The 226,827-nt window shown below is 67.8% G+C and carries 218 protein-coding genes, 2 tRNA genes and 3 pseudogenes (1 of these 223 cut by a window edge); 122 read left to right on the forward strand and 101 right to left on the reverse strand.

All coding sequences use genetic code 11. The features are described 5' to 3' along the window. A protein-coding gene (nadE, locus tag ACQEVO_RS03760) for an ammonia-dependent NAD(+) synthetase (protein WP_432908901.1) crosses the window boundary here: on the reverse strand, positions 1-242 show its 5' end (the start). Its footprint begins 583 nt before the window's first position; only the first 242 of its 825 coding nucleotides appear in the window; it begins with the start codon at positions 240-242; the stop codon falls past the left edge of the window. A gap of 11 nt (positions 243-253) precedes the next feature. Next, entirely contained in the window at positions 254-973 is a 720-nt protein-coding gene (locus ACQEVO_RS03765; protein WP_432908903.1) for a TetR/AcrR family transcriptional regulator, read from the reverse strand. A gap of 93 nt (positions 974-1,066) precedes the next feature. On the opposite strand from ACQEVO_RS03765, the gene ACQEVO_RS03770 reads away from it, so the two are divergent. From ACQEVO_RS03770 to ACQEVO_RS03790, 5 genes are all read left to right on the forward strand, one after another. Then, complete coding sequence (locus ACQEVO_RS03770) at positions 1,067-1,633, forward strand: NAD(P)H-dependent oxidoreductase (protein ID WP_432908905.1); 567 nt, start codon at positions 1,067-1,069, stop codon at positions 1,631-1,633. Between the two features lie 604 nt (positions 1,634-2,237). Then, the gene (gene nrdH / locus ACQEVO_RS03775) at positions 2,238-2,468 is read left to right on the forward strand and encodes a glutaredoxin-like protein NrdH (RefSeq protein ID WP_280401131.1); all 231 of its coding nucleotides are present in this window, start codon (positions 2,238-2,240) and stop codon (positions 2,466-2,468) included. A gap of 190 nt (positions 2,469-2,658) precedes the next feature. Next, a complete protein-coding gene (gene nrdI / locus ACQEVO_RS03780; protein WP_432908906.1) occupies positions 2,659-3,111 on the forward strand; it encodes a class Ib ribonucleoside-diphosphate reductase assembly flavoprotein NrdI in 453 nt (150 codons plus the stop codon). Next, the gene (gene nrdE / locus ACQEVO_RS03785; protein WP_432908908.1) at positions 3,108-5,258 is read left to right on the forward strand and encodes a class 1b ribonucleoside-diphosphate reductase subunit alpha; all 2,151 of its coding nucleotides are present in this window, start codon (positions 3,108-3,110) and stop codon (positions 5,256-5,258) included. The genes nrdI and nrdE overlap by 4 nt, the downstream gene beginning before the upstream one ends. A gap of 131 nt (positions 5,259-5,389) precedes the next feature. After that, positions 5,390-5,536, forward strand: coding sequence for a type II toxin-antitoxin system Phd/YefM family antitoxin (locus ACQEVO_RS03790; protein WP_432908909.1), 147 nt, complete (start codon positions 5,390-5,392; stop codon positions 5,534-5,536). 355 nt (positions 5,537-5,891) lie between these two features. Here the strand turns inward: ACQEVO_RS03790 and ACQEVO_RS03795 are convergent, their stop codons facing one another. Continuing rightward, complete coding sequence (locus ACQEVO_RS03795) at positions 5,892-6,374, reverse strand: MarR family winged helix-turn-helix transcriptional regulator (RefSeq protein ID WP_432908911.1); 483 nt, start codon at positions 6,372-6,374, stop codon at positions 5,892-5,894. A gap of 76 nt (positions 6,375-6,450) precedes the next feature. Here ACQEVO_RS03795 and ACQEVO_RS03800 point away from each other — a divergent pair, with 76 nt between their 5' ends. Together ACQEVO_RS03800 and ACQEVO_RS03805 are read left to right on the forward strand one after the other, a co-directional pair. Further along, positions 6,451-6,960 (forward strand): carboxymuconolactone decarboxylase family protein, encoded by a 510-nt coding sequence (locus ACQEVO_RS03800; protein WP_432908913.1) that lies wholly within the window; start codon positions 6,451-6,453, stop codon positions 6,958-6,960. Between the two features lie 149 nt (positions 6,961-7,109). Then, positions 7,110-7,967: an alpha/beta fold hydrolase gene (locus ACQEVO_RS03805; protein ID WP_432908914.1), complete on the forward strand. Its 858-nt coding sequence runs from the start codon at positions 7,110-7,112 to the stop codon at positions 7,965-7,967. A gap of 212 nt (positions 7,968-8,179) precedes the next feature. On the opposite strand, the gene ACQEVO_RS03810 is transcribed toward ACQEVO_RS03805, so the two are convergent. Together ACQEVO_RS03810 and ACQEVO_RS03815 are read right to left on the reverse strand one after the other, a co-directional pair. After that, positions 8,180-9,172: an LLM class F420-dependent oxidoreductase gene (locus ACQEVO_RS03810; protein WP_432908916.1), complete on the reverse strand. Its 993-nt coding sequence runs from the start codon at positions 9,170-9,172 to the stop codon at positions 8,180-8,182. A 214-nt stretch (positions 9,173-9,386) separates the two neighbouring features. Continuing rightward, the gene (locus tag ACQEVO_RS03815) at positions 9,387-10,460 is read right to left on the reverse strand and encodes a class I SAM-dependent methyltransferase (protein ID WP_432908918.1); all 1,074 of its coding nucleotides are present in this window, start codon (positions 10,458-10,460) and stop codon (positions 9,387-9,389) included. A 299-nt stretch (positions 10,461-10,759) separates the two neighbouring features. Here ACQEVO_RS03815 and ACQEVO_RS03820 point away from each other — a divergent pair, with 299 nt between their 5' ends. The 9 genes from ACQEVO_RS03820 (at position 10,760) to ACQEVO_RS03860 (ending at position 22,928) form a co-directional block, all read left to right on the forward strand. Continuing rightward, entirely contained in the window at positions 10,760-12,244 is a 1,485-nt protein-coding gene (locus ACQEVO_RS03820) for a serine/threonine-protein kinase (protein ID WP_432908919.1), read from the forward strand. Next, the gene (locus ACQEVO_RS03825) at positions 12,231-13,472 is read left to right on the forward strand and encodes a DUF7373 family lipoprotein (RefSeq protein WP_432908921.1); all 1,242 of its coding nucleotides are present in this window, start codon (positions 12,231-12,233) and stop codon (positions 13,470-13,472) included. The genes ACQEVO_RS03820 and ACQEVO_RS03825 overlap by 14 nt, the downstream gene beginning before the upstream one ends. Positions 13,473-13,475: 3 nt before the next feature. Next, positions 13,476-15,038: a serine/threonine-protein kinase gene (locus ACQEVO_RS03830; protein WP_432908923.1), complete on the forward strand. Its 1,563-nt coding sequence runs from the start codon at positions 13,476-13,478 to the stop codon at positions 15,036-15,038. A 66-nt stretch (positions 15,039-15,104) separates the two neighbouring features. Further along, positions 15,105-16,235 carry a hypothetical protein gene (locus ACQEVO_RS03835; RefSeq protein ID WP_432908925.1) on the forward strand — a complete coding sequence of 377 codons (1,131 nt, stop codon included), beginning with the start codon at positions 15,105-15,107 and terminating at the stop codon, positions 16,233-16,235. After that, positions 16,222-17,490, forward strand: a complete 1,269-nt coding sequence (locus ACQEVO_RS03840) for a DUF7373 family lipoprotein (RefSeq protein WP_432908926.1) — start codon at positions 16,222-16,224, stop codon at positions 17,488-17,490. The genes ACQEVO_RS03835 and ACQEVO_RS03840 overlap by 14 nt, the downstream gene beginning before the upstream one ends. Then, complete coding sequence (locus ACQEVO_RS03845; RefSeq protein ID WP_432908928.1) at positions 17,487-19,130, forward strand: serine/threonine-protein kinase; 1,644 nt, start codon at positions 17,487-17,489, stop codon at positions 19,128-19,130. The genes ACQEVO_RS03840 and ACQEVO_RS03845 overlap by 4 nt, the downstream gene beginning before the upstream one ends. 349 nt (positions 19,131-19,479) lie before the next feature. After that, on the forward strand, positions 19,480-20,844 hold the full coding sequence (gene mgtE / locus ACQEVO_RS03850; RefSeq protein ID WP_432908929.1) for a magnesium transporter: 1,365 nt from the start codon (positions 19,480-19,482) through the stop codon (positions 20,842-20,844). A 135-nt stretch (positions 20,845-20,979) separates the two neighbouring features. Next, the gene (locus ACQEVO_RS03855; RefSeq protein WP_432908931.1) at positions 20,980-21,729 is read left to right on the forward strand and encodes a DUF1542 domain-containing protein; all 750 of its coding nucleotides are present in this window, start codon (positions 20,980-20,982) and stop codon (positions 21,727-21,729) included. A 77-nt stretch (positions 21,730-21,806) separates the two neighbouring features. Next, positions 21,807-22,928 (forward strand): Fic family protein, encoded by a 1,122-nt coding sequence (locus ACQEVO_RS03860; RefSeq protein WP_432908933.1) that lies wholly within the window; start codon positions 21,807-21,809, stop codon positions 22,926-22,928. Positions 22,929-23,080: 152 nt separating this feature from the next. Here the strand turns inward: ACQEVO_RS03860 and ACQEVO_RS03865 are convergent, their stop codons facing one another. The 7 genes from ACQEVO_RS03865 to ACQEVO_RS03895 all read right to left on the reverse strand — a co-directional run bounded on the left by ACQEVO_RS03865 (position 23,081) and on the right by ACQEVO_RS03895 (position 28,012). After that, positions 23,081-23,557 carry a DUF6247 family protein gene (locus ACQEVO_RS03865; protein WP_432908935.1) on the reverse strand — a complete coding sequence of 159 codons (477 nt, stop codon included), beginning with the start codon at positions 23,555-23,557 and terminating at the stop codon, positions 23,081-23,083. After that, positions 23,554-23,775, reverse strand: a complete 222-nt coding sequence (locus ACQEVO_RS03870) for a hypothetical protein (protein WP_432908936.1) — start codon at positions 23,773-23,775, stop codon at positions 23,554-23,556. Before ACQEVO_RS03870 ends, ACQEVO_RS03865 begins: the two co-directional genes overlap by 4 nt. Before the next feature lie 92 nt (positions 23,776-23,867). Further along, positions 23,868-25,187: a hypothetical protein gene (locus ACQEVO_RS03875; protein ID WP_432908938.1), complete on the reverse strand. Its 1,320-nt coding sequence runs from the start codon at positions 25,185-25,187 to the stop codon at positions 23,868-23,870. Between the two features lie 62 nt (positions 25,188-25,249). Continuing rightward, positions 25,250-25,540, reverse strand: coding sequence for an RDD family protein (locus tag ACQEVO_RS03880; protein ID WP_432908940.1), 291 nt, complete (start codon positions 25,538-25,540; stop codon positions 25,250-25,252). A 235-nt stretch (positions 25,541-25,775) separates the two neighbouring features. After that, a complete protein-coding gene (locus tag ACQEVO_RS03885) occupies positions 25,776-26,438 on the reverse strand; it encodes a hypothetical protein (RefSeq protein ID WP_432908941.1) in 663 nt (220 codons plus the stop codon). 9 nt (positions 26,439-26,447) lie between these two features. Next, on the reverse strand, positions 26,448-27,686 hold the full coding sequence (locus tag ACQEVO_RS03890; protein ID WP_432908943.1) for a hypothetical protein: 1,239 nt from the start codon (positions 27,684-27,686) through the stop codon (positions 26,448-26,450). Then, positions 27,683-28,012 (reverse strand): hypothetical protein, encoded by a 330-nt coding sequence (locus ACQEVO_RS03895; protein ID WP_432908945.1) that lies wholly within the window; start codon positions 28,010-28,012, stop codon positions 27,683-27,685. The genes ACQEVO_RS03890 and ACQEVO_RS03895 overlap by 4 nt, the downstream gene beginning before the upstream one ends. Positions 28,013-28,474: 462 nt before the next feature. Here ACQEVO_RS03895 and ACQEVO_RS03900 point away from each other — a divergent pair, with 462 nt between their 5' ends. The 4 genes from ACQEVO_RS03900 (at position 28,475) to ACQEVO_RS03915 (ending at position 31,600) form a co-directional block, all read left to right on the forward strand. Further along, a complete protein-coding gene (locus ACQEVO_RS03900) occupies positions 28,475-29,053 on the forward strand; it encodes a DUF3558 domain-containing protein (protein WP_432908946.1) in 579 nt (192 codons plus the stop codon). A gap of 37 nt (positions 29,054-29,090) precedes the next feature. Continuing rightward, complete coding sequence (locus ACQEVO_RS03905; protein ID WP_432908947.1) at positions 29,091-29,561, forward strand: hypothetical protein; 471 nt, start codon at positions 29,091-29,093, stop codon at positions 29,559-29,561. Continuing rightward, the gene (locus ACQEVO_RS03910) at positions 29,558-30,700 is read left to right on the forward strand and encodes a WXG100 family type VII secretion target (RefSeq protein WP_432908949.1); all 1,143 of its coding nucleotides are present in this window, start codon (positions 29,558-29,560) and stop codon (positions 30,698-30,700) included. The genes ACQEVO_RS03905 and ACQEVO_RS03910 overlap by 4 nt, the downstream gene beginning before the upstream one ends. Positions 30,701-30,826: 126 nt before the next feature. Continuing rightward, on the forward strand, positions 30,827-31,600 hold the full coding sequence (locus tag ACQEVO_RS03915) for an ESX secretion-associated protein EspG (RefSeq protein WP_432908951.1): 774 nt from the start codon (positions 30,827-30,829) through the stop codon (positions 31,598-31,600). 92 nt (positions 31,601-31,692) lie between these two features. Here the strand turns inward: ACQEVO_RS03915 and ACQEVO_RS03920 are convergent, their stop codons facing one another. Both ACQEVO_RS03920 and ACQEVO_RS03925 read right to left on the reverse strand, forming a co-directional pair. Next, a complete protein-coding gene (locus tag ACQEVO_RS03920) occupies positions 31,693-32,280 on the reverse strand; it encodes a hypothetical protein (RefSeq protein WP_432908952.1) in 588 nt (195 codons plus the stop codon). Further along, entirely contained in the window at positions 32,277-32,429 is a 153-nt protein-coding gene (locus tag ACQEVO_RS03925; protein WP_432908954.1) for a hypothetical protein, read from the reverse strand. Before ACQEVO_RS03925 ends, ACQEVO_RS03920 begins: the two co-directional genes overlap by 4 nt. Before the next feature lie 486 nt (positions 32,430-32,915). Here ACQEVO_RS03925 and ACQEVO_RS03930 point away from each other — a divergent pair, with 486 nt between their 5' ends. From ACQEVO_RS03930 to ACQEVO_RS03940, 3 genes are all read left to right on the forward strand, one after another. Then, the gene (locus ACQEVO_RS03930; RefSeq protein ID WP_432908956.1) at positions 32,916-33,791 is read left to right on the forward strand and encodes a helix-turn-helix domain-containing protein; all 876 of its coding nucleotides are present in this window, start codon (positions 32,916-32,918) and stop codon (positions 33,789-33,791) included. Continuing rightward, positions 33,788-34,000: a DUF397 domain-containing protein gene (locus ACQEVO_RS03935; RefSeq protein WP_432908958.1), complete on the forward strand. Its 213-nt coding sequence runs from the start codon at positions 33,788-33,790 to the stop codon at positions 33,998-34,000. The genes ACQEVO_RS03930 and ACQEVO_RS03935 overlap by 4 nt, the downstream gene beginning before the upstream one ends. 162 nt (positions 34,001-34,162) lie before the next feature. After that, entirely contained in the window at positions 34,163-35,629 is a 1,467-nt protein-coding gene (locus ACQEVO_RS03940) for a protein kinase domain-containing protein (protein ID WP_432908960.1), read from the forward strand. A 408-nt stretch (positions 35,630-36,037) separates the two neighbouring features. Here the strand turns inward: ACQEVO_RS03940 and ACQEVO_RS03945 are convergent, their stop codons facing one another. From ACQEVO_RS03945 to ACQEVO_RS03955, 3 genes are all read right to left on the reverse strand, one after another. Then, on the reverse strand, positions 36,038-36,604 hold the full coding sequence (locus ACQEVO_RS03945; protein ID WP_432908962.1) for a hypothetical protein: 567 nt from the start codon (positions 36,602-36,604) through the stop codon (positions 36,038-36,040). Positions 36,605-36,752: 148 nt separating this feature from the next. After that, entirely contained in the window at positions 36,753-37,559 is an 807-nt protein-coding gene (locus ACQEVO_RS03950; RefSeq protein ID WP_432908963.1) for a carbonic anhydrase, read from the reverse strand. A gap of 326 nt (positions 37,560-37,885) precedes the next feature. Next, on the reverse strand, positions 37,886-39,274 hold the full coding sequence (locus ACQEVO_RS03955; protein WP_432908964.1) for an MFS transporter: 1,389 nt from the start codon (positions 39,272-39,274) through the stop codon (positions 37,886-37,888). A 121-nt stretch (positions 39,275-39,395) separates the two neighbouring features. On the opposite strand from ACQEVO_RS03955, the gene ACQEVO_RS03960 reads away from it, so the two are divergent. The 3 genes from ACQEVO_RS03960 to ACQEVO_RS03970 all read left to right on the forward strand — a co-directional run bounded on the left by ACQEVO_RS03960 (position 39,396) and on the right by ACQEVO_RS03970 (position 41,933). After that, positions 39,396-40,274: a LysR family transcriptional regulator gene (locus ACQEVO_RS03960; protein WP_432908966.1), complete on the forward strand. Its 879-nt coding sequence runs from the start codon at positions 39,396-39,398 to the stop codon at positions 40,272-40,274. A 50-nt stretch (positions 40,275-40,324) separates the two neighbouring features. Then, a complete protein-coding gene (locus ACQEVO_RS03965) occupies positions 40,325-41,050 on the forward strand; it encodes a DUF6882 domain-containing protein (protein WP_432908968.1) in 726 nt (241 codons plus the stop codon). 193 nt (positions 41,051-41,243) lie between these two features. Further along, entirely contained in the window at positions 41,244-41,933 is a 690-nt protein-coding gene (locus ACQEVO_RS03970) for a GTP pyrophosphokinase (RefSeq protein WP_432908970.1), read from the forward strand. Here ACQEVO_RS03970 and ACQEVO_RS03975 read toward each other — a convergent pair. Beyond that, entirely contained in the window at positions 41,920-42,939 is a 1,020-nt protein-coding gene (locus ACQEVO_RS03975; protein ID WP_432908972.1) for an MsnO8 family LLM class oxidoreductase, read from the reverse strand. The two genes, ACQEVO_RS03970 and ACQEVO_RS03975, sit on opposite strands and share 14 nt — an antisense overlap. A 421-nt stretch (positions 42,940-43,360) precedes the next feature. On the opposite strand from ACQEVO_RS03975, the gene ACQEVO_RS03980 reads away from it, so the two are divergent. Together ACQEVO_RS03980 and ACQEVO_RS03985 are read left to right on the forward strand one after the other, a co-directional pair. Continuing rightward, complete coding sequence (locus ACQEVO_RS03980; RefSeq protein ID WP_432908974.1) at positions 43,361-44,515, forward strand: methyltransferase; 1,155 nt, start codon at positions 43,361-43,363, stop codon at positions 44,513-44,515. Between the two features lie 242 nt (positions 44,516-44,757). Next, positions 44,758-45,951 (forward strand): MFS transporter, encoded by a 1,194-nt coding sequence (locus tag ACQEVO_RS03985; RefSeq protein ID WP_432908976.1) that lies wholly within the window; start codon positions 44,758-44,760, stop codon positions 45,949-45,951. Here ACQEVO_RS03985 and ACQEVO_RS03990 read toward each other — a convergent pair. The 6 genes from ACQEVO_RS03990 to ACQEVO_RS04015 all read right to left on the reverse strand — a co-directional run bounded on the left by ACQEVO_RS03990 (position 45,932) and on the right by ACQEVO_RS04015 (position 51,746). After that, positions 45,932-46,792, reverse strand: a complete 861-nt coding sequence (locus ACQEVO_RS03990; protein ID WP_432908978.1) for a helix-turn-helix domain-containing protein — start codon at positions 46,790-46,792, stop codon at positions 45,932-45,934. The genes ACQEVO_RS03985 and ACQEVO_RS03990 overlap by 20 nt on opposite strands. Before the next feature lie 93 nt (positions 46,793-46,885). Further along, positions 46,886-47,689: a MerR family transcriptional regulator gene (locus tag ACQEVO_RS03995; RefSeq protein ID WP_432908980.1), complete on the reverse strand. Its 804-nt coding sequence runs from the start codon at positions 47,687-47,689 to the stop codon at positions 46,886-46,888. Further along, entirely contained in the window at positions 47,682-48,218 is a 537-nt protein-coding gene (locus ACQEVO_RS04000) for a VOC family protein (RefSeq protein WP_432908982.1), read from the reverse strand. The genes ACQEVO_RS03995 and ACQEVO_RS04000 overlap by 8 nt, the downstream gene beginning before the upstream one ends. A 61-nt stretch (positions 48,219-48,279) precedes the next feature. Next, the gene (locus tag ACQEVO_RS04005) at positions 48,280-49,620 is read right to left on the reverse strand and encodes a family 1 glycosylhydrolase (protein WP_432908984.1); all 1,341 of its coding nucleotides are present in this window, start codon (positions 49,618-49,620) and stop codon (positions 48,280-48,282) included. A 147-nt stretch (positions 49,621-49,767) separates the two neighbouring features. Further along, a complete protein-coding gene (locus ACQEVO_RS04010) occupies positions 49,768-51,030 on the reverse strand; it encodes an MFS transporter (RefSeq protein ID WP_432908986.1) in 1,263 nt (420 codons plus the stop codon). 128 nt (positions 51,031-51,158) lie between these two features. Then, entirely contained in the window at positions 51,159-51,746 is a 588-nt protein-coding gene (locus ACQEVO_RS04015; protein WP_432908988.1) for a TIGR03086 family metal-binding protein, read from the reverse strand. 62 nt (positions 51,747-51,808) lie between these two features. On the opposite strand from ACQEVO_RS04015, the gene ACQEVO_RS04020 reads away from it, so the two are divergent. Next, positions 51,809-52,891, forward strand: a complete 1,083-nt coding sequence (locus tag ACQEVO_RS04020) for a helix-turn-helix transcriptional regulator (protein WP_432908990.1) — start codon at positions 51,809-51,811, stop codon at positions 52,889-52,891. A gap of 83 nt (positions 52,892-52,974) precedes the next feature. Here the strand turns inward: ACQEVO_RS04020 and ACQEVO_RS04025 are convergent, their stop codons facing one another. From ACQEVO_RS04025 to ACQEVO_RS04035, 3 genes are all read right to left on the reverse strand, one after another. Beyond that, positions 52,975-53,997, reverse strand: a complete 1,023-nt coding sequence (locus tag ACQEVO_RS04025) for a hypothetical protein (RefSeq protein ID WP_432908992.1) — start codon at positions 53,995-53,997, stop codon at positions 52,975-52,977. A 173-nt stretch (positions 53,998-54,170) separates the two neighbouring features. Further along, positions 54,171-54,566 (reverse strand): (R)-mandelonitrile lyase, encoded by a 396-nt coding sequence (locus tag ACQEVO_RS04030; protein WP_432908994.1) that lies wholly within the window; start codon positions 54,564-54,566, stop codon positions 54,171-54,173. 147 nt (positions 54,567-54,713) lie between these two features. Then, a complete protein-coding gene (locus ACQEVO_RS04035) occupies positions 54,714-55,736 on the reverse strand; it encodes a zinc-dependent alcohol dehydrogenase family protein (RefSeq protein WP_432908996.1) in 1,023 nt (340 codons plus the stop codon). A gap of 263 nt (positions 55,737-55,999) precedes the next feature. Between ACQEVO_RS04035 and ACQEVO_RS04040 the strand changes: the two genes are divergently transcribed. Together ACQEVO_RS04040 and ACQEVO_RS04045 are read left to right on the forward strand one after the other, a co-directional pair. After that, complete coding sequence (locus tag ACQEVO_RS04040; RefSeq protein ID WP_432908998.1) at positions 56,000-56,869, forward strand: helix-turn-helix domain-containing protein; 870 nt, start codon at positions 56,000-56,002, stop codon at positions 56,867-56,869. Between the two features lie 96 nt (positions 56,870-56,965). Then, complete coding sequence (locus tag ACQEVO_RS04045; RefSeq protein WP_432909000.1) at positions 56,966-57,472, forward strand: nuclear transport factor 2 family protein; 507 nt, start codon at positions 56,966-56,968, stop codon at positions 57,470-57,472. Positions 57,473-57,529: 57 nt separating this feature from the next. On the opposite strand, the gene ACQEVO_RS04050 is transcribed toward ACQEVO_RS04045, so the two are convergent. The 5 genes from ACQEVO_RS04050 to ACQEVO_RS04070 all read right to left on the reverse strand — a co-directional run bounded on the left by ACQEVO_RS04050 (position 57,530) and on the right by ACQEVO_RS04070 (position 61,801). Continuing rightward, positions 57,530-57,976: a nitroreductase family deazaflavin-dependent oxidoreductase gene (locus ACQEVO_RS04050; RefSeq protein WP_432909002.1), complete on the reverse strand. Its 447-nt coding sequence runs from the start codon at positions 57,974-57,976 to the stop codon at positions 57,530-57,532. Between the two features lie 112 nt (positions 57,977-58,088). Continuing rightward, on the reverse strand, positions 58,089-59,051 hold the full coding sequence (nrdF, locus tag ACQEVO_RS04055; RefSeq protein WP_432909004.1) for a class 1b ribonucleoside-diphosphate reductase subunit beta: 963 nt from the start codon (positions 59,049-59,051) through the stop codon (positions 58,089-58,091). Between the two features lie 178 nt (positions 59,052-59,229). After that, positions 59,230-59,457, reverse strand: coding sequence for a hypothetical protein (locus ACQEVO_RS04060; RefSeq protein WP_432909006.1), 228 nt, complete (start codon positions 59,455-59,457; stop codon positions 59,230-59,232). A gap of 118 nt (positions 59,458-59,575) precedes the next feature. After that, positions 59,576-60,508 carry a dioxygenase gene (locus ACQEVO_RS04065; RefSeq protein WP_432909007.1) on the reverse strand — a complete coding sequence of 311 codons (933 nt, stop codon included), beginning with the start codon at positions 60,506-60,508 and terminating at the stop codon, positions 59,576-59,578. Between the two features lie 201 nt (positions 60,509-60,709). Next, a complete protein-coding gene (locus ACQEVO_RS04070; protein WP_432909009.1) occupies positions 60,710-61,801 on the reverse strand; it encodes an ABC transporter substrate-binding protein in 1,092 nt (363 codons plus the stop codon). A 771-nt stretch (positions 61,802-62,572) separates the two neighbouring features. On the opposite strand from ACQEVO_RS04070, the gene ctaD reads away from it, so the two are divergent. The 11 genes from ctaD to ACQEVO_RS04125 all read left to right on the forward strand — a co-directional run bounded on the left by ctaD (position 62,573) and on the right by ACQEVO_RS04125 (position 73,066). Further along, positions 62,573-64,315: an aa3-type cytochrome oxidase subunit I gene (ctaD, locus tag ACQEVO_RS04075; protein WP_432909011.1), complete on the forward strand. Its 1,743-nt coding sequence runs from the start codon at positions 62,573-62,575 to the stop codon at positions 64,313-64,315. Positions 64,316-64,462: 147 nt separating this feature from the next. Next, entirely contained in the window at positions 64,463-65,677 is a 1,215-nt protein-coding gene (gene serB, locus ACQEVO_RS04080) for a phosphoserine phosphatase SerB (RefSeq protein WP_432909013.1), read from the forward strand. Between the two features lie 465 nt (positions 65,678-66,142). Next, the gene (locus ACQEVO_RS04085) at positions 66,143-66,979 is read left to right on the forward strand and encodes an aminoacyl-tRNA hydrolase (protein ID WP_432909015.1); all 837 of its coding nucleotides are present in this window, start codon (positions 66,143-66,145) and stop codon (positions 66,977-66,979) included. A 38-nt stretch (positions 66,980-67,017) separates the two neighbouring features. After that, entirely contained in the window at positions 67,018-67,851 is an 834-nt protein-coding gene (locus tag ACQEVO_RS04090) for an ABC transporter ATP-binding protein (protein WP_432909017.1), read from the forward strand. 49 nt (positions 67,852-67,900) lie between these two features. After that, complete coding sequence (locus tag ACQEVO_RS04095; RefSeq protein ID WP_432909018.1) at positions 67,901-68,104, forward strand: hypothetical protein; 204 nt, start codon at positions 67,901-67,903, stop codon at positions 68,102-68,104. An 8-nt stretch (positions 68,105-68,112) separates the two neighbouring features. Beyond that, complete coding sequence (locus tag ACQEVO_RS04100) at positions 68,113-68,421, forward strand: type II toxin-antitoxin system PemK/MazF family toxin (protein ID WP_432909019.1); 309 nt, start codon at positions 68,113-68,115, stop codon at positions 68,419-68,421. Positions 68,422-68,522: 101 nt separating this feature from the next. Continuing rightward, positions 68,523-69,356 (forward strand): NUDIX hydrolase, encoded by an 834-nt coding sequence (locus ACQEVO_RS04105; protein WP_432922314.1) that lies wholly within the window; start codon positions 68,523-68,525, stop codon positions 69,354-69,356. An 11-nt stretch (positions 69,357-69,367) separates the two neighbouring features. After that, positions 69,368-70,156: an enoyl-CoA hydratase-related protein gene (locus ACQEVO_RS04110; RefSeq protein ID WP_432909021.1), complete on the forward strand. Its 789-nt coding sequence runs from the start codon at positions 69,368-69,370 to the stop codon at positions 70,154-70,156. 48 nt (positions 70,157-70,204) lie between these two features. Further along, positions 70,205-71,182 carry a class I SAM-dependent methyltransferase gene (locus tag ACQEVO_RS04115; RefSeq protein ID WP_432909023.1) on the forward strand — a complete coding sequence of 326 codons (978 nt, stop codon included), beginning with the start codon at positions 70,205-70,207 and terminating at the stop codon, positions 71,180-71,182. Continuing rightward, positions 71,182-72,357: a THUMP-like domain-containing protein gene (locus ACQEVO_RS04120; RefSeq protein ID WP_432909024.1), complete on the forward strand. Its 1,176-nt coding sequence runs from the start codon at positions 71,182-71,184 to the stop codon at positions 72,355-72,357. Before ACQEVO_RS04115 ends, ACQEVO_RS04120 begins: the two co-directional genes overlap by 1 nt. Positions 72,358-72,451: 94 nt before the next feature. Continuing rightward, positions 72,452-73,066 (forward strand): GNAT family N-acetyltransferase, encoded by a 615-nt coding sequence (locus ACQEVO_RS04125; RefSeq protein WP_432909025.1) that lies wholly within the window; start codon positions 72,452-72,454, stop codon positions 73,064-73,066. Positions 73,067-73,071: 5 nt separating this feature from the next. Here the strand turns inward: ACQEVO_RS04125 and ACQEVO_RS04130 are convergent, their stop codons facing one another. From ACQEVO_RS04130 to ACQEVO_RS04140, 3 genes are all read right to left on the reverse strand, one after another. After that, the gene (locus tag ACQEVO_RS04130; protein ID WP_432909027.1) at positions 73,072-74,544 is read right to left on the reverse strand and encodes a hypothetical protein; all 1,473 of its coding nucleotides are present in this window, start codon (positions 74,542-74,544) and stop codon (positions 73,072-73,074) included. Next, positions 74,541-76,571 carry a hypothetical protein gene (locus tag ACQEVO_RS04135; protein ID WP_432909029.1) on the reverse strand — a complete coding sequence of 677 codons (2,031 nt, stop codon included), beginning with the start codon at positions 76,569-76,571 and terminating at the stop codon, positions 74,541-74,543. The genes ACQEVO_RS04130 and ACQEVO_RS04135 overlap by 4 nt, the downstream gene beginning before the upstream one ends. Before the next feature lie 234 nt (positions 76,572-76,805). After that, positions 76,806-77,024: a hypothetical protein gene (locus ACQEVO_RS04140; protein WP_432909031.1), complete on the reverse strand. Its 219-nt coding sequence runs from the start codon at positions 77,022-77,024 to the stop codon at positions 76,806-76,808. A 170-nt stretch (positions 77,025-77,194) separates the two neighbouring features. Here ACQEVO_RS04140 and ACQEVO_RS04145 point away from each other — a divergent pair, with 170 nt between their 5' ends. Further along, positions 77,195-77,746, forward strand: a complete 552-nt coding sequence (locus ACQEVO_RS04145) for a DUF1697 domain-containing protein (protein ID WP_432909032.1) — start codon at positions 77,195-77,197, stop codon at positions 77,744-77,746. Between the two features lie 9 nt (positions 77,747-77,755). Here the strand turns inward: ACQEVO_RS04145 and ACQEVO_RS04150 are convergent, their stop codons facing one another. Next, positions 77,756-78,505: an acyltransferase gene (locus tag ACQEVO_RS04150; protein ID WP_432909033.1), complete on the reverse strand. Its 750-nt coding sequence runs from the start codon at positions 78,503-78,505 to the stop codon at positions 77,756-77,758. A 142-nt stretch (positions 78,506-78,647) separates the two neighbouring features. On the opposite strand from ACQEVO_RS04150, the gene ACQEVO_RS04155 reads away from it, so the two are divergent. Continuing rightward, positions 78,648-79,958 carry a PQQ-binding-like beta-propeller repeat protein gene (locus ACQEVO_RS04155; protein ID WP_432909034.1) on the forward strand — a complete coding sequence of 437 codons (1,311 nt, stop codon included), beginning with the start codon at positions 78,648-78,650 and terminating at the stop codon, positions 79,956-79,958. A 438-nt stretch (positions 79,959-80,396) separates the two neighbouring features. Here ACQEVO_RS04155 and ACQEVO_RS04160 read toward each other — a convergent pair whose 3' ends face one another. Genes ACQEVO_RS04160 through ACQEVO_RS04170 form a run of 3 tightly spaced genes read right to left on the reverse strand, consistent with a single transcriptional unit; the run spans position 80,397 to position 83,979 of the window. Next, positions 80,397-81,659: a glycosyltransferase family 4 protein gene (locus ACQEVO_RS04160; RefSeq protein ID WP_432909036.1), complete on the reverse strand. Its 1,263-nt coding sequence runs from the start codon at positions 81,657-81,659 to the stop codon at positions 80,397-80,399. Further along, positions 81,656-83,197, reverse strand: coding sequence for a 1,4-alpha-glucan branching protein domain-containing protein (locus ACQEVO_RS04165; protein WP_432909037.1), 1,542 nt, complete (start codon positions 83,195-83,197; stop codon positions 81,656-81,658). Before ACQEVO_RS04165 ends, ACQEVO_RS04160 begins: the two co-directional genes overlap by 4 nt. Then, on the reverse strand, positions 83,194-83,979 hold the full coding sequence (locus ACQEVO_RS04170; protein WP_432909039.1) for a class I SAM-dependent methyltransferase: 786 nt from the start codon (positions 83,977-83,979) through the stop codon (positions 83,194-83,196). The genes ACQEVO_RS04165 and ACQEVO_RS04170 overlap by 4 nt, the downstream gene beginning before the upstream one ends. Positions 83,980-84,174: 195 nt before the next feature. Between ACQEVO_RS04170 and ACQEVO_RS04175 the strand changes: the two genes are divergently transcribed. The 7 genes from ACQEVO_RS04175 (at position 84,175) to ACQEVO_RS04205 (ending at position 89,637) form a co-directional block, all read left to right on the forward strand. Next, on the forward strand, positions 84,175-84,960 hold the full coding sequence (locus tag ACQEVO_RS04175; protein ID WP_432909041.1) for an electron transfer flavoprotein subunit beta/FixA family protein: 786 nt from the start codon (positions 84,175-84,177) through the stop codon (positions 84,958-84,960). Between the two features lie 39 nt (positions 84,961-84,999). Beyond that, positions 85,000-85,956 (forward strand): electron transfer flavoprotein subunit alpha/FixB family protein, encoded by a 957-nt coding sequence (locus ACQEVO_RS04180; RefSeq protein WP_432909043.1) that lies wholly within the window; start codon positions 85,000-85,002, stop codon positions 85,954-85,956. A 251-nt stretch (positions 85,957-86,207) separates the two neighbouring features. Beyond that, positions 86,208-86,483, forward strand: a complete 276-nt coding sequence (locus ACQEVO_RS04185) for a type II toxin-antitoxin system RelE/ParE family toxin (RefSeq protein WP_432909045.1) — start codon at positions 86,208-86,210, stop codon at positions 86,481-86,483. Then, positions 86,476-86,787, forward strand: coding sequence for a helix-turn-helix domain-containing protein (locus ACQEVO_RS04190; protein ID WP_432909047.1), 312 nt, complete (start codon positions 86,476-86,478; stop codon positions 86,785-86,787). The genes ACQEVO_RS04185 and ACQEVO_RS04190 overlap by 8 nt, the downstream gene beginning before the upstream one ends. A gap of 159 nt (positions 86,788-86,946) precedes the next feature. Beyond that, complete coding sequence (locus ACQEVO_RS04195; protein ID WP_432909049.1) at positions 86,947-87,573, forward strand: TetR family transcriptional regulator; 627 nt, start codon at positions 86,947-86,949, stop codon at positions 87,571-87,573. 147 nt (positions 87,574-87,720) lie between these two features. Continuing rightward, on the forward strand, positions 87,721-88,599 hold the full coding sequence (locus tag ACQEVO_RS04200) for an IclR family transcriptional regulator (RefSeq protein WP_432909051.1): 879 nt from the start codon (positions 87,721-87,723) through the stop codon (positions 88,597-88,599). Positions 88,600-88,686: 87 nt separating this feature from the next. After that, positions 88,687-89,637 (forward strand): SDR family NAD(P)-dependent oxidoreductase, encoded by a 951-nt coding sequence (locus tag ACQEVO_RS04205; protein ID WP_432909052.1) that lies wholly within the window; start codon positions 88,687-88,689, stop codon positions 89,635-89,637. A 44-nt stretch (positions 89,638-89,681) separates the two neighbouring features. Here ACQEVO_RS04205 and ACQEVO_RS04210 read toward each other — a convergent pair whose 3' ends face one another. The 3 genes and pseudogenes from ACQEVO_RS04210 to ACQEVO_RS04220 all read right to left on the reverse strand — a co-directional run bounded on the left by ACQEVO_RS04210 (position 89,682) and on the right by ACQEVO_RS04220 (position 92,460). After that, a complete protein-coding gene (locus ACQEVO_RS04210; RefSeq protein WP_432909054.1) occupies positions 89,682-91,307 on the reverse strand; it encodes an AMP-binding protein in 1,626 nt (541 codons plus the stop codon). 342 nt (positions 91,308-91,649) lie between these two features. Beyond that, positions 91,650-91,937, reverse strand: a pseudogene (locus tag ACQEVO_RS04215) (MFS transporter); the annotation flags it as partial. A 52-nt stretch (positions 91,938-91,989) separates the two neighbouring features. Then, positions 91,990-92,460: a MarR family winged helix-turn-helix transcriptional regulator gene (locus ACQEVO_RS04220; RefSeq protein ID WP_432909055.1), complete on the reverse strand. Its 471-nt coding sequence runs from the start codon at positions 92,458-92,460 to the stop codon at positions 91,990-91,992. Between the two features lie 311 nt (positions 92,461-92,771). Here ACQEVO_RS04220 and ACQEVO_RS04225 point away from each other — a divergent pair, with 311 nt between their 5' ends. From ACQEVO_RS04225 to ACQEVO_RS04235, 3 genes are all read left to right on the forward strand, one after another. Then, positions 92,772-92,963, forward strand: a complete 192-nt coding sequence (locus ACQEVO_RS04225) for a DUF4177 domain-containing protein (protein WP_432909057.1) — start codon at positions 92,772-92,774, stop codon at positions 92,961-92,963. Between the two features lie 71 nt (positions 92,964-93,034). Then, complete coding sequence (locus ACQEVO_RS04230) at positions 93,035-93,352, forward strand: hypothetical protein (RefSeq protein WP_432909059.1); 318 nt, start codon at positions 93,035-93,037, stop codon at positions 93,350-93,352. 146 nt (positions 93,353-93,498) lie between these two features. Continuing rightward, entirely contained in the window at positions 93,499-93,804 is a 306-nt protein-coding gene (locus ACQEVO_RS04235) for a hypothetical protein (protein ID WP_432909061.1), read from the forward strand. A gap of 326 nt (positions 93,805-94,130) precedes the next feature. Here the strand turns inward: ACQEVO_RS04235 and ACQEVO_RS04240 are convergent, their stop codons facing one another. Then, complete coding sequence (locus ACQEVO_RS04240) at positions 94,131-94,988, reverse strand: LysR family transcriptional regulator (RefSeq protein WP_432909063.1); 858 nt, start codon at positions 94,986-94,988, stop codon at positions 94,131-94,133. 111 nt (positions 94,989-95,099) lie between these two features. Between ACQEVO_RS04240 and ACQEVO_RS04245 the strand changes: the two genes are divergently transcribed. The 3 genes from ACQEVO_RS04245 (at position 95,100) to ACQEVO_RS04255 (ending at position 98,574) form a co-directional block, all read left to right on the forward strand. Next, a complete protein-coding gene (locus tag ACQEVO_RS04245) occupies positions 95,100-96,404 on the forward strand; it encodes an NAD(P)/FAD-dependent oxidoreductase (RefSeq protein WP_432909065.1) in 1,305 nt (434 codons plus the stop codon). A gap of 417 nt (positions 96,405-96,821) precedes the next feature. Next, on the forward strand, positions 96,822-97,649 hold the full coding sequence (locus ACQEVO_RS04250; protein ID WP_432909067.1) for a GNAT family N-acetyltransferase: 828 nt from the start codon (positions 96,822-96,824) through the stop codon (positions 97,647-97,649). A 64-nt stretch (positions 97,650-97,713) separates the two neighbouring features. Next, on the forward strand, positions 97,714-98,574 hold the full coding sequence (locus tag ACQEVO_RS04255) for a lysophospholipid acyltransferase family protein (protein ID WP_432909069.1): 861 nt from the start codon (positions 97,714-97,716) through the stop codon (positions 98,572-98,574). A gap of 109 nt (positions 98,575-98,683) precedes the next feature. On the opposite strand, the gene ACQEVO_RS04260 is transcribed toward ACQEVO_RS04255, so the two are convergent. Next, the gene (locus tag ACQEVO_RS04260) at positions 98,684-99,271 is read right to left on the reverse strand and encodes a hypothetical protein (protein ID WP_432909071.1); all 588 of its coding nucleotides are present in this window, start codon (positions 99,269-99,271) and stop codon (positions 98,684-98,686) included. Positions 99,272-99,712: 441 nt separating this feature from the next. On the opposite strand from ACQEVO_RS04260, the gene ACQEVO_RS04265 reads away from it, so the two are divergent. Beyond that, a complete protein-coding gene (locus tag ACQEVO_RS04265; protein ID WP_432909073.1) occupies positions 99,713-100,906 on the forward strand; it encodes a fatty acid desaturase family protein in 1,194 nt (397 codons plus the stop codon). A gap of 302 nt (positions 100,907-101,208) precedes the next feature. After that, positions 101,209-101,361 carry a hypothetical protein gene (locus ACQEVO_RS04270; protein WP_432909075.1) on the forward strand — a complete coding sequence of 51 codons (153 nt, stop codon included), beginning with the start codon at positions 101,209-101,211 and terminating at the stop codon, positions 101,359-101,361. A 71-nt stretch (positions 101,362-101,432) separates the two neighbouring features. Here ACQEVO_RS04270 and ACQEVO_RS04275 read toward each other — a convergent pair whose 3' ends face one another. The 4 genes from ACQEVO_RS04275 to ACQEVO_RS04290 all read right to left on the reverse strand — a co-directional run bounded on the left by ACQEVO_RS04275 (position 101,433) and on the right by ACQEVO_RS04290 (position 106,371). Further along, positions 101,433-103,763, reverse strand: coding sequence for a protein kinase domain-containing protein (locus ACQEVO_RS04275; RefSeq protein WP_432922317.1), 2,331 nt, complete (start codon positions 103,761-103,763; stop codon positions 101,433-101,435). Between the two features lie 126 nt (positions 103,764-103,889). Further along, positions 103,890-104,813 carry a quinone oxidoreductase family protein gene (locus ACQEVO_RS04280; protein ID WP_432909077.1) on the reverse strand — a complete coding sequence of 308 codons (924 nt, stop codon included), beginning with the start codon at positions 104,811-104,813 and terminating at the stop codon, positions 103,890-103,892. A 115-nt stretch (positions 104,814-104,928) separates the two neighbouring features. Beyond that, positions 104,929-105,315, reverse strand: a complete 387-nt coding sequence (locus tag ACQEVO_RS04285) for a MerR family transcriptional regulator (RefSeq protein ID WP_432909078.1) — start codon at positions 105,313-105,315, stop codon at positions 104,929-104,931. Between the two features lie 261 nt (positions 105,316-105,576). After that, positions 105,577-106,371 (reverse strand): inositol monophosphatase family protein, encoded by a 795-nt coding sequence (locus ACQEVO_RS04290; RefSeq protein ID WP_432909080.1) that lies wholly within the window; start codon positions 106,369-106,371, stop codon positions 105,577-105,579. A gap of 56 nt (positions 106,372-106,427) precedes the next feature. On the opposite strand from ACQEVO_RS04290, the gene ACQEVO_RS04295 reads away from it, so the two are divergent. Further along, complete coding sequence (locus ACQEVO_RS04295) at positions 106,428-107,327, forward strand: LysR family transcriptional regulator (protein WP_432909081.1); 900 nt, start codon at positions 106,428-106,430, stop codon at positions 107,325-107,327. Here the strand turns inward: ACQEVO_RS04295 and ACQEVO_RS04300 are convergent, their stop codons facing one another. Next, on the reverse strand, positions 107,328-107,930 hold the full coding sequence (locus tag ACQEVO_RS04300) for an NAD(P)-dependent oxidoreductase (protein WP_432909083.1): 603 nt from the start codon (positions 107,928-107,930) through the stop codon (positions 107,328-107,330). A 181-nt stretch (positions 107,931-108,111) separates the two neighbouring features. Here ACQEVO_RS04300 and ACQEVO_RS04305 point away from each other — a divergent pair, with 181 nt between their 5' ends. Continuing rightward, positions 108,112-109,233 carry an alpha/beta hydrolase gene (locus ACQEVO_RS04305; protein ID WP_432909084.1) on the forward strand — a complete coding sequence of 374 codons (1,122 nt, stop codon included), beginning with the start codon at positions 108,112-108,114 and terminating at the stop codon, positions 109,231-109,233. 34 nt (positions 109,234-109,267) lie between these two features. Here ACQEVO_RS04305 and ACQEVO_RS04310 read toward each other — a convergent pair whose 3' ends face one another. Together ACQEVO_RS04310 and ACQEVO_RS04315 are read right to left on the reverse strand one after the other, a co-directional pair. Continuing rightward, complete coding sequence (locus ACQEVO_RS04310) at positions 109,268-109,831, reverse strand: TetR/AcrR family transcriptional regulator (RefSeq protein WP_432909086.1); 564 nt, start codon at positions 109,829-109,831, stop codon at positions 109,268-109,270. Positions 109,832-109,956: 125 nt separating this feature from the next. Next, positions 109,957-110,583, reverse strand: coding sequence for an antibiotic biosynthesis monooxygenase (locus ACQEVO_RS04315; protein ID WP_432909088.1), 627 nt, complete (start codon positions 110,581-110,583; stop codon positions 109,957-109,959). 209 nt (positions 110,584-110,792) lie between these two features. On the opposite strand from ACQEVO_RS04315, the pseudogene ACQEVO_RS04320 reads away from it, so the two are divergent. The 6 genes and pseudogenes from ACQEVO_RS04320 to ACQEVO_RS04345 all read left to right on the forward strand — a co-directional run. Further along, positions 110,793-110,989, forward strand: a pseudogene (locus ACQEVO_RS04320) (SDR family oxidoreductase); the annotation flags it as partial. 245 nt (positions 110,990-111,234) lie between these two features. Then, positions 111,235-112,461: a cysteine desulfurase family protein gene (locus ACQEVO_RS04325; protein ID WP_432909089.1), complete on the forward strand. Its 1,227-nt coding sequence runs from the start codon at positions 111,235-111,237 to the stop codon at positions 112,459-112,461. 3 nt (positions 112,462-112,464) lie between these two features. Next, positions 112,465-113,565, forward strand: coding sequence for a tRNA 2-thiouridine(34) synthase MnmA (mnmA, locus tag ACQEVO_RS04330; RefSeq protein WP_432909090.1), 1,101 nt, complete (start codon positions 112,465-112,467; stop codon positions 113,563-113,565). Beyond that, on the forward strand, positions 113,562-114,596 hold the full coding sequence (locus tag ACQEVO_RS04335; RefSeq protein ID WP_432909092.1) for a methionine synthase: 1,035 nt from the start codon (positions 113,562-113,564) through the stop codon (positions 114,594-114,596). Before mnmA ends, ACQEVO_RS04335 begins: the two co-directional genes overlap by 4 nt. A gap of 364 nt (positions 114,597-114,960) precedes the next feature. Further along, positions 114,961-117,081 (forward strand): NAD-dependent DNA ligase LigA, encoded by a 2,121-nt coding sequence (ligA, locus tag ACQEVO_RS04340; protein ID WP_432922320.1) that lies wholly within the window; start codon positions 114,961-114,963, stop codon positions 117,079-117,081. Between the two features lie 450 nt (positions 117,082-117,531). After that, entirely contained in the window at positions 117,532-118,776 is a 1,245-nt protein-coding gene (locus ACQEVO_RS04345) for an AAA family ATPase (RefSeq protein ID WP_432909094.1), read from the forward strand. 20 nt (positions 118,777-118,796) lie between these two features. Here ACQEVO_RS04345 and ACQEVO_RS04350 read toward each other — a convergent pair whose 3' ends face one another. Further along, positions 118,797-119,030 (reverse strand): hypothetical protein, encoded by a 234-nt coding sequence (locus tag ACQEVO_RS04350; RefSeq protein ID WP_432909096.1) that lies wholly within the window; start codon positions 119,028-119,030, stop codon positions 118,797-118,799. Positions 119,031-119,240: 210 nt separating this feature from the next. Here ACQEVO_RS04350 and ACQEVO_RS04355 point away from each other — a divergent pair, with 210 nt between their 5' ends. Continuing rightward, positions 119,241-119,573, forward strand: coding sequence for a hypothetical protein (locus ACQEVO_RS04355; protein WP_432909098.1), 333 nt, complete (start codon positions 119,241-119,243; stop codon positions 119,571-119,573). A 15-nt stretch (positions 119,574-119,588) separates the two neighbouring features. Here ACQEVO_RS04355 and ACQEVO_RS04360 read toward each other — a convergent pair whose 3' ends face one another. Further along, positions 119,589-120,239, reverse strand: a complete 651-nt coding sequence (locus ACQEVO_RS04360; RefSeq protein WP_432909100.1) for an amino acid-binding protein — start codon at positions 120,237-120,239, stop codon at positions 119,589-119,591. 247 nt (positions 120,240-120,486) lie between these two features. Between ACQEVO_RS04360 and gatC the strand changes: the two genes are divergently transcribed. Then, on the forward strand, positions 120,487-120,786 hold the full coding sequence (gene gatC / locus ACQEVO_RS04365; protein WP_432909101.1) for an Asp-tRNA(Asn)/Glu-tRNA(Gln) amidotransferase subunit GatC: 300 nt from the start codon (positions 120,487-120,489) through the stop codon (positions 120,784-120,786). A 5-nt stretch (positions 120,787-120,791) separates the two neighbouring features. Next, positions 120,792-122,267, forward strand: a complete 1,476-nt coding sequence (gatA, locus tag ACQEVO_RS04370; RefSeq protein ID WP_432922323.1) for an Asp-tRNA(Asn)/Glu-tRNA(Gln) amidotransferase subunit GatA — start codon at positions 120,792-120,794, stop codon at positions 122,265-122,267. 200 nt (positions 122,268-122,467) lie between these two features. Here the strand turns inward: gatA and ACQEVO_RS04375 are convergent, their stop codons facing one another. The 4 genes from ACQEVO_RS04375 to ACQEVO_RS04390 all read right to left on the reverse strand — a co-directional run bounded on the left by ACQEVO_RS04375 (position 122,468) and on the right by ACQEVO_RS04390 (position 126,698). Further along, positions 122,468-122,911 carry an SRPBCC family protein gene (locus tag ACQEVO_RS04375; RefSeq protein WP_432909103.1) on the reverse strand — a complete coding sequence of 148 codons (444 nt, stop codon included), beginning with the start codon at positions 122,909-122,911 and terminating at the stop codon, positions 122,468-122,470. A gap of 31 nt (positions 122,912-122,942) precedes the next feature. Beyond that, entirely contained in the window at positions 122,943-123,851 is a 909-nt protein-coding gene (locus tag ACQEVO_RS04380) for a hypothetical protein (protein ID WP_432909104.1), read from the reverse strand. A gap of 136 nt (positions 123,852-123,987) precedes the next feature. Beyond that, positions 123,988-125,916: an alpha/beta-hydrolase family protein gene (locus tag ACQEVO_RS04385; protein ID WP_432909105.1), complete on the reverse strand. Its 1,929-nt coding sequence runs from the start codon at positions 125,914-125,916 to the stop codon at positions 123,988-123,990. Then, the gene (locus ACQEVO_RS04390) at positions 125,913-126,698 is read right to left on the reverse strand and encodes a hypothetical protein (RefSeq protein ID WP_432909107.1); all 786 of its coding nucleotides are present in this window, start codon (positions 126,696-126,698) and stop codon (positions 125,913-125,915) included. Before ACQEVO_RS04390 ends, ACQEVO_RS04385 begins: the two co-directional genes overlap by 4 nt. A 166-nt stretch (positions 126,699-126,864) precedes the next feature. On the opposite strand from ACQEVO_RS04390, the gene ACQEVO_RS04395 reads away from it, so the two are divergent. The 3 genes from ACQEVO_RS04395 to ACQEVO_RS04405 all read left to right on the forward strand — a co-directional run bounded on the left by ACQEVO_RS04395 (position 126,865) and on the right by ACQEVO_RS04405 (position 131,146). Continuing rightward, a complete protein-coding gene (locus ACQEVO_RS04395; RefSeq protein ID WP_432909109.1) occupies positions 126,865-128,109 on the forward strand; it encodes a sensor histidine kinase in 1,245 nt (414 codons plus the stop codon). Between the two features lie 114 nt (positions 128,110-128,223). Beyond that, positions 128,224-128,886, forward strand: a complete 663-nt coding sequence (locus tag ACQEVO_RS04400; protein ID WP_432909111.1) for a response regulator — start codon at positions 128,224-128,226, stop codon at positions 128,884-128,886. A gap of 106 nt (positions 128,887-128,992) precedes the next feature. Further along, positions 128,993-131,146: a serine/threonine-protein kinase gene (locus tag ACQEVO_RS04405; RefSeq protein ID WP_432909113.1), complete on the forward strand. Its 2,154-nt coding sequence runs from the start codon at positions 128,993-128,995 to the stop codon at positions 131,144-131,146. On the opposite strand, the gene ACQEVO_RS04410 is transcribed toward ACQEVO_RS04405, so the two are convergent. Then, a complete protein-coding gene (locus tag ACQEVO_RS04410) occupies positions 131,054-131,446 on the reverse strand; it encodes a hypothetical protein (protein WP_432909115.1) in 393 nt (130 codons plus the stop codon). The two genes, ACQEVO_RS04405 and ACQEVO_RS04410, sit on opposite strands and share 93 nt — an antisense overlap. Before the next feature lie 191 nt (positions 131,447-131,637). On the opposite strand from ACQEVO_RS04410, the gene ACQEVO_RS04415 reads away from it, so the two are divergent. From ACQEVO_RS04415 to gatB, 7 genes are all read left to right on the forward strand, one after another. Next, the gene (locus tag ACQEVO_RS04415) at positions 131,638-133,353 is read left to right on the forward strand and encodes a sensor histidine kinase (RefSeq protein WP_432909117.1); all 1,716 of its coding nucleotides are present in this window, start codon (positions 131,638-131,640) and stop codon (positions 133,351-133,353) included. Further along, complete coding sequence (locus tag ACQEVO_RS04420) at positions 133,350-134,036, forward strand: response regulator (protein ID WP_432909119.1); 687 nt, start codon at positions 133,350-133,352, stop codon at positions 134,034-134,036. Before ACQEVO_RS04415 ends, ACQEVO_RS04420 begins: the two co-directional genes overlap by 4 nt. A gap of 67 nt (positions 134,037-134,103) precedes the next feature. After that, complete coding sequence (locus tag ACQEVO_RS04425) at positions 134,104-136,785, forward strand: protein kinase domain-containing protein (protein WP_432909121.1); 2,682 nt, start codon at positions 134,104-134,106, stop codon at positions 136,783-136,785. 178 nt (positions 136,786-136,963) lie between these two features. Further along, a complete protein-coding gene (locus tag ACQEVO_RS04430) occupies positions 136,964-137,866 on the forward strand; it encodes a hypothetical protein (protein ID WP_432909122.1) in 903 nt (300 codons plus the stop codon). Positions 137,867-137,935: 69 nt separating this feature from the next. Continuing rightward, positions 137,936-138,970 carry an ATP-dependent 6-phosphofructokinase gene (locus ACQEVO_RS04435; protein ID WP_432909124.1) on the forward strand — a complete coding sequence of 345 codons (1,035 nt, stop codon included), beginning with the start codon at positions 137,936-137,938 and terminating at the stop codon, positions 138,968-138,970. A 171-nt stretch (positions 138,971-139,141) separates the two neighbouring features. Beyond that, on the forward strand, positions 139,142-140,524 hold the full coding sequence (locus ACQEVO_RS04440) for an alpha/beta hydrolase family protein (protein WP_432909126.1): 1,383 nt from the start codon (positions 139,142-139,144) through the stop codon (positions 140,522-140,524). 43 nt (positions 140,525-140,567) lie between these two features. Continuing rightward, entirely contained in the window at positions 140,568-142,076 is a 1,509-nt protein-coding gene (gene gatB / locus ACQEVO_RS04445) for an Asp-tRNA(Asn)/Glu-tRNA(Gln) amidotransferase subunit GatB (protein WP_432909128.1), read from the forward strand. A gap of 121 nt (positions 142,077-142,197) precedes the next feature. Here gatB and ACQEVO_RS04450 read toward each other — a convergent pair whose 3' ends face one another. Beyond that, positions 142,198-143,820 (reverse strand): Na+/H+ antiporter NhaC family protein, encoded by a 1,623-nt coding sequence (locus tag ACQEVO_RS04450; protein WP_432909129.1) that lies wholly within the window; start codon positions 143,818-143,820, stop codon positions 142,198-142,200. Between the two features lie 540 nt (positions 143,821-144,360). Further along, on the reverse strand, positions 144,361-144,777 hold the full coding sequence (locus tag ACQEVO_RS04455) for a winged helix-turn-helix transcriptional regulator (RefSeq protein ID WP_432909130.1): 417 nt from the start codon (positions 144,775-144,777) through the stop codon (positions 144,361-144,363). A 57-nt stretch (positions 144,778-144,834) separates the two neighbouring features. On the opposite strand from ACQEVO_RS04455, the gene ACQEVO_RS04460 reads away from it, so the two are divergent. Continuing rightward, on the forward strand, positions 144,835-145,731 hold the full coding sequence (locus tag ACQEVO_RS04460) for an NADP-dependent oxidoreductase (protein ID WP_432909132.1): 897 nt from the start codon (positions 144,835-144,837) through the stop codon (positions 145,729-145,731). Here ACQEVO_RS04460 and ACQEVO_RS04465 read toward each other — a convergent pair. Further along, the gene (locus ACQEVO_RS04465) at positions 145,728-146,837 is read right to left on the reverse strand and encodes a PQQ-dependent sugar dehydrogenase (RefSeq protein WP_432909134.1); all 1,110 of its coding nucleotides are present in this window, start codon (positions 146,835-146,837) and stop codon (positions 145,728-145,730) included. The two genes, ACQEVO_RS04460 and ACQEVO_RS04465, sit on opposite strands and share 4 nt — an antisense overlap. Positions 146,838-146,964: 127 nt before the next feature. Between ACQEVO_RS04465 and ACQEVO_RS04470 the strand changes: the two genes are divergently transcribed. After that, entirely contained in the window at positions 146,965-147,822 is an 858-nt protein-coding gene (locus ACQEVO_RS04470) for a DoxX family protein (RefSeq protein WP_432909136.1), read from the forward strand. Positions 147,823-147,891: 69 nt separating this feature from the next. Here the strand turns inward: ACQEVO_RS04470 and ilvD are convergent, their stop codons facing one another. Together ilvD and ACQEVO_RS04480 are read right to left on the reverse strand one after the other, a co-directional pair. Continuing rightward, the gene (ilvD, locus tag ACQEVO_RS04475; RefSeq protein WP_432909138.1) at positions 147,892-149,733 is read right to left on the reverse strand and encodes a dihydroxy-acid dehydratase; all 1,842 of its coding nucleotides are present in this window, start codon (positions 149,731-149,733) and stop codon (positions 147,892-147,894) included. 173 nt (positions 149,734-149,906) lie between these two features. Then, the gene (locus ACQEVO_RS04480; RefSeq protein WP_432909140.1) at positions 149,907-150,482 is read right to left on the reverse strand and encodes a PH domain-containing protein; all 576 of its coding nucleotides are present in this window, start codon (positions 150,480-150,482) and stop codon (positions 149,907-149,909) included. 391 nt (positions 150,483-150,873) lie between these two features. Between ACQEVO_RS04480 and ACQEVO_RS04485 the strand changes: the two genes are divergently transcribed. The 3 genes and pseudogenes from ACQEVO_RS04485 to ilvC all read left to right on the forward strand — a co-directional run. Then, a complete protein-coding gene (locus ACQEVO_RS04485; protein WP_432909141.1) occupies positions 150,874-152,802 on the forward strand; it encodes an acetolactate synthase large subunit in 1,929 nt (642 codons plus the stop codon). Then, a complete protein-coding gene (gene ilvN, locus ACQEVO_RS04490; RefSeq protein ID WP_030521893.1) occupies positions 152,799-153,302 on the forward strand; it encodes an acetolactate synthase small subunit in 504 nt (167 codons plus the stop codon). The genes ACQEVO_RS04485 and ilvN overlap by 4 nt, the downstream gene beginning before the upstream one ends. Positions 153,303-153,383: 81 nt before the next feature. Continuing rightward, positions 153,384-154,415 (forward strand): annotated as a pseudogene (ilvC, locus tag ACQEVO_RS04495) (ketol-acid reductoisomerase); the annotation flags it as partial. 69 nt (positions 154,416-154,484) lie between these two features. Here ilvC and ACQEVO_RS04500 read toward each other — a convergent pair. The 5 genes from ACQEVO_RS04500 to ACQEVO_RS04520 form a co-directional block, all read right to left on the reverse strand. Next, on the reverse strand, positions 154,485-155,054 hold the full coding sequence (locus tag ACQEVO_RS04500; RefSeq protein ID WP_432909143.1) for a TIGR03086 family metal-binding protein: 570 nt from the start codon (positions 155,052-155,054) through the stop codon (positions 154,485-154,487). Beyond that, positions 155,051-155,530, reverse strand: a complete 480-nt coding sequence (locus ACQEVO_RS04505; RefSeq protein ID WP_432909145.1) for an SRPBCC family protein — start codon at positions 155,528-155,530, stop codon at positions 155,051-155,053. The genes ACQEVO_RS04500 and ACQEVO_RS04505 overlap by 4 nt, the downstream gene beginning before the upstream one ends. Then, positions 155,527-155,892, reverse strand: a complete 366-nt coding sequence (locus tag ACQEVO_RS04510; protein WP_432909147.1) for an ArsR/SmtB family transcription factor — start codon at positions 155,890-155,892, stop codon at positions 155,527-155,529. The genes ACQEVO_RS04505 and ACQEVO_RS04510 overlap by 4 nt, the downstream gene beginning before the upstream one ends. 246 nt (positions 155,893-156,138) lie before the next feature. Then, positions 156,139-157,362 carry an ABC transporter permease gene (locus ACQEVO_RS04515; RefSeq protein WP_432909148.1) on the reverse strand — a complete coding sequence of 408 codons (1,224 nt, stop codon included), beginning with the start codon at positions 157,360-157,362 and terminating at the stop codon, positions 156,139-156,141. Then, complete coding sequence (locus tag ACQEVO_RS04520) at positions 157,359-158,237, reverse strand: ABC transporter ATP-binding protein (protein ID WP_432909149.1); 879 nt, start codon at positions 158,235-158,237, stop codon at positions 157,359-157,361. Before ACQEVO_RS04520 ends, ACQEVO_RS04515 begins: the two co-directional genes overlap by 4 nt. Positions 158,238-158,824: 587 nt before the next feature. Between ACQEVO_RS04520 and ACQEVO_RS04525 the strand changes: the two genes are divergently transcribed. After that, positions 158,825-159,757 carry an SGNH/GDSL hydrolase family protein gene (locus ACQEVO_RS04525; RefSeq protein ID WP_432909152.1) on the forward strand — a complete coding sequence of 311 codons (933 nt, stop codon included), beginning with the start codon at positions 158,825-158,827 and terminating at the stop codon, positions 159,755-159,757. Then, a complete protein-coding gene (locus ACQEVO_RS04530) occupies positions 159,754-161,004 on the forward strand; it encodes an acyltransferase family protein (protein ID WP_432909154.1) in 1,251 nt (416 codons plus the stop codon). Before ACQEVO_RS04525 ends, ACQEVO_RS04530 begins: the two co-directional genes overlap by 4 nt. Positions 161,005-161,012: 8 nt before the next feature. On the opposite strand, the gene ACQEVO_RS04535 is transcribed toward ACQEVO_RS04530, so the two are convergent. From ACQEVO_RS04535 to ACQEVO_RS04545, 3 genes are all read right to left on the reverse strand, one after another. Further along, entirely contained in the window at positions 161,013-161,420 is a 408-nt protein-coding gene (locus tag ACQEVO_RS04535) for a hypothetical protein (protein ID WP_432909156.1), read from the reverse strand. Positions 161,421-161,589: 169 nt separating this feature from the next. After that, positions 161,590-162,774: a phosphotransferase gene (locus ACQEVO_RS04540; protein ID WP_432909158.1), complete on the reverse strand. Its 1,185-nt coding sequence runs from the start codon at positions 162,772-162,774 to the stop codon at positions 161,590-161,592. Positions 162,775-163,163: 389 nt separating this feature from the next. Next, on the reverse strand, positions 163,164-164,150 hold the full coding sequence (locus tag ACQEVO_RS04545; protein ID WP_432909159.1) for an AraC family transcriptional regulator ligand-binding domain-containing protein: 987 nt from the start codon (positions 164,148-164,150) through the stop codon (positions 163,164-163,166). Positions 164,151-164,342: 192 nt separating this feature from the next. Between ACQEVO_RS04545 and ACQEVO_RS04550 the strand changes: the two genes are divergently transcribed. The 7 genes from ACQEVO_RS04550 to ACQEVO_RS04580 all read left to right on the forward strand — a co-directional run bounded on the left by ACQEVO_RS04550 (position 164,343) and on the right by ACQEVO_RS04580 (position 169,339). Then, positions 164,343-165,650, forward strand: coding sequence for a cytochrome P450 (locus ACQEVO_RS04550; RefSeq protein ID WP_432909161.1), 1,308 nt, complete (start codon positions 164,343-164,345; stop codon positions 165,648-165,650). A gap of 125 nt (positions 165,651-165,775) precedes the next feature. Next, on the forward strand, positions 165,776-166,036 hold the full coding sequence (locus ACQEVO_RS04555; RefSeq protein ID WP_432909163.1) for a type II toxin-antitoxin system CcdA family antitoxin: 261 nt from the start codon (positions 165,776-165,778) through the stop codon (positions 166,034-166,036). Continuing rightward, positions 166,036-166,470: a type II toxin-antitoxin system VapC family toxin gene (locus tag ACQEVO_RS04560; RefSeq protein ID WP_432909165.1), complete on the forward strand. Its 435-nt coding sequence runs from the start codon at positions 166,036-166,038 to the stop codon at positions 166,468-166,470. The genes ACQEVO_RS04555 and ACQEVO_RS04560 overlap by 1 nt, the downstream gene beginning before the upstream one ends. A 114-nt stretch (positions 166,471-166,584) precedes the next feature. Beyond that, positions 166,585-167,391 (forward strand): alpha/beta fold hydrolase, encoded by an 807-nt coding sequence (locus ACQEVO_RS04565; protein ID WP_432909166.1) that lies wholly within the window; start codon positions 166,585-166,587, stop codon positions 167,389-167,391. Positions 167,392-167,409: 18 nt separating this feature from the next. Then, on the forward strand, positions 167,410-167,979 hold the full coding sequence (locus ACQEVO_RS04570; protein WP_432909167.1) for a hypothetical protein: 570 nt from the start codon (positions 167,410-167,412) through the stop codon (positions 167,977-167,979). Between the two features lie 68 nt (positions 167,980-168,047). Continuing rightward, entirely contained in the window at positions 168,048-168,902 is an 855-nt protein-coding gene (locus ACQEVO_RS04575) for an alpha/beta fold hydrolase (protein ID WP_432909168.1), read from the forward strand. Further along, a complete protein-coding gene (locus tag ACQEVO_RS04580) occupies positions 168,899-169,339 on the forward strand; it encodes a GbsR/MarR family transcriptional regulator (RefSeq protein ID WP_432909170.1) in 441 nt (146 codons plus the stop codon). The genes ACQEVO_RS04575 and ACQEVO_RS04580 overlap by 4 nt, the downstream gene beginning before the upstream one ends. Positions 169,340-169,674: 335 nt before the next feature. Here the strand turns inward: ACQEVO_RS04580 and ACQEVO_RS04585 are convergent, their stop codons facing one another. From ACQEVO_RS04585 to ACQEVO_RS04600, 4 genes are all read right to left on the reverse strand, one after another. After that, positions 169,675-170,793, reverse strand: a complete 1,119-nt coding sequence (locus ACQEVO_RS04585) for a hypothetical protein (RefSeq protein WP_432909172.1) — start codon at positions 170,791-170,793, stop codon at positions 169,675-169,677. A 450-nt stretch (positions 170,794-171,243) separates the two neighbouring features. After that, the gene (locus tag ACQEVO_RS04590) at positions 171,244-171,435 is read right to left on the reverse strand and encodes a DUF397 domain-containing protein (protein ID WP_432909174.1); all 192 of its coding nucleotides are present in this window, start codon (positions 171,433-171,435) and stop codon (positions 171,244-171,246) included. Between the two features lie 12 nt (positions 171,436-171,447). Then, positions 171,448-171,639 carry a DUF397 domain-containing protein gene (locus ACQEVO_RS04595; protein ID WP_432909176.1) on the reverse strand — a complete coding sequence of 64 codons (192 nt, stop codon included), beginning with the start codon at positions 171,637-171,639 and terminating at the stop codon, positions 171,448-171,450. Beyond that, a complete protein-coding gene (locus tag ACQEVO_RS04600) occupies positions 171,629-172,528 on the reverse strand; it encodes a helix-turn-helix domain-containing protein (RefSeq protein ID WP_432909178.1) in 900 nt (299 codons plus the stop codon). The genes ACQEVO_RS04595 and ACQEVO_RS04600 overlap by 11 nt, the downstream gene beginning before the upstream one ends. A gap of 288 nt (positions 172,529-172,816) precedes the next feature. On the opposite strand from ACQEVO_RS04600, the gene ACQEVO_RS04605 reads away from it, so the two are divergent. The 5 genes from ACQEVO_RS04605 to ACQEVO_RS04625 all read left to right on the forward strand — a co-directional run bounded on the left by ACQEVO_RS04605 (position 172,817) and on the right by ACQEVO_RS04625 (position 175,142). After that, a complete protein-coding gene (locus ACQEVO_RS04605) occupies positions 172,817-173,479 on the forward strand; it encodes a hypothetical protein (RefSeq protein WP_432909180.1) in 663 nt (220 codons plus the stop codon). Beyond that, positions 173,476-173,691, forward strand: coding sequence for a hypothetical protein (locus ACQEVO_RS04610; RefSeq protein ID WP_432909182.1), 216 nt, complete (start codon positions 173,476-173,478; stop codon positions 173,689-173,691). Before ACQEVO_RS04605 ends, ACQEVO_RS04610 begins: the two co-directional genes overlap by 4 nt. Positions 173,692-173,926: 235 nt before the next feature. Beyond that, positions 173,927-174,418 (forward strand): RDD family protein, encoded by a 492-nt coding sequence (locus ACQEVO_RS04615; protein ID WP_432909184.1) that lies wholly within the window; start codon positions 173,927-173,929, stop codon positions 174,416-174,418. A gap of 38 nt (positions 174,419-174,456) precedes the next feature. Further along, positions 174,457-174,699: a type II toxin-antitoxin system Phd/YefM family antitoxin gene (locus tag ACQEVO_RS04620; RefSeq protein ID WP_432909186.1), complete on the forward strand. Its 243-nt coding sequence runs from the start codon at positions 174,457-174,459 to the stop codon at positions 174,697-174,699. Continuing rightward, complete coding sequence (locus tag ACQEVO_RS04625; protein ID WP_432909187.1) at positions 174,696-175,142, forward strand: PIN domain-containing protein; 447 nt, start codon at positions 174,696-174,698, stop codon at positions 175,140-175,142. Before ACQEVO_RS04620 ends, ACQEVO_RS04625 begins: the two co-directional genes overlap by 4 nt. Before the next feature lie 258 nt (positions 175,143-175,400). Here the strand turns inward: ACQEVO_RS04625 and ACQEVO_RS04630 are convergent, their stop codons facing one another. Beyond that, positions 175,401-176,705: a DUF1254 domain-containing protein gene (locus ACQEVO_RS04630; RefSeq protein WP_432909189.1), complete on the reverse strand. Its 1,305-nt coding sequence runs from the start codon at positions 176,703-176,705 to the stop codon at positions 175,401-175,403. A 95-nt stretch (positions 176,706-176,800) separates the two neighbouring features. On the opposite strand from ACQEVO_RS04630, the gene ACQEVO_RS04635 reads away from it, so the two are divergent. Together ACQEVO_RS04635 and ACQEVO_RS04640 are read left to right on the forward strand one after the other, a co-directional pair. Then, the gene (locus ACQEVO_RS04635) at positions 176,801-177,181 is read left to right on the forward strand and encodes a YidH family protein (protein ID WP_432909191.1); all 381 of its coding nucleotides are present in this window, start codon (positions 176,801-176,803) and stop codon (positions 177,179-177,181) included. Further along, on the forward strand, positions 177,181-177,585 hold the full coding sequence (locus tag ACQEVO_RS04640) for a DUF202 domain-containing protein (protein WP_432909193.1): 405 nt from the start codon (positions 177,181-177,183) through the stop codon (positions 177,583-177,585). Before ACQEVO_RS04635 ends, ACQEVO_RS04640 begins: the two co-directional genes overlap by 1 nt. A 34-nt stretch (positions 177,586-177,619) precedes the next feature. Here the strand turns inward: ACQEVO_RS04640 and ACQEVO_RS04645 are convergent, their stop codons facing one another. After that, entirely contained in the window at positions 177,620-178,621 is a 1,002-nt protein-coding gene (locus tag ACQEVO_RS04645) for an ABC transporter substrate-binding protein (RefSeq protein ID WP_432909195.1), read from the reverse strand. A gap of 149 nt (positions 178,622-178,770) precedes the next feature. Here ACQEVO_RS04645 and ACQEVO_RS04650 point away from each other — a divergent pair, with 149 nt between their 5' ends. Further along, positions 178,771-180,162 (forward strand): DUF1254 domain-containing protein, encoded by a 1,392-nt coding sequence (locus ACQEVO_RS04650; protein ID WP_432909197.1) that lies wholly within the window; start codon positions 178,771-178,773, stop codon positions 180,160-180,162. A gap of 102 nt (positions 180,163-180,264) precedes the next feature. Here the strand turns inward: ACQEVO_RS04650 and ACQEVO_RS04655 are convergent, their stop codons facing one another. Then, positions 180,265-181,152 (reverse strand): HNH endonuclease, encoded by an 888-nt coding sequence (locus ACQEVO_RS04655; protein WP_432909199.1) that lies wholly within the window; start codon positions 181,150-181,152, stop codon positions 180,265-180,267. A 336-nt stretch (positions 181,153-181,488) separates the two neighbouring features. On the opposite strand from ACQEVO_RS04655, the gene ACQEVO_RS04660 reads away from it, so the two are divergent. The 3 genes from ACQEVO_RS04660 (at position 181,489) to ACQEVO_RS04670 (ending at position 184,389) form a co-directional block, all read left to right on the forward strand. Continuing rightward, a complete protein-coding gene (locus ACQEVO_RS04660) occupies positions 181,489-182,778 on the forward strand; it encodes a restriction endonuclease (protein ID WP_432909201.1) in 1,290 nt (429 codons plus the stop codon). Positions 182,779-182,943: 165 nt separating this feature from the next. Continuing rightward, positions 182,944-183,804, forward strand: a complete 861-nt coding sequence (locus tag ACQEVO_RS04665) for a hypothetical protein (protein WP_432909203.1) — start codon at positions 182,944-182,946, stop codon at positions 183,802-183,804. Between the two features lie 72 nt (positions 183,805-183,876). Further along, complete coding sequence (locus ACQEVO_RS04670) at positions 183,877-184,389, forward strand: OsmC family protein (protein ID WP_432909205.1); 513 nt, start codon at positions 183,877-183,879, stop codon at positions 184,387-184,389. A 62-nt stretch (positions 184,390-184,451) separates the two neighbouring features. On the opposite strand, the gene ACQEVO_RS04675 is transcribed toward ACQEVO_RS04670, so the two are convergent. The 5 genes from ACQEVO_RS04675 to ACQEVO_RS04695 form a co-directional block, all read right to left on the reverse strand. After that, positions 184,452-184,697, reverse strand: a complete 246-nt coding sequence (locus ACQEVO_RS04675; protein ID WP_432909207.1) for a hypothetical protein — start codon at positions 184,695-184,697, stop codon at positions 184,452-184,454. Between the two features lie 151 nt (positions 184,698-184,848). Continuing rightward, a complete protein-coding gene (locus tag ACQEVO_RS04680; RefSeq protein ID WP_432909208.1) occupies positions 184,849-185,529 on the reverse strand; it encodes a response regulator in 681 nt (226 codons plus the stop codon). Continuing rightward, positions 185,526-186,722 (reverse strand): sensor histidine kinase, encoded by a 1,197-nt coding sequence (locus ACQEVO_RS04685; protein WP_432909210.1) that lies wholly within the window; start codon positions 186,720-186,722, stop codon positions 185,526-185,528. Before ACQEVO_RS04685 ends, ACQEVO_RS04680 begins: the two co-directional genes overlap by 4 nt. Beyond that, entirely contained in the window at positions 186,719-187,606 is an 888-nt protein-coding gene (locus tag ACQEVO_RS04690; protein ID WP_432909212.1) for a CPBP family intramembrane glutamic endopeptidase, read from the reverse strand. Before ACQEVO_RS04690 ends, ACQEVO_RS04685 begins: the two co-directional genes overlap by 4 nt. A gap of 156 nt (positions 187,607-187,762) precedes the next feature. Beyond that, entirely contained in the window at positions 187,763-188,569 is an 807-nt protein-coding gene (locus ACQEVO_RS04695) for an SAM-dependent methyltransferase (protein ID WP_432909214.1), read from the reverse strand. 138 nt (positions 188,570-188,707) lie between these two features. Between ACQEVO_RS04695 and ACQEVO_RS04700 the strand changes: the two genes are divergently transcribed. Beyond that, positions 188,708-190,873: a putative bifunctional diguanylate cyclase/phosphodiesterase gene (locus ACQEVO_RS04700; RefSeq protein ID WP_432909216.1), complete on the forward strand. Its 2,166-nt coding sequence runs from the start codon at positions 188,708-188,710 to the stop codon at positions 190,871-190,873. A 10-nt stretch (positions 190,874-190,883) separates the two neighbouring features. Here the strand turns inward: ACQEVO_RS04700 and ACQEVO_RS04705 are convergent, their stop codons facing one another. Beyond that, the gene (locus ACQEVO_RS04705; RefSeq protein WP_432909217.1) at positions 190,884-191,390 is read right to left on the reverse strand and encodes a MarR family winged helix-turn-helix transcriptional regulator; all 507 of its coding nucleotides are present in this window, start codon (positions 191,388-191,390) and stop codon (positions 190,884-190,886) included. Positions 191,391-191,438: 48 nt separating this feature from the next. Here ACQEVO_RS04705 and ACQEVO_RS04710 point away from each other — a divergent pair, with 48 nt between their 5' ends. Continuing rightward, the gene (locus tag ACQEVO_RS04710) at positions 191,439-191,810 is read left to right on the forward strand and encodes a VOC family protein (RefSeq protein WP_432909219.1); all 372 of its coding nucleotides are present in this window, start codon (positions 191,439-191,441) and stop codon (positions 191,808-191,810) included. Between the two features lie 286 nt (positions 191,811-192,096). After that, positions 192,097-193,056 (forward strand): hypothetical protein, encoded by a 960-nt coding sequence (locus tag ACQEVO_RS04715; RefSeq protein ID WP_432909221.1) that lies wholly within the window; start codon positions 192,097-192,099, stop codon positions 193,054-193,056. 266 nt (positions 193,057-193,322) lie between these two features. Here ACQEVO_RS04715 and atzF read toward each other — a convergent pair whose 3' ends face one another. Genes atzF through urtA form a run of 8 tightly spaced genes read right to left on the reverse strand, consistent with a single transcriptional unit; the run spans position 193,323 to position 204,357 of the window. Next, the gene (gene atzF / locus ACQEVO_RS04720) at positions 193,323-195,044 is read right to left on the reverse strand and encodes an allophanate hydrolase (protein WP_432909223.1); all 1,722 of its coding nucleotides are present in this window, start codon (positions 195,042-195,044) and stop codon (positions 193,323-193,325) included. 2 nt (positions 195,045-195,046) lie between these two features. Next, on the reverse strand, positions 195,047-198,706 hold the full coding sequence (uca, locus tag ACQEVO_RS04725; RefSeq protein ID WP_432909225.1) for an urea carboxylase: 3,660 nt from the start codon (positions 198,704-198,706) through the stop codon (positions 195,047-195,049). A gap of 50 nt (positions 198,707-198,756) precedes the next feature. Continuing rightward, positions 198,757-199,458 carry a GntR family transcriptional regulator gene (locus tag ACQEVO_RS04730; RefSeq protein ID WP_432909227.1) on the reverse strand — a complete coding sequence of 234 codons (702 nt, stop codon included), beginning with the start codon at positions 199,456-199,458 and terminating at the stop codon, positions 198,757-198,759. 10 nt (positions 199,459-199,468) lie between these two features. Continuing rightward, on the reverse strand, positions 199,469-200,161 hold the full coding sequence (urtE, locus tag ACQEVO_RS04735) for an urea ABC transporter ATP-binding subunit UrtE (RefSeq protein ID WP_432922326.1): 693 nt from the start codon (positions 200,159-200,161) through the stop codon (positions 199,469-199,471). A 5-nt stretch (positions 200,162-200,166) separates the two neighbouring features. Beyond that, the gene (gene urtD / locus ACQEVO_RS04740) at positions 200,167-201,051 is read right to left on the reverse strand and encodes an urea ABC transporter ATP-binding protein UrtD (RefSeq protein WP_432909229.1); all 885 of its coding nucleotides are present in this window, start codon (positions 201,049-201,051) and stop codon (positions 200,167-200,169) included. Further along, positions 201,048-202,163, reverse strand: a complete 1,116-nt coding sequence (gene urtC / locus ACQEVO_RS04745) for an urea ABC transporter permease subunit UrtC (RefSeq protein WP_432909231.1) — start codon at positions 202,161-202,163, stop codon at positions 201,048-201,050. The genes urtD and urtC overlap by 4 nt, the downstream gene beginning before the upstream one ends. After that, complete coding sequence (gene urtB / locus ACQEVO_RS04750; RefSeq protein ID WP_432909233.1) at positions 202,160-203,047, reverse strand: urea ABC transporter permease subunit UrtB; 888 nt, start codon at positions 203,045-203,047, stop codon at positions 202,160-202,162. Before urtB ends, urtC begins: the two co-directional genes overlap by 4 nt. Before the next feature lie 5 nt (positions 203,048-203,052). Further along, complete coding sequence (gene urtA / locus ACQEVO_RS04755) at positions 203,053-204,357, reverse strand: urea ABC transporter substrate-binding protein (RefSeq protein WP_432909235.1); 1,305 nt, start codon at positions 204,355-204,357, stop codon at positions 203,053-203,055. 232 nt (positions 204,358-204,589) lie between these two features. Here urtA and ACQEVO_RS04760 point away from each other — a divergent pair, with 232 nt between their 5' ends. Together ACQEVO_RS04760 and ACQEVO_RS04765 are read left to right on the forward strand one after the other, a co-directional pair. Then, positions 204,590-205,195, forward strand: a complete 606-nt coding sequence (locus ACQEVO_RS04760; RefSeq protein WP_432909237.1) for a ClpP family protease — start codon at positions 204,590-204,592, stop codon at positions 205,193-205,195. A 208-nt stretch (positions 205,196-205,403) separates the two neighbouring features. After that, positions 205,404-205,994 (forward strand): ClpP family protease, encoded by a 591-nt coding sequence (locus tag ACQEVO_RS04765; protein WP_432909239.1) that lies wholly within the window; start codon positions 205,404-205,406, stop codon positions 205,992-205,994. Positions 205,995-206,260: 266 nt separating this feature from the next. Here the strand turns inward: ACQEVO_RS04765 and ACQEVO_RS04770 are convergent, their stop codons facing one another. Next, entirely contained in the window at positions 206,261-206,632 is a 372-nt protein-coding gene (locus tag ACQEVO_RS04770; RefSeq protein ID WP_432909241.1) for a helix-turn-helix domain-containing protein, read from the reverse strand. Between the two features lie 133 nt (positions 206,633-206,765). Continuing rightward, positions 206,766-207,068, reverse strand: coding sequence for a hypothetical protein (locus ACQEVO_RS04775; protein ID WP_432909243.1), 303 nt, complete (start codon positions 207,066-207,068; stop codon positions 206,766-206,768). Between the two features lie 329 nt (positions 207,069-207,397). Between ACQEVO_RS04775 and ACQEVO_RS04780 the strand changes: the two genes are divergently transcribed. The 4 genes from ACQEVO_RS04780 to ACQEVO_RS04795 all read left to right on the forward strand — a co-directional run bounded on the left by ACQEVO_RS04780 (position 207,398) and on the right by ACQEVO_RS04795 (position 211,980). Further along, positions 207,398-207,601 (forward strand): cold-shock protein, encoded by a 204-nt coding sequence (locus ACQEVO_RS04780; protein ID WP_357235719.1) that lies wholly within the window; start codon positions 207,398-207,400, stop codon positions 207,599-207,601. Between the two features lie 930 nt (positions 207,602-208,531). After that, a complete protein-coding gene (serA, locus tag ACQEVO_RS04785; protein ID WP_432909245.1) occupies positions 208,532-210,130 on the forward strand; it encodes a phosphoglycerate dehydrogenase in 1,599 nt (532 codons plus the stop codon). A 134-nt stretch (positions 210,131-210,264) separates the two neighbouring features. Then, positions 210,265-211,272, forward strand: coding sequence for a 3-isopropylmalate dehydrogenase (locus ACQEVO_RS04790; RefSeq protein ID WP_432909247.1), 1,008 nt, complete (start codon positions 210,265-210,267; stop codon positions 211,270-211,272). Positions 211,273-211,377: 105 nt separating this feature from the next. Next, positions 211,378-211,980, forward strand: a complete 603-nt coding sequence (locus ACQEVO_RS04795; protein WP_432909249.1) for a Uma2 family endonuclease — start codon at positions 211,378-211,380, stop codon at positions 211,978-211,980. 28 nt (positions 211,981-212,008) lie between these two features. Here ACQEVO_RS04795 and ACQEVO_RS04800 read toward each other — a convergent pair whose 3' ends face one another. After that, positions 212,009-213,235: an MFS transporter gene (locus ACQEVO_RS04800; RefSeq protein WP_432909251.1), complete on the reverse strand. Its 1,227-nt coding sequence runs from the start codon at positions 213,233-213,235 to the stop codon at positions 212,009-212,011. 192 nt (positions 213,236-213,427) lie between these two features. Between ACQEVO_RS04800 and ACQEVO_RS04805 the strand changes: the two genes are divergently transcribed. The 4 genes from ACQEVO_RS04805 to ACQEVO_RS04820 all read left to right on the forward strand — a co-directional run bounded on the left by ACQEVO_RS04805 (position 213,428) and on the right by ACQEVO_RS04820 (position 216,349). Continuing rightward, the gene (locus ACQEVO_RS04805; protein WP_432909252.1) at positions 213,428-214,189 is read left to right on the forward strand and encodes a fumarylacetoacetate hydrolase family protein; all 762 of its coding nucleotides are present in this window, start codon (positions 213,428-213,430) and stop codon (positions 214,187-214,189) included. Between the two features lie 13 nt (positions 214,190-214,202). Then, complete coding sequence (gltX, locus tag ACQEVO_RS04810; RefSeq protein WP_432909254.1) at positions 214,203-215,678, forward strand: glutamate--tRNA ligase; 1,476 nt, start codon at positions 214,203-214,205, stop codon at positions 215,676-215,678. A 381-nt stretch (positions 215,679-216,059) separates the two neighbouring features. Beyond that, a tRNA-Gln gene (locus tag ACQEVO_RS04815) sits at positions 216,060-216,131 on the forward strand. 145 nt (positions 216,132-216,276) lie between these two features. Continuing rightward, positions 216,277-216,349, forward strand: a tRNA-Glu gene (locus ACQEVO_RS04820). A gap of 353 nt (positions 216,350-216,702) precedes the next feature. Here ACQEVO_RS04820 and ACQEVO_RS04825 read toward each other — a convergent pair. The 3 genes from ACQEVO_RS04825 to ACQEVO_RS04835 all read right to left on the reverse strand — a co-directional run bounded on the left by ACQEVO_RS04825 (position 216,703) and on the right by ACQEVO_RS04835 (position 218,650). Next, entirely contained in the window at positions 216,703-217,299 is a 597-nt protein-coding gene (locus ACQEVO_RS04825; RefSeq protein WP_432909255.1) for a chloramphenicol phosphotransferase CPT family protein, read from the reverse strand. 87 nt (positions 217,300-217,386) lie between these two features. Then, entirely contained in the window at positions 217,387-217,914 is a 528-nt protein-coding gene (locus ACQEVO_RS04830) for a pyridoxamine 5'-phosphate oxidase family protein (protein ID WP_432909257.1), read from the reverse strand. Between the two features lie 34 nt (positions 217,915-217,948). Beyond that, positions 217,949-218,650: an IclR family transcriptional regulator gene (locus ACQEVO_RS04835; protein WP_432909259.1), complete on the reverse strand. Its 702-nt coding sequence runs from the start codon at positions 218,648-218,650 to the stop codon at positions 217,949-217,951. 143 nt (positions 218,651-218,793) lie between these two features. Here ACQEVO_RS04835 and leuC point away from each other — a divergent pair, with 143 nt between their 5' ends. The 3 genes from leuC to ACQEVO_RS04850 all read left to right on the forward strand — a co-directional run bounded on the left by leuC (position 218,794) and on the right by ACQEVO_RS04850 (position 221,669). After that, a complete protein-coding gene (gene leuC, locus ACQEVO_RS04840) occupies positions 218,794-220,209 on the forward strand; it encodes a 3-isopropylmalate dehydratase large subunit (RefSeq protein ID WP_432909261.1) in 1,416 nt (471 codons plus the stop codon). Positions 220,210-220,262: 53 nt separating this feature from the next. Further along, positions 220,263-220,871 (forward strand): 3-isopropylmalate dehydratase small subunit, encoded by a 609-nt coding sequence (gene leuD / locus ACQEVO_RS04845; protein ID WP_432909263.1) that lies wholly within the window; start codon positions 220,263-220,265, stop codon positions 220,869-220,871. 156 nt (positions 220,872-221,027) lie between these two features. Then, positions 221,028-221,669, forward strand: coding sequence for an HU family DNA-binding protein (locus tag ACQEVO_RS04850; protein ID WP_432909265.1), 642 nt, complete (start codon positions 221,028-221,030; stop codon positions 221,667-221,669). 192 nt (positions 221,670-221,861) lie between these two features. On the opposite strand, the gene ACQEVO_RS04855 is transcribed toward ACQEVO_RS04850, so the two are convergent. From ACQEVO_RS04855 to cofC, 3 genes are read right to left on the reverse strand one after another with little or no spacing between them, the layout of a single operon-like run. Further along, complete coding sequence (locus ACQEVO_RS04855; protein WP_432909267.1) at positions 221,862-222,845, reverse strand: NUDIX hydrolase; 984 nt, start codon at positions 222,843-222,845, stop codon at positions 221,862-221,864. Then, positions 222,842-225,034, reverse strand: coding sequence for an RNA degradosome polyphosphate kinase (locus ACQEVO_RS04860; protein ID WP_432909269.1), 2,193 nt, complete (start codon positions 225,032-225,034; stop codon positions 222,842-222,844). The genes ACQEVO_RS04855 and ACQEVO_RS04860 overlap by 4 nt, the downstream gene beginning before the upstream one ends. 52 nt (positions 225,035-225,086) lie before the next feature. Further along, positions 225,087-225,791: a 2-phospho-L-lactate guanylyltransferase gene (gene cofC / locus ACQEVO_RS04865; protein WP_432909271.1), complete on the reverse strand. Its 705-nt coding sequence runs from the start codon at positions 225,789-225,791 to the stop codon at positions 225,087-225,089. Positions 225,792-225,821: 30 nt separating this feature from the next. Between cofC and ACQEVO_RS04870 the strand changes: the two genes are divergently transcribed. Next, on the forward strand, positions 225,822-226,817 hold the full coding sequence (locus ACQEVO_RS04870; protein WP_432909273.1) for an NAD(P)H-dependent glycerol-3-phosphate dehydrogenase: 996 nt from the start codon (positions 225,822-225,824) through the stop codon (positions 226,815-226,817). Positions 226,818-226,827 lie beyond the last annotated feature (10 nt).

Genomic DNA, 226,827 nt, shown 5'->3' on the forward strand with positions numbered 1-226,827 from the left:
AGCCGGACCGCGACGAACCGTGCCTCGCCGCCTTCGGTGCGCACCTCCTCGGCTGCCAGCTGGCACAGCCTGCCGGTGAGCGAGCTGTCCTGACCACCGCTGATACCGAGGACGAAACCCTTTGCGGGGGTGGCGCGCAGATAATCCTTGAGGAAATCGACGCGGCGACGTACCTCGTCCTTGGGTTCGATACTCGGCTGGACACCCAGTTCGGCGATGATCTGATCACGCAGGTTTCCCATGCCGGATCACTCTACTGCGCCGCGCGTCCGGCGACCCGGCGAACCAGGGCTTCCCAGTTGTCGGCGACCTGTTCGCGGGTGTAGCCGAGGGTGCGGATCTGGTGCAGGACAAGCCCGGCCCCGAGCGCAGCCAGTAGCGCGTCGGCGAGCAGCCCGGTGTCGCCGGGGATCGCGGCTTCGCGCAGCAGCATCACCACATGGGTTTTCAGCACCCGGTACGGCTGGCTGGTGTAATGCCTTTCGGGTGAGCCCAGTTCGGCCGCCCGGTGCAGTTCGCCCTCCACTTCGATATCGAGCAGGCGGGCCCGCCCGAAGGCGATGAGACGGTCCACCGGTGGGGCGCCGGGCCCCAGCGGCGGCGGGCCGAAGATGAAGGCTTCTTGCGCCAGGGCCTCGGAATGGTCGAGCAGCGCGTACATCAGGCCGGTGCGGTTGCCGAAACGGCGGAATACGGTGCCCTTGCCGACGCCCGCGCGTTTGGCGAGGGCGTCCATGGTGAGCGCGTCCACGCCGTGTTCGCGGACCAGGTCGCGGGCGGCATCGAGCAGCCGGCGGCGGTTGCGGGCGGCATCGGCGCGTTCGGCCGGTTCCGCGGTGCCGGGCAGGCGCGGGCCGATCGGGTGCAGCGGCCGTATCGATACGACGGAAGGTGCGTCCGCCGCGGAGGGCTGGGTTTCGCCGCCGGGATGGTCGGCATCCGCCGGTCCCGGACGAGGTGTGTCGTAGTTCACGGCGGGGGAGAAGCCTCCGGGGAATGTAGCGGACCGTGGTCCGGTTGATCTGGGCAGTGCGATCATCACACAACTAGTACCGCAGGAGAGAACATGAGCCAGACCCGTATCGTCGTCCTCGTCGGCAGCCTTCGTGCCGCCTCGATCAGCCGGCAGCTCGCCGAGGCCGCGGTCGCCACCGCGCCCGAGGGTGTCGACATCTCCATCTACGAGGGTATCGGCGAGATTCCGTTCTACAACGAGGACATCGACGTTGCGGGTTCGGTTCCGGCCACCGCCGCGGCCCTGCGCGACGCGGTCGGCGCGAGCGACGGTCTGCTGGTGATCACCCCGGAATATAACGGCACGCTGCCCGCCGTGCTGAAGAATGTGGTCGATTGGCTGTCGCGCCCCTACGGTGCCGGTGCGATCAGCGGAAAGCCGGTCGCGATCCTGAGCGGGTCCATCAGCCCCAATGCCGCCAAGTGGGCACACGGCGACGCGGTCAAGTCCGTCGGCATCGCCGGTGGCAAGGTTGTCGACGAGGCGCATCTGCACTTCGCCACCTGGGGTGACACCTTCGGCGCCACCCACCCGAGTGAGCATGCCGATACTCAGCGTGAACTGGCCGAGGCGCTGAAGGCTCTGATCTCCGCCGCGAGCGAACTGGTCGACGCCTGATCGCAGGAATGAGCCGGGTCCGGAGATGCTGCGGAGTGTGACCGTATAGGGCCGTCGGGTTGTGTTCGGTATCTCGGCTTTCGGAGGGCCGCCCCGTCTATGACGGGGCGGCCCTCGGCGTTGCGGTGTCAGGGCCGGTTTCCGCGGGGACTCACGAGTTTGCTGGGGTTGTGGCGACTGGTGTGACTGGCGGTGCTCATGCGTTTGCTGAAAAAGAACTGGACTCGCCCGATTGTGATCTGGACCACGGTGAATTCGGCGTGTCGCTACGCTGTCCTGCGGCTTACAGCCGTGAAATCACATGGTTGTGACTCGCAACATCTCGTGTTGTTTCGGAATGTCGGCCACTAGGTGTAGTGTCATCGGTACCCGAAGGCGGCGGTGTGAAGAACCCGCCGGCGATGGGTGGAACCGGCCCGGACGAGGCATTTCAGGGCTGGTCCTCGGAGTTTGCGCAGGATCATCCGATCGTGCCGGCACCGCGCCCCCATAGACGGAATATCCGGCTGTGGATCAGTCACGCGGAGGGCTCGATCCGGAGGCGGCGGTCCGTCACGACGAGACCGCGAGACACCGCACATTGGCACAGGAGAGAGGGACTCGAATGATCACCGTGTACACCAAGCCCGCTTGCGTCCAGTGCAACGCCACCTACAAGGCCCTCGACAAGGCCGGGGTGGAATACCAGGTCGTCGATATCTCCGAGAACGCCGATGCCCGCGACTACGTGATGGCCCTCGGCTACCTGCAGGCCCCCGTCGTCGTCTCCGGTGACGAGCACTGGTCCGGCTTCCGGCCGGATCGCATCAAGGCACTGGCCACCGTCGCCGCCTGAGCGCGTCAGGCCCGGAGGCGGTAGCGCAGCGTCACCACGAAGGGCCCGCGCTCGGGCGCAATGGGCACAGCCTGAGCGCGTCGGGCCCGGAGGCGGTAGCGCAGCGTCACCATGCAGGGCCCGCGCTCGGGCGCCATGGCCACCGCACGAAACCGCGCGCCCGGTTCGACCGAGGAACAGGGGAGGTGAAATGTCCGGATCGCATACCTTGGTGTACTTCTCCAGCGCTTCGGAGAACACTCACCGCTTCGTCCAGAAGCTGGGTATCCCGGCTCTCCGGATCCCCCTGCACACCGCCGACGAAACGCTGCGCGTCGACGAACCCTACGTGCTGATCGTCCCCACCTACGGGGGCGGTCGGCACGTCTTGGGTTCGGCCCGCTCCGATAAGGAATTCGTACCGCGCCAGGTCGCCAAGTTCCTCAACGATCCGCACAACCGCGCCTTGCTGCGCGGGGTGATCGCCGCCGGGAACACCAACTTCGGCGACACCTTCTGCTTCGCAGGTGATGTGATCTCGCGCAAATGCGGGGTGCCCTACCTGTACCGCTTCGAACTCATGGGAACCGCCGAGGACGTCGAGCGCGTCCGAGAGGGATTGGGATTGTTTTGGCAGCAACAACGACAGCACCAGCGGGTATGACGGCCCGGCTGGAGCAGCGCGAAGGCGTAACCGGTGAGGTCCTGGACTACCACGCCCTCAACGCGATGCTGAACCTGTACGGGCCGAACGGCGAGATCCAGTTCGACAAGGATCGCGAGGCCGCGCACCAGTACTTCCTGCAGCACGTCAACCAGAACACCGTCTTCTTCCACAACCTCGACGAGAAGCTCGACTACCTCGTCGAGGAGAACTACTACGAGCCCGAGGTGCTGGACCAGTACAGCCGGGCCTTCGTGAAGAAGCTGTTCCAGCAGGCCTACGCCAAGAAGTTCCGGTTCCCCACCTTTCTCGGCGCGTTCAAGTACTACACCTCCTACACCCTCAAAACCTTCGACGGGAAGCGCTACCTCGAGCGTTTCGAGGACCGGGTGTGCATGGTCGCGCTCACCCTCGCCGCGGGTGACGAGGTACTGGCGAGCAAACTGGTCGAGGAGATCATCGACGGCCGCTTCCAGCCCGCCACCCCCACCTTCCTCAACTCCGGCAAGAAACAGCGCGGCGAGCCGGTGTCATGTTTCCTTCTTCGCATCGAAGACAACATGGAATCCATCGGGCGTTCCATCAACTCGGCGCTGCAGCTGTCCAAGCGCGGCGGCGGGGTTGCGTTGCTGCTCAGCAATATTCGTGAGCACGGGGCGCCGATCAAGAAGATCGAGAACCAGTCCTCCGGTGTCATCCCGATCATGAAGCTGCTCGAGGATTCGTTCTCCTACGCCAACCAGCTCGGGGCACGGCAGGGCGCGGGTGCGGTGTACCTGCACGCCCACCACCCCGATATCTACCGTTTCCTCGACACCAAGCGGGAGAACGCGGACGAGAAGATCCGTATCAAAACCCTCTCGCTGGGGGTGGTGATCCCCGATATCACCTTCGAACTGGCGAAGAAGAACGAGGACATGTACCTGTTCTCGCCGTACGACGTGGAACGGATCTACGGTAAGCCGTTCGCCGATATCGACGTCACCGAGAAGTACTACGAGATGGTCGACGACAAGCGGATCCGCAAGTCGAAGATCAAGGCGCGCGAGTTCTTCCAGACGATCGCCGAGCTGCAGTTCGAATCCGGCTATCCGTACATCATGTTCGAGGATACGGTGAACCGGGCCAACCCGATCGCCGGCAAGATCACCCATTCGAACCTGTGCTCGGAGATCCTGCAGGTTTCCACCCCGTCGGTGTACAACGATGATCTGACCTACGCCGAGGTGGGCAAGGACATCTCCTGCAATCTGGGGTCGCTGAACATCGCCAAGACCATGGATTCGCCCGATTTCGCGCAGACCATCGAGGTCGCGATCCGGGCGCTCACCGCGGTTTCCGACCAGACCCATATCTACTCGGTGCCCTCGATCGAACAGGGCAACAACTCCTCGCACGCCATCGGTCTCGGGCAGATGAATCTGCACGGGTATCTGGCGCGGGAGCGGATCCACTACGGGTCCGAAGAGGGCCTGGATTTCACCAACATCTACTTTTACACCGTGGTGTACCACGCGCTGCGTGCCTCGAATCTGCTTGCGCAGGAACGCGGTACGTACTTCGGCGGGTTCCCGGAATCGAAGTACGCCAGCGGTGAATACTTCGACAAGTACACCGATCGGGTGTGGGAGCCGAAAACCGACCGGGTCGCGCAACTGTTCGCCGACGCCGATATCCACATCCCGACCCAGGACGATTGGCGGCAGCTGAAGGCCGCGGTCATGGAACACGGTCTCTACAACCAGAACCTGCAGGCCGTCCCGCCGACCGGCTCGATCTCCTATATCAACCACTCCACCAGTTCCATCCATCCGGTGGCGTCGAAGATCGAGATCCGCAAGGAAGGCAAGATCGGCCGCGTCTATTACCCGGCCCCGTACATGACCAACGACAACCTGGACTACTACCAGGACGCGTACGAGATCGGCTACGAGAAGATCATCGACACCTACGCCGCGGCCACCCAGCATGTGGACCAGGGCCTGTCGCTGACCTTGTTCTTCAAGGACACCGCCACCACCCGCGACCTCAACCGCGCCCAGATCTACGCCTGGCGCAAGGGCATCAAAACCCTCTACTACATCCGCCTCCGGCAGATGGCTCTCGAGGGCACCGAGGTCGAGGGCTGCGTGAGCTGCATGCTCTGACGTCCTGGACGCATATGCCTCGTGCGTTGCCGGCGACCGGTGCCACCTCCGTAGTGGGTAGGTGGCGCCGGTCGCCGTCCCGCCACCTCTCGTGCGGGTACTGAACAGCATCGACCGCTATCTTTGGGTGCATGACGAGGACGATCGGCCAAGCCGAGCTACGCAACGGCTGCACGGGTGTGATGGACGCTCTGGAAGCCGGGGAGGATTTCGTCATTGCCCGCAACGGGCGGCCTGTGGGCGAACTGCATCCGATAGCCCCGCGAAACAACCTCTGACGGCCGAACTGAAGAAGCGTCTCGCCAGGTATGCGGGTACCGTGAACGCTGCGGATGAACGTGCGGAAATCGACGCCGCATTCGGGGAGGGCAGGCCGGATGACTGAACCGAGTGCGACGTTTCGTTGCCCCGCCGGCCTGCTCGGCGCTGGTGCACTCATCGCCCCCACCGACAATCGCCTCGTCGAATGATCTGCCGTTGTTCACCCGCAATGCGGACGATTTCAAAGGTTTGGATCCATTGCTGACAGTGGTTCCGCTCTGAAAATTCCGCCTCGTGCACTACGGCCCAGTTCAGCCGAAGCCGCTGGGCCTTTCGTGTGGCCGGCTCGTACCCGGCGGCCGGTACGCGACGTCAATCGCCGAGCCACTGCGTGGCATCGAGCCGGAACGCGTTCGGTGCGGCCACGGTGCGCAGGCCGTCTTCCATCGCACGTAGCTGTTGCTCGCCCAGCGTCCGCGCCCACTGCTCGCGCAATCGGTCGAAGATCGCGGCCGAGCGGGCGAGCATGTCGTATCCGTGCGCGGTGAGGCGAACGAGCCGGCGGCGCGCGTCGGCGGGGTCGGTGCCGCGTTCCGCGTAGCCGAGTGCGATGAGCCGGTCGACGGTTTTGCCCGCGGCCTGTTTGGAGATGCCGAGCCTGCGGCCGATATCGCTGGCGGTCGCGCCATCGGGTCCGATGGCCTGCATGGCGAAGCCGTGGGCGGGTCGCGCGCCGGGATGGCCCTGACGTGCCAGTTCCTCGTGTAGTTCGTCGATGAGAGTGCGGAATCCTGCCAAGAGGAGTAGGGGCAGTTCGTAGCCTGCCCGGAGGTGGTCCGCGTTTTCCCTGGTCATGACGTGGCCTTGGCATAATGGACAACCTGGTTTACTATCAATTCGTCAACCATGTTGTCCATACTAGGAGGCCGAGATGTTCGCCCCGCATACAGTGGAAACCGCCCCGGAGGGCTCGCGCGCGACGATGGCCGCCATGGCCGATACCTGGGGCGGCGTGGTACCCGACGCTGTGGCCCGGCTCGCCGCCTCCCCGGAACTGCTGACCGGATTCCTGGATATGACCGCCCGATTCGACCAGTGCACGCTGGACCCGATCGCGCGCGAAGTGGTCATCATGACGGTGGCGGTACACAACGACTGTCATATCTGCATCGCCCAGCACGCCGGGAAACTGCGCAAACTCGGCGGCGCACCGGAACTCGTCGCGGCCCTGCGCGAGCGGCGGGCCCTCGCCGACGAGCGTCTCGAAGCGGTCCGGGAATTCACCCTCGCGGTCATGGCTGCCGCCGGCGGCATGGATTCCAGTGCCGTCGAGGCATTTTCGGCCCACGGATACACCGAGCGCAACGCACTGGAGGTCGTCCTGGGTGTCGGGACCTACACGATCTCGACGTTCGCCAACCGACTCGTCAGGGCCGTGTAGAGCGGTCTGCCCGGGTGCGGCCGCCGGGCCGCTACCCGAGCCGGGTTCGCCGGGAGGTGGAATCCGAACAGCTGCCGCTCATCCGCGTTCCGCAGTACTGTTGGTCGGTGTACGGCCCGCGGGGCGGCCACGATGATCGAGGGTGGGGTATGGCTGGAACTACGCCGATGGCACCGATTACCGAGCACGGGATAGCCGGGGTCCGGTGCGCGGTCTACGACAGCGAACCGGCCGGCCGCTCGGAGGCCGTGGTGTTCGTGCACGGCAATCCGGGCCCGATGGACGATTGGGCGGAGCTGATACCCGCGGTGGCGGAGTTCGCGCGGGTGATCGCCATGGATCTGCCGGGGTTCGGGCGCTCGGAGCGGCCGCGCTCGTTCGAGCACAGCATCGCCGGGCATGCACGGTTCCTCGGCCTGCTGCTCGACGAACTGGGTGTCGAGCGGGCGCATCTGGTCCTGCACGATTTCGGCGGTCCGTGGGGACTGCGCTGGGCGCTGGACCATCGCGACCGGCTGGCCGGGTTGACCCTGATCAACACCGGCGTGCTCGACGGCTACCGCTGGCACCGGTACGCACGGATCTGGCAGACCCCGGTTCTGGGTGAGCTGTTCCAGTTGGTGAGCAACAAGCGCGCCATGCACGCCGCCCTCAACCGCGACAATCCTGTCCCGCTGCCGCACTCCTATATCGACCGCGTCGACCGCTACGCGGACCGGGCACACAAACGCGCAGTCCTCGACCTCTACCGAAACTCCCGCGACCCGAGCAGCGCCTTCCCGGAAATGCACTCGGACATTGCCGGAAAAGAGAGCCTGCCGGTCTGTGTGATCTGGGGCGACGGCGACCCCTACATTCCCGTCCGGTTCGCCCGGCAGCAGCGGAATTTCTTCCCCGAAGCCGAAATCCACATCCTCGAAGGCCTCGGTCATTGGCCGTTCATCGATGATCCGCAGGCAGTTCTCACTCCGCTGACGGCGTTCCTCCGCGCGAGCGTGCGCGCATGATGCGGCGTCAGGTGCAGGACGGGCCGGCGGAAACACCGTCGCGACGGCCTCGTTGAAGAAACGGCTCGCCGGATTCACGAGCATGGCGAACGCCGCGGACGGGCGTGCGGAGATCGACGCTCTCTTCGGAGAGGGCAGGCCGGACGACGGTATTCACGCCGTGCAGGGCAGGTGAACCGGGGCCGCGCACGGCCGCGGCCCCGGGTTGCCGGTCAGGTGAGCGCCGGGAGGACCTCGCGTTCCAGGAGTTCGATACCGCTGGTGTCGTAGGCCGCCTCCGGGAAGTTGAAGATGGCATAGCCCAGGCCGCGATCGCGGACGGCGGACAGTTTCTCCACGATCTGTTCCGGGGTGCCGACGGCGGCGCCGCCGTCGGTCAGGTTGTCGATATAGGCGCGTGCCTTCTCCGCGCCGAGGACCTGGGCGATCCGCGCCGCGGTCTCGGATTTGCGCTGCTCGACTTCGGCCTCGGTGGCGCCGATGACGACATTGAAGTTGGCGCTGCGCACAATGGCGTCGAAATCGGTGCCGACGTCGGCGCAGTGGTCGCGCAGGATCTCCGATTTGCGGGTGAACTCCTCGGGGTTACCGGCGAAGTTCGTGTAGTTGGCGTATTTCGCGGCGATCCGCAGGGTTTTCTTCTCGCCGCCGCCGGCGATCCACAATGGGATCCCGCCTTCCTGCAGCGGTCGGGGTCGCACGATCGCGCCGTCGACCTGGTAGTACTTGCCGTCGAGGGTGGCGGTGCCCGAACTCCACGCCTGCCGGAAGATCTGCACGCCCTCGTCGAGGCGGCCCAGCCGCTCCCCGGCGGTGGGGAAGCCGTACCCGTAGGCCCGCCATTCGTGCTCGTACCAGCCGCCGCCGATACCCATCTCGGTGCGGCCGCCCGAGATCAGATCGACGGTCGCCGCGACCTTCGCCAGATAGGCCGGGTTGCGATAGCTCATCGCCGTACACATCTGCCCCAACCGCACCCGGGACGTGGTGGCCGCGAAGGCCGACATCAGGCTCCACGCCTCGTGGGTGGCTTCCTCGCTGGGCTCCGGGACCGTGTGGAAGTGGTCGTACACCCACAGCGACTCCCACACCGGGTTCGCGTCGGCGCGGGCCGCGAGCCCCCGCATCACCTCCCACTGTGCGGCGGGGTCGATACCTACCAGATCCAACCGCCAGCCCTGGGGGATGAAGATTCCGAAGCGCACAGCACTCTCCTCAGTTGTCGGGCCCGCGGGCCACACGAGACATACCTCGGTCTCCACTCTGTCGCCCGATCGCTGTCCGGGCAACGATTCGGCGCCCGGCGCGCGTAATGGGCGCGAGGGCCGACCGGCGACCGATCTCGATATCGAGCCGGCCCTCGACTACGACGTAGCGTCACGCCGCGGGCACACCGCCGGCCGCGGGTGTCGTGGATGTTCAGCCGAGCCGGTAGAAACGCCAGAACCCGAAATCTTCGATGGGCAGCACATCGAATTCCGGGAAACCGGCCTCGAGCGCATAACCCCGTAAGGTCGCGGGCCGCATCACCGTGCCGGTTCCCACGCTCGGTGGGCTCGACATCCCGTCGGGCAGGCAGACGAACAGGCTGAAGCCGTACATGAGCCGTTCCAGTTCGTCCCCGCCGGGCGCGAACTCCGGCGCGACCGCCTCGTCCATCACCACCATCATCCCGCCGGGCCGCAGCGCCCGGCGCACGGACGCCAGTACCTCGACCGGACGGGGCATATCGTGCACGCATTCGAACGCGAACGCGATATCGAACCCGCCCGCCGCCAGCTGCCCGGCATCCGCCACCACGAAATCCGTCCGATCCGCAACCCCTGCCGCGGCGGCATTGGCGAGGGCCATCCGTACCGACGGCGCGTCGATATCGACGCCCTGCACCCGGGCCGCCGGATAAGCGCGCGCCAAAGCGATGGCCGACCAGCCCCCACCGCAGCCGACGTCGAGTATCCGTGCGCCCTCGGCACGCAGGACGCTCGCCACCTCGGGAACCCCGTTCAACGCGTCCGCGAGCCGGTGCTCGTACCAGGGCCGGTTACCGTCGGCCTGCGCCTCCCGCGCGTCGTCGCCGAGATCGTCCCAGCTCACCCCGCCACCGGTGCGATAGGCCTCGAGGAGTTTCGGCAGCACCGGCCCGGTGGCGCCGAACAGCCGGCTGAACGGTGCCAGGTAGTCGAGGCTGTTCTCATCGGTGAGCACTTCCGCGGTCCCGGCCGGGATGGCGAATACTCGCTCGTCGGCGGAGCCGTCCCGGTGCACGGTCAGCAACCCCGTCACCGCCTGCTGTTCCAGCCACTCCCTGGCGTACCGCGGATGGGTCGCGGTGCGCTCGGCCAGTTGCGTGGCTGTCGCCGGGCCGTCGTCGGCGAGGCTGCGATACCAGCCCAGCCGGTCGCCGACGAAGATCGCCAGCATATCGACGGCGCCGAGGACCGCATGGAAAACCCGGTCGGCCACGGCCGTCGCGGAAGCCCTGTCGGTGTCCATGCCGCCACTATCCTCCGCCACCGGCATCCTGTCAGCTAACCGGAGGCGGTGACCCTGCGGCGGCCGGACGTCGGACCATCGCGCAACCGCGTGGCGGTCGGCTCGATTACCGTGCCGAGCCCGCGATGCGAGGACTTCGCACCGGAGAGAATGCGGCAGGATGCGGGTGGTGCCGTGGACTTTTCCGGGCGAACATCCGCCGGTCCGCTGTTATAGTTCAGCATCATCCGGCCGCCGGAATCGTTCCCGGGAGGAGTTCGACCGCGGCCGAAGTCGGTTCGATCGGGAGGGAAGACCTGTTGAGCGTCGCCGAAGGTTCGACCTTCGCCGGCTATCGGATCCAGCGCCGCCTCGGCAGCGGGGGTATGGGCACCGTGTACGCGGCTATCCATCCGCGGTTGCCCCGGACGGACGCGCTGAAGGTGCTCTCCGATTCCCGCGCCGGCGATCCGGAGTTCCGCACCCGATTCCTGCAAGAGGCCGAACTGGCCGCGCGAGTACAGCATCCGAATCTCGTGGCGGTGCGCGACCGCGGGGAATCCGAAGGCCGGCTGTGGATCGCCATGCAGTACGTGGAAGGCGTGGATCTGCGGGAGCTGATCCGGCGCGGACCGCAGGTGCTCGATCCCGCCCGCGCCGTCCGGATCATCACCGAGGTCGCGCAGGGTCTGGACGAACTGCATCGGGCGGGACTACTGCATCGCGATGTGAAACCGGCCAATATCCTGGTCACCGAACAGGCCGACGGAACAGACCGGGCCCTGGTCACCGATTTCGGGATCGCGCGGACTGCCGACGACGCCGAGACGATCTCGGGATCCGGTGGGTTCGCCGCGACCCTCGCCTACGCCGCGCCCGAACAGTTGCGCGGGGATCCGGTGGATCGGCGCGCCGATATCTACGCCCTCGGCTGCACCCTCTACCAGATGCTCACCGGCAGTGTGCCGTTTCCCCGGCACAGTCCGGGCTCGGTGCTCTACGCGCATCTGCACGAGCCGCCGCCGCAGCCCTCGCGGGTGAATCCGCGGGTCGCGCGGGCCTTCGATCTGGTGATCGCCAAAGCCATGGCGAAGCGTCCGGAGCATCGTTATCCGAGTTGCGCCGCGCTGGCCGCGGCCGCGGCGACCGCGCTGGCGGCGCCGGTCACCGCACCGGCCGGGCCCCGCACCCGGCCGCGGCGGGGCCGGGTGCCGGTCGCGCTGGCCGGTCTGCTGGTTTTCGCGGTGACCGCGGCGTTCCTGTGGTCGTGGACGAGCGAGCCGGCGGTTTCCCGGGCGGTCGAACCGGTGGCCGTGACCGCGGACCCGGCGCACTGGGGCGGCTATGCCTATATCCCACAGACCTTTCCGGAGTTGCTTCCGCCCTGGCCGTACGGGGCGGGCTATCAGGACCTGTCGAACTGCACCCCGCAGAGCGAGGACTACGAAAGCCTTCCACTGGACGGCTCGGTCGCGGTGGCCCGGCTGTTGTGCATCGGTGATCGGGACCCGGTCGAATCCGTCGAGATCGTCTGCAACGCCGATCGTTCCCCGATCGGCCTGCAATTCCCGCCCCGCCGCCCGGAGGGTGACGAACATTGGACGCGTGCCAGTGGTACGGGGCATGTGTTCTGGGGGAGTTCGTATTTCGCACCGGCCGGAACCGATACCGGTCCCCGGTGGTGGGGCGTGCTGGAGGTCTACTTCGACGATCCCGGTCGTAACTTCTGCCGGGTGGAGGTCGTGGGTGAAGGCCCCAGTGGGCGGGTCCTGCTGGAGAGGTGGTGGCCCGATGCGCCGCTGTAATCGCCCGGGCAGCACGGGAATCGCCGCGGTACTGCTGGTTGCCACCCTGCTGTCGGGATGTGCCGGGCGCCCGGCCGACGCGATCGATCTCGCCACGCTGGACACCGGCGCCTACGGCGTCGAACCGCTGGAGGTACCGGACAGCGGCGATCCGCGCCGGGGCCACATCCTGGAATCGGTCCGGATGGCGGAATTCCTCATCGACCCGGTCGAGGTGGACCCGGTACTGCGCAGCTCCGCCGATGCCGTGGGGCTCCTACCGCTACCGACGCCTGCCAAGGTCGCCTCGGTTGTGCTCGCCGAGCAGGTCGGTGACGTACTCGAACGGCACGGAATGCTGGCCGGTGCCGTGGTGACCGGAGCCGATATCGACCCCGAGATGTACAACCCCGCAATAGGCTCGACGCGGGCTCTGCTGGTGCTGGTGATGCGCTTTCCCGATTCCGGGGCGGCGCAGCGGGCCGCGCAGGAGATCGATGCGGTCGATGCCGCTGTGAACCGGGACAACGTGGCGGTCGATATTCCGGAGCACCCTGCGGCGCACGGTCATTGGCGTCCCGGGGTGCCCACCCTGGCGGCCTCGGCAGCCCACGAATCCTATGTGGTCAATGTCCTGGCCGGGGATACCACGCCCGATCCGGCGGTGCTGGGTGACCTGGCCGCACGGGCCATCGACGCGCAGATCCACCGGCTACGGGATTTCGTACCGACCCCACCCGACCGGATAGCGGCGCTGCCGCTCGACCCGGAAGGCCTGGTCCGCCGGATGATTCCGCAGGCGCCGCGGCGCTGGGAGTATCCCGCGGTCACCGCGATGTCCGGACAGCGCACCGCCGGTTGGGCGGCCACGGCGCAGGTGAGCGGAGTGTCCTTCGGTCCACGGGCGACCTATCTGCGCAGCAACCGGAAAGAGCGCGGCGGCGTGGAGGCGAGCGCGGTGAGCGGTTTCAATCAACTTCGCCGATATTCCGATCCGGCGGCTGCGCGCACGGCGTTCGACGGGCAGGTCCGCTTCAATCTCGACGGCGGATTGCGTCCGGTCGAAGGGCCGGCGGGTGTTCCCGACGTGCGCTGCCTGGAGAGCTCCGATCTCGATCTGCTCTCCCTCACCCGGTTCGTCTGTCATGTGTACTACGACCGCTACCTCGTCACGCTGTTCGCCCGGGAAATAGGTAGCGCGCGGCAGCGGGCGGCGGCGCAATACGGTCTGCTGGTGAACGGTGGGTAGGCGATGACCGGAACATGGGCTCCCGGAACGGTGGTCGGGGGATATCGGATCGAGCGAGTACTCGGCGGCGGTGGGATGGGCACCGTGTACCTGGTCGCGCATCCCAGGCTGCCCCGGCAGGACGCGCTGAAGGTGCTGGCCCCTGAACACGGTGCCGATCCGGAATTCCGGGCCCGGTTCCTGCGGGAGGCCGAACTGCTGGCCCGGCTGGATCATCCGAATATCGTCGCCATTCGCGATCGCGGTGTGCAGGATGAATTCCTTTGGCTGGCCATGCAATTCGTGGACGGTATCGATGCGGCCGAACTGTTGCGCCGCAACCCCGGAGGTCTCGCGCCGGCGGTGGTGGCACATATAGCCCGGGAAGTTGCCCAGGGTCTGGACGAGGCGCACCGGGCCGGTCTGTTACATCGCGATGTGAAGCCCGCCAATATCTTGCTCGAACCACGACCCGGCGGACCGGATCGGGTGTATGTGACCGATTTCGGTATCGCGCGGCCGGCCGAGGGCACCTCGCTGACCGAGACGGGCACCGTCTTGGCGACGCTCGCCTATGCCGCGCCGGAACAGCTCAGGGGCGCGGCGGTAGATGCGCGCGCCGATGTGTACGCCCTCGGCTGCACCCTGTACGAACTGCTGGTCGGCACCAAGCCTTTTCCTCATGGGGACGCTGTCGCGGTGATGCGCGCGCACTTGGCGGAAACACCGCCGCGCCCGTCGGTGGCCGATCCGCGCCTACCGGTCGCGGTCGACGAAGTGTTCGCGACCGCGCTCGCCAAGGATCCGGCGCACCGCTATCCGTCGTGCGGTGCACTGGCCCGGGCCGTGGCCGAGGCGATTTCCCCGGGTACGGCCGGAACTCCGCCGCCCGCCTCGAAGAATCACCCGGCCGCTTCGCCGGATCGGCCGTTCGTACCGCGACCGCTGCCGGACCTCACCCCACCGCCACCTGCCCGGCGTTCCGCTCTGCTCCTCGCCGGTGCCGCGGTCGCGCTCGTCCTGGTGGTCGTGGTCGGGGTGGTGGTGCTGAGCGGCGGCGGTGATCCGCCGGGGTCCGAGGGGACCGCCGCCGGCGTCACCACCCCGACGGTGGCCGGGCCGGGCCCGGCGACCTGGGGTCAATACAGTGCCGTGGTCGCCGAGTTCCCCGATCTGCTGCCACCGGCACCGATCTCCGGCGGATACCAGGGGCTGCGCTGTGAACCGGTGAATCAGGAGGCGGTCCGGATCGAGATATCGCAACCACTGGATTCCATGATCCGCCTGGGCTGTGACGGCAACAGGGATCCGCTCGTCGTGCTGTCGGTGCTGTGCAATGCGAACCGCACCCCCACCGGTATTCGTGCATTTTCCTATATGACGAACGTCCGCGAGGAAGCCTGGGAACGGCCGTCCGGACGTGGCCGTTTGATCTGGGGTGACAGCCGGCTCGACAGCGGTAGGCAGGTCGGGGACCTGCTGGTTCAGTTCGACGATCCCGAGCGGAACTTCTGCAGTCTGCTGGTGTCGGGCGGGGCCTCGGGACAAGAACTCGTGGACCGGTGGTGGCGTGATGCACCGGTGTGATCGAGGGGGAGAGGTCATGATGCGATACCTCCGCCGGGCGCAGGCAACGGTTTCCGAGGAGGCGCCATGACCGGCGCCGGCGAAGTGACCATCGCCGAGATGGTGCCGGGTGGATCGCTCGACGGTACGCGGACGGTCCGGATCGTGGCCGAGATCGCGCGTCAGCTGGCGGAGTACCGGCGGGCCGGACATCCGGCACCCGGGCTGGATATGACGCATATCCTGGTCGCCGAGCAGCCCGGCGCACCCGATACGGTGCGGCTGGCGCCGTTGGCGGCCGTTCCCCGTTATCGTGCGCCCGAACAGCTCGCGGGCGGCCCGGGGGACGAGCGCGCAGATGTGTACGTGCTGGGTTGCGTCCTGTTCGAGATGCTCACCGGCCGAGAACCGTTCCCACCAGGCGATGCGGCTGCGGGCGCCGCACCGCCTGCGGTCACCACCGTGAACCCCTGGGTACCGGCGGCTTTCGATACGGTTGTCGCGAAGGCGCTGGCTGCCGATCCCGCCGGGCGCTATGCAGATGGCGCCGCGCTGACGGCCGCAGCGTCGGAGGCCGCGACGCCCCGGCCGGATACCGGACCGCCACCGGTAGACCGGCGGCGGCGGATCGCCGTGTATGTGTCGGTTGCCGTGGTGGCGGTGCTGATCGCGATTGTTGCCGTGACGGTGGTGCGCCGGCCCGCCGCACCGCCGCCGAGTGCCGCGGTGAGTACGGAAACCCGATCCCCGGAACTGAAGGCGGCACTATGGGGTTCGTACGTGTTCGTCGCCGATGCTTTTCCGGATCTGCTGCCCGCCTCGGTGGACGGGGTCGGCTATCAAGACCTGCTCGAATGCCGGGCGGTCGACAAGACGCTGCAGACGGTGTCGCTCTACGACCCGCCGGTGGTGGGCGCGGTGGCGTGTTTCGGCAATTACGACCCGGTGGTGCTCGTCATCGCGACCTGCCGGGCCGATCTGACACCGATCGACCCCGAGCCGCACCCCTGGGATGTCACCGGACAAGAACGCTGGACACGGCCGTCCGGGTCGGGCCGGCTGGTCTGGGGTGAGATCGACACCGTCGGCGGTGAGCGGCGCGGCCGCCTCGATGTGCTCTTCGACGATCCGGGCCGCGACCACTGCCGGCTCGAAGTGAACGGTGTCGGGACCGGTGCCCAACTCCACGATCGGTGGTGGCCCGATGCACCGCTCTGATATCCGAACCCACCGGGTGCCGGGTGCCGTCGCCGCGATACTCCTGGCCGCCGGAATCCTCTCGGGGTGCACGGTAGACGGGAATCCTGTGCCGTCGTTGCCGGACCCGGCGGCCCTCGATACCGGCCCCTACGGCCTCGAACCGCTGGTTGCTCCGGACAACCACAACGAGAAACACGGACGCATTCTGGAGTCGATGCGACTGGGCGAGGCGGTCATCGACCCGGTGGAGGCCGATCCGAGCCTCACCTTCGGACTGGGCAACACCGCTTCTGTCCCCATTCCGACCCCGGCCGCGGCCGGTTTCCTGGCGCGCCCCGTGCGCGCGGTGCTCGAGCGGCACGGAATGCTCGCCGGCTTCTCCGTAGGCGGAATGGACCAGGGGATCAAGCCCGAGCTGGCGGTGGGCCGGGCCCGGCTGCTGACCGTTCAGCTCCTGCGCTTCCCCGACGACGAATCCGCGCGGCAGGCCGCCGCCGAGATCGATACCACCGACGCCGCGGTGAGCACCGACAATGTGGGCATCGAGATCCCGAATCATCCGGATGCGCACGCGCATTGGCGCCCGGCCGTGCCGACACTGGCCGCCGGTCTCGCGCACGGGCCGTTCGTCATCAGCGTGCTGGCGGGCCATACCGCCCCCGACGCCGCGGTGCTCACCGGTCTGGTGGACGCGGCGTTCACCGCCCAGATACGCCGGCTGGCGGATTTCGTGCCGACTCCACCCGATCGCATCGCCACCCTGCCTCTCGACCAGGACGGTATGCTCGCCCGCCTGCTCCCGGAGGCGCCCGGTGTGTGGCCGTATCCGGTGGTGGTCACCGACCGGAGCGACCCGAATGCCGGCTGGCGGACCGGGTTCGACGTCCGCGGGGTGGTGTACGGTCCGCGCGCGGGTCTTCGCTGGGGTGAGTGGGAGAAAACCGGGGAGGGCCGGGGACTGGTGCTGGCGGTGAACGGCCCACATCAGCTGGTGCGGCATCCGGACGTGGTAGCGGCCCGCAACGGTTTCACCGATACCGGCGAGATGGAGGCCGGCGAATCCGGTGTCGCCGCGGCCCCGGCACCGTTCGGGCTGCCGGATGCCCGCTGCCTGGAATCACTGACGGTGCCACCGCACCAGGCGCGGTTCGCCTGTCGCGTGCTGTACCGCGAATACGAGGGGATCGTCTTCGGCCGGACGATCCGCGACACCCAGCAGCGCGCCGCCGCCCAGTATGTACTGCTGGTGCGCGCCGATCAGGCGGACGAGTGACCGACCCCCGGCCCGGCAGCGTATTCGCCGGATACCTGATCGAACGCGTCCTGGGTGGTGGCGGTATGGGGACGGTGTACCTGGCGGCGCATCCGCGACTGCCCCGGCACGACGCGATCAAGGTGCTGTCCGCCGAACACAGCGCGGACCCGAACTACCGGGCGCGGTTCATCCGGGAGGCGGAGCTCACCGCGCGGCTGAACCATCCGAATATCGTCGCCGTACACGATCGCGGTGTCGAGGACGGCCGGCTCTGGATCGCCATGCAGTACATCGCGGGTACCGATGCGGCGGCCCTGGTGCGCGCCGGGATCCACACCGATCCGCGACGGGCGGTGCAGATCGTGGTACAGGCGGCACGCGGGCTCGACGAAGCCCACCGCGCCGGGATGGTGCATCGCGATATCAAACCCGCGAACCTGCTGGTGGATTCGACTCCGGGGCGCCCCGACCGGGTCCTGGTCACCGATTTCGGGATCGGCCGGTCCGCGAGCGAATCCACCGCGCTCACCGAAGAGGGCGCGGTCCTGGCGACCCTCGCGTACGCGGCGCCCGAGCAGCTGCGTGGTATGCGTGTCGATCCACGCGCGGATATCTACGCGCTGGGTTGCACCCTCTACGAATTGGTGACGGGGGCCAAGCCTTTCCCGAGGCCCACCCCCGCCGCGGTGATCAATGCCCATCTGTCCGATCCGCCGCCCCGGGCGAGTGCGGTGAATCCCGGATTACCGCCGGAACTCGATCTCGTCATCGCGCACGCCCTGGCGAAGGATCCCGATCACCGCTTCGGCAGTTGCGGGGCGCTCGCCGCCGCCGCCGAGGCCGCGCTGTCGGGAATCCGGCCCGCCGCGCCGCTACCGGGGAACCGGCACGGTGGCACACCCACGCCGGATATCACCCGCACCCCCGCCGTACCCGATTCCTGGCACGGTACAACCGCGCTACCGGACGGCAGCTCCGCCGACCCATGGCGGTATCCCCCCGATCCGGGGGCCGGAACCCGTGGGGCGCAGCGCCGCCGGTCCGGCCGAGCCGCGGCGGTGCTGGGTGCGCTGCTGCTCGCGCTCGTCCTCGTCGTGGTGATCGTCACCGTATCGACCAGGGACGATGCGGGCACGGATACGGCGGCCTCGCCGGCCACGACATCCACCGCCGCTACCACGACCTCCGTTCCGCCGGTGGCGGGCTGGGGTAGCCATACGTATATCGCGCAGGCATTTCCCGGTCTGCTACCGGCAGCTCCGGAGGAAGCCGGGTACGGCGGGATCCGCTGTAGCGCGGTCGACGGCGATCGCCGGCCGGTGGATGTGAGCCGGCCGGCGACCGGCGTGAACCAGCTCTCGTGCAACGGTGACAAGAACCCGCTGCACGTCCTCCGGGTGCACTGCAGCGCGAATCGTATCGCGATGCCAGAACCCGGCTTGACCGGCGATGTGACACCTACCGGCCGGGAGCACTGGGAACGGAACTCGGGGACCGGGGAAATCGCCTACGGTGATCTGCCCGCACCGGACGGCACCCCGTCGGGTGGTCTGGCCGTGCGCTTCGACGGCCTCCGGGCGCACTGCCTGCTGCGCGCCTTCGGCGGTACCTCCGGCCGGGACCTGGTCGACCGGTGGTGGGCCGCGGCGCCGATCTGACCTCCGGCGCCGGTCGCCGCACAGTTCCCACGGACACGCCCGGGAGTATGAAACGCCGTGTGACGAACGTTGCGATGCGGACATCCCCCCGCGGGGATGTATCCTGCACAGGAATGCGTTCGCATTCATTGACTATTGATCCGGATGAGCGGCGCGCCCCAGCGCGCGGCGGCTACCGAGTAGGAGGTGGTGTTGCAATGCGCAGCGAACCTCCCAGTCGAAGGCCGCGCGGCGCCGTCCGTCCGCGTTTCCGCTAGCAACTGCTGCCGGCGGAGCGGCCCGGCTCGGCGCCTCGCGGTGTGACTTCACTCGAATCACTCGCAAATCAACGCTGTGCCGAGGACCTCTCATGTCGCAGATCGAACTCATCGAAGCGCCGACGACGCTGTCGGAATCCCTCCAGAACGTGGTCGAAAGCCACCGCGTGGATGCCGCGCTGCATTGGCTGGACAATCATCCGCCGCACGTCATCGCCGACGAGCTCGCGCGCATGGACGCGGTCGAGGCCGGGGTGGCGTTCCGGCTCCTGGACAAAGACCTGGCCCTGGCGGTGTTCGAGGAACTCGAACCCGTCGACCAGCAGCAGATCCTGCAGGGCCTGCGCGATCAGAGCTTCCGCGAACTCGTCGAGGGGATGGCCCCCGACGATCGCGCCCGCATGCTGCGCGAAGCGCCCGCCAAGGTCGCCAAGAAGGCGCTGGCCGGGCTGAGCCCGCGCGAGCGGCGGATGACCGCGGCGCTGCTCGGCTACCCGGAGGGGTCGGTCGGGCGGTACATGTCGCCGGAGGTCGTGGCGATCCCGGGGACCCTCAGCGTCGCCGACGCGCTGCGCACCGTGCGCGCGAAGGGCGCCAACGCCGAAACCGTGTACACCCTGCCCGTGGTCGATGCGGGCCGCCGGTTGCAGGGCATCGTCGAACTGCGGGAACTGGTGCTCAGCGGTCCCGACACGATGGTCGCGGAACTGGTGGTCACCGAACCCGCGTTCGTCCGCGCCACCGATTCGGCGGAGAAGGCCGCGCGTCTGATGCGCGAGACCAACGACATCAACCTGCCGGTCGTCGACAGCGAGGATCGGCTGGTGGGCCTGCTCACCATCGACGACGCGGTCGAGGTGATCGAAGCGGCCGACAGCGAAGACGTCGCCAAGCAGGCGGGTTCGGCGCCGTGGGAAGGGCACTACATGGCGGCGGGAGTTTTCCAGCTCGCCCGCTACCGCGCCCTCTGGCTGATGCTGCTGCTGGTCGCGGCGACGCTCACGGTCAGCGTCACCGGTTTCTTCGAGGCCACGCTCGAACAGGCCGCCCAGCTGGCGCTGTTCATTCCGTTGCTGATCGGCGCCGGTGGTAACGCGGGTGCCCAGGCCGCCACCGCCTGTGTGCGCGCGGTCGCGGTGGGCGAGGTGCGCGGCGGCGACCTGTTCAAGGTGATCTGGCGGGAATGCCGGGTGGGCCTGGTGCTGGGTTCGATGCTGTCCCTGGTCGGCTTGGTGATCGGCGGACTGTTCGTCGGACCCAAGGTCGCGGTGGTCGTCGGGATCACGCTGATCCTGATCTGCGGCTGGGCCGCCACCATCGGCGGCACCATGCCGCTGCTGGCCAAGCGGCTGCGCATCGACCCGGCCGTGGTGTCGGCGCCGATGGTCACCACCCTGGTGGACGCCACCGGCCTGATCATCTACTTCACCACCGCGAAACTGGTTCTCGGCATCTGAGTTCTTCCCGGCTACGCAGCCTTGTTGAGCCTCGCCGCCGCATCGAGCGAGGGCCTCGCGGTTCACGCGTCCGGTGGCCGATCGGACGCGAGTAGGCTGGTCAGCACTGTGCTCCGTCGACCGAAGGAGTGCGAAATGGAGTGGCTCCTCATCGCCGCCGTGGTCGTGCTGGTGATGTTCTTCCTGGTGTGGCGATCCCGGCAGAGCAAGGAACGCGCCGCGACCGAACTGGCCGACGCACTCGCCGATGCCCGCCAGGTCAACGAACGCCTCGGCGGCCAGGTCTACAGCCTCACCGGTAGCAATATCGCCGCCCAGCAGGCACTCGCCGACGCCGCGGAACGTCATACGGCGGCCGGTTCGCAACTCGACCAGGCCCGTAGCCGGGCTCAGGCGCGGCTCGCGAAACAGACCGCGGTCGAGGGCATGTACTACATCCGCGCCGCACGCACCGCCATGGATATGGACCCCGGCCCGCCGGTACCGGAACTCGACGGGCAGGCAGCGGCCGGCAAGGTCACCGAAGACCGGGTGATCGACTTCGAGAACCGCAAGGTCGCCGCCTCACCGCAGCCCTCGTCCGAGACGCCCAACTACTACCCGGGCGGCCGCGTCGCCGGACGACCCGTTCCGGCGGGCTGGTACTCCGAACCCTGGTGGCGACCGGCGATGATCGCCGGCGCCTGGGGTGTGGGGTCGGCGTTGCTGTTCACCTCCCTGTTCTCCGGTATGGCCGGTGTCGGCTACGGCGCCGGCGGCTTCGAAAGCGGGTACGGCGAGGGCTTCCAGGACGGCCTGAACGCGGGCGACCAGGGCGCCGGCGGCGACAGCTGGGGCGGCGATTCCGGCGGCGACTGGGGTGGGTTCGACGGCGGAGGTTTCTGACGTTGTAGGCACTGCCAGGGGGCGCCTACCGCCTATTCACCGCATAATATGCGGTGAATAGGCGGTAGTATCACCGCATGGCGCCCGAATACCGGAGGTACATCTGGCAGCATGCCGAGTGGCCGGCATTCGGGTACGACGCTGCGCGATTGGCGGCTCCGCTCGCGGAGGTCGCCCATCAGCAGGGCCGGCTACTCGGCCGCCTCGCCGAGACCGCCGAAACTGTGCAGGACGAGGCAAGCCTGGCCGTGCTGACCCAGGACGTGGTCAAGACCAGCGAGCTCGAGGGCGAACTGCTCGATGTGGCCTCGGTTCGATCATCTCTCGCACGTCACCTCGGTGTGGAAATCGGCGCGCTCGCGCCCACCGACCGGCATGTCGACGGCGTGGTCGAAATGGTTCTCGACGCCGCGGCGCATCATGACCGCCCGGTCACCGCGGAACGGCTGTTCGGGTGGCACGCCGCGCTCTTCCCGACCGGATACTCCGGCAGAACCCGGCTCACGATCGGCGCCTGGCGCACCGACTCGTCCGGACCCATGCAGGTGGTGTCCGGCGGTTACGGCCGGGAACGCGTGCATTTCGAGGCGCCTCCCGCGGCGCGGCTCGATACCGAGATGCGAGAGTTCCTGGACTGGGTGAACGCCGACGCCACCGAGCCTGCGCTCGTCAAAGCGGGTTTGGCGCATCTGTGGTTCGTCACCGTTCACCCCTTCGACGACGGAAACGGACGCATCGCCCGCGCTGTGGGCGACCTGTGGCTGGCCCGCGCCGACCACAGCTCCCGCCGGTTCTACAGTCTGTCCGCGCAGATCCAGCGAGACCGAGCGGCGTACTACCGGATTCTCGAGCGCACGCAGAAAGGGACACTCGATGTGACCGAGTGGCTCATCTGGTTCCTCGAAACTCTGCATCGCGCCATCCAGCACTCGGACGCGACGGTCGACAAGGTCCTCTCGAAGGCCCGGTTCTGGCGCCACTGGCAGCCTGTCCCGATGAACGACCGCCAGATCACGATGCTGAACCGGCTCCTGGACGGATTCAACGGCAAACTCACCAGTCGGAAGTGGGCGACCATCACCAAATGCTCCCAGGACACCGCACTCCGAGATATCAACGAACTCGTGGATCTCGGGGTTCTCGCGCGGTCCGGCTCCGGCGGCCGCAGCACCTCCTACGACCTGGTGCGTCCGAACTGAAAGATCTTCGATCAGCGCGGATCGACGTCGACCGCCTCGCCGCAGTCGTCCTCCGAGCCGCCGAACTACTATCCGCGCGGCCGTGTCGCCGGACGACCGGTCAGTCCGTGGCCTTCGGATGGGTGCAGCCGCCCGATCACCCCGTTTCGGACTCATCCGGGATGGCCTTCCGGTACAGGGACCGGCCCGAGATCGCCTTCCGGTTCGCTGGTGAGGAGGTCCAGCAGGGCAGGATCGGCGTGTACCTCGGCTGTGTGCCGCCACTGCGCGAGCAGTGTTGCCACCGGCGCGAGATTCTGCAAGCTAGCTGCTCCTTGTACGACAGCAACCAGCTCGGTCAGAAACTCGTCCACGTCGTCATCGGGTAGGAAAACGACCCAGGGGAGCGCTTCGGGCAGTACCGCGCAGACGGCATCGCGATCCACCCGGCGAACGAGTCCGGCAAGAAGTCGTGCGGTGAAGTCGACCACCACGCCTTCGGAGTCGAGCTGTTCGACGCGCATCAAAGCCAGGTCGCCCGCATCTCGGCGGCGTAGTCGCAGTGCGCGAACCCGGTCCAGGAACCCGACGGTTACCGCAGGGCGGTGCAAAAGGTCGCTGAAGGGGACGATGTCGTAGGTCGCGCTCAAAACATCCACACTACCTCGGATGTCAATCGAGCTGGGCCGCCTGCCCGCGTGAAGCTCGGACGGCGTGGGGGCAAATCATCGCCATCGGAAAGCAGATCCGCCACCATCGAAAGGCAGTCCCGCTCATCGAAGCCGGTGACACCGGTATATCTGCCCCACCAGAGGATCGATCCGTGGTCTGGATCGAATTCGATCCAGAACCGGCGCACTGTGGGCATACCCGCCCTCCTCCCACGCACCGACGGCCGAGCGCTCGCCCCACGCTACCGGCGTCCGACGACTCGAGTTTCCCGACGAGATCGATCGGTCATCAGAGGTGGTAGACGCGGACGTCCGGAGCCGGCCAATGCCAGTTGACCGGGCCCCATTGCTTCTTCAGCGCGGTGCGATCTCTGGTGTAGGTGCGCAGAGCGTTTTCGACGGCACCCGGCAGATCGTGCAAGTCCTCGGGGGTCGGCATGCGCAGCACCAGGTGCTGCTTGTTGTGGACGAAAACCAGCTCACCGGCCGGGGAAAAGGATTTCAGGGCGAAATTGGTCAGGGGCTTGAAAGTCTTGGTGGTGGTGTCCAGCGCGCAGCGGAGCACGCCGTCTCGGGTCCAGGCGAAGAGACCGAAGTTGTTCAGGTGGAAGATGTGGCCGCGGTGCGGGTCGGCTACCACGGTGAAATGCTGACCTGGGTACGGGCTGTGGCGCCATTGATCCAAACCGGCCAGTTTCCCCCGCACCGCGCCGTGGTCGTCGAGAAGTAAGAATTCGAAGCTCCGTCCCCGAGTGGCACGACGGGTGAGTCGCTCGAATACGGGAACAACGAACAGATCGTCCGCGAGTACCGCCGGGCGGCCGAGTCCGGCCTCACCCCAGTCGAGGTAGCGGTGACCCGACGGCGATGTCAGCAGCTCGGTCAGCGCGGGCCGCGGGCGATTCGCCAAGCCCACCGGTGCGCCCTCGAACTGCACATGGGGCCGGAGGTCGTCGGTGCTCTGGTGGGCGGGCTCGGGGTCGAGCGAGGCAATCGCCCGGATCGTGGGCTTGTTGTCCGGGGTCAGCGATCCATCGGCGAGCCCGACGATATTCGCCTGGGACGCACCGTATCGGTTCGTGCCGTACTCGGCGGTGACGCACAACAGCCGGCCCGACGGGGTGACGTCGATCGAGCAGGCGAAGGGGTCGCCGGGAACGACTTCCTCGAAGGGTCTTCGGGCCGGTTCGGTGTAAGTCGCCAGGACATCGGTCAGGTGGGGTGAGATCAGCGCAGTGCGGTCCGGGTTCGCGTTTGTTGTGAGTGTGCCGCCGGGCAGTATGCAGAGGGTCTGGAGCAGGCCGTTCGCCGCAGTCGGCAGCGCGCCGCGAGGGTGTTCCGAAGCGGAGACCGCGATCGCGGCGACCGTACCCTCCGGGCTGTACCGGGTAAGGATGACATATCCGAAACTACTTGTTGGCGGATCACTTTCGGAGCCCGCATTCTGCACATACCGCCTCAGCCGGGACAGTGCGTACGTATCCCCCGAAGGGGAGGACACGACATCCCAGGTGATGAAATTCGAGGCCGGTGTATACGGTGCCGACAAATCGAATCGGTGCAGCTCGACCAGTGAACGCGGAATCGGCAGGGGGAGTACTGAACGCATGAACACATTTTCGCCCCACACCCACGATCGCCGATTTCGTGGAACAGCAAACGTAGGCTCCGTCAGCCCAGGCTGGTAACCACCTCCAGCGCGGCGACGGTGCCGCCGAACCACTGTTTGATCAGTCTCCACAAGGTCGGATAGGTGCCGTCTTCCTGTCGTAGACGCAGACCGAAGACGACCTTACCGAGCGTTGTCCGGATCAGTCGCTGGACGAATGTCCGGTGGACGAACGACGCGGCGATACCGGCGAACACACCCGACATGATCGGATTCCAGGGGGGTTCCGGGGAATGATCGAAGGTGTACCACACCGCCAGACCCACTGCGATGTGCGACAGCAGGTCCACCATGAACGCGATCGTAATCAGCGCGTACCGCAGCGACTTCGAAGTATACGAATACTCCCATCCACCGACCATGAGGCCGTCTGTGGCGCTTCTCGTACTGGTGCCGGCGCCCGTGGCGCCACCGGCACGTTTCTTGTGCCTCATAGGGTTCGCGGGGCGCCCGTCCGTAGGCACCGCACAACCGGCCGGCTCGGCGCGAGCGCCGGGAACCGGCGCTATGTTTCGCTGCGGCGTTTGATCAAAGTGCAAGACTGGAACTTTCGCTGTCAGGTGGTGGTTGTGGGAAGGTCACCGATGCCGCCATATCGAGAACCATCCCGCGGTATTGTGGTCCGGCTCCGGGGTCGGCGGTCGACAGCTCCACCACGGCGATCGCAGTGCCGTCTCGGGACGGCACTGTCGCCTCGATCTGGAACACTTCTGGCGCATCATCGGCTGCTGGATAGCTCGCGATTGCCGGTGCGATGTGCTTTGCGGTCCACTCGAAGTAGAGGACTGGGACTGTCGGCGTTTCCACCACCGCAAGCTTTCCCCGTGATTTCGTGGCGGCCTTGGTATGGATCAACTCACTGAGCACCAGCCTCGGATTCCGCTCTTCTCCGTAATCGAACGAGGAAACGGTCAACCAGGAGACAGCTATGCGCTCGATCTCCGATTCTGCCGTTCGGTGCAGACCGATACCGCTGTACAGGGTGTTGTTCGCGGCCAGTGTGGCCAGCATGAAATGTAGTGCTCCCAGTACATTCGGAACGTCGTTGCGAATGTGGCCCGGAACGGACTCGGTGATCATCGGGCCGGCCGTCTGCATGAGCGCGTCGAGATCGCCGAGCGGAATCTCGTTGTACCCGTGGGGGATTTCGATACCGATGGTCGGTGCACGGCGCAATTTGTTGTTCGGCATACCGGTGCGCTAGTCCTCCCCTCCGAGACCGGCCAGGTTGGTCACAGATGAACCGGCCCTGGACAGGATCGCCATCGCCGGCGCGGCGCTGGGCAATGGGGAGGTATCGGCTATATCGGCTACCTGCAGAACCTTATAGACCGGGGCAATCGCCGGAGCGCTCTGCGCCGCTGCGCCGAGAGCCGAATCGACCGGTACTGCCAGGCCTTTCATTACGATACCGGGATCGTGCGCACCCGCTTTCCAGGCATTCAGCATTCCCTCCATACGGCCGACATCGTCCAGCCCACGGATGCCGACCAAAGCAGTCTTGCCCAGGGCGGCGCCGCCGGGAACAACGCTGAGCGCATCGCCGCCCACGGTCAGCCACGCACTCATGTCACCGGACATAAGGCCCTCGCGGATCTGGGGATCAGTGAAATCGAGGGCGAGCGCCCCGGCGCCCGCGGCCAAGGACACACCGAGTGCGATCGCGGAAACCGGTGGTGGAGTGACCAGCGCGAGTAGCCCTGCTACCGAGGCGGTGATGGAGAGTGCGGTATGGATTCCCTCCCGGTGCTCGTCGATCCACTCGCCGATCGCCCCGATCGCATCCTTTATCTTGTCCCAGATGCTCTTGTCGGGTTCGCTCGGGGCGAAATCCTTCGCGGCGGCGTCTAATTCGGAAGCAATCCGTTTGGCGACGTTCTCGTGTTCGGTGGCCAGATCGCGGGCCCGTGCGGCGATCGAATCCTGGGTCCCCAACCAGTTGTCGAGCGCTGTGTTGGCCGCATTGACCCGTGCGGTTGCGGCATTGAGCCGGGTCTGTGCCGCCTGGAGTGCGGCTGGGTCGTCGAACACCTGGTTCGCCAAGCCGAGGTCAGGGTTGGCGTTCGCGTTCTGGACCTCCGTGACTGCCTTGTTGACCTCTGCGGCAGCGACCCCGGCTTCCTGGTCCAGCGCTTTGGCCTGGTCGCGGAATCCGACGAGGGCGGTGTTCCATTCCCCTAGGACTGTGACGGCGCGTTCAAGCGAACTCTGGGCGTAGCCCAGGTCTTGGGCGAGGGTGGCATCGAAGTGACTGCGGAACGCATCACCGGCTTCGCCCCGCCAGACCTCGTCGTTACTGTTGCGCAGCCGGGCGAGCAGGTCATTCGTTTCACGTACCGCATCGGCGGCGGTCTTGATCCGGTTGCTCAGACCGGTGACGTCGTCAGGAACGCCGGGGACTGGGTTGTAGCCGAGGTTCGGGTAGGGGTTGTGGGTCACGGCTGCCCCTGTTCAACTGCAGTGACCGGTGTCCCGTTGACCTGGCCGAGGGCGGCGGCCGTAGTGTTGTCGACCGCCTGGTAGGCGGCAAGGCATTGGTCTACTCCGTCCGCGGTGGTCCGTGAGAGTTCGCCGATGCGTTGCACCCCGAAGCGCCATCGCCGCTGGAAACTGTCGGCGGCGTCGTCGAGAGCCTGGGTGCCGATGCTCGCTGCTCCCACATCGGCCATCGCCTTCAGGGCATCTTCCAGAATTTGTTGCGAATTCCTGAGGCCAGTAACGGTTTTCGTCAATACATCGATATCGACTTGAAGTGGACTCGTCACCCGTCCCCCCATCTGTTCCTGCTGAGCCGACTGGCCGGACGATACCAGCTGGCACTCGGACGAATCAGTCTCACAGGTCGGGGCCTCGGCGCACGCCCGCCGAACCGGCAGATCAGTAGCGAGGCTTCGAGCCTTCCTACGTGCCCTGCGCGTCAAAGCGAAAGACCGACGCCGATGATGTGCGGGGCCGTCAACTTCTCCTGCAGGATCCGCGGATCGCGCCAGGAATCTGCAGGACGGGCCCTGGTTGAGGGGCGGGGGTTGTATCCGGGTATCGCCACGCCGTGACATTCCCGAGCGTCGGCCGGCCTCGGGCGTGCGGGTTCGGATGTCGCGACTGACAGCCGATGAGCGTATGTGCGTGCTCGTCCGGGTCGGTTGCGTGGGTTCGTGAGCGCCGGTAACGTTTGGGCGAGCCGGCAGCAGGGGGCGGAGACGCCGGTCCTCCCCGGAGTCGGACGAGTGGTGGTATCGGCGGTGGAGGTCGGGATGGTGACCGCGGGGAAGCGTAAGGCGTTCATCGCCCTGGTGGGCGGGGCGGTACTGGCGCTGACCGGGTGTGAATCGGCTCCCGAAGGGGAAGCGGCGGAGTCGACTCCCGCCATGGCGCCGGATGCGCCTACCAGCTATGACCCGTGCACGGATATCCCACAGGGTGTACTGGACTCCGAGAATCTCCGGAACAAAAACGACGATGACTTCAGCGGGGGCGGGGTCAAGTGGGAGGGGTGTGGGTGGGTGCAGCCAGATGGCTACGCGGTTGGCATCCAGACAACCAACCTCACACTGCAGATGGTGCGGGACAAGGGCTATCCCGGGACCGTTGAGTTCACCATCAGTGGTCGCAAAGCGATTACTTCGCAACGGCAGGAGACACACACCGATGCATCCTGCAACCTGAATGTTGAGATCAACGGTGGAAGTGTGGAATTCGGACTGAGTAACCCTCCATCAAATCGTAATACCGGTCACCTCGATACTTGCGCTTTGGCTCGGGGCCTAGCCGAGAAGGTAGTACCCACAATTCCGGCTGGTGTGTGATCGCCTAGGTTTTACTGTCTCGGGGAGGTAAGAACTCGTGAGTGAAGAACCTGCGCCGCGGCCGATGGCCAACTTGTTGAACGCGGCGAACGAAGGACAGGTCTCTGTTCAGATGACGCCCGAGGAATTCATCTACCTGGACCGTGACTGTGAGACGTTCAAGTTGGCGATCCGTGATATCCAGCGTAAGGCGGAGCAGATATCGCAGCAGGACCACTGGGGTCTGGGTGAGGCCAACGACTCCTTGATCTCCGCACGCGCAATGGTCGGGCGCTACAAGGTGAAAGCCAAAGGCGCACCGGATGGTAATGCTGTCTGGGAGATCATGGAGCAGCATTATCTGATCGTTGAGGACATCCAGAACGTCTATCGCACCATCCGTGACCGGATCATCGAAGCTGATAGTGAATGGGCGGCCGCGTACAGCTCGGTGAGCGCGAGCCTGCCCGAACGCCCGCCCGTCGTGGTGGCCACTGGCCGCCCGCTACCGGATGGATCCGCCGGATGAGCAACGTACCGGAATACGAGAACCCGATCATCGGGCTCGGCGGGGAGAACCCGAAAGAATGGGACCACGAGCGCATCAAGAATGCCTTCGACCCATTGGTTGTCGACGATGCGAAAGCCCAGTCCGACAAGTACTGGGAGATGCGCGTGTCGTGGGAGGAAGGTGTGGAGACCTTCATCCGGTCCATCAACACCTCGCTTGCCCAGGCTTGGTCCGGCCCGGCCGCCGAGCAGTCCAGGCAGGCCATCAAGGACTACGTGGACAAGCATGCACGTCCGGTGACTCCTGCGCTGGAGGCGCTGTCCAATGGGATCGCCAGTGCTGTCGATGCCATCGTGACCATGAAGAAGAGCGTCGGCAACCCTTTGGACGTCACCGGCTTGGACGGATTCACCAATTGGCTGTTCAGCGAGGACGAAGCCGAGCGGCGAACCCAGGAAGCCCGTACCGCGATGACTACTCACTATGTCAATCCGTTCGGGGAACTGGACACCTTGGTTCCCGTCGTTCCGATTCCGGTCGGGCCGACCTCGACTACCGATATTCCCGCACCTCCGCCGGGAGGCTATCCCACGGGGACCGGAACGCCCTCCACCCCAGGTAGTCCCACCGGCACCACACCCGGGGAAACGCCCACGGGTGAGACGCCCGGCACACCGGAGGATGAGACGCCAGGCGAGACACCCGGAGAAGAGACAACCCAGCCGAGCACAACGACTACTGGCCAGACACCGACGACTCCGACCGGCGCCGAGCCGCCGGGATCCACCACACCCACGGTTCCGGCAGGGACCACTCCGGCCGGCGTCACGACCGGTTCGCCGTCGGGCACACCCGGTACCCCCGGCTCCCCGGGTAGCCCGGAAACTCCTGGTCCAGGGCGTACGGTCCAGGGCACTCCGAGCACGGCCCCAGGGACTCCGGCGGCCACCGCCACAACAGCCGGGGCGCCAGCGGGAACTCGCGGTATGGCTGGTATGCCAATGGGTGCGGCGGGAGCCGGTCGTGGTGCCGGGCAGGACGACGAATCGAAACGCTCCACTCCCGACTATCTGATCAATCAGGAGAACACCGACGAACTGCTGGGCGAGCTTCCGCCGACGATCGAGGGCGGCGTCATCGGATCCACTCCCGAGTGACACCCGAGGATTGGTCGCGGCCGGGATGACGGCCGGCCACCGGGCGCTTCTGCTCCGGCGTGGACGCGCCCGGGTATCGGATAGTCGCCGGAATCGTTTGGATCGTATTGGGGAAAAGGAACGAAAATGTCCGAGTGGACCTGGGAGCCGGATGATTTCGCGGCACTGTGGTACAGCGACGCCTATGACCGGTTCCCCAGCCCGCTGCGCTATACCAGCAGGTTTGCGTTCAACGACGAACTTCGGGCGCATGAGCTCGCGGTGCGGGAGCGGTATTCGAGGGAGGAACGTGCCGCAATCCAAGTGGCGCTGGATACGCTCGGTACGTCCCGGATGCAGCTTGTGATCTTCGGAGGCACCGTCGCGCACAAACGCAGTACCGGGCGCGACGATATGCGTAACTACCGAATAGTGGGCGCCCGCACCGATATGCATGCGGTGACGTTGAGCCAGGCCGGGAACAACGACGATTTCGGATCGATCACGGTGCGGTTGTTCCGCCCCGAGAACTTGGCTTCCCGTTTGGTTTCCGCGCTGCCGGGTTGCGCACCGGGGTCCGCCGAACCTGCGACGTTTCATCCCGAGGATATAGGACGGCGGACGGAGCAGTTCGAGGATCCACGGCGGACTCGAGCGCGTGAGGCCTACCGCCGGCTGCTCGGCCGCGAAGCCGACGGCGGCGGGTGCGCGGTCCTGCGCATCGGACGGCACGACGCGGCCACAGACCCGATTCGCACGCTGGAGTGGTACGACATCACCGGCGACGGCCGCTACATCGAACATCGGGGCAACCACGTCACCGTGCGTCCGGCCATACCCGCCGAATTCACCCGGCACTTCACTACCTGGCTGGATTTCGCGTGGAACCGATTGGAAGAGGAGTGCGCCGACGCCTGGTGAGCTTCGCCGCCGCGCCTGTCTCGCAACACCTAATGCACCGCCGGCCGAGGATTGTCCACGGTCTGGACCTCTGTGACCGATCGCCACGGCGCTCACCGGGCGGAACTCGAATCGGGGCAGGTGGTGCGTAGGCGCAGCAGCGCGGCGTGGTTGGCCTCGTCGAGGGCGAGGGCGGCGGTCCAGAGAGAAGCATCCAGAGAGTCGGGTATCCGCCAGTGCTCGGGGGCTACCGCTGGGATGCGCAGCAGGATCGGGTCCAGCCCGGGCATATGGCGGGGGATCACCGACCACCACTGCCGGCCGGTCGCGTCGATCGTGACCGCGGCGATGAGATCGCCAGGTGCGGGAAGCTGTGCGGCGGCGGTGCGGACGGGTGCCGGTATGTGGTGATTGTGCGGGTGGTCTTCGAGCTGATCGGCGAAGACCGGGAACGTGAACCCGAAACCGAACATCCCGGGGCCGAGGATTTTGCGCAGGCTCGCGGCCTTCAGATGTATCGGATTGGGATCGTCCGGGCCGCGGTCATGGGCGAGATCCACTCCGACGCAATCGGAGTGGATGATCCGGCCGTCGAAAAGGAACCCGTACAACATGGGCAACAGCCCGGCGGGCATGGCGAGCAGATAGCGCGCGGTGATTTCCGCGACGGATTCGTCGTCTGGATAGCGGATGGCACTCATCCGGTGTGGCTCTCCGGTACGAGAGCCGCCCAGAACTCGTGTCGGATCGCATCCCACAACCCGGAATGCTCCGGGAAACGTTCGCGCATTTCCGCCAGATCCGGGATATAGGCGCCGGTGGACAACTCCAGTGGTGCGCCGGAGGACAAGCGTACCTGCAGGATTCGGATATGACCGCGATCGTGACGCCAGGCGGCGAGCCAGCCGTCCGCCTCGGTGTATCGGGTAGGTGGGTTCGGGGCGGAATGTGAGAGCCACAGACCAGCTTCTTGGTCGTCATCTCGCTGGGTTCCTCGGCGACCTCGGACCTGTGCCCTGTCCGACGGGAGATGGTGGGTAACACGGCTTCCGTGCTCAACATGCTCGCACGTGGCCGAGCGAACATCGGCAGTGACGACGGGGGTCCGATCTGTCTGTCCGTAGGCGCGTATCCGGAGCAATGCTCCTTTGCGCCAACGGCTTCCGCGTATCTCAGGCATGTGGTTATATTGCTGCAGGTCAGTGCCTTGGAATATCTCGACGAGAGACCGTCGCAGGATCGGTGGATATGCCCAGCACAACGCTCAGGGCAAGCCTTCGATGATTCTCGAACTGAGAAACGCCGAGCGAATTCGATGAGAAACAGGGGAGGAGCTATGCCGAGCAAGGCGGATCTCAGCGGCACTGCACTGCCGCGCCGACAACTGGGGCGGGCGTTGCGCGACGCTCGTCACGCACACGGTTCCACACTGGAGCAGGTGGCACGGGATTGCGAATTCAGTCGGGCACCCCTGAGCCGGATAGAGCTGGGTCAGTACGATCGGATCAAAGCCCGTGAGGTCGAGCACCTTTGCCGGTACTATTTTCTGCCAGAAGATCGCACCCAGTATCTGGTCGCGTTGGCGACGCAATCGACCCCAAACGTCTGGTGGCACGAATCTCGGCACTTTCTCAACGACAACTTCAACTCGTATCTCGAGCTCGAGTCGTACGCCACCGAGTTCAGGATCTATCACTCACTCGTAATTCCCGGTCTGCTGCAGACAGCAGACTACGCCAGCGCAGTCTTCAGTGCATTTGCACCTGACGATCCGCCCGCAGCGATCGATAAGCGGGTCAAGCTGCGTATGCAGCGCCGTGCACGCATTATTCAGCGGCGATGTCATGCCCGGCTCGAGTTCATACTCCATGAGAATGTATTGCACACTGTGGTCGGCTCGAACCGGGTCATGGCTGCCCAGTGTCGGCAAGTCGCGGACCTGAGCACCCGTGAGAATTTTGTCATCCGGCTGATGCCCTTCACAGCGGGACCTCCGTTGGGAAAGGTTATTCCGCCGTTCAACATTCTCGACTTTCCGGACAGCGAGCCTTCCGTGGTGCACGCCGAGGGGGCTCTCGGATCGATGACAGTCGAGGATCCGGACGAGGTGAAGAGTTATCGCTCGCTGTACAACTCCATCCGGGACGGCGCCCTTGACGAGCAGAGTACTCGAGATCGTCTCAGGAAATTAGCAAGGAGATATGACCAGTGACTGGTGATCTATCGGGTGCGCAGTGGTTCAAGTCGTCGTACAGCGGGGGGGATGACGACTGTGTCGAAGTTGTCTGGCTCGGCACCGGGCAGGTCGGTGTCCGCGATTCTAAGCTTCCCACCGGTCCCGCGCTGATGTTCAGTCCCGCGGAATGGGCCGCTTTCACCACTCATATGAAGGGAAACGGAGGCCCCCGACTTCTGTGCTGATCAGCGGCGGTTGGATTCTGTCGCCGGAGACATGTTTCGCGGCCCGGCTCAGGTCGCGGTGCTGTCCTGACGACCGGTTGCGCTGGTCGTCGTCCTGCCGTGGCCGGAGGGGCGTCCGTGCGGTAGCGTCGGCACGTTCGCTGGTTACAGAGGGAGTTTGTGATGCTGGGGGTGGGTGCCGCTTTCGCCGGATACCGGGTGGAAGGGGTTCTGGGTCAGGGTGGGATGGGGACCGTGTACCTTGCCCGCCATCCACGTCTGCCGCGCAGTGTGGCGCTGAAACTGTTGAACCGGGAGGTGTCTACCGATCCCGAATTGGTCCGGCGGTTCGAGCGTGAGGCCGATGTCGTCGCCCAGCTGGAGCATCCCGGGATTGTGGGAGTGTACGACCGCGGTGCCGATGACGGCCACCTGTGGATTGCTATGCAATACATCCGCGGTACCGATGCGGCGTCGTGGAAAGCCACGGAGCAGTCGCCCGCGACCGTGGTGCGCCTGCTCACCGAAACCGCCTCGGCGCTGGACTATGCGCACAGTCGCGGCGTCCTGCACCGCGATATCAAACCGGCCAATATTCTGATTGCCGAGGCCGACGAATTCCGCGAAACACACGCGATTCTTACCGATTTCGGCATCGCTCGGCTCACCGACGCAAACAATACGAAGATCACCGCCACGGGCACCTTCACCGCGACCCTCGCCTATGGGTCGCCGGAACAGTTGTCCGGGGATAACGTGGATCATCGCACCGACCAATACTCCCTGGCGTGCACTTTGTTCGCGATGCTCGCCGGACAGCCGCCGTATGCGTCGACGAACCCGGGACAGGTCGTCATGGGGCATATTGCACAGCCGGTGCCGCAGCTGACCGGATTCCGCACCGACCTGCCCACCGCAATGAATACGGTGCTGGAGCGGGCAATGGCCAAGAACCGTGACGAGCGGTTCGCCACCTGCGGTGAATTCACGGCCGCGGCCATGGCCGCGCTCGAGGGCCGGCATATCGCGGCCGATCTCGCACGTTCGGCACCGACCGCATTCAATATGCATCCGAACGGCTACGGGGTACCGAGCCCGCAACAGCCGTATGTGGGGCCCGGACCCCAGGCCTGGGGCGCGCCTATCGCACAGCCCGACCCGTATGTGGACGAGATCGATGATCCCGAAGTGCTCTTCGGTCCGGCGCCCCCGAAAGGCACAGCCCTCGCCGCAGGGATCGCGACACTCGTCATCGGGCTGGTGTTCACGGTGTTGTCCGTTGGACTTCTTGCTGTGACGATTGTCGACTGGGAATCGATTTCTACGGACAGTGACTTCGCCCTTATTGTGCTGTTGATCGTTGTTTTCATGATGCTGATGTTCCTGTGGAGCACTGCGGGTTTCATGCTGCTGGCGGGTAGAAGGGCTGGTCGGGTACTGACCATCGTCTGCTCGCTCATCGGCGCACTGTTCGGTTTCGGTGCGCTCATCTTCGGCCTGGCCTCCGGCTTCACCGTCCTGCCCTGCATCGTGACGTTCGGAATTCCCGGCGTTGTGTCGGCTATCGGCCTGATCTGCGCCTCGGCGCGCGCGACGGGGCATTGGGTCGCATATCGCACTGCCGTCCGCATTGACAAGTATGGGTACTGAAAGCCGGGTTCTTCGACCAGAGGTCGAGAAGAATGCCGAGCAAGTACTGCCCGACGTATCAGTGGGCTGATACGTGTAGACGCTCGGCGCTCTCGATGTTTCAGCGGCACGGTCGTGCAGATCATTCGAGCCGTCAGGATGCGCCCCGGCTTGCTCAGAGCTCCGGCAGCGCGTCACGCTGGGTCGCTCGGCCGGATTCCTGTTGTCGCCGTATTCCGCCAGGATGGCGCTCCACAGTTCGAGTACACATGACCGGCCTGTCGGAGGTTCGCTCCCGCCGCAGGAACCAGACCTGCTCCAGGTCCCTTGTTAGGGCGGCGTCTCCCTGGACTCTCTATCTTCGGTGCGGACCGAGGCTCTGGCCTCCGCAGCTTGCGCGAGTACGCTCGGCACCTCTTGCCGCGCAGGTCATGCGTCCCGGGCCCAGACGACGCGAGCGACGCGAAGGGCTTCGACATGGTATTCCGGTAGCTGTTCGCCGGACCAGTACACCTCGGCGACGCCGTGAGCGGGGCCGCCTGTCGGCAGGTTCGAGGCGGGGTGGAGCATCGCGTCCGGGGCGAATTCCACGAGATAGAGCCACGTGGCCGGCCCCGGGGCCGCAGCGTGTGCCGGTCGCCGGTAGGCCCGGGAGAGTGTGCGGGCGCCCGGCAGATGGGTCGAGTACTCGACGATCCGGGCGTCTGTTTCGGTGGGTTCGGGTACGTGTGCGCCGGAATCGAACACGTAGTTGCGGGGGATCACGGTGGTGCGCGGGATTGCCTCGTTCTCGTGTGGCTCGACCTCGGCCGCGGACAACAGGACCGTGCGTTCTTCGTCGGTCAGCGGCACCCGGTGCTCTACCAAGTACCCGACGAGGACATCGCCCATCATGGTCTCCTCGCCGACGAAGAGATACCCGTGAAGGCTGTTCAGGGTTTCGTCGTCGATCCGGCTCGCGAGGCGCCGGAGTAGGTCGAGGATGGGGTCGGTCACCGGTCCTCCTCAGGTACTCGGCTCCGAACAGCCGGGGGCAGCAGCCCCCGCGGGTGCGCTCGGCTCCTCGAATACGTCGATGCGGATCATCACGGTTGCGGACTTGCGATGCGAACCAACCCCGATCTGCGGCCGGAGTCACCGGGGTTCAGTTGTCCGCGAGCGTTACCTGCCTGCCGTTCAGTGGCTGGACCGGGCGGTTGGTGTGGTGGAAGAGGGAGCGGTAGCGGTCGAGTTCGGAGTGGCTCACGGGGAGTGGGGTGCGCAGGACGGTCCAGGAGACACCTTCGGTGCACGGCGGGGTGGTGAGCGAGCCCGCGTAGCGGAATTGAGCGCGGTGGGCGGGGACCAAGGTGCGCAGGTCCACCGGGCCGATTCGAGTGGTGGAACCGAGGGTTGCGGGCAGGGCGGTGAGCAGGGGCGCGAACGGGGAACCGCTGCCTGGTTCCAGGAGTATCGCCAGCACCGCGAGGGCGCCGGCGGCGTCTTTGTGGACGAGGTGGAATTCCATCTCCACGCCGCGTCCGTCCACGGTGTGTTCGCCGGGGGCGTGGAAATGGAATTGGGACAATTCGTACGGGCGCCCGGCGATGAGGATTCGATTCCCATTTCCGGTGGAAAGGTTTGTTTGCACGGTATGTCCGTTATTGACCGATTCGGCCATAGGAAGCACGTTGTATTCGATATCGATGTGCTCGTCCGGATGGGATTGGGTATGCGACGGTAGGTCGATCGGCGATTGCGCGTGCCCGGTGGCGCAGGTGCGGTAGGTGCGGTCCAGTTCCGCCCAGTGGCCGGGCCCCTCGGCCTCGTAATCCCAGTGTGCGGGGGTATCGGTGCGGTCGCGCGAGGCGACGAGGGTGACCGCTGCCCCGCCGGCTGCCAGCGCGGCCACGGCGGCGAACGCGCGGCGGCGGGTGAGGGCGGGACGGGTGGATGAATCGGTTTCGGGCACCGGTGCCTCCTTGTGCGGCGACAGCCGTGAGGTCGATCCGCTGACGCCGGTGTGGATTCGCGCCCACCGGATCACGGGCTGCCGGTTCCACCGGAAGCGCCGATCGTGCGAATTATCGAATATCGCTGCGCTTCCGGTGATTTCGTTCACCGGAAATGATAAGTGGGTGCCCACCGGGTTACCAGAAAAGGAGACAGTGATCCTGCACTCGTTTCCGGCGCAATTGCGTTCGAATCCGCTGACCTTGTCGGTGTGTATCCGGCAGCATCGGCCTCGTGCGCGCTTGAGCCGCACAGCAGTAGTTCCACACAGTTGGCGGGACTTCTTCACAGCTCTGACAGCGCGTCGCCCTGGGGTTGTCCGGACGGAGTCCGGGAGCGGCCGGGTTTGGCGAGGACGGCGCTGCAGAACCCGAGTGCGCACAGGGCTGCGGCTATGGTCAGGGGAGCCGCTGCCCAGCCGCCGGCGGAATGCTGGGTGAGAGTGGCACCGGCGACCGCTGCCGCCACCGTGGCGCCGATCTGGCGGGTGGCGTTGAGGATGCCGCCGACGGCCCCCGTGGCGTCCGGTGGTGCGTGGTCGACGACGAACCCGACCAGCGCCGGCAGGGTCCAGGAGATTCCGAGACCGCACAGCAGGAGTCCGATGCCGAGCACGATCGGCCGGTGATCGCCGGCCAGCGCGAACGCGGTGACGCACAGACCGGCCGGGAAGGCGGCGAAACCCATCCGGATCGGGTACAACGAGCCGTACGCGGCGGCGAGGCGGGCGGTGAGCGGCGGGTTCAAAGCCACGAGAAGGGTCATCGGCAGTAGCGTCGTGCCGGCTTCCACCGCGGTGGTGTGGAGTAGGAGCGGGAGGGCGAAGAGGACGGTGGTGAGCGCGTAGTTGACGACCGCGCCCCAGCCGAAGGCGGTCCACACAGCGGTGTTGTGGCGCAGGGTGTGTGGGATCAGCGGCGCAGCCGACCGCCGGTCGATCGCCGCGGTGCCGGCGGCCAGGGCCAGTGTGACGCAACCCAGAAGGCCCGCGAATGGCCAATTGCGTTGCCCGGCTTCGGTGATGGTGAGAGTCAGCGCCGCGAGACCGGCCGCCAGGCCGAGGTGCGGAAGCCAGGAGATCGGGCGTTCGTGGTGCGGAGTAGAGATCCGGGTCCGGCACAACAGAAGAACGACGGCCGCCAATGGGGCGTTGATCACGAAGATCAGCCGCCAGCCGTCCAATTCGATGAGCCGGCCGCCGAGAACCGGACCGGCCGCCATGGCGGCTCCGCTGATCGCCGCCCACGCGCTGATCGCGCCGCCGCGCGGGCCGGGTTCGGGGTAGAGGCTCGCGATCAGCCCGAGGGAGCTGGAGACGATCGCGGCGGCGAATACACCGAGCAAGCCGCGGCACACGAGGAGGGCGGGGAGGCCGTGAGCGCAGGCACACGCCAGGGAAGCGGCACCGAATCCGATGACTCCGGCCAGGAAGAGCCGATACGCACCGAGCCGATCGGCGAGGCTGCCGCCGAGGACGAGCGTCGAGGCAAGGGTCATGGTGTAGACGGTGGTCGCCCAGCCGACACCGAGAATGTCGGTGTCCAGCGAGGCGATCAGGTCGGGTTCGGCCACCGCCAGGACGGTGGTGTCGAGAAGCACCATGAAGTAGGCGAGTGCGATGCCGATGAGCCGGGTCGTGGTGCGGGGTCGAGAAAGAGCAGGTGGGGCGGACACGATTCTCCCTGAACCGTTGACGACAGGACGGTGCACCACGATCCGCCGCCGCGACCGGCCGCTCGACCGGCGCAGCCGTATCCCTGTTCGGAATATCCGAATACCGGCCTACGGTGACTCCGTGGACCTCGATCAACTCCGCACCGCCCTCGCGCTGCTGCACCATCGGACCGTCAACCGGACGGCAGCCGCCCTCGGCCTGGCCCCCTCCTCGGTATCCGACCGGGTACGCCGGCTCGAAGCCGAACTGGGTGCGCCCTTGTTCACCCGTGACCGGACCGGCATGCACCCGACGGCCGCCGGCCGGGCCTACCTCACCGCCGCCGCCTCGGCCCTCGGCACGCTCGACGAAGCCGCCGGGCGATTACCCGACTCGTCCGCTCTCCTCGTCGGGGCGCAAGCGTCCCTCGCCGATGAACTGCTGCCCGCGGTCCTCGACGACCTGCGTACCCGACATCCGGCGATCGACGTGCGATTACGCCCGGATCCCGACCGAGCCCGGCTCCTCACCGCTCTCGACCGTGCCGAGATCGACGCGGTGCTGCTGCTCGATACCGGATCCCACATCGCAGACCTCGGTTTCGCGAAACCCGGCACCACCATGAGCTACCTCGACCTCCGGGAGGTGCCCATGACCACCGTGGCCGCACCCGGGCATCCGCTGCTCGGGCGCCCGGTGGGCCGTGCGGAGATCCGGCGCACCGGCAGCCTGATCGGGCAGGAATCACGCTGCTCCTTCTGGATGGCAACCCAGCGCTGGCTCGGATCCGATACCGACCTGACAGCCGTCGGCGGACTCGCGCAGGTGCGTGAATGGGTCGCAGCGGGGCGCGGTATCGCCGTGCTGCCGGAATTCGCGGTCCGGGCCGACCTGGAAGCGGGCCGCATCGCGATGATCGACGCGCACACGCCGCCGCTGCAGCTCCGGCTCATCTGGCTCGAGCAACGCGCGGCGGCCGAGTCCCTGCGTTCCGTCCTGTATGCGCTGTCGCAAGCCTGACGGAAATCCTGCAACATGCCGGTTCGCGGCCGGGCCACTAGGCTGCCGAGGTGCGCCCTACGCCTGCCTTCGTGAACCTGCTGGACGACGCCGCGTTTCTCTCCCTCGAACACCAGCTGCACCTGGCCGAGGTGCTGGGGGAGCATTCGTGGCAGGTGAACCTGCAAACCAGGTCGTTCACCTTCGACACCGAGCACGGCAGCGTCGAATGCACCGACTTCCATTTCCTGGGTACCGCGGCGCCCGGCGCGGGGTCGTGGCTGTGGTCGTGGGCGAATCGGTCCGGGTTCCCGGAATCGGTTGCTACGCTCGCGGCTTCCGTGCGGGATTTCGGGATCGAGCACGGGATCGGCGAACTGTCCGCGCCGGAAATACCGTTCGACAGCCTTCCCTTCGATCAGCCGGAGCCGTATCAGGTCGCGGCGGTGCAGAGCGAGGCGGTCAAGGCCGTCACCGGTCGCTGGACCAGCTACCAGGGCCCGGCCGGTGACGACGGGACCCGCGCGGCATTTATTGTCGAGCATCCCGATTTCCGGCTCCCGCCCGCCGAGGGGCCGCGGATCATGCGGACGCTGAGCGAGGGGTTGTCCGGACTGGCGCTGTACGATCATCGCCGCGCGCTGAACAGCTACCTGTCGTTGCGCGGTCTGAATCCGGCCTTCGCGCCGGACGAGAGCCGGTTGATCGTCGAGTCGGCGGTTCTCGTCGGCACGATCGAATTCGACGAGCACGGCCGCGCGGCCTCCCTCGCATTGACGGTGCCCGGGGCACGATAGCGGGCGGACCGGGCTGAGCCCGATTCCGTCGCTGCTTGTCCTCGAGGTCTGGGGCGGGAGCCGCGTGCGCCGGCGCGTACCGTCGATACGGTTGCCGATACGCGAGTGCGCACGAAAGGCCGAGCCGGTGGAAGAAGAGGTTGTCCGCAACCCTGGGCCGCACAGGCCGGACGACGAGGCGATGATCGCCTTCATGTCTCGTATGCGGGATGAGATGACGCGGTTCGTGATGGAGTACGAATTCGCCGTGAAGGAACTGCTGACCAAGGTCACCATCCTGCGGGAGGAATTCCTGCACCTGCATCATTACAACCCCATCGAACATGTCACGTCCCGGGTGAAGTCACCCAGCAGCATCCTGCGGAAAGCCATCCGCAAAGATATTCGCCCCGAGCTGCCCGGACTGCGCGATCACATCACCGATATCGCGGGCGTCCGGATCACCTGCAGCTTCATCGCCGACACCTACCGGGTGCTGGATGCGCTCACCGCACAGGACGACGTTCGCGTGCTGACCGTCAAGGACTACATTGCCCGGCCCAAACCGAACGGCTACAAAAGCCTGCACGCGCTACTGCAGATCCCGGTGTTCCTGTCGACCGGGCCGGTGAACGTGACCGTCGAACTCCAGGTGCGCACCGTCGCCATGGACTTCTGGGCGACCCTCGAACACAAGATCTTCTACAAGTACGACGGAGACGTCCCCCAGCGCCTGATCGACGATCTCGCGGACGCGGCGGCGACGGCCGCGGAACTCGACCAGCGGATGGAACGGCTGCACACCGAGGTGCACGGCGCGAACGGTGACCGGGGACCACAGTCCGATATCGATGACGACCTGCTCAGATACCTGTGGGAACACGTCCGGACTACCCGGATGTGACGGCCGTCCGTCTCGGGGCGGGACCGGTCGGCTCGCCGGTCCCGCGTTGAAGCGTGGCGAGGAACTCGTCGGTGCTTGCGACGTCCTCGCGATCGTAGGTGCTGACACTCGCGAGGATCTCGGTGGCGCCGGTTCGCGCCAGCAGATCCGTGAGCGAGTCCGCTACCGCGTCGGGCGTGCCGGCGACGGCCGTGGACATCCAGCCGCGGACGGCATCGTACTTCTTCGCACTCGCGCTGCCGAGCAGCCGGCGTACTTCCGCGACAGGCCGCAGCGCGCGGAACTCGCCGACGTCCCGGGAGTCGGCGAATGCCCACGCTTCCGGCAACAGCAGGTCGCGGGCGCGCTCGGTGGTCTCCGCGACGGCGATATCGACACTCACCATGAGGTACGGCTCCGGTGTGCGGGGGCCGGGACGGAAGTCGCGGAAGTAGGCGTCGATCTTGTTCGCGTCCCGGATCAGCGGGCCGCCGATCACCGCGGGCAGGCCGAGCTCGGCGGCGAGAGCCAATCCCGCTCCGCTGGCGAGCAGCAGCACCGGTGGCGGCTCGACCCGGGGCCGGACCGTGATATCGGCGCGTCCGTGCAGATAAGACCGGATCTCCTCGAGGGCGGCCGCGTACTCGCCCGCACGCAGGGCCGTCCGCCCCAGCGCCCGCCGGACCGGAGCGGTGAACCCGAGGGAACCGCCGAGGCCGATATCGACTCTGCCCGGATAGAGCGATTCGAGCAGCAGCGCCTGTTCGGCGATCACCAGGGGACTGTGATTGGGGACCATGATCCCGCCGGTCCCGAGGCGGATCGTGTGTGTGCGTGCCCCGATCGCCGCGAGCAGCACGGTGGGAGCCGCACCGGCGATACCGGGGACGGCGTGGTGCTCGGCCGTCCAGAACCGGTGAAATCCGAGCTCTTCGGCCCGCCCCGCACGGTCGACCGTTGCCGTCACGGCGGCCGCATCGGTCTCACCGGTGCGCGTCCGTGCGCGGTCGAGCAGAGAGATACGCATCAGTGATCGTCTTCCCTGCGGTGGCGCACGGTGTCCTCTTTCGGTGTCGAACGGCCGGATCGTGGCGACCGGGGCCGGCGATCCGTGGCGCGGTGCCGCGCTCAGCACCTGTCCGAACGTTCCGCCAGGCCGCGGGATTCCCCGCCGCGGGGCCTCGAGATGAACCGCGGGTGAGGCGACGGGCCGACGACGGCGGTCGGACGGCCGTCACCGAGGGGCCCCGGGTGCGTGTGGGAGGATGGTGATTCGCAACGGAGGGAATCGACCGTGGTCATGGGCATGGTGCTGGGCGATGAGCGCGCGCGCTTCGGCGCGGGAGCGTTGGGCCCTGTCCGCGCGCTCATCGACGGATAGCCCCTGCCGTACTCCCGCATCGAAGCGATGCCGAACCCGAGGCACCTTCGTCCCACAGGAGTACGACATGACCACGATCACGTGGACCGAGAACGAATCGACCCGGACCGCGCGCTGGCATTCGGAGAACGGGTCCCCGGCGCCCGCCGAGGTCGTCGTCATCGACGACCGCACCACCGCGAACGCCGCGCACCGGCTGGCGAAGGCCGGGAAGGGCCTGCTGTGGCGGGGCGATTTCCACAATGCGCGTCAGCTCGTCCGAGCGCTGGAACGCCGGCAGCGGAAGCCGCGGACCACGCCGGGCGGGACCGATACGGCGTCCCTGTTCGACAGCCACCGAGCCGCGCGGGCGGCCCGCGCGGAACTGCTCGGCCGGGTGCTGGTGGTGCTCGAACCCGGCTATGACCTGGGGCTGCGCCGGGCGCCGGACGTCCGGCAGGCCTGCGATCACGCCTACGGCGCCGGGGCCGAGCGGATATGTGTCTCGCTACCGGAACTGCTCGGCGTGCTCGGCGCCTATCAATGGCACCTGAACGGCGTCGAGATTCCCGCGCTGGGCGCACGAATCCATCCGGACTACGGTGTCTTCTCGCCCGTGCGTGGCGAATACATCGATCTCGTTGCCCGGGCGCCGTTTCCGCCGGATAACGGGCAACCGGTGGTGTTCGATCTCGGCACCGGAACCGGTGTGCTCGCCGCGGTGCTGGCCCGCCGGGGTGCCCGCGTGGTGGCCACCGATATCAACCCCCGCGCGGTGCGCTGCGCTCGCGCGAATCTGCGCCGGCTCGATCCGGCGGGCCGGGTGCGGGTCGTGGAGGCCGATCTGTGGCCGGACGGTCGCGCCGATGTGATCGTCTGCAACCCACCGTGGCTGCCCGCCCGGCCGACCTCCGACCTCGAGCTGGGTGTCTACGACCCCGGTTCCGCCATGCTGCGCCGCTTCCTCGCTGGTCTGGCGGATCACCTCGAACCCGGCGGCGAGGGCTGGCTCGTACTGTCCGATCTGGCCGAGCACCTGGGGCTGCGCACCCGCGACGAACTCCACACGTATATCGCCGGCGCGGGTCTGCGCGTGGCCGGCCGCTACGACACCGCCCCGCGACATCCACGAGTCACCGACACCGCCGACCCACTGCACGAAGCGCGGCGGCGCGAAGTCACCTCGCTGTGGAGGCTGGTGCCGGAAGACGGTACCGGAGAACAGATTTCGTCCGCAGTCTGAATTGAGCGAGCCGGTAACAGTAGTGCCCCCGGTGGGAGTGCTGCGGATGCCCGCCCGGCCCTTGCTCTGATATTTTTCGCCCGCGGAGATGCGGTGGGTGGGATGGCGTCATCGAGCAGCCCCGACGTCTCCCGGTCGGCCCGGGAACCGCCACCGGGGGCACTGTCGCAGTTCTGGCTTTTCGGTCGAGTCCGGTGGCGTTTCGGTCGCCCGGCCGGCGACGCCCGGTTGTTGCATCGGGCATGACAACGAGCATTTCGACAACCGGCGCCGCGGTGCCGGCAACGGCCCGGCGGGTGTGGCCCGCGCTGATCACCATGTTCCTCGGCAGTTTCTCGCTGGTGACCGCCGAGTTCCTGCCGCCGGGGGTGTTGACCACCGTCGCCGCCGATCTCCGCGTACCCGAAGGGGTGGTCGGGTTGGCGGTGAGTGCCACCGCGCTCACCGCGCTGCTGGCAGCGCTCGGACTCGGTTCGCTGTTCCCCCGGACCGACCGCCGCATGCTGTTGGCGATCCTCACCGTCGGCGCCGCGGTATCCAATATCGCCGTGGCAGTGGCACCGAATATCGGTTTGCTGCTGGTCGCCCGGCTGCTCCTCGGGGTGGCCGTGGGGGGTTACTGGTCGATGGCGTTGGTGATCGCCGCGCAGCTGGTGCCCGCGGCGCGGCTCGGGCGAGCGATGATGATCGTGAACGCCGGCACCACGGTGGCGACGGTGGCCGGTGTTCCGCTCGCGGTGCTGCTGAGTACCTTCGCGGGGTGGCGGGTCGTGTTCGTGGCGGCGGCGGGACTCACCGTCGCCGCGGCGGTGGCGGTGCTGCTGGTGCTACCGCCGATCGCACCGGCTCCGGGGGTCGGCGCGGCGGCGATGGCCGGCGCACTGCGCGTTCCGGGAGTGGTGCTCGGGCTGGTGAGCGTGGTCGCCGTGATCGGCGGGCATTTCGCGGGATACACCTACGTGCGGCCCGCGCTGGCCGAACTGCTGGGCGCCGCGACCGAGGTGATTCCCGTGCTGCTGGCGCTGTTCGGAATCGGCGGTCTGGTAGGCAATTTCGTGCTCGGGGCCCTCGCCGATCGGCGGCTCGGACTGCTCTTGCCGGCAGTGCCCGCGACGATCGGGCTGGCACTGGTGGCGATCATCGCTTCCGGAGCCGTGCCGCCCCTGGGGTATGTTGCCGTGGTGCTGTGGGGTGCCGCGTTCGGCGGAATCCTCAATCTCGTGCAGGTCTGGGTATCACGGCTGCTTCCCGATCGGGTGGAAGCGGGAAGCGGGCTGGTCGTGGCCGGTTTCCAGCTGGCGATCATTCTCGGCTCCGCGGTGGGCGGCCGCAGCGTCGACGGTATCGGGGTGGCCGCGACCTATGCCCTGGCGGCCGCCGCGGCGGTGCTGGGCGGGATCGCGCTCCGGACCTCGCTCAGCCGGGCGCCGCGCTAGGGGACTGCGCCGACGACATCCGGGCCGCGCGCCGCCACTCCGACGGCGTGCGGCCGGTATGCCGGCGGAACGCCCGGCCGAACGCCGTCTCCGACCGGTAACCCAGTTGCCGGGCCACCGCCGCGACCGGGGTGTTCTGCTCCGCCAGGAAACGCTGTGCCCGTTCCACCCGCAGTGTCGTCAGATACCGGCCGGGGGTGAGGCCCGTCGCCGCCTGGAACCGGGCCGCGAAACCGGAACGCGACGCCAGCGCGACCCGCGCGAGCGCTTCGACGGTCCACTCTTTGCCCGGATCAGCGTGGACGGCGGCCACCGCCCGCGCGATATCCGGCTCGTTCACCCGCAGCAGCCACCGTTTCGGGGCGCATCCGCGGTGGTGCCAGGATTCGATCGCCATCGATCCGATCAAGGTCGCCACCCGGTCACCCTGCACACCGAGCGGATCCGGGCATTCCTCGACCAGATGACTCAGCATCGTCGCCGCCAGCGGCGAGTGCCGGGCGAAATCGGTCAGCAGCACCCGCGGCGGAAGTGCCGCCATGGCGCCGCCCGCACCGACCGGTGCGAGCTGGACGGCCAGCACCCGGGCTTCGGACAGCGCGTTGAGCGCGACCCGGTCGTCGTGCGGGACGAACAGGAAATCACCGTGCGCCAGATCTTCCCGCTCACCCAGACCTTCGACCCTGATCAGGCCCTCGGCGACGAGCAGCGCACTCGGCCGGCCGGACAGGAACTCCCAGCCACCCGCCGCCGGGGTGAACACCTCCCGGCGGACGAATCGCCAGCGCAGATCCGCCAGCACATTCTCGAGACCCCGGGTGTCCGGATCGACCAGCGTCACTGTGCACACCCTTCTCGGCGTCGATCGTGCCGAATCCACGGTAGCAAGGCCGCCGGCGGGTCGCGTGGCGGTGACGTCGGTGGCCGCGTGGTGCTACTGCCAGGTCGCGGTGTCGGGGTCGATGCCGTGGCTGCGGGCGCAGGCGTCGATGCTCCGGCGGAACCAGGTGGCGAGGCCGGGGCGGATGCCGTTGTAGTGGGCCGCGAATCCGGGGTCGGTTTCGAACATGCGGCCGAGGCAGACCTGCATCTGCCTGGTCAGGGAAAAGTACGCGGAGAAGACTTCCCGGTGCCGTTCGACGAGTCGATTCGCCGCGGAGCTGCCGGGGGTGACGCCGGCGTCCATCGCCTCCGCGAGGTCGCGCTCGAGGTCGGTGACGGTATCGGCGACGGCCTGCCACTCCGCCGGCGTGCGGGTGGCCGAGCGCTCGGCGTACTGCTGCCATTGCGGTGTGTCGCCGTAGCGTTCACGAGCCTGGGCGGCCCAGTCCGGGTTCCACCGGGGGCCGAAGAGCGCGGCCTGCTGTTCGGCGGTCAGCAACAGGCCGCGCTCGTGGGCGTCGATCATGCGGTCCAGTCCGGCGCCGAGCTGCCGGAGCCGCTCGATACGCGCGTCGATCTGGGCGCGCTGCGCGCGTAGCGCGCCGGGGACGTCGGCGGGCGAGTCGTCCAGGACGGCCCGGATCCGGTCCAGGCCGAGACCGAGCTCGCGGTAGACGACGACGCGGTGCAGGCGTTCCAGATCATCGGCGGTGTAGAGCCGGTATCCGGAGGCCGTGCGCTGCGACGGACTTGCCAGGCCGATCTCGTCCCAGTGGTGCAGCGCGCGGACTGTCACGCCCACCCGGGCCGCGACCTGACCGACCGTCAGGCCGTCGGCACCGGTGGTATCAGGCATACCCGTCATTGTCGCCGCGTCCGGCGGGCGGCGGGGTGATCCCGATGGCTTCGAGGTTGCGTGCCTCCGGACTCGCCGGGTCCCAAGGTTTCGCGGCGGTGAAAACGATCCGCGCGTTCTCGGGGGTGATCACTTCGATATCTCGCGTGTTCCAGGGTGTATCCCGCGGTCCGTCGACCGAATCCGGCCGCAGTGCGCGACAGGCCTCGACAACGGAATCGACCTCGCCGAGTACGCAGGCGACACTGAAGCTCATCGCCGGTGCCTGCTCCGGCACGTCCGCCGCCGATACGAGGAGTACGTCCTGAAACGCCCACCGGCGCAGATGTACCAGCGTGCCGGGGATACCGAAAAGCTCGAAGAACCCGAGCCCGCGAACCCAGAAATCCACCGACGCCGCCAGATCGTTCGTGGGGACGGTCACGAACGCGGGCATTCCGTAGATGCCCCGGAACGGTTCCGGTGCTACGGCATCCGGGCCGGGAGTGGGTACGGGACTGATCTCGAACGCGTTGTAGTAGTCGCTCATGAACCCCACCTTCGGGCCTCACGCAACGTGAGGGTCAAGCCCGTTCCGCGGTCCGCCGCAATCAGCGTGTGGTGGCGACGGGGCGGAGGCAGCTGTCCGGGGGATCGATGAGGAAGCACGGGGCCGGGGCGCGGGTGGGCCGGTAGTCGCCCGGGACACCGCCTTCGGCGATGGCCCGGGTGTAGGTGGCGACGGCGTCGGTCGGCCGGCGGGTGAGACCTGGGTCGGTGGTGACGTCGACGGTGTAGAGGCCGAACCGGGGACGGAAGCTGCCCCATTCGTAGTTGTCGGTGAGACTCCAGTAGTTGTAGCCGATCACGTTCATCCCGTCGGCTCTGGCGCGCTGGATCCAGTAGACGGTGTCCTGGAGATGAGTGCTGCGGGTATAGCCGTCGGCCCGTGGATGCCCGTTGTCGGTGGCCATCCCGTTCTCGACGATGTAGAGGGGTTTGCCCGGGAAGCGGTCGGCGTAGTGGCGCAGGGCGAAGTAGATCCCTTCCGCGCGGATCGGCAGGTCCCAGATCGCCGGGCCGGGCGGCACGGCGGAACCGACGGCGCGGCCGAGGGATTCGAGGATCGTCCGGGCCGGGTCGTAGCCCCAGTAGTAGTCGATACCCACGTAGTCGAGGCGGGCGCCGATACGGTCGATCAGGGCGCCGTTGATCTGGGACTCCGCGCCGGCGACGTAGCCGACATTGGCGGTCACCTGGGCGTTCGGCCGGATGTGGTGGAGGTAGTCGTAGATACCGTTGTGTGCCTGCGCGAGCCGGTCCAGCATCTGGGGCGCGTCGGCGCTGCCGCGGCCGGCCTCGTGGGAGATGTAGGTGACGGGTTCGTTCACGGTGACCCACAGCGGGTCGAGAGCGGCGTAGCGGTCGGCCACGGCACGCATATTCGCCAGCCAATCCTCGACGACGGACGGGCTGCGCCAGCCGCCCCGGTCGGCGATCCAGCCCGGGTACACCCAGTGGTCCAGGGTGATCATGGGTCGCATACCGGCCCGGACGATGGCGGCGAGCACGGCGTCGTAGAAGCGGAAGGCGCCCTCGTCCCACTGCCCCGGCACCGGTTGCAGGCGTGCCCATTCGATCCCGATCCGGAACACCCGGACGCCCATATCCGCGGCGAGGCGGATATCGGATTCGTAGCGGCTGTAGAAATCCACCGAGTTGCCCAGGCGGTCGTAGCCGGGGTTCGCCGCGATATACCGCGTCCAGTTGCTGTCGGGCGCATGACCTTCGGATTGGAACCCCGAGGTCGATACGCCCCAGAGGAACCCGTCATCCATCGGTGGTGGACCGGCGGTGGCCTGCGGTGCGGCGGCGGAGTGCGAACAGAACAGGACGGTCGAAACGAGGACGGTAAGCGAGGCGACGCAGTACCGACGGAACCGTGTACGCATCGGCTCAGGGTAACGTGCGCGAGCACGGACACGGTCGCGAAACGTCGGATCCCGCGGAAACGACCGCCTACGGCGGTTCGGGCCACCACTGCGCGCAATGTTGTTGGCGAACGCGTGGATTCCGGATCGTCGCGCAGGTGGTGCCGGTCACGGATCTCCACGCCGGCCTACCGGGACGCTACCGGCCGATGGAATGGGTTCCGGGTCCGCGAAATCCGGCCGCCGGGGTAGTAGGAGCGGGGTGGCGAGTAGCAGAACTCCGGCGACGGTGATCGCGGCGAGCGGACCCAGGAGTGTGGCGAGGACGCCCCAGACCGCTGCCAGAGCGGCGTGGACGAGTTTGCCGCAGGCGCTCCACGTGCCGAGGACTCGGGCGGCATGGTCCGCGGGGGTGCGTTGCAGGCGTTCGGTGGCATAGATCGGGGTGAAGATGCCCATACAGGTGATCAACAGCGCTTCGACGACGATGACGGTGAGGAGTCCGGGCAGGCCGGGTTGTACGAATGCGAGGCCGAGCGGGAACAGCGAGCGCAACCAGCCGGAGACGACCATGATCCGGTACCTGCCGTAACGCTCGACCAGAGGTGCGCTGAGGCGGGCACCGAGGAAACCGCCGAGCGCCGGGACACCGAAGGCGAGACCGTATTGCCAGGCAGGGAAGTGGTATTCGCCGAGCAGCAACACGGACAGTGGCGCGACGGTGGCCATGATCAGGCCGCCGACGAGAACCGAATTGAGGAACAGGCGTCGCAGTACGGGATCGTGGCGGATGAACCTCCCGCCCGCGAACAGCTCGGCGCCGCGCACTCCGGTGGCCGGCGCACGGACCGTCGCGATATCTCCGCCGCGGATGCGGTGGATGGCGAAAGCGGAGAGCAGATAGCTCAGGGCGTCGGCCAGTACGGTGACGACCGGGCCGAGCAGCCCGATGAGCGCGCCACCGAGGGGTGGGCCGACCGCTGTCGCCACCCAGTTCGTCCCCTCGAACCTCCCGTTCGCGGCAACGAGCCGATCGCCGCGAACCAGGTATTTCAAGTACGCACCGGAGGCGGCGGTGAAGGCGATGGTCGCGGTTCCGGAGACGACCGAGACGACCAGCAGCTGGCCGTAGGTGAGTGCGCCGAGGAAATACGCGACCGGAATACTCGCCATGGCGAGGAACCGGACCAGGTCCATCGCGATCATGACCGGACGTTTGGCCCGGTGCTCGACCCACGGACCCAGCGGGAAAGCGACCACCGCCGCCACCGCGAGACTCGCCGCCCCCAGCAGCGACACCGCGAACGGCGACGAGTCCAGCACCTGGACCGCGAGGAGCGGGAACGCGCCGAAAGCGATCCAGGTGCCGTAGGTACTGACGGCGTAGGCCGACCACAGCCGGTCGAAACCGGACCCGAACCGACTGCGCACCCGACTCCTTCGAGACAACTGTTACTCGCGTCCCCGCATCACACCGGTTCGGGTAATGCATTGCAAACAACCGACTTACGGCCGTCCACAACGATCGGTTGTGCCGTCGCCTGCCGGTTCGGAACCGGTCAGCGGCCGGGTGGCAGGGAACGTCCGAGGAAGGCGGCGAGTCGTTCGGTGGGGCCCGCCTGCGCGGGGGGCTCGCGGCGCAGGCCGAACGGTGCGCCCGCGCCGCGGAACGCATCGGTCAACGCGCGGTCGGCGACGGCCTGGGCCTTGGCGACGAGGGCAGGGTCCGCTTCGGCGTCCTGTCCGGTGGATACCGCGAGATCCCAGCCGTGTGCGAAGGTTTCCATCAGATACCCGCCCAGTGCGAGGCCACCGGGGGCCGGGCCCCACGGGGCGAGGACGCTGCGCGTGAGCAGCGAATCGTCGGCCCATTCGGCCAGGGCGGCTGTCGCCCGTTTCAGGTAGTCCTCGCCCGGGCGGTTCTCGTCGATATCGGCGCGCGCGGGCAACTGCCGGGGGTCCGCGCCGGCGGCGGTCGCCGCGATCTTCGCCGGGTGGCAGGACAGGTGTTCCAGCAGGGCGCGGACGTCGAATTCTGTGCACGGGGTCGGGTCCGGCCACTGGGCGGGGCGAACGGCCTCCATGAGGCCGGCCACCCACCGGTGGGCCGCGGCCAGGTCTGCTCGGAAATCCGGAATCGGTGTCATGGACCCAGCCTCCGGCCCGTACGGTGACATCTGTTGTCACCTTTTCATGGAATCCTGGAAAGGTGCGTGCCGACCGGCTTCTCCAGATCGTCCACTTGCTGCGGCGGCACGGCCGGATGAGCTCCGCGGAGCTGGCGCGCCGTCTCGAGGTCACCAAACGGACCGTGCTGCGCGATATGGACGCGCTCTCGACCGCCGGGATCCCGGTATACGCAGAACACGGCCGCGGCGGGGGATTCGCACTGGTCCCGGGATACGAACCGGATATCGAACAGCTCACCAGCGAAGAAGCCCGGGCGTTGTTCGTCGCCGGCGGCCGGGGAACGGCGGAGGCGCTCGGACTCGGTGGGTCGTTCTGCAGCGCATTGCACAAACTCGCTGCCGCCCTGCCGGACGACGAACACCGGATGGTCACCCATGTCCGCGAACGGATCGTCCTCGACGCCGGTGGCTGGCATCGCGACCCCGAAGCGCTCGACGCGCTGGCCGAGGTGCAGACGGCAGTCCTCGACGACGAACGGATCCGGATCCGCTACCAGTCGAAAACGGCTGCCGCGCCGGGGCACCGGACCGTCGACCCGTGGGGGCTGCTCCAGGTGGGCAGCACCTGGTATCTCATCGGCGAACATCGCGGCCGGCCGCGTAGCTACCGGATTTCGCGGATCAGCGGGATCCGGCGCCTCGGCACACCCGCCCGCCGCCCACCGGACCTCGACCTGCGGAAGGTGTGGGAGCGGATGCGCGCCGATTTCCGTGCCGTGCCCGGCACCGAGATCGCGCTGCGAATCCACCGGCCACGAGTACCGATGGTGCTGCGGTCGCTGTCGGTCACCGTGCTCGACGATCCCCGCCCCGCACCGGGTGAACCGGACGTGTTCCGGCTCCGGGTGCGCAGTACGCGGGCGGCGGCAGCCATGCTGGTGGGCTTCGGTGCCGAGGTCGAGGTGATCGCGCCGGATGCGTTGCGCGCGGAAATCGTCTCGATCGCCGAAGCCGCTCGTGCGCATCACCGGCGCGGGTCGGATATGGCCGGTGAGGCGCTCGACCTGTTCAACCCATCGGGCGCCCGTGAGCAGCCGGGCGATAACGGCGTCGCTGAAGCGGGTGCCGATGAGGCGGGCCGGTTACCGCCGGCGATGCCGTAGTCCCGAACGTCGCCGCTGCCGAGATCGCGCCGTAGCCGATGCGGACGCCGGTTCCGCGAGCCGAAGGTGAGGCCCGCGCTCGTTCAGGCGGCAGGGTATTTCCGCATGAGTGCGTCGCGCGCCCGCTCCACGAGCGGCTGATCACTGCCGAGCACGCTGACCACGGGAACCATATTCGCCGCGACCGGCGGTCCGGCCACGAACGAGTAACCGATCTGCTCACCTTCGCCGAAGCGCAGCACGAACACCTGGCGCCCGCCGATGGTGGTGATCTCGTCGTGGAATATCTCTCCCGCGTCCTGGTACTCGTAGGCGATCGTCGCCGCGAGACCCTCGCCGGTGCGACAGCTCTGGACCAGTTGGTTCTCCACTACCGGTAGCGTCGGCGTCGCACCGATCTCCGGGAGGATCTCGCACGGGTCGGCGCCGGTGAGCACGCTACGTGACGTATCCGGTGAGGTGCCGTAGGGCGGGCTGGTGGGCAGCTGCGCGATCGCGGTGTCGATCAGCGTGTCGCCGACGCCGCAGGTGTCGGTGCCGGGCGGCGCTTTCACGGTCAGCAGAATCTGCGCCATGGACGGGAACTGCGCGGTCACCCAGCAGGCATTGACCTCGTTACCCGCCGTATCCCCGTTCCCCGGCTCGAGAACTTCGACCGCCACCTCGCCGACGCGCCGGTCTTCCTCGACAGCGCTGCCGCCCGGCGCCCGCGCCAGGGTCCAGCTGATCTCGAGTTCGGTACTTGCGTCCGCGACTGTCGCCCGGCACGCGGCGATCATCGCGCTCCCGACGCGTACCTCACGCACGGCCCCGTGTTCCTCCAGGGCGGATCGTGGCACCAGAGCACACGGATCGACCTCCCGGATCCGCCGCATCAGCTCCCAGTTCTGCCCGTCGGTCGTGGCCGCCTCGAACCAGATCCGGTCGACCGCGGCCGCCTCACTGTCGCTCTGGCATGCGCCGACCGCGAAGGTGACGACCACGAGCAGCAACGCGGTGATCGCCGTGAGCCCGCGGCGGCGCCGGCCGGCCGGCCGGCGCCGGCCGGCCGGCCGGCGCCGGGTGCTCGATCCCGCGTGAATTCCGGTGCCCGGCGAGCGACGCATCGGCTTCCCCCTCTATCCGTCCGACGGCGAGCCGCGCTGAGCGGCAGGCATATTCGATCGGCCACATTACGGCGTGCCGAGACATCGGCACCACCGGGATCCTCCGGCCGAAGGCCGAAACCGTGCAGCGGGGCACAATTTCCGAGGGTGCCGGTCAGGCGAACCGGCGGGTGTCAGAGGTGGGCGGCGGCTCGGTTGTAGTCGGCGGCGGTGACCGGTTCGGCCCAGACGACGTCGTCGCCCTCCCAGAGGGCGAGGTGGGTCATGAAATGGCCGGGGCCGGCGCCGTGCCAGTGTTCCTCGCCGGGTGGGCACCAGACGGTGTCGCCCGGGTTCAGTACCGCGACCTCGCCGCTGCGGGTGACCACCAGCGCGGTGCCTTCGGTGACGTGCAGGGTCTGACCGAGGCCGTGGGTGTGCCAGTTCGTGCGGGAGCGGGGCGCGAAGTGGACGGCGTTGAGCCGGGCCCGGGACGGGTCTTCGCCCCGATAGATGGTGTCGAACCAGACGGGGCCGGTGAAGATTTCGGCGGGTGCTTCGGTGGTCGGCGGTTTGCGCAGGGTCTCCATACGAAGTCCTCCAAGGGTGGGTTCGGGTGCTGGGCCGGGAATCGGCCGGGTGGGATTCACCGTCCGCACCACGAGCGTGCGGCCGGCGGTCGCAGCGGCAGGGGCCGGTGAACACGGTGTCGCACCGGTTTGCCGGATCCGCCGGGATCAGACCGTCAGCAGGACCTTGGTGGCGCGGCGTTCGTCCATAGCGCGGTAGCCCTCGGCGGCTTCCTCGAGCGGCAGGGTGAGATCGAAAACCTCACCGGGGTCGATATCGCCGCGAACGATCAGGTCGATCAGTTCGGGCAGGAAGCGGCGCACCGGGGCCGGCCCCCCGTGCAGGTGCACGCCGGAGAAGAACAGCTGCATACCGTCGAGTTCGACATCGTGGGCGACGCCGACGTAGCCGACATGCCCGCCGGGGCGGGTCGCGCGGATGGCCTGCATCATCGACTCCTGGGTGCCCACCGCCTCGATGGTCGAATGCGCGCCGAGCCCGCCGGTGAGTTCCTTGATCTTCGCGACACCCGCCTTGCCGCGTTCCTCGACGATATCGGTGGCGCCGAACTTGCGGGCCAGGGCCTGCCGGTCGGCGTGCCGGCTCATGGCGATGATCCGCTCGGCGCCGAGTTGTTTCGCGGCCAGCACCGCGAGCAGCCCGACCGCGCCGTCACCGACGACCACCACCGTTTTCCCGGGCCCGGCCTCGGCGGCCACTGCCGCGAACCAGCCGGTGCCGAGTACGTCGGAGGCCGCGAGCAGGCTCGGGTACTGCGCGGGAGCCGGATCGCCGGGTACCGGGACCAGGGTGCCGTCGGCGAGCGGAATGCGGGCACGCTCCGCCTGGGTGCCGATCGCGCCGATCGGCACGTTGTGCACGCAGCGGCTCTGGTAACCGGCCCGGCAGATCTCGCAGGTGTTGTCGGAGGCGAAGAACGACCCCACCACGAAATCGCCGACCGCGAGGTTGCGCACGTCGGCACCGATCTCTTCGACCACACCGATGTATTCGTGTCCCATCGGCGCGGGCCCGTCGATCTGCTCCACCCCGCGATAGGGCCACAGATCCGACCCGCAGATGCAGGTGGCGGCGATCCGGATCACCGCGTCCGTGGGCTCGACGATTTCCGGGTCCGTGCGCTCTTCGACCCGCACATCGCCGGGGGCGTACATGATGACTCCACGCATTGTCAGGTTCTCCTTCGCCTGTGTTCCGGGGATCGTCCCGCTGTCCGGCCACCGCTGCACGGCACCACGCGGCGGCGTGACCCGGCAGAGACCCGGCACGCCGGTGGGCGCGGTTGCCCGGGTAGTTCGCCGGGCTCGGTGCGGACCCGGCTGTTCGCCGGTAGTACCCAGTCAACCCCGGTTGCGGTGATCCGGGGAGTCTCCCTCGAGACGTGTACCGGCAGGGCACCCCAACCGCGCCCGCACCGCCCTACGCTGGCGATATGGGTAATCGAGCGGAAGTGCGCGAATTCCTGATGTCGCGGCGCGCGAAGATCACTCCGGAACGCGCCGGGTTGCCCGCGGCCCCGAACCGCCGGGTACCCGGCCTGCGCCGCTCGGAAGTGGCGGCATTGGCCGGGGTGAGCGTCGAGTACTACGCCAAACTCGAACGCGGCGCGATCGCCGGCGCCTCGGCGTCGGTACTGGACGCCATTTCCGGGGCGCTGCAACTCGACGACACCGAACGCGCCCACCTGCTCGACCTCGCTCGCGCCGCCGACGGAATCCCCACCTCCGGGCGCTCCCGCCGCCGTGCGGCCAAACCCGCGGCCACCCGCCCGAGCCTGCAGTGGGCGGTGGACAGCATCCGCGATGCGATCGCCTTCGTCCGCAACCCGCAGCAGGACCTGCTGGTGACCAACGAACTCGGTCGCGCGTTCTACTCCCCGCTGCTGGGCGCTGCCGGCCGCACACCCAACCTGGCGCGTTTCCAGTTCCTCGACCCCGCCGCGCGTGACTTCTATCCGGATTGGGACCTGTTCGCCGAAATGTGTGTGGCGATCATGCGCACCGAAGCGGGGCGCGATCCGCACGACCGCGGGCTGCAGGATCTCGTCGGTGAATTGTCCACGCGCAGCGAAACTTTCCGCCGGCTGTGGGGCACCCACGATGTCCGCACCCACGGGTCGGGCACCAAACGATTCCACCACCCCGAAGTGGGTGAATTGGTGCTGGCCTACGAAGAACTCGCGATCACCGCCGAACCCGGTCTCATTCTCATGATCTACACCCCGGAACCCGGCTCGCCGTCGGCCCAGCGGTTACAGATCCTCGCGTCCTGGTCGCGGACCCTCGGCGCCGCGTCCGAATAGCGTCTACGGCGTCCGCGGCCGGGGATACACTCCGCGAGAACCGAACCGCGCGTCGGCCACTACCGCCCGCCGCGCCCTTGTACGAGGAGAAACCGCATGTCACCTGCACCGCTACCGCTTCCCGGGGAATCCGATCTGGAGCGGCGGGTGGCGCGATGGGAGGCGGTGGAGGCGATCAAGGCTCTCAAACACCGGTACCTGCGCGCGTGTGATGCCAAGGACCCGAAGGCTTTCCGGGAGTGTTTCGTCGCCGCCGGCGCCGCGGTCGACTATGGTGCGCTCGGCTCGTTCGACGCCGACGGGATGGCGGCGGTATTCGAGAAGATCGCGTTGCAGAAGGTCGACGGCAAGAACGTGATCCTCGATATGCATCACGGGACCCATCCCGATATCACCGTGCACGACGCGGAACACGCCTCCGGGCGGTGGACGCTGAAGTTCCGTCAGGTGAACCTCGTCGAGCGGACCGAAACGGTGATGACGGGGGAGTACGACGACGAATACGTCGTCGAGGACGGCCGGTGGAAGATCGCCGCCTGCCGTTTCGAACAGTACTGGTCGATCACCCGGCCGGTCGACGACACCTGCAGGATCGCCCAGTAGAGGCTCCGCGCCCGGCGCCAGGGGGCGGGGCCTGCCGGCCGTTTCGACGAGCCGGTCTCAGGCGTCGTCGATACGGAAGAGGACGCACCGGCCGGCCAGGGCGGCGAACTCCTCCGGGTCGTCACTGGTCACCACCCCGGACTTGATCATCATCGGCACACCGGTGGGGACGAGCCGCGGGAATTCCCGCAGCACCGGTGCGCTGTCGGCCGCCGGGATCTCGACCAGGCGCACGGTCCGCCGGCGCTTACCCAGCTTCAACTCCGCGGTATCGGCTGCCTGTACGTTCTTCACCCAGTCGGCGCCGGGGATTCCGCCCAGCACATATTCGGCGCCCTGATATTCGAACGGTGTCACCGGCGTGGTCCGCGGCTTCCCCGATTTCCGGCCCGGCACGGTGAGCAAAGCCATCGGCAGCGAAACACCGATACGGCTGACCGCGACCATCGCGCGGTTCATCGGTTTGAGCCAGCGGGGAACCCTGACGTCGTCACTGCTTGCCATTTACCTGCTCCTCCAGTGCACACCTCGCCCGCCCCATGCGGAAACGATCGCGATCCGCAGCATGCGGATCGCGATCGCAGGGTAGCGGTCCGGTGTGACAACCGGGGTCCGGTCAGAAGTCCCAGTCCTCGTCCTCGGTGTTCACCGCTTTGCCGATCACATAGCTCGAGCCCGAACCGGAGAAGAAATCGTGATTCTCGTCGGCGTTGGGGGAGAGCGCGGACAGGATGGCGGGATTGACCTCGGTCTCGTCCTTCGGGAACAGACCTTCGTAGCCGAGGTTCATCAACGCCTTGTTGGCGTTGTAGCGGAGGAACTTCTTGACGTCCTCGGTGAGGCCGACCTCGTCGTAGAGGTCCTGGGTGTATTCGACCTCGTTGTCGTACAGCTCGAACAGCAACTCGAAGGTGTAGTTCTTCAGCTCGTCGCGTTCGGCCTGGGTCACCTGCTCGAGACCGCGCTGGTACTTGTAGCCGATGTAGTAGCCGTGCACCGCCTCGTCACGGATAATCAGCCGGATCATATCGGCGGTATTGGTGAGCTTGGCCCGCGACGACCAGTGCATCGGCAGGTAGAAGCCGGAGTAGAACAGGAAGCTCTCCAGCAGCGTAGAGGCGACCTTGCGCTTGAGCGGATCCTCGCCGCGGTAGTAATCCAGCACGATCTCGGCCTTGCGCTGGAGATTGCGGTTCTCCTCCGACCAGCGGAAGGCATCGTCGATCTCGCGGGTGGAGCACAGCGTCGAGAAGATCGAGCTGTAGCTCTTGGCGTGCACCGACTCCATGAACGCGATATTGGTGAGCACCGCTTCCTCGTGCGGGGTCAGCGCATCGGGGATGAGGCTGACCGCGCCGACGGTGCCCTGGATGGTGTCGAGCAGGGTCAGCCCGGTGAACACCCGCATGGTGAGCTGCTTCTCGTCGGCGGTGAGAGTGTTCCAGGACGGGATGTCGTTGGACACCGGGACCTTCTCGGGAAGCCAGAAATTACCGGTGAGCCGATCCCAGACCTCGGCGTCCTTCTCGTCGGGTACCCGATTCCAGTTGATGGCCGAAACCCGATCGATGAGCTTCATGCTGCTTCCACACCCTTCCCAACGACTCCGACGACAACTCTGCCTGGCCTGCGCGTGCCGTAACACTACCCCTTGTGGGGCGAATAGCCGAGCGCCACCACAAGTTGTGTTTTTCGCGTCGAATGCGCTAGGGGAGCGGGGACTTCGGCGCACGGCGACCGCAGGCGCCGAGCCTACTTCAGTCGTCGTCGGGCGGTTCGTGGCGGCCGCCGGATCCGTCGTCGCCGGCGGAGTGCGGCGACATGGCCAGGCCGAACGCCAGGCCGAAACCGATTCCGAGGCCGATCCCGAGGGCGAGATTGCCCAGAACCGCCAGGCCGAGCGGGATCCCGATCGCCAGTCCGATGACGATCCCGATACTCAACCGGTAACCGAGCGAACGATCACCGTCGACCTTGTCGCCCATACCTCGACGGTACCGGCGATATGGCCTCTCACCTGCGATTATTGTATTTCGGGATGGTCTCGGACCGGTCGCGAGAACGAGACGGGCCCCGAACCGGGAGACCGGTGTGGACGTCGGGTCAGTTGCCGGGCGGTGGGCCGGACGGTGGTTGGGCACCGGGCATACCGCCGGGCGGCGTACCGCCCGGACTCGTACCGCCCTCCTGCTGGTTGGCGGATCTCTCGGCGACCCCGATCGTGAGCGCGATATCGAGCCCGGATTCCGGGGAACCGGTGACCGTCGCGAGTTCGGCGTCCCAGCCGTCACCGAACACATTGTCGGTGGCAAGGGTGACCCGGGACATGTTGCCGAGACTGCGCGAATACCCGGAGTCGGCGTCGAACACCTGCTCGCAGACCTCCTGCGGCAGCGCGATCTGCGAGGTCAGCCGGGCGTTCTCGCCGGCGACCGCCACCTCGAGGCTGTCGTAGACCTCGAAATGGATATGCGGCCAGCGGCCCGAATAGCAGGCGGGGAAGATCGAGGTGAACGTCACCTCGCCCGCCTCGTCGGCCACTTGGACGCCGCGCAGATAGTTCTGCTCGGTGATCTCCTTGCCGTACAGCGAGTATTCACCGTCGCGATCACAGTGCCAGATATAGATCGCCATCCCGGCGCCGGCGGCGCCGTCCTTCGCGAGGTCCTGCAGGGTGAGCCGGATGCTGACCGGAACACCCTCGGCCGTGCCGGAGTAGGGCCCGAAACTGCTGGTGATATCGGAGCGCACGACCCCGGATTCGATCAGGACGTTCGGGCCGTTCGACCCGTCACCGGGATACGGTCCGGCCGTTTCCTGCGGGGCGGCCGCGGCGACGGTGCCGGTGGTGGCGGTCGCCGAACCGGTCCCGGAGCCGCCGGTACCGGTCGAGCAGGCCGCGGCCACCGATGCGGTACCCGCCGCACCCAGTAACCACAGAGCTCGCCGCCGGGAGAACATCACCGACATATCGTGGGCGAACCCCAGATCGTGTTCGTGCCGTTCCCCGCTGGGCCTGGCTGGACGTTTCCGCACGTTGCGCACCTCTTCTCGACGATGGGTGACACCGACGGTAGAAATGCCGGCTTGCCGTCACCTGCGTCCGCGCTGTGAGTCGGCTGTGTGCGGCCGGACCGGATCCCCTGTGCCACGGCAGCGGGCCGGGGTCGTTCCCCGGCCGCAACGACCATTCGACCGGCCGGCGCGCTGCGTCCCTCCCCGGCAGCAGGGCCGGGTCTACTCCATGACGTAGGCGTTGAGGCTGTCCCGGATATCGCCGAGAACAGCACGCGCCGCCGTCAACCCGGTGGTGTGCCAGAGGGCGTCGTCGACGACGAACGTGCGGTTGTCGGTAACCGCGCCCAGCGACTCCCACGTCTCCGACCGCATCACCGATTCGCCGTGCGCCCGGCCTTCCGGACCGGCGAACATGACGTAGACGAGGTCGCCTTCCGCGGCGACCGGATCGGACTCGTTCACCGGCGCGGACTCTTCGCGCTGCGCGGTCGGGCGCTGTGCGCCGGTATCGGCGAGGACCTGCGCCGCGAAGGTCTCACTGCCCATGATCTCGGTACCGGTGGCGGTGAACCGCACCAGAGACGCCTGGGTGAGGGCCGCGTTGATCGACTTACCGGTATCGGCGGCCTCGGTACGGTAGGCGTCGAGCGCCTCGCGCCCCGCGGTGGCCCGGCCCATGGCGCCCGCGTACGCGCTGAACTGCTCCTCCCACGACTTGTCCGTGCCCACCAGCACCGTCGGGGCGATAGCACTCAGCGTGGCGTAGTCGGCGCGGCCGACCGGCACCTCACCGAGGATCAGATCGGGCTGCAGCGCCGCGATCAGCGCGGGATCGGGATCGGTGGCGGGACCGACACCCGGAATCTCCAGCACGCCATACCCCAGGTAGCCGGGCTGCGGGGCGGGCCCGGGAACGGTGGTCGCGCCCACGACCCGTTCCCACAGGCCGGCCGCACAGGTCGCGTCGAGGGCGGGGGTGCCGAGCACCACGATGCGCTGCGGATCGGCCGGGACCCGGGATTCGCCGGAAGCGTGCCGGACGGTGCGGGTGGCGCCCGCGGCGGGATCGGGGGCGGTGGGCAGTGCACAGGCCTGCGTGGTGTCCCGTTCGATCCCGACCACACCCGCGCCGGCGATCTTCGTGGTGGTGCGGATGATCGACGCCGAATTGTCTGGCTGGCCCGCGCATCCGGCCACTGCCACCGCGAGACAGGCGAGTGCGGCGCCCACGAACCGGTGGGTGCGGCGTGCCCGGGCGGAGGTCCGGGGTTTACGCACGGCTGGGGTACGGACAGCGGAGCTCACCGGCATGCCGGGAAGGGTACATGCTGTGTCATGGCGCCGCCTCCGGCGGCGCGGGGTTCGGGGCCCCCTTGGTCTCGTTCTTCACTCCGCCGCTCCTCCGCTTCGCTCCCCCGCTCTGTCGCTCCAGAACGAGACGGGCCCCGAACCATTGGTGTGAGCCGACTGTTGTTGCTGAACAACGCTTCCGAACCACGGCGTGGGTCGACCGATGCTCCGGAACGAGGCAGGGCTCGAGCCGTTGGTGGGTCTGGTGTTGTTGCAGAGGGGGCGGGTTGCGGACCAGTGGGTGTGGGTCGGCTGTCGGTCCGGAACGAGGCGGGGTGCCGGGGTCGCTGGTGTGAAGCCTGCTGTTGCTGCGAAGGGGGAGGGTTGTGCGCCATGGGTGTGGACCACCGGCTGCCGCTCCCGAACGAGAGGGGTCCCGAACCATCGGGGTGGGGCGGCTGTCACACGGGAACGGGAGGGTTGCGGACCATGGATATGCGCCGTGGACAGGCGCGTGGGCTCGCGGTGCGGGCTCGGCGGGGCGGTGGTGCGACGTACTTGCGGGCTGGTGTCGTGACGTACCGACGGGCCGGTCCCGGGGTCCGGCGGGCCGGTGTGCGGGGCCTCGGGGAGCCGGTAGTACGACACAGAGTAGGACCCGTTCGGCTCGCTTTCGGCGGACGGTTTACGATTCGAGAAGCGCAAGCTAACCGTTGGCTGTCCCGTGCGGCGGGGCAGCGGGCAAACAGTGGAGCCTGCGGAGCGACCTAAAGGCACCTTTCAGGAGGATCAGTGACTGCCGTAGAGCCCAAGCCAATCCCGCAGGGGGTGGAAGCGACTCGGCCATTTCCGGCGCGATTGGGGCCGAAGGGGTCGTTCATATACAAGATGGTGACGACCACGGACCCCAAGGTCCTGGGCGTCATGTACCTGACCACCTCGATGGCGTTCTTCCTCATCGGTGGCCTGATGGCCCTGATGATGCGCGGTGAGCTCGCCCGCCCGGGCCTGCAGTTCCTCTCGCCGGAGCAGTTCAACCAGCTGTTCACCATGCACGGCACGATCATGCTGCTGTTCTATGCGACCGCGATCGTGTTCGGTTTCGCCAACATCATCCTGCCGTTGCAGATCGGCGCCCCCGACGTCGCCTTCCCGCGCCTGAACGCCTTCAGCTACTGGCTGTACGCGTTCGGCGCCACCATGGCGACCGCCGGATTCATCACCCCGGGCGGTGCCGCGGACTTCGGCTGGACGGCGTACGTGCCGCTCACCGATATCCTGCATTCGCCGGGTGTGGGCACCGACCTGTGGATCATGGGCCTGGCCGTCTCCGGTCTGGGCACCATCCTCGGCGGTGTGAACATGCTGACGACCGTGGTCTGCCTGCGCGCTCCGGGTATGACCATGTTCCGGATGCCGATCTTCACCTGGAATATCGCCGTCACCAGCGTGCTCGTGCTGCTGGCCTTCCCGCTGCTGACCGCCGCCCTGATGGGCCTGGCCTACGACCGGCACCTGGGTGGCCACATCTACGATCCGGGCACCGGCGGAATCCTGCTCTACCAGCACCTGTTCTGGTTCTTCGGGCATCCCGAGGTGTACATCATCGCGCTGCCGTTCTTCGGCATCGTCTCCGAAGTCTTCCCGGTCTTCAGCCGGAAACCGATCTTCGGCTACACCACCCTGGTCTACGCGACCCTCGGTATCGCGGCCCTGTCCATCGCCGTGTGGGCGCACCACATGTACGCCACCGGCGCGGTGCTGCTGCCGTACTTCTCGTTCATGACCTTCCTGATCGCGGTCCCGACCGGGGTGAAGTTCTTCAACTGGATCGGCACCATGTGGAAGGGACAGTTGACGTTCGAATCACCGATGTTGTTCTCGGTGGGCTTCCTCGTCACGTTCCTCTTCGGTGGCCTGTCGGGTGTCATCCTGGCCAGCCCGCCGCTGGACTTCCACGTCACCGACTCGTACTTCGTGGTTGCGCACTTCCACTACGTGCTCTTCGGCACCATCGTGTTCGCCACCTACGCCGGCATCTACTTCTGGTTCCCCAAGATGACCGGCCGGATGCTGGACGAACGCCTCGCGAAGTGGCATTTCTGGACCACGTTCCTCGGGTTCCACCTCACCTTCCTGGTGCAGCACTGGCTGGGCGCGGAGGGTATGCCCCGCCGCTACGCCGACTACCAGGCCGGTGACGGTTTCACCACGCTGAACACGATCTCGACGATCGGTGCGTTCGTCCTCGGTGCCTCGATGCTGCCGTTCCTGTGGAACGTCTTCAAGAGCTACCGCTACGGCGAGGTCGTCACGGTCGACGACCCGTGGGGTTACGGCAACTCGCTGGAATGGGCCACCAGCTGCCCGCCGCCGCGGCACAACTTCTACGAACTGCCGCGGATCCGCTCCGAACGTCCCGCGTTCGAACTGCACTACCCGCATATGATCGAGCGGATGCGCAAGGAGGCCCACGTCGGATTCAACGGTGGCGCCAAACACCACCCGGACGAGCCCGCGCTGGCCAAGAGCTAGCCCCGTCGCATGACCGAGATGTGCACCTGCTGGGATACCAGCGGGTGCACACTCGTTTGGGGCGTGCCCACACTGCACCTCAGTGGTTCGGGCCGTCCAACCCCGCGTTGCCGGAGGCGGCGCCGAAGACACAGAGAGTGAGTTGTTTTGGCCGAGACGACCGTTCTGGTCACCGTGACCGGGCCCGACCGTCCGGGCGTGACGTCGGTGCTGTTGACCGCGATGTCGCGGCATCGGGTGAGCCTGCTCGATATCGAGCAGGTGGTGATTCGCGGCCGGCTCACCCTGGGCGTGCTGGTCACCTGCCCCTCGGACCCCGAAGCCCTGCAGGACGAGCTCGAAGAGGCGATGAACACCGTCGGTATGCAGGTCGATGTGGATGTCGACGCCGATGCCGCGCGGGCGCCCGTATCGACCCACGCCGTGGTGGTGCTGGGCGCTCCGGTGACGGCGCGGGCGTTCAGCGCCGTATCCCGGGAACTGGCGGCGCTCGGTGTGAACATCGACCTCATCCGCGGCATCGCCGACTACCCGGTCACCGGGATGGAACTCATGGTGACCGCGCCCGACCGCGCCGGTGACACCGATTCCCGGCTGCGGACGGCCCTGGCGGAGGTGGCGGTGACCGAACGCATCGATATCGCCGTGGAACGCGCCGGCCTGGCCCGGCGGGCCAAACGGCTGATCGTGTTCGATGTGGACTCCACCCTGATCCAGGGCGAGGTCATCGAAATGCTGGCCGCGCACGCCGGCGTCGAGGAACAGGTGCGCGCGGTCACCGAGGCGGCCATGCGCGGCGAGATCGACTTCGCGGAATCGCTGCGCCAGCGCGTTGCCACCCTGGCCGGGCTGGACGAATCGGTGATCGCGGAGGTCGCCGCGACCATCGAACTCACCCCCGGCGCGCGCACCACGATCCGCACGCTGAAGCGGCTCGGGTTCCGGTGCGGGGTGGTTTCCGGTGGATTCCGGCAGGTGATCGACCCGCTGGCCCGCGAACTCGACCTCGATTTCGTGCAGGCCAATATGCTGGAAGTGGCCGCGGGCAAGCTCACCGGCCGGGTCACCGGCCAGATCGTGGACCGCGCCTACAAGGCGACCGCGCTACAGGCGTTCGCCGCCGAATCCGGGATCCCGATGGAGCAGACGGTCGCGGTGGGGGACGGGGCCAACGATATCGACATGCTGAACGCGGCGGGCCTGGGTGTGGCGTTCAATGCCAAACCCGCGCTGCGGGAGGTCGCGGATACGGCGCTGTCGCACCCCTACCTCGATGCGGTGCTGTTCATCCTGGGCGTCACCCGGGACGAGGTCGAAGCCGCGGACGCCGAAGACGGTCTGCTGCGCCGGGTACCGCTGTGACATTGGCGCCGACTCCGTCGGCGCGGGGGTTCGGCCCCCTTGGGACGGGCCGAACCCCTCCAAGTGCCTCGCTGGACTCGGCGCCGCCGTGGTTGCGTTTTATTTTTCGGGGTTGTGAGGCCCCGAGTGCCTTGCTGAACTCGGCGCTGTCGTGGTTGCTTCGGGTTCGGGGCCGGGGTGCTCCACATGCTTCGCTGGACTCGGCGCCGTCGTTTGCGTGAGGGACGGCAGTGGGTCTGTCACCCAGGTGCCGTGCTCGGCGGCGCCGTGATTGCGTTCGAATTTCGGGGCCAGGGGCCCGCAGGGGTTTCGCTGGACTCGGTGCCGCCGCTGGTACGTCGGGGGCGGATGTGGGTAGGAATTCGGGTTGTGTCCCGCCGGTCTCGGTGCCGTGGCGAGGGCGGCGTGCGGGGGCGTAGGTAGGCTGTCGTCCGGTGTTGGCCGGGTGCGGGAAGGGTTTGTGTGATGCTGCCGGATAGCGGCGCGGAAATGGTGGCCGGTGGCCGCGAATCGGATGTGGACCCGGACTTCGGGCACGACCCGGAGGACGATTTCTACAGCGACCCAGGATTTTCCGAGCGGCACGCCGAACTCGCCGCGGGCTACGGGGGTTCGGGTGATCCCGACGATCCCGCTCGGGTGCAGGCCATGCAGATGGTGCTGCATATGCCCAAGACCGATCCACCGGCGCGCAGCGATCTGCTCGCCGCGGCCGCGGGCGCGGCGGTCGCGCTGTGCCTGGATCCGCGGGTAGGGGTCGCGGGCGAATGGCAGCAGCCGTACCTGGCGTGGAAACGGTCGCGGATCAGGAAGGTCGCGCGGCGGGCGCGGGGCGCGCAGTGGGCGGCCGCGAACGAGGTACCCGGGGTGACCGTCGAAAGCGGCGGTGCGCTGGTGCGGGCGCTCGTTCCGGGACCGGTGGGCGCGGTCGACCCGCGTATCCGGCGACTGCAGATCGGCGGCACCGACCTGGAATCCGACGATCCCGGGCCCGTGCCACTGGATGTGCCGGTGTTCTGGGTGAACGCGGCGCTCGGAATGACGGTCGGGAAAGCCGCGGCGCAGGTGGGGCATGCGAGCATGCTGTTCGCCGGTGCGCTGCCGGTGGAACAGGCGCGCACCTGGGCGCAGCGCGGGTTCGCCTGCGCGGTCCGCGAAGCCGAGCCCGACGAATGGGAGATGCTGCGTGGCGCGGTGGCGCGCAGCGCGGCGACAGCGGTGCGCGACGCCGGTTTCACCGAGGTCGCGCCCGGTTCGACGACGGTGATCGCCACGCGGCCCGCGCGACTCGATCATTGGTAGCGTGCCCGGTGCCGGAAGCGCGGACGTCTCGAGACAAGATGGAGGCCGTGGCGCACCCCGATCCTGATCTGCTCATCGACTTCACCAACGTTTCCATCCGCCGCAACGGGCACACTCTCGTCGGTCCCGTCACCTGGCAGGTCGAACTCGACGAACGCTGGGTGATCCTGGGGCCCAACGGTGCCGGGAAAACCTCGCTGCTCCAGGTCGCGGCCGCCGAAACCCACCCCTCCTACGGCACCGCCTACGTGCTGGGGGAACGCCTCGGCAAAACGAATGTCAGTGAACTGCGGCCGCGGATCGGCCTGTCGTCGGCGGCGCTGGCCGCGCGGATCCCCGCCGACGAGCGGGTGGCCGATCTGGTGGTGTCCGCGGGGTACGCGGTACTCGGCCGGTGGCGCGAGAAATACGACGACGTCGATACCGATCGTGCGATCGATATGCTGGAAAGCCTGGGCGCGGAACACCTTCTGGACCGCACCTACGGCACGCTCTCGGAGGGCGAACGCAAACGCGTGCTGATCGCGCGTGCCCTCATGACCGATCCGGAACTGCTGCTGCTGGACGAACCGGCCGCCGGGGTGGATCTGGGCGGTCGCGAGGAGTTGGTGGAAAGCCTCGGCGATCTCGCTGCCGACCCGGACGCCCCGGCGCTGGTTCTGGTGACGCACCACGTCGAGGAGATCCCGCCGGGCTTCACCCACTGCATGCTCCTGAGCGAGGGTGAGATCGTCACCCAGGGGCTGATCGGCGACGTCCTGACCGCCGAGAACCTCAGCGAGGCATTCCGCCAATCCATCGCCCTGGATCGTATCGACGACCGCTATTTCGCCCGCCGCAAACGCCGCCTGGGCCGCCACCGCTCCCGCTGAGCACCCGACACGTTGTTGCACAAATGCATAACAGCCGTACACTGCCGATATGAGCACTATCGCATTCCGTGCTACCGCCGAAGATCAAGCGCTCGTCCAGGAATTGATGCGTGAGGGCGAGACAACCAGTGATGTGCTACGTCATGCTCTGCGTGTGTTGCGCCGGGAACGCTGGCAGGAGCAGATGCAGGCGGACGCCGACCGCATCGAGGCCAGTGGCGAGGATCTCAGCACAGAACCCGATGCCTGGTGATCCGGGGGATGGTCCATCGCATCGATCTAGGTGAGGCGAAGCGAGGACATGAGCAGCGGGGTCGGCGTTATGGAGTCGTTCTGTCGCGCACCAACTGGTCGATGGTTACCGTTGTGCCGTCATCGACTAGTGCCGCGCCGGCCCGGTCGCGTGTTGAAGTGATTATCGAGGGTACGGCCACACGATTGCTGGTCGAACAGATGCGCTCGATCGACGGTCGGTATCTGGTCGGCGACCCTGTGGACTATCTGTCGCTCGAGGATATGACCAGGCTCGATTCGGTGATCACGGAGTACCTGGGTATTGGCCCTGCGTGAGATGGACTGTCTGTTCATCCTATGATTAGTGTGCAGGGGTGAGTGAGACGACTGTGCCGGATTCCGGTGAGGTGCCCGAGGCCAAGGACGCGTCGACGGTGATGCTGGTGCGTGATGGTGCCGACGGGCCGGAGGTCTTCCTGCAGCGGCGGGCCGGGGCGATGGAGTTCGCGGCCGGGATGACGGCGTTCCCCGGTGGGCGGGTGGATCCCGTGGACGCCGAGGTCGAGATCGAATGGGCCGGGCCGGCGCCGGCGTGGTGGGGGCAGCGGTACGGGGTGTCCGAGGCGCGGGCCAAGGCGCTGGTGTGTGCCGCGGTGCGGGAAACGTTCGAGGAATGCGGGGTGCTGCTGGCCGGGCCGACCGCCGATACCGTCGTCGCCGATACCGCCGGCTACCGGCGGCAGCGGGAGCGGATCGAAAGCAGGGATCTGACGCTGGCCGAGTTCCTGGCCGAGGAGAAACTCGTTCTGCGCGCGGATCTGCTGCGGCCGTGGTCGCGCTGGATCACGCCGACCGTGGAGCGGCGTCGCTACGACACCAATTTCTTCGTCGCGGTTTTGCCCGAAGGCCAGCTCGCCGACGGCGCTACCTCGGAAACCGACCTGGTGCAGTGGTCCACCCCGGCCGCCGCGCTGGCCACCTGGAAAACCGGGGAGCATGTGCTGCTGCCCCCGACCTGGTCGCAGCTGACCTCGCTCGGCGCCTACTCGACCACCGCGGAAATCCTGGCGGCCGAACCGGCCATCGAACCGATCCAGCCGGAATTCGGTGAGGTGGACGGGAAGAAACTGCTGAAATTCCCGGACAATATGCGCTACTTCGCCGAACTCCCGGACGCGTCCCGGCTGGTGGGGTCGAAAGGGATGCGCGAGACCGATCCGTCGCTGCTCGGCGGTTCCGGGGCGGCGAGCGCCGATCCGGGCGCCCGGTAGCGTATCGGCCCATGGCCGAATTCGTATCCCTGTCCCGGCTCGAACCCGATCACGCGGGCGGCTCCGGCCGCGGTGTGGCCGTGCTGCGGATCGCCCGGCCGCCGCTGAACCTGTTCGGCACCCAGTTGATCCGCGAGATCGCCGAAACCGCCGCGGCCTGCGGTAGCGACCCCGGGATCGCGGCGCTGGTGGTCTACGGCGACGAGCGGGTGTTCTGCGCCGGTGATGATCTGGCCGAACTCGCCGATCTGCCTGCCGAACAGGCGCACGCGATGGCCGCCGACCTGCAGGACGCGCTCGGCTGCCTGGCCCGGATCCCGCAGCCGACGGTCGCGGCCATCAGCGGTTACGCGCTGGGCGCCGGGCTCGAGCTCGCGCTGGGCGCCGACCGGCGGATCATCGGTGACAACGTTAAGCTCGGCCTGCCGCAGATCGGGACCGGGCTCATCCCACTCGCCGGTATCCGGCGGCTGTCGCTGCTCATCGGGCCCGGGGCAGCCAAGGACCTGGTGTACACGGGGCGTTTCGTCGAACCGGACGAGGCAGCCCGGCTGGGCCTGGTGGATCAGGTGGTCGCACCCGACGACGTCCTCGAATCGGCGATCGCCTGGGCCCGGCAGTTCGTCACCGGCCCGGCCCGTGCGCTGGCCGCGGCCAAAACTGTTTTCGAGGCGGGCCCGCACGGCCACGAACGCGCCCGCACCGAATGGGCGCAGCTGTTCACCACCGCCGATCAGCGCCTCGGTACCCGGTCCTATCTGCGGGACGGCCCGGGTTTCGCGGAGTTCACCGGCGCCTGAACGAGGCGCGCATCACCCACCGAAAAGCAAAGGATAGGCTCTCCGACCATGACGGTACGCCCCGACGACCCCGCGCCCCATCCGCACGCGACCGCCGCGGAGGTCGAAGCAGCATTCGAGGACACCAAGCTCGCCCAGGTGCTCTATCACGACTGGGAAGCCGAGACCTACGACGACAAATGGTCGATCTCCTATGACGAACGCTGTATCGAGTACGCCCGCGGCCGGTTCGACGCCGCGGTGGGCGAGGTGGAGCTGCCGTACGAGCGGGCCCTGGAACTGGGCTGCGGTACCGGGTTCTTCCTGCTGAACCTCATGCAGTCCGGGGTCGCGAAGACCGGTTCGGTCACCGACCTGTCGCCGGGCATGGTGAAGGTCGCGCTGCGCAACGCCGAGAACCTGGGCCTCGACGTGGACGGCCGGGTCGCCGACGCCGAAACCATCCCCTACGACGACGACACCTTCGACCTGGTGGTCGGGCACGCCGTCCTGCACCACATCCCCGACGTGGAACAGTCGCTGCGCGAATGCCTGCGCGTGCTCAAGCCCGGCGGCCGGTTCGTCTTCGCCGGTGAGCCCACCACCATCGGCAACCTCTACGCCCGCAACCTGGGCAACATCACCTGGAAGGCGACCACCGCCATCACCAAACTCCCGTTCCTGCGGGACTGGCGCCGCCCCCAGGAGGAACTGGACGAATCGTCGCGCGCCGCCGCGCTGGAGGCCGTGGTCGATCTGCACACCTTCGACCCCAGCCAGCTCGAGGATATGGCCCGCTCCGCCGGTGCCGTCCAGGTCGCCGCCCATACCGAGGAGTTCGCCGCCGCCCTGTGGGGCTGGCCGGTGCGCACCTTCGAGGCCGCCGTCCCGGACGAGAAACTCACCTGGGGCTACCGGATGGCGATGTACCGGGCGTGGCTCGGGCTGAGCTGGGTGGACGAGAACGTGATGCGCCGCGTGGTGCCGCGCCAGTTCTTCTACAACGCCATGATCACCGGCGTGAAACCGGTCGCCGCCGCGAACTAGTGGGCTACGGCTTCAGCGCGGCCGATATCGCCTACCTGGCCTCGCCACCGGGTGCGGCCGCGCTGGCCGAGGTCGCCGAACTGGAGTTGTCGGCGGCCTCGCAGCTCGCCGATGTGGCGGCGATGCGCCGCGCGCACCGCGACCACGCCCCCGCCTTGGTCGAAACCGTGCGCTTGCGCCGCCGGGCCGCCGCGAAACTGTCCGGCGCACAGCACTGGTTGTTCACCGACGACGCACTGCAGCAGGCCACCCCGACCCTGGTCGCCCGGCACCGCGCCCGTCGGCTGGCCGGCCGCGATGTGCACGACGTGACCTGCTCGATCGGGGCGGACCTGGCCGAACTGGCCCGGGTCTGCCCCCGCGTCGTGGGCAGCGATCTGGACCCGATCCGGCTCGCCATGGCCCAGTTCAACCTGACCCAGCCCAAGCCGACGACGAATACGGTGCTGGTCCGGGCGGACGCTCTGGTGCCCTGTTCGACCGGCACGGCGATCGTCGCGGACCCGGCCCGGCGGGCGGGCGGTAGACGCACCCACGACCCCGCCGCCCTGCAGCCGCCGCTGCCGGATCTGCTCGCCGCCTACGCCGGCCGCGATCTGGCCGTGAAATGCGCTCCCGGATTGGATTTCGACCGGCTCGGCTGGGCGGGTGAGGTCGAGGTGGTGTCGCTGGACGGGGCCGTGCGCGAGGCATGCCTGTGGTCGCCGGGGCTGACCGAACCGGGTATCACCCGCCGGTCCACCGTACTCACGAGCGCGGGCGAGGCCATCACCCTCACCGATACCGACCCCGACGAGATCCCCGAGCAGCCGCCCGGGGAGTGGATAGTCGATCCGGACGGTGCGGTGGTCCGCGCCGGACTGGTCCGCCACTATGCGGCCCGCCACGGACTATGGCAGCTCGACCCCCGGATCGCGTACCTCACCGGTGACCGGCTCCCCGCCGGTGTGCGCGGTTTCCGTATCCTCGACCGGCTCGAATTCCGGGAGAAATCCCTGCGCGCCGAACTACGGCGCCTCGACTGCGGTGCCTTGGAGATCCTGGTCCGCGGCGTGGACGTGGACCCCGATGTGCTGCGGCGCCGGCTGAAACCCACCGGCTCTCTGCCTTATACGCTGGTGATCACCCGGATCGGCCGCACCGCCACGGCCTTCCTGTGCCGTGCGTCCCGATGACCGCTGCGCGGCGGCGGCCCGGAGCCGGGACGATCGGACGGAACGCACCGACGCCGGTAGATGTACGCAAGTCGGAAACCAACCGAGGAGAGCAATGGCCAGCGAGTATTGGCACCTGCCGCCGACCCTGCGCGGCGACCATGTGCTGGTGCGGCCCCTGGAAGCCGGCGATGCGGACGCGCTGGCCGCGGCGCACGACGATCCGGACACCCTGAAGTATTTTCCGTTCGGTATCGAATCCCGGCCGCCCGCACCGGAAACCGTCGCCCACGCCCTGTCCTCGGGCCGCCAGGTGCTGGTGCCGGTGGACCTGCGCGACGACCGGATCGTCGGCACCACCTCGCTGTACAACATGGACGAGCAACACGGCCGGGTGACCATCGGATTCACCTGGTATTCGCGCCGCGCCCGCGGCACCGTATGCAATCCGGAAACGAAACTGTTGTTGCTGGACCATGTATTCGGCACCCTGGGGGCGCAGCGGGCGGAGTTCACCGTCGACGATCTCAACGCCCGCTCCCGTGAAGCCGTCACCGCCCTCGGCGCGACCCAGGAGGGAATTCTGCGGCAGCATGCCCGGCGCCGGGACGGTAGCCGCCGCAACACCGTCGTCTACTCGATCCTCGCCGGTGAATGGCCGCGATCCAGGGCCCGGCTCACCGATCGGATCGCGCGCCGCGTGGCCGCCGCGGACGACCCGGCCTCCTAGGTCTGTTACCCGCTACTGGTTACGGACAGCCCGACATACTCCGGTCGTTCCCCGGCATGGGCTTTCAGGATGAGGATGGGTTTATCGGTCGGTAGTCCGTCCTCGTCGAAGGACAGCATGCCGCTCGCCCCGCTCACCTGGGTGGCCCCGTGCAGTCCTTTCATCGCCTGGATCACCTGGCCCGGGGTCACCACGGTGCCGGCGAAGTCGGCCGCCTGCCGGATCGCCCGGACGGCGGTCACCACCGCATCGTGTTCCATGACGGCGGCGAAATCGTCCAGGGCGTCGCCGGACAGTTCGCGGTAGCAGATCTCCCCGGTGCATTCGCCCGTGAACCGGGCGACGGCGACCCGGTTGAACAGGTCCGGGTGCCGCCGCCAAGCCTCCTCGTGCACCAGGCCGGTGTACAGCACCGATACTCCGGTTTCCAGCGCTATCCGGGCGGGACTGTCCGCGAGGTTGTAGTAGGCCATATCGTCGCCGGTGACCACCTGGATCGGTATCTCCGGGCAGTTGCGCCCGGCCAGTTCGGTCAGGAAACCGAGTGCGTGTGCGGCCCGGCCCGCGAAATAGATGGTGTCGGGGGCATTCCGGCAGATATTCGCCAGCATGCCGCGGAACGCGGTGGCCACATTGCCGACTTCGGAGTCGTAGCTCTCCACCCGGCTGACGATCCGCTGCGGCTGCTCGGCGAAGCGGGCCCGGAAGGCCGCGTCGAGGGCGGTGCCGTAGTGATCGGCCGGATTGTCGTCGCGGACGACCATGATCCGGTCGGCGCCGGTGGCCAGATACTCGGCGGCGGCGCGCGCGTGCCCAGTGGCGGTGGGCGACACCCGGTAGAACCCGCGGACCACCGGCAGGTCGTCGGCGGTGAGGGTGGAGCCGATGACCGGTAGCTGCAGTTCGGAAAGGCGTTCGACCGCGTGGACCGCGTTCCGGATACTGAAGGCGATACCGGTGACCGCGACGATACGGTCGGCCTCGCGACGTTCCTGGATCCGGCCGACCGCGGTCTCCCATTCGGCGAAATCGCTGGCGGGGTTCGCCACCAGCAGCTTGATCTTCGGAGTGGCGGCGGTCCGGTTCTCCGCGAGCTGGGCCAGATGCGCGCCCTCGATCCGATGCCGGATACCCGCCATGGTGACGATACTTTCCTCGCTCGCCCCCACCGTCATCGGCGACATCGTCACCACGCTCACATACGGGTCGCCCGAATTCTCCACGGCGCGGTTCTCGGCGAGGATGCGGCGCTCGATATCGGCGAGTTCCGGGGCGAAAACATAACTGCCGTCGGTGACGCCGGCGCATTCGTCACGCGGTCCACTGTGCACGACCCCCGGCCCGCAACTGTTGTCCGGCCGGAAGAGCGTGGGCACCCAGATCGCCACGCCCACGACCAGCGCCGCCACCACGACGGCGGCCGGAACCCACCACCATTTCCGGTAGCTCGGCGGGGGTGGCTGGATCAGGGTGCTCATCGGTATCTCTCCGCCCGTTCGTACAGCAGCAGTGCTCCGCGGCCGAGACCGCGCGCGAGTTGCCGGAATTCGTTCTCGATGGTGCGGTTCAGGGTTCGCTGCGGGTCGCCGAGCGGATCGTTGGAAACCCACAACGCCGCGATCAACCAGGCCAGTTCGTGTTCCGGCTCCAGACCGTTGTCCCGGACGATCGCCTCCACCTGGGCGAAGGGTGTGCCGTCGGGATCCGGGCGGCGCGGTGCGGAGGTGATCAGGTCCAGATCGGACAGCCAGCCGGCGGCGGTGGTACGGCCGAATTCGGCGCGGCCGGGCAGGAACGGCCGCTCCAGATATTCGATGGCGGCACCGAGACTGCCCAGCGCGAGATCGTGATAGATGGCCTCGATTTCGGCGCCCGGCTCGCCGTCCTCGACGGCGCGGCGGTAGACGTCCCGGCAGATCGTATGGGTGGCTTCCCAGTCCCGCGGGTCGTCCGGTTCGCGGGCGGCGAGTTCGCAGAGCAGGATTCGGCGTAACCAGGTGTCGAGCACCATTTCCGGATCCGGGCCGGGGACGGTCCGGATCCACAGCCGGTTCCGCAGTTCCTGTAGCAGCGCCTCCCCGTCCGGCAGGGCCGAGTCCAGGACCTCCCGCTGGTAGAGGACATCCACGGTGCGGCCCGCGGCGGCGGTGACCAGATCGCGCACACTCTCGGCGGCGAGAAAGTCTCCGAGCAGTCGCTCGCGGGCCCGGTCGAGTACGGTGGCCGGTGGGTCGACCGGCTCCTGCAGGGGGTCGAGTTGGGTACCCACCGTGCTCGTGAGGACGGTCCGGGCGCGGGCGAGTGGGTCGCCGTCGCCGGCCTGGCCCAGGGCGGCGATGACATCTACGGTGCCGGCCGCGTTCCCGCCGGTGAGGGCCCGGACGAAATCCGCGACCCGGGGAACCGAACGCATCCGCCGGTCGGCGGCGAGGTCGCCGGTGGTCTGCACACTCAACCGGCTGAGATCCACGAGATACCACGGGAACCAGGACGCGGCCGGATCATCGGCGGCCGCCGCCCAATCGGTGCGGATATCGGCCGGGTCGCGCGGGGCGGGCCATTCGATACCGCCGGTGCGGTGTTCGGGTTCGCGGCGTTCGGTGTCCTCGCTGAAACGGTGCATACCGGGCCGGTGCCAGCATTCGCTCCACGCGGGCAGCCACTGTGCGCTGGTGGCGATCACGACCAGCGGATCGGGTTCGGCGCCGTTGCGCCGCCGCGCTTCGCGCAGGGTCTGCAGGAACTGCCGGCCGGCGGGAGTGTGGGCGTTGTCCAGCAACAGCACGGAATTGAGCGTGCGCCGCGAGGCGCGCACCCCGCTGTAGGCGTGCCGCAGATCGTGCAGGAACGCCATCCCGAAGATGGCATCGGCCTCGGCGCGGGATTCGTCGTCGCCGTGCGCCCATTTGGCGAGGTCGATGAGCATATCCTCGCGCTGGATCTCGTCACCGGTCAGCCGCGGCCCCCGTTTGATCCGCCGGCTGATGTTGAGCCGGTTCAGGCTCTGCAGCAGGGTTTCCACCGCCATGCCGACCCACGGCGACAACCCTTCGGGCACCTGCCCGGCGGCCTCGATGATGTCGGCGACGCCCTGGCTGCGGGCCTCCATGGGCTGGGCGCTCGAGACCACCTGGCGCAGGTTCTGCAACGCCAGCCGGCGGTTGTCCTCGTGCATGTGCAGGGTGCTGCCCACCGCCACCACGCACAGCCACAGCTGCGGGAACGTGATCCGGCCGAATTGGCGCCGGTGCCGGCCGAGTTCGAACGCGAGTTCCCCGAACACCTCCCGCGGCGCCCGTTCGCCCTGACCCAGATCGACCTGTGCGACCGGTAATTTCGCGCAGCGCTGCGCGAGGGTGTGCAGCAGTACGGTTTTCCCGCTACCGGGCGGCCCCACCGCCACCACCACCGGTAGCAACCGGCTCCGGCCCTCCGGCCGCTGGACCAGCTGCTCGATCAACGGCCCGGTGATCGGTTCCAGCCCATGCAATTTCGGGCCTTCCACAGGTATCGCCCCTCCCGGTTCGGCAATCGATATCCGGCATATCGATTTCCGGCACCGCAGGGGGCCCCGGTTCGCGCGGCGCGGGCCGCGCGAACCGGTCGAAGATATCGATCAGTACGGCCATCCTAGGCAAGATCGCCGATGCTGTTGCGGCTCGGCGCAAAACCGATATGTGAAACGAGAATGCGCGAAAAGCTCGAGCAGGGGCCGCGTTACACGGTTATGAGGTCATTCCTAGTACCGAATGCCCGAGAGCGAGGCCGACATGCTCGCCAGCCAGCATTGCAGCGTCGGCGGGTACTGCATGGTGCAAATCGGAGCGAACCCGGGCGCTTGCACGGCGGCCGGCGCCGACTGCGGTTCGAGCGGGATGGCCGACGCGGTGGCCGCGGTGGCGAGCGGGGCGGTCAGCAGGGCCGATACGAGGAGGACGGCCCGGAGTGCGCGACGCATGATTACTTCCTTCCTGACCGGTCGGTACCGATCAGTTGGGAAGCTAGCGGGTAGGCGCTGCCCGGTACAGCCCCCAGTTACCCTGCCCGTGATTTCGCGGGCAGGGCCGCGCTCGGCCGGGCCGGAACGGGTGCCGCGAGGATGTCGGGGTGCGGGGGTACTTTCTGTTCATGACGAGGTACGCGGCGCTGCTACGCGGCATCATGCCCAGCAATCCGAACATGAGCAACGAGAAGTTGCGTGGCGTTTTCACCGGCCTCGGATTCGACGCGGTGGCGTCGGTGCTGGCCAGCGGCAATATCGTGTTCGCGACCGAGGAAACCGCGGGCGCCGAACTGGAGGATCGCATCCAGCAGGCGTTGAATACCGAACTCGGAATTCCGGGCGGCACCATCATCCGCGATTACGCCGAACTGCGGGCCCTACTGGACCGTGATCCCTTCGCCGGGTACACCCACGGCCGCGAGACCTATCTGACCGTCACTTTCTTCAAGGACGCGGCCCATCCCCGCGCCGGCTTACCGCCGGCCGAAACGGATCCGTCGACGAAAATCCTCGGGTACGACGAGCAGTCCCGGGCATTCCTGTCGATCATCGACAATTCCTCGCCGAAAACCCCGAATTTCATGGCCTGGCTGGAACGCAGCTACGGCAAGGACATCACCACCCGCACCTGGCTCACGGTGCAGCGTGTCGTGAAGAAAATGGAATCGCTGAAGTAGGCCGCCGGGTCACGCGTCCTGCGTGATCCCGTTCTTCTTACGTTCGATATCGGCCAGCGCGGCCTCCCGGGCGGCGCGTTCGGCGGCACCGGCCTCCCAGGTGGACTTGCGGTTCTTCACCACGCGCGCGGGCGCGCCCACCGCGATGCTGTAATCCGGGATCTCGCCCTTCACCACCGCGTGCGCACCCAGCACGCACCCGCGCCCGACCCGGGTTTCCCGCAGCACGGTGACCTTGGCCGCGATCCAGGTATCCGGACCGATCCGCACCGGGCTCTTCACGATGCCCTGATCCTTGATCGGCATGGTGATGTCGTCCATCCGGTGGTCGAAGTCGGTGATGTAGCACCAGTCCGCGACCAGCGTGGATTCGCCGATCTCGATATCGAGGTAGGTGTTGACGACGTTGTCTTTACCGAAGACCACCTTGTCGCCGATGCGCAGCGAGCCCTCGTGGCAGCGGATGGCGTTGCCGTCGCCGATATGGACCCAGCGCCCGATCTCCAGCCGGCCCAGCTCCGGTGTGGCGTGGATTTCCACCCGCTTGCCCAGGAACACCATGCCGCGCAGGATCACGTGCGGGTTGGCCAGCCGGAATTTGAGCAGCCGGTAGTAGCGCACCAGATACCACGGCGTGTAGGCGCGGTTGGCCAGCACCCAGCGCAGCGAATCGCGGGTGAGGAAACGGGCTTGTCGCGGGTCCCGGCGCCGGGAGCCCTGCCAGCGTGTGCGCAACGGTGCGCCCCACATGCTCGTCACGACGTCTCTCCTGTTTCTCTGGGTATCCCCCGTGGCCACTACCGCTGGACAGCCTACTTTCGTGCTCTCCGGCCCCGGCCTATACCCTTCCGTTAATCTCACACATGGCCCGGGGAGACAGGACAACGGAGGAGACCAGCAGGTGCGTATCGGCGGCGGCGTGCGGACCGTGTCCTGGCTCGCGGTGGTGGTCGCGGCGGTGGGTGTGCTCACCGCCTGCGGAACCGATGTGGACGACATCACGGTCGGCCGGGGGCTCGGCTGGCCCGCGGCGGGGCACGAGGCCCGTAACAGCGGTAATACGCAGGTCACCGGTTCCCGGGACCTGAGCCTGCGGTGGTCGCGGCCGGTCGGCGGGCCGATCGTGCAGCCGGTGACGGTGGGGTCGGAGGGGCAGATCTTCGTCACCAGCCGCACCGATGCGAACTGCGAGATCTTCTCCTATCAGATGCGCACGGGCCGTAAACGGTTCTGCAACCCGCTCGGCCCGCATTCGATCTACTCGCCCACCCTGCTCGACGGCGCCACCAACGTGTATGTGGGGCTCGACAGTGCGGTGGAATCCGACAACCAGCTCGGTCAGCCGCGCTGGCGCACCCCGGTGGCCGGCGTCCCGATCGGGATGCAGTTCACCGGTGACGGTCATCTGCTGGTGATCACGCAGTCGGGTCAGGTGGATGTGCTGGACCGGCAGACCGGTAAGCGGATGGTCCCCACCCAGCAGCTGCTGCCGCGGCCCGATTTCCTGCAGAACCCCAACACGGACTGGCCGGCCCCCGGGGAGGGGCTCGAAGACTGCCGAACCGGCGGCCCGGACTGCGCGGTCGCCACCATCGCCGCGATGGAGGTCGATACCGGGCGTATCTATGCGACCGTGCGCAAACCCGGCGAACCCGATGCCTCGCTGGTGGCCCTGCGCTATGCCGACGGCAAGGTCCAGCAGGAATGGAGCAGCCCGATCCTGGCGGGCGGCAGCGCGACCGATCCCGCTCTCTCCGCCGACGGTGCCACGCTCTACGTCGGGGACAACAGCAAACGCCTGCTGGCCGTCGACACCGCCACCGGGAAACCGAAATGGGAAGCGCACCTGGACTGGGAGCCGCGCCGCGGTATCTCGGTGTCCGACGACGGCCTGATCATCCCGGCCGGTGACGACGGCTACCTGATGGCGTTGCGCGATACCGGCGCCGGTTACGAAAGGGTCTGGGCGCGTAAGGATCTCGCCCTGCGCGGCGCCCCGGTGCAGACGGCCGGCGGCACCGGTTACGTCACCGCCGCCATCGGGGAGGGCCTGAACCTGATCACCTTCGACACCGCCACCGGCAACACCCTCGACTCCGATGTGCTCCCGGGTGCGCAGGGGACGACCACGGGCACCGCGGTCGGCGCCCAGGGCGAGGTCGTGGTCGCGACCCGGATCGGCGAGATCTTCACCTTCCGCGAAAAAGCCTGATTCGGATACCCGCCGACGGCGTGCGCGTCGGGCGCATACTCGACCAGGACGCTGTCGGCGGTGTCCGACCGGCGGCCCGGAGCCGAACCACCGCATGGCGAACCGACCGGTCCGGCGCGCCGGTTCAGGGCCGACTGTGGCGTCGGCGTAGGCATCACCTTCCATGGTGCCGTCGCGCCGGGAGCAGCCGGGCCCGCCCTATGTGTGCACCGAGGTATGTGTGCACCGAGGTACCGACATCGACCGCGGCCTGGCGGGAGAGCGTCGGCGGGCACCGCCGTGAACAGCAGACCACCAGTGGCCGGCACGGGGCGACTGCGGCCCGGCCCGACCTTGTCACGGGCAGGCTGTGCACACGGCGCTTCCGTGCAGGCATGTGGAGAATCCGCTCGGCGGAATCGGAATTACGCCCGGCGGCCGGGGCCGGCCGGGTTCGGATCACAGCGGCTGGCCGGGGTCCCGTTCGGGGAGCGGGCGGCGGTCGATCTCGGGGCGGCCGAGCGGGGTCCGGACCCGGCGTTTGGCGCCCGTGTAGACCCCCGCGGTTTCCGCGGCCACCACGTCCCAGGCGAAATCCTCGGTGAGCCGGTCGCGGGCGGCGCGGGCCCGCTGCTGCGCGGCCGCCGGATCGTCGAGCACCGCGACGACCGCGTCCACCAGACCGTTGACGTCCGCGGGTTCGAACGAGGCGCCCGTGACCCCGTCGATCACGGCCTCACCGAGACCGCCCGCAGTTGAGGTGACCAGCGGTGTTCCCGCCGCGGCCGCTTCCAGGGCGACGATCCCGAACGGCTCGTAGCGGCTCGGCAGCACGATCGCGTCGGCCCCGTGCAGCCAGCCCAGCAGTTCCGCGTGATCCAGTTGCCCCGTGAAATGCACCGCGCGCGCCACCCGGTGGGTGCGTGCGCGTTCACGCAACCATTCGAACTGAGTGCCGATCCCGGCGATCGTGAGCGTGGTACCGGGGTGGGCGCGCCGGATCCGGGGGAGCGCGGCGATCGCGTCCTGGATCCCTTTCTCGTATTCGAGCCGCCCCACGTACAGCAGCCGCGGCGGCCCGCTGCGCGGCGGGCGTTCCCGGAATGTCCAGGAGCCCACGTCGATCCCGTTGCGGATCACATGGACCGGCACCCGGTCCGGCCGGTAGAGCCGTTCCACCTCGTCCTGCATGGACGCCGAGCAGGTGATGAGCGCGTCCGATTCGTTGGCCAGCCACCATTCGACCGAATGCACCTGCCGGTTAACCCGGCCCGCGACCCAGCCGCTGTGCCGGCCGGCCTCGGTGGCGTGGATGGTCGAGACGAGCGGGACGTCGTAGTACTCGGCCAGCGCGATCGCGGGATGGGCCACCAGCCAGTCGTGCGCGTGCACCACATCGGGGGTCCAGCCCTCGCCGATCCCGGGTTTGTCCAGCGCGATCCCCGCCCGCACCATGGCATGCCCCATGGCCAGGGTCCAGGCGAGCATATCCTCGCCGAAATCGAAAACCGGCGGGTCTTCGGCGACTGCCACCACCAAGACGCCCTCGGCGGCGAACGAATGGGTGGGATGGGTGGCGGGGCTGGTACCGGTGGGCCGCCGCGCGAGCACCACCACTTCGTGCCCGGCCGCCGCCAGCGAGGTCGCGAGGTGGTGGACATGCCTGCCCAGACCCCCGACGACCACCGGTGGGTACTCCCACGACACCATCAAGATCTTCATCGCGGTCCTTCTGCTGAGGTGACGCGTAGCCTACGCGCGTCCAGGGCCGGGAACACGCCGTCGGCCGCTGCCCATCCCGCCGCCAGCTCCCGGGCCCGGGCCGGCTGACCCGCCCCGACGGCGCCCGCGATCTCCCGGACGGCGTGCGCGTGCTGATGGGCGCGGTCGCGCGCGTAACCGGCGGCGGAATCCTTGCTGACCATGAACGCCCAATCGCTGGACACCGTGAGGATGGCTTCGCGCAACAGCTGATCGGCGACGGGGTCGCGGCCGGTGGGTGCCGCGGCGCGCATCTTCGCGGTGGTGTCGAGGGCGAGCCGGACGATATCGTCGTTCAGTTCCACCAGGTCACGCACCTGGTCACCGGCCCAGACCCGCCAGTCCTTACCCGACCCCCACGACGAATCGGTGAGTGGCACCGGGTCTCCGGTGAACCCGCGTTCCCGGGCGTCGGCGAGGGTGCCGACGGTGATCCCCGCCTCCGGCAGCGCGCGCAGCACCTGCGCCAGCCACTGCGGGCCCTCGTGCCACCAGTGCCCGTACAACTCGGTATCGAAGGCCGCGACCACCAGCGCCGGCCGCCCGATCCGCTCGGATTCGGCGATGAGCCGTTCCCGCACGGTCGCCACGAAATCCGCCACATCCCGCTCGACCTGCGCCGCGGCCAGTTCCGGGTCGTAGGGCGCCTTGTCCGGGCCGGCGACCGTTTTCCCGGTGACCCGCGCGGGTTTGAGCCCGGTGGCGTGGTCGTAGTGATGGAAGTCGCGGTAGGCGCCGTTGCCGGGGTAGCCCGATTTCGGCGACCAGACCCGGTAGCTCACCGTGAGATCGCGCCCGAACGCGACTACGGAGGAGTCGCGAACCGGCCGTCCGAGCGAGGTGTCCCCGCGCAGAGCGGGCCCGTCGACCATGAAATGCGTCACACCGGCGGCGGCGTATCCGTCCTCCATTCCGGGCGTGAACCCACACTCGGGCGCCCAGATCCCGGACGGTGTGTGCCCCCAGCGCAGTCGCGCGTCGGTGAGGCCCTCGCGCAGCTGGAAGTCGCGCAGCCGGTCGTCGAGCAGTGGCTGGAACGGGTGGGCCAGCGGGCCGCCGAGCAGCTCGATGACCTGCGCGTCGAGCAGTTGCCGCCAGACCGGCGCCGCCCCGTGCCGCCAGTTCTGCTCGAATTCGGCCAGTGCCGCGGCCGCGAGCCGGTGTTCGTGGCGGCCGAGCGCGCGGTTACCCGCCATCGCCGCCTCGTCTGCGCGCAATTGCCAATTGCCCAGCCAGTGATGCATACCGGCCAGCGCATGCGGATCGTCGAGTTGTGCTGCGAGAACAGGGGTTATCCCGAGCGTCAGCAGATGCGAGCGGCCTTCCGCGGCCAGCGTGCGCAGCACCTCGACGACCGGCAGATACGACGCCGCCCACGATTGGTAGAGCCATTCCTCGCCGACCGGCCAGCGGCCGTGATGGGCCAGCCAGGGCAGGTGCGAGTGCAGGACGAGAGTGAACTGTCCCGGTACCGCGTCGTGGGAGTTGTTGCCGCTCACGGCTTTACCGCTCGGGCTACCAGGTCGAGGCTGGCGTCGATATCGTCGGGGGTCAGCGCGAAATCGTCGACGGTGATACCCGCGACATCGGCGGTGAGTTCGGCCGGCCAGGGTTCCCCGGCCAGGGCCCGCTCGATCTGCGCGTCGATAAAAGAGCCGCCGTGCTTTTCGTCCAGCGCGCGCAGGCTCGGGCCGTGGTGCACACCGGTCATCAGCTCGACGCGGAAACCGGCTTCCGCGAGCAGTTCGGTGAGTTCGGCGGCATTCAGTTCGCGGGTGTGGAAGGGGTTGAGCGGGGTGTCGCGGCCGGGGGAGAAGGTGATCCGGTTGGGGGTGCTGATGAGCAGTTCACCGCCCGGGCGCAGCACCCGCAGGCATTCGCGCAGGAACTGCACCTGATCCCAAAGATGTTCGATCACTTGGAAATTCACCACGGTGTCCACCGTGTCGGCGGGCAGCGGGAGCGCGGCGAGATTACCGCGGATCATCCGCACCCGGGGGTACCGGGCGCGTACGTGTGCCGCCGCGCCGCGGTCGTAGTCGAGGCCGATCACCGCGGTGGCGACCTCGGCGATCATATTCGCGCCGTAGCCTTCACCCGACCCCGCTTCGAGCACCACTTTCCCCGCGCAGCGCGACAACAGCCGGTCGTAGACGATCTCGTGCCGCCGGAACCAGTAGTTCTCCTCCGCGATACCCGGCACCGTCCGCTCACCGGTCAACGGCAGCGGCTCCAGTACGTCGGGGGTAGCCGGTGCGGCGGGAATCACAGCCTCACTCATTGCGACGAGGTTACTGGTACTGCCCGGTACACGGGTGCCCAGGGAGCCCCTCCGGACGCTTGCGCACGTAAGTTACCCACGAGTAACTTAACGTAGGGTAATGTCTCGGCCTGAGCTACTCACATGGACGTACGGCCGCTGGAGATCGTGCGACCGCCAATACAGGTAACCAGAACAGGAGGTCGACGAAGACCGATGCCGAATATCGTCGTACTCATCAAGCAGGTGCCCGATACCTGGTCCGAGCGCAAGCTGACCGACGGTGACTTCACCCTCGACCGTGAAGCCGCCGACGCGGTGCTCGACGAGATCAACGAGCGCGCTGTCGAAGAAGCCCTCCTGATCAAGGAGGCGCAGGGCGGAGAGGTCACCGTGCTGGCGGCCGGACCCGATCGCGCGACCGAGGCCATCCGCAAGGCGCTGTCCATGGGCGCCGACAAGGCCATCCACATCAACGACCCGGCCATCCACGGCTCCGATACCGTCCAGACCGCGTGGGTCCTGGCCGGTGCGCTGGGCCAGGTCGAGGGCGTCGAACTGGTGATCGCCGGTAACGAGGCCACCGACGGCCGCTCCGGCGCCGTCCCGGCCATCATCGCCGAGTACCTGGGCATCCCGCAGCTCACGCATCTGCGCAAGCTCACCGTCGACGGCGAGACCATCACCGGCGAGCGGGAAACCGACGAAGGCGTGTTCAAGCTGGAGGCGACGCTGCCGGCCATCGTCAGCGTCACCGAGAAGATCAACGAACCGCGCTTCCCCTCCTTCAAGGGCATCATGGCCGCGAAGAAGAAGGAAGTGCAGACCTTCACCCTGGAAGACCTGGGCATCGACCCGTCGACCGTGGGCGTGGCCAATGCGGGCACCACCGTGACCGCGTCCACCCCGAAGCCGCCGCGCACCGCGGGCGAGAAGATCACCGACGAGGGCGACGGCGGCACCAAGATCGCCCAGTACCTGGTCGGCCAGAAGATCATCTGAGTCCCCCGCACCCGCAGCAACTTCTAGGAGAAGAGACAAATGGCAGAAGTACTTGTGCTCGTCGAGCACGCCGACGGTGCGGTCAAGAAGGTGACCACCGAACTGCTGAGCGCCGCCACCGCCCTCGGTGAGCCGTCGGCCGTCGTGCTCGGTGCCCCCGGCACCGCCGACAAACTGTCCGACGCGCTGGCCGCGGCCGGTGCCGCCAAGATCTACATCGCCGAATCCGACGATGTGGAGAACTACCTCATCACCCCCAAGGTCGACGTCCTCGCCGGCCTGGTGGAATCCGCGTCCCCGGCGGCGGTCCTGGTCGCCGCGAGCGCCGAGGGCAAAGAGGTCTCCGGTCGGCTGGCCGCCCGCATCGGTTCGGGCCTGCTGGTCGACGTCATCGACGTCAAGGCCGACGGTACGGCCGTGCACAGCATCTTCGGTGGCGCCTTCACCGTCGACGCCAAGGCCACCGGCGATGTCCCGGTGATCTCGGTGCGCCCGGGTTCGATCGAGGCCAAGCCCTCGGCCGGCGCCGGCGAGAAGGTCACCGTCGAGGTGCCGGCGCAGGAAGAAGGCGTCGTGAAGGTCACCAGCCGCGAGCCGGTGGTCGCCGGTGACCGGCCGGAACTCACCGAGGCGAATATCGTCGTCTCCGGTGGCCGCGGTGTCGGTTCCGCCGACAACTTCTCCGTGGTCGAGGCCCTGGCCGATTCGCTCGGCGCGGCCGTCGGCGCCTCGCGTGCCGCGGTCGACTCCGGCTACTACCCGGGCCAGTTCCAGGTGGGCCAGACCGGTAAGACGGTCTCCCCGCAGCTGTACGTCGCCCTCGGTATCTCGGGTGCCATCCAGCACCGGGCCGGTATGCAGACCTCGAAGACCATCGTCGCGGTCAACAAGGACGAAGAGGCGCCGATCTTCGAGATCGCCGATTACGGCATCGTCGGCGACCTGTTCAACGTCGCCCCGCAGCTGACCGAAGAGGTCAAGAAGCACAAGGGCTGAGCCCGGCGCGGACATCGTCCGCCGAAGCTCTCGACTGTGCCCCGGCCGGGTTCTCCGGCCGGGGCACAGTCGTGTGCAGGGCGACGGTGTGTCTTTTGCGCTCCGGTGATCCCGGCGCATTGCACATAGGATTCATGCTATATAGCATGAATCCTATGTCGCTGTATGCGGTCGAGATCGAGCCCGAAGTGGCCGAGTGGCTCCGATCCCTCTCGGACCGTGACTTCGGTCGCGTCGATTCATAGGTCGGCATGTTGGCGGAACACGCGGAAACCCTCGGCGAGCCCTGGTCGCGCAATCTCGGTGACAGGCTGCGTGAACTGCGATTCCATCTCCATCCGCTGGAAATGCGTGTGACCTACTGGCTCGCGCCCGGCCGCCGTGTGATCTTGTTGACGGTGTTCCGCAAGACGAAGATGCGCGAGGCGGCCGAGGTCGAGCGAGCGAAGCTCCTGCGCAAGGTATGCGAGGCGGAACATGACCACGCCCGATCCAGTTTCGATAGAGAGGTCAACGGCGATGGCTGAACACGAGTCCATGGACGATATGAGGCGGGAGCGCTTCGGCAGCCGGGATTTCAACGCTGCGGAATACGAAGCGGGTCGAGAAGAGGCCAGGCTCGCCATCGAGTTCGCGAACGCGATTCGCGAGCGTCGCTTGGAACTCGGGCTGACCCAGAGCGACGTGGCCGAGCGTGCGGGGCTGCGTCAGCCGGATGTCTCGCGTCTCGAATCCGGCGGCGGAACCCCCACGATCGGCATGCTGGAACGTTTGGCGTATGCCCTGGAACTGCGCTTCGTGGCACGGTTCGAGAAGCCGGACGCGGCCTGACGCCGGTTGCGGGTCAAGGGCCGGCCTGCTGCCACCGCGGCGGCGTTCTCACTGGTCGGGAATGCGTGTGCGGGCCTCGTGCGACTCGGGGATGCTGTCTGCGAATGTAGAACCCGGCAGCATTGATGTGCGCGGTGGCCGGATGAGGGAAGGGACGCGATGCCGAGAATCGCCGAAGTGCGTGACGCGGCGGCACCGAGTTCCACCGAACAACGCGCGCGGGTCGGGCGGATACTCACCGCCGCCGCCGAACTGGCGAGCGTGCACGAGTTCGAACGGGTTCAGATGGGCGAGGTGGCGAAATCGGCGGGGGTCGCGGTCGCCACGCTGTATCGCTATTTCCCGTCGAAAACACACCTGTTCGTGGCGGTGATGCTCGACCAGATCGATCGGATGCGGGAGAAGTTCGCGCGTGCAGCAGGTTCGGAGTCCGATCCGAAGGACGCGGTGCACGCGGCATTGGTGCGGGTGGTCCGGGTGCTGCTGCGGCGGCCGCTGCTGTCGGCGGCGATGATCCAGTCGAACAGCACGGCCAAAGTGTCCGCTGTCCCGGATACGGCGCGGGTCGACCGGGCCTTCCGGCAGTTGCTGTGCACCGCGGCGGGCATCGACCGGATGACCGAGCGGGATGCCGCGCGGCTGCGGCTGCTGATCCATGCCGTGTTCGGCATCATCCAGTCCTGCCTGAACGGCCGGATCGCGATCGCCGATGCCGAGTCCGACCTGCGCGACCTGTGCGATCTGCTGCTCGTGGACTGGCCGGAGCTCTCTCCGGAGACGGACTGACGTCCGGAACTCACCGCCGCGGCGGCCCTGCCTCCCGGGGTTCGGGCCGTTTCGGGTTCACGGCCGTGCCGCGGTGCTAGTGTGAACAAGAATGAATTTCAGTTCTTGTCCGTCTTGAACTGATGACCTGCGCTGATGGAGAGACAAGTGGGCATCATTGATTCGGGGAACAACACCACCGCGCGCACTCCGGAACCGGGCGTGCCGACGTCCATGGTCGAGCGGATGACCCGGATCCTGGATGCCTTCGACGGTCGCGGGTCGCGGTTGTCGCTCGAAGAGGTCGCCTACCGCGCGCGGATACCCCGCTCCACGGTGTACCGGATCCTGGACCAGCTGGTGCGGACCGAATGGGTCGAGCACACCTCCACGGGGTACGGGCTGGGCCGCCGCGCGACCGGCCTCGCCGGGGGCGACGAGTACGGCCGGATCCGGGCGGCGGCCGCGCCGCTGCTGCACCGGTTGCAGCTGCGGACCGGCATGGTGGTGCATCTGACCGTGCTCGACCACGGTGACAGCCTGTACCTCGACAAAATCGGCGGGCCGTTCGCCACCCGGGTGCCCTCCCAGGTGGGCGGGCGTGTTCCCGCGTACGCCACCGCCGGCGGAAAAGCCGTTCTGGCGTGGCTGAAACCGGAGGTGGTCGACGGGCTCTACGGCCCGGCCTTCCGGCCACGCACCGACCGCACGATCACCGAGCGGACGGCCTTGCACCACGAACTCAACCGGATCCGGTTGCGCCGCGGGCTCGCCTTCGAACGCAATGAATCCGTGGCCGGAATCGCCTGCGTCGGCGCCGCGATACGCGGCGCCGACGGTCCTGTCGCCGCGGTCTCCCTGTGTGGTGAGACCGATACCGTACCGCTGAACACGGTGGCGCCGCTGGTGGCCGATGCGGCCCGGGAGGTGTCGGAGGCGCTGTTCCCCGGGCTCGGAAACGGCCGGCGCCGCGGGAAAGCGGCTGCACTGGAAAAGGATCGGCCACCCCCCGTCGATGGTTGGCTGGCGTCGGCGGCGGCCGGGTGACACCGGCCGCCCGGCGCTGGGTTCACCGCCCGATCGTCCTGTGCTCGACCGGATGAACAGTCGCTGATCCGGTGTTCGAATTGCGTTGTGATACCCGAGACCGAGGCGGGTGTCGCTCCCGCGGCCGATGCGCCGGGTGAGGGATGTCTGGACGATGGTGGTATCGCCCGCCATCGGGGTGGGCAGATGATCGGAGGGCAGATGAAACTGGAAGCGGGGCAGGTCGCTGTCGTCACCGGTGCCGCGAACGGGATCGGTGCGGCGTTGGCGGCCGCGCTGGTGCGGCGCGGGCTGCGGGTGGTCGTGGCCGATATCGACAGCGAGGCGCTGACGAAGACCGCTACCGACCTCGGCGACCAGGTGCTCGCCGTACCCACCGATGTCGCGGAAATCGAGCAGGTGCGCGCGCTCGCCGATCGGACACTTGCCGAATTCGGCCGAGTAGATCTGGTTTTCAACAACGCCGGCATGGGCGCGGGCGGGCCGAGCTGGGATATCGCTCCCGCCGACTGGAACCGGGTCTGGGCGGTGAACGTCGGCGGTGTGGTGAACGGGGTCCACGTCTTCACACCGCATCTGATCGCCGCTGGGCGAGGGCATATCGTGAACACGGCCTCGTTGGCGGGACTGACGGTCGGCCTGTTCGGCGCCCCGTACGCGGCGAGTAAGGCGGCGATCATCTCGATCTCGGAATCGCTGCGGGGGGAACTGGATCTGGTCGCACCGGATGTCGGGGTCACCGTGGTGTGCCCGGGTCCCGTGGATACCCAGATGTTCCGGGGGCTGGCCGAACTCGCCGATCCGCCGGCGGGCGCGGCACCCGACGCGTTGCCCCCCGAGGTGGCGGCCAAGCTCGCACCGATGATGGATGCGATCACCGAGATGGCGAAGGAAATGCTGCCCGCCCCGCAGGCAGCCGAAATCATCCTCGCCGCAGTGGAATCCGGGAAGCTGTACGAAACCACCCATCCGGCCATGGCGGTCGCCGCCCGCGAGCGGATGAACACGATCCTGGAATCCTTCGGCACACCCGCCTGAACTGCCGCGATATCGCCGGGCCGGGCGGCCCGGCGATGCGGTGGCTACCCGCCGAGCAGAGTCAGGGCCTGCCTGCGCATCTCGACCTTGCGAACCTTCCCCGTGACGGTCATCGGGAATTCGTCGACCACGTGCACATAGCGGGGGATCTTGTAATGCGCGAGCCGCCCCGCGCAGAACTGCCGGACCGTTGCCGCATCGAGCGCCGGGGCTCCATCGCGCATCCTGATCCAGGCCATCAACTCTTCGCCGTACCGCGCATCGGGAACACCGATCACCTGGGCGTCGAGAATATCGGGGTGGGTGTAGAGGAACTCCTCGATTTCGCGCGGGTAGATGTTCTCGCCGCCCCGGATGACCATGTCTTTGATCCGCCCGGTGATGGCGACGTAGCCGTCGGTGTCCATGATCCCGAGGTCGCCGGTGTGCATCCAGCGGGCCGCGTCGATGACTTCCGCGGTTTTCTCCGGGTCCGCCCAGTATCCGAGCATCACCGAATAGCCGCGCGTGCATACCTCGCCGGGTTCGCCACGTGGCAGGGTCCGGCCGGTCGCCGGGTCGACGATCTTGATCTCCAGATGCGGGCCGACCCGCCCGACGGTTGCCGTGCGCTGGTCGATACTGTCGCCGGCTCGGGTCTGCGTCGAAACCGGTGACGTCTCGGTCATCCCGTAACAGATGGTCACCTCGCTCATCCCCATCCGTTCGATGACCTGCTTCATCACCTCCACCGGGCACGGCGACCCCGCCATGATCCCGGTCCGCAGCGTCGACAGCCGGTAGTCGCCGAACCCGGGCTCGGCGAGTTCGGCGATGAACATGGTCGGCACCCCGTACAGCGACGTGCATCGCTCGGCCTCGACCGCGGCGAGGGTGGCGGCGGGGTCGAACGCCGGCGCCGGGATCACCATGGTCGCCCCGTGACTCGTGCAGGCCAGATTGCCCATGACCATGCCGAAGCAGTGATAGAAGGGAACCGGGATACAGACCCGGTCCTGATCGGTGTAGCCGCAGATCTCACCGACGAAGAAACCGTTGTTGAGGATGTTGTGGTGGCTCAGCGTCGCGCCTTTGGGGAAACCGGTTGTTCCCGAGGTGTATTGGATATTGATGGGGTCGTCCGCGGACAATTCGGCCTGTGCCACCGCAAGATCTGCCGGACCGGCGGCGCGTCCCGACTCCAGTAAGCCCGACCAGTCCGCGCCACCGAGCAGAACGACCCGTTCCAGCGCCGGGCACTCCGAGCGCACCTCCGCGAGCATGGCGGCATAGTCGGAGGACTTGAAGGAGGGCGCCGCGATCACCATCCGGATCCCGGCCTGCCGCAGCACGTACTCCAGTTCGTGCGCCCGGTACGCGGGATTGATGGTCACCAGGACGGCGCCGATTTTCGCGGTCGCGTACTGCACGAAAACCCATTCGGGACAGTTGGGCGCCCAGATCCCGACCCGGTCCCCGCTGCCGATACCCGCCGCCAGCAATCCCGCGGCCAGCGCGTCGACCTCGCCGGCGAGTTCGCGGTAGGTCCACCGCCTTCCACCGGCCACATCCACCAGCGCATCGTTGTCCGGGAAGGCGGCCACCGTGCGATCGAAATTGTCCCCGATCGTGTCCCCGAGCAACGGGACATTCCACGCGCCGGAGGCGTAGCTCTGCTGAGGTGTACTCATCACCGGTCCTTTCCCTGCACCCGTCCGGGTACCTCTTTGAGCGGGGCCGGGGGCGTTGTCCGTCACGCCGCGTGGCCCGAGGCAATAGTGATACAGGTCACGGCGGATGCCCACCCCCGAAAGGGGGTGATCCGAGCCGGCGGCCGGAAAGGACGGATAGTTCTCGAAACGGTGAACCGCGGTGGTGCGTTACGGCGAGCCGGTGGCCTCAGCGGCGGGCGGGTTCGTCGACCAGTTCGGACGGCGCCTCGCCGGACGCCTGGGCGGCCACCGCGGCCAGCTCTTGCCCGACCGACTCGCGGCTCTCGGCCGGTCCGGCCGCTCCTCCGGTCTTCGCCTTTCGATGCGGGCCCGGCCGAACATGTCACCGAGGCGGCCGAAGCTCACCACCAGCACGGCCGTGACGACGAGGAATCCCATCATCATCCACAGCAAGTAGCTGGTGTTCCCTGATTCCAAGGGGTTGAGGTGGATGCCCTTGAAGATATCGGGCAGGGCGATCGGCACGATGGAGGAGTTGATCGTGGCGATCAGCATGCCGAGGGTGGTGTTGGACAGCGCGATCCATTTGTAGTGCGGTCCGAGATCGGCGGTGCCCGGTATGGGTTCGCTGGTGGTGGGGGAGGCCATGCACGGTTCCTTTGTGCGGGTTGTCCGGCGAACGGCGGTGGTGCGCGATACGTCATCGGTCCGGGCCGGGCGGGCCGATCGTCCGGATGGCGTCCGCCAGGATCGTGAGCCCGCGGCTCACCGTCCGGCGATCGTCCGGGTCGAGTCCTTCGACGGCTTCGGTGAGCAGTTGCGCTTTTCTGCTCCGGGCGTCGGCGATCAATTCGATCCCGGTCGGTGTCGGTTTCAGCAGGCGGGCACGTCCGTCGTCGGGGTCGGGAGTGCGTTCGATGTAACCCCGGTCCTCGAGCGCGGCCACGAGGCGCGACATTGTGGGCGCGGAGACGGATTCGCGTTCCGCCAGGGCGGAGAGCCGGATCGGGGCGTGATTGACGATCGTCCACAGCGCCGAGGCGACACCCGCACTGAGATTCCCGCCGGAGCCGCGGGTGCGCAGTGTTCGGTTGATCCAGGTGAGCAGGTGGTACAGGGTCGCGACGTCGTCGGGAGTACCGGGCTCGTCGGCTGGGGCGAGGCTCTGCATGGCGCCCTCACTTCTCGTCGATCGATCGTAAGAAGGCTGGTGATGACACACGTTAGTTAGTTGCTTCGGCTAAGTAAACGATACGCCCGGATGGTCAGGGAGTGGACGGCGGGCCCGATCCTGGTGTTCACCACGCCACGGGCGTGCGGATTGCCGGCGCGGGGCCGCGGGCCGGGACGATCGGCGTTGTCCGGAGGGCGTTGTCGCGCCGGCTCATCGTTTGACCGTGCCGTCGCGGCATCGTTTCTACTGGGTGTACCGGGCGGATCCGCGCCGGAAAGCCGAACGAACACCCCCGAGGAGGGCGACGAATGGCCGCACAGTGGGAACACAAAGTGCTGAAGTACAAGCTCGGCATGAAAGGCTTCGACTACGGCCGGATGGAGCAGGACCTCAACGACCTCGGGCGGAAGGGGTGGGAAGCGGTCGGCACGCTCGCCCCGAGCTTCGGTTCGGGCCAGGCCATCGAGATCGCAGTCATCCTGAAGAAACACAACGACTGACGGGGCCGGCCCGCGACCGGCTGCGTCGGAATCGCCCTCGGAGCGCCGCACCGGCACCCGATACTCGGTCCATGGCGCGACATATTTCGCAGGCTCGGCCCCGGTGGTGGGGTACGGGCAGCTGGAAGTTTCCGCTGGCCGCGCAGGTCGGCGGCCAGTGGTGGGTTTTGCGGATGAACCCGTTCCCCGACCATGATCTGTGGACTCTGTTCATCGACGGCGTCGCCCGATACGACCTCAACGATGCGCCACCGAGCTGGGGTGATCTCGCGCCGGTAGCGCCGCTGGACCCGTGGACCGCCGGCAGTCTGCTGACGCCCCTGTACGAGTTCGCGGTGTACGGCAGCGAGGTGGGGCAATCTTGCGACGACCCGTTCTGTTGCGGCTGAGCCGCCACCGTCCGCAGGGGCGGCGCGGGCTCCCAGCGGACTCCCAGCTCGGTACGCAGCTGGGGCACAGGGAAGCGACGTAGCGTCGCAGGCATCGGGAAGCCGGTCACCGGATCGGCGAAAAGTACGATGCGACAAGGAGATCCATGGTGAAGCTGAAGCCGGCGAGCAAGGCCTTCGCGGCTGTGGTGTGTGGGATCGGGGTGGCGGGTGCGGCCGTTGCCGGAGCGGGTACGGCAGGCGCCGATCCGGGGCCGGGGGAGAAGAAGATCATCATCAACGGCCAGGAGCGGTCGGATATCGACCGGGTGATCCTGCGGGAGAACATCGGCCGGGACCTGCCCGGATACCAGCTGCCTCCGGGCAGTCCGGGCGTGATCATCCTGAAGAACGGAGAGGTTCAGCCCGTACCCGAAGGTGCGGTATTGCGGCACCGCGACGACCGGCGATAAACCGGTAGCGAATATCCACCGTCATAAGGCGGGTGAGGAAACAACCCGAGGTATGGTCCCTCGCCACTCGGGTTATCGGTGACACGCCGCGCCGAACCGGGAGTGTCACCTCTCCTGGCGGCCACTGCCCGGCCGCGGGAGGCACGACCGGCCCGGTGCGCCACGGCACCGGGCCGGTCGTTCGTGCGGGACACGGCGACCTCTGTCCGGTGGATCAGCGCGGGTTCCTCGGTGGCCTCGGTCGTGCACAGGGTCGAATCGGTGCCCGGAGCGACCCCTGTGCCCCGGCGCCGGAGTGGGCCGGGATTCCAACGGGTGTCTTGGAGCTATGTCCCGCGCAATCCGTCCAGGAGGGTGGTGAGGATGGGGGTGCGGCGGGTGTCGGCGCGCAGGACGGCGGAGACCGGGATGCGCAGGCGCTGATCGGCGAGGGCGAGGGTGGCGATGCCTTCGGTGGAGCTGTTGGCGTAGAGCACGGTCCACGCGTCGGGGTGGTTGATCAACTCCATGGTGGCCGTGTGGTCGGGGGGAATCGGCGGGCCGTAGGTGGGGCCGACGGGGAGGTCGGCGAAGGCGGCGCGGATGACGTTGTGGATGAGGACCTGCTCGGATTCCGGGGGGAGCAACAGGGGGTAGTCGCTGAGTTCGGCGAGGGTGACGTCGGTGCGGCCGGCGAGAGGATGTGCGGGGGCGGTGGCGAGGGTCAGATCTTCCACCCACAGTTGTTCCACGATCAGGCCCGCCTGCTGCACGCTGCCGCGGATGAGCGCCAGATCGCAGTCGCCGTCGGCCACCGCGGCCACCCGCTGGCGGAAGGGTTTGATGACGAATTCGATCTCCGCGCCGGGATGGGCCTCGCGGGCGCCGGCGATGGCCGAGAGCGATCGGGTGGCGAAGGACATATTCGCCGTGAGCCGCACCCGTGGTCCGGTGGTGCGGATCGACGCCCTGATCGCGGATTCGAGACCTAGCATCTGCTTCGCCAGCGGTAGTAGCCTTGTGCTCGCGTCGGTGGGGACGACCGAGCGGGTCGAGCGTTCGAAGAGCTGGACGCCGAGGTCGTGCTCGAGCCGGGCGATCTGATGGCTGATCGCCGATTGCGAGATGAAACAGCGGGCCGCGGCCCGGCTGAAACTGAGCTCCTCGCACACCGCGACGAAGTACGTGAGCTGCCGAAGTTCCATCTCCACCTTCATTCATGACGAGATCAGATAAGAGTCATCTCAATTATGCGCCCTGAACCCTGAAATATCTTGGTTCTGGATGACGGTTCCTCATGAGTGAAGGAGGCTGTCATGCAGAACGTCACGGAAGTCGGCGCCGGCGTCGAGTACGCGGATGTCGTGATCATCGGATCGGGTTTCGGTGGGCTCGCCGCCGCCAAGCAGTTGGCGAAGGCGGGTGTCGATTATGTCCTGATCTCGAGCACGCCGGAACACCTGTTCCAGCCACTGCTGTACCAGGTCGCCACCGGGGTGTTGGCGTCCGAGGAGATCGCGCCCCCCATCGCGAACATCCTGCGCCGGCACAAGGAGGCGGATGTGCGACTGGGCAAGGTCAGCGCCATCGAGCCGGACGCCGCGATCCTCACCTACGAGACTCCGGAGGGCACGCGGCGTATCCGCTACGGTTCGCTGATCGCGGCCACGGGCGCCAGCCAGTCGTATTTCGGGCGTGACGACTTCGCCGACAAAACCTATTCGCTGAAAACCATCGACGACGCGAAGCTGCTGCGCGCCCAGATCCAGCGGGTGTTCACCGAAGCCGCCGACGCCGACCCGGAGACCCGCAAGCGGCTGCTGTCGTTCGTGGTGGTCGGTGCCGGTGCGACCGGTGTCGAGGTCGCCGGGCAGCTGAAGGAACTCGCCAAGCGCTACTACCACGAGGACGTATCGGTAACCCTGGTGGAAGGCGCGGGCGCGGTGCTACCGCCGTTCGGCGGCGGACTGTCGGAATACGCGAAGAAGTCGCTCACCCGCAGCGGCGTGGACGTACTGCTCGGCACCTTCGTGACCGATATCGAGGACGGGCAGGTCACCGTCAAGGACAAAGAGGGCGCGCAGCGGCAGATCGAAGCCGAGACCATCGTCTGGTCGGCGGGTGTGCAGGCCGGCGGGTTCGCGAAACTGCTCGCCGAAGCCACCGGATGCGAAACCGACCGCGCCGGCCGGCTGCTGATCAACCCCGATCTGACCGTCGGCGGCTACGCCGATATCTACGCGATCGGCGATATGACCTCGCTCAACGGCTACCCGGGCCAGTCGCCGGTCGCCATGCAGGAGGGCCGCCACGCCGCCGATATCATCAGCCGCGACAAACACCCCGGCACGCCGTTCGTGTACTGGGACAAGGGCAGTATGGCGGTGATCAGCCGGTTCAGCGCCGTCACCAAACTCAACGAGCGCATCACCTTCCGCGGCACGCTCGCGTGGATCATCTGGCTGGCGGTGCACCTGTTCTACCTGGTGGGCTTCCGGAATCGCTTCGCGGCGATCCTGTCGTGGCTGGTCTCCTTCATCGGCACCGGGCGGCCCGGGTTCGCCGAGGTCGAGAAGGAGCGGCGGGCGCAACCACGCGAGGTCGAACGAACAGCCGCCTGACGCGCGGCCATCTCGGAAACGTGCACCGGCCGGGAACCCGAGCCATCGGTGCCGAGCCGGCACACGCGGCCGGGCCTGGTCGAGTGAGGTCCGGCCGTGTCGCGGCGGGACGGCGGTGACCGCTGCGTCCCCGGCGTCCGGAACGGGCGGCCGGTGAGGGTAACCACCCGCGGCCGGTGTTCCGTCCGCTCGGTACCCAGCGCCGCCGGATGTCCGTCCTCGCGTGAGCACCGACTCCACGTACCGGCGGCCGCGGCGGCCCACGGCCCGGTGGGGGCAGGTGTGCGCCTGAGGGACCAACTACCGGGAACCTGCTGGTGAACGCCCGGTGTGAGCTACATCTCGTTCACCGAACCGGCATACCCGCGACACTTCGCGGACGCTCCGGCGCAGTGTCGGACTGGCCTCCTTAGCTTTATGGCTATTACGTCCGTGCTGACAGCGCCGGCTCGACCGGCCGGCAGCGAGGATCACCGGTCCCGATACGCACTGATCGTCTCCTCCGATACCGACCATCGCATCGCGGCGCAGCGACTGCGGTACAACGTTTTCGCCGGCGAACCCGGGTTCCAGATCCCCGACGACGGTACGGGCCTGGACGCCGACAGATTCGACGACCACTGCGACCATATGCTGGTCCGCGACGAGGTCTCCGGCGAATTCGTCGGTTGTTACCGGATGCTGCCGCCGGACAAGGTCGCGGCGGCAGGCGGTTACTACACGGCCACCGAGTTCGATCTGACGGCACTGGATCCGAACGGTATGCGGATCGTCGAGATGGGCCGGGCCTGCGTGGTGCCCGAGCACCGCAACGGCTCGGTACTCACCCTCATGTGGGCCGGGATCCTGCACTACATCCAGCTCACCGGCTACGACTGGGTGATGGGCTGCGCGTCGGTGCCCATGCGCAACCGTCCGGAGGACCCGGCCGGGGTGAACGTACGCGGGGTGCGCGACCTGCTGCTGAGCAAGCATGCGTGCGCGCCCGAAAAGCGGGTGCGGCCCTACCGCCCGGTGGTGGTGGACGGGGTGGCGCTCGACGATCTGCCCGCGCCCGCCCGCCCGAAACTGCCGCCGCTGCTCAACGGGTATCTGCGGCTCGGCGCCGAGGTCTGCGGAGAACCCGCCCACGACCCGGATTTCGCGGTGGCCGATTTCGTGGTGCTGCTGGGCCTGGACACCATCAACACCCGCTATCTGGACCGGTTGCGCGGCGCGGCCGCGAATTTCGAGGGCGGGCGGTGAACCGATGCCGGTCAGGACATTGGAAGAGCAGGCCGCCGACGTAGCGTTACCGCAGCATTCGTGGATGCCCGCGAGCCCCTGTGAGACCGGCTGTGTGCAGCACAGCGCCGAGGTCGGTGTACTGCGCGCGGGGCTGCGGGCGGCGAGCGCGCTGTCGATACTGGCCGCCTATCCGTTCGCGCATATCGTCACGCCGCCGTCGCGGCGGTCGGTGGTGCAGCGGAAGTTTGCGGGAATGTTGTTGCGCAGCTGCGGTATCCGTCTGCGGGTGGTGGATCGCCGGGGCGGCGACGGGCGCGCGTTGTTCGCGCCGTCCGGTACCGGGGTACTGGTGGCCTGCGGGCATATCGGCTGGGCGGACATCATCGTGCTGGCGTCGGTACAACCCCTCGCGTTCGTGGCGCGCGCGGATCTGATCGATTGGCCGTTGCTCGGGCGGCTCGCCCGCATCATGCGGGTCGTTCCGATCGAGCGGGAGCGGCTGCGACAGCTACCGGAGGTGGTGGAGCAGGTGGGGCAGCGACTGGTGGCGGGGGAGCGGATCGGATTCTTCCCCGAGGGCACCACCTGGTGCGGCCGGGCCTACGGGAAACTGCGGCCCGCGATCTTCCAGGCCGCCGTGGACACCGGCACCCCGGTGCAGCCTGTGCGCTTGCGCTATCTGGACCGGCACGGTCATCGGTCGACCGTCCCGGGATTCGTGGGTGACGATACGTTGATCGGCTCGGTGACCCGGGTGCTACGGGCGCGGGGTCTCACCGCCGAGGTCGTGCTGGCGCCCGTCGAGCAGCCGGGGATCGACCGGAAGGATCTGGCGCGGCGATGCGAGCGGGCGGTGCGGGCCGAGGAGCTCTCCGATGCCGCGCATGCGGTGCTCGCCGCGGCCGATCGGCAGTTGACGAAGGCGGTGGCCGCGCCCGCCTGATCGAACGTCGGATTTCGGCCGGGCCTCGAACATGGGCCCGGCCGAAATCGGCCTACAGTGTATCGCTCATGTATGTACCGCTGAACAACGGTAACATGTTCGGATTCGATCAGAACGCGCTCCCGGTGCCGGGAAGGCCGGGAAGTCCGATCACCGGCAACGGCAGATGAGGCAGCGACGGCAGCAGCACCTGCGGCATCGGCAGGACCGCGGGCGGCGCCGGCGGGATATAGGGGTTGGGTACGTTCCAGGTCTGGTTCGGGGATCCGCCGCTGTGCTCCTCCCGGTCCCAATCGGCCGGCGCGTCGTAGTCGCTACCGCGGTTGCCGCCGTAGCCCGCATGCGAATCGTGGTCCCGGTAGCCGTTGCCGCCGCTGTTGAACTCGTCGTTCCAGCCGTCGTAATTGTGCTGGTTGTGGTCCCGGTAGCCGTAGTTTCCGTTGTCGTCCCAGCCGAAGCCGTTATCGCCGATGCCGTAGTCGCCGGAATCGTTGTCGCCCAGATCGTTGTCGCCGAAGCCGTGGCTGTCGTCGTTGCCGAAACCGCTCGAATCGTCGGAATCGCTGATCGAGGTGGCGGTGACCGGATCGGCCAGAGCGGTGCCGGCGGCGACGGCGACCGGCGTCAGGGCGAGAACCGCGAGGGTGGCGAGCCGGGCGGCGATACGGCGGGTGCGCGGTGCGGGGGTTCGGTTCATCGTGGAGTTCCTCACTCGTCACGCCCCTGTGGATCGGTGGGGCGGAGCACTTCTTGGAGCGCTTTATCGATACACCACATACCGTACCGCTATCTAACGGCACGATCAATAGGTAATTTCGAGCTGCTGTGATTCCGGGTACTGAGCACCGCGAGGTCGGCCTCCGGCGCGACGAGCCGGCGCGGGGCGGCCTTCGCAACCGCGAGTCGCACAGGCCGTTGTGGCCCCTCGCCGGGAAACCCGGCTACGGTGGTTCGCAGCGGGCGCGAACAGCCTGCTTCGCTCTCGAGATCAACTTCAGACGTCAACCGAGCAGGTCCGCCGGCGCCGTGGGCGGGTGCCGGCATATCAGCAGGGCCGCCGATGACCCTCGGCGGTGATCCAGGACGGTTCCGGGTCCGGCGAACCGATCGACTACCCAGGATTGTGGGGCAGTGAAGTATGGCGATAAGCCAGGTAGCGGTGTATGCGCACCTGAACGCCACCGAAATCGAGGCGCTCGGCAACGAACTCGACGAGATCCGCCGCGATGTCGTCGACGGTCTCGGTGCTCGCGACGCGCGGTACATCCGGCGCACCATCGCTGCTCAGCGGGTGCTGGACGCGGTCTCGCGGCTGCTGATCGGCTACAGCCCGCGGCGGACCGGCCGGCTCGCCGGAACCGGCGGGCTGGCACTGGCGAAGATCATCGAGAACATGGAGATCGGCCACAATGTGAGCCACGGCCAGTGGGACTGGATGAACGATCCGGAGATCCACTCCATATCATGGGAGTGGGATATGGCCGGGCTCTCCGCGCAGTGGCGGCATGCCCACAACTACCGGCACCATCTCTACACCAATGTGCTGGGGCTCGACGACGATATCGGGTTCGGTGTCATGCGGGTGACCCGCGACGAGCGGTGGCGGCCCGGGCACCTGCTGCAACCCCTGCGGAATCTGCTGCTGGCAGCCACCTTCGAATGGGGGATCGCCTCGCAGGGCTGGTACCTGGAACGCAAGTTCGGGCGCACGCCGGCGGGTGGCGGTGGCCGCGGGCTGGTGGCGAAAATCGCCCGGCAGGTGGGGAAGGACTATGTGGTCTTCCCGGCATTGAGCGGCCGCCGGTGGCGCCGGACGCTGGCCGCGAACGCGGCCGCCAATCTGATCCGCAATCTGTGGGCGTATCTGGTGATCTCCTGCGGCCATTTTCCCGACGGCGCGGAGAAGTTCGAACCCGGCGCGGTCCACGACGAGACCCGGGCGCAGTGGTATCTGCGGCAGATGCTCGGCACCGCGAATTTCGATGCCGGACCGGTACTCGCCTTCCTCAGCGGGCATCTCTCCCACCAGATCGAACACCACCTGTTCCCGGATCTGCCGAGCAACCGGTATCGGCAGGTCGCGGTGCGGGTGCGGGCGGTCTGCGAAAAATACGATCTGCCGTATACGACAGGGCCGCTGCCGCGGCAAGCCCTGCTCAGCCTGCGCACGATCCACAAGCTCGCGCTGCCGGACAGTCTGCTCACCGCGACCTCCGACGATGCGCCCGAAACCGCGTCCGAGCGCAGATTCCCGGCAGCCGGCCGCGGCGGGGGCGGTCTGCGCACCGCGTTGCGGCGGGGAAAGGCGACGGCCCGGGGCGGTAGCGCGTAGGGTGGAGAGGGCCCTGTCCCCGCGCGCCCTCGCGCCGCGGGCCCTGGACCATCGGGTTGACGCGCAATCCGGTCCCCTCGGGCCGAGTCAGGAGTATCGATCACAGCACCGGATCCGATCGGGACCCGGGCGCTGCCCATGATGCCCGAGCGGGCTGCCGGGGTGCACGGTACGACCGGCACCCGCCCCCGCGGGCGGACAGGGCCGGGCAGCGCACCGGCCGGATATCCGAGGCCCGCGCCGTCCACCGCGACCACGCACCGCGCGTCCATCGCGACACCATCTACGACCGGAGTTTCCTTATGCACGAGAGCAATCTGTTCAGTCACGTCCCCGCGGAACCCGAGGTCTATCCGACCTCGGGCATCGCGAATCAGCCGGTGTTCTCCAACGCCGCCGCCGAGCACCGCGCGGCCGGTGAGGCAGCACCCGACGAGGGCGCCGAGCGGCCCTGAGAGCCCGGTGAACCTGTGGACCGTACGGGCACCGAGCGCAGGTGGGCGGTGAGCCGCGCCCTGCGGCCCGGTCAGAAGATCCTCAGGTTCCCGAGATAGACCTTGCCACCGACCGAGACCGGTGTGTACTCACTGGTGACCTCCCATACCCGGTCGGTGGCGTCCCACACTTCCAGTGAGTGGCCCGAACCGGTGGAGTCGTCGGTGGCGACGGCGATCCGGGTGCCGTCCGTGCCGAGCGGCGTACCCTCCGGTACGTAGCCGGGAATCACGTATTCACCGGTGTAGGCGTCGATCACACGACCCGAATCCGAGGTTGCGATCAACGTGCCGACACCGAACAACTCCAGTGGTTCGGAACTGTCTTCGGCGCTGTAGGACTCGTTCTCCCACAGCACGGTCCCGGTGCGCGGGCCGATTCCCGCATAGGTCGTCTTGTCACCGTCCGTCCGGACGACGATCGGCACCGATGTCTCGACCGGGCCCTCCTCGGACGCGGTCGGCAGATGCGGGCCCGGGAGCCAGCCCGCCGCGATATCTGCGGTTTTGACGCCGTTGCGGTCATATACCGCGGGTGGGGAGCCGTCCTCGGCGAGGACGAAACCGTCGACGAAAACGTTCCACTGATCGTTATCGATCCCCTCGACCGAATCGCGCCGGAACACTTCGTGTCCGTCTTCGAGCCGGATCACCCGGAATTCCCATTTCGACAGCGGCCGCCCCGGGGCCGGGGCCGATTTGATCACCGCCAGCCGGGCCGCGTCGAATACGTCGATCCAATGGTGGTTTTCGGGCGAGGGCCGGGCATCGGGCCAGCGGATCGCCGGTAGTTCCCGGCCGTCGGTACCGATCGACCGCAATACCGGCGGCCACCCATCGGTGCTGTCCACGAACACGAACCGCGCGCCGGCGGCGGTCAGGTCGAAAATATGTTCTCGCGCGGTGAGGGTGGTGATGATCCGCCCGGCCGCGAGATCGATGATCACGACGGCATCGTCCGGTACCGACGCGCCCTGCAGACCACAGGCGGCCGACGAACGGGTGTCGTCGACCACGCAGCGGTCCAGATTGCGCTGACTCGCGTCCACTTCGATCGGTGCGGTGCCGTCCCGGAGCCGGCCGGTGTTCGCGTCGACGATATCGAGGTAGTCGAGGGTGTTACCGTCCGCCAGACGGACCTCACGGTGGATGAGCACGACCTCGGAGTCCCCGCCGAGCGCCACGGTGTCCCCGGCTTCGGAACCGGGCGGGCCCGGAGTTTCCTGCAGCGTCCAGACCGGCCTGTCCGGCCGGGTATCCAGTGCCGGCAGGATCGGCGTCACGGGCAGGCGGGGTAACTGCGCCGCTTCCCCCGCAACCGCGTTCTGCTGAACTGCCCGCACCCCGAGCACACCGGCGACCACCAGCACCACCGTGGCAACCAGTGTTCCGATGAGCAGTGCGGTCCGGCGCCGAGTCGTTCGACGTTCCCGGAGCTCCGGACCGGGCGGCGGTGTCGGTGGAACCCGGTGCTGCCGGCTGCCCGTGGCCGGGTCGGCCGTCATCGGCACCTGATGACCGGCCGAAGCCTGCGGCGGCCGCAGCGCGAGGACATGGGCGAGGGCGGCCGCGAATTCCTTGCTGCTGGGAAAACGCTGCTCCGGGCTCTTCGCCATCGCCCGGGCCAGTACCGAATCCACGTACGGCGAGAGGTCCGGCCGTTGCGCGCGCACACTCGGCACCGGCTGCTGCGCATGAGCCATGATCACCGCCACCGGGTTGGTCCCGGTGAACGGCTGCGTCCCGGTGAGCATATGAAAAGCGGTGGCGGCCAGTGCGTACTGGTCCGATCGCGGGCCGACCGGGAGCCCCTGCATCTGTTCGGGTGAGGCGTAGGCGACAGTGCCGACGGTCAGACCGGTGCCGGTGAGGTCCGAGGTCTCCAAGGATTTCCGGGCGATCCCGAAATCGGTCAGCAAATAGTGACCCGTGCCGGCGAGCAGGATGTTCGCGGGTTTCACATCCCGATGAACCAGCCCGCGGGCTCCCGCGTAGTCGAGTGCGTCGGCCACCTCGGTGACCGCCCGCACCACATCGGCCGCGGGCAACCCGCCCGGCGCCGTCCGCAGCATCGCCGAAACGTCGGCACCGTCGATCAATTCCAGCGCGATCCACAACCGCCCGTCGAATTCGCCACGGTCGTGAATGCTGACGATGCCGGGATGCGACAACTGCGCCGCCAGATCGGCCTCACGCTCGAAACGGCGCCGGTAGGAATCGTCACGAGCCAGCGGCGCGGCAAGCACCTTCACCGCATCCGAGCGCGGCAGCCGTGGATGCCGGGCCGCGTACACCTCACCCATACCACCGGCGCCGAGCAGACGTTCGATGAGATAACCGGCGAACACCGAGCCGGGCGTCATTGTGGCCAACGTCCGTTTCCTCCCATACATGCCGGTGCGATGATCACACCGTATTCCGCACTTCTGGGCAACATCGCGGACGGCCGGCCGGCGCAGGTTCGGTGTGCCGAGCAGCCGGGCAACTTCTCATGCCACCTCGATGACAACCTTGCCTGCGGTGTGACCGTTCTCCACGGTGGCGAGGGCTGCCGGGGCGTCCGAGAGCGAATGGACCGCGGAGATCACAGGTGCGAGGACGCCGTCGAGAGCCAGCCGGGCGGACCGCTCCAGGTTCTCGCGGTCGAGGCGACGTTCGACGAAACGTCCACCGAGATCGGACACCGACGCATCGCCCACGGCGATGACGTTGCGCGCGTTCCGGGCCAGCCGGGCGACTGTCCGTAGCGAGGTGCCTCCTACCAGGTCGACGATCCCATCGGCGCCGTCCGGAACCAGCTCGCGTGCCGCGGCGACGACGTCGCCCGCGGCGTAGTCGATGAACCGCACCCCGACGGCCTCGGCGTGCTCGCGTTTGGCGGCGCTCCCGGTGCCGATCACTCGCAGCTCGCGGGCGCAGGCCAGCCGGGCAACGGCGAGGCCGACCCCGCCGCCGACCCCGTTGACCACGATCGTGGCACCGGCCGGGAGATCGAGCTGGTCGAGCACATCCACCGCGGTCGTCCCGGCCACCGGCAGCGTTGCCGCCACCGCCGCGGACAGCCCCGCCGGCGTGCGTGCCGTGTTGTCTGCGGAGAGCACCGTCGTCTCGGCGTACGTGCCGCCACCGGTGAGTGCGAAACCGAAGACCGCGTCACCGACCCCGAGCCCATCGACGTCCTCGCCCAGGGCGAGCACGGTTCCCGCCGCCTCCATGCCCAGCACGCGGGGAAAAGGACGGCCGCCGTCGAGTCCGGGGACCAGGCCCTCGCGCAACAGATAGTCGAGGGGATTGACCCCGGCGACACCGACCCGGATCAACACCTCACCGCGCCCCGGGACGGGGTCGGGGCGATCGAAGAACTCCTGCACCTCGGGCCCGCCATGCTTGCCGAAACCCCACGCCTTCCCCATTTTCCGCCGCCTCTCGTGTGACCGTCCCGGTGGTTCCGGGCACTGCGGCCATCGTCACCCCTCACATCGATGTAAGGGGCAACTGGGTGAGAGGCAGGTCACGGTATCGGGTCGGCTATGCGACCTTTTCCGAGCCGGTGGTGAGCTCCGCCCGGTGCCGGGCATTGGCTTCGATCAGCACGTCGAGCGCATCCCGGGTCTGGATCAGATGTGCGATCTCGGCGTCGATCCGGTCGCGTTCGCGCGTCATCGTCGCGAATGCCATCTCGGCGATTCCCTCATCGCCGGGGGTCTCCACGCACGGCAGCACCGATGCGATCACCCGGCTGGACATACCCGCGTCGAACAGCTGCCGGATGAGCGCCACACGCTCTACCGCGGTCTCGGAATAGTGCCGCTGCCCGGCCTCGGAGCGCGAGCTGGTCAGCAGGCCCTGCTCCTCGTAATACCGCAGTGAGCGCGGACTCACGCCCGTGCGCGTGGACAGCTCGCCGATCCGCATCCTCGGACTCTACGCCCGCGTGCTCCCGGGATCCGGGCCGCCGGCGCCGGGGGTGACGTGGGCGCGGATCGTCACCCGCGCCGGCCCCGGCCGCGAGCACGCCGAGATCTCCGGGCTCGCGCCGCCGCTCGTGCAACCCGTAGGTGACATCGGTCCGCTGCCCGAACGCGTCGCCGGATACGCGAAACTGTGCGGCCCGGGCAGGACGGGTGATCCGAAATCTTGCCCGCCGAGCCGTTTCGCTGTTTTCGAGGAGCTGGATCAGGCGTTTCCTGGCCGGGTGGTGAGCACGTCGAGGGCGGCAGCGTGCACGCCCGGCGCCGAGGCGAGATAGCTTTCGCTGGTCAGCTTCCACGGTGTGCCGTCCAGGGCGGTCACCATGCCTCCGGCTTCCTGGACCAGCAGCACACCTGCGGCGTGGGCGCGGACATTGTCGAACTGCCAGTGCACGTCCATCCTGCCGGCGGCGACCTGGGCCAGCTGGTGGGTAACCGGCACCGAAACCCGCACCTGCAAAGCGGATTTCGACATCGCGATGAACGAGGCAGCTGTCCGCTCGGCGAACTCGGGGCCTTGGCCCGGTCGGGCCTGGCCGGTACCGGCCAGCGCGCCGTCCAGTGCGGTCTTGACCGAAACCCGCAGCGGTGCGCCGTTGAGCAACGCCCCGCCGCCCTCGGTCGCGGTGAACATCTCGTCGAGAACCGGGAAGTAGACCACCGCGAGCACCGGGCGGCCGTCACGGACGAGGCTGACCCCGATGTTCCAATCGGGCATACCGTGGGCGGCGTTGACGTTGCCGCCGACCGGGTCGATGAGCCACCACTGGCCCATGTCCAACGGCCCCGATCCGTGTTCGTCGTCGAGCCAGCTCGCGTTCGGCAGTGCCGCGGTCAACGCCGGGCGCAAGACATCGACCACGGCCGCGTCGTTGGCGCGAAGGTGCGCGAGCAGGTCGGGGAGCCCGGGCTGCCGGGACTCGATGGAATAGCGCGTCATCATCCGAGCGCCGGCGTGGCGGACGGCGGCGACGGTGGCTGCCAGCAGTTCTCCGCTCATGGCAATACTCCTGTAGTTGAATGAAACGAATTGATATCTGGATAGGATTTACTCTTGTGCAATTGGATTTGAATCTGCTGACCGCGCTGGACGCCCTGCTCGAGGAGGGCAGCGTGCGGGGCGCGGCCCAGCGGCTGCAGCTGTCCTCGCCCGCGGTCAGCCGCACTCTCGGCCGGTTACGGGCCGTGACCGGAGACGACATCCTGGTGCGCACCGGCCACTCGATGGCACCCACTCCGTACGCGGTATCGGTGCGCGAGGAGGTACACCGGCTGGTCGAGCAAGCCCATGCGGTGCTCTCACCGATCCGCGAACTGGACCTCGCCGAGATGGAGCGCACGTTCACGATCACCTGCCACGACGCGGTGGCCGTAGCAGTGATTCCGGTGTTGGCCGCGCGGATCGCGCAGCAGGCCCCCGGTGTACAGCTGCGGGTGCTCGCGGAGAATCCCGTCGACACCGACGATCTGCGACACGGCCGGGTCGATCTGGAACTCGGTGGCAGCAGGCCCGGACTGCCCGAATTCCGTTCCGAGCCATTCGGTGACGATCGGCTCGTCGTAGCGATGCGCGCGGATCATCCGTGCGCCCAAGGACTCGACCTGGTGTCCTACGCGGCGCAGCCGCATGTGGTGATCTCCCGGCGCGGGCGTCTCACCGCCCCGATCGACGACGTGCTCGAGGCCGAAGGGCTTCGGCGGCGGGTGGTCGCGGCGGTGGCGACGGTGTCCACGGCTCTGCAGATCGCCGCCCGCGGCGACGCGCTGGTCACGTGCACGCACACGCTCGGCCGCCCGCTGATCGATGCGTTCGGGCTCATCGCTCTGCCCTTGCCGGTCGAGTCCCCGGCAGCGGTGATCAACTGCAACTGGCATCAGCGCTACGATTCCGATCCTGCTCACGCGTGGCTGCGTGAGCAGGTTCGAGTGTCACTCGCGGAGATCACCACCGGTTGACTACTCTGCCAACGGAAGTGCCACGGCACCGGGATGTTCCGGCGCTTCGGCTTCGTCGAGCATGGCCGCGGCGACGGTTTCCCGGCTGATCTTCACCCCGAAGTCCAGTGGTGCCCCGGCCGCCAGGCCGACGGTGCGCCGGCGGGGGCTTTCCGGCCCGTCGGCGAGCATCCCGGCATGGAAGACCGTGCCACCTGCGGCGAGGATGGTGTTGTCGGCGTCGACCTTGTCGGCCAACCGATCGCCCAGCACCGCGGCGAGCATTTCCGCGCCGGCTACCTCTGCCGACCTGCCCGTGCCGTAGGCGCCGAGCCAGATGACGCGGCGTGGGCCGGCGGCGACGACCGCCTCGGCGCCGGCGAGCAGAGTGCCGGCGCGGTCGGTGCCGAGCGCGGACAGGACCACCGATTCTTCGTCCACAACGGCGGCGATGCCGGCAGCGTCGTTCACCTCCCCGGCTACCTTGCGCAGATTCGGCGAGTCGGCCACGGCGATCCGGTCGGGGTTTCGCGCGATGGCGGTCACGGTGTGACCGCGATGCAGCGCCTGTCGGGTGAGGGCGAGTCCGGTCTGTCCGGATGCCGCCAGGATGGTGAGGTTCATACCGAGAACGCTAGGGACGTCTCCAATTAACATCAAGTGCAAGTATCTGATGCCATAAGTTACCCAGACGCAATCCGTTCTATCGCCCGTCCGCTTTCTTGACTGGCGACCAAGAGGCGACCTAACCTGACTTCCGAAATTTCTTGATCAATGATCAAGAAGCGGGAGAAAGGACCACCCGATGGGCACCACCGGACAGTCGCCGACCTCGATCGATACGAGCGCGGACACGAGCCGGCAGGAAGTGCGGTTCGTGTCCGGTGGGCAGGAATGCGTGGCGTGGCTCTACACCGCGCACGACGCGCGGACCCCCGGGCCGATGGTGGTGATGGGGCACGGGTTGGGCGCGGTGCGGCAGATGCGCCTGGACGCCTTCGCCGAACGGTTCGCCGCGGCGGGCTGGTCGGTGCTGGTCTTCGATTACCGGTATCTCGGCGCCAGTGGCGGGCAGCCGCGGCAGCTCATCGATATCGGCGCTCAACTGGCGGATTGGCATGCCGCGCTGGCGTATGCGCGATCCCTGCCGTTCGTCGACACGCAGCGGATCGCGGTGTGGGGCAGTTCGTTCGGTGGAGGGCATGTGCTGCAGGTAGCCGCAGCGGACGGCCGGGTCGCGGCGGTGGTGGCACAGTGCCCGTTCACCGACGGCCCGGCCTCGACGCTGGCGCGGCTACGCGCCGGCGTGCCGAGCATGCTGATACTCGGCGGGGCAGCGCTGCTGGATACCGTCGGGTCCTGGTTCGGTGCGCGTCCGGTGCTGATGCCCATGGCCGGGCCGTCGTGGCTGCCGGGGTTCCTGGTCTCGCCCGACACCGTGTCCGGTGCCTCGCAACTCGTTCCCGCCGGAACCCTGTTGTCGGCGCGGACCAGCGCCGCGTTGCGCCGGCTGCCGCGATTGCGCGCCCAGCTCGCACCCCACCTCGAACTCTCCGGCAACCTCTCCCCGGCCGAACCGGGTATCGGCCGCGACAGCCTCTGGGGTGTACTGACCGGTCCCCGCGGCAGTTTCACCGCCGCGAACGCGCTCTCGGCCCGGCTGGCGCTACGGCTACCGTTCTATCGGCCCGGTCGCGCCATGGTGCGCATTCAGGCTCCGACGCTGGTGTGCGTGTGTGACCACGACGCCGTTGCTCCCGCTGCCGCCACCATCGCCCACGCCGCCGACGCGGCCCACGTCCACATCCGGACCTACCCGTGCGCACATTTCGACATCTACGTCGGCACTCACTTCGAACAGGCCGTCCGCGACCAAATCCTCTTCCTGGCAGAGCAATTCGGCGACACCGCCGCAGCCCACCACTGACGAACCGGGACACCGGGGCGGGCCGGCCCGGGTGTCAGGGCGTGGTCGTCACGGCGAGACCGCGGGCGCTGCGGACCAGGGTCGAGATCACCGCTCGCTTACCGGGCTCGTCTGCGGGGTGCATCAGCAGGCCCTCGATGACGAACACCCCCAAGGTGATCACCGCGTCGAGATCCTGATCGGTGCACCCGAGTTCGATCAGCTCGATCCGGAACAGGTCCTCCGCCAGCGTGTGGAACCGGTCATGCCACTCACCGACCGTGGCCGATTCCTTGGACCGCGCGTGGACCGTGGTCACCAACCGGTTCACCTGTTCGAGTTCACCGACCATCCACACGAGCCGATCGGTCAACTCGACCTCCGCGACCGCGCGGTAACGGTCCATCGCCTCGGTGAGCACCTCGTCCAGCACCGCGATCAACACGGCGTCCTTGTCCTGGAAATACCAGTACACGGTGTTGGACACCACCCCGGCCTCGCGCGCGATGCGCGTCATCGATACCGACTCGTAGCCCTGCCCGACGAACAATCGCCGCGCGGCCGCCACGATCTCCGCACGCTTCTCCGCGCGATCACGCGGACGTCTGTTACGAGGCATCAACCATCCGATCGCTTACCGGCCGTCTGGCCCCGATGCTATCTCGGTCAACACCCAAGACTCATGCAGACGTACACCACCTCCAGCACTTGCCGCGACCTTGCTACTCGCGGCGCCACCCGCCCTCAGACCAGCTCGGGGACGCGCAGGTGGGCGAGCGCGACCTCGAAATCGCCGACTTCGAGCACGTTGACACCGGCTCGGCGGGTACCTTCGCGGCGTAGGGTCTCGAGTTGTTCGCGGTTTCGTTCGATCGCGTCGGAACTGTCGAACGTCTCGCATGCGACGCCGCGTCCGGTTGCCCGGTCGATCAGCAGGCTCGTGCTGCAGAATCCCGGCAGCTGTTCCAGTTGCGCCGCGACCATGGATTTGTAGGTCTCGACCGCTGCGTCGAACCGGCCCAGATCGGCGGCCTCGGCCCAAGTGACCTGGGCGCACGCGCCCTCGCGTATGCGATGGTCGCGGTGCATGGCCCCGACCTCCCACTGCTCGACCCGCGCCGAATCGGCACCGAACAGCTGGACGGCGCGGTCACGGAGCGAATGCACCTGATCGGCGCTCTCGCGCATCGCCTCCTCGGACTCCCACGATGTCGTCGCGATGCAGCGACCCGACGCCCGGTCGACCAGCAACGACATCCCGATACAGCCGGATATGGCCTCCAGGGCCGGCATCACCCGGTCGCGTACATGCGCGATCCCGGCGTCTATCGCGGGGGGCTTCGCTTGAATGGTTGTAGAACGTGCGTACACGATCGACTCCCTCTGTGCTCAGGGCAGCGCCCCGGTGGCACCACCGATGCCCCCCACACTTCTCTCGCGGGACTGCCATAGCAATAGCTCGGAAATAACCCATATCGATCGCGTCGGAAGCGCCGCTGACAGCGCAGAGTGCCGCAGCCGCGGTACCGGCGCCTGCGGCGGAACGGCGCCGACGTCCTGATCCTGGACGTGTGCCGATTGTCAACGCCGTTGTGCCGGGACCGTTCCCGACGAGATGATGGCCTTCGTCCTCGACGACCCCGGCGCCCGCGCCGCGGTCGAGCGGCAAGTCCCGCTCGGGCGGGTCGGCAGCTCCGACGACATCGCAGGCACCGCGATCCTTCTATCGTCACGTGCCGGTACGTATCTCACCGGCACGGTGATCCCGGTGGACGGGGCATCAGCGGCGCCCGCTGAAAGGTGCGAGCGAGGTCGCACGCAGACCCGGCCTCGGCGGTGGGTTCGGGCGTCGAACCCACCATCGAAGCGCTGAGACCGAGTGACATCCCTTCTGTCGTGGACCCGGGAATGCCGGTGGTGCCTGCACTGTTGTCAGTCCCGTGCGAATCGTAGAAAAATCGTAGAAGCAGGGGGGAGACCCCAAAGATGTGCAGGTCAACGGTGGGTTAGGCTTGATCGGTCATGAAGTCGGCTTTCCCGGGTGCGGTCAACGGTGTGCCCACGACGGTTTACCTCGATCATGCGGCGACCACACCGATGCTGCCCGTCGCCATCGAGGCGATGAACGCTGTCTTCACGCACGGCGGTAACGCCTCCTCGCTGCACGGATCGGGCCGGGCGGCCCGCCGGCGGCTGGAGGAGGCGCGCGAATCGATCGCCGCCGATCTGGGGGCCCGGCCGTCCGAGGTGATCCTCACCTCCGGCGGAACCGAGAGCGACAATCTCGCGGTCAAAGGGATCTACTGGGCCCGCCGCGACGCCGATCCGCGCTGTACCCGCATCCTGGCCGGAGCCACCGAACACCATGCGGTGCTCGATACCGTGGAATGGCTGGAACGGCACGAGGGCGCGCGGGTCACCTGGCTGCCGGTGGACGGCGACGGAATCGTCGCGCCCGAGACGCTGCGCGCCGAACTCGCCGAGAATCCCGCGGAGGTGGCGCTGGTCACCGTGATGTGGGCGAACAACGAGATCGGCTCGATCCAGCCGATCGCGGAACTGGCCGAGATCGCGCGTGCCGCCGGGGTGCCCATGCACAGCGACGCGGTGCAGGCCGCCGCGCAACTACCCATCGACTTCGCGGCCAGCGGGCTGGCCGCCGCCAGTTTCGCCGGCCACAAACTCGGTGGCCCGCACGGGGTGGGTGTGCTGCTGCTCGGGCGGCAGGTGGGTTGCGTGCCGCTGCTGCACGGTGGCGGGCACGAACGCGATCTCCGGTCGGGGACCTCCGATGTGGCCGCCACGGCCGGGCTGGCCGCCGCGCTGCGCTGGACGGTGGCGGAAATGCCCACCCGGACAAAGGAACTGACCGGGTTGCGGGACGACCTGATCGCCGGGGTGCGCCGGATCGCGCCGGACGCGGTGCTCAACGGCCCGCACGACGATCGCCGGTTGCCCGGCAACGCGCATTTCACGTTTCCCGGCTGTGAGGGCGATTCGCTGCTGATGCTGCTGGACGCCGCGGGGATCGAATGTTCGACCGGTTCGGCGTGCACGGCCGGGGTGGCCTCGCCGAGCCACGTCCTGATCGCGATGGGTGTCGAAGCTCGGGAAGCGCGCGGTTCGCTGCGGTTCTCCCTCGGCCACACCTCGGTGCGGGCCGATATCGACGCTTTGCTGGAAGTATTACCGCAAGTGGTGGAACGAGCCAGAGCCGCGGGCCTGGCCGGTGCGAGAGGAGGTGCGTAGCGTATGCGCGTACTCGCCGCGATGAGTGGTGGAGTGGATTCCGCGGTGGCGGCGGCACGGGCCGTCGACGCCGGGCACGAGGTGGTCGGGGTCCATCTGGCGCTGTCGAGCGCGCCGGGGACCCTGCGCACCGGTTCGCGGGGCTGTTGCTCCAAGGAGGACGCGGGTGATGCCCGCCGGGCCGCGGATGTGCTCGGTATCCCGTTCTACGTCTGGGACTTCGCCGACCGCTTCAAAGAAGACGTGATCGACGATTTCGTCGCGGCCTACGCCGCCGGTGAAACGCCGAACCCCTGCCTGCGCTGCAACGAGAAGATCAAATTCTCCGCGCTGGCCGACCGGGCCGCGGCGCTCGGCTTCGACGCCGTGGTCACCGGGCACTACGCCCGGCTGGCCGACGGTGTGCTGCGCCGGGCCGTGGATGCGGACAAGGATCAGTCGTATGTGCTCGCGGTACTGACCGCCGAGCAGCTGCGGCGGGCCATGTTCCCGGTGGGTGACACCCCGAAACCGCAGATCCGCGCCGAAGCCGCGGAACGCGGCCTGGCGGTGGCCGATAAACCGGACAGCCACGACATCTGCTTCATCCCCTCCGGCGACACCCGGGCGTTCCTCGGGGCGAAGATCGGCATCCGGCCGGGCGCGATCGTCGACCGGCAGGGCGCCGAACTCGGGCGGCACGACGGTGTCCACGGGTTCACCATCGGACAGCGCAAGGGTCTGGGTCTGCCCGGGCCCGGGCCGGACGGGAAACCGCGCTACGTCACCGAGATCGATCCGGACTCCGGCACCGTGCACGTGGGGTCGGCCGGTGATCTGCAGGTGTGGAGTATCGACGCCGAGCGGGCCGTCTGGACCGGCGGCGTGGCGCCGGACGGGCCGGTCGAGTGTGTGGTGCAGGTCCGCGCGCACGGCGGTACCGCACCCGCCACGGCGGAAGCTGTCGGTGCCGGGTTGCGGGTGCGGTTGCACGAACCGCTCAGTGGTGTCGCCCGTGGTCAGGCGGCCGTTCTGTACCGGCCGGATGCGGCCGGTGACGAAGTGCTGGGCAGCGGGACCATCGCCGCCACCTCGCGTACGGCACCGGCCGGCGCGCCCCGATGACCCCAGGCGGTATCCCGGCGGGGGTGGCGACGGGGGTCGGGTCGTGGCCCGGCACCGACCCGCGCGAGGCGGCCGCGGTGATCGTCGGCGAACTGCCCGGACTACCGCATCTGGTGGAACTGCCCGGGCGTGGTGTGGGCGCCGATACCGTCGGACGAGTGTCGGCGCTGCTGGTGGATATGCGTTTCGATACCACCCCGCGGGGCTATCGGCTGGCCGCGCGCCCCGGTGGGGTGTCGCGGCGCGCACACGATCTGCTGCGCACCGATCTCGACGCGCTCCAGGAGGCCTGGGAGAACGCCGGCCTGCGCGGTAGCGGGCGGCCGGTGAAGGTGCAGGCGGCGGGTCCGCTGACCCTGGCCGCGCAGGTGGAGCTGCCGCACGGCCATCGGGTGCTCACCGACCGCGGCGCGGTACGCGATCTGGCGGATTCGCTGGCCGAAGGGCTGGCCGCGCATATCGCCGAAATCGCGGCCCGGCTCGAGACCGAGGTCGTGCTGCAACTGGACGAACCGTCACTGGCCGATGTGCTCAACGGTTCGCTGCGCGGGGCGAGCGTGCTGAACACGGTCCCGGCCGTGCCCGAACCGGAGGCGTTGTCGATTCTCGACGCGGTACTGGCACCGCAACGGGTGGCGACTCTCGTGCACACCTGCGCGAACCGTCCGCCGCTGGATTTCCTGCGCCGGTCCGCGGCCGGCGCGCTCGGCTTCGATCTCGCGACCCTTTCCGGGACGGCCGGCCTGGACGCGGTGGGCGAAGCGCTGGACGCGGGCAAACACCTGGTGCTCGGAATGGTGCCGACAACGAAGCCCGGCACCCCGCCGACCTGGCGGGACATTGCCGAGCCGGGCGCGCGCTTGATGGATCGGCTCGGGTTCCCCCGCTCCGAACTGGCCCGGCGGGTGACGGTCAGCCCCGCGTGCGGACTCGGCGGCGCATCACTGGGCTGGGCGCGGGATGCGCTGCGCTTGGCCGCGGACACCGCGAAGGCCTTCGCGCAGGATCCGGAATCTCTGGTGCCGCAGTAGGTTTCGCCGCATCCGGGCGTCGGCGCAGCCATCGGGCAGACAGTTGCCCGGCGGCCACCGATTCGGGGAGATGCCGTCGACAGTCGCGGTCGGCGCGCGACGCGTTTCATGTACTTGCCGGGCCACCGCTCACCACCAGGTCCGGGCAGCGGCGTCCCGCTGTCGTCATCGGGGCATGTGCGCGTGGCGCCCAGCGCAGCCCAGGCGGTCGTGTGGTGTTTCCGGTGTGTTCGCCGCGGACCGCAACGGATGCCCGACCCGGTCGGCTCGGGGGCGGCGACGTGCAGATATGTGACCGGGAGTGTCGGTGGCCTCGACTAATCTGCCAGATGTGAGTGAGACCGGAGCCCCCACCGAACGGGATATCGCCACCGGCGAGGCCGCGCCGCCACCGGCCGCCGGGGAAGAACGCGTCCGCTGGCAGGAACTCGCCGATACCGTGCGCGAACACCAGTTCCGGTACTACGTCCGGGACGCGCCGATCATTTCCGACGGTGAATTCGATCGGCTGTTCCAGCAGTTGCTGGCGCTGGAGGAGAAGTTCCCCGATCTGCGCACCCCCGATTCGCCCACCCAGCTGGTGGGTGGCGGTTTCGCCACCGATTTCACCCCGGTGGATCACCTCGAGCGGATGCTTTCGCTGGACAATGCCTTCTCCGAGGCGGATATGCGGGCCTGGGTAACGCGGGTGGAGGAGGAGACCGGCCCGGATCTGCACTATCTGTGCGAGGTGAAAATCGACGGGGTCGCGCTCAATCTGGTCTACCGCAACGGGAAGCTGGTGCGCGGTGCCACCCGCGGGGACGGGCGCACCGGTGAGGACGTCACGCTCAACGCGCGGACCATCGAGGACATCCCGGGGGAGCTCACCGGAACCGACGAGTTCCCCATCCCCGGCCTCTTGGAGGTCCGCGGCGAGGTGTATTTCCGGCTGGAGGATTTCGAAACCCTCAACGCCGCGATCGTGGCGGAAGGTAAACCGCCGTACGCGAATCCGCGCAATACCGCGGCCGGTTCGCTGCGGCAGAAGGATCCGTCGGTCACCGCGCGGCGCCGGCTGCGGATGATCTGCCACGGCCTCGGGCGCACCGAAGGATTCACGCCCCGCTCCCAGCACGACGCCTATCGGGCGCTGGCTGCCTGGGGTCTGCCCGTATCTGCACATACCGTGCTGGTGCAGGGTGTCGACGCCGTGCTGGAGCGGATCGCCTACTGGGCCGAGCACCGCCACGATATCGAGCACGAGATCGACGGCCTGGTGGTGAAGGTCGACGAACTGCTGCTGCAGCGCCGGCTGGGCTCCACCTCCCGGGCGCCGCGCTGGGCGATCGCCTACAAATACCCGCCGGAGGAAGCCACCACGAAACTGCGCAATATCGCGGTGAACGTCGGGCGCACCGGGCGGGTCACGCCGTTCGCGGTGATGGAACCGGTGGTGATCGCCGGGTCCACGGTCGCGATGGCTACCCTGCACAATGCCGCCGAGGTGGTGCGCAAGGGTGTGCTGATCGGCGATACCGTCACCATCCGCAAGGCCGGTGACGTGATCCCGGAGGTGCTGGGTCCGGTGGTGGACGCCCGCACCGGCGACGAACGCGAATTCGTGATGCCCACCCACTGCCCGGAATGCGGGACCGAACTCGCCTACGAGAAGGAAGGCGACGCCGATATCCGCTGCCCGAACCAGCGCACCTGCCCCGCGCAGCTGCGGGAGCGGGTGTTCCATGTGGCCGGTCGCGGCGCCTTCGATATCGAAGCGCTGGGCTACGAGGCGGCCGTCGCGCTGCTGAACTCCGGTGCGATCACCGACGAGGGCGACCTGTTCGACCTCGACGCCGAACGGTTGCAGAACGTCTCGCTGTTCGTGAATAAGAACGGCAGCCTCTCGGCCAACGGCCGCCGCCTCCTGGACAATCTCGCCGCCGCCAAGGACGTCCCGCTGTGGCGGGTACTGGTCGGGCTGTCCATCCGCCACGTCGGGCCCACGGCCGCGCGCGCCCTGGCCGCCGAATTCGGCAGTCTCGAACGCATCGAGCAGGCATCACTCGAGGAGCTGTCGGGCGCGGAGGGCGTCGGGCCGACCATCGCGACCGCGGTCGCGGAATGGTTCGCCGTCGGCTGGCATCGCGCCATCGTGGACAAATGGCGGGCCGCGGGGGTCCGGATGGCCGACGAACGCGACGCATCGATCCCCCGCAACCTCGAGGGCCTGTCCATCGTGGTCACCGGATCGCTCCAGGGCTTCTCCCGCGACGGCGCGAAGGAGGCGATTCTGCAGCGCGGCGGGAAGGCCGCGGGATCGGTGTCGAAGAAAACGGCGTTCGTGGTGATCGGCGATTCGCCCGGCTCGAAGGCCGCCAAGGCCGAGGAACTCGGTGTCCCGATCCTCGACGAGGACGGTTTCCGCACGTTGCTGGAGTCGGGTCCGGACGCGGTGCGGCCCTCGAGCGGCTCGAGCCCCGGACCGGAAGCCTCGGACGAATAGTCGCAGGGCGAGTCCGGGTCAACGGGACGGGTTTCGCCCTCCGACAGCGACCGAAACCGACGCGACCAGCAGGCCGACTCCGGTCAGCGCGAGCACGACCGGAAAATCTGTATTACGCGGGAACGGAAGGTAGCTTGGGCCGTCGCTCTTCTTTGTCGAGCAGTCGCCCGTCGGACCGCATTCCCAGGACATCTCGAATGTTCCGATGCTGTAGGTGTCACCGCCCTCCGTATATCCGGTATACCCGGAGATTGCTGCGCCGAGTAGCAGACCGAGGCCGGCTATGAGGAAGACGATCTGAAAGAAAGCGAGCACCTGCGGTCACGGTCGGCAAGAGTAGCAGCGCTGGAGTGACTGTGCCGGAGAAGTTTTCGGCCCGTAGCAGGGGCGGCGCGACACGGGTGAGGCCCGGTTCCGTGGTGTCGGGACCGGACACGGCAGGATAGCGGGATGTTGCGCAGTTTCCGGGTGTCCAACCACAAATCGCTGGCCGACCTTCAGGAATTACGGTTGACCCGCGGTAGTGCGCCGGTGGCGGTGCCCGTGACCGCTGTGCACGGTGGGCCGGCGGCCGGTAAATCCAACCTGGTCGACGCGCTGGGGCAGATGCGCGACGCCGTGCTGCGGTCGGTGACCGGCTGGGACCCCTACGCCGGGCCCGAACGTGCGCCCCATCTCGGTCATACCGGGCAGCCTTCCGAATTCGAGGCGGTGTTCATCGCCGAGGGGACGCCGTACACCTACGGGTTCCGGCTGGATGCCGCCGATGTGGCGGCCGAATGGCTCTACAGCCATCCCCGGTCGCGGAAACGAATCGTTTTCGAACGGGAGGGCGAGGCGGTACGGGTGGGGCCGATGTTCGAGGCCGCCCGGTTCGGGATCACCGCGCTGGTGCCGCTGGTGCGGCCCAATGCGCTGCTGCTGAGCCTGGCGGGGCAGATGTACGCCGAGGCGCTGGTACCCGCCTACCGCTGGTTCGAGACGATGCTCGAGGTGCTGCGCGGTCCCGGCGATACGGATGCGATCGAACTGCGGGTGGGTTCGCATCTGTCGCGGTCCGCCGAGAACGCGGCCCGGTTGCTGACCCTGCTACAGACCGCCGATCTGGGCATCACCGATCTGCTCATCGCGCAGAACGACCCCGGTTATGCCGACTATCTGCGCGACCTCGACGCCGATATCGCGGCGCTGAGCGAACAGACCGATCGGGCGATCGCCTCCGCGGGCTACGCGGCGCAGCTGGAACAGGACACCGGGCTCACCGCCGCACAGCTGGCGCGCGAACTGACCAATATGCGCAATGCGCGCGACGCGCTGTACACGCGGATGGTCGCCCGGCGCGGGGTGGGGTTGCGGCTGGTGCACACCGGTGTGGAACCGGTGTTCACCCTCGCCGAGGAATCCTCGGCGACGGTGGCGCTGCTGCGGCTGCTCCCGGTACTGCTCGATGCCCTCGACGCCGGAAAGGTGCTCGTGGTCGATGATCTCGGGGCGCAGTTGACGGTCGAGGAGGCCGACCGCCTGGTGCAACTGTTCCAGAATCCGGAAACCAACACCCGCGGTGCGCAATTGGTGTACACGACCGGCGATCGCACGCTCGTGGACCGCGGTAACGGACGGTCGGCGCGGACCCGCACCGGTGTGTGGACGGTCCGGCGGTCGGCGGCCGGTGTCAGCACACTCGCGCTGTCCTGAGCGCCGGCCGCCGGAGCCGGCTAGTTGCTGGGTTGTGGCAGTGTGCAACCCATCTTCGGGTTGAGTCCCATGTAGTTGAGTGGTCCGGCGACGATGTTCACCGCCAGCGTCGCGGCGTGTGAGCATTGTTCCGGTGGTTCGTTGAAATAGCCCCGCTGCCAGGCGGCGACGATGCCCGCCACGAACCAGATCAGGAGTACCAGGCTGACTACACGACTGCCGGTCGCGCCCGTTCGAATCGATGGGTTCGGCATTTCGATCTTCCTTCCGCATCGGTAATCGTGGAATACCCCGTGGCGGCGGCCTGATGCGCGATGCGGCAGGACTCACGCAAACAGTTACTCATGGGCGTTTCGGATGATCTTTTTCCGGCGCTTCGGGTTTCGGACCGGGAATCCACCGGACCGCGCCCGGCTCGGGCGTGCACGACCGGTGCGGGCGGCGGCTCCGCCTAGCATGGTGGTGTGTTCTTCGAACTCGCGATGCTGGCGATCATGGTGGCCGCACTGGTGGGAATGCTGGTCCTGGTGTTCCGCGGGCGGCGGGGTACCGCACTGCCGCAGGACGCGGAGATCGGGTCGCTGTATCTCACCGGGGTCAGCCCGCGGCCCGAGGCGATGGGCGAGCAGTTCGTCACCATCACCGGAAACCTGTCCGGTCCGTCCGAAGCCGGCACCGTGGTGTACGGGCGACTGGTCTGGGACGCCGCCTATTGGCCCGCTGTCGGCGATACCCTCACCGTCGCCTACCCGCCCGGCAAACCGGACCGGTGGCGGATCGTCGAACCCGGGAAGTAGCGCAACCGGCCGGGCTCAGCTCAGGACGGTGGCGACGATACCGGCGAGGTAGCCCAGTCGTGCGATCTCCGACGGCCGGAAATCCGGCCCGCCGGGGCGGCCCAGCAGCAGCGCCTGGCTGGACGGACCCAGCGGCGCGGCGGCCAGTTTGGTATCCATATCGCGCCAGATCTGCGGTACCCAGTCCGCGTCGGGATCGAGGGCCGTCGGCTTCTGCAACGGCATCCACGGCACCGAAGCCGCCTGGGTCTGCGGCGCGCTCTGGCTGCCGACCAGGCGGTAGGCGCCCTGCGGGCCGATATCGAGCACCGTGCTCCAGCCGACCCGCAACACCCGGGGAATCCCGTCGACCAGCACTTGGAGCCGGTCGTCGCGGGCATTGGCGACGTTGTCGATGAGTTCGAGTTCGCGGTGGGTGTCGAGGACACCCGAGTACGGCCGGATGGAGTCGACGCGCACATCGGCCAGTGATTCCGCGGCGGTGATCAGCGTATCGGGCAGCGCGTTCGGGGCGATCTCGACGACCAGATCGTCGACGGCGAACCCGGCGCCGCGCTCGACCACGTCCAGCGAGAGGATATCGGCACCGACGGTGCCGAGCGCCACCGCGAGCGATCCGAGGCTTCCCGGACGATCCGGAAGTTGCACGCGGAGCAGATAAGACACGTGCGTTTCCCTTTCCTTCAGCGGCCGAGGCTCTCAACGGATACCCGGTCTGCTCATCTCTACACCCATTTCTGCGGGTTCTCGACTCGAATTGTGCGCCCTGACCGCCCCGCAGCGGTAGCGGACGGTGTGAATCGGGTGACCCGCGGTGCTCGTGTGGCCTCGCGGCCGACCCCGGCGAGCGGCACCATTAGGCTGTTCGGTGCTTGTGATCCGTAATCCGAACTATCGCCGAAAGGGGTTCGCGGTGACCGCCATCTCCCGCGACGAGGTCGCACACCTCGCCCGGCTGTCCAGGCTCGCCCTGTCCGAGACCGAACTCGACCAGTTCGCCGGACAGCTGGATTCGATCCTCAGCCATGTGGCGACCATCTCCGAGGTGGCCGCCGCCGATGTTCCCGCCACACCGTCCCCGGATCCGGTGACGAATGTGACCCGCCCCGACGAGGTACGCCCCGGGCTCAGCCCCGAGCAGGCCCTGTCCGGCGCGCCCGCCAGTGAAGATCAGCGGTTCCTGGTGCCGCAGATCCTGGGGGAGGGCGAATGAGCAGCATGAGCTCCGAACTGACCGGACTCGGTGCGGCCGAGCTCGCCGGCAAGATCCACGGCGGCGAGGTGTCGTCGGTGGAGGTGACCCGGGCGCATCTGGACCGGATCGCCGAGGTCGACGGCGAATACCACGCCTTCCTGCACGTCGCCGGCGAGCAGGCGCTGGCCGCCGCCGCCGAGGTGGACGCCGCGATCGCCGGCGGGAAAGCGCCGGCCTCGCCGCTGGCGGGTGTGCCGCTGGCGCTCAAGGACGTGTTCACCACTACCGATATGCCCACCACCTGCGCGTCGAAGATCCTCGAGGGGTGGGTGGCGCCCTACGACGCCACCCTCACCACGCGCTTGCGGGCGGCCGGGATCCCGATCCTCGGCAAAACCAACATGGACGAGTTCGCGATGGGCTCCTCCACCGAGAACTCCGCCTACGGGCCGACCAAGAACCCGTGGGACACCGGCCGGATTCCCGGCGGGTCCGGTGGTGGTTCGGCGGCCGCGCTGGCCTCCTATCAGGCGCCGCTGGCGATCGGCACGGATACCGGTGGGTCGATCCGGCAGCCGGCCGCGGTCACCGCGACCGTCGGCACCAAGCCGACCTACGGAACGGTGTCGCGGTACGGGCTGGTCGCGTGCGCCTCGTCGCTGGACCAGGGCGGCCCTTGCGCGCGGACGGTACTCGATACCGCGCTGCTGCACGAGGTGATCGCCGGGCACGATCCGCGCGATTCGACCTCCCGCAACGTGCCGGTGCCGCCGGTGGTCGAGGCGGCGCGCCAGGGTGCGAGCGGCGATCTGCGGGGTGTGAAGATCGGCGTGGTCAAGGAACTGCACTCCGACAGCTACCAGCAGGGCGTGCTGGCCTCCTTCGACGCCGCGGTGGGTGTGCTGAAGGATCTGGGCGCGGAAGTGGTCGAGGTGTCCTGCCCGCATTTCGAGTACGCGCTGGCCTCCTACTACCTGATCCTGCCCAGTGAGGTGTCCTCCAACCTGGCCCGGTTCGACGCCATGCGCTACGGGCTGCGGGTCGCCGACGACGGGCAGCACAGCGCCGAGCAGGTCATGGCCGCCACCCGGGCCGCCGGTTTCGGGCCCGAGGTGAAGCGCCGCATCATGATCGGTACGTATGCGCTTTCGGCCGGGTACTACGACGCCTACTACGGTCAGGCGCTCAAGGTGCGGACGCTGATCGCCCGCGATTTCGACAAGGCCTACGAGCAGGTCGACGTGCTGGTCTCGCCGACGAGCCCGTTCACGCCGTGGAAGCTGGGCGAGAAGGTCGACGATCCGCTGGCGATGTACCTGTCGGACCTGTGCACGCTGCCCACCAACCTGGCCGGGCATCCGGCGATGTCGGTGCCGTCGGGTCTGAGCCGGGACGACGGGATGCCGGTGGGTTTGCAGATCATGGCCCCGGCGCTGGCCGACGACCGGCTGTACCGGGTCGGTGCGGCCTACGAGGCGGCGCGCGGGCCGATCGCCTGAGGCGGTAGCGAACCACGGATGAATGAGGTGGGGCGGTGGTCCGGGATCGGGCCGCCGCCCCACGCCGTTCTCGGCCGAGCGCCCCGCGGCACGGCCGAGGTCGGTCGACTGGCTGTCCGGGCGGTGCCGGTGGCCGTGAGCTCCGCGGCACGTCGGGTCCATGGAACGGACCAGGCCGCGCCTCTGTCGGCGGCGGGGATTCAGGCCGCGTGGCGGCGTTCGGCTTCGCGCTCGACGGCGGTGGTCATCCCGGGGAAGCCGCGCCGGAAACCGCGGCCGAACAGCAGGCCCACCAGTGGCGCCAGCCATCCGGCGAGTTCGAAATGCGATTCGTAGCGGGTGCGGCCGCCGTCGAGCGGGATCAGCTCATGGGAACGCAAACTGCGGAGCGCGCCCAGCGGCAGCGGTTTCATGGAGTAGCCGAATTTCCGGCCGGGAACGACGGTGTGGATGTATTCGCGCATCGGGAGCGGCCGCGGCAGCAGCTGCCGGACCCGCATATCGATCGGCGCGCCGACGGTGAGCTCCGCCCGGCAGCGATCGATGAACGGATTCCACTCGCCGTACCGGTCGAAATCGGTGAGCACCGACCACACGACCTCGGCGGGGGCGGCTACCTCGACCACATCGTCCACAACAAGCACGCCCTAAAACTAGAACGTGTTTCAGGAAGGGTCAACCGGCGGCCCGGCCCGGCGGCCGCCCGGGCAGCGGGAGATGGGGGAGGTGCGGCAGCGGCGGGTCCACCGGAAACCGCACCAGGACGGGTACGAACAGCCGCCGGCGTCGCACGGCCACGGGGCCCGTGATGGTGCTGGGCCGCAGCGGGAGGCCGAATCCGTGGTGTCCGGTGGCCGTGGCCGGGCGGCGCCTCCGGCGGTGCAACCGGCGGACAGCGAATACCAGCCCGGCGATCGCGGTCACGGCGAGCGCGGCCATCCGCAGCAGCCACGGCTGGGTCGGGTGTGCGGTGGCGGCCTGCGTCGCCGCCTGCGTGAAGGTTTCCACCACCGGTACCCCGTAGTGCTGGCGCCGGGAATTCAGCTCCACCGCGGTGGCCGCGACCTCGGCGAGGGTTTCGCAGCGGGTCCGCACCATCGGCTCGGTATGCGCGTCGCAGGCCTGGTGCAGGCGGACGCCCAAGGCGTTGTCCACGGCCTGCCGGGCCCACGGGCCGAGCGGGGCGCCGGTGCTGTCGGCGTAGCGGAGCAGATCGTAGCCGAGGTCGTGGGCCATGCAGGCGGTGTCGAACTCCGGCGGCAGTTCGACCGGCGACGAGCAATTGCCGTCCGGCGCCACGAGCACGCCCTGGCGGACGACGGGCCGGTAGCCGGTATAGGACTCGAAATCGCGGGGAATGGCTTCCGCCGCCGCGGCGGCGCCGGTGCTACCCGAGGTCAGTGCCACCACCGCCAGTCCGGCGGGCCCCGCGATCGAGCCGTCGATACCGACAGCATCGGACGAGGGTGCCGAGATCACCGGAATCGCCAGGCTGAGCAGCGCGGCCGCGGCGAGCGCCGGCGGTGAGATCCGCCGGAACCAGCGCCCTTTCCGGCGCCGGTGGTGGTAACTGGGTGAAGCCATGGTGGGACACCTTAAAGGGCGAACCTGTGTGTTTCCGAACGACGCCGGAGACTCGGGCTCGCCGGTGGGACCGGCGCAGCTGCCCGCATCCGGCGGGCAAACCGGTATCGGCCGTGGGTGCGGGCCGGCTGTGCCGTTACCCGCAGCCGGGCATGGCGGTGCCCTGATCGATGCCGTAGCGGTGGCCGTGGCCGGGCGGGGCGCCGAGCGCGCCCAGCAGGTCGGCGGTGGTCTGGACGAAGCTCACCACGGGCAGCCAACCAGGGGCCGGTGCGTCGCGGCGGGTGCCGGTCAGGTCCGGGGGACGCCACAGCAGGTCGAGTGACCAGTGCACTACCGGGTCCGAGATATTGGCCAGCACCGCCGTGCGGGCCCCGGGCTCCCGGCCACCGCCGCCGGGCCTGCCCGCCCACAGCACCGAACACACGCGGCGGTTCTGTTCGGCCGCCCCGGCGAACACCGCGCTACCACCGAGGGCGCCCAGGCTCTGGCCGTACAGGTGCAGCCGCGGCGGATCCGGCAGCGTCGCGGCGTGCTCCTCGATCGCCGTGAACAAGGCGCGGGCCGACGCGGCGGCCGATCCCCGGCCCAGTACGAAGGTGGCCCAGCTCGGCAGGTTCGAATACTGCAGCGCCACCACCGCGACATCGCCGCCGAAACGCTGCCCGAACCCACTCAGGGCGCGCGTGTCCACCCACCCCGACCCGGTAGGCACCGCCACAACCAGATGTGACCGGTCGAAACCGCCTGCCCGGTCGAGTTCCCGCACGGCCAGCGCGGCCCGCGCCGCCAGGTCCGGGGCCGACCGCAGCCCGACGTAGACCCGCACCGCGCCGGGCGGTCCGGACGTGACGAATCGCTGCCCTTCCCGGCCCAGCGACGACCAGCTCACCATCGATTCGGCGCTGCCGGACCGGGTCACGGCGGCAGGCTGAACCAGACCGGAATCGGCGGTCTGCCCACTCGCCCCCGCGATCCCCTGGCCACCGAGAAGCGCCACCGGTAGTCCCGCGACCACCGCCATAACCAGCCCCCGGGACCAGCCGATCCGCCGCAGCACCCGGCCGATCCCGGACCCCGCGGCCACCAGCGCCGCGGTGAGTACCACCGACCCGGCCGCCCAGAGCGGCCAGTACTCCGGTCCCGTTCGCGCGAGCCCCATGGCATCACGCACGGTGTTCTGCCATGCCGCCGCGTGCACTACCGCGATCAGCACGCCGGCCACCGCGACGGCCAGTGCTACCTGCCGTCCGTGCTCGCGGGCGCAGGAGACCACCCGCTGCGCAGGCCGGCCGGTGGACCGTCCGGAACCGGGAGATCCCGAGCCGGGAAGTACAGGCGACGTAGTCGACGCCGTCCTCGTGCCCGTCGGGGCGGCCGAGAGACCGGGGACACCGATCCGGCGGCACCCGCCGGCCCGTCGTGTCCGGTCGGCAGTCCTCTTGCCGAACCACCCCCGGGTCGGGCTGTCTGCGTTACCCGGCCGGTCGCTGGTGTGGTTACCGAGCGGGGCCGTGGTACCGACCTCGGGTGGTTCCGCGGGGGGCTGGTCGGTGGCCGACTCACTGCCCGGCCGGGTACTCCGGATGTTCGTTCCGCTACCTCGGTACGGAGCATGCCGGACCGGGCCGCCTCCTCCGGTGGGAGGCGCGACCGCACCGCGTGGCCGGCGCCGGTTCGCGGTGCGGCACATCGCTGTGCCGAGTTCGGTCGCCGCCGGTCGAGCGCTGGTGGTCGTGGCCGGCTCGGCGCGGCGGGAGCGCGGCCGGAAGATCAGCCGGGTGAGTCCTGCGATCGCGAGTAGGGCGAGGATCAGTACCGAGGTGAGAACGGCCTGGGTGGCGGCGCTGCGCGGGAGCAGGCCGGGCGCCAGCGAGAGCAGGGTGCCGAGGGTGACGGGGAGGGTGATACCGGCGGGCGGGCACCGCAACGGCAGGTGTGGGCGGGCGGTGCGGGAGGTCGCTCGGCGGCGGGTCGGAGTCGCGCGGGTGCGGGAGTGCGCGAGCAGTTCGAAGGCCGACGGTACCGACCAGATGGGGCGGCCCGGTGTCGATGCTGTGCTCATGCGAACTCCCGGCGGAGTACGGCAGGGGCGAACGCGGCGCGCCGGATGCCGCGGGGGACCCGGGCGCGTAACCGGCGGCGCCGGTCGTGCAACTCGCGCAGGGACGGGAGGCCGAAACGGCCGCCCACCAGCGCGCGCCCGGTCAGCAATGTGGCGAACGCGGCGAGCAGCAGCACGACACCGCGCGGCAACCAGGTCGCGGCTGTTTCGGCGAAAGAGAAATGCTCGGCCACCGGGACGCCGTAACTCTGCCGCCGCGAGTTGAGGTCCACCGCGACCGCCGCGATCTCGGCCATGGCGGTGCAGTGGGTGCGGGTGAGCGGGTCGGCGCGGTGCGTACACGCCGACCGCATCCGGTCGGCGAGGGTGCGGTCCAGTTCGCGGCGGGCCCACGCGCCGAGGGGGTGGCCGTCGTACTGGGCGTAGCGCAGCAGGTCGTAACCGAGATCGTGGGCTTTACAGGGTGTTTCGAACTCCGGCGGGAGTGGTACCGGCGAGGAGCACGACCCGTGCGGGGCGACGAGGATGCCGTCCACGAGCTCCGGGCGATATCCGGTCACCGCCCCGAAATCGGCGGGCAGCCGCGGTTCGGTGGCCGCGGGCGGGGAAGTCAGGGCCTGGACGGCGGACGCGGCCGGGGTCGCGGTGCGCGGCGGGCCGGCGGCATCGGCCGTGGGTACCGCCAGCAGCGACAGCGCTGCGGCGGCACCGGCGACCGCCAGCGTCACGGGCCGGCGATACACCGGCGTCCGGTGGCGCGCCGCAGTGTTCGAGACAACCATGGTCGTGGACGTTATGAACCGGGAGCGGTCGCGGCCGTCCCGCTCGGGAGGGTTTCCGGGCCCGGCCTGCGCGGGGACGCCGGGCGGGTTCTACCCCGGGTGTACGGGCCCGAATTCACCCCACGGTATGAGGTGCGCGCGGGCGGCGGTTCGTAGTGTCGGGGTCATGATGGAGTACAGCGTCGCCCGGCCGGCGGGGAAGTCACCGAGCCTCTGGAGCCGGCTCACCCGCCTCGGCCTGCGGTGGTGGGTCGATGCGGGCACGGTGCTGCTGGCGCTGGTGTTGTTTTCGGTCGCCTGGCCCACCCTGCATCTGACCCACCAGGTGCCGTGGCCGATCGCGCCGCTCATCGCGGCCTTCGCCGCCCTGCCGGTGCTGCTGATCCGCCGCAACGCGCCGCTGGGCTGGGCGGTCTCGGCCGGTTCGGCACTGATCATCGCGCTGGCCGTGCCGAACCAGACCGGTGAGGCGATGCCGTTCCAGGTGGTGCATATCGTCGCGCTCTACTTCTTGGTGTTCGCGGTGACGTTGCGGTCACCGCTGCCGCTGGTCGCGGTGGTGTGGGCGGCGACGTCGATGCTCCTGGGCGCGGCACTGTCGGCCGAGGGGGTCGGCGCGGACCCCTGGGCGTGGCCGGTATCGCTGGGCGCGACGGTGTTCATCGCGGTTCTGCTGCGTTCGCTGGTCCGGTCCCGGTCGGAGCTGCACCGGCAGACCGAGGTCAGCGAACTGGAACGGGCGCGGCGCACGATCCTCGAGGAGAAGGCGCGGATCGCGCGGGACCTGCACGATGTGGTCGCGCACCATATGTCGCTGGTGGTGGTGCAGGCGCAGACCGCGCCCTACCGGGTGACCGGTGTGAACGACGCGGCGCGCGCGGAATTCGAATCGATCGGCGCCACCGCCCGCGAAGCGCTCAACGAGATCCGCGGGCTGCTCGGGGTATTGCGCAGCGATGGGCAGCTCGCCGAGCACACCCCGCAACCCACCGCGGCCGATCTGGAAGCGCTGTTCGTCGGCGCCGCCCGCGCCGGTGTGGACCTCACCTGGTCGGTCGAGGGCACCCTCGCGGCGATACCCGACACCGTGGGTTCCGCGTTGTACCGGATCGTGCAGGAATCGCTGGCCAACGCGGGCCGGCACGCCCCGGGGGCGGCCGTGCGGGTGGGTATCGACTGTGCCGAGATCGTCACGCTCACGGTGGTCAACGGCCCGGGTACCAGCCCCGCCGCGGCCGGGAACGGCGGCCACGGTATCGCGGGCATGCAGGCGCGCGCACTGGCCGTCGGTGGCCGGTTGACCGCGGAGCCGACCCCCGACGGCGGCTTCCGCGTGAGCGCACTACTACCCCGCGCGACCGCCGTGGACCTGTCCCTGGCCATGGCCACCCAGCAGGACACGACCGCCTGACCGCCGTACACCTCGGCACGGGATGCCCATCATCCCGTGCCGCGGCCTCCCCGGCCCTGCCCGGCCGAATCCCCCGGACCCGCACAGATACTCGTCACACCTTAGGCTGAGCGCGTGGCAATAACCGTGTTGATCGCCGATGACCAGGCCATGGTTCGGCAGGGATTCGGCGCTCTGCTGGCCGCGCAGCCGGATATCAGTGTTGTCGGTGACGCGCCGGACGGGAAAGTGGCGGTCGCCGAGGCGGCGCGGTTGCGGCCCGATGTGGTGCTCATGGATGTGCGGATGCCGGAGATGAACGGTCTGGACGCGGCCCGTGCCATCCTCGGCGCCGGGTTCGATCCGCCGGTGCGGGTGCTCATGCTCACCACCTTCGATATCGACGACTACGTCTACGAGGCGCTCGGGCTGGGTGCCAGTGGTTTCCTGCTCAAGGACGCTCCGGCCGAGGAGTTGGTACGCGCGGTGCGTGTGGTCGCCGCCGGGGAGGCGTTGCTCGCCCCGACCGTGACCCGGCGGTTGATCGCCGAGGTGACCGCCCGGCGCTCCGCCCGCCGCACGCCGGCCCCGGCGCTGGCGGCGTTGACTCCGCGGGAGCGGGAAATCCTGGAACTCGTCGCCCGCGGGATGTCGAATACCGAAATCGCGGAAGCCCTGTTCATTGCCGAGCAGACCGTGAAAACGCATGTGTCGAAGGTCTTCACGAAATTGGATCTGCGTGATCGGGCGCAGGCGGTGGTGCTGGCCTACGAATCAGGTTTGGTCACCCCCGGCTGATCGGATCATCAGGCTTCCATGTACTGCGCGGATTACCCTTGTCACGGCGGAACCGGCGATGTGAGCCCGGTAGGCTCACGAGTCTGTCAGATGCCCGAAGGGGGTCGTGTTGCTCAACAGCGGTGACGTGTTCGCCGGGTTCACCATCGAGCGGTTACTCGGTGAGGGCGGAATGGGCGCCGTATATCTGGCCCGGCATCCCCGGCTCGGGAAACCGACCGCGCTCAAACTGCTGAAACCGGAACTGTTCGCCGATGCCGCGATCCGGACCAGGTTCGAGCGGGAGGCGGATCTGGCGGCCGCGCTGGACCATCCGAGCATCGTCACGGTCTACGACCGCGGCGCGGAGGGTGAGCACCTGTGGATGTGCATGCAGTACATCGACGGCGCCGACGCGGGCACCGTGAATTCGCTGACCCTGCCCCCGGAAAAAGCGGTGCAGATCATTTCCGGGGTCGCCGACGCGCTCGATTACGCGCACGGAATGGGTGTGCTGCATCGCGATGTGAAACCGTCGAATATCCTGCTGGCCCGCGCCAATACCGGGCAGGGTGAACGGGTTTTCCTGACCGATTTCGGGCTGGCCCGATTACGTGCGGAAACGGTGCGGCTCACGCAGACCGGGATGTTCACCGCCACGCTGGCATTCGCCTCACCGGAACAGATGACCGGCGGCGATATGGACGGCCGGTCGGACCAGTATTCGCTGGCGTGTGCCCTGTACTGGCTGCTCACCGGAATGGCACCGTTCGATTCGCCCAATCCCGCCGATATCATCCACGGCAATCTCCAGCTCGCGCCGCCGCCGCTGGCGGTCAAACGGCGTGGGCTGCCGCCGGGCCTGGACCCGGTGCTGGCGAAGGCGATGGCCAAACATCCCGGGCACCGCTACCGCACCTGTGTCGAATTCGCCGCGGCCGCCGAACATGCGCTCACCGCTCCGGCACCCGCCTACGCACCGGTGACGGAGCAGACGGGGCCGGGTACGGGCTTCGCCGCACCCGCTGCGGGATATGCTGCCGCGCAACCGATCCCGCCCCATCCCGCGGTTCCCCCGGGTGCGCCCGGGGGCCCGCCGACGAGCTATCCGGCCGACGGTCGTTTCGCCGGCGGTGCACCTCAGGTGGTGCCGCCGCAGCCCGCACCGGGTGCGCCCGGGGCACCGGCCGTGGAGCAGACCGGTGGTGCGGCCCACGGGCGGCCCGCCGTGGGCCCGCAGGAGATCGACTCGACGGGCGCGCAACGTACGGTCGCGATCACGCGATCCGCGCCCTCACCCGCGGGGCAGCCGGTAGAGCAGACGGGTGGTTTCCGGGCCGCGCCGATGGGCGTCGAGCACACCGGGGGGCTTCCGGTGGTGCCGGTCGAACACACCGGTGGGATACCGGTGGTCCGGCCCGAGCACCCCGGCGACGCCGGCGCGCATGCCGGGTACGCGGGTGACGCCACGGAGAGCACGGGGGCCAGGGCCGCCGTGCGACCCGGCGGTTACGCGCCGGCCGCTCCCGGCTATGGCGGGCCGGTCCTGCCGGGCGGCTACCCGGCGCCGCCCGTCCGGCGCAGCCGGGCACCGTGGATCGTGGCGGCGATTCTGGTGCCGCTGATCGTGGTCGCCCTGATCGTGGCGGCGGTGCTGGTGATCCTGGGATCCGATGAGCGCAGCTCCGGCAGCGCTCCGGCCGCACCGCAGACCTCGACCCTGGAACGCGAGCCCACCAGCGCGGGAACCGGCACCACCGGCCCGGGCGATTCGCCCGGTGCCGAACCCGGTGACCGTACCCGCCGGCTGTTCCCGGCTCTGCTCCCGCAGGGATCCGGCAGCGACGGGCTCGGCTATCAGAACGCTCGGTGCACCCGTTACGGACCCGATGATCAGATACCGCTGCTGCCCGGTGTTCCGGTCTTCGACGAGGTGCTGGAAAGTCGGCCCTGGGAAGCGATCTGGGATTGCCGCCAGATCCAGTTACAGCCCACCCGGCTGGATTACACGATCCTCACCTACCCGGACGCCGAAGCGGTCCGGGAGGTGGTGGCCGGCCTGCCGCCGCACGATTCGCTGGCGGGCGCCAAGGCCGGCGAGCCGTACACGGCGCGGTTCTGGGAGGATTCCGGCGACCGCGGCCACTTCACCGTCAATATGCTGGTCACCTTCGGAGCCGGGGTCGATTCACCGCGCAGCAATTCGCTGCTGTTCGTCCGCAAATGGGGCCCCACCGCGCGCGCGGACATCGAACAATGGTGGGCCGGCGCGCCGCTCTGATATCGGGTTCCGCCTCCGCGTCCGCGTGTCGAGCACCGCGCGGAGTACGGGTTGTTCGGCCGCGAGTTCGAGGTAGGCCTCGTCCAGGGTGCGGCCCTGGGCCGAGCCCTGCTCCAGTTTGGCGTCCAGATGAATGTTCCACCGGTAGCGCAGCGCCGCGAGCACGCCCTGCGGGCCGCCGAACAGCCGGTCGAGGTGGGGGATATCGTCGAAGAGGTCGGCGCGGGCGGGGTCGTGGGCCGCGCGGTCGAGTACGGTGCGCAGGATTTCGGTGCGCAGATGCTGCTCTGTCCAGGACATGATCCGTGCCCTTTCGCTCGGGGCCTGGGTTGCGCCGCCCGGTCCGGTACGACGCCGGCGTGTTCCACGCTACGGAGCCGGGGCCCGGGTTTCGTCGTGCGGCGGGCGTGAATCGATCTCCTACCGGGGGCGGAGACCGGGCCCGGCCACGGGTGGATGCCCGGGACAACCGGCCTGATTACTCTGGACATGTGCCCGAGAGCTACCTCACATCCGGCGCCGCCGTGGGCGACTCCACGCGCCGGGTGCCGGCGAGCGCGGTGGAGGGAGATTCAGCCGACGGGCAAGCCGGAAGCACCGCTACGAGCCCCTCCGCGGGCGACTCGGTGGCAAGGAATTCCGGGGCCGCTGCCACCGAGCACCCCGACAACTCACGCGTAGTTCCGGGCAGTTCCGGGGACGCTGTCGCGGCCCGATCCGGCACATCCGGCGCCGACAATGCCGACGGTTTCGCGCCGGATCATGCCGCCCGGACGCCGGCGGACCGCCCGATCGCGACCTCCCGCCCGATCGCGACCTCCCGCGCGGTCGTGGGGCCGGGTGGTGAGTCCGGCAGCCGGGGGCCCGCTGGACTCGGCGGTATGTGGCGCCGGGTCACGGCGCCGTGGCCCGGCCGGCGAGTGCGGCCGGGCTGGCATTCGCTGGGTGACCTGCCGTTCGACTATCCGCCGAAGGTGGTGTTGTTCGCCGATCTGGCACTGCTGGTACTGGGTCTGATCGCCTGCCTGCAGCGGCACGAGTACTTCCCGACCGTCCTGCCGTTGCTCGCGGTGGTGCTGTTGTTCCTGTCGGTACCCGCCTACGTGCTGTTCGGCATCGTGCCGCGGCCACTGGTGCTGTGCCTGGCGACGATGGCCGCCGCGGCGCTGTTCTTCGCCCAGCCGGTCGAATCGGATTTCGCGCCGTTCGTGCTGATGGTCGTGGCGGCCGAGATCGCGGCGATCGCGCCGAAACGGGTGAGTATCCCGCTGGCCCTGCTGGCCACCGTCGAACTGATCGCGTTCGCCGCCCTCAGCCAGGTGCTGTGGGGTAACGACTATCTGCGCACCGGTGTCCCGATGTACGCGCTCGGGATCCTGCTGGGCTGGCTGGTCGGGGTGATGCTGCAGTACCAGCGGCTGTACCTGTATCAGGAACGGGAGAACCAGAACGTGCGGGCCGCGCAGGCCGCGGCGGCCGAACGCAACCGTATCGCGCGCGAAGTGCACGATGTCATCGCCCATTCGCTCACCGTGACCCTGCTGCACGTCACCGCCGCCCGGCACGCCCTCACCACCGACAGCGATGTGGCGGAGGCGGTGGACGCCCTCGGCGACGCCGAACGCCTGGGCCGCCAGGCGATGGCCGATATCCGGCGGACGGTGGGTCTGCTGGATTCCGGGCCGGCGGCCGCCGGGCCCGAACCCGGCGCCGACGATATCCCCGTCCTCGTCGACGACTTCGTCAACGCCGGACTCGCCGTGCGCCGCCGGTTCACCGGCGATCTGGGCCGGGTTTCGGCCGCGGTCGGTCTCGCGCTCTACCGCATCTGCCAGGAGTCACTGGCGAATATCGCCAAACACGCGCCGGGCGCGGCTGTCGAACTGGCCGTCGAGGTGGGCGCGCGCTCGGTGGTCGTGCGGGTGCGCAATCCGCTCCCGCCGGGCGCGGCGGCCGCACCTGCCGGGCGCGGCAACGGTACCGGTGTTGCGGGTATGCGCCAGCGTGCGGAAGGACTGGGCGGCCGAATCCAGATCGGGCCCGACGCCGGTATGTGGCATGTGCGGGCCGAGTTCCCGCTGCACGACCGCCGGCCGGAAGCGGACGATTCGGCTGCCGAGGTCCGCGGCGAACCTTGCCCACTGGTGAAATCGTTCGGGAAACCGCAATCCCGTCGACCGGCCGCCGAGCTACGGGAGGAAGAATGACCGAGCCCGAGGCCGTTCCGGAAACCGTCGAGGTGCTGATCGTCGACGACCAGGAATTGGTGCGCGGCGGGCTGCGCCGGATCCTGCGCCGCCGCGACGGCTTCCGGATCAGCGAATGCGCCGACGGGGACGAAGTGGTCGGCGCGGTGCTGGCACATGATCCCGATATCGTGCTGATGGACCTGCGGATGAAACGGATGGGCGGGATCGAGGCCACCCGGCTGTTGCGCGCCCGGGCCGATGAACCACCCGTCCTGGTCCTCACCACCTTCGACGACGACCAGCTGCTGTCCGGCGCGCTACGCGCCGGTGCGGCCGGGTTCCTGCTCAAGGATTCCCCGGCCGAGGATCTGATCCGCGCGGTGCGTACGGTCGCCGCGGGCGGCGCCTGGCTCGACCCGGCCGTCACCGGCCGCGTCCTGTCCACCTACCGGACTTCCGCGGCCGCCCCGGCCGCCCCGCCTCCCGGCGGTGAGCTGACCGGCCGCGAGTACGAGGTGCTGGCGCTGATCGGCCGGGGTCGCGCCAACAGTGAGATAGCCCACGCGCTGGGAATCTCGGAGGTCACCGTGAAATCCCATGTGGGTCATATCTTCGGCAAACTGGGGCTGCGGGACCGGGCCGCGGCCATTGTGTACGCGTTTGACCACGGTGTGGTTTCCCCTGGACAATCCATGGTTTGACGGGCATCCGGGCGCGACTGCGCGTCCGGAGAAGGTACGGCGCCCGCGACGTGGAGAGGATGGACGGGTGCAGGCGCCAGGTTCCGAAATCGGCAGTCGGTTCGGCCCCTACGAACTGCGTTCCCTGCTGGGCCGGGGCGGGATGGGGGAGGTCTACGAGGCCTACGACACCGTCAAGGATCGGGTGGTCGCGCTCAAACTGCTCGCCGGGGACCTGGTGGGCGATCCGGAGTACCAGATCCGGTTCCGCCGCGAATCGCAGGCCGCGGCCCGGCTGGCCGAACCGCATATCATCCCCATCCACGACTGGGGGGTGATCGAGGGCCGGCTGTTCATCGATATGCGGCTGGTGCCGGGGACCGATCTGCGTACGATTCTGCAGTCGGGTGGCCCGCTGAGCCCGCAGCGCGCGGTCACCGTGCTCGAACAGATCGCCGCCGCACTGGACGCCGCGCACGTCGACGGGCTCGTGCACCGCGATGTGAAACCGGCGAACATCCTGGTGACCGACGCCGATTTCGCCTATCTCGCCGACTTCGGGATCGCCCACTACGAGGGCGAATCCAGCGTGACCAAGGCCGGGGTCGCGATCGGCTCCTACACCTACATGGCACCCGAGCGATTCGACCGCGCCCCGGTGACCCCACGCGCCGATATCTACTCACTGGCCTGCGTACTGCACGAATGCCTCACCGGCGCCGTGCCGTTCGACGCACCGAGTATCGGCATGCTGATCCGCGCGCATCTCGCCGAACCACCGCCTCGGGCAAGTGTTCAGCGAACCGGGTTACCGGCCGCATTCGACGATGTGATCGCATGTGGTATGGCCAAGGATCCGCACGATCGTTTCGCTACGGCAACCGAACTCGCCGTCGCCGCGCGTACCGCGTTGAATTCCCCGCCGCGCCCGCCGCATTCCGCCATGCCCCCGGCGCCGACCTCCGGCGAACTTCCCGCAACTCCGGTGTCGCCCGTGGACTCGTCCCCGCCGACCGGCGGTATACCCACCCTGGTGGTCCGGATACCCAACCTCGACGACGACGGCACCCCGGACCCCACCACGACGCTACCGGCGATCATCCCCGGCGACCCCACCTCGGTGCGCCCGACGGAGTTCCACTTCACCCCGCTGACCGAGGAACAAGCCGAACCCGAAGCCCCGAACCCCGGTATCCGCCCCTTCCCCGACGCCCACCTGTACCAGCAGGAACAGCTACATCCGGCCGTCGATCCGGCCCTGCATCCGGACGCGGCGCCGGCGACCGGCGGTATGCCGGTCGCGGATTTCTACCCGCCCGACCAGGCGACCCGCATCTACGGGAAAGAACAGGTCCCCGGGCCCTCCGCCGAGGACGCCACCCGCGTCTTCGACCCGGTCGAATCCGTTCCGCCGGTCGGTCCCGACGGCGATGCGACCACCCGCGCGTACCGGCCCGGTGCGCACGGCGCGGCGCCCGCGCACCCATCGGCGGGCCGCGCCCGCGGAGCGGAGGGTGACGCTTCGGGGGAATACGCGTACATGTCGGGAGAACACACCCGTGGGCCGGAAGACCGCGCCTATGTGTCGGGGGAACTCGACTACCGGCGGGCGGACCCCGCGTACGTGCCGGGGGAACACGGCTATGCGGTAGGCGACAACGCCTATGCCGCAGAGCCCCCCGGCCACCTGGCCCACGACAACGGCTATGCACCAGGCGCCGACGGTTACGCGGCGGGTGACGACGGCTATGCACCAGGGGCCAACGGCTACGCGGCAGGTGACAACGGCTACCCGCCAGGGGCCGACGGTTATCCCGCGGGCGCCGACGATTATCCGCCGGGAGCCGGCGGCTACCCGGTGGATGACAATCGCTACGGGCCGGGACCGGACGGCTACGCGTCGCGGGAATCCGGGTACGAGCCGCGCGAGCCCGCCTATGGCCCCGAGGAAACCACGCGGCTGAACGCAGCCGGGCCGGGCGGCCCCGGGAGCCGCCCGGACGAGTACGGCCACCACCCGGGCGCGCCCGGTTATCCGGCCGGTGATTCACGCACCTCGACCGGCGATTGGTGGACCGCCGAAAGGCAGGACGAGCACGACGAACCGCACCAGCCGGGCCCCGTCGCGCCGGGTCCCAGCGGATTGTTCGGTTACGGCGGCGCCGGACCCGAACCGGTCGCCCCGGCCCCGGATCCGTACGCCGCGGCCTACGAAGCCGGCTACCGCGACAGCTATCTGGCGAACGCGGCCCGGCCTCCGGAGGGGGATTCCGCGGGCCGGCGGTCCCGGCTCTTCCCGATCCTGGCGGGTGCCGGGGGATTCGTCGTCGTCGCGTTGATCGCGCTGCTCGCCGTCAATTTCCTGGGATCCGGCGACGACTCGACGACCGCCGCCGACAGCACGGGCGCGGCCACCACCGCGGCCGCCCGCAGCAGTGTGCCCGCCACCAGTGCGCCCACGCGCACCTCCACCGCGACCACGACCACCGAAGCCGACCTGCCGTCGGCTGCGACCCCGTGCACCACCGCGTCCACCGGCAGCGGCCCGTACGGTTCGTCGGCGGCGGGTACGTCCGTGACCAGTTGCGAATTCGCCGAAGCGGTCCGGCAGGCGTACCTGGATCCCGGCGTGGTCTCCGCCGAGGGCGAACCCGTGTCCATCGAAGCGACCAGCCCGGTCACCGGCCAGGCGTACACGCTGGAATGTGTCGCCCAGGACGGCCTGGTCACCTGCCGCGGCGGAAACAACGCGGTGGTGTACCTGTACTGATCGGCCGGACAGAACCGGGCCGGGACCGTACTCACACCGTGAGCGTCACCCGGTGTGACGACTGCGCAGAGTTCGCGGCGCGATCCCGGCCCGGCTAGGGTCGCCGTGGAGTACGGTTTTCCGACCGGTACGCAAACCAGTGGGATTGTGGGAGATCGCAAGAATCATGGGCGCAGGTGTGTCGACCGAGACGAAACGGGAACTCTCCACGGTTCGGCGCCTGTTCGCCCTCCTCGGCTGCCTCGCGGTCACGGTTTCCGCCGCCGCCTGCGGTTCCGGCTCCACCGAGCAGCCCGCGACGACCACCTCGATCACCCCGGCGGCGGCCGATTCGCCGGGCGGGGAAGTGCTGATCACGATTCCCGGTACCCTGGCCGCCGATTTCGCCGAACTGGAACGTTCGGAGAAGGGCGCGCTGGGTCTGGCGATCATGCCGGTCGGCGGGGACCGGTTCGTCGGGCTCGGTGAATGGACCACCGGCCCGGCCTGGTCGACGATGAAGGTGCCGCTGGTCATCGCCGCCGAACGCAAGAACCCGGGCGGGCAGAACTACGCCACCTCGGCCGCCATCACCGCCTCCGACAACACCGCCGCCGACAGCCTCTGGTCGAACCTGGGGACGCCCCGCGAGGCCGCGCTCTCGGTGCAGGCCGTCCTGCGTGAGGGCGGCGATACCGCGACCGTCGTCCAGGAGAAGCGCAGCCGGTCGGAATACTCCGCGTTCGGCCAATCCGAATGGGCGCTCGCCGATCAGGTGCGTTTCGCCTCCCGGCTGCCGTGCCTGCCCGGCGCCGACCGGGTGATCGACCTGATGGGTTCGGTGAACGCCGGCCAGCAGTGGGGCCTGGGTTCGGTCTTCGATACCGCCGAATTCAAGGGCGGCTGGGGGCCCAACCCCGACGGCGCCTACCTGGTGCGCCAGTTCGGTCTCGTCCCGGTGGCCGGCGGCACCATCGCGGTCGCGCTTGCCGCGCAACCGGATTCGGGCACCTTCTCCGACGGGATGGACCTCCTCGACCGGATGGCCGGTCTCGTCTCGCAGCATCTGGGCGAATTCACCGGCGGCTCCTGCCCGGCCTGATTCCGGCGTTACCCGACATTCACGGGCCCGAAGCGGCGCGGACGACCCGCAGCGGGCAAGATGGGCGCCATGCGCATCGGAATCCTGACCGGCGGTGGGGACTGTCCGGGACTGAACGCCGTGATCCGGGCCGTGGTCCGTACCGCGAACGGCCGCTACGGTGACGCCGTTGTCGGTTTCGAGGACGGCTGGCGCGGGTTGCTCGAGGACCGCAAGATCCGCATCCAGAACGACGACCGCACCGACCGCCTGCTCGCCAAGGGCGGCACCATGCTCGGTACCGCGCGCACCAATCCGGATGTGCTGCGGGCGGGCCTGGGCCGGATCCGGCAGACCCTCGACGACAACGGTATCGAGGCGCTCATCCCGATCGGCGGGGAAGGCACGCTGACCGCGGCCAGCTGGTTGTCCGAGGAAGGTGTGCCGGTGGTCGGCGTACCGAAAACCATCGACAACGATATCGACTGCACCGATGTGACCTTCGGGCACGACACCGCCCTGTCCATCGCCACCGAGGCCATCGACCGCCTGCACACCACCGCGGAATCCCATCAGCGGGTGATGCTGGTGGAGGTGATGGGCCGGCACGCCGGCTGGATCGCGGTGCACGCGGGCATGGCGGCGGGCGCGCACCTGACCCTGGTACCGGAGCAGCCGTTCGACGTCACCGAGGTCTGCGCGCTGATCAAGAGCCGTTTCCAGCGCGGCGACAAGCATTTCATCTGCGTGGTGGCCGAAGGTTCGCATCCGGCCCCCGATTCCGGTTTCACGCTGCGCGAAGGCGGCGTCGACGAATTCGGGCACGAACGGTTCACCGGGGTCGCCCAGCAGCTCGGTATCGAGATCGAACGCCGGATCGGTAAAGAGGTCCGCACCACCGTGCTCGGTCACGTCCAGCGCGGCGGCAGCCCCTCCCCGTACGACCGCGTGCTGGCGACCCGCTTCGGCCTGCACGCCGCCGAAGCGGTGCACGCCGGGCATTTCGGTCAGATGGTGGCGTTGCGCGGCACCGAGATCGGCCTGGTCCCGCTGCACGAGGCCACCAAACAGCTGAAGCGAGTCCCGCCCGACCGCTACGACGAGGCCCGCGCTTTCTTCGGTTAGCCGCACGTTCCAACCACGCTGGTAGGGATTAATAGGGCCCCGACTTCTCGAGCCGCGGAGCGGCTCCAAAAATACAGCCCGCCCATTCGCGGATGGGTCTCTTCCGAGACCAAAGGCCGACAGGCCGCCGACCCTGCCCCGCCGGCGCGCCGCCGAAGATACAGTCGGGCCATGCGCCATCGCAGGGGAGCGTTGCCGGTAGCTGTTGTGTGGTTGCTCGTCTCGATGCTTGTCGGCTGCGCCGACGAGGTGGTGGACGAACGGGTCGGGGGTCAGTGGTACGGGGCCATCGAGGCTCCCGGGGCGCCGGTGCTCGTCGGCGTGGAATTCACCGGCCGGCACAGCGGATCGGTCGATATTCCCGTGCACAAGCTGCGGGATCGTCCGCTGGCCGATGTGGTGGCCGAACCCGATCAGGTGGAATTCGGCGTCCCGGATATGCCCGGCGACGCGAGGTTCGCCGGCCGTTTGGATGAACCCGCCGGCCGGATCGTCGGTGACTACCGGCAGGCCGGCCAGACCTTCGGGCTCACCCTGAGCCGCGAACCGGTCCCGCGACCGGCTCGCCCCCAGGAGCCGCAGCTGCCGTATCCGTATATCTCCGAGGATGTTTCGTATTCCAGCGGTGAATTCACAATTGCCGGGACTCTCACCCGGCCCGACACCGCGGATCCGGTGCCCGCGGTCGTCCTCGTCACCGGCAGCGGTCCGCACGACCGCGACGAGACGATTTCCGGGCACAAACCGTTCCTGCTGCTCGCCGACACACTCACTCGTGCGGGATACGCGGTATTGCGCACCGACGACCGCGGTGTCGGCGGTACCGGCGGCAATCTGGACCAATCCGATTACGGTGATCTGTCCGCCGATATCGAGGCCGGTCTCGGATATCTGCACGGGCGTCCCGAAATCGACTCCGCGCGGATCGGTCTGCTCGGCCACAGCGAGGGCGGATATCTCGCTCCGCTGGTTGCCGCCCGGCCGGAGAACGACGTCGCTTTCGTGATTCTCATGGCCGCGCCCGCGATCACCGGTACCGAGATCGCCCTCGACCAGGGCACCCGGGTTTTCACCATGTCCGGCGCAACCCAGGAACAGCTCGACGCCAACCGCGCGTTCCTGATGGACTGGACCGCGGCGCTGCGCGCCGGGCAGCTCACGAAAGCGGACCGGCTCGCGGAAACCTACAACCGCTCGCTGCCCGACGGTCTCCGTGCCGCCAGTGAACAGCTCACCAGCCAGAACACCCCGTATATGGCCGCATTGGTGTCCTACGATCCCGCGCCGGCGCTCGCGGCACTGCGGATGCCCGTGCTGGCGCTGTTCGGGACGAAGGACGTTCAGGTGGTCGCCGAGCAGAACGCGGAACCCATGCGTGCCCTGCTGGCCGGTGACCCCGACGAGACGGTCCGGGTGTTCGAGGGCCTGAACCATCTCATGCAGCCCGCCGAGAGCGGTCTACCCATCGAATACGAATGGATCGAGACCACCGTCGACCCGGTCGTTCTCGATACCGTCACGGGTTGGCTGGGCGAACGGGTCCCCACCGGCTGAGGTGACCGCTGGGGGCGGCACCTGGGTGCATAGACTGTTCGCCATGAGCGCACCCACCGTCGAACTCATGGATTACGCCGATGTCGTGAGCCGGTACGAGCCGGTGCTGGGCATGGAGGTCCATGTCGAGCTGAACACCGCGACCAAGATGTTCTGCGGTTGCCCCACCACGTTCGGCGCCGACCCGAACACCCAGGTGTGCCCGGTATGCCTGGGGTTGCCCGGTTCGCTGCCGGTGGTCAACCAGCAGGCGGTGGAATCGGCGGTGCGCATCGGGCTGGCCCTGAACTGTTCCATCACGCCGTGGGGCCGGTTCGCGCGCAAGAACTACTTCTACCCGGATCAGCCGAAGAACTACCAGATCAGCCAGTACGACGAGCCCATCGCCACCGAGGGATACCTCGAGGTGCCGCTCGACGACGGCACCACCTTCCGGGTCGAGATCGAACGCGCCCATATGGAGGAGGACACCGGTAAATCGGTGCACGTCGGTGGCGCCACCGGCCGGATCCACGGCGCCAGCCACTCCCTGCTCGACTACAACCGCGCCGGTGTGCCGCTGATCGAGATCGTCACCAAACCCATCACCGGCGCCGGCGACCGGGCCCCCGAGGTGGCGCGCGCCTACGTGACGGCCCTGCGTGATCTGCTGAAATCGCTGAACGTCTCCGATGTCCGGATGGAACACGGTTCGCTGCGCTGCGACGCCAATGTCTCGCTCATGCCGATCGGCGCGGATGTGTTCGGCACCCGTACCGAGACCAAGAACGTGAACTCGCTCAAGAGCGTCGAGGTCGCGGTCCGGTTCGAAATGCGCCGTCAGGCGGCCGTTCTCGCCACCGGCGGGGAGATCATCCAGGAGACCCGGCACTTCCACGAGGCCGACGGCTCCACCTCCCCGGGCCGCCGTAAGGAAACGGCCGAGGACTACCGGTACTTCCCGGAACCCGATCTGGAACCGGTCGCCCCCGACGCCGCCTGGGTGGAAGAGTTGCGCGGCACCATCCCCGAATACCCGTGGCTGCGCCGCGCCCGCATCCAATCGGATTGGGGTGTTTCCGACGAGGTCATGCGCGACCTGGTGAATGCCGGCGCGCTGGATCTCATCATCGCCACCGTCGACGCCGGCGCCCCCGCGAAGGAGGCGCGCTCCTGGTGGGTCGCCTACCTCACCGAGAAGGCCAACGAACGCGGGGTCGCCCTCGAGGATCTGCCGATCACGCCCGCCCAGGTGGCCGAGGTGATCGCCCTGGTCGAGGCGAAAACCGTGAACAACAAGGTCGCCAAGCAGGTCGTCGATCTGGTGCTCGAGGGTGAAGGCGATCCGGGCGCCATCGTCGAGAGCAAGGGCCTGGGCATGGTCAGCGACGACAGCGCCCTGCAGGCGGAGGTGGACAAGGCGCTGGCCGCCAACCCCGATATCGCCGACAAGATCCGGTCCGGCAAGGTCCAGGCCGCCGGCAAGATCGTCGGCGACGTCATGAAGGCCACCCGCGGCCAGGCCGACGCCGCCCGCGTCCGCGAACTCGTCCTGGCGGCGTGCGCGAGCTGAGGCGCAACCGAAGGACCCGGTGGTCTACGGCCGAACCGGCTCCGGCCGCCCGCGACGTCGGATCGACGTCGCGGACGGCCGGAACCGGATTCAGCCGCTGTTCAATTTTCCGGTAGCGCCGTCACAGAACAGCGAAGGCGATACCGGTGGAGGTGACAGCGGCCAGCCCGGCCGCGCCGAGCGCAAGCGGCAGCTGGGTTTTCACGTGGTCCATCACATCGCCACCGCAGGCCAGGGCGGACATGATCGTCGTATCGGAGATCGGTGAGCACTGGTCGCCGAATACCGCACCGCCGACGACGGCCCCGAAGCACAGGTGCATGAACGTCGGGCTGGGGTCGATGGAGTACGCGAGGGGCATCGCGATCGGGAAAACGACCGCGAAGGTGCCCCACGACGATCCGATCGAGAACGCCACCGCCATGCAGATGGCCATCAGGATGGCGGGCAGCAGCGGACCCACCACCAGATCCGATGTGGTCTCGACAATGTAGTTCGCGGTGCCGAGTTGCTTGGACACGAACCCGAGCGTGACGGCCAGGGCCAGCACCAGCGCACCGACGGTCACGCCCTTGCAGCCGTCGACGAAACCGTCGATGGCCTCACCCAGTGGGAGTCCCTTGATGAGCGCGAGCACGATCGCGACGATCACGGCCAGGCCGAATCCCTGGGCGATCAGTACATCGCCGGTGAGAATGTAGGAGCCGATCACCACTGCCAGCAGTACGCCCATGGGCAGGGCGAAATCGATCACGCCGGGCTTGTAGTCCTTCGGCAGCTTCAGGGTGACCAGTTCTTCGGAGGTGATCGGTTTCGCGGTCGGTGCGTTCAGCTGACCCGTGGTGCGCGCCCGGTGCATCGCCTTCCGCATGGCACCGCCGACCCAGGGCAGCTTCCCCCAGGCGAACAGCAAGGTCGCCAGGATCGCGAAGATCGCGTAGAAGTTGAACGGGATCGAGCTGATGAAGAATGCGACACCGTCGTCCTCGGTGAGGAAGAACGGCGTGGTGCCCACAACCAGGCCCGCGACGTACAGCGGCCAGGCATTGAACGGAAGTACGGTCGCGACGGGGGATGCGGTCGAGTCGACGATGTAGGTCAGCTCTTCCTTCGACACCTTGTGTTTATCGGTGAGTGGCCGCACGGTGGTGCCGGCGAGGATTGTCGAAATCGTGCCGCCCTGGTGGAACAGCACGCCGACCAGCCACCCGAACACGCGTGCGCTGACCGGTCCGCGCACCAGTGTGCGCCCCGCCAGCTCCGCGAAGGCCTGCGCCCCACCGGTGCGGGTCCACAGGCCGATCAGCCCGCCGAGCGCCCAAAGGTAGACCAGCAGGATCGTGGCGAAGGAGACGGTGCCCAGCGACGGCAGCATGAAACTGTCGACGACGTTGTACTGCGCGCTGACGACGCCGCCGGTGATAACGCCCAGGAACAGCGCGGCCACCACGTTCTTCGTGGCGAAGACCACCACCAGGGTGACCACCGCTGGCAGCAGACTGAACGCGCCGATGTGCCCGCCCTCACCGGGAATCTCTCCGGGCGAGAGGAATCCGAGCGCGATCAAGCCGACCGCCAGTGCCACCACCCCGAGGATGGTGCTCGTATTCCCCAGTCGGGAGGTGTCGAGGAGTTTCTTCAGACCGGTGGGGGCGGCCGTGGTACTCGTCTCGGCGGTAGGTGGACTGTGCTCCGGAGTCGGGTCTTCGACTTCGGCTGGTGCACTCGAGGGGATCGTGGACATGGCGACCTTCCGATGAGCCCGGATACGCTCGGCACCGGGAAGCGCGCGGTATGCGAATGAACCGGCACGCGGTGCTTGTGGATGTTGTCGTTCGAGCGCCGTCCCGCGGGGCACGGTGTCTGCATACACCCGGCCGATCGGTTCCGGAGAGGCGATCGGACCGCCGGCCCTGCGGTTGTGACGAGGCTCTGGCTGCGCGACGCGCCCTACCTTCCGTTGAATAATGCGCCGCTATGTAACGGTACGATAAGCCGGGAGTGATGGGTGCGCCAAGATTCCACCCTTCTCATTCACGGGAAGTATTGCTGTGCAACAGCATAGGATGCCGGGTCGGCGGGTATGTGGGCCGCCGGTGCGGGTCGAGATGCGCGGGGAACCGAACCTATTAAGCCGCTATATGACGGCACGTAGTTAGTGTTCGGCAGTTCGCTGTCGACCCGGCCGTGGTGTCGTCGGCGGGAGTTTCCGGCGCGGCCGTGCCGAGCCGCCTGACCATCGGTGCCCGGGCAGGCGCTGGAGGATTGCAGCGGTTGCCCAGGTTCAGTGGGTCAGGGGCTCCGGGGCCGGCCGGTTGTCGAATTCGGTGCGTGCCGCGAGGACCTCGCCATGGCGGCGCTGCGCCCATTCGCCCATGGCGTGCGTGACCCGGCCCAGGTCGGCACCCAGTTCCGTCAGCGAGTATTCGACCCGCGGTGGCACCGTCGGATACACCGCGCGGCGGACGAGACCGTCGCGTTCGAGGTTGCGCAGCGTTCGGGTGAGCATCTTCTGGGTGATCCCGTCGAGCCGGCGGCGCAGTTCGTTGAACCGCACGGGGCCCTTACCCTCGCGCAGCGTGCCGAGGACCAGCAGCACCCATTTGTCCGCCAAGACGTCCAGCACATCGCGCGCCGGGCAACGCTGGAGGTAGCTCTGCACCGGGTTCGGGGAACTCGCCAGGTCGGAGACAGTATCCATCGGGTACCTCGGGATCATGAAAGTGCCTTCTTTCCACCGGATACTACGCGGCGAACAATGGGGGTCGTGAAAGCCATCAGTCAGCAAATCGTGGGCGGTCCGGAAGTTCTGCAGGTCGTGGAGGTGGATACGCCCAGGCCAGGGACCGGGGAGGCGCTGATCCGCGTGGTCGCGACCTCGCTCAACGCGGCGGACTGGAAAGCGCGCCGCGGGATCGTGGACGGGCTCGGATCGCCGCCGTTCACACTCGGGCTCGACGTCTCCGGCGTCGTAACGGAGATCGGCGCCCAGGTGAGTGCGGTCCGGCCCGGTGACGCGGTATTCGGGATGGCGATGGGCGCGAACGCCGAATACGTCGTCGCGCCGGTGAGCGCACTGGCTCCGAAACCGCCACACCTGGATCATGTGCACGCCGCCGCGCTGCCCACCGCCGCCCTCACCGCCTGGCAGGCGCTGTCCGATATCGGTGCCGGTGACCGCGTGCTGATCCATGCCGCCGCCGGCGGTGTCGGGCACCTGGCCGTTCAAATCGCGAAAAGCCGTGCCGCATACGTGATCGGCACGGCCCGCGCAGCCAACCACGAATTCCTCCGGGATCTCGGCGCAGATGAGGTGATCGACTACACCACCACGGATTTCGGCACCGCCCTGGATCCGGTGGATGTGGTGCTCGACCTGGTCGGCGGCGACTACGGTTCGCGCTCCGCACGGGTGCTGAAGCCCGGCGGCCGGCTCATCGACGCCCAGGGCAACGACGCGGCCGGTGATCCGCGCTACCACCGGATCTACGTACACCCGTCGGGTGCGGAGTTGCGCGAGATCACCGCGCTGGTCGCGGCCGGCCGGCTACGGGTGGAAGTCGACCGGGTGATGTCACTGGCCGATATCGCCGACGCGCACCGGATCGGCGAATCCGGGCACGTGCGCGGCAAGGTCGTACTGACGGCGATCTAGTCCGGGCCGCCGCCGCTGGCCGACGACGGCGGCGGGATCCGCACCACGCGGTCGTCGTTCGGGGTGGGCTGGCCGCCCTCGGATTTGTTCGCTGTCGACACCCAGATCATGCCGTCCATGGCGGCGGTGGCGCCGAGCATGCGGCCGTATTTGTTCGCGAGGAAAACGCTCGGCGGTGCCGTTACGGCGTACGTCGTGGGGTCGGGTTCGGCCATGGCGAGCGCTTTCGCGTCGGTGAGGGCGATCGCCACGCCTTCGGCGGTGACCGCGCAGCCGGCGACACCCGGCCGGTCCGGCCAGGTCCAGGCCGTGCTGACGGTGCCGTCGGGCGCGATCCGCTGCAGCCGGTCCAGTGCGGGGGTGCGGTCGGTGATCCAGATCTGGTCGCCGCCGAGGCAGATATCGCCGGCCGAGCCGATGCCCGAGACCGCGACCTCGGTGGGGGAGTTCCCGTTCGTCGACGGGTTGTTCACCCGCAGCAGTTTCCCGGCCGTACTGGCGGGATTCGCCGCCGCCGCGGGATCACCGCCATCGCCGGTGAGCACCAGCATCTGATCGTCCGAGACCCAATCGATCGCGCCGCGATTACCGGTGGTGCCCTTCGGTATTCCCGTCAAGACAGGTTTCGGATCGCCGCCTTCGGCGATCCGGACCACCCGGTTGTCGCTCGCCGTGGTGACGTAGGCGTAGATGAGCCCGTCCTCGCCGTAGGTCGGGGCGACCGCGATATCGCTGAGCCCGCCGTCGCCGGCCGGGTCGACCTCTACGCGAGCGACCTCGACCGGCGGTTGTTCCGGCGTCACCTTCAGGATCCGCCCGGTACGGCGTTCCGCGACGAGCGCGTATCCGCCCAGTTCGATCAGCCCGCCCGTGGTGTCGAGGCAGCTCACCACCACCGCCGGGTCGGGGTCGATACAGGGGCCGCTGGGCCGGGTGGTCGACGATTCGGGTCCCTTGGGCTTGGTCGGCTCGAGTTCCGCGGCCTCGGGTGTGGGTTCATCGGTGAACGGACTGGACGCGGAATCGTCGAATCGCGCACATCCACTGAGCAGCAGTACGCCGCAAACCAGCCCCACCGTCACGCGCCGCGCGCCAACCGACCTCATAACGTCCCAACGTAGTGGAAATGTCCCCGGCCGTGCCCCCACAGGGGTGGGACGCCGGGCCGGGGTGGCGCGGACACGCCGTGGTTCCGGGAGTGTGCGCAGGCTGTTGTCGGCCTACTGTTGAGGGGTGAGTGCCAAGGCGAGAAACGGGTCCGCGCCGTCGGAATCCGGGCGGCCCGGGAATCCGTCCACCGCCGGCCGGCGCGCGGTTTCGACGACGGCGGGCGGGGTCGGCAGCCCCTACGATTCCCCTACCGGCCAGTTCCCCAAGGTGGCCATGACCAAGGAGATACCGGCAATGGCTTCTGTTGCTCCGGGTGACCAACCGACCGACACCCCCGGCCCGGATGGGCCCGTCGGCGCCGACGACAAGACCTACTCCTACGCGAGCATCCCCCCGGCGGGCACCCAGCCCAGTGGTGCGCTGCGCCGCCGGAACGGGGACGCTCGCCGCGGCACCCTCGATTTCGGCCTGTTCATCCTCCGCCTCGTAGTCGGCGGCACATTCCTTTACCACGGCCTGCAGAAGCTCGCGGGCTGGTTCGACGGTCCGGGCCTGGACGGCACCAAACAGTCCATGGAGCAGGGCGGCTGGGATCATCCGTCCGTCGCCACCGCCATGGTCACCGCGGGCGAGGTGGGCGGCGGGATCCTGCTGATACTCGGCCTGGCGACACCGCTGGCCGCCGGTGCAGTTCTCGCGGTGATCCTCGATGCCTGGATGTTCAAGCAGGGTATGTACCCGGATTTCCAGTACCACCAGGGTCCGGGCGCGGTCGAACTGGACACCATCCTCGTGGGCGCCGCCATCGCCATCATCTTCACCGGCCCCGGCCGATGGGCCCTCGACCGCGGTCGCAGCTGGGCCACCCGCCCCGGCGCGGGCTCCTTCGTGGTCCTGGTCCTCGCGTTCGCCGCCGCGATCTTCACCTACTGGTACCTGCAGGACGGCAACCCGCTCACCGGTATCGGACCCTTCGACTAGCCGACGCCGGCCATACGACAACGGCGTCCCACTCGAAACGAGTGGGACGCCGTTGGTCATTGCCGGAGATCAGGGCACGTGGCGGACCGCGCCCTTGTCGGCGGAGGTCGCCATCGCCGCATAGGCGCGCAGCGCGGTGGTGACCGGACGTTCCCGGTTCACCGGCTGCCACGGGCGCTCGCGGGCTTCCATCTTGGCGCGGCGCTCGGCCAGCACCGCATCGTCGAGCAGCACCTCGAGGGTGCGGGTCGCGACATCGATGCGGATCCGGTCGCCGTTCTCCACCAGGCCGATGGTGCCGCCGCTGGCCGCCTCGGGGGAGATATGCCCGATCGACAGGCCCGAGGTACCGCCGGAGAAGCGGCCATCGGTGATCAGCGCGCACACCTTGCCCAGGCCCGCGCCCTTGAGGAACGCGGTCGGGTGCAGCATTTCCTGCATTCCGGGCCCGCCGGCCGGGCCCTCGTAGCGCACGACCACCACATCGCCGGGCTGGATCTTCTTACCGAGGATCGCCGAGACTGCTTCCTCCTGGGATTCGACCACCACGGCCGGGCCCTCGAAGGTGAACAGTTCCTCGTCGATCCCCGCGGTCTTGAGCACGGCGCCGTCCACGGCGAGATTGCCGCGCAGCACCACCAGCCCGCCTTCTGTGGTGTAGGCGTGCTCGAGATCGCGGATGCAGCCACCGGCGGCATCGGTGTCCAGCGAGGACCAGCGGTTCTCGGTGGAGAACGGTTCGACGGTACGCACGCCGCCGGGTGCCGCGTGGAAGAGTTCCAGTGCTTCCTCGGATGCCTTACCCGAGCGGATATCCCAGGTGTCGAGCCATTCGTCGACGGTCGGGGTGTGTACCGTGCTCACCTCGGTTTCCAGCAGCCCGGCGCGGTGCAGTTCACCGAGGATCGCCGGGATACCACCGGCGCGGTGCACATCCTCCATGTGGTAGTCGGAGTTCGGCGCCACCTTCGACAGGGTCGGCACGCGCCGGCTGATCTCTTCGATGTCCTGCAGGTCGAAGTCGATCTCGCCCTCCTGGGCCGCGGCCAGGATGTGCAGGACGGTGTTGGTGGACCCGCCCATCGCGACGTCCAGGGCCATCGCATTGCGGAAAGCCTTCTCGTTCGCGACATTGCGCGGCAGCACCGAGGCGTCGTCGTCGCGGTACCAGCGGGTCGCGATATCGATCACGACCCGGCCGGCGCGTTCGAACAGCGCCCGCCGGGCGGCGTGCGTCGCGAGGGTGGAGCCGTTGCCCGGCAGCGCCAGGCCCAGCGCCTCGGTGAGGCAGTTCATCGAGTTCGCGGTGAACATGCCGGAGCAGGAACCGCAGGTCGGGCACGCGCTGCGCTCGACCTCGGTGAGCCCGTCGTCGGTCACCGCGGAGTTGGCGCTGGCCGAGATCGCGGTGATCAGGTCGGTGGGCGCCTGCGCCACGCCGCCCACGACCACGGCCTTACCGGCTTCCATCGGACCACCGGAGACGAACACGGTGGGGATGTTCAGCCGCATGGCCGCGTTCAGCATGCCCGGGGTGATCTTGTCGCAGTTGGAGATACACACCAGCGCGTCGGCGGTGTGCGCGTTCACCATGTATTCCACGGAGTCGGCGATGATCTCGCGGCTGGGCAGCGAATACAGCATGCCGCCGTGACCCATCGCGATCCCGTCGTCGACGGCGATGGTGTGGAATTCGCGCGGTACCCCGCCCGCTTCCCGGACCGCGGCCGCCACGATTTCGCCGACATCCTTGAGGTGTACGTGCCCGGGCACGAACTGGGTGTAGGAGTTGGCGATCGCGACGATCGGCTTACCGAAATCGGAATCGGTCATCCCGGTGGCGCGCCACAGGGCGCGGGCGCCGGCGGCATTGCGGCCGATGGTGGTCGTGCGGGAACGAAGCGCTGGCATGGGTGTCCTCGGTCTGGTCGCGGGGCTGGACGTTGCGACGACGCCGTATCACCCACCGGCGGTTAACCGCTGCGGCGGTGCGATCGGCGTTTTCTCAGGCTACTCCCGGCCGGAAGCGGACCCGGGATCGGTATCGGCGCTCGCCGGGCGGTTCGTCCCGGTGGTCTCGCCGTTCATCGCTCGTCGGCGGATTTCTCTCCACCGGGTTTCGCGGCGTCGCGTCCTGCGCTGCCGGGTTCCTCGTCGGCGGCTCCCGCGCTGCTGGATTGCTCAGCGGTAGACCCCGCGCTGCCGGATGGTTCAGCGGTAGACCCCTCGGCAACGGCTTCGTCGTCGGCGGATCCTGCCTCGGTGCCGGGCTCGTCGGAATCGGCCTCATCGAGGTCGGGGAGTACGAACGGGTCCGGAATCCGGCCCTCGGCGGCGTCCACCAGATCACGCAGCCGGTCGTAGCTCACGGCGGGCAGCGGCACCTCGGTGTCGTCGTCGAGATGTGCCCGCACGTAGCCGCGCTTGGGGATGCTCAGGCCTTTGATCTGCGCCCAGTCGATATGCCGGGAGGACAACAGCGAGCGCAGATCCAGCCCGGTGGGGGAGACCGTGGTCTGGGTACGCAGGATCCAGACGATCACCGCGATCGGGATGAGCGCCAGCCAGAACAGCCCGGCCGGCCAGCCCACGATCGGGAAGAACACGCACAGCGCCAGGATCACCACACCCAGGAAGGCCAGGCGTGTCGTGCGGATCACACGCGTGCGACCCGGCGGCGCCGTATCCCCACCCGTTACCTCCGCGGCCGCGGGGATATGGGACGATTCTGGAGGTGGCACGGACTGATGCGGTGATGACACACCACCATCCTCGCATCATGGTGGACGGGCGTGAGCACCCGCTACCTTCTCACATAATGGGAAGTCGGCGGTCAGCTGTTTGACTCTGCACCACACGCACACATACCGTCATGCGCGTGAATCGAAACGAGTTGCTCGTAATCGGCCGGCGCGTCCAGCGCTGAGCCCGACGATCCGGAGTCGAATACGTCAGCTCGCACTGCGACGCGCCACCCTCGAACAGCCACCGGCTGTCGGGGGATTTTTTATGTCGGGACAAGTGAACGACAAGCAGTAAGGAACCAAGACGGTGAGCGCACCAACTACCCGGCCCGGGCCTGCGGCCCGCAAGCCCGCGCCTTCGAATCCGCCGGCCCCGGCCGGTGCTCCGACCACCCCGGCGAACCGCCGCCAGGTCCCGCCCGAGCGGGTCACCGGCGCGCAGTCCGTCGTCCGCTCCCTCGAGGAGCTCGGCGTCGACACCGTATTCGGTATTCCCGGCGGCGCGGTGCTGCCCGTTTACGACCCTCTTTTCGATTCGACCAAGGTCCGCCATGTGCTCGTGCGTCATGAGCAGGGCGCGGGCCACGCCGCCACCGGATACGCCCAGGCCACCGGCAAGGTCGGGGTGTGTATGGCCACGTCCGGTCCGGGCGCGACCAACCTGGTGACCCCCATCGCCGATGCCCAGATGGACTCCGTGCCGATGGTCGCGATCACCGGGCAGGTGGGCCGCAGCCTCATCGGCACCGATGCTTTCCAGGAAGCCGATATCTCCGGCATCACCATGCCGATCACCAAGCACAACTTCCTGATCAAGGAAGGCGCCGATATCCCACGTATCCTCGCCGAGGCGTTCTACCTGGCCTCCAGCGGGCGCCCCGGCGTGGTGCTGGTGGATATCCCGAAGGATGTGCTGCAGGAGCAGACCACCTTCAGCTGGCCGCCGGAGATGCGGCTGCCCGGGTATCGCCCGGTCACCAAACCGCACGGTAAGCAGGTGCGCGAGGCCGCCCGGCTGATCGCGGAGGCCACCGCACCCGTGCTCTACGTGGGCGGCGGCGTGATCAAGGCCGAGGCGTCGGCCGAACTGCTGGAGCTGGCCGAACTCACCGGAATCCCCGTGGTCACCACCCTGATGGCGCGGGGCGCGTTCCCCGACAGCCACAAGCTGAACCTCGGTATGCCCGGTATGCACGGCACCGTGGCCGCCGTCGCGGCGTTGCAGAAATCCGATCTGCTGATCACTCTCGGTGCCCGTTTCGACGACCGCGTCACCGGTCAGCTCGATTCCTTCGCCCCCGATGCGAAGGTGATCCACGCCGATATCGACCCCGCCGAGATCGGTAAGAACCGGCACGCCGATGTGCCGATCGTGGGCGATTGCCGCGAGGTGCTCACCGAACTGATCGAAACCCTGCGTGCCGACCCGGCCGGTATCGAGCTGGACCTCACCGCCTGGTGGACCTACCTCGACGGCGTCCGCGAGTCCTACCCGCTGGGCTGGACCGCGCCGTCGGACGGCGCGCTCTCGCCCGAGTACGTCATCGAAACCCTGGGCCGCCTCGCCGGTCCGGACGCCATCTACTGCGCGGGCGTCGGCCAGCATCAGATGTGGGCGGCCCAGTTCGTGAAGTACGAGAAGCCCCGTACCTGGCTGAACTCCGGTGGCGCCGGAACCATGGGTTACGCCGTGCCCGCGGCGATGGGAGCCAAGATGGGTATGCCCGACCGCGAGGTGTGGGCGGTCGACGGCGACGGCTGCTTCCAGATGACCAATCAGGAACTCGCGACCTGCGCGGTGGAGGGTGTGCCGATCAAGGTCGCGCTGATCAACAACGGCAACCTGGGCATGGTCCGGCAGTGGCAGACGCTGTTCTACGACCAGCGGTACTCCAACACCGACCTCAAAACCCACGGCCTGCGTATCCCCGATTTCGTGAAACTCGCCGAGGCGCTGGGCTGCCACGGCATCCGGGTGGAGAAGGAAGAGGATGTCGAGGCCGCGATCCGCGAGGCGCAGTCGATCAACGACCGCCCCGTGGTGATCGATTTCATCGTCGGCAAGGACGCCCAGGTGTGGCCGATGGTCGCCGCCGGTACCAGTAACGACGAGATCATGGCCGCCCGCGGAATCCGCCCGCTGTTCGACGAGGACGAGCAGGCCGCCGAACCGGCCGTCATCCACGAAGCCATGACCCGCGAGCAGAACGAGACCGAGGGGACGAACCCGGCATGAGTACCACCCACACCCTCAGCGTCCTGGTCGAGGACAAGCCGGGCGTGCTGGCCCGCGTGGCCAGCCTGTTCTCCCGCCGCGGATTCAATATCGAATCCCTCGCGGTCGGTGCGACCGAGGTCAAGGAGATCTCCCGGATGACCATCGTGGTCACCGTGGACGATCTGCCGCTCGAGCAGGTCACCAAACAGCTCAACAAGCTGGTGAACGTCATCAAGATCGTGGAGCAGGATCCGGAGACCTCGGTGGCCCGCGAACTGATCCTGGTGAAGGTCCGCGCCGACGCCAGTGTGCGCACCCAGGTCATCGAATCGGTGAACCTGTTCCGCGCCAAGGTGATCGATGTGTCGCCCGATGCCCTCACTGTCGAAGCGACCGGCACCCGTTCCAAGCTCGACGCCCTGCTGCGGATGCTCGAGCCGTACGGCATCCGCGAGATCGTGCAATCCGGGGTGGTGGCCGTGGGCCGCGGACCCAAATCCATCACCGCCACCCGCTGAACCACGGCCGGGCACACCCCGCGCCCGGCCGTCTTTCACGCCTCGTTTACCGTTTCCCGCGTTTCGCGGGTTCGAAATAGTCAGAAGGGATACCACCAAGTGGCAGTCGAGATGTTCTACGACGACGATGCCGATCTGTCGATCATCCAGGGCCGTAAGGTCGCGGTGATCGGGTACGGCAGCCAGGGGCACGCGCATTCGCTGAGCCTGCGCGATTCCGGCGTCGAGGTGCGCATCGGCCTCAAGGAAGGCTCGAAGTCGCGGGCCAAGGCCGAAGAGGCCGGCCTCACCGTCGGCACCCCGGCCGAGGTGTCGGAGTGGGCCGACGTCATCATGCTGCTGGCCCCCGATACCGCGCAGGCCGCGATCTTCACCAATGACATCGAGCCCAACCTGAAGGACGGCGACGCGCTGTTCTTCGGTCACGGCCTCAACATCCACTTCGGCCTGATCAAGCCGGCCGCCGAGATCACCATCGGCATGGTGGCCCCCAAGGGCCCCGGCCACCTGGTGCGCCGCCAGTTCGTCGACGGCAAGGGCGTGCCCGCCCTGATCGCCATCGAGCAGGACCCGAAGGGCGAGGGCCAGGCCCTGGCGCTGTCCTACGCCAAGGGCATCGGCGGCACCCGCGCCGGCGTCATCAAGACCACCTTCAAGGAAGAGACCGAAACCGATCTCTTCGGTGAGCAGGCCGTGCTCTGCGGTGGCACCGAGGAACTGGTCAAGACCGGTTTCGAGGTCATGGTCGAGGCCGGCTACGCGCCGGAGATGGCCTACTTCGAGGTGCTGCACGAGCTGAAGCTGATCGTCGACCTCATGTACGAGGGCGGTATCGCCCGCATGAACTACTCGGTCTCCGACACCGCCGAATTCGGTGGCTACCTGTCGGGCCCGCGGGTCATCGACGCCGATACCAAGAAGCGCATGCAGGACATCCTCAAGGACATCCAGGACGGCACCTTCGTCAAGCGCCTGGTCGCCAACGTCGAGGGCGGCAACAAGGAGCTCGAGGGCCTGCGCAAGCAGAACGCCGAGCACCCGATCGAGGTCACCGGTAAGAAGCTGCGCGACCTGATGAGCTGGGTCGACCGCCCGATCACCGAAACCGCCTGAGCGGTTCGCTGATCAAGCGCTGAAAAGGGGCCCTTCCGGTGGCGGAAGGGCCCCTTTTGCGTGGGTGGTTCAGCGCCGGGCAGACCACGCGGGGTCGCGGCCGATGAACGCCATCAACCGGTCCTGTGGCGAGGCGTCCGGGGCGACGGGGACGGCGGTGCCGAACTGGCCGCTTTCGCGCAGCATCGGTTCCACCTGCTGCATCTGGGCCAGTGCGGCGGCGCAACGGTCTTGTCCCAGGTCGGGTTCGCGGCCGAGGGCTTCGGCGAGATCCCAGGTGTGCATCCAGATATCCGGGGTGTAGAACTCGTCGACGGCCTCGTCGACGGGGCGTTCCCCGAAATGCGGGTTCCGCAGGACCCGGCCCGCGGGGTTGTCGAGTATCGCCTGGATATCGGCGACGTGCCGCTTCCAGGCAGCGGCCGGGTCGGCGGCGACGTCCAGGGCCGGCAGGTCGATACCGGCACCACCGAGGAGTCCTCGGGACCACTCGACCAGGTGCGCGACGATATCGCGCGCCGTCCACTCCGCGACCGGACTCGGGCGCGTCCAGTCGTCGGGGCCGGCGGATTCGACGAGTTCGGTGAACCGGGCCGCATCCTGTGCGTGGCGTTCGGCCGGGCCTGCCGGGGCCGTCATCGGGCCTGCTCCGCGAGCAGTTCGTCGAGCTTGGCGTAGCCCTCCTCCACTCCGACGTTCATCCCGCTGGCCAGCATGCCGTCGCGGATCTCGAAACTTTCGACGACGCTGCGTACGCGCAGCCGGGTGCGGCCGCCCGGCAGCGCTTCGAAGGTCAGTGTTTCCAGCGCTACGCCGTCGGGTTCGCCCTCGTAGGTGAAGGTCCAGACGATCCGCTCGTTGGGGCGGACCTCGTGGAAACTGCCGAAGAAGGACGCGATTTCGGCGCCGTCCCGGTCGTTGGCGAAGGCCCACGCGCCGCCGGTGCGGGCGTCCCAGGTGGTGATCCGGGTGGTCACGCTCCGCGGACCGACCCATTGCGCATAGAGCTCGGGGTCGACGTGGGTGCGGAAGACCTGTTCCGGGGTGGCATCGAATTCCCGGATGATTTCGATGGTCGGGACCTTGTCGTCGGCGACGATCTCGGTGGCGGTCATGATGCGTCCTTCTTTCGAGTGTTGTTGTTGTCGGTCTCGGTCATACGGTTCAGCAGGGCGTCGAGACGCTGATAGCGTTCCTCGGCCTTCTGCCGGTAGCGTTCGATCCACTTCGTCATCAGGCTGAGTACCTCCGCGTCCAGGTGCACCGGCCTGCGCTGGGCATCGCGGCTCCGGGTCACCAATCCGGCGTCCTCCAGCACTTTCACGTGCTTCGAGATCGCCTGAAAACTCATGTCGTACGGTTCGGCCAGCTCGCCCACGGTGGCATCGGCCTCGGCGAGCCGGGCCACGAGGTGGCGCCGGGTCGGGTCTGCCAATGCCGCGAACACCCGGTTGAGCTGCTCGTTGTCTTCGTCCACCTGGTTCCTCAACTCTTTGGTTGAATAACACCGTAGCGCTGAATCTCGGAATGTTCAACCGTTTGGTTGAATAAGATCGGCTGATGCAGGTGACGCTCCGGAAGCGGTGCGCTGGACAGGCCGGCACCACTCGCGCCGGAACCGCGTATGTGCCGGGCGAACTACCAGGTGTGCCGCGGTGCCCGGCAACGAGCTGATGTCGGCGTCACGAATGCCCGGACGCCGGCAATTGGCCGGGACCGCTGATCAGTCTTCGACGCTGAGTGCCTGGCGGTAGGTGAGACGACCCTGCGTCTGCATCAGGGAACGGCGGTAGATCCGCTCCGCGACGACCACGATTCCGTAGGCGGTGACCGCCATGATCGCGAGGGAGACCAGTGGTTCCCACCAGGCGGCCGTGCCCTCGGCGAGGCGGGCGGGCATGCTGACGATGGAGACGATCGGGATATACGACGTGACGGTCTGTGCCGTGCCGGACGCGAAGATGCCGAGGAACAGCACGATCATGATCAGCATGCTCAGCGGGGTCGAGGTGGACTGGAGATCCTCGTTGCGGGTCGCCAGCGAGCCGGCGACGGCCCACAGGCTGGCCAGCGCGAGGAATCCGACGATGAAGAAGACGATGAACCAGCCGGCCGCACCGGCGATCTGGGTGACGCGTTCGGTGCTGCCCATCACCGCCAGCCCGGCCAGTCCCGCGCCCGCGAACAGGACGAGCTGCCCGAACGCCATCAGCGTATTGCCGACGATCTTGCCGATCAGCAACTGCCGCAAGGGAATCGCGCTGGCCAGGATCTCGACGATCCGGTTCTGTTTCTCCTCGACCACGCTCTGTGCGATGGACATCCCGAAAAGCAGTGAGGCGACGTAGAACAGGAACGCGAACACGACCGTCATGATCTTCGCGAAACCGGGATCGACCGCGGACTCGTCGAGTACGTCGTAGGTCACCCGGCCGCCGCGGCCGAGTTCTTCGAGCGAGGTGCCCGCGGCCTCGGCGTTGCGTTGCAGCGCGAGTTGCTGCGCGGCGGTGGTCACGTAGGTGTTGACGTCGTCGTTCACCGATTCCTTGCCGATGAGTCGCCACCCGCCGGGGTCGGCCACCAGGCCCGCGTCGACCTCCCCGTCGCGTACCTGCTGTTCGACGGCGGCGAGGTCGGCGACCGTGTGCGAAGTGAAAGCGACGTTGCTGTCGGCGAAGTCGGCGAGGGTGCCGGCCGTCTGCACCACCTGGCTCCCGTCCGTACCGGTGACCGCGATATCGACTGTCTCGGTGCGCCCGCTCATGAATCCGCTGACGACCAGCGACGCGACGATCGCCACGATCGTGATCAGCGTCGAGATGAGGAAGTTGCGGTCACGCAGCTTGACCATCACTTCACGTTCCGTGACGATCCGCCACACTCCACGCGGCGCGCTGTCCGTGGCCTTCTCGTGGTCCGTACGCACCCGGCTCGACTCGGTCGTCATGCCGTCACCTCCCGGAAGATCTCCGCGACCGACGGCCGCACCTCGGCGAACTCCTGCACCGATCCGCGCGCCAGCGCCTCGGTGAGCACCTGGTCGGTGGTCGCGCCGGTCAGCTCGAGCAGCACGCCCGACCCGTTGCGTTCGATCACACTGACCCCCGCGAACTCACTCAGCCAGCCGGTATCCGCTCCCGCTCGCAGCCGATACCGCAGCGCGCCGTTCTCCCGCAGCTGCGCCGCCGACCCCTGCGCGACGACCCGCCCGTTCGCGAGGATCACCAGCCGATCGCACAGCCGTTCCACCAGATCCAGCTGGTGCGACGAGAACAGCACCGGCACACCCTGTGCCGCGTATTCGGCCAGCAGTTCGGCCATCGAATCCACCGCGCCCGGATCCAGCCCGGAAAACGGCTCGTCCAGCACCAGCGCCGCCGGTTGCGCCACCACCGCCGCGGCGATCTGCACCCGCTGCTGATTACCGAGCGACAGCGATTCCAGCTTGTCCTTCCCCCGGTCTCCGAGCCCGAACCGCTCCAGCAGTTCCGCGGTCCGCCGGCGGCCCGCCGCCGGCGACAGCCCCCGCAACCGTGCCAGGTACACCAGCTGATCCCGTACCGGCTGCTTCGGATACAACCCCCGCTCCTCCGGCATGTACCCGAACGAGCGCCGATCGGCGGCCGACACCGGACGACCGTCCCAGCGCACCTCGCCACCGTGGATGGCCAGCACGCCCATGATCATCCGCATGGTCGTGGTCTTACCCGCCCCGTTACCGCCGACGAACCCGGTGAGCGCCCCCGGCTCCACCCGGAACGACACATCGTCGACCGCTGTCTTGTCGCCGAACCGGCGCACCAGATGCGCTACCTCGAGCATCGAACCTCCCCTTTCGTGGACCCGGGTCGACTCTACTGGTTCTCCGCCGTCGGGGCGGTCCCGTTGCTCCTCGCGGCAGTGCTCCATCGCGCCGGCCGCGCTGCCCATGGAATTAGGGTCGTAACGGGTACTGCGGATCCCGCGAATTCATTGCTGACGACTCCGTGACCCTGCAAGGGGCAGAGGTCAGGATGCCGGACGGCAGGATTGGGAATCTTCATGAAACGTCAAATCTCAACCGTATTGGCTTGTGCTGCGGTAATTCTCGTCGCGAGCGGGTGCGGCGAGGACACCGAATCGCACAATAATCATGGGACGACCTCCAGTTCGGTTCCGGCGAACACGGTGGCACCGTCGAGCGTTGTATCGACCACCCCGGCTCCGCAAAGTCCGCCGCCTCCCGCCGCCGTCGAGCCCCCGCCACCCGCGCAACCGCCACTTGCGGAACCGCCGGCGGATGAACCCGCGCCCGCGCCGCAGCCACTGCCGCCGGCGCCCGTGCAGACCGAACCCGTCCAGCCGGAGCCGACGCTCACTCTCCCCGATTTCGATCCGCGAGCCGGCTACTGATCGACGGGAAAGACGTGATGCGCAGTATTTCTCAGCGTTGGGGTGGGGTCGTCGCAGCCGTTGTCGCGGCCGCGTTCACCGTGACCGCAATGTACGCCCCGGCCGCGGCCGCTCCGGTAGGAAACTCTCGTCCGGAAGGTAAATCCGTTGTAGTACTGGGTGATTCGTTCACCGCGAATTACCCGAAGTTCTTTTCGGCAACCAAGGAATGCCTGCACGCGCCCACCTCGTGGCCGACCCGGCTGAGCGAGCGAATGGGTCTCGCGGGTACGTCGGACTTCGGGGATGTGTCCTGTAGTGGGTCCACGATCGCCACGGGGGACGGCTGGTGGCTGGTGCACGAGGTGGCCGCGGCGGTCGAGCAGCAGGCGTTCGGTCCGGAGACCGAGGTCATCGCCATTCAGAGTGGGATGAACGATGTCTGGTCCCCGACCGGCAAGATGACGATGATTTCGTCGTTGCGGCGCTGCGTGTTCAATCTCGTCGACGGATGCGGGCCGGAGGCCGTCGACCAGGGACGGTTCATCGACTACCGGAACCTCACGGGCGAGCTCTACGCCGACAGCATCCGTGACGTGGTCACCTATATGCGGTATTACGCGCCGAACGCGCGAATTCTGCTGGTCGGATACCCGGAGTTGTTCCCGGCGGGGCAGGAGCACGTGTGCGTGAACGTACTCGGCGCCGGGCAGATCGTGCAGCCGAGGGGCCGCGCGGTGACCGAATACCTGGACCGCCTCGACGCCGCGCAACGGGACGCCGCGGAGCTGCTGGGCCTCGAATTCGTCGGTCTCCGCGAGGCGACCGCGGGCCACGGGCTGTGCTCGGGCGACCCGTGGCTGAACGGTGTCTTCGATCCCGCGGCCGATATCGCCGGGATTCCGTTCCACCCCTCCGCACACGGTGACGCGGTGGCCGCCGAGGTGGTGCACGAGCGGATCCGCCGGTGAGCCTGGCGCCGCCTCGGCTCGCGCCGGGGCCGCAGTTCCTCGATCCGGCGACGGTGCGGCCGCCGCTGCCGTCGCTGACCGGAGCCCGCTGGTGGGCGGCGTTCGCCGTATTCCTGCTGCACGCCTTGGTGTTCCTGCCGGTGTATCCGTTCCAGAAGTCGGAGTTGTTCCGGCAGATCCATCAGCTGGTGCCGATGCAGCTGGGCGCCGCGGGGGTGACCTTCTTCTTCGTCCTGTCCGGGTTCATCATCTACTGGTCGTTCCGGCCGGGGAGTTCGGTGCCGCGGTTCTATTGGCGCCGGGCACTGAAGATCTACCCGACCCATCTGGTGGCGGCTCTCGCGTTCGTCCTGGTGGCGAGCGTGCCGTTGACGCGACCGGTGGTCTGGGCGCCGAACCTCGCGCTGATCCACACCTGGGTCCCGAAGTGGACGACGGTCGGCGGGCTCAACGTGCCGTCCTGGTCGCTGGCGGCGGAAATCCTTTTCTACCTGAGCTTTCCACTGCTGCTGCCACTGGTCCGCCGGATCAGGGGTGATCGGGTGCTGTGGGCGCTGGCGGGATTACTGGTGGCGATTCTGCTGCTGCACACCGCGTACTACCTGTGGCTGCCCGGGCCCAAGGGAATCGCCAACACCTTCGCGCCACGACTGCTGCCGGGTGAGGTGTCGCCGTACTTCGAGATCCATGCCGCGCCGATCTGGTTCGAACAGTCGGATATTCCTGTGGCCCTTTCGTATTGGCTCAGCTACAACTTTCCGCTCTCCCGACTGCCCGAGTTCTTCCTCGGCGTGCTCGCGGCACGACTGGTATTGGAGGGCCGCTGGCGCAACCTCCGGCTGGCGCCACCGGTCATCGCGCTGGTGATCGCCTACGCCGCGACCTGGGTGGTGCCGCCGAACTACAAGATGTCGGTGCTGCTGCTCGCGCCGATGACGGCCGTAGTGGCCACGCTGGCCGCGCGCGACCTGGCGGGAATCCGCGGGTTCACCGCCTCCCCGCGAATGGTCTGGCTGGGCAATATCTCCTTCGCCTTCTATCTCATCCAGTTCCCGGTGATGGTGCTGATCACCCGTTTCCTGATCGGCGGGAAACAGTTCGGGCTACTGGGCTGGCTGGGGTTCGCCGCCCTGAGCCTGGTGGTGTCCACCCTGGCGGCCGCGGCCATCTACCACTGGCTCGACGCCCCGCTGATGCGCCGCTTCGCCGGCCGCCGCACCGCGGCCCGGAGGAAGCCGGCCGGGTGAGCCGCCGGTCAGCGGTGCGTGATCGCCCAGGTGCGTGACTCCGGATCGATGAGGGCGGCGAGCTCGCCGGGTGGTCCCTGCACACCCAACCGCCGGCAGATCTCCTTCCGGCACCGGTGGGAGACCTCGACCGGCTCGCTCCCCTGCGCGACGATACGCAAGGTGAGCAGGTAAACCGTATCCTCGTCACCCACTTCTTCGGCGGCGATCAATTCGGCGCGCGCCGCTCGCCCCGAGGCGTGCAGGGCCGCAGTGTCTTCGAGGCGCTGCACCGGGCTGAACCACATGCCGAGGCCTATGAACACGAGAAGCAGGGTGGCGAGGGCCGTGAGCGGAACCGCCCACCAAGCCTGCCCGCTCGTTGCCGCAATGCCGATCATCACCGGCCCCGTGGCGATCAGCAGCGCGGCGAACAACCTCTCCGCGCGTGCTTCGCGAGGGCTGGTCAACTCGACCTCCCTCGGAAGGTCCGGTACTTCCCGCGCTCCTGGCACGAGTCGAGAGTACGGGCGTGCGGCGAAACGCGCCCCACATCGGAGTCCGCCCTGTCGCGGCGCCCGCTGCGGCAGGTGCGAAGTGCTGGTTTCAGCCGCCGACCGCCCCCAGAGCGTCGAGGTCCATGATGGCGTGCGCGGTGCGGTGCACGATCGCGCGGCAGATATCGGCGGGCTGGAATTCCGGCATCAGCGCGCCCCGCCCGATCGTGATCATCCAGGCGAAATACGGGTACAGCGACTGCTGCCGGTAGGCGAGCCAGGCGGCTTCGTACGACAGCGCCGGCCCACCCGCCGCGCGCAGCGTGTCGATGTAGAGGGCGATCAGGTCGCGTTCCCAGGCGCGGCGGTCTTCCACCTCGAGGCCGGAGGTGATCGTGTACGCCACATCGAACGCCCAGCTGCCGCGCATCACCAGTTGCCAGTCGGTGAAACCCATACTGCCGTCGACGCAGATGTAGGCGTTGCCGATATGCGGGTCGCCGTGCAGCAGTGTCTGTGGGCCCTGTTCGGCGATCTGCAACGCCCGGCCGCAGGCTTCGTAGAGTGCGCTCTGTACGGGCGGCAGGGTGTCGGGCACGAGATCGGGGGCGCGTTTCAACCCGACCTCCGCCCGTTTACGCATACCGAGGAGACGATCGAAATTGCGGAAATGCGCGTCCGGTGTCTTCAGCCAGTCCCGGGCCCGCAGTTCCGGCGAATCCCAGTAGTGCCCGTGCCAGCGCGCCATATTCCCGAGCAGGTCCTCCATCTGTTCCCGGGTGACCCGTTCCAGCGGCGTGCAGAACCGTGCGCCCCGGGTGACGCTCACATCCTCGAGCAGTGTCAGCGACCGTCCGGTCCGCAGGTCGGCGGCACCGAAATACCCGTGTGGTGCCTCGATCTCGAGCTCCGGCCGTAACTCCTGGAAGAAGCCGGGCTCGCCGGGCAATGCGTGCGCCAGATACTGCGTCAACCGCTGAGTGAAGGTGAGCGTGGTCTTGGCGAAGAGATGCTGCGGCAACCCCGCCCGGCGACCGGCCTCGTTGTAGGTGATCGTCGCTTTCCAGCGGCTGGTCGTACCGCCGTCGACATCGACGAGCTCGAACGACTCCACCTGCGCGCCCGGGTAGCCGTCGGTGAGCACCTCGCCGAGCCATTCGGCGTCGATCTCGCTCTTCTTCATCGGGATTCCGCCGTTGCGGCGCAACACTTTCTCCGCCAGTACCTGCCCGCCGAGCTTCAGCACCCCCGGCAGCACACTTTCCCCGGGACCGCTGGTATCCGTTTCGCCCATCCGATTGCCTTCCTCGGCTCGATCCGCCGCACAACTGCCCGGCGGATCGAAAGTATGGGCGCGTGATCGGACCGCCGCAGTGCCCGCGGAATACTCGCCGGAAGGTCGCGTGTCGTCGGAAAACCTCGAAGACCAGCGCTTATCCGCCGGTTGCCGCCCGGGACGTGTGGACAACTCGGCGCGAATCGCACCCTGGTAGGCGCGTTCGGCGCCTCCGGGGCAACGGATGTGGTGCGGCCGGCGAACACGGCACCGAGCACACCGCGCGTCGCGACCACTACCTTTCGCAGCGGTTCCATAGCGCACCCGTAGCACCTTCGTAGCGCCGTGACAGCGCTGCGCGCGTCCCTGCCCGGCCGCGTCACCGCGACCTCGGCGTGGACTGTGTCCTACCTGCGTCCGGACCACCGCTGCCGCGCCCGGCGCAGCGCCCCCGCATCCGCGTAGCCGACCCGTCTGGCCAGCGCCGTCTGCGTCACGTCGGGGCTGTCCGCGCGACGTTGTTCCACCAGCTCACTGCGCGCCCGGTCGAGTTCCTGCGTCCACGTAGTTCCTTCGTCGGCCAGCCGTCGCTGCAGACTGCGGCTGCTCGTCGCCAGATACCGCGCGACCCGCTCGATCGTCACCCGCCCGTCCCCGAGCAGCACGGCCAGCGCCTGCTGAACCTGCCCCGCCCAGCCGGCCTCCAGCCGTGGCGGCGGGGGCAGCACCTCCGCGCAGCGGCCCAGAATCGCGGCGAGCGCCGGATCTGCCGTCCGCAGCGGCAGCGCCAGATCGGTTGCCCGGAACGTGATCCGGTCGGTCGGCGCCCCGAACTCGACCCGCCGCGTCCCGAACATGTCGACGAACGGCCGGTACTGCCGGGGCGCCGGTTGCCGGAACCGGATGCGCACCGGATGCACATCCCGCCCCGTGGCATGGCGTGCTCGCGTCACAACTGCCGCCAGCGCGAACTGGGTGGCCAATTCACGCCCGCGCCCGTGCCCGTTCCACAGCCGGACGTCCGCGTTCGCTTCCTCTTCCGATTCCCCCGATACCGCGAACCCGATATTCGTGGTGATCATGTTCGCGTGCTGTTCCGAACGCGCCAGCCCATCCGCCAACGTCGGCGCGGTGCTGAACAAGTAGTCGTGAATTCCGAAATTCCCCAGCGTGTTCGTCTTCCCGACGCGCAGTGCCACGTGCGGGTCGCTCTGCGCGTGTTCCACCAGTTCCCACAGGCGCAGCTGGTAGGTGCTGGACACCATCGTGTCACCGGCGTCGAGCACCCAGCCCGGCAATTCCGCGGCCCGTGCCAGTTGCTGTCGCGCCGAATCGCTCAGACCCGCGGTGCCGAGGATGAAATTCGAGAACGCGACATGCTCAACCGTATCCACCTGCGAAACACACCTAATCGGAACGAGGACTTCCCGGCCCGCTCGCGAGCCGATGCCCCACGACGATATCCCGCGCTGCGGTGTCCGGCCGCGCCGAATCGGGCCTGCCGGGTGCACCGGGTGACAGTGTGGCGCGATCCGCCTCGTTCGGGGCGCGATGGGCACTGTCGGCCTTCCGCTGCCGATGGCACCATGGCCGTGCCGGGGTGGCCGGCGCGGCTGTGGCGGACGAGCGGTGAGGACGAACGATTGGTGCAGCACAACCCCGCGCATCCGCCGGCTGCGGTGGCGGACCACCGTTCACCGCTGGGCCATCCCGCGGAGCGGGTCGCCCTGCACGCCCCCGAATTCGCCGCCGACCCACACCGCGCCTACTACGAAATGCGCCGCCGCTGGGGCTCTTTGGCACCGGTCGAACTGGCCCCCGGTGTCCCCGCGACCCTGGTCGTCGGCTACGCCACCGCACTACGCATCCTCAACGACCCCGACCGTTTCCCCGCCGACCCGCGCACCTGGCAGCGCACCGTCCCCGCCGACTGCCCGGTTCTGCCGATCATGGAGTGGCGCCCCACCGCGAGCCGCAACACCGGCCCCGATTTCCACCGCTACCGCGAGGCCATCACCACCAGCATCGGCCGCCTCGATCTGCACGGCCTGCACACCACCGTCGAACGGGCCGCTGTCCCGCTGATCAACGATTTCTGCGAATCCGGCAGTGCCGACCTCATCGCCCAGTACGTCTTCCCGCTCACCTTCGCGACCGTCAATGCCCTGCTGGGCTGCCCCGCGGAGATCGGGCAGCGGGTCGCCGAGGGGATGGCCGCCCTGGTCGAAGGCGTCGACGCCGAGAACGGCAACCGCATGATCAGTACGGCGATGCTGGAACTCGTCGACCTCAAACGCGCCGAACCCGGTAACGACGTCACCTCCCAGCTGCTCGCCCACCCCGCCGCGCTGAACCAGGAGGAAATGGTTCACCAGGTCGCCGGCCATTACGGCGCCGGTATCGAATTCCAGCAGAACCTCATCGCCAACACCCTGCTGTTCATCCTCACCGACGACCGCGTCGGCAGCGGCGTCCTCGGCGGCAGCCTCTCCACCCGCGACGCCCTCGACGAAGTCCTGTTCACCGACCCGCCCCTGGCGAATTTTCTCATCACCTACCCCCGCCACCCCATCCTCGTCGACGAGGTCTGGCTCCCCGCCGACGAACCGGTGCTGATCAGCATGGCCGCCTGCAACAACGACCCCGCCATCCGTTCCGACGATCACGTCGGCAACCGCTCCCACCTGGCCTGGGGCATCGGCCGCCACGCCTGTCCTGCCCAATCCCTCGCCTACCTCATCGCCCAGAACGCCATCGACCAGCTCCTGGACGCCCTCCCGGAAATGGAAGCCGCACTCCCCGGCGGAGAACCGACCTGGCGCCCGGGCCCCTTCCACCGGGCCCTCGCCGAACTACCGGTCCGTTTCACCCCCTCCACCAGGCTGAACCTGTAACCGCCCGATCCCGGCCGGTCCGTGGCTCACCGCCCGCCCCGCATGCCGCACCGGCGGGTCGCTGCGGGTCCGGTGGGCTCGCCCACCTCGGGCCGGATCCGCGGCAGGGGGAGTAAGGTACTTGTATGGCCAAACGTAAGATAACGGTGACCATCGACGAAGAGGTCTTGGCCAAGGCCCGTCAACTGGGTGACGCGCACTTGTCCGCTGTGGTGAACGCGGCTCTCGCCGAGCACGTGGATCGGCTGGCGCGACGAGACGCGCTGCGAGATCTGCTCGAGGGCTGGGAGCGGTCCGTCGGCCCGGTCGGGGACGATGACGCGAGTGATGCTGCTGCCGCCTTCGACGAGCTCGAGGGTATCGGGTTCGGCCGTGAGATCGCCTGATGCTGCCGGTAGTCCTCGATTCCGCCGGTCTCTCCGCGGCGGCCGAGCCGAAGCCGCCGAAACGGATGCAGGCGCTGCTCGCCGAGGCGTACCGCCGCGGGAGTGAGGTCTTGGTACCGGCCGTTGTCTGCGCCGAGGTATGCCGCGGCGTCGCCCGTACGCGACAGGTCGAGACGCTGGTTGCTCGCACGCCTCGCGACGCTGCGGCGTATCGGCCGGTGCGGATAATTCCCACCGATTTCGATATAGCCCGCCAGGTCGGCGCGATTCTGAACGGCGCGAAGGTGGGCAGCAGGTATCTGGCGGATGCGCACGTGGTCGCGGTGTGCGCCGAGTTCGGTGGTGGCCTGGTGATCACCTCGGATCCCGACGACATCATGCATCTCGCGGCGGCGGTTCCGGCTGCCCGGATCATCACCCGAAGCCCCGACTGAGGCGGGGAGCGTGGTCGGGCGGCGGCGGAAGGCCCGGATGCGGCGGAGATGGTGTCAGGTGCCGTGTCAGGCCGGCGTCAGGCGGGTATCAGCCGCCGCGGCGACTGTATTCCCATGAGCAACGCAACGAGTACCGAATCGAACACCACCATCTGGACCGGCATGGTGCCGGTCGACGACACCGCACTGGCCGTCACCGACACCGGTGGCGCCGGCCAGGCGATCGTCTACCTCAACGGCGCCTACGCCGACCGGTCGCATTGGAAACGAGTGATCGCCGAGCTCGGCGATGGCTACCGCCACATCACCTTCGACGAACGAGCCCGCGGCAAATCGAAGCAGTCCGCGGATTACTCCTTCGAGGCGTGCCTGCGCGATATCGATGCCGTGCTCGCGGCCAGAGGCGTGGCCGGGCCGATCGTCCTGGTGGGCTGGTCGTACGGCGGGGTGCTGAGCTGGCACTGGGCCGACCGCAACCCGGACCGCGTCCTCGGCGTGGTGACGGTGGACGCCTTCCCCTACGGCCTGACCGGTGAAGAAGGCGCTGAGCGAATCCGCAAGCTGTTCCACAAGATGCGGTTCCTGCTGCCGCTGGTGCGCCCGTTCGGCATGGCCGCGCGGATGAGCGCCGCCGAGCACGCCGAGTGCAATATCGAACTCAACGAGATCGGCGCCGCCAGCGCGCCGGTGCTCGAACGCGCGACCCGCCCCGTACGTTTCGTCCTGGCCACCGGAGACAGCCTCGGCAGCGAGCACGATGAGATGGAGGAGGGTCGCAAGGTCCTCGAACCGATCCTCGCGCACAACCCGAATGTCACGATCAGCGCGAAGGTCGCCAGCAACCACTCCAAGATCCTGCGCAAGGATTCACCCGCCGTCGCCGCCGCCATCCGCGACACCGTTCGGCACGAAAGTCGTTGACCTGACTACAGTAAAGGCGTGGCACTGGAGTGGCTGGCGGTTGCCGGAACGTTGGGCGGGGCGCTTGTCGGGGCGGGCTCCACGATGATGGTCGAGACCTTGCGGGCGCGACGGGAGCGAACGGGCCGGCTCGAGGAGACCAGGCGGCAGGTGTATGTGAAAACGCTGACCGCGCTGACGCAGACCGACACCGCGATGCAGGCCCTCGCGATCGAAGGCCCGACTCCGCTGGGCCGAGCCGAGGCCACCGCCGCCTTCCGCTCCCACGATCTCGTCGCCACCATCTACGAACTGGAGCTCGTCGCACCGGAGGTCGTCAGCGATGACGCGTGGGAGGTCTACCGGCGACTGCGCGATATCCGCGAGATGCTGATCGCACAGCAGGTCGTAGTCGATCGCGCCGGTGCGGGCTCACCGGAGTGGCAAGCGGTCCACAATCCATTCCTGGTCGCACTGGACCGGCTACGCGCGGCCATGCGAGAGGGTCCCGGTGCACGCAGGCCGGTAGCCGCTGTGGACGAGCTGCCCCGCAACGCGCTGTCGGCGCAGGTAACACCGGGCGATGCACCGGGAAACCGGCCTGCGTGACCGGCCGGCCGCGCGTTCGGGGAGCGGACCGGGTCGTGCGGACGATCGGAACCTCGTGGTGACCGCCCATGGTCTACCCAATCTATATTCAGAGAATGGTGAAATTAGCTGACCGTCTCAATCGCCCGAATGCCGTGATTGCCTTCACGGACTCGGGCGGAGAGGGTGCTGTCGTAGTTCTGACGCATGGTGCGGGCCTCGACCATTCGATGTTCGATGCGCAGGCCGCATCTCTTGCTCAGCGGGGTTTCCGCGTGATCGTGTGGGACTTGCGCGGGCATGGGCAATCGACGCTCGCGGACGGGGCTCGGTTCACCGCCTCCGATGCGTTCGAGGATCTCGATGCGCTGCTTGTCGAATGTGCCGTCGGCGAGCCCGTGCTGGTCGGGCATTCGCTGGGTGGCAACCTCGTCCAGGCCTTCGCATGCGCGAACCCGGACCGCGTGCGGGGAGTGATCGTGCTCGACTCGACATGGAACGGCGGGCCGCTGTCGGTATTCGAACGAATCGCGCTCCGGCTCGCTGCGCCCGCACTGTCCCTGGTACCCGCGGGGCGGCTTCCTCGTCTCATGGCTCGCGCCTCGGCGGTGACTCCGGAGGCGATCGCCCGCGCCGAGGTGATCTTCGCCGGCATGCCCAAGACCCGGTTCCTGGAGGTGTGGCGGGCGACGGTGTCCTTTGTCGATCCCGATCCAGGACGTCGGTTCCCGGTGCCGCTCGCTCTCGTACGTGGCGCCGAAGACGATACGGGCAACATTTCGACCGCAATGCCGCGATGGGCGGCGGCCGAGGGCGTTCAGGAGTACCTCATCCCGAACGCCGGACATATCGTCACATGGGATGCCCCCGAACAGGTGTCGTGCACGCTGTTCGAGATCCTCGAGGGCTGGAACGACTCGATCGCGGGGGGAGAGACGTCGTGATCTCGACCGAGCGAGAGCAGTTCGTCAACGCCATGGGGGACATGCTCGCCACATGGAATCTGCCCCGCGCCACGGGAAGGGTCTACGGCGATCTTCTGCTGCGCGGAGAAGCAGCCAGTTCCGAACAGCTGCGCACCGATCTCTCGCTCAGTTCCGGGGCAGTCAGCACCGCGGTCCGAGAACTGGTGTCCTGGGGATTGGCACGCACTATCCCTCAACCCGGCAGTCGCCGGCTGCTCGTGGAGGCCGTCGGCGGCTTCGAGCAGCTTCTTGCCGCCAGCCACGAACGCACCCGTACCTTCGTGCGCACTCTTCGCGCCGCTGAAGAATTGACCGAGAACGCGCACGCGGCGGCTCGACTCCGCGATGTCACGAACTTGTTCACTTCCTACGTGGAAGCGGGTGAGTACGTGCTCCGTACGCATTCGCGATCGTGATCGGCGAAGTCGGCGCGTCCTTCCGGTGTCATGCCGGGGTCGAGAAGGCGGCGAACGCAGCATCCAGCAGTGTGCCGGGGCCCTCCCGGCCGTCGCTCGCACTCCACTGTCCGAGGAAGATCCACAAGCATTCGAGCGCCGCCGCGCCGCGAGGAGGTCACCGAACTCGCGCACAAGCTGCTCGCCGCCGGTATCCAGACCCGTGAGGGCGAACGGGACCACGAGCGCATCGCCACCAGCATCTGAGCCCCGAGTCTCGCCTGAAGCGCCGGAAACGGCGGGCGGGGGAGTGGCAGGGAAAGCGGCCGGCCATCGGCGGCTGCGGCTGGTGGTGATCAGATCAACTCCGCGACCGCTCCTTCGTGCACGGCCTGGTAGATGGTGTTGCGGATCGCGTTGGCCTGCTCCGAGGTAAGCGTGCGGTCGATGGGGCGCAGGACGATTCGCAACAGCAGGTTCACCTGACCCGCCCGGATTCCGAGGCGCGAACGTGCGGCCTCCGGCAGTTCGTCGTGCGGGGTCCGGGCGAGTACCTCGACCGATTCGACCACGTCCGCATCGTCCCCGAGGGCGGTGCGGATTCGGTCGCCGAGCGTCTCCTCGTCCTCCTCTTCCGCCAGCACCACGGAAATGTCACGTCGCGACGCCGGAAGCGGTGAGACGTGCTGCCACGGCGCCAAAGTGAGCATTTGCGCAGCAATGCGGGGGTCTTCGGCGCGCAGGTACCGGATGTCGGGGATGGACTTGCGGAGCATCAACGCGCGCTCCAAGCCCATACCCAGTGCCAGCCCCGACCACTGCTGCGGGTCGAGGCCCGATCCGCGCAGCACGTCGGGGTGAATGCGCCCGCACTCCGCGAGTTCCAGCCATTCGCCGTGGTGGAGCACGTCGATCTGATGTCCGCCCACCGTGTACGGGTGCACGACTTCGGTCGCTTTCCACTCGGCACCCGGGAGTACCGCGTCGACCAAAAGCCCGATCATCGTGAGCATGTCGGCGTCATCGGTCGTCGCGGTACTGCGAATGCGCCAGAGATCCACCTGGTGCGGTTCGCCGACGTGGCTGCGGTCGACCGCATCGCGCCGGTAGACGAGTCCGGGCACCACGATCAATTCATCGACACCGGCCCGGCCCGCGTATTCCTCGAGCGCCCCCGGGAGTTCCGCGCTCGTATGACTGCGCAGCATTACCGTCGGGCTGAGGTAACGGGTGTAGCGGCGAGCCCGGGTGACATCACCCCGGTCGTAGCCGAGGCGGTCGTAGTTCTCCCGCACCGGCACGATCGGCGAATTGCGCACGTAGCGGACGGTGCTGCCCCATTCGGTTCGCAGCGCGGTCACTATCGCGTCGAGAAGCATTTGCATGGCGTGCTCGCCTTGCGAGGGGTCGGTCAGATCCCGGATGTTCAGCGCGCGGGAAAGCTGGACAGAAGTCAGATAGTCGGCATGCGACATGAGAAGGCCTCCGAAACGGTTGCAGGCTCGGCAAGGGATGAAATTCCCCCCGGCCGTGCCTGCGGAGACCCGGTGCTATCGGCGCACGTCGAAGACCCCGCGGCCGTATCCCGGCCGGGGGTGACGAAATCGCTGCTGCCAACGCACGGCACCAGAATACCTGCCGCAGCCCACCCCGGTGCTCGCCGTCTCACACGGCCGCGACGCCCAGCAGTGCTGGAGGTCGCGCGATCCGTATCCGGGACGCCGGTGCCGGCGACCTACTGCCGGGGTCCCGACCGGCGACCGCCCCATTGCGACCATGCTCGAGACCGGACGTCTCCCGACGAACCCGACCGCGATCGGTGCGCTCGGGTCGCCGAAAGGCGCTGGTACGCGGGACGGGTCCGCGGTGGCGGTGCGGTGCCCGATCGTAGGGAGGTATCGGGCGGGTTGGAGATCCGGCCGCCCTCAGCTGTTTGCGGCAACGCCGCGAAGGAACGCATCCCATGCGGTCGGCGCGAAAACGAGCACGGGCCCGGCCGCGTCCTTCGAATCACGGACCCCGACCACGTCGGCCAGGTGCGCGACCTCGACGCAGTCGCCACCAGCCTGGCTGTAGCTGCTCTTGTACCAGCTTGCTCCGGATAGATCCCTGCTCACTTCGCGTACTCCTCAGCTGTTTTCGGCAACCCCACGAAGGAACGCGTCCCACACGCTCGGCGCGAAAACGAGCACGGGCCCGGCCGCGTCCTTCGAATCACGGACCCCGACCACGTCGGCCAGGTGCGCGACCTCGACGCAGTCGCCTCCATGTTGGCTGAAGCTGCTCTTGAACCAGTCGGCGCCAGATAGATCACCGTTCACCGGCGTACTCCTCTGCAATCTCCTGCACCAGATGCTTGGTGCCCTCAGAGCTCAACGCTACATCGCGCAGACTTGCCACCGCTGCCCGATGACGCTCGATCTCGCCCTCTTCTTCCAGGAAGAGCGCCCCGGTGAAGCCTTCGACAAACACCACAGGAGGCTCGGACGGTCGACCGGGGCGAAGTGGTGGGAACTCGAACAGCGTGAAGGACTGGGTAATCAGTCCGAAATGCCCACCCACGCCGAACGGGATGATGCGAATCGTCACGTTCGGCCGCTCGCTTATTGCAAGCAGGTGCTGGATTTGTCCACTCATCACCCGTCTGCCCCCTACCTGGTGGCGCAGCGCTGCCTCGGAGAGCAACACATCCAATGAAAACCCAGGGGCGTCTTCGAGTCGCCGTTGCCTACGGGCAATGAGTTCGAGGTGACGTTCCCTATTTACCCCCGAGATGTTCGGACCGGTTGTTTCCATGATCCATTCGCGGTAGGCGGGGGTTTGGAGCAAGCCTGGCAGCAGCGTGAGCTGGAATGTTGTCATGCCGGAGCATGCCTGTTCGAGGCTCATGAAGTGGTCGAAATGCGGATTCACCACGTCGGCGTAGGCGCGCCACCACCCCCGGGACGGATCACCCTTCGTCGCTTTCACCTCCTGGAGTAGGCCGAGTACTTCCTCTCGTACATCGTCATCGGCGCCGTAGAACTCCAAGAGGTCTCTGAACTGCGCGGTGCTGATCCGGACCGGTTGCCCCTCTTCCAGACGCCCGATCCCTTGCTTCGACACCTCGATCGCAAGCCCCGCGGCCAACTGGCTCTTCTTCGATTCGAAGCGCAGTTCCCGCAGCCGCCGCCCCAATGCCCGCCGCGGAAGAGTCGATCCAATAGCCATTCCCACCCTCGCTATCCCGTCGTGGTCCAGAACGGACCTATGTTTTCTGGACCTACCCATACTGGACCGCCGGCGATATCGCGGGACTGTCCCGAATGGGCTTCTCAGTGAACAACTTTCGTTGTCTACTATATCCACCCGTCAACCGGAAACCTCGGATAATCCCCGAGCGCAATTGCTTTCGTAAAAACCTTCGCGACATTGCCGGACGCAGACTTTCCGCACCCGGCAGTAACAGTCGTGCCCGGTCGGCGGTCCCAGTCAATTCTCCGAAAAAGGTTCGAGTAAATGACGATACGTCCGGAATGCGAAACAATGCACGCGCATCGCCCCCGAGCGATCGGCCACCTCCGCACCGACCTCTCCGGCGCACTGCAGCCCCGTCACACCGAAGCCATCCGCCGCCTGGCATGCCACCAAGGCCTCACGCTGGTCTACATAGTCCGCCTGGGCCCCGACTCCGTCCCGGACCCCATAGCCCACGTCCTCGATCTGATACGCGCCACCGCGGCGACGACACTGATCGTCCCCGACCTCGCCCACCTCGAAAACCATCCCGGCCGCGTCTGCGACACCTGCGACCTCATCACCGTCTGCCCGGAACAGCTCTGGACGAAAGCCGGCACGAGCACCCGCCCCGCGTCGCACGAACCCCTCTGGCTACCGGATATCCGGCACAGCGAACCCGACACCCGGCTGCGCATCATCGACGCGCACCGAATCATGCAGGAACACCGAGCCTGTAACCCTTTGGACTGCCCCCGCAAAGCCGCCGCCTTCACCCGCCTCACCGAAGCCGGAAGACTGGTACCCGCCACCCGCAGCCCCCGCGAACGCGCTGCCGCCCGCGGCCTCCCGTACCCACCGGCCGAACCGGCCACCACGCGCGCCGACCTGCCGGTCGAAGTCCTCCACCGGCTGCTCACCGGCCTCACCCGGGCTCAGCCATGAGCACCGGCCCAGCCCATCGGCCCGGCACCGATGTCCACCTCAGCGTTTTTCTCCACGGTCTCCGCCTCGATTACCGAGCCCACCCCGCCGCCGCTCAACTCTTCCTCTGCGAATGGAACGCCCACCACGGCGCCCACAGCGCCGCCCTCCTCCCCGGCGACGCCCACGAATTCCCCCGCCTACCGTGCGAACGCCTCTACCTGGCCGTATGACCCGGCCGGCCGGTGGACGGTCACCAGGTTTAATCCGCAACTCATCCCGGACACAGTTCAGTGTCGACATCTCCGCTGGTCACCGCGGCTGTGCCATCCTTGAGAGTCGACATGCCCTAAGCAGCACCTGACAGGCAAACCAGCCGCAGCGTTGGCCAGGAGGCGTGATGATACGACCCCTCCACCTCCGCTACGGGCTCCGCCGACCGGATGCACCCGCTTCGAAGGAGGCGTCATGACCACAGGTGGTTTCGACCCGATGTACGGCCAGGCCGACCCCATGTACGGCCAGGCGACGGGAATCAAACCGGGCGGCCTCGGTAAACGCGCGGGCGCCCGATTCATCGACTGGATCATCGCCGGCATCATCGGCGCAGTCTTCTTCTGGCTGCTGGGTGTGGTCGCGGACCTGCCCGACTGGGTGTCCGTCCTCCCGGGCGCAGCCTTCGGCTGGCTCTACTTCATCGCCTTCGAAGTCTCCTCGGGCTCGACCCCCGGGAAGAAACTGCTCGGCCTGCACGTCAACGGCTCCGACAATGCCCCGAAACCCAGTCTCAAGGACTCCGCGATCCGCAACCTCTACATGCTGCTGAACCTGATCCCGTGGATCGGCGGCTTGCTGTGGTTCATCGCGGCCCTCGCCATCGCCTTCACGATCAGCTCCAGCCCGACGAAACAGGGCTGGCACGACAAGGTCGCGGGCGGCACCCAGGTCATCGACGAATAACTCAGGCTGCGTCCTCGCCACGTAGTAATATGTAGTACATGACTGTGACGGCTCGGGAGTTCAACCAGAGATCCTCGCAGATCCTCGCGGCGGCGGCGCGTGGGGAGACTGTCACCATCACCAAGAACGGCGTCGCTGTCGCGCGTATCTTGCCGATTTCCGACGACGATATCCCCGACTATCCGACCGGCTCGATAGGCGAGATCGATCTCCCGGACCTGGGTCTTCCGGACCTGAGCGACGAGGAGATCGAAGAAACACTCGCGGGAATGGGGGAGTGAGCCTGGTTGCCGTAGCCGATACCAATGCGCTGTATCGGTTGTTGGATCCGAAGCTGACAGGCCATGAGGCACACAAAAAGGTGCTGTCTGTAGTCAGCCGACTCATTATCTCGCCCATGGTTCTGGCGGAGCTGGACTACCTGGTCGCCACCCGTGCCGGAGCCCGGAAAGCGGTGATGGCTGCGCAGTTCATCACGCGCAATACCGGCCTTCGGCGGTTCGAAATCCCTGAGGTCGCTGATCACTTGACGGTGGCGGTCGCCGTGGCGGAAGAGTACGAAGACGCCGACGGGGGAAAGGGTGTCGGGTTGACGGATGCAATGAATGTCGCCTTGGCAGCTGCGTACCGTACCGATGCGATGTTCACCTCGGACTGCCATTTCCGCATGATTCGTCCCCTGACCGGGCACAGTGCGTTCCGGCTGATGCCTGACGATCTGTAGGTCGGCTGCGCATGTGGTCGCGGTGTCGCTCAACGCCTACATTCTCCTCAACCTGACTCCCTGGATCGGCGGCCTCCTCTGGTTCGTCGCCGCCATCGCGATCGCGGTCACGATAAGCGGCAGCCCGACGAAGCAGGGCTGGCACGACAAGGTCGCGGGCGGCGGCCCAGGTCATCGACGAAAGCGCCAGCAATCGGCTTCCGGATTCCGGTGGCAATCCCGGACGCCGGTGGAAGTCGGTCGGCGAAGGCTCCGGAATCACGTATCAAAGGGTTCCGTCCTGACAGGCGGGGGTTCCCACGTCGGGTTTCGTGGACCGTAGAGGCGCAGCATGAGCCGGAAACGACCTGGTGGGCACGGAAGCCAGTTTGCCCCCGGCCGAGTGGGTTGCTGCGTTTGCAAGTGGATGGTGATGGAGCCGTCGGCGCCGACGTGTAGTCCGGGTGTGCGATCGGTGATCGCGTAGCGGTCGATCGCATTGTCGTAGAGCAGGCCGCCCGCGTGGTAGACGGTCAGCGACCAGAACTGGTCGACCGGCGGACGGTTTCCACGATCGAACCGGACGGTGTAGCAGCGGGTTCCGGTCAATGGCCTGCCGCTGTCGTCGCGTTCACACACCGGGTAGAGCGCTTCTTCGGCGGGGTTGATATAGATTTGCGAATGAGCGACCGCGGCGCGTAGCAGGAGGTCGCCACCGAAGTCGGTGCCGCGATCGTTGATCGACCATCCATTCACTGTCCGGCCGAGCGCGGCGACGTGTTGTTCGATTGCCCGTAGCCCTTCCACGAGACCCAGATCGGCCGAACGTCGTAGTGCCGGATCGTCCAGGGCGGTACGTACGGTGCCGAGTGCGTCCGTGACCCACTCAGGTACCTCGGTCGGCTCTGTATCGGCGAGTACCGCGCTCAACGAATCCAGAAATGCCGCAGTTTCATGGGTTTCGTCCTGCCGTTCCCGTTCGACGAGGCGACGAGGTGGTGCAGCCGCCGGCGTGCCCGGTCCGCTGAGTTCGATTCGATCCTGCAACGCGTGGACCGTTCGGAGATCGTCGCCGCGACCGGGGTCGACGAGTATTCGGATCGCCACCATGACGAATCGTGACCGGCACCCGATCGTCGTGACGCAATCTCTCTCGGGCACCGGACGACTGCGGTGGTGCACCATGATCTCCGGCGTTTGCGGACCGTGCGTGCGTTGTCCGAGCACCGCCGCGGTGGAGGAATCGGCCTCACCGATCTGGATGCTGTAGTACCGGTCCCCGAAATCGGGTAGTCGGAGCCGGAAGGCGCCGCAGGCGAGGTCCAGGAATGCCAGCGAGTAGAGCGTGTCCACATTGGGGGCGACCCCGCTCGTGAGCGTCGGATCCGAGAGTCTCCGCTGGTGGCCGAGGCGATTCACGGCCGCGCCCGCCGAGGTATCCGGCCGCGGAGCATCCGGGGTGAGCGGCAGCGTGAAGCGCAATCGCAGGCGCTGGGCGAAAACGTAGGGGTAGCCCCAGATGTGTAGATCCGCGGCCCGGCCCGCGATCTCGTCCGGCTCGAGGTGCTGTTTCCGGCTGTTCATAGGCCACCCATCTTAGTGAACTGACTTCAATTAGACTGATCTGGTGAGCAGAGGGCCGAACCTTCGGTCGTGCTGGGTCGGTGAGAGGAGACGCCGTGGTGGCCGATGCGGGGTACAACGTCCGGCGGCGATTTCCCATGCGGGTCTACGGTCGCGGCACCGAGCCGGACGCCCGGTTCAGCCTGGCGAACGAGCGCACCTACCTGGCCTGGATACGCACCTCGGTGGCGTTGATGGCGGCCGGGGTGGCGCTGCAGGTCTTCGGGATCGGCGGCCGTTCCGGCCCCGGCGTGCTGGCTTCGACTCTGCTGATCGTCTGCTCGATCGTGCTGCCGGGTGCTGCCTGGGTGAGCTGGGCCCGGGTCGAGCGGAGTTTGCGTGAGGACGCTCCGTTGCCTGCGCCGAGCATGGCCGGACCGTTGGCCGTGGTTCTCGCTGTCGCGAGTGGTCTGGTCTTGGCGGCGATCCTCCTGTGATGATGTGGCACCGTCGCCGCAGGCCGCAAGGGGCCATCGCACCCGCCGACGGAGGGCTGCAACTGGAACGCACCGCCCTGGCGTGGCGGCGTACCGGATGTTCGCTGATGATCTTCGAATTGGCGGCCGCCCGCGTGGCGGCCGAATGGGGCCAGGGGTTTATCGCCGTCCTGTTCATCGCGGCCACCGCGCCGACGCTGGTGGTCATGCTGAGCGGGTGGTCGCGACCCGCGACGGCCGGTCACCTGTTGGCCGAGGACGAGCACGGCGTGGTGTATTCGAACTCGTCGACCGGTCTGCGCGGTCTCTTGCTGGCACTGCTCGTCGCACTGTTCGCGATTCTCTGTCTGCTGGTGCTGTCGAGTGGTGCGGCCGAGGTCTGGCCGGCCGGCGAATCCAGCTGACCGGGGCCCGGCCGCTCCGGGGGCATCGAATCCGTCAGCCCTGGAAAAGCTGCTGCCATTCTGTCGAGGATCGGTCCACGTACTCCGGGGTCAGCTTCGCGGGGTCGGGGACGCGAACGTCGTGTGCGTCGGCGGTGGCGGCGGGGATACCAGGCAGCGCGGTGGCTACGCCGATTGCCTGTGCGGCCTGCGCTTCCGGGCCGACCATGAAATCGGCGAGCACCTGGGCTGCGTTCGGATGCGGGGCGGTCGCGGTGATGTGCCCATAGAATGGCACACCCCACGACGGCTGCGGCAGCACCCAGTTCACCGGGGCCCCCTTGGCTTTCTCCTGAACCAGCGGCTGCACCGTGGGTGAGGCGACGACCTCGCCGGAGGTCAGTGCCTGCGCAACTCCCAAGGCGCTGGGATAGATACGTGGTTGCAGTGCCGCGAGCCGGTCGACGTAATCGTCACCGAAGTTCTCTCGGTAGTAGTCGTAGAGATCGACATACGAGGCGATCCCGGTCGGGTTCACCACGCCGATCTTGCCGGTGTACTTCGGATCCAGCATGTCGCGCGGATCGTCGAACCCGCCGGGCACCGCATCGGTATTCCATCCCAAGCTGAATGTGGCGGCAACATCCAGGAAGAAGCGGTCGTTCTTGATGCTGCGGTCGGGTCGATACTCCGGTCGTTCACGGTTGGGACCGCGCAACGCCTGTGAGTAGCTGCCCGACTCGGCAGCGTTCGCGATCCACGAGGTATCGGTGACGACGTGTACGTCCGCGGTTCCGCGGCCGGTCCGGTTCTCGGTTTCCACGCGCGGGATCAAATCGGCATCCGTACCGCGCACGAATTCCAGCGTGATATCGGGATACTTCTCGTTCCACGCCTTCTTCAGGCTTTCCAGGATCGCCGGGTGCTGACTCGAATACAGCAGCACCGAGCCCTCCTCACGCGCCGCGGCCACCACGTCGTCCCAGCTGCCCTCGACCGAAGAGGTCGTGCCGCCGCCACCGCATCCCGCCGCGACAAGCGCGGCGCCGATGATCACTGCAAGCCTTCGTCTGAATCCCGCCACCGCAATCTCACTCTCTAGAGTCGAACTGACATCAGTTCAGCAGATATGGCAGAGTGGTGTCAATCACGTTCCGGGGCCCACGGGGCGCACGGTGGTGATCGACAGCGAGGAGTGTGAAGCCGATGCACAGCGGTCGGGACGAGAACGAGCCGTCAACTGATCTGCGGACTTATGAGCCCGGTTCGGCAGACCAACTGACCGCCTCACCGCGGCCCGATATCGTTCCGCACGATTCCGGCGCCCGGGAGCTGCTGACACGCATGCTGACTCTGCAAGCGGTTGTCTACGGATTGCCGAGCGTCTACCAGTACGCAAGCATGTGCGCCCAGTGCGCCCCCAGCGGCGCCGACGGCCTGTGGCGACTGAACGAGTTCGCCCACAGACGAGAGCCGGCCGGTCCGGACTATCAGGCATTCCGTGTGCCCAACGTCGACACTCTGTACTCCAACGCCTGGCTCGATCTCACCCACGGGCACGTGCGGCTCGATCTCCCCGACTTCGGCCACCGCTACTACACCCTGAACTTCCTCGATGCCTACAGCAATGCGAGCAACATCAGCGCCCGCACCCACCCCGGCCGCAACCGCTTCCTGATAGCCACGACCGACTGGACGGGTCCGGTGCCACCGGACTGCACCCTGTTCCGCGTGGCCACCCCGCTCATGTGGATCCTGATGCGCATTCAAGTGTTCGGGCCAGGTGATCTGACGAATGTTCATCGGCTTCAGGACGCCGTCCACATCCACCACGACGACGACCGCCACAGAACATGGCCCGTGCTGGATCAGGCTCAGGTCGAAACCTCGCCCGAAGCCTTCTTCCGTGCCCTGGACGCCTCGTTGCGGATCAACGGCACCCCCCTCCGCGACGCTGCGCATGTCAGGCAATTTCGCGTGCTCGGCGTCTGCGCCGCCGACCGAAACCCCGGCGACCTGGACGAATCGAGCCGCCAGGGTATGCGAGCGGGCTTTCACGACGCGCTGGCACTGCTGGCGCAGTCGCGGTCACTTCTCGGCGAATCGGTCGGCACGGGTTGGACCCAAGTCCTGGACAAGGGCGCCCATGGCGACAACTTCCTGGCCCGCGCCGTAATGAACTTCGTCGGGCTCGCCGCGAATGTCGTCGAAGAAAACTGTTCCTACAACACCTATGCCGACGCCACCGGCGAACCGCTCACCGGAGCCGGCGATCGCGTCTACCGCATCGATCTCGCCGACCCACCGCCCGCCGAGGCATTCTGGAGCATCACTCTCTACGAGGCCGAGACCGGCCGACTCTACGACGCACCGGGTGCCCGGTACTCGGTCGGAAGCGGCGCCGGCTCCGAGCATTCGGCGCCTTCCGACGGTCCGACAGTAATCACAGTGAGTACCGCACCGCCGACGGACTCGAGCACCTGGTTGCCGTGCCCGCCATTCCGGTTCTTCCTGGTCCTACGGATGTATCAGCCGACGGCAGCCGCGACGACCGGGCGGTGGAGGCCGCCGCCGGTTCTGCGAGGCGGTCGACAATAGGCTCGCCTGGTTCGGTTCATTACCTGACCGATGAGCACGTGGTCATGGATGCGTTCGACCAGGAGCTATGGTTAGAAGACGGCCCACCGGATCGCGCGGCAGTCAGCTCGCGGCCTTGAATGCGGCGAATCTTTCGTCCAAGCGTTCGGGGGAAGGGCGCTGTCGGGGCGATCTCGGCACGGCGAGCGACTGGCCGTCGAATTGCAGGAATCCGTGCTCGACAACCGGGCTCTCATCGCGGCTGTCGAACAGCGTCTTGCTGATCACTACCTGGTAGTCGGGAGAGATTCCGATCAGGTTGGTGTCGTAAGCCGAATGATGAAGCTTGCAGAGGCACAGGCCGTTCTCAACTTCGGGAGTACCGTGTTCCTCCCCGTCGGGGGTGATATGGGCGGCGTCCAAGAGCTGCCGATGCCCTAGCTTGCAAACACTGCACTTATTCCCGTAGGCGGTCATGATTCGACCTCTGAATTCTGGCTGATGCAGGCGTTTCCGATTGATGGCCTGGGCGTAGCTTCGTTCGATTGGCTTGAGGTGCACGGGGTCCTCGGCATCGAAGAGCCGTTCATCCAACGCTAAAATGAAACGCCGTCGTTCGAAGTCGTCATGGATCACATAGACCGGGAAGACGGGAACATAGACGCCTTTTTCGATCCATCGAAGCAGGATCAAAGGAAGGTGTTCCTCGTGGGCGATTCTGAGTTTTCTGTTGTCACTGTCGGTGCTGCCGTCGCGGTAGGCATAGATGAATGTCGAGTCATCGAGCTCTGCGTCATCATAGGGACTATCCGGCTTCGACATGATCGACAGCGTTGCAGCGAAGTCACGCGGATTCCAGATGCCTTTGTTCTGGTCGATCAGGCGTTGTATCCGTCCACCGACAGGGAAAGCGGCGAGCTCGGAACGCGTCAACGTGCCCTTGTTCGCAACTTGCTTCGCAAGGTGATCGAAGATCATGTTGCGTAGCTCGACCTCTAACCCGCGTTCCACGAACGAATTCTGGCACTTCGGATCTCGGCTGTCACGATGGACAAGATCATCCGCGGCCGAAAGGTGAAGGTATCAGTAGTCTGGCTCGGTGACCCGGGCGGTGATCTTCGATGTAGGAGACGCTGACTTGGGCCTGGATACATAGGACGAAGGTCCAAGGGTGACGAACTGACGGTCTGGCGGATCAAGAACCTCGACGGGTTGGTCGTGATAGTTCGCGCGGAGAATGCTGTTGGCCGACCGCCGGCCGAATCCGGCAGGCTGGCCGTCCAGTGGCAACCACCTACTGGCCGTCCGGCTGGTCAGTGATCGTAGAGCTCCCTAGAATCTCTATCCGTGATCGGTTCTGAGACGGCAGTTGCCTTCGACGCACTCCGGGAGGCCGATTTGCATATCGACCGCCTATACCTGGGCGGTACCAACGGGACGGCGGGGGACGACGCTTTGGCTCGGCTGCTTCCAGTTGGAAACCAGGGCGGGTTTCGGCCCAATGGTTCGGTTCGGAAGAAGACGGTGCGGCTGGTGGCCCTGTATACCACTGGGGCCGAGCCGGACTGGCCGGACCACCTCGACCCGGAGACCGGAATCTTCACCTACTACGGAGACAACCGCGAGCCAGGATCTGAGCTGCACCACACCAAACGCTCCGGCAATCTACTGCTGCGGGATGTCTTCGAAGCAACCCACGGCCTGCCCGAGGAACGGGCGGTGGTGCCACCGTTTCTCTGTTTCGAGAAGGCAGCACCAGGTCGTTCGGTCCGCTTCCGAGGGCTTCTCGCCCCTGGCACGGAAACGATGACATCCGATGAGGACTTGTCCGCGATTTGGCGTCATACGAAGGGTTCCCGGTTCCAAAATTATCGCGCGTTCTTCACTGTTCTCGATGTCGGCATAGTGCAACGCAGTTGGCTGGCATCGGTCCTTGCCGGCGAACCCACCCTCGGACCCGGTTGCCCTGAGCCGTGGCGCGAATGGGTCGAGGGGCGCGTATATCGCCCGTTGGTTGCACCGTCGACATTGACCATCCGGACGAAGGAGGAGCAGCTTCCCGATGATCCTGTGGGTCGGGAGATGCTGACAATGATCCGTGCACATTTCGAAGGCCGAGAGACAGACTTCGAAGAGTGTGCCGTGGCAATTTGGCGCATGATGGCACCCGCCACAGGGAAATGCACGGTGACACCTCCCTCTCGTGATGGTGGCCGCGACGCGGTAGGCGACTACTTGCTGGGTCCCGGTGCCGACCGGGTCGCTGTTGAGTTCGGACTGGAAGCAAAGTGCTACAGGGAAACCAACAGCATCGGTGTCAAGGAGATGAGCCGGCTGATCTCCCGGATCCGGCACCGGCAGTTCGGTGTATTCGTCACGCTGTCCTACTTCGCGAAACAAGTCTATGAGGAAGTCAGGGAAGACGGTCATCCCATAGTCATGATTTGCGGACGCGATGTGGTCGACTCATTGCGGCAGAAGGGATACAGCGATCCCGAGCGGCTTCGGAAGTGGCTGGACGAGGGGTTTCCGAGAAAACGGCACATCGATTCGGTCGTGGACCTCGGTCGCTCGGTAGCAGTCGGTGACAACATCCTCGACGGAAGCAGATCGCAGGCGGCAAGCAGCCAGGTGTAGATGGCTCGAACGCCCTGGGCCAGCGACTGTCGACCGAAGCGATCCAGGCGCCGACACCAGAGATCCGGGGACGGCAATGCGGCTGCGAAGCCTGCTTGTCGCGGTGTGTGCGGCATCTTGCCTGCTCCGGTCGACTGCCGGACCCCGGCCGAGCATGATTGCGCCGTGGACTTGTGGGCGACGGTGGATCGCGGGACCCGGCGGTACTGGAAGACGTTCGGACGGCCGGTAGACCTGGGCGGAAGGCATTCCTGGCTGCGGGCTCCCGTGCTCACCGACGTCGATGGGGCGGTGGAGGACAACTGGCTGAGGGCCGAAGCCGAGCGGGTCGGTGGGCGGACCGAGAACGACCCAGAGGCCGGTCTGCTGGCGGATATCGGGGTGCTCGGGGGAGCCGGGTTCGATCCGGAGCGGTTGCATCCGGACGTCCGGGATTTCTATGAGCGCACTGCGTTGTGGCGGATGGAGGCGTGGGTGCAGTGGGCGCCCGTTTTTGCGGTAGGTGGGTGGTTCGTTACCAGGTTCTTCGGGCGGCGGGTGGGGCAGTTGGCGTTGCCGATTCGGCCGCTGGATACCGCGCGGGGGATCGACAGCCGGGTCGAGCGGGTGGTCGGCGCGGACGGTGGGTATCGCGGTGCAGCGTGGTTGCGGACTTCCCGGGCCACGGGCGAGTACATCTACAGCGGGTTCTATCGGGTCTCGCGGCTGCCCGGGGCCGATCAGCCGAGTGTGCATGTATCGTTTCCGCTGCCGTTGGGGAACGTGCAGGTGTTTCTGCGGCCGCAGGTCGGGGAGGGTGGGGCGTTGCGTCTGGTGTCGCCGCCGGGCGCGTTCGGGGCCGACGGTGCGTATGTCACGGTGGTCGATGGTGATCGTTGCTGGGCGTCGCGGATTCCGATCCATGAGGAGTTCCACGTGTTCGCCGACGGCGCGAATCTGCTGCGCACCGACCACACGCTGGCGCTCGGGCGTGCCACGGCGCTTCGGCTCCATTACCTGCTCATGCGTGATTGGGTTCGGCCCTGACGGCCTCGCCGATTCGCCTCAGCGCGAGCGTAATACTGGCTGGGGTGCGCGCCGGGGCCTAACGTCGCGCCCATGACCGCCGGAACTTCCACGCTCAACGACATCACCGCTGCTACGGCCGACGCGGTGGCACAGGATCCGGCGAAAGCTACGGTGGTGTTCCGCGCGTCGGGGATTCCGCAGGGGACGGTGGGTAGTGCCATCACCGCGGGTGCTCATGGGTTGCGGGTGGACGAACCGCCGTCGCTCGGGGGCGAGGACACCGCGCTGAATCCGGTGGAGGCGTATCTCGGTGCGCTGATTTCCTGCCAGATCGTCACCTACCGGTTCTGGGCGCAGCGGCTGGGGATCGTGGTCGACGATCTGTCGATCGAGGCCGAAGGTGACCTGGATGTGCGTGGGTTCTTCGGGCTCGACGACACCGTGCGCGCCGGGTTCCAGGCGGTGCGGGTGCGGGTTCGGATCAGCGGGCCCGAGACCGCGCAGCGTTATGCGGAATTGCAGGCCGCTGTCGATGCCCACTGCCCGGTCCTGGACCTCACCACCGGTGCGACACCGGTCGAGACCACGCTCGAAACCGCCTGAGTTCCAGGTCGCCTATCGTGAAGTGGCGGTGCGCCGGAAAGCGCACCGCCACGGTCACGAGATCAGCTGGCTTGGCAGACGAACATCCATTCGGTGCCGTAGTGCTGGGCGGAGCTTTCGTCGAGATGCACCCACTCGTAGTGTCCCGGGACGCCGCCGCCGGCGGTGCACGGGTCGCCGACCTTCTTGCCGTCCGGCGGCGGGGGCGGGCCGGGCTGCTGTGCGCCCGGGAGACCGGGTAGCCCCGCGCTACCGGAAGGGACCGCGGCTGCGGTCGCCCCCGAGAAACCCAGAACTGCCAAGGACATTGCCGCGATCATGCAGGCCTTCTTCATAAATGCCTCTCCACTCGACGTTCGCGCACGGTCGGCCCCGCGACCGGTTGTCGCCGGGTGAGCCGGAGCACGCCGCCTCCGTCCGAACCGGCCGGTCGTAGGAGCCGGGGCCATGCTAGTGGTTTCAGTGGGTGGGGGGTTGGCCGAGGGAGCGGAGGTAGATGAGGGTTGCCTGGACTCGGCGGTCGCCGTCGTGGAGGGGGAGTTTGGCGAAGATGGCGCCGATGTGTTTGCGGACGGCGGCTTCCGAGACGGTCAGGACCTCGGCGATTCCGGCATTCGTGCGACCTTCCGCTACCAGCGCGAGTACTTCCCGCTCGCGGGCGGTGAGGTCGGCCAGGGGAGTGCGGTGGCGGCCGGACTTGACGAGGGCTCGCACGACCTCCGGGTCGACGATCGTCTCACCGGCGGCCACCCGGGCTATGGTGTCGAGAAATTGGCGGACGTGCCCGACGCGTTCCTTCAGGAGGTAGCCCATACCGGCGGACGAGTCGTCGCCGAGGAGGTCATCGAGGTAGGCGACCGAAACGTACTGGGACAGCACGACTATCGGTAGGTGAGGGTCGCGGCGTCGTAGTTCGGCGGCGGCGCGGAGGCCGTCGTCGGTGCCGTTCGGGGGCATCCGCACATCGGTGATCACGAGGTCGGGTGTGTGGGCCGCGTAGGCGTGGACGAGCCCGGGTGCGTCGCCGACCGCCGCGCTCACCTCGTGTCCGGCCGAGGCGAGTACGCTTTCCAGCCCGGCCCGGAGGAGGGGACTGTCCTCGGCCAGCACGATTCGCAGGCGGGCGGATCGGGTTGTCACACTGTGCACTCCATCCGGATGGTTGTCGGGCCGCCGGGCGGGCTGGTCACCGTGAGCTGCCCGTCCAGGGCCGCGAGACGGCGTTGCAGGCGGTCGAGGCCGTGGCCGGCGACGATATGCGCACCGCCCGGACCGTCGTCGGTGACGTTCAGTATCCACCGGGAACCGCTGCGGGTGCCGCGCACCTCGACCTGGGCGGCCGCGGCGTGCCGGGCGATATTGGTGAGGCATTCGGCGACGAGAACATAGGACATGTGCTCGACGGCGGGTGGCAGGCGGTCGGTGTTGCCGAGGTCGATGCGGATATCCAGCGGCAGGTCCGCGGCGAGGTCGGTCAGGGCCGGTTCGAGTCCGCGTTCGGACAGTACCCGAGGGGAGAAACCGCGCAGGACGGCCCGGAGTTCGCTCAAGGTTTCGTCGACCTGCCGGTGGGCTTCGGCGGCGAGGCGGCCGGCGGGGCCGTTCGCGTCCTGGGCTTCGGTCAGCCCCAGGTTCATCGACAACGCGACGAGGCGGTGCTGGACGCGATCGTGCAGTTCGGATTCGAGTAGTTCCCGCTCGAAACCCTCCGCTTCCAGCAGTGCCGAGCGGGAACTCTCGATCCGCACGGCTTCGCGGCGCCACCGGTCGGAATCGGGGGTCAGCAGGGCCCGCGCGATCCGTGCGTCCAGCGCCGACCACGCCCCGGCGAATACGAGGAGCAGGACCGTGGCGAGAGCTCCCGCGCCGGCGACCGTCCAGGCTTCCGCCGGTTCGTCGATCATCCAGGGGCCGAAGTCGAGGTAATCGGCCCGGACGATCAGCGGCGCGGCGAGCAGGACGGCGGCGATGGCGAATCCCAGGGCTACCAGGCAGAACACCGCACCGCCGAAGACCGTGCCGGCGAGGACATAGGTGATGTGCCGGGCCGTGGGCAGCCGGCGGGCGGCGCTCGCCTCGCGCACCCGGGCATCGGCACGGACGGCGGTATCGGGGTCGATCAGTCGTAGCCGGGCGCACTGCAGCCGCACCATCGGCTCCCACAGCGCTGCCCGCAGAGCGCGGGTCAGCCCGAGTAGCACCACCGGGACGAGACCGATCACTGTCAGTGCCGACAGGACGCCGCCGCAGAGCACGGCGAGCACCGCACGCCACGGCCATCGGGTGAGCAGGAACCGCGGGCCGGTGCGGAGTGCGGACCCCACCGTGGTCACCGCGCGGCTCCCGTCGTGGGTTGTGCGTCGCGCGGGGCGCGCAGTCGCGTTGTCACGATGATCCAGGCGACCACGGGCGAATACGCTGCGCACATCAGCAGAGTAGTGGCAGCGCCGGACGGGCCGGCGTCGCCGACGAACACTTCGAGACCCAACGCGATCACAAGGTTGCTCCCGCCGTGAAGTATCGCCGGCGGCCACACCGAACCGCTGCGTGTCCACAACCAGCCGATCACGAATTCCAGTTCGATCGAAAGCGGCAGCCACATCAGCATGGCGACGAACGCGTCGGCGGCCGAACCGCCCGCGCCCAGGTAACCCACCCACGGTAGCGGCCAATGCCACACACCCCAGATCAGGCCGGTGGCGAAGGTGGTGGCCACGGGGCGGCCAGGCAGGAGCCGGTCGCGTAGGTAGGTGGTCCAGCCGAATTCCTCGCCGAAGAAGATCGGCGCGGCCACCACCGGAATGATCGGCGCGAGCAACAGGAACAGTGCGGCACCGGACCCGAAGTCGCCTGGCTCGGGCCGCCACATTCCCAGGAGTGCCGCCAGCGCCAGCGCGGCGGCGAGCACGCCGATCGGTAGCACGGCCGCGGTCAGGTACGACCGCCACTGGGGGCCGAGCCGCGGCCGGAGTCCGGAATCGGCGAAGCCTTCGCGGGTGACCCACCGGCGGGTGATGATCGCGGCGAGCGCGGGCGCGACGAAAGCGCCCGTCATCAGCTGGACAACCGGATCGTCGAGGGAATACCCGGCCGCTCCGGCCAGTCCCCACGGAATCCACGCGCCCGCGAATGCGAGCACCAGGAACCAGCGGATGCCTTTCCGTCGCGATGCGGTGCCGCACCCGAACGGCTCCCGATCGGTCAACGCTGTAGTCATGCCTCGATTACACGGTGGCAGCCGCGGGAAGTCGGTGGCGGACACAACCGTTTCGTGGTCGCGTACGCGCTACCTCACGGCGGCCGTTCGTGGATCGCGAGACTGTGCGCGCCGTATTCGGCAGCACCTTCGCCGAACTCCCGGAGCGTCTGCGGGTCAGTCCTTGCGGGCGACGCCGCCGAAGGCTCCGGAACGTTCCGGATGTTCGCCGATATCGTCGGGGTGCTCGGGCCGCCACAGGGGGAGGTGGACCAGGCCGGGATCGAGCATTGTCCAGCCGGCGAAGTAGGTTGCGATCTCGTCGTGGGTGCGGAGCACGATCTCGGTGTTGGTGCGGCCGGACAGTTTCTGGGCCTCCAGTACCTCGGCCGGCTGGCCGTCGGCGGTGGCGTGGGTGATCGCCAGGTAGCTGCCTGTCGCGACGGCGTCGCGGAGCCGGGTCACGCAGGCGGCGGGGCCGGCCTCGTCGGGGACGAAATGCAGTACGCCCAGCAGTAGCACCGCGACCGGCTTGTCGAAGTCGATGAGGTTCTGGACCAGTGGATCGGCGAGGATCGTGTCCGGCCGGGCCGCGTCGGCCTGGACCACGGCGGCGTTCGGGTTGCCGGCGAGGATGGCTTCGCTGTGCGCGACCGCGACCGGGTCGATATCGGCGTAGACGACGCGGGCCCCTGGGTTGGCCGCCTGCGCGACCTCGTGCACATTGCCGACTGTCGGTATGCCCGAGCCGATATCGAGGAACTGTTCGATGCCCTGGTCGGTGAGGAACCGGACGCAGCGGCGCAGCAGGTCGCGGTTCGCGCGCATGGTCTCGGCGACATTCGGGGTGAAGGTTTCGATCTGCTGGGCGAGTTGCCGGTCGATCTCGAAATTGTGCATACCGCCGACGAAGTAGTCGTAGACGCGGGATGCGCTGGGGCGGTCGAGGTCGATGCCGTCGGGGGCCCAACTCGGTCTGCTCATCGGCCGGGTATTTCCTTTCGCACCAACCATTTCGGCGTCGGCGGGAGCCGCCAGCCGGGTGGTCGTCATCGTAGCCGACACCGGTGGGAAGTGTGTACGTTCCACATCGGCGCCCGGTTGCGGCTAGCATCGGACCCCATGGGTTGGGATGCCGGGCCCGGTGCGTTACCCCAGGGCTCGTATGCCGACCTGGCCGGCCGATGGATGACAGCGCTACGGGAGGGCGCGCGTGATCACGTCGTGCCGTTGAGCGCAGGCGAAACCGCCGTCCTGTTGGCCCGGCTGGCGGCCGAATTCGACAAGTCCGCCGACGCCGCGGACCCACAGCCGGAGCGAGCCGCCGCGGTCGGTGCCCAGCTGGCACGATCGCATTTCGTAGGCGAAGAGGTACTCGGCCGCAGTATCGACGTCCTCGGTGCGCATCTCGCCGCCACCGGAGTCGCGGCGCCGCGCGTGGTGGCCACGCTGGGTGCCTTCGCCAACGGTTATCTGCGTGCCTTCCGCACCTGGCTGCTCGGCGAACAGGAGAGTGTGCGCACCGCCGAGATCGAGGCCCGGCGCGCCGCCGAGGAACAATTGCGGGCCAGCGAGGCCCGGATGCGCGGGGTGTTCGCGCAGGCCGGTGTCGGTACGGGGCTGTCGGATATGACGGGCCGGATCATCGAGGTCAACGCGGCGTTCGCGGATATGCTCGGGTACGAGCCCGCGGAGATGTGCGGGATGATGGTGACCGACCTCGCCCATCCCGAAGACGAATCCGGGATGTGGGAGCTGTACGGGGCGTTGATGTCCGGTGAATGCGACAGCGTGCGGCTGGAGAAGGCCTACCCGCACCGCGACGGGCACGCGGTGTGGACCAACCTGAACGTGTCGCTGATCCGGGACGAGCGGGGCGCCCCGCAGTACACCCTGGTGCTGGTGGAGGATATCTCCGAGCAGCGGGCGCTGCAGGAGAGCCTGCGCTACCGGGCCCACCACGATCAGCTGACCGGGCTGGCGAACCGGTCCCGTTTCTTCGACGCCCTCGCCGACGCGTTCGCCGCCCCGGCCTCCGGTATCGGCCTGTGCTACGTGGACCTGGACCATTTCAAGACCATCAACGACACCCACGGTCACGCGGTCGGCGACGAACTGCTGGTGGCCGCCGCGGCCCGGCTGCGGGAATGCCTCACCCGGCCCGGGCAATTGGTCGCGCGAATGGGCGGCGACGAGTTCGTGATCCTGGTGCCGGACCCGGACCGTCCCGGTGAGGTGGCAGCGCTGGCCGAAACCGTGCTGGCGGCGCTCGCCGAACCCTTCGAGATCAACGGCCAGCGCCTGCGGTTGGGTGCCAGCGTGGGCGTGGTGGAGGAACGGTCGGATCGCACCGATGTCGACGAATTCCTGCAAGCCGCGGACACCTCCATGTATTGGGCGAAATCGGCCGGTCGCGGTTGCTATGCGGTGTTCGACCCCGCCCGTGGCCGTCGTGAGCACGCGCGCGCCGAACTGTCCGCGGCGATCCCCGAGGCGCTGGCCGACGGGCAGTTCTTCCTGGAATACCAGCCGATCGTGCCCCTGTCCGGGGACCGGATCGATGCCGTGGAGGCGCTGGTGCGGTGGCGCCATCCCGACCTGGGCGTGCTCTCACCCGCCGAATTCATCGATCTGGCCGAGGACGACGGCCACATCCCGGCCCTGGGCGCGCATGTGCTCGCGCAGGCCTGCCGCGCCGCCCGCCGGTGGTACGACCTCGACCCCGACGGCGCCCCGGTCATCAGCGTGAACGTCTCCGCGGTGGAGGTGGCCGACCCGGCCTGGCTGGCCCGGGTGGAGAAAACGCTCGCCGAGACCGGTATCCCGCCGCAGCGGCTGCAACTGGAGCTGACCGAGCGGGCGTTCATGGCCGACGACGGCGGACCGGTGGCGGCCCTGCGCACACTGGCGGCCGCCGGGGTGCGTATCGCGCTGGACGATTTCGGCACCGGCTATTCCAATCTGGCGTATCTGGGCCAGCTGCCGCTGCAGGTGGTGAAGCTGGCCGGGCCGTTCATCCAGCGCATCCGCGATTGCGACAGTGCCGGTGCCACCGATCTGGTGGTGCTGGAGACGATCGTGGGCCTCACCCACGCCCTCGGCTTCACCGTCACCGCGGAATGCGTCGAAACCCGGTTCCAGGCCGAGCAATTGCGCGGCCTGCGCTGTGATACCGCCCAAGGCTGGTATTTTCACCGCCCGCTGTCCGAGGAGCGGGTGACCGGCCTGCTCGAAGAGCAGCGGCGGATAGTGATACCGGTCGAAGGCGGCCGGACGACGTCGTCGTGACTTCGTCCGCTTATATGGCGGTTTCGTCGGCCAGGCGCTGGAGGTAGATCGCGAACTGCCGGCGGTCGCGGGCGGGCCAGGTGGCGATGAGTTGTTCGAAGCTTTCGCGTTGCCAGGCGTGGGCGGCGGCCAGTAGGCGTTCGCCGGGTTCGGTGAGTTCCAGGACTACGCGGCGGCGGTCGTGCGGGGACGCGGTGCGAGTCAGGTAGCCGGCAGTGGCGGCGTCGCGAACCATCCGGCTGGCGCCGGAGTGATCGATGCCGAGCTGGGTTGCGACATCGCTGACGGTGGCTTCCTCGTGGGCGCGCCGGGCGGCGGCCACGGCCTCCAGGGTCTGGATGTGCTGGATCCGGGTGGTGTCCCCGGCTGCTTCGGCGGGCCGGTGATCGAAAACGTGGCCGCTCCAGCGCCGGGACCAGAAGCGGACCAGCCGGAACAGTGCCGGTCCGCCGTCTGCGGGGTCGGCCTGGGTGGTGTCGGAGGTGTCGGGCACCTCGACATTGTATGCGTTGCGCATCTATATTTGTATGCGTATCGCATGTAATAATCAGTCGAAAGGATCCGCATGCCCATCGTGCTGAACCACACGATCATCCCGGCGACCGACAAACTCGGATCGGCGACGTTCTTCGCCGAGCTGATGGGTTTGGCGGTGTCGCCGCCGGCCGGGCCGTTCGTACCTGTGCGGGTGAACGATGACCTGACCTTCGATTTCGACGAGCGGGGCCGGGTCGAACCAGGGCACTACGCGTTCCTGGTGGACGACGGCACATTCGATGCCGTGCTGGAACGGCTCGCGCAATGGCCGGCCGTCGACTACGGGTCGGCGCCGGAGAACGGCTGGGATCGCCGGATCAACCGGTTGTCCGGTGGTCGCGGTGTTTATGTTCGCGACCCCGGCGGTCACAGCTACGAACTCTTCACCGCGCAGCCCTGAGGTGCTTCGGCTCCGTATCGAAGGCCCGTGCCTTGCCGCCGGTGGGTAGAGCGTTCGACGCGCGAAAGTGCTGCCGTGCGGGCATAGTACTCGGCAATCACGGGCGAATTCCGGTTCGAGCGCGCCGGTGGGGCAGGGAGTGGAAGGCTGACGAAATGAATGCGCAGCCCACCGTGGTGGGTAGCTGTGGCGTCGGATCGTCCACGGACCGGAAGGTGGCGGAGGTCCGGCCTTCGGGTATGGGCCACCACTGCGTCGTCGACGAAAGTGTGCTTCCGCCGAAACCATGAGTGCGAGTCGGGTGGCGTCGGTGCTCAAGGGCGTCGTCGGCCGGTTGTCCAGGGCTGTTGACCTGGGTGCGCGCGAGTCTGCACGCCGGTATCGGAGGGCCGTCCGCCACCTCGACAGCGGCCGCCGGGCCTTGGTGGACGTCGATTCACGAGGTCTGGGTGGGACTTTGGCGCCCGGTATGCTCCACGGCCGGCCGTGGGTCTATCGCCCGAGTGCCGCCGAGGCCGCCATGGCGGGCCGGCGGATGGTGGAGCCGGTCGAATTCACCGGAAAAATGGTATTCGACGTGCTGGAGGCGCGCGGCATCGTGCGCAAGATGCGGTCCGACGACGGTGCTCTGAATATCTACAAACCCACTCGGGGTGAGCTCACGGAAAATGTGGAATGGTACTGGGAAACTCGCGGAGCGCAGACGAACCGGGAGATCGCGGCGTACCGCTTCGACGAAATTCTCGGATTCGGCCGGATCCCGCCGACCGCCCGGACCCAGGGGGTGGCCGGTGACGACAAGACGTCCGGGCCCGGGATGATCCAGCAGTTCGTCGAGTCGACCGAATCGCGGGATGTGGTCGATTATCCCCGGGCGCAACGCCACCAACTCGCGGTGCTCGACTATGTCATGGGAAACCGGGACCGGCACTGGGCCAACTTCCGGACCGTGGAGCGAGACGGTCAACCGGAGATCGTGGCCATCGACCACGGTTGGTGTTTCCCCATCACCGAAGGGCCGTTCGAGGTGCCGACCAAGTCCCCTTTCGTCATCGAACGGCTTATCGATGACGGGCCGCTCGACCCTGACGTGCTGGCCGCGGTGCGCGCGGTCGACACCGATAAGCTCCGGGCCGCATGGGACGATGCCGGCCTGGAACCCGGCGCGATCAACGGGGCGTTCGCCCGTCTGGCCAAGGTTCAGGAACTGGGCGATATCCCGAAGGACGCGCGCTGGGATTTCTGAGTTATGAGGTCGAGCATGCTGGGATTGTCCGTGGTGGCGGGGCAGCCAGGGCCGCTGCCGAACCATTGGGCGCGTACGGGGGCGACAAGCCGTGGTCGCGGCGGCGGCGGCCGGCGGCGGGCGTCCGGACATACGCACGCCGCCGGCCGTCGGTGTGCGACCGGAGATACGCGAGGTTCGGACCGGCTCCCACGCCCCTCATCGACACGGGGGCCGGTCCGAACCGCTGACGACCGGTTACCCGGAAGTTGCTGCCGCACACAGCATCAGCGGAGCGATTTCAGGTAGTTCCGCCAGCCGCCGTATTCGGTGATATCGGTCGCGTCACGTGATGATTCGTAGTCGCAGGCGAAACCCGTGACCCATTCGCCGGTATCGAGTTCGACCTTGCCCAGCGTCATGGGCGACGGGAGGTTGCTCAGGAAGGTGCCGAGGGCGGCGGTGGAGAGGCGATATAGTTCGCCGGGTAGCGAGCGGCCGTCGCCCGGGCCCACCCGGAGCATGCCGGGTTTCGGTGGGGTGGCGGGCAGTGCGACCATGCGGTACGCCGCCGAGGTCGCGACCTCACCGACGAACCGGGCCTGCGCCGATTCGAGTTGGTGATGCAGAGGGAGGCCGCGGAGATGGGCGCCGACGACGAGGAGGTCGGTGCCGGTGCCGGTGAGCAGGGGAGAGGGCTCGCCCAGCAGCCGGGCCGCCAGATCGATACCGACCTGGTCGGCGAAGCCGGGGGTCACCAGCATGACGCCGAACGGGTCGCCTTCGGCGGTGTCCTCGCCCGGGACCGCGACGGCGGCCAGGTCGAGGAGGTTGCAGAAATTGGTGAAGGTGCCCATGCGGCTGTTGATGGTGACCGGGTCGGCCGCCACGGCTTCGATCGTCGGGTGTTCGGTGGTGGTGGGCAGAAGCAGGGCCGGGTGGTCGGCGAACAGGCGGCGGGCGGTGGCGCCGGCGCGGGCGAGCTGGTCGAGGTCGGTGACGTAGGCGTGGGCGGCGGGACGGGCACTGTTCTCGACGATCGCGGACACCACCGGGTCGGCGCCTTCGGGTGCGCCGCTGAGGAATTCGCCGACGGCCGCGTAGCGCTGGGCGACGATGGCGCCGTCGTAGAGCAGTCTGGCGGCGTCGAGGAGTTCGGCGATATCGACCCGGGTGACGTCGCCGCCGCTCGCGCACCAGCGGTCGACGGTCGCGTCGAAGGCGGCGCGGTAGGCGGGGGTGAGCGCTTTCAGGTTGTCGTCGGTGGGGATGGCGAGGGTCGCTCGGGCGGGGGCGCCGAGCGGGGTGTCTGTGGGCCAGGGGCGGGAACGGGGGTCGGCCGGGTCGGTGCCGATCATCGCGTTCGCGACCTTCGTGGCGAGGGCCAGGTCGCGGGCGAAAACACTGACGGCGTCGTAGTCGGGGCAGGCGGGGACCACGCCGGTGGTGGGGACCAGGCCCAGCGTCGGTTTGATCCCGACGAGGCCGTTCAACGCGGCGGGGACGCGGCCGGAGCCGGCGGTGTCGGTGCCGAGCGCGGCGTCGACCATACCGAGGGCCACGGCGACCGCCGAACCGGAACTGCTGCCGCCCGAGACGCGGTCGGGGAACCGGCTGTTGCGGACGGCGCCGTAGGGGCTGCGGGTACCGACGAGACCGGTGGCGAACTGGTCGAGATTGGTCTTACCGAGCACGATCGCACCCTGTTCGACCAACCGCGCCACCGCGGGAGCGGTGTGGCCGGGGATGCGGGCGAAACCGGGGCAGGCGCAGGTGGTGGGGATACCGGCGATATCGATATTGTCTTTGACGGCCAGGAGAACTCCGGCCAGCGGCAAGTTGTCGCCCCGCCCGACCCGGTCGTCGATCGCCGCGGCCTCGGCCAGGACATCGGCCTCGGCGCGAAGGTGGATCCAGACCTCGGGACGATCGTGCTCGCCGATCGACCGGTACGCGGCGGCGACTTTGTCCGCCGCGGTGCCCGCTTCGGCTAGCGGTAGTTTCTCCATGGTTATGCCGCTCCTTCGGTTTCGATGGCGACCAGAGGTGCGCCGGTGGTCACTTGATCGCCTGCGGCGGCGGTGACGGCGCGGACTGTCCCCGCGACCTCCGCCAGCACGGGCAGCTCCATTTTCATTGCCTCGAGCACCAGCAGCGTGGTGCCGGCCTCGACGTGATCGCCCTCGGCGACCGCCACCCGCCACACATTCGCCATCATGGGCGCGGTGGCGATTTCGCAGCCCTCGGGCAGATCGAGCGTATCGGCGGTTTCGGGGGCCGGATCCGGTTCGGTGTGCGCGCTGAGCTCGCCACTGGCCTCCCACCGCTGCCGTTCGGCGGTGAACGCGGCCTGCCGGTGTTCGTCGGTGGTGGCGATATCGGCGGCGTTGTCCCGCAGGAATTCCAGATGGTCGGCCATCGCGAATTCGCCCGTACCGGTGCGCATTTCGAAGCGGCCCGCCGACATATCGGCGCGCAGCTCGAGCAGCTCTTCGGCCGAGACCGGATACCAGCTGATGCGGTCGAAGAACCGGAACAGCCACGGTTTGCCGGACTCGAACGGCGCGCGCTGCCGGTAACCGGACCAGATGGGGACGGTGCGGCCGACGAGCTGGTAGCCGCCGGGGGATTCCATCCCGTAGACGCACAGGTACTTGCCGCCGATACCGACGGCGTCGGACGGGGTCCAGGTGCGGGCGGGATTGTATTTGGTGGTCACCAGCCGGTGCCGGGGGTCGAGCGGGACGGCCAGCGGCGCGCCCAGGTAGACGTCGCCGAGGCCGAGCACCATGTACTGGGCGTCGAAAACGATATCGCGGACCTCGCCGATACTGTCCAAGCCGTTGATGCGGCGGATGAACTCGATATTCGACGGCAGCCAGGGGGCTTCGGAACGCACGCCGTGCCCGTAGCGTTCGATGGCCTGCACGATGGTGGGGTCGTCGAAGGAGAGCGGGAGTTCGATATGGCGGCTCGGGACCCGCAGATCGGCGGTATCGGGGATATCGTCCTCGAATTCGCCGAGCAGGCGGACCACGGTGCGCTGATCGATGACATCCGGGTCGAAATGCAGATGCAGGGAACGCACGCCCGGAGTGATATCGATCAGGCCGGGGACGGCGGCCTGTTCCAGGCGCTCGCTCAGGGCGTGCACGCGCATCCGCAGGCCGAGGTCGAGTTCCATCGGGCCGTATTCGATCATCACGTTGTCGTCGCCGCCGCGCAGGTATTTGACCTCGGGTGTGCCGGTGCCGGCATCGCGGCGGCCCAGCACACCGTTGTCCTCTTCGCGCGAACCCAGGAGTTCCGGCGTGGCGGTATTGCGGCCGCGCAGGGCGGGCGAGGAGCGGAAGGCGGCGGTGCGGTCGTCGGCGACCGGGACGAAACGCACCTGATCGCCGGGGCGCATCTGACCCAGTTTCCAGCGGTGCGCGGAAACCACGGTGAGCGGGCAGGCGAAACCGCCGAGACTGGGGCCGTCGGGGCCGAGCAGGATCGGGGTGTCGCCGGAGAGGTTGAGGGCGCCGACGCTGTACGGGCAATCGTGCAGATTCGACGGATGCAGGCCGGCGTCGCCGCCGTCGGTACGCGACCAGGTGGGTTTCGGCCCGGCCAGGCGCAGGCCGGTGCGGTTGGCATGCGCCTGCACCTGCCAGGTGGCGTCGTAGAACTGGGCGATATCGGCGGGGGTGAAATAGTCGGGCGCGGGCTGGGGGCCTTCCCCGACACCGACGTACCAGGTGTGGCCGAATTCGGGACGGTCCGCGGCCGGGACGGGTTCGGGGTCGAGCAGGCCACCGGCATCGGGTTTGATGCCCAGGATATCGCCTACCGCGACGGCGCGGCCGGTGATACCGCCGAAGCCGCCGAGAGTGAAAGTGGCTGCGCTGCCGTGGTAATCGGGCGCGAGGATACCGCCGCGGACGGCGAGATAGGTGCGCAGGCCGGTGTCGTGGGGAGCGCCGATATCGAGTATCGATCCGGCGGGGACGGTGACCGGTTCCCACATCGGAACCGGTTCGCCGTCCACGGTGACCGGGGCGTCGGCGCCGGTCACGCAGACGACGGTGGTGTCGGTGCAGCGGAGACGGGGACCGAGCAGGGTCGCCTCGAGGCCGTTCTCGCCGAGGGAGTTGCCGACGGCGTGATTGGCGAGCTGGAAGGAGAGGTCGTCGAAGGCGCCCGACGGCGGGATACCGACGTTCCACAGGCCGAGGCGGCCCGGGTAGTCCTGGATGGTGGTGGAGACACCGGCGCGCAGCACCTCCAGCCGGGGCCGGGTGGTGGCCAGACTGCCCAGGGTCGCGGTGGTGTGCCGGGCGTCGAGCATGGGGGAACTGGTGGCGGCGGCACGCAACTGCGGCAGGTTGGTGGTGATACCGAACATGCGGGTTTCGTCGAGCGCCGCGCGGAGCCGGTGCAGCGCCTCGGGCCGGCTCTCGCCCGAGGTGATGATCTTGGCGATCAGCGGGTCGTAATAAGGGCTGATCTCCGTACCGGTTTCGACCCAGGTCTCCACCCGGGCATTCGCGCCGGGGATCTCGACCCCGGTGAGGGTGCCGGCGCCGGGACGGTAGTCGTTACCGGGGTCCTCGGCGTAGACGCGGGCCTCCACGGCGAAACCGGTGACGGGCGGACCGGCCTCGGGGACGTCGTCGAGGAAAGCGGAATCACCGCCGGCCAGGCGCAGCATCCATTCCACCAGGTCCACGCCGGTGACGGCCTCGGTCACCGGATGTTCCACCTGCAGGCGGGTGTTCACCTCGAGGAACGACGCCTCGCCGCGGTCCACGTCGTAGATGAACTCGACGGTGCCCGCCGAGCGATACCCGACCTCGCCCAGGAGTTTGCGGCTCGAGGCGAGCAGCCGTTCGCTCACGGTGTACGGCAGTCCGGGGGCGGGCGCCTCCTCGATCACCTTCTGGTTGCGGCGTTGCAGGCTGCAGTCGCGGGTGCCCAGGGAAATCGCGCGACCGCGGCCGTCGCCGAAGATCTGCACCTCCACATGCCGGGCCCGCGCGACGAAACGCTCCAGATAGACCGCCGAGGAACCGAAGTTGTTCTGCGCCAGCCGGATCACGCGCTGGTAGGCGTCGGTGAGTTCGCCGGGGGTCGAACAGGCGGCCATACCGATACCGCCGCCGCCCCCGGCCGCCTTGAGCATGACCGGATAGCCGATCCGCTCGGCCTCCGCCAGCGCTTCGTCCAGCCCGGTGAGCAGCCCGCTCCCCGCGACCAGGGGCACACCCGCCGCCGCGGCGGCCTCGCGTGCACTGTGCTTATCGCCGAAGAGCCGCAGATGCTCGGCGGCCGGGCCGACGAACGCGATACCGGCGGCCTCCACCTCCGCCGCGAAACCGGCGTTCTCGGAGAGGAATCCGTAGCCCGGGTGAATCGCCGTCGCCCCACTGGACAGCGCCGCCTCGATCACGGCGTCGGCGCGCAGATAGGACTCCGCGGCCGGGGCCGGCCCGAGCCGGACCGCGCGATCGGCCATCCGCACATGCCGCGACCCCTCGTCGGCATCGGAATACACCGCGACCGTATCGATTCCCAGCCGCCGCGCGGTGCGCAGGATCCGGCAGGCGATCTCGCCGCGATTGGCGATCAGCAGACATTCGGGCAGCGGTGTATGCACCGGCGTATACAACTGCGGGGCGGTCTCGGTCACGGTCGGTCCTCTCGGCGTGGACTGTGCGGCTACCGGAGTAGCCGGGTAAGTCAGGTCTTGGTCGCGCGGGCCAGGCGGGTCAGCTGGAGTACCTGACCGGCTCGGTCGGCCACCACGCGGCGGGATTGGTCGATATGGGCGAGGAGCTGCTCGCGGGCGATGTCGAGGTCGTGGTCGAGCACGGCCTCGCCGATGGCGATGTGCTCCTCGATGGTGGCGAGCATGCGGTCGGGGGTCAGGTAGTCGAACATCCGCACCGGGCGGATCCGGGCGTTCACCGTGCGCAACGCCTCGGTGAGGGCGTGGTTGCCCGACGACTCCAGCAGGACGGTGTGGAACTGTTCGTCGGCGTCGACGAAACCGGCGTCCGGGTCCGGGGGTGCGGTGCGGAACGCGCGCCACCGGTCGATCTCCGGGCCGAGCACCGCCCGGTCGTGCCCCAGTTCGGGGTCGTCGAGGACCCGGGCGATGCCCTGGACCTCCAGGGTTATCCGCAATTCGTAGTAGTCGCCCAGGGTGTCCAGGCGCGGGCGGTACGGGAACAGGCCGGTATCGCGACGTTCGACGAGACCGTCGGCCTGCAGCCGGGCCAGCGCCTCACGCACGGGGGTCCGGGAGACGCTGTAGCGTTCGGCCAGCCGCTCCTCGCCGAGCCGCTCGTCCGGTGCCAGCGCGCCGGCCATCAGTTCGTCGCGCAACGCCTTGTACACAGTGTCGCTGCGGGATTCGCGTTTGCTTCGTGGTTCGGTCACGACGCGCAACCTACAGAGTCATGGCGGCGCGAACGGTGTCGACGGCACCGGCACCACCCTCCCCGGACGAGGTCACGCGACCGCTCTCCAGCACGTAGTACCGGCTCGCCGCGCGCAGCGCGAACCCGATGTGCTGTTCCACCAGCAGCACCCCGAGCCCGCCGCGCCCCACCAGTTCGGTGATGGTGTTCTCGATCTCGGCGACCACCGACGGCTGGATGCCCTCGGTGGGTTCGTCGAGAATCAGCATGCGCGGTTCGGTGATCAGCGCCCGCGCGATGGCCAGCTGCTGGCGCTGCCCGCCGGACAGCAACCCGGCCCGGCGGTTGAGCAGATCCTTCAGCGCGGGAAACAGGTCCAGTTGCTCGTCGATGAGCGCGGACCCGCGCTTACGGCCGTCGGCCACCACCCGCAGGTTCTCGGCGGTGGTGAGATGACCGAAACACTGCTGTCCCTGTGGAACATAGGCCAGCCCCCGCTTGACCCGCGCACTCGGCCGCATCGAGGTGATATCGGCCCCGTCGAAACGGATCCGGCCGCGCGCGGTTTTCACCAGTCCCACCGCCGCACGCAGCAGCGTGGTCTTCCCGGCGCCGTTATGTCCCATGATCGCGGCGACGCCGTCGGCCGGGACCTCGATCCCGACCCCATGCACCACTTCGGTGCGCCCATACCCGGCGTGGACGTCGACGAGTTCCAGCATCGTGGTCACCCCTCCTGTCCGTTGGATCCGGCGCCTTCGCGCGCGGTCGCCGGCTTCGAGCCCCGCTCGTCCCGGCTGTGTTCGTGGTCCGTATCCGGGCCCGGCTCGGCGGCGGTGCCCAGATACGCCTCTTGGACGGCTGGATCGGCCTGCACCTCGGCCACCGACCCCTCGGCCAGTACCGAGCCGCGGGCCAGCACCGTCACCGAGGTGGCGAAATTGCGCATGAAATCCATATCGTGTTCGACCACCACGACGGTGCGTTCACCGCCGATGCGGCGCAACAGGTTCCCGGTTTCCTCGCGCTCCTCCTGGCTCATCCCGGCGACCGGTTCGTCCAGCAGCAGCACCGACGCGTCCTGCACCAGGAGCATCCCGATCTCGAGCCACTGTTTCTGCCCGTGGGCCAGCGTGCCGGCGGGTTTGTCCCGTAGCTTCGTGAGCCCGATCGTTTCCAGCGCCCGCTCGATCGATTCGGCGACCTCGGCCGGGCGGCGGCGCAGCATGGTCCAGATCGACCGGCCCGCCCCGGCGGCGATATCCAGGTTCTGCAGCACCGAGAGTTCCTCGAACACGCTGGCGGTCTGGAAGGTGCGGCCCACCCCCAGGCGAGCGATCTGGTGCACCTTCTTGCCCAGCAGTTCGACCCCGGATTTCTGCACCGATCCGGTGGCCGGCACCAGCCCGGTGATCGCATCGATCATGGTGGTCTTCCCGGCGCCGTTGGGTCCGATGAGGAACCGCAGATCGCCCTGGAAGAGGGTCAGATCGACATTCGATACAGCTTTGAACCCGTCGAATTCGACGCTGAGCCCGCGGACCTCGAGGTAATCGCTGTGCATTCCGGCGTTACCACCGGCGACGGGTGCGGTGGTCGTTTCCTGGGTCATGACGGCACTCCTACCGGGGTAGCGGCTGCGGTTGCCGGCGCGGGACCGGGCGGTGCCGGATCGTCGTCGGCCCGTTTCCGCCGGCGCAGCAGGGTGACCAGGCCGGCCAGGCCCGCCGGGAAGAACCCGACCACGACGATGAAGAGGATGCCCTGCGCGTACACCCAGCCCGAGGGGAAGTTCTCCGACAGGCTGGTCTGCGCCCAGGCCACCGCGATCGCGCCCAGTACCGGGCCGAGCAGGGTGGTGCGGCCACCGATCGCGACACCGGTCAGGAACGCGATGGACGGGACGATTCCGATATCGGCGGGGGAGACGATCCCGACGATCGGTACGAACAGCGCGCCCGCGATACCGGCGAACAGCGCGGCCACCGCGTAGGCGACCACTTTCACGTTGGCCGGGTCGTAGCCGAGGAAACGCACGCGCTCCTCCTGATCGCGCACCGCGACCAGCAGTTCGCCGTACCGGCTGTACATGAGCTGCCGGGTCAGCGCGACGATCACCAGCAGGGCGCCCGCCGCGATGAAGAACAGCAGCCGCCGGTTGACCGGATCGTTGAGCGCCAGCCCGAAGAAACTGCGGAACCGGTTGAGCCCGTTGCTGCCGCCGGTGGATTGCTGACCCACCAGCAGGATCGCGAAGGCCGCGGCCAGCGCCTGCGACAGGATCGCGAAATAGGCGCCCTTGACCTTGCGTTTGAATACGCCCAGCCCCAGCAGCACGGCCACCAGGGGCGGCACGATCAGGATGCCGAGGATCGTGACGATCGGGGACGAGAACGGAACCCAGTACGCCGGCAGCTCCCGGATCCCCGCGATCTGCATGAAATCGGGTACCTCGTCGCCGCGCAGCTGCGCGTCGGAGATCTTGAGGTGCATCGCCATGATGTAGGCGCCGAGCCCGAAGAACACACCCTGACCGAGGGTGAGCATGCCGCCCCGGCCCCACGCCAAACCGATCCCGACCGCGACGATGCCGAAGCACAGGAATTTACCGAGCAGATTGAGCCGGAAATCGGAGAGCACCGCGGGCGCCACCGCGAACAGCAGCACGGCGGCCAGCGCGAACCCCGAATAGACCTTCCAGCGGGTGGTCAGGAATTCCCTCATACCAGACTCCTCGACCGGATCATGAACAGTCCCTGCGGGCGAACCTGCAGGAAGATCACGATGACGACGAATACGATCACCTTCGCCACCGAAGCGGTGGTGCTGTATTCGATGAACGAGTTCAACAGGCCCAGCGCCACCGCGGCGATCACCGCGCCGCGGATCTGGCCGAGACCACCGATGACGACCACCAGGAAGGCGTCCACCAGATAGGCGGCGCCGGTATTGGAACTGGTGGAACCGATCAGCGTGAGCGCCACCCCGGCAACACCGGCGAGGCCGGAGCCGATGAAGAACGTCGTGATATCGGTGCCGCGGCTGGATATCCCGCTCGTTTCGGCGAGATCACGATGCTGGACCACGGCCCGGATGCGCCGGCCCATCGCGGTGTATTTCATCGTCACCGCGATGGCCGTCACGCACAGCACCGCGAGCAGCATGATGAAGATCCGGGTCTTGGGGACCACGGCCCCCAGGATCTCCACCCCGCCACCGAGCCAGTCCGGGGTCACCACGCGGACCGCGGGGGCACCGAAGATATCCCGCGCCGCCTGCTGCAGGATCAGACCCACGCCGAAGGTCACCAGCAGGGTGTCCAGCGGGCGGTCGTACATCCGTTTGATCAGCGTCACCTCGAGGGCGACACCCATGAGACCGCCGACCAGGAAACCGATGAGCAGCGAGACGATCAACGAGACATCGGCGTTGGAGACCAGGTACTCCTGCACCGTGAACGCGGTGTAGGAGCCGGCCATGATGAACGCGCCGTGGGCCATATTGATCACGCCCATCTGACCGAAGGTCAGCGACAACCCGAGGGCCGCCAGCAGCAGGATGGAACCCAGGCTCAGGCCGGTGAACAGCTGCCCGACAAGTGCTTCCATTCAGATCAGCCCCCGAGCCCCTCGGCCCACGAGTAACCGGCCAGGTACGGGTCGGGTTCGATGGCCTCGCCGGAATCCCAGACGCTGTAGATCAGGCCGTCGGGCCGGATCTCACCGATCCGGGCGGTTTTGGTGATGTGGTTGTTCTCGCCGTTGATGGTCACCAGGCCCTCGGGACCTTCGAAGGTGACCCCGCCGGCCGCCTTCTGCACCTCCGGCACGGCGAAGGACTGGGCCTTCTCCACGGTGTTCTTCCACAGATGGACCGAGACGTAGGCGGCTTCCATGGGATCGGAGGTCGGCTTGTTCGCGCCGAACTTCGCCTTGTACGCCTTGACGAACTCGCTGTTCTGCGGGTTGTCGACGGTCTGGTAGTAGTTCCAGGCGGTGAGCTGGCCGGCGATGTTCTGCACACCGATACCGCCGACCTCCTCCTCGGCGATCGACACCGAGACCACCGGCATATCCTGCGCCGTCAGGCCGACATTCTTGTACTCGCGGAAGAACGCGACATTGGAGTCGCCGTTGAGGGTGTTGAACACCGCGTCCGCGTCGGCGGAGCGCACTTTGTTGACGATGGTCGAGAAATCGGTGGACCCCAGCGGCGTGTAGTCCTCGCCCTTGATCTCGATGCCGTTGGCCTCCGCGTACGCCTTGATGATGCGGTTCGCGGTCTGCGGGAACACATAGTCGCTACCCACCAGGTACAGCGATTTCACGCCGCGGCCCTTCAGGTAGTCCAGGGCGGGCACGATCTGCTGGTTGGTGGTGGCGCCGGTGTAGAAGATGTTCTCCGACGATTCCAGGCCCTCGTACTGGACCGGGTAGTACAGCAGGGCGTTGCGATCCTCGAACACCGGCAGCATCGCCTTACGGCTCGACGAGGTCCAGCCACCGAAAACCGCTGCGACACAATCGCTGCTGATCAGTTTCTCGGCCTTCTCCGCGAACACCGTCGGCTCGGACGCGCCGTCCTCCCCGACCAATTCGATCTGCTTGCCGAGCACCCCGCCGGCGGCGTTGATCTCGTCGACCGCGAGCCGGATGGAATCGCGGACGGTGACCTCCGAGATGGCCATGGTCCCCGACAGCGAGTTCAGCGACCCGACCTTGATCGTGGGCCCGGCGGTGTCTACGCAGGACTGCGCGGTGGAGCCGGCCTGGTCGGACGCCGAGCTACCGCAGGCGGTGACGGCCAGCGCGGTGACGCATACGGCGACCGGTAGCGCGAAGAACGTACGTGTCCGGTTGCCCTTCTTCCGGCGGATCGCCGCAGCGCTCGTAGGTGATTCGGATCTGGCTGCATTCATGACCGTTCGGCCTCCACTCAGCAAAGGTCAGCCCGCTGACTCGCTCGTATTCGAAGCTGTATACAGCGGCGTATACGAGGAATTACGCTAAGGACGCTGTGTTTCAACCACGTATCGCAGCGTGAAACCCGGGTATCGGTTGGCCAACCCCCCTCGGCCGCGCTGCTGAGAGCAGATCCGCTCACAGCAGCATGCGGTTCCGGTTCCCGCGCCGGCCGGGCACCGTGAATACATGGCTCACGACGACAAATCCCCGCTGTTCAGCTGGCGTGCCCGCGAACAACTGCTCGCCCGCCGCATCCTCGTACTGGACGGCCCGCTCGACGACGACAACGGCACCCTGCTCGCCACCCAGCTGCTCACCCTCGCGGCCGAGGACGCCGACGCGGGCATCTCGCTGTGGATCCATTCGCCCGGCGGCTCGGTACCGGCCATGCTCGCCATCCGCGACGTCATGCGGCTGGTGCCATGCCCGGTTTCCACCCTCGCACTCGGATTGGCCTGCAGCGCCGGGCAGTTCCTGCTCTCCTCGGGCACCCGCGGCAAACGCTACGCGCTCCCGCACGCCCGCATCCTCATGCATCAGGGCTCGGCCGGAATCGGCGGCACCGCGGTCGACGTCGAAGTACAGGCCGACGATCTGCGCTACACCGTGGAAACCGTGCTCGGCCTCATCGCCGACGACACCGGCCAGCCCTACGACCAGGTCTACGAGGATTCCCTGCACGACCGCTGGTTCAGCGCCACCCAGGCCAAGGAATACGGCTTCATCGACCATATCGTCGGCGAATTCGGTCAGGTCGTCCCCCAACGCCAGCGCGTGGGGATCTCCGCATGAGCGGGTCGGGCCCGGAGGCGGTAGCGAAGCGTCACCATGTAGGGCCCCCGCTCATGCGCAATTTGCAGAGCGTGAGCGGGTCGGGCCCGGAGGCGGTAGCGAAGCGTCACCACGTAAGGCCTCCGCGTATGCGCAACAGGCAGGGCATGAGCGGGCGGCGGCCGGCGGAGCCAGTGCCCGAATTACAGCTTCAGGGAGCGGAGATCCGATGAGTACCTACACCATTCCCAATGTGATCGCGCAGCATCCGCGTGGGGAGCGCATCACCGATATCTATTCGCATCTGCTTGCCGAGCGGATCGTCTATCTCGGTACACCCATCGACTCGGGGGTGGCCAACGCGCTCATCGCGCAACTGCTGCACCTGGAATCCGAGAGTCCCGGCCAGCAGATCGAGTTCTACATCAACTGCGAGGGCGGTGATCTGCAGTCCATGCTGGCGATCTACGACACCATCCAGCACATCGGCGCGCCGGTCCACACGACCTGTGTCGGGCAGGCGATCGCCGTGGGTGCGGTGCTCCTGGCCGGCGGCGCTCCCGGGCACCGCGCCCTGCTCCCGCACGCCCGGGTCGTGCTGCACCAGCCGGCGGCCCGCGGCCAGGGCGCCATCCCCGATCTGATCCTGCAGGCCGACGAACTGGTCCGGATGCGGGCGGAGATCGAATCGATCCTTTCCCGGCACACCGGCCAGCCGGCCGGGCAACTCCGGCGCGATACCGATCGCGACCGGGTGTTCACCGCCTCCGCCGCCGTCGAATACGGTCTCGCCGACACCGTGCTCGCGCCGCGGACTTGACCTCCCGGGCGTCGAACCGGCCAGTATCCGGGTTGAGCCGATGAGCCGGGCACCGGGTCGCGTGCGCGTGGGGTTCCGGCCAGGGCCGGGTAGCGGCCTCTCAGGCTGTCAGGCGGGCGGGTGTGCGCGGGCAGACTGCTTCGATGTCGGCCGAGCGGTCGCTGTCACGACGCACTGATAGGCGCCCATGCCGAGCCGCGCGCCAAGGTGAACGGCTGCACCGGTGCCGGTATCGGCCGCACAATCCGGATCGGCCGGGTGGTGGTTCAGGCGGCGCGCAGCATCGGCACGCCCGCGGGGCCCGGACGCGGTGCCGCGGCAGGTCGCCGATGGGAAACGAGTTCGTCGGCGACCTGCCGGGTGAGTTCGCCGAGGGAGGTGCCGAGCGCGCCCGCCAGGGCGGCGATCATTTCGCTGGACGGTTCTTTACGCCCGCGTTCGACCTCGGAGAGGTACTGCGGCGAGATGCCGGCGCGCCGGGCCGTCTCCGCGAGAGTTTCGCGCTGCTCGCCGCGCAGGGTGCGCAATCGGTTGCCCAGTACCTCACGCCACAGGGGTTCGGGTTCGCCCACCGGCTGCGGGCGCGGCGGCTCGGCCCGGCCACCGGGGATCGCGTGGAGTCTGCGCGGCTCGCTCATGGGTCGAGCCTAGGATTCCGGCCGCCGCTGCCGGCACCGATTACGCTACGGGCGTAAACCCGCCGGTCGACGGCGTCGGGAAAAGAAATCGGGCCCGGATCCCACGTGGGAGCCGGGCCCGATCGGAAGGCGATCAGCTGCTGCCGAAGCCGCCGCGCAGGAGATGGCGGAACCATTTCGCCGGATCGTCCCAGCCGTGGTGGTCCCGGTTCCAGTGGTGATCCCGGTCGTCGTCCCAGTGGCGGTCGCGGTCGCGGTCCCAATGCCGGTCGCGGTCGCGATCCCAGTGCCGGTCCCGATCCACCTGGGTGTACCCGGGCGCCGGTGCGGCGGGATCGGCGGCGGCGGGGGCGGCGACGGCGGCCAGGGGGAGCAGGGCAATAGCACCCGCGACGACGACCCGGCCGGTCGCGGATGTTCGTTTCGTGCCGAACACGTGGTAATCCTCTCGAACTGCGCCGCGGCGCGGCGGGGGCGCGCGCCGAAATCGGCGATAGGGCTTCACCTTCGCGCAGACGGGCCGGTATGTCACCGATTTTCGCGGAAATCATCCCTCGGTACTAAGGGCTAACCCTGGGTCTCCTCCCAGTGGTGGAGAAATTCTGCCGCCCCGGCCATACGGTGTGCGACATCACCGCGTTCTGCCTCACAAAGACCCGGTTTTGAGGTGGAGGAACTTCTCGGGACGTGGCATCGTTGTCAGAGAGATCAGTCGGATCACACGAGAGCCGGCTGGCTCGCAACAGAAAGTATGAAGTAAGTATCATGGCTCAAGGCAGCGTGAAGTGGTTCAACAGCGAGAAGGGCTTCGGCTTCATCGCGCAAGACGGGGGCGGTCCTGACGTCTTCGTGCATTACTCGGCAGTATCCGGTTCCGGTTTCCGGACCCTCGAAGAGGGCCAGCGGGTGGAGTTCGAGATCGGCCAGGGCCAGAAGGGTCCTCAGGCTCAGGATGTTCGCTCCATCTGAGTGATGTGACGAAATGACAGGGCCCCGCACCGCAAGGTGCGGGGCCCCTCGTCGTTTTCGGGGGTTTCGTTTTCGGGGGTGTTTCGGGTTTGTTCCAGCTGCGCGTTGTCGTCCGACAGCGGAGCCCGGACTTCCCTACAACCGGCCTGTCGATCTTTGCGCTTGTTTGCCGGGCCGCAGGTCGGCACCGGCGGGTCGCCGTCGATGGGCGCCGGTCGGGCTGGTCCGGGAGCTCGTGGCATGCGGATTAATTCGGGCCGAGTGACTGTTTTCAGGTTTGTCCTCGGTCGATCAGGCGGTCGCAGCCGGTGGTAAATGAAATGTGTCGGCCGCATATGGATGGAATGAGCGGTCAGCGCCTCATTCGGATAAAACAATCGTCCATACCTGCGGCCGGTGTTCGGTGGCCGATGCCGGTTCGTCGCCCATGGCTTGCATACGGGCAGGTAGTGGCAGTGCGAGGGCTTGATGTCTCATATCACGAAACGATATACGGTGATGCGAGACACAAAAGACGGTAAATTGCTAATGGTCTCGCTCCGGTCGTCGACATACCGCGCGACAGTCGATTCACGGCTGCATTCCCGAGCGAAAGGACATTTCCATGATCCCCGTTATCATCGAAAGCGGCTCCGCCACTCTCAACGTTGTGTTCGACACCCTGTGGACCCTGCTGTTCGGCTGATCCGCTCCCGCGACGCCCCGGTCTCCTACTGCGCTGGAGACCGGGGCGTCGCGGTTCGTAGGGTCCGTATCCGCGATCGGACGGCCGCCACGAGCGTGATTCCGCCCACCCGCACAATCCGCCCGGTGCTGGTTGCGCCGGGTCCGACGGCGGCCGACCACGAGGGGGCGGGCGGCCGCCCGATCCGCTGGAACTAAGCTTGGCCGCGTCAACTGGCCGTCCCCTTCATCCAGGAGAACCCCACCGTGAGCCAAGCAGGCCGTCCTGTAGTTCTGATCGCCGACAAGCTCGCCCAGTCGACCGTCGATGCGCTCGGTGACGGTGTCGAGGTCCGCTGGGTCGACGGCCCCGACCGGCCCGCCCTGCTGGCCGCGGTGCCGGAAGCCGACGCGCTGCTCGTGCGCTCGGCCACCACCGTCGACGCCGAGGTGCTCGAAGCCGGTAAGAACCTGAAGATCGTCGCCCGGGCCGGGGTCGGCCTGGACAACGTCGACGTCCCGGCCGCCACCGAGCGCGGTGTCATGGTCGTCAACGCCCCCACCTCGAATATCCACACCGCCGCGGAGCACGCCGTCACGCTCATGCTGAGCGCGGCCCGCCAGATCCCGGCCGCCGACGCCACCCTGCGGGAGCACACCTGGAAGCGCAGCAGCTTCAACGGTGTGGAGATCTTCGGCAAAACCGTGGGTGTGATCGGCCTCGGCCGGATCGGGCAGCTGTTCGCGGCGCGGCTGGCGGCCTTCGAAACCAAGGTCGTCGCCTACGACCCCTACGTCTCCCCGGCGCGCGCCGCCCAGCTCGGTATCGAACTGATCAGCCTGGACGAAGTGCTGGAGCGGGCCGACCTCATCTCCATCCACCTGCCGAAGACCCCGGAAACCAAGGGCATCATCGGCAAGGAAGCGATCGCCAAGACCAAACCCGGCGTGATCATCGTCAACGCCGCCCGCGGTGGACTGGTGGACGAGGCGGCGCTGGCCGAGGCCATCAAGTCCGGGCATGTGCGCGCCGCCGGTATCGACGTCTACGAAACCGAGCCCTGCACCGACAGCCCGCTGTTCGACCTGCCGCAGGTCGTGGTGACCCCGCATCTGGGTGCCTCCACCAGCGAAGCGCAGGACCGGGCCGGTACCGATGTCGCGAAATCCGTGCTGCTGGCGCTGGCCGGCGAGTTCGTACCGGGTGCGGTGAACGTGACCGGCGGCGTGGTCGGCGACGAGGTGGCGCCCTGGCTGGATCTGGTCCGCAAGCAGGGTGCCCTGCTGGGCGCGCTGGCCGACGAACTGCCGGTGAGCCTCGAGGTGCAGGTGCGCGGCGAGCTGGCCTCCTCGGAGGTCGAGGTGCTGCAGCTGGCCGCGCTGCGCGGGGTGTTCTCCGCGCACGTCGACGACCAGGTCACCTTCGTCAACGCGCCCGCGCTGGCGCAGGACCGCGGGATCAGCGCCGAGGTCACCACCGTCACCGAAAGCCCCAGCCACCGCAGCCTGGTGGATCTGCGCGCGGTCTTCGGCGACGGGCGCAGCATCAATGTCGCCGGCGCGCTCACCGAACCGGCCCAGGTGGAGAAGATCGTGAACATCAACGGCCGCAACTACGATATGCGCGCCGAGGGCATCAACCTGGCCGTCCTCAACTACGAGGACCGGCCCGGCGCGCTGGGCAAGGTCGGCACCGCACTGGGTGCCGCCGAGATCGATATCCTCGCCGCCCAGCTCACCCAGGACGCCAACAAAGAGGGCGCCACCGTGGTGCTGCGGGTCAACAAGGAGGTGCCGGAATCGGTGCGCTCCGAGATCGCGGCCGCGGTGGGCGCCGGCAAGGTCGCGCTGGTCGACCTGTTCTGATGTAGCGGTGCGCCGCTCCGCCCGGGTGCCCGGCATCCGGGCGGGCGGCGCAGAATACCTGTCCAGTGGCGGCCGCACCCGGCCCGCCGGCCGCGGCGGCTCGCGGCACGTCGTATCCAGAAAGCGTGGTTGTCATGAAACTCGCCGTGATCCCCGGTGACGGTATCGGCCCGGAGGTCGTCGCCGAGGCGCTCAAAGTGCTCGATGTGGTACTGCCCGGCGTGGAACGCACCGAATACGATCTCGGCGCCAAGCGCTACCACGCGACCGGCGAGATCCTGCCCGACTCGGTGCTGCCGGAACTGAAACAGCACGACGCGATCCTGCTCGGCGCGATCGGCGACCCCTCGGTGCCCAGCGGCATCCTGGAACGCGGCCTGCTGCTGCGCACCCGGTTCGCGCTCGACCACCACGTGAACCTGCGGCCCTCCAAGCTGTACCCCGGCGTCGGCAGCCCGCTCGCCGGCGCACCGGATATCGACTTCGTGGTCGTCCGCGAAGGCACCGAGGGCCCCTACACCGGCACCGGCGGGGCCATCCGGGTCGACACCCCGCACGAGGTCGCGACCGAGGTCAGTACCAACACCCGTTTCGGCGTCGAACGCGTGGTCCGCTACGCCTTCGCCAAGGCCCAGGCCCGGCGTAAGCACCTCACCCTGGTCCACAAAACCAATGTGCTGACCTTCGCCGGTTCGCTGTGGCAGCGGACCGTCGACGTGGTCGGCGCCGAATATCCCGAGGTCGAGGTCGCCTACCAGCACATCGATGCCGCCACCATCCACATGGTCAACGATCCGGGCCGCTTCGACGTGATCGTCACCGACAACCTGTTCGGCGATATCATCACCGACCTCGCCGCCGCGGTGAGCGGTGGTATCGGCCTGGCGGCCAGCGGCAATATCGATGCCACCGGCACCAACCCGAGCATGTTCGAACCGGTCCACGGCAGCGCCCCCGATATCGCGGGCCAGTCCAAGGCCGACCCGACCGCCGCGATCCTCTCGGTCTCCCTGCTGCTCGAGCACAAAGGCGAAACCGCGGCCGCCGCCCGCATCCAGGAAGCGGTCGCCAAGGACCTGTCGGGTCGCACCGGCACCGCCTCCACCACCGAAATCGGCGACCGGATCGCTGCCGCGCTCTGACCCGGAAGCTCCGTACTCTCGCGCCCGAAACCGGGTTGCTTCTCCGATACCATCGGGGATACCTGGGCGTATCCCCGATGGACGGCCCGAGCGCTTGGAGGCAGCATGACCGCGTGGCACGCCACCAGTGATGCAGGCTTCGGCCCGTACACGGTGCTGGATCTGTACGACCTACCGGAGGACGGTAAGGGTTTCGAACTCGAAGACGGGTGGCTGGTCGAGGTGGCAGCGGGGGCACGGCACAACTACATCGGCTGGTCGCTCGCCCGGCGGCTCCGCAGTGCCGCCGAAGACGCGGATGTATTCGTCTGTGACGGCGGGGAATGGGAGATCAGTACACCGTCGGGTGTCCGCAAACCCGATGTGCTCGTAATTCCGAAGTCCATCGCGCGAGCCGCCATTGTCGAAGAGTCGCCGAAGCTGATTCCGGGGATGGATGTGCAGCTGGTGGTCGAGGTCGTGTCGCCGGGTAGTGGCAGCGAACGTACCGACCGGGTCCGGAAGGTCCGGGAGTACGCAGGTTTGGGGATTCCGCAGTACTGGATCGTCGAACACCAGCCCACGATTCAGATTCATCAGGGCATCCTTGATGGTGGCAGCTATAAGTTCGAGCCTCCGGTGAGCGAGGGCGGTGTGTTCGCCGCTGAGTTCGAGGTCGATGTACCGGTTCGGGTGAACTTCGACCCCGCGGTTCTCATCGAGATGTGACGGCGCCGCGGACGGCCGCCTGCTTGGCTTACCTCAGCGGCTTCTCGGACCGCGTGGGCACCAGGGGAATTGAGACGGCGGCGAGGGCGGCGGCTACGAGGTAGGCGGCGGGGAAGCCGGTCGCGGTGATCACCGTGCCCAGGACCGGGGGGACGGCGGCGATCATCAGGTTCTGGCCGGTGTTCTGGATGCCCAGGCCGCGGCCGCTCCAGTAGGGTCCGGCGAGTTCGGCGATGGCGGTGAAGGCCAGGCCGTTGTCGGAGACCGTGACGACCGAGGCGATCACCATCAGCGGTATTGCCGCCCACCACCATTCGGTCCAGGCGGTCAGCGCGAGCAGGGCCATGGTGGTGACCGCGGCGACGGCGATCAGGCGTAGCGGGCGCATGCGGCTACCCACCCGGTCGGACCAGGCGCCCGCGCCGATGCGGCCCAGCGCGCCGAGGATCTGGGTGCCGGTGACCAGGGCGCCGGCAGCGGCCAGGGACCAGCCGATATCGCGATGCAACCACAGCAGGGCGAAGGTCCAGACGGTGCCCTGCGGGATGACCAGCAGGATCGAAACACCGTGGATGCGCCACAGTGTGCCGCCGGCGCGGTACGGGTTGGCGCCGGTGGATTCCGCGCGCGGTGGGCGCGGCGGGTCGATGATGCCCAGCAGGCAGCCCACTGCCGCCACACCCGCCAGCACGGCGGGGACCAGGAGCGCCGTCGCGATACCGAACTCGGCCGCGACCAAGGGGATCGTCAGAGCGCCGATCCCGACTCCGATGGGCTGGCCGGTCTGCCGGATACCCATGGCCAGGCCGCGGCGTTCGGGCGGGAACCAGCCGACGATCACCCGGCCGCTGGCGCCGTTGGTGCTGGCCGCACCCATACCGCCGAGGAACAGCAGAATCCCGAGCAGGGCATAGCTGGTGGTGAAGGCGGCCGCGGCACCGGCCGCGCACATGATCAGGGGTCCGGCCACCAGTGCCAGGCGTTCGCCGAGGCGGTCGACCAGATAACCCCAGGCGATGAGGGTGCAGCACAGTCCCACGGTCGGCAGTGCGACCAGCAGCCCGGCCGTGGGCAGTGGCATACCGCCGGCCGTGAGCGCGGGCAGCAGGAACGGGACACCGTGGACGAAGATCGCGCTCGAGGTCTGGGCGAAGACGCCGAGAGCGAGCATGAGCCAGCGGCGGACCGGAGAGACCTGTGCCCGCTGATTTCCGGGCGTGGCGACCGGGGCGGTCGCCGGTGAACTGTGCGCCATCGTGCCCCATTTCGGAATACAACAGCGAGTCTCAATATATGGGATTCGCTTCTCAATCTTTGAACTATCTCGCTCACCGTACACCGCCCGTCCGTGCTCGTACCAGGCGGTGTCACGCTTTTCACTGCCCTCGGGCGTGCCGACCGGTCGGGCGCATTCGGGCTGGTGGAACCGGCTGGATAGACTCCGACCATGCGTCTAGGTCGAGTTGCCAGCCCCGACGGGGTCGCTTTCGTCGCCATCGACGGCGAGACCGCCAAAGAAATCGCCGAACATCCGTTCGGCACCCCGACGTTCACCGGCCGTAGCTGGCCGCTGGCCGATATCCGCTTGCTCGCCCCCATCCTGGCGAGCAAGGTGATCTGCGTGGGCAAGAACTACGCCGCGCACGCCGCCGAATTCGGCGGGCAGGCGCCGGAGGAGCCGGTGATCTTCATCAAACCGAACACCTCCATCATCGGGCCGAACGTGCCCATCCAGCTGCCGCCCAGCTCCTCGCGAGTCGATTACGAAGGCGAACTCGCAGTGGTGATCGGCCGCCCGTGCAAAGACGTCACCGCCGCCCGCGCCAAAGACGTCATCCTCGGCTACACCGTCGCCAACGACGTCACCGCCCGCGACCAGCAGGCCCAGGACGGGCAATGGACGCGGGCGAAAGGCTACGACACCTTCTGCCCTCTCGGCCCCTGGATCGAAACCGAACTCGACCCGGCCGATCTCGAGATCACCACCGAACTCGACGGCGAAGTCAAGCAGCGCAGCACCACATCGCTACTGCTGCACGATATTCCGGAAATCATCGAATGGGTGACCCGGGTGATGACCCTGCTGCCCGGTGATGTGATCCTCACCGGCACACCCGAAGGTGTCGGCCCCATGAAAGACGGCCAAAGTGTTTCGGTAACCGTCTCCGGAATCGGTACACTCACCAATCCTGTTGCCGCCAAACGCTGAACGAAAGAGAGACATGACAAACGTACGGGTCCGTTTCTGCCCGTCGCCCACCGGGACACCGCATGTCGGACTCATCCGCACCGCACTGTTCAACTGGGCCTACGCCAAACATCACGGTGGCGCCTTCGTCTTCCGAATCGAAGACACCGATGCCGCACGGGATTCCGAAGAATCCTATCTGGCACTCCTGGACGCGTTGCGGTGGCTGGGACTCGAATGGGACGAGGGCCCCGAAATCGGCGGACCCTATGCGCCGTACCGGCAATCACAGCGCCGCGAAATCCACCTCGACGTAGTGCGAAAACTGCTCGAGGCCGGTGAGGCCTACGAATCCTTTTCCACGCCAGACGAAGTCGAAGCGCGCCACCGCGCGGCCGGACGCGACCCGAAACTCGGCTACGACAATTACGACCGCGACCTGACACCCGAGCAGATCGCCGAATACAAAGCCGCCGGCCGCGGCGCCGTGGTCCGGCTGCGGATGCCCGATACCGACCTCACCTGGCACGACCTCGTCCGCGGCGAAACCACCTTCAAAGCCGGCACCGTCCCCGACTTCGCGCTCACCCGCGGCACCGGTGACCCTCTCTACACGCTGGTGAACCCCGTCGACGACGCCACCATGCGCATCACGCACGTGCTGCGCGGCGAAGACCTGCTCTCCTCCACCCCGCGCCAGCTCGCCCTCTACGCGGCGCTGCGGCGTATCGGCGTCACCGACTTCACCCCCGAATTCGGGCACCTGCCCTTCGTCATGGGTCAAGGAAACAAGAAACTCTCCAAACGCGACCCCGAATCCAATCTGTTCCTGCATCGTGACCGCGGCTTCATCCCCGAAGGATTGCTGAACTACCTCGCGCTTCTCGGCTGGAGCATCGCCGACGACCACGATGTGTTCACCATGGACGAGATGATCGCGGCCTTCGACATCTCGAAGGTCAATTCGAACCCGGCCCGATTCGACCAGAAAAAAGCCGACGCGATCAACGCCGAGCACATCCGGATGCTCGCTCCCGCCGATTTCGCTGGGCGTTTGCGCGAATACTTCGTCCGGCACGGATATATCGGTGAAGGAATAGACGAAAAACTCTTCGCCGAAGCCGCGGAATTGGTTCAGACGCGAATTGTGGTACTCGCCGACGCCTGGGATCTGCTCCGCTTCCTCTTCGCCCCCGCCGAAGACTTCGCAATCGACCCGGCAGCCGGGAAGAAAAACCTCGGCGAAGCCGCCCGGCCGGTCCTGGACGCGACCGTGGAAGCGCTCGAACCGCTCACCGCATGGACCGCCGGAGAAATAGAAGAAGCGCTCAAAACGGCACTCATCGAACGGCTCGAACTCAAACCCAGAAAAGCATTCGCACCCGTACGGGTCGCGGTCACCGGATCGCATATCAGCCCGCCGCTCTACGAATCCATGGAACTGCTCGGCCGCGCGGAAACCATGCGCCGGCTGCGCGCCGGACGGGAATGGGTCGCACCCGCCGAATGACCGCGCGGCGCCCCGTCGGGACGGCCGCACCCGATCGTCCGGGCGTGCCGTACGGGGCGTGCGGTAGCCACGGCGCCGGCCCGATGCGTAAATCGCGGGGATCAGGCACCCGCCCGCGATCACCGGCGCAGCAGGTCGCCGAAGGGGCCGGGACGTCCAGCAGGCACCGGCCCCGCCGGTTCCGCTGCTCCGGCGCGCCAGGTCGCGCACTTCGGGTCGGCCCAATCGGCTGCCGACAGCCGTGAGCCACCCCCGCGAACACTCGGGAACCCCGGACTGACCAGGCGATTTGTAGTTTCCCCCGAACAGTTTGGTACTCTCTTTCTCGGCCGGAACGACGGTGCCGCCGCAGCCAGCGACGAACCCGAAAGCCCAGGTCATTGGGGTATGGTGTAATTGGCAACACAGCTGATTCTGGTTCAGCCATTCTAGGTTCGAGTCCTGGTACCCCAGCGGAGATCGGTCTCTACTACATCCTCCAGATGCGGTGCGGAACGAACATCCAGGCGATTTGGTCGCCGCCGCCCGGTCGGTTACGCTGATCGAGCTTCGGATCGCAAGATCCACGATCCGCTCGCAGGAGTTGATCAAAAGTCCTGGCCCCGTCGTCTAGCGGCCTAGGACGCCGCCCTCTCAAGGCGGTAGCGCGGGTTCAAATCCCGTCGGGGCTACTCAGCTGGCAGGCCCATGCTCATGGAGAGCATGGGCCTTTGCTGATTCGCAATGTTTTGCGGGGGTTCGACCCCCGCACCCCGACCAGGGGGCTCGGCGCCCCCTGGACCCCCCTTTGCGGATTGGGGACCTACGAAGGCTGGTGCCGGGGCTGCGCCCCTGGATCCCTCTGTGGTTGGTTGCCTTCGAGATGCGATGAGACCGACGGCGGGTGCCGGTTTTCTTACCATCGGCAGTGATGAACAACACAGCCGGAATCGGCATTTGCACGTGGCTGCGGGCGCGGGGCCGACCGGGGTCCGTCGCTCGGGCGCACCCACACGGCGGGGCCGTGCCGCGGGCGGAGTGGACGTCAGCGGCCGGCCTGGGCCCGAAGCCGGTCGAAGGCCCGATTTTCGGGGGTGCGGGTGAGGAAGGTCTTGATCGCGGTGGAACATTCCGCGATGGAGGCGGCCGCGGTATCGACTTCGAGATCGTAGATCGCGTGGGCGTGGACCGAATCCAGCTGCCGGGCCGCTGTACCGGGCGGGCGGTCTGCGCGGTGCTGTTCGCGGCGCCGGAGTTCCCCGGGCGGGCAGTGGACGCCGACGAAAACGACGTCGATACCGGCCAGCACGGCCAGGCAGTCGTGCAGCCGCCAGGGTTCGCTCAACACATGGTCCATGACGATGTCGTTGCCTGCGCGGGCCATACCGGCGACCGCGCGGTGGAATCCGGCGCGCGTCCTGCGGAGGACCTCGGCGAGGTCGCCCGGATCGAGTTCGCCGGTCCGGGATTCCGAACGCATGGCGCCGAACATATCGACGCCCATATGGAAGAACGGCCGGTCGAGGTCGGTCAGCAGCCTGCGCGCGATACTGGACTTTCCCGAGCTCGAGACTCCGTTGAGGAAAATAACCTGGCCCGGGGCGATCTCGCCCGCACGACCCACGCCGGACACGTTCGTCATCAGTCCATGGTGGCGCGGGCGCCGTTGTCCCGCGGGCGGCGGCGGGGCGTTTTGCCCGGGCGATCGGCGTCACCCGGGGCTCCTGGATCAGTCGTCGAGCGCACCGGCGGTGGAACCGCCCAGGGGCATTTCGGGGAGGCCCAGTTTGCGGTGATCCCAGCTGCGGATGCGTTCGGGGACCACGCGGACCGCCACACGTTTGTTGAGCATGCCTTCGACGTACTCGCGCATATCCTCGGTGTACGGGCCGGTGTAGCGCTCCCAGACGCTGACGCCGACGGCGAACAGCTTCTCGGGGTCGTCGATCACTTCGGCGTGGCCTTCGATGGAGACGCCGCGCAGAGTGTCGTAGGTCTGGCCGGCCTCGACCATGCAGGTGACCGTGGGGTTGCGGCGCAGATTCACCGCTTTCTGGGATTTGCCCTTCGTCTCGAACCAGATTTCGGGGACGGCATCGGGGCGGTCCGGATCGGCGATCAGCGCGTACCACATGGCGGTGAGATGCGGTTTCCCGTTCGCGTCCAGGGTGGCCAGGGTGGCCACCCGGCTGCGGGTGAGGAAATCGGTGATCTCGGTATCGGTCATCACGATCTGTGACCGTTGGTTCACTCCCATCAGGCCACCATAAGTGACGGCGGTCGCCCGCCGCTCAGATCCGGCGGTGCAGCGCATCCGCGGCCGCCACCAGATCCGCGGCCCAGCGGGCGCCGGGGCGGCGGCCGATACGGTCGATCGGGCCGGAGACGGAGATGGCGGCGACGACGGCGCCCTGCTGATCGCGGACGGGGGCCGAAATGCTCGCGACCCCGGCCGCGCGTTCCCCGGCGCTCTGCGCCCAGCCCCGTTTGCGGACATCGGCGAGTGTGCGTTCGGTGAACACGGCCTCGGTGAGCACACTGCGCTGCAGTTCCGGATCGGCCCAGGCCACCAGGACCTTCGCGGCCGAGCCCGCGGTGAGCGGAAGCCGGGAACCGATCGGGACGGTATCGCGTAGGCCGGCCGGTGGTTCCAGGGCGGCGACGCAGACCCGCTGGCTGCCGTCCAGGCAGTACAACTGCACACTTTCGCCGGTGATCTCGCGCAGCCGCGGCAGAATCGAACTCGCGGCCTCGAGCAGGGGATCGGCGGCACCGGCGGCGAGTTCGCCGAGCGCGGGGCCGGGGCGCCAGGCGCCGTCACCGTTGCGGGCCAGCAGGCGATGTGTTTCCAGGCCCACCGCGAGCCGGTGCGCGGTGGCGCGGGGCAGGCCGGTGCGTTCGCACAACTCGTTGAGACCGCAGGGCTGCTCGGCGACCGCATACAGCACTGCCACCGCTTTGTCCAGAACGCCGATACCGCTATGCTGTCTCATAGAACGATATTAGCGTCCTGCATTCTGAGATGCCATCACGAACAGCCCAGGTGGGTCGTGGGATGGGGTCGCGATAATCCAGCTAGCGCGTATCCGCCCGGGTGAGCCCGGGCGGGTGCCCGGCCCGAAAGGTGATCGCAACAATGCCACGTACGCTGGCCGAGAAAGTATGGGAACAGCACGTCGTCGCCCGCGGCGAAGGGGAGGGCGAAGCGCGCGAACCCGATCTGATCTACATCGATCTGCATCTCGTGCACGAGGTGACCAGCCCGCAGGCTTTCGACGGGCTGCGCGCGGCGGGGCGGCCGGTGCGCCGGCCGGATCTGACCATCGCCACCGAGGATCACAACGTCCCGACCACCGATATCGACAAACCCATCGCCGACCCGATTTCGCGCACCCAGGTGGAGACGCTGCGCCGTAACTGCGCGGAATTCGGTATCCGGCTGCACCCGATGGGCGACCGGGAACAGGGCATCGTGCACGTGGTCGGCCCGCAGCTGGGACTGACCCAGCCGGGTACGACTGTCGTGTGCGGGGACAGTCATACCTCCACCCACGGCGCGTTCGGCGCACTGGCCATGGGAATCGGGACCAGCGAGGTCGAACATGTCCTGGCCACACAGACGTTGTCGCTGCGGCCGTTCAAGACGATGGCCATCACCGTCGACGGGGAACTGCCGCCGGGAGTCACCAGTAAAGACCTCATTCTGGCGGTGATCGCCGAAATCGGTACCGGTGGCGGACAGGGATATGTGCTCGAGTACCGGGGCGAGGCCATTAGGAAAATGTCGATGGAAGCGCGGATGACGATCTGCAATATGTCCATCGAAGCGGGGGCGCGGGCCGGGATGATCGCGCCCGACGAAACCACCTACGAGTTCTTGAAAGGCCGCCCGCACGCCCCGCAGGGCGCCGACTGGGATGCCGCGGTGCAGGCGTGGGAGGCGCTGAAGACCGACGAAGACGCCGTTTTCGATCGGGAAGTGCATATCGACGCCTCCACTCTGACGCCGTTCGTCACCTGGGGCACCAATCCGGGGCAGGGTTTGCCGCTCGGCGCGAATGTGCCGGACCCGGCGCAGATCGCCGACGAATCCGCGCGGGAATCGGCGGAGAAGGCGCTGCGATACATGGATTTGACCCCGGGTATGCCGCTGCGCGAGGTCGCGGTGGACACCGTTTTCGTGGGGTCGTGCACCAACGGCCGGATCGAGGATCTGCGGGCCGTGGCCGGGGTCCTGAAGGGCCGCAAGGTCGCCGACGGGGTGCGCATGCTGGTGGTGCCGGGGTCCATGCGGGTGCGGGAACAGGCCGAGGCCGAGGGGCTCGGCGAGATCTTCACCGCGGCCGGCGCCGAATGGCGGCAGGCCGGATGCTCGATGTGCCTGGGGATGAACCCGGATCAGCTCGAGCCCGGTCAGCGCTGTGCCTCCACCTCCAATCGCAACTTCGAGGGACGGCAGGGCAAAGGCGGCCGCACCCATCTGGTGTCGCCACTGGTCGCCGCGGCCACCGCGGTACGCGGCACGCTGTCGGCGCCCGCCGATCTGAACTGAGCCGCCGCGCCGTATTCCGAAACCCACGAACAGCCCGAAACAGGAGAAATACGATGGATGCCTTCACCGTGCACAAGGGGATCGGCGTTCCGCTGCGCCGGTCCAATGTGGACACCGACCAGATCATCCCCGCCGTCTATCTGAAGCGCGTGACTCGAACAGGATTCGAAGACGGCCTGTTCGCCGCATGGCGCGGCGACGAGAACTTCATTCTGAACACCGAACCGTACTCCCGCGGCAGCGTACTCGTCGCGGGCCCGGATTTCGGTACCGGTTCGTCGCGTGAGCACGCTGTCTGGGCGCTCATGGACTATGGCTTTCGAGTAGTTATCTCTTCACGTTTCGCCGACATCTTCCGCGGTAATGCGGGCAAGGGTGGTCTACTGGCCGCGCGAATGTCACAGAATGATGTCGAAATGCTCTGGAAGTTGCTCGAGGAACAGCCCGGACTGGAATTGGTTGTCGACCTCCAAGAGCGCACGGTGACCGCCGGAACCGTCGTGTTGCCGTTCGATATTGACGACTACACCAGGTGGCGCCTGCTGGAAGGTTTGGACGACATCGGCCTGACCCTGCGGCGTAGCGATGTGATCGCCGAGTTCGAAAAGGCAAGGCCGGGTTGGAAACCAAAGACCCTCCCCGAACCTATTTCGCAGGCGTAATGTTCTGGGCCTCTTAGTGGGGCTTCGGATGACGCGGTAGCTGTGCGTGTGCTAGGCCACATGAATTTTGGCGTGGCACATAGACTCTTGCCCAATGTGGGTTTACCGTGGTACCTAGTCGGTCCGACGACGGGCCATTAGTCTGCGGAGGATTCAATGAACAAGGCGGAACTGATCGACGTTCTGACCGAAAAGTTGGGTACTGACAGGCGCACGGCCACCGCGGCAGTCGAGCATGTGGTCGACACCATCGTGCGTGCGGTACACAAAGGGCAGAGCGTCACCATCACCGGATTCGGTGTGTTCGAACAGCGCAAGCGGGCGGCCCGCGTCGCACGTAATCCGCGCACCGGGGAAACCGTCAAGGTGAAGCCCACTTCGGTGCCGGCGTTCCGGCCGGGCGCCCAGTTCAAGGCGGTAATCGCGGGTAAACAGAAGCTCGCGGCAACCGGCCCCGCCGTGAAACGCGGTGTCAATGCTCCTGTGGCGGCCAAGAAATCCACGGCCAAGAAGACCACGGCGAAGAAAACCACCGCCAAGAAGTCGGCCACCAAGGCGCCCGCCAAAACAACGGCACGTAAGACCGCCACCAAGGCGCCGGCCAAGAGCACCGCCGCCAAGAAGGCGGCCACCAAGACGGCGGCCCGGAAGACCACCGCCAAGAAGAGCCCCGCCAAAGCCGCGGCCAAGAAGACCACCGCCAAGGCGACGGCGAAGAAGACCACGGCGGCGAAGAAGGCCACCACCGCGAAGCGGACCACCACGGCCAAGAAGACCGCCGCCAAGAAGGCGCGCTGACCCAACGCCCGCGGATGTCGCGGAAATCCCCGACGGCTTTCCGACCCGCGAACGGTGCGCGTCGACGAGTACCGGCGGCCGTATCTCGGCTCGGCAACTCGTGACCTCCACAACCGAAACGCCGGACGGACCAGCCCCCGGGCGATCCCCGGGGGCGTGACCGTGTCCACGCCGGCGGTATGGGAGACGGGCCTACTCGGCCTGTTCGGCGGCCTCGGTCGCCGGAGCAGTATCGACCGACAGCGATCGGTCCAGATGATCGGCGGCGACCAAGCGGTCGCCCGCGAAAGACAGCACCCACACCGACCCTTTCCGGGTCCGGGCGGGTGACAGCGTTATTCCGTCCCGCTCCGCCCACCAGCCGATGAGATCGGGAATGGTGTCGCCCTGACTGCACAGGACCGGCACCGGCTCGGCGGACAGGGCCAGGGACCGGATGTGCTCGCGCGCTTTCTCGGTATCCGCGGCATATTCGATATCGCCGAGCAGCGGTTCCACCGCCACCTCGACCCCCAGTTCCTCGGCCAGCGGTGCCACCGTCTGCACACAGCGCAGCGGTTCGGCCGAATGGACCGTACTCGCGCCGAACGCGAGCAGATTCGGTACCAGCGCCAGTGCCTGCTGATAGCCGGCGAGTTCGAGCGGACGCTGGGTGTCCGGGCCGCGGAAGCGGTCGCGGCGACCGGCCTTGGCGTGCCGGACCACCAGGACGGTGCGGGTATCCATCGGCAGCCGGGTGAAAGCCCGGACGATCCGGCGATCCATCGGATACGACAGCGCCGACATCACCTTCTCCAGCGGGCACCAGGTGAGTTCGTCGACTTCGTGGTTGGCGGTGAACTCCCCGCCCGCGACCTCGGCCGCCCAATAGTCGACGCGTTTCGTCCGCCGGTGCCCCGGGATCGGATAGGTGACCTTGCCGAGATAGCGGCCCAGCCGGGGACGCAGACCGGTCTCCTCCGCGGTTTCCCGCGCCGCGGCCAGCACCGGGGTTTCGCCGGGATCGAGTTTGCCCTTGGGCAGCGACCAATCCTCGTACTTCGGCCGGTGAATGACCGCGATCTCGATTCCCCCGGCGGAACCGGGTGCGTGCCGCCACAGCACGGTGCCCGCCGCATGAATATTGGGTGTGATCCGGGGATCCGGATAGGACGGTGGTGTATGCGTGCCGTTCACTGCTGACCCGGGCGGCGTAGGCGCATCAACTCCACCTGATGGTCGCGGACTTCGATCCCGTCCCCGCCGGGGCCGGTGCCGTCCCGATCGGGACTGGATCGCCAATTGCCGTCGGGGTCCAGTACCCAGCAGCGGGTCATCGGGTGCAGCGCGGATTCGAGGATGCCGTCCAGCCGCTCCCGCAGTTTCGGGTCCTTCACCTGCGCCATGACCTCCACCCGCCGGTCGAGGTTGCGGTGCATCATATCGGCGCTGCCGATCCAGTACTCGTCCTGCGCCTTGAAGTTCAGCAGCCGCGAATGCTCCAGCACCCGGCCGAGGATCGAACGGACCTCGATGTTCTCGCTCATCCCCGGCACACCCGCCCGCAGCCCGCAGATACTGCGGACCACGATCTGTACCGGGACGCCCGCCTGCGAGGCGCGGTAGAGGGCGTCGATGACCTGTTCGTCGACAAGCGCGTTGGCCTTCAGTCGGATCCGGGCGTCGGCGCCCTCGCGGGCGAGTTCGATCTCGCGTTCGATCCGGGAGATGATGCCGGCCCGGATTCCGTGCGGGGCCACGAGAATATTGCGGTAATCGGATTTGCGGGAATAACCGGTGAGCGAATTGAACAGGTCGGTGAGATCGGCACCGATTTCGGGTGCCGCGGTGAGCAGGCCGACATCCTCGTACAGGCGCGCGGTCTTCGGGTTGTAGTTCCCGGTGCCGATATGGCAGTAGCGGCGGATGGTGGAACCCTCCCGGCGCACCACCAGGCAGGTCTTGCAATGCGTTTTCAACCCGACCAGCCCGTAGACCACATGGACCCCGGCCTGTTCCAGTGTGCGGGCCCATTTGATGTTGGCCTGCTCGTCGAACCGGGCCTTGATCTCCACCAGCGCCACCACCTGTTTACCGGCTTCGGCGGCATCGATGAGCGCGTTCACGATGGGCGAATCACCGGAGGTGCGGTACAGGGTTTGTTTGATGGCCAGCACCTGCGGGTCGGCGGCGGCCTGCTCGATGAAACGCTGCACGCTGGTGGAGAACGAATCGTAGGGATGGTGCACCAGCACATCGCCCTCACGCAGCGCGGCGAAGACATTGCGCGGGGTTTCGCGTTCGCCGAACGCCGGCGGGGTCGCGGGAACGTAGGGGGCATCCTTGAGATTCGGGCGGTCGACCCCGTACACCTGCCACAGGCAGGACAGGTCCAGCAGGCCCGGCACCTGGATCACATCGGCCGGGTCGACCTCGAGTTCGCGTAACAGCAGATCGAGCATATGCTCGGTCATATCGTCGGAAACCTCGAGCCGCACCGGCGATCCGAAGCGCCGGCGGGCCAGTTCCCGCTCCAGCGCCTGCAGCAGATCCTCGTCGCGATCCTCGTCGACCTCGAAATCGGCATTGCGAGTGATCCGGAACGAATGGTGCTCGACGACCGTCATCCCGGGGAACAGTTGCTCCAGATGCGCGGCGATCAGCGCCTCCATCGGCAGGAACGCCGCGATCGCCGCGCCGTTCCCGGTGCCGGGGCGCCGGACGCGGACGAATCGGTCCACATTGTCGGGGACCTTCACCCGCGCGAAATGTTCCCCGCCGGTGGACTGGTCCTGCACCGTCACCGCGAGATTGAGGCTGAGCCCGCTGATATAGGGGAACGGGTGGGCCGGGTCCACGGCCAAGGGTGTGAGCACCGGGAACACCTGGTCCTGGAAATGCGCGGACAGCCGCTCCCGTTCGGCCTCGTGCAGATCGGCCCAATCGATGATCTCGATACCCTCCGCGGTGAGCGCGGGCAGCACCTCGGTGAGGAACACCTCGGCGTGGCGGACGGCGAGATCCTGGGTGCGGGCCGCGATCAGCGCGAGCTGCTCGTTCGGTGACCGGCCGTCGGCCGAGCGGACCGAAAGCCCCGTTTCGGCGCGGCGTTTGAGACCGGCGACGCGGACCATATAGAACTCGTCGAGATTCGAGGCGAAGATGGCCAGGAATTTGGCGCGTTCCAGCAGCGGCAACGAGCTGTCCTCCGCCAGCGCCAGTACCCGGGCGTTGAAATCGAGCCAGCTCAGCTCCCGGTTGAGGTAGCGATCGGCCGGCAAACGAGGGGCATTGCCGTCTGCGGGGATCTGGGTGGCGGCCGGAGGCGGGGTGGGTAGCACCTGTTGCTGCTTGACGGTTTCCGTATCGCTCACACCTACGATCATCCCTTACGAACCGCAGGGTGTGCATGTACGGGCGGTGACTGTTATCTCCAGTTCACGGGGCGGGGACCGGGCCGCACACCTGGGTGACCGTTTCGCGAACACGGTATGGCAGCTCGAGTTCACGCAGCAGAGCGGCGGTCGCCGGGCCGGTGCCCAGCGATTGCACGGCAGCCAGATCCGCGGCGGTGTCGACATCCTGGCGCAACCCGGGCCAGTCGCCGTGTAGTTCGCGGGCACCGTCGGTGCGATGGCGGTGAGCGGAATCACGGCCGAATCGCGGTCGCAACGGTATTCCGGCGGGCGCGAACAGTGCCGCGGTTCCGGTGCCTGCATGATCGGCGACCAGCGCCCGGGAGTCGTTCGGGGCGCTGGTCAGCACGGCCGCCAGCTCCTGCGGGCACAGTCCCGGCAAATCGGCCTGCAACGCCAGCACACCCGAGTCCGGATACCGGGACCGCAGGGCCGTCGCCGCATCGGCGAGCGCGGTATTGAGTGCGTCCGGATCGGCGCCGGCGCCGGCCGGTTCGGGATGGACTTCGGCCCCGAGCGCCCGGGCCGCCGCCGAAATCGCCGGGTCGGGGGTGACGACGGTGATCCCGGTGATCGCTTCGACGGCCGCGGCCGCGCGCACGGTATCGGTGAACATGGCCAATACCAGCCGCGACCGATGCGCCGGGGCCAGCACACCGGCGAGCCGGCTCTTGGCGCTGTCCAGGGATTTCACCGCGATTACGGCGTGCACGGAGTGCGGGCACATGTCCTCATCCTGTCATGGCATATTGGGCTGATGACGAGGGCGGCGGTAATGGGCGCGGGATCGTGGGGTACGACACTGGCGAAGGTGTTGGCGGACGCGGGGACCGAGGTCACCATCTGGGCCCGCCGGCCCGAGGTCGCCGAAGCGCTGGCGACCGACCACCGCAACCCCTACTACCTGCCGGGTGTGCAGCTGCCGCCCGTCGCCGCCACCGCCGACTACACCCAGGCCATGGCCGGCGCCGATATCGTCGTGCTCGCGGTGCCCTCCCAATCACTGCGCGCGAACCTGAAGACCTGGACACCGGCCATCGGCCCCGACGCCACGCTGCTGAGCGTGGCCAAGGGGATCGAGAGCGGCACACTACTGCGGATGAGCGAGGTGATCGCGGAGGTCACCGGCGCGGACCCGGGTCGTATCGCGGTGCTGTCCGGGCCCAACCTCGCCGGGGAACTCGCCGCGGGCCAGCCGGCGGCCACCGTGGTCGGGTGCACCGACGCGCAGCGGGCCGCCGCGGTGCAGCAGGCCTGCGTCACCAGTTACTTCCGGCCCTACACCAACACCGATGTGGTCGGTTGCGAAATCGGCGGGGCCTGTAAGAACGTGATCGCACTGGCCTGCGGTATCGCTTCGGGAATGGGTTTCGGCGACAATTCCATCGCCGCGCTGATGACCCGCGGGCTCGCCGAGATCATCCGGCTCGGTATGGCGCTCGGCGCCGAACCGGTGACCCTGGCCGGGCTCGCCGGCGTCGGCGATCTCATCGCCACCTGCACCTCCCCGCTGTCGCGCAACCGGTCCTTCGGCCAGGTGCTCGGTTCCGGCGGTTCCATGCAGGCCGCGCAGGAAGCGACCCACGGGCAGATCGCCGAGGGCGTGAAATCCTGTACCTCGGTCCGGGCCCTGGCCGTGACGCACGGGGTGGAGATGCCGCTGACCGAGGCCGTGCACCAGGTGTGTCACGAGGGGCTGGCGGTGCAGTCGGCGCTGGAGAAACTGCTGGGCCGCCAGATCAAACCCGAATGAGCCGTCGGCG

Source organism: Nocardia sp. CA-290969, from assembly GCF_050936135.1.
Taxonomy (GTDB): Bacteria; Actinomycetota; Actinomycetes; order Mycobacteriales; family Mycobacteriaceae; genus Nocardia.

Excerpts from the sequence above, each read along its gene's own strand:
- ACQEVO_RS04300 (WP_432909083.1), bottom strand. The coding sequence starts at position 107,930 with ATGAACCTCACCATCCTGGCGGCATCCGGACAGACCGGACTCGCCCTC.
- ACQEVO_RS04790 (WP_432909247.1), top strand. The coding sequence starts at position 210,265 with ATGAAACTCGCCGTGATCCCCGGTGACGGTATCGGCCCGGAGGTCGTC.
- ACQEVO_RS04070 (WP_432909009.1), bottom strand. The coding sequence starts at position 61,801 with ATGCCGGTGAGCTCCGCTGTCCGTACCCCAGCCGTGCGTAAACCCCGG.
- ACQEVO_RS04045 (WP_432909000.1), top strand. The coding sequence starts at position 56,966 with ATGTCACCTGCACCGCTACCGCTTCCCGGGGAATCCGATCTGGAGCGG.
- ACQEVO_RS04780 (WP_357235719.1), top strand. The coding sequence starts at position 207,398 with ATGGCTCAAGGCAGCGTGAAGTGGTTCAACAGCGAGAAGGGCTTCGGC.
- atzF (WP_432909223.1), bottom strand. The coding sequence starts at position 195,044 with ATGGAGAAACTACCGCTAGCCGAAGCGGGCACCGCGGCGGACAAAGTC.
- ACQEVO_RS03915 (WP_432908951.1), top strand. The coding sequence starts at position 30,827 with ATGTCCGAGTGGACCTGGGAGCCGGATGATTTCGCGGCACTGTGGTAC.
- ACQEVO_RS04125 (WP_432909025.1), top strand. The coding sequence starts at position 72,452 with ATGGCCAGCGAGTATTGGCACCTGCCGCCGACCCTGCGCGGCGACCAT.
- ilvN (WP_030521893.1), top strand. The coding sequence starts at position 152,799 with ATGAGTACCACCCACACCCTCAGCGTCCTGGTCGAGGACAAGCCGGGC.
- ACQEVO_RS04350 (WP_432909096.1), bottom strand. The coding sequence starts at position 119,030 with ATGCCGAACCCATCGATTCGAACGGGCGCGACCGGCAGTCGTGTAGTC.
- ACQEVO_RS04260 (WP_432909071.1), bottom strand. The coding sequence starts at position 99,271 with ATGAACCGAACCCCCGCACCGCGCACCCGCCGTATCGCCGCCCGGCTC.
- urtC (WP_432909231.1), bottom strand. The coding sequence starts at position 202,163 with ATGAGGGAATTCCTGACCACCCGCTGGAAGGTCTATTCGGGGTTCGCG.
- ACQEVO_RS04860 (WP_432909269.1), bottom strand. The coding sequence starts at position 225,034 with ATGATCGTAGGTGTGAGCGATACGGAAACCGTCAAGCAGCAACAGGTG.
- ACQEVO_RS03855 (WP_432908931.1), top strand. The coding sequence starts at position 20,980 with ATGGAGTGGCTCCTCATCGCCGCCGTGGTCGTGCTGGTGATGTTCTTC.
- ACQEVO_RS04235 (WP_432909061.1), top strand. The coding sequence starts at position 93,499 with ATGGTGAAGCTGAAGCCGGCGAGCAAGGCCTTCGCGGCTGTGGTGTGT.
- ACQEVO_RS04520 (WP_432909149.1), bottom strand. The coding sequence starts at position 158,237 with ATGCTCGAGGTAGCGCATCTGGTGCGCCGGTTCGGCGACAAGACAGCG.
- ACQEVO_RS04285 (WP_432909078.1), bottom strand. The coding sequence starts at position 105,315 with ATGCGGATCGGCGAGCTGTCCACGCGCACGGGCGTGAGTCCGCGCTCA.
- ACQEVO_RS04140 (WP_432909031.1), bottom strand. The coding sequence starts at position 77,024 with ATGCGTCGCGCACTCCGGGCCGTCCTCCTCGTATCGGCCCTGCTGACC.
- ACQEVO_RS03870 (WP_432908936.1), bottom strand. The coding sequence starts at position 23,775 with ATGCCCACAGTGCGCCGGTTCTGGATCGAATTCGATCCAGACCACGGA.
- ACQEVO_RS03800 (WP_432908913.1), top strand. The coding sequence starts at position 6,451 with ATGTTCGCCCCGCATACAGTGGAAACCGCCCCGGAGGGCTCGCGCGCG.
- ACQEVO_RS04225 (WP_432909057.1), top strand. The coding sequence starts at position 92,772 with ATGGCCGCACAGTGGGAACACAAAGTGCTGAAGTACAAGCTCGGCATG.
- ACQEVO_RS04030 (WP_432908994.1), bottom strand. The coding sequence starts at position 54,566 with ATGGAGACCCTGCGCAAACCGCCGACCACCGAAGCACCCGCCGAAATC.
- ACQEVO_RS04025 (WP_432908992.1), bottom strand. The coding sequence starts at position 53,997 with ATGCGTCGCTCGCCGGGCACCGGAATTCACGCGGGATCGAGCACCCGG.
- ACQEVO_RS04310 (WP_432909086.1), bottom strand. The coding sequence starts at position 109,831 with ATGCCTCGTAACAGACGTCCGCGTGATCGCGCGGAGAAGCGTGCGGAG.
- ACQEVO_RS04230 (WP_432909059.1), top strand. The coding sequence starts at position 93,035 with ATGGCGCGACATATTTCGCAGGCTCGGCCCCGGTGGTGGGGTACGGGC.
- ACQEVO_RS04505 (WP_432909145.1), bottom strand. The coding sequence starts at position 155,530 with ATGACCGCCACCGAGATCGTCGCCGACGACAAGGTCCCGACCATCGAA.
- leuD (WP_432909263.1), top strand. The coding sequence starts at position 220,263 with ATGGATGCCTTCACCGTGCACAAGGGGATCGGCGTTCCGCTGCGCCGG.
- ACQEVO_RS04825 (WP_432909255.1), bottom strand. The coding sequence starts at position 217,299 with ATGACGAACGTGTCCGGCGTGGGTCGTGCGGGCGAGATCGCCCCGGGC.
- ACQEVO_RS04870 (WP_432909273.1), top strand. The coding sequence starts at position 225,822 with ATGACGAGGGCGGCGGTAATGGGCGCGGGATCGTGGGGTACGACACTG.
- ACQEVO_RS04160 (WP_432909036.1), bottom strand. The coding sequence starts at position 81,659 with ATGAAGATCTTGATGGTGTCGTGGGAGTACCCACCGGTGGTCGTCGGG.
- ACQEVO_RS03885 (WP_432908941.1), bottom strand. The coding sequence starts at position 26,438 with ATGCCGAACAACAAATTGCGCCGTGCACCGACCATCGGTATCGAAATC.
- ACQEVO_RS04390 (WP_432909107.1), bottom strand. The coding sequence starts at position 126,698 with ATGGTTGTCTCGAACACTGCGGCGCGCCACCGGACGCCGGTGTATCGC.
- ACQEVO_RS04085 (WP_432909015.1), top strand. The coding sequence starts at position 66,143 with ATGCTGCCGGATAGCGGCGCGGAAATGGTGGCCGGTGGCCGCGAATCG.
- ACQEVO_RS04515 (WP_432909148.1), bottom strand. The coding sequence starts at position 157,362 with ATGACGACCGAGTCGAGCCGGGTGCGTACGGACCACGAGAAGGCCACG.
- ACQEVO_RS04015 (WP_432908988.1), bottom strand. The coding sequence starts at position 51,746 with ATGACACCGATTCCGGATTTCCGAGCAGACCTGGCCGCGGCCCACCGG.
- ACQEVO_RS04615 (WP_432909184.1), top strand. The coding sequence starts at position 173,927 with ATGACCACAGGTGGTTTCGACCCGATGTACGGCCAGGCCGACCCCATG.
- ACQEVO_RS04795 (WP_432909249.1), top strand. The coding sequence starts at position 211,378 with ATGACCGCGTGGCACGCCACCAGTGATGCAGGCTTCGGCCCGTACACG.
- ACQEVO_RS04440 (WP_432909126.1), top strand. The coding sequence starts at position 139,142 with ATGCGCCATCGCAGGGGAGCGTTGCCGGTAGCTGTTGTGTGGTTGCTC.
- ACQEVO_RS03825 (WP_432908921.1), top strand. The coding sequence starts at position 12,231 with ATGCGCCGCTGTAATCGCCCGGGCAGCACGGGAATCGCCGCGGTACTG.
- ACQEVO_RS04705 (WP_432909217.1), bottom strand. The coding sequence starts at position 191,390 with ATGCGCAACGCATACAATGTCGAGGTGCCCGACACCTCCGACACCACC.
- ACQEVO_RS04280 (WP_432909077.1), bottom strand. The coding sequence starts at position 104,813 with ATGGGGAAGGCGTGGGGTTTCGGCAAGCATGGCGGGCCCGAGGTGCAG.
- ACQEVO_RS04210 (WP_432909054.1), bottom strand. The coding sequence starts at position 91,307 with ATGAGTACACCTCAGCAGAGCTACGCCTCCGGCGCGTGGAATGTCCCG.
- ACQEVO_RS04575 (WP_432909168.1), top strand. The coding sequence starts at position 168,048 with ATGGTCTACCCAATCTATATTCAGAGAATGGTGAAATTAGCTGACCGT.
- ACQEVO_RS04540 (WP_432909158.1), bottom strand. The coding sequence starts at position 162,774 with ATGGGCGAAACGGATACCAGCGGTCCCGGGGAAAGTGTGCTGCCGGGG.
- ACQEVO_RS03910 (WP_432908949.1), top strand. The coding sequence starts at position 29,558 with ATGAGCAACGTACCGGAATACGAGAACCCGATCATCGGGCTCGGCGGG.
- ACQEVO_RS04335 (WP_432909092.1), top strand. The coding sequence starts at position 113,562 with ATGACCCCAGGCGGTATCCCGGCGGGGGTGGCGACGGGGGTCGGGTCG.
- ACQEVO_RS04130 (WP_432909027.1), bottom strand. The coding sequence starts at position 74,544 with ATGAGCACCCTGATCCAGCCACCCCCGCCGAGCTACCGGAAATGGTGG.
- ACQEVO_RS04450 (WP_432909129.1), bottom strand. The coding sequence starts at position 143,820 with ATGTCCACGATCCCCTCGAGTGCACCAGCCGAAGTCGAAGACCCGACT.
- ACQEVO_RS04410 (WP_432909115.1), bottom strand. The coding sequence starts at position 131,446 with ATGTCCTGGACAGAGCAGCATCTGCGCACCGAAATCCTGCGCACCGTA.
- gatA (WP_432922323.1), top strand. The coding sequence starts at position 120,792 with ATGAGCTCCGAACTGACCGGACTCGGTGCGGCCGAGCTCGCCGGCAAG.
- ACQEVO_RS03835 (WP_432908925.1), top strand. The coding sequence starts at position 15,105 with ATGACCGGCGCCGGCGAAGTGACCATCGCCGAGATGGTGCCGGGTGGA.
- mgtE (WP_432908929.1), top strand. The coding sequence starts at position 19,480 with ATGTCGCAGATCGAACTCATCGAAGCGCCGACGACGCTGTCGGAATCC.
- ACQEVO_RS04110 (WP_432909021.1), top strand. The coding sequence starts at position 69,368 with ATGGCCGAATTCGTATCCCTGTCCCGGCTCGAACCCGATCACGCGGGC.
- ACQEVO_RS04765 (WP_432909239.1), top strand. The coding sequence starts at position 205,404 with ATGAGTACCTACACCATTCCCAATGTGATCGCGCAGCATCCGCGTGGG.
- ACQEVO_RS04115 (WP_432909023.1), top strand. The coding sequence starts at position 70,205 with ATGACGGTACGCCCCGACGACCCCGCGCCCCATCCGCACGCGACCGCC.
- ACQEVO_RS04690 (WP_432909212.1), bottom strand. The coding sequence starts at position 187,606 with ATGACTACAGCGTTGACCGATCGGGAGCCGTTCGGGTGCGGCACCGCA.
- nrdH (WP_280401131.1), top strand. The coding sequence starts at position 2,238 with ATGATCACCGTGTACACCAAGCCCGCTTGCGTCCAGTGCAACGCCACC.
- ACQEVO_RS03985 (WP_432908976.1), top strand. The coding sequence starts at position 44,758 with ATGACAACGAGCATTTCGACAACCGGCGCCGCGGTGCCGGCAACGGCC.
- ACQEVO_RS04050 (WP_432909002.1), bottom strand. The coding sequence starts at position 57,976 with ATGGCAAGCAGTGACGACGTCAGGGTTCCCCGCTGGCTCAAACCGATG.
- leuC (WP_432909261.1), top strand. The coding sequence starts at position 218,794 with ATGCCACGTACGCTGGCCGAGAAAGTATGGGAACAGCACGTCGTCGCC.
- ACQEVO_RS04830 (WP_432909257.1), bottom strand. The coding sequence starts at position 217,914 with ATGGGAGTGAACCAACGGTCACAGATCGTGATGACCGATACCGAGATC.
- ACQEVO_RS04600 (WP_432909178.1), bottom strand. The coding sequence starts at position 172,528 with ATGGCTATTGGATCGACTCTTCCGCGGCGGGCATTGGGGCGGCGGCTG.
- ACQEVO_RS04695 (WP_432909214.1), bottom strand. The coding sequence starts at position 188,569 with ATGAGCAGACCGAGTTGGGCCCCCGACGGCATCGACCTCGACCGCCCC.
- ACQEVO_RS03795 (WP_432908911.1), bottom strand. The coding sequence starts at position 6,374 with ATGACCAGGGAAAACGCGGACCACCTCCGGGCAGGCTACGAACTGCCC.
- ACQEVO_RS04095 (WP_432909018.1), top strand. The coding sequence starts at position 67,901 with ATGAGCACTATCGCATTCCGTGCTACCGCCGAAGATCAAGCGCTCGTC.
- ACQEVO_RS04005 (WP_432908984.1), bottom strand. The coding sequence starts at position 49,620 with ATGCGTACACGGTTCCGTCGGTACTGCGTCGCCTCGCTTACCGTCCTC.
- ACQEVO_RS03940 (WP_432908960.1), top strand. The coding sequence starts at position 34,163 with ATGCTGGGGGTGGGTGCCGCTTTCGCCGGATACCGGGTGGAAGGGGTT.
- ACQEVO_RS04630 (WP_432909189.1), bottom strand. The coding sequence starts at position 176,705 with ATGAACAGCCGGAAACAGCACCTCGAGCCGGACGAGATCGCGGGCCGG.
- ACQEVO_RS03815 (WP_432908918.1), bottom strand. The coding sequence starts at position 10,460 with ATGGACACCGACAGGGCTTCCGCGACGGCCGTGGCCGACCGGGTTTTC.
- ACQEVO_RS04610 (WP_432909182.1), top strand. The coding sequence starts at position 173,476 with ATGAGCACCGGCCCAGCCCATCGGCCCGGCACCGATGTCCACCTCAGC.
- ACQEVO_RS04175 (WP_432909041.1), top strand. The coding sequence starts at position 84,175 with ATGCCGAATATCGTCGTACTCATCAAGCAGGTGCCCGATACCTGGTCC.
- ACQEVO_RS04715 (WP_432909221.1), top strand. The coding sequence starts at position 192,097 with ATGAGTGCGAGTCGGGTGGCGTCGGTGCTCAAGGGCGTCGTCGGCCGG.
- ACQEVO_RS03930 (WP_432908956.1), top strand. The coding sequence starts at position 32,916 with ATGCCGAGCAAGGCGGATCTCAGCGGCACTGCACTGCCGCGCCGACAA.
- ACQEVO_RS04555 (WP_432909163.1), top strand. The coding sequence starts at position 165,776 with ATGGCCAAACGTAAGATAACGGTGACCATCGACGAAGAGGTCTTGGCC.
- ACQEVO_RS04620 (WP_432909186.1), top strand. The coding sequence starts at position 174,457 with ATGACTGTGACGGCTCGGGAGTTCAACCAGAGATCCTCGCAGATCCTC.
- mnmA (WP_432909090.1), top strand. The coding sequence starts at position 112,465 with ATGCGCGTACTCGCCGCGATGAGTGGTGGAGTGGATTCCGCGGTGGCG.
- ACQEVO_RS04670 (WP_432909205.1), top strand. The coding sequence starts at position 183,877 with ATGACCGCCGGAACTTCCACGCTCAACGACATCACCGCTGCTACGGCC.
- ACQEVO_RS03840 (WP_432908926.1), top strand. The coding sequence starts at position 16,222 with ATGCACCGCTCTGATATCCGAACCCACCGGGTGCCGGGTGCCGTCGCC.
- ACQEVO_RS04420 (WP_432909119.1), top strand. The coding sequence starts at position 133,350 with ATGACCGAGCCCGAGGCCGTTCCGGAAACCGTCGAGGTGCTGATCGTC.
- ACQEVO_RS04560 (WP_432909165.1), top strand. The coding sequence starts at position 166,036 with ATGCTGCCGGTAGTCCTCGATTCCGCCGGTCTCTCCGCGGCGGCCGAG.
- ACQEVO_RS04270 (WP_432909075.1), top strand. The coding sequence starts at position 101,209 with ATGCACGAGAGCAATCTGTTCAGTCACGTCCCCGCGGAACCCGAGGTC.
- ACQEVO_RS04180 (WP_432909043.1), top strand. The coding sequence starts at position 85,000 with ATGGCAGAAGTACTTGTGCTCGTCGAGCACGCCGACGGTGCGGTCAAG.
- ACQEVO_RS04170 (WP_432909039.1), bottom strand. The coding sequence starts at position 83,979 with ATGAGTGAGGCTGTGATTCCCGCCGCACCGGCTACCCCCGACGTACTG.
- ACQEVO_RS04805 (WP_432909252.1), top strand. The coding sequence starts at position 213,428 with ATGCGTCTAGGTCGAGTTGCCAGCCCCGACGGGGTCGCTTTCGTCGCC.
- ACQEVO_RS04565 (WP_432909166.1), top strand. The coding sequence starts at position 166,585 with ATGAGCAACGCAACGAGTACCGAATCGAACACCACCATCTGGACCGGC.
- ACQEVO_RS03880 (WP_432908940.1), bottom strand. The coding sequence starts at position 25,540 with ATGGTGGACCTGCTGTCGCACATCGCAGTGGGTCTGGCGGTGTGGTAC.
- cofC (WP_432909271.1), bottom strand. The coding sequence starts at position 225,791 with ATGTGCCCGCACTCCGTGCACGCCGTAATCGCGGTGAAATCCCTGGAC.
- ACQEVO_RS04040 (WP_432908998.1), top strand. The coding sequence starts at position 56,000 with ATGGGTAATCGAGCGGAAGTGCGCGAATTCCTGATGTCGCGGCGCGCG.
- ACQEVO_RS04640 (WP_432909193.1), top strand. The coding sequence starts at position 177,181 with ATGATGTGGCACCGTCGCCGCAGGCCGCAAGGGGCCATCGCACCCGCC.
- ACQEVO_RS03995 (WP_432908980.1), bottom strand. The coding sequence starts at position 47,689 with ATGCCTGATACCACCGGTGCCGACGGCCTGACGGTCGGTCAGGTCGCG.
- ACQEVO_RS04290 (WP_432909080.1), bottom strand. The coding sequence starts at position 106,371 with ATGAGCGGAGAACTGCTGGCAGCCACCGTCGCCGCCGTCCGCCACGCC.
- ACQEVO_RS04395 (WP_432909109.1), top strand. The coding sequence starts at position 126,865 with ATGATGGAGTACAGCGTCGCCCGGCCGGCGGGGAAGTCACCGAGCCTC.
- ACQEVO_RS04185 (WP_432909045.1), top strand. The coding sequence starts at position 86,208 with ATGTTGGCGGAACACGCGGAAACCCTCGGCGAGCCCTGGTCGCGCAAT.
- nrdE (WP_432908908.1), top strand. The coding sequence starts at position 3,108 with ATGACGGCCCGGCTGGAGCAGCGCGAAGGCGTAACCGGTGAGGTCCTG.
- ACQEVO_RS04675 (WP_432909207.1), bottom strand. The coding sequence starts at position 184,697 with ATGTCCTTGGCAGTTCTGGGTTTCTCGGGGGCGACCGCAGCCGCGGTC.
- ACQEVO_RS04760 (WP_432909237.1), top strand. The coding sequence starts at position 204,590 with ATGGCTCACGACGACAAATCCCCGCTGTTCAGCTGGCGTGCCCGCGAA.
- ACQEVO_RS03875 (WP_432908938.1), bottom strand. The coding sequence starts at position 25,187 with ATGCGTTCAGTACTCCCCCTGCCGATTCCGCGTTCACTGGTCGAGCTG.
- ACQEVO_RS04850 (WP_432909265.1), top strand. The coding sequence starts at position 221,028 with ATGAACAAGGCGGAACTGATCGACGTTCTGACCGAAAAGTTGGGTACT.
- ACQEVO_RS03970 (WP_432908970.1), top strand. The coding sequence starts at position 41,244 with ATGTCTCGTATGCGGGATGAGATGACGCGGTTCGTGATGGAGTACGAA.
- ACQEVO_RS04035 (WP_432908996.1), bottom strand. The coding sequence starts at position 55,736 with ATGCGTGGAGTCATCATGTACGCCCCCGGCGATGTGCGGGTCGAAGAG.
- ACQEVO_RS04650 (WP_432909197.1), top strand. The coding sequence starts at position 178,771 with ATGCACAGCGGTCGGGACGAGAACGAGCCGTCAACTGATCTGCGGACT.
- ACQEVO_RS04090 (WP_432909017.1), top strand. The coding sequence starts at position 67,018 with ATGGAGGCCGTGGCGCACCCCGATCCTGATCTGCTCATCGACTTCACC.
- ACQEVO_RS04710 (WP_432909219.1), top strand. The coding sequence starts at position 191,439 with ATGCCCATCGTGCTGAACCACACGATCATCCCGGCGACCGACAAACTC.
- ACQEVO_RS03830 (WP_432908923.1), top strand. The coding sequence starts at position 13,476 with ATGACCGGAACATGGGCTCCCGGAACGGTGGTCGGGGGATATCGGATC.
- ACQEVO_RS04500 (WP_432909143.1), bottom strand. The coding sequence starts at position 155,054 with ATGACGGCCCCGGCAGGCCCGGCCGAACGCCACGCACAGGATGCGGCC.
- ACQEVO_RS04385 (WP_432909105.1), bottom strand. The coding sequence starts at position 125,916 with ATGAGCACAGCATCGACACCGGGCCGCCCCATCTGGTCGGTACCGTCG.
- ACQEVO_RS04585 (WP_432909172.1), bottom strand. The coding sequence starts at position 170,793 with ATGTCGCATGCCGACTATCTGACTTCTGTCCAGCTTTCCCGCGCGCTG.
- ACQEVO_RS04265 (WP_432909073.1), top strand. The coding sequence starts at position 99,713 with ATGGCGATAAGCCAGGTAGCGGTGTATGCGCACCTGAACGCCACCGAA.
- ACQEVO_RS04000 (WP_432908982.1), bottom strand. The coding sequence starts at position 48,218 with ATGAGCGACTACTACAACGCGTTCGAGATCAGTCCCGTACCCACTCCC.
- ACQEVO_RS04145 (WP_432909032.1), top strand. The coding sequence starts at position 77,195 with ATGACGAGGTACGCGGCGCTGCTACGCGGCATCATGCCCAGCAATCCG.
- gatB (WP_432909128.1), top strand. The coding sequence starts at position 140,568 with ATGAGCGCACCCACCGTCGAACTCATGGATTACGCCGATGTCGTGAGC.
- ACQEVO_RS04100 (WP_432909019.1), top strand. The coding sequence starts at position 68,113 with ATGGTCCATCGCATCGATCTAGGTGAGGCGAAGCGAGGACATGAGCAG.
- ACQEVO_RS03805 (WP_432908914.1), top strand. The coding sequence starts at position 7,110 with ATGGCTGGAACTACGCCGATGGCACCGATTACCGAGCACGGGATAGCC.
- ACQEVO_RS03860 (WP_432908933.1), top strand. The coding sequence starts at position 21,807 with ATGGCGCCCGAATACCGGAGGTACATCTGGCAGCATGCCGAGTGGCCG.
- nrdF (WP_432909004.1), bottom strand. The coding sequence starts at position 59,051 with ATGAAGCTCATCGATCGGGTTTCGGCCATCAACTGGAATCGGGTACCC.
- ACQEVO_RS04550 (WP_432909161.1), top strand. The coding sequence starts at position 164,343 with ATGGCCGTGCCGGGGTGGCCGGCGCGGCTGTGGCGGACGAGCGGTGAG.
- ACQEVO_RS04800 (WP_432909251.1), bottom strand. The coding sequence starts at position 213,235 with ATGGCGCACAGTTCACCGGCGACCGCCCCGGTCGCCACGCCCGGAAAT.
- ACQEVO_RS03790 (WP_432908909.1), top strand. The coding sequence starts at position 5,390 with ATGACGAGGACGATCGGCCAAGCCGAGCTACGCAACGGCTGCACGGGT.
- ACQEVO_RS04460 (WP_432909132.1), top strand. The coding sequence starts at position 144,835 with ATGGGGGTCGTGAAAGCCATCAGTCAGCAAATCGTGGGCGGTCCGGAA.
- gltX (WP_432909254.1), top strand. The coding sequence starts at position 214,203 with ATGACAAACGTACGGGTCCGTTTCTGCCCGTCGCCCACCGGGACACCG.
- ACQEVO_RS04240 (WP_432909063.1), bottom strand. The coding sequence starts at position 94,988 with ATGGAACTTCGGCAGCTCACGTACTTCGTCGCGGTGTGCGAGGAGCTC.
- ACQEVO_RS04465 (WP_432909134.1), bottom strand. The coding sequence starts at position 146,837 with ATGAGGTCGGTTGGCGCGCGGCGCGTGACGGTGGGGCTGGTTTGCGGC.
- urtE (WP_432922326.1), bottom strand. The coding sequence starts at position 200,161 with ATGCTGGAACTCGTCGACGTCCACGCCGGGTATGGGCGCACCGAAGTG.
- ACQEVO_RS03980 (WP_432908974.1), top strand. The coding sequence starts at position 43,361 with ATGACCACGATCACGTGGACCGAGAACGAATCGACCCGGACCGCGCGC.
- ACQEVO_RS04435 (WP_432909124.1), top strand. The coding sequence starts at position 137,936 with ATGCGCATCGGAATCCTGACCGGCGGTGGGGACTGTCCGGGACTGAAC.
- ACQEVO_RS04380 (WP_432909104.1), bottom strand. The coding sequence starts at position 123,851 with ATGGCTTCACCCAGTTACCACCACCGGCGCCGGAAAGGGCGCTGGTTC.
- ACQEVO_RS04455 (WP_432909130.1), bottom strand. The coding sequence starts at position 144,777 with ATGGATACTGTCTCCGACCTGGCGAGTTCCCCGAACCCGGTGCAGAGC.
- ACQEVO_RS04245 (WP_432909065.1), top strand. The coding sequence starts at position 95,100 with ATGCAGAACGTCACGGAAGTCGGCGCCGGCGTCGAGTACGCGGATGTC.
- urtB (WP_432909233.1), bottom strand. The coding sequence starts at position 203,047 with ATGGAAGCACTTGTCGGGCAGCTGTTCACCGGCCTGAGCCTGGGTTCC.
- ACQEVO_RS04700 (WP_432909216.1), top strand. The coding sequence starts at position 188,708 with ATGGGTTGGGATGCCGGGCCCGGTGCGTTACCCCAGGGCTCGTATGCC.
- ACQEVO_RS03975 (WP_432908972.1), bottom strand. The coding sequence starts at position 42,939 with ATGCGTATCTCTCTGCTCGACCGCGCACGGACGCGCACCGGTGAGACC.
- ACQEVO_RS04060 (WP_432909006.1), bottom strand. The coding sequence starts at position 59,457 with ATGGGCGACAAGGTCGACGGTGATCGTTCGCTCGGTTACCGGTTGAGT.
- ACQEVO_RS04275 (WP_432922317.1), bottom strand. The coding sequence starts at position 103,763 with ATGACGCCCGGCTCGGTGTTCGCCGGTTATCTCATCGAACGTCTGCTC.
- nrdI (WP_432908906.1), top strand. The coding sequence starts at position 2,659 with ATGTCCGGATCGCATACCTTGGTGTACTTCTCCAGCGCTTCGGAGAAC.
- ACQEVO_RS04190 (WP_432909047.1), top strand. The coding sequence starts at position 86,476 with ATGGCTGAACACGAGTCCATGGACGATATGAGGCGGGAGCGCTTCGGC.
- ACQEVO_RS04255 (WP_432909069.1), top strand. The coding sequence starts at position 97,714 with ATGCCCGCGAGCCCCTGTGAGACCGGCTGTGTGCAGCACAGCGCCGAG.
- ACQEVO_RS03770 (WP_432908905.1), top strand. The coding sequence starts at position 1,067 with ATGAGCCAGACCCGTATCGTCGTCCTCGTCGGCAGCCTTCGTGCCGCC.
- ACQEVO_RS04345 (WP_432909094.1), top strand. The coding sequence starts at position 117,532 with ATGTTGCGCAGTTTCCGGGTGTCCAACCACAAATCGCTGGCCGACCTT.
- ACQEVO_RS04605 (WP_432909180.1), top strand. The coding sequence starts at position 172,817 with ATGACGATACGTCCGGAATGCGAAACAATGCACGCGCATCGCCCCCGA.
- ACQEVO_RS04105 (WP_432922314.1), top strand. The coding sequence starts at position 68,523 with ATGCTGGTGCGTGATGGTGCCGACGGGCCGGAGGTCTTCCTGCAGCGG.
- urtA (WP_432909235.1), bottom strand. The coding sequence starts at position 204,357 with ATGAATGCAGCCAGATCCGAATCACCTACGAGCGCTGCGGCGATCCGC.
- urtD (WP_432909229.1), bottom strand. The coding sequence starts at position 201,051 with ATGACCCAGGAAACGACCACCGCACCCGTCGCCGGTGGTAACGCCGGA.
- ACQEVO_RS04305 (WP_432909084.1), top strand. The coding sequence starts at position 108,112 with ATGGGCACCACCGGACAGTCGCCGACCTCGATCGATACGAGCGCGGAC.
- ACQEVO_RS04525 (WP_432909152.1), top strand. The coding sequence starts at position 158,825 with ATGCGCAGTATTTCTCAGCGTTGGGGTGGGGTCGTCGCAGCCGTTGTC.
- ACQEVO_RS04835 (WP_432909259.1), bottom strand. The coding sequence starts at position 218,650 with ATGAGACAGCATAGCGGTATCGGCGTTCTGGACAAAGCGGTGGCAGTG.
- ACQEVO_RS04250 (WP_432909067.1), top strand. The coding sequence starts at position 96,822 with ATGGCTATTACGTCCGTGCTGACAGCGCCGGCTCGACCGGCCGGCAGC.
- ilvD (WP_432909138.1), bottom strand. The coding sequence starts at position 149,733 with ATGCCAGCGCTTCGTTCCCGCACGACCACCATCGGCCGCAATGCCGCC.
- ACQEVO_RS04195 (WP_432909049.1), top strand. The coding sequence starts at position 86,947 with ATGCCGAGAATCGCCGAAGTGCGTGACGCGGCGGCACCGAGTTCCACC.
- ACQEVO_RS04770 (WP_432909241.1), bottom strand. The coding sequence starts at position 206,632 with ATGAGCGAGCCGCGCAGACTCCACGCGATCCCCGGTGGCCGGGCCGAG.
- ACQEVO_RS04220 (WP_432909055.1), bottom strand. The coding sequence starts at position 92,460 with ATGCAGAGCCTCGCCCCAGCCGACGAGCCCGGTACTCCCGACGACGTC.
- ACQEVO_RS03920 (WP_432908952.1), bottom strand. The coding sequence starts at position 32,280 with ATGAGTGCCATCCGCTATCCAGACGACGAATCCGTCGCGGAAATCACC.
- ACQEVO_RS04325 (WP_432909089.1), top strand. The coding sequence starts at position 111,235 with ATGAAGTCGGCTTTCCCGGGTGCGGTCAACGGTGTGCCCACGACGGTT.